Raw genomic sequence first — 230,686 nt, 5'->3', positions numbered from 1 at the left:
CGCCGAAGCGGCTGATTTTTGACCGTCAGCTGCGTGAAGCGAGGCGGATGCTGCTCTTCTCCGACAGCGCGGTCAGCGAAATCGCCTGGCAGCTGGGGTTTAAAGACCCGGCCTATTTTGCCCGGTTTTTTAATCGGTTAGTGGGGTGTTCGCCGAGCGCGTATCGGGCACAAAAAGTACCGGTGTCGTCTGTTACCCCACCCCAGCCCTGACCCTCTCCCGGGTTCAGGGTGAGGGAAATCACACTCTGCGATCATATGCGAAAAGTACCAGCCGTTGTCCCAATCGTCCCTTCACGTTCACCCCCGCTCAGGCTTCAATTAAACAACAAAAACAAAACATAAATTTAACATCACTATTCCGATACGAGGTCCCTATGAAGCCTGAAGATTTCCGCGCGGATGCCAAACGTCCGTTAACCGGTGAAGAGTATTTAAAAAGCCTGCAGGATGGCCGTGAGATTTATATCTACGGCGAGCACGTTAAAGACGTGACCACTCATCCGGCGTTTCGCAATGCGGCAGCCTCCATCGCGCAGATGTACGATGCGCTGCACAAGCCTGACATGCAGGACACGCTGTGCTGGGGCACCGATACCGGCAGCGGCGGCTACACCCATAAGTTTTTCCGCGTGGCGAAAAGCGCCGACGACCTGCGTCAGCAGCGTGACGCCATCGCCGAGTGGTCGCGCCTGAGTTACGGCTGGATGGGCCGCACCCCGGACTACAAGGCGGCGTTTGGCTGCGCGCTCGGTGCCAATCCGGCGTTCTACGGTCAGTTCGAACAGAACGCCCGCAACTGGTACACCCGTATTCAGGAAACCGGGCTTTACTTCAACCACGCCATCGTTAACCCCCCCATCGACCGTCACAAACCGGCGGACGAAGTAAAAGACGTCTACATCAAGCTGGAAAAAGAGACCGACGCCGGGATCATCGTTAGCGGCGCAAAAGTGGTGGCAACCAACTCGGCGCTGACTCACTACAACATGATCGGTTTTGGCTCCGCGCAGGTCATGGGCGAAAACCCGGACTTCGCGCTGATGTTCGTTGCGCCAATGGACGCCGAAGGCGTGAAGCTGATCTCTCGCGCCTCTTACGAAATGGTGGCAGGCGCGACCGGCTCTCCGTACGACTACCCGCTCTCCAGCCGTTTCGACGAAAACGACGCGATCCTGGTGATGGATCATGTGCTGATCCCCTGGGAAAACGTGCTGATCTACCGCGATTTCGATCGCTGCCGTCGCTGGACCATGGAAGGCGGTTTTGCCCGCATGTACCCGCTGCAGGCCTGCGTACGTCTGGCGGTGAAGCTCGATTTCATTACCGCGCTGCTGAAGAAATCGCTGGAGTGTACCGGCACCCTGGAGTTCCGCGGCGTGCAGGCGGATCTCGGGGAAGTGGTGGCCTGGCGCAACATGTTCTGGGCGCTGAGCGACTCCATGTGTTCTGAAGCCACGCCGTGGGTGAATGGTGCGTACCTGCCGGATCACGCGGCGCTGCAGACCTACCGCGTCATGGCCCCGATGGCCTATGCGAAGATCAAGAACATCATCGAGCGTAACGTCACCAGCGGCCTGATCTATCTGCCGTCCAGCGCGCGAGACCTGAACAATCCGCAGATCGACCAGTATCTGGCGAAATACGTGCGCGGCTCCAACGGCATGGATCACGTGGAACGTATTAAGATTTTGAAACTGATGTGGGATGCCATCGGCAGCGAGTTTGGTGGTCGTCACGAACTGTATGAGATCAACTACTCCGGCAGCCAGGACGAAATCCGTCTGCAGTGTCTGCGTCAGGCACAGAGCTCTGGCAACATGGACAAAATGATGGCAATGGTCGACCGCTGCATGTCCGAGTACGACCAGCATGGCTGGACGGTGCCGCACCTGCACAATAATTCCGATATCAACATGCTGGATAAGCTGCTGAAATAACGCAGCGGGAGGTTTCAATGCATACAGAACAACGCCTGCATTTTCGCGATGCGATGGCCAGCCTGTCGGCGGCGGTTAATGTTGTCACCACCGAGGGCGATGCAGGACGCTGCGGCATTACCGCCACCGCCGTCTGTTCGGTCACGGACACCCCGCCATCGCTGATGGTCTGCATCAATGCCAACAGCGCCATGAACCCGGTTTTCCAGGGTAACGGTAAGCTGTGCGTTAACGTGCTGAACCATGAGCAGGAGATCATGGCCCGCCACTTCGCCGGGATGACCGGCATGGCAATGGACGATCGCTTTGCCCTCTCCTGCTGGCAGAAAGGTCCGCAGGGGCAACCGGTGCTGAAGGGCGCGCTGGCAAGCCTTGAAGGCGAGATTAGCCAGGTGCAAACCATCGGCACCCATCTGGTTTATCTCGTTGAAATTAAAAACATCATTCTGAGCGAAGCGGGACACGGCCTGATCTATTTTAAACGCCGTTTCCACCCCGTCATGATGGAGGCTGAAGCCGCAGTGTGACCCCCTCCTGCGCTGGCCGTTTCCCGGCCAGCGCCAATTTCCACAAAAATTCCTAAGGTTTCCGCTTAATCACGCCGTTATATAGCCATAAGAGAAATTTTCTGTGTCTGAATACTGACAATACATGTCAGTGCTACCCGCATCATTCAGCGCATACCCTAATATACAGGAAGACCTTATGGCTAAATCGACGCGGAGCCGCTCGGCTGAACGTCTGGTCGATATTCTGGTTGAGTTACATTTAAATGGTGTGGTAAACCGCAGTGCGCTCATGGAAAAATTTAAAATTACCGAGCGCACTGTCTACCGGGATTTAAATGCGCTTTCACCTATTGTGGAACATACCGGTAACGGACTGTATCGCCTGATCCACTCCGCACAATCTCCCGGTGGACAAGGATTACATCACACGATTGCTAACTTCCTGAATGCCGATAGCTTTTTCCCGGAAAGAAATACGGAATTCTGGCAGAAACTTGAAACACGCGTTGACGAAAATCATATTCTTATTCTTGGCAACGACGCAGAGCACACGGTAGAACGTGATATTCGTCGCTATTTATCGAAAATCGAGAAATCGATTAAGAATCGTAATGTATGCCAGATCGTTTATAAGGGTAAAACCCGCCTGATTAATCCCTATAAACTCATTAACAATAAAAATATATGGTATTTACAAGCCACCGAGAATAGCCGGCTAAAATCCTTCTCGTTGAGTCAGATTAGCTGGTTTGATATTCAACAAAAAACCTTCACGCCGGAAGAAAATGCGCTCGGGCTGCTGGAAAAAAGCCTTGATCCGTGGGTGTCGGAAGACACTTTCGAAGTGAAAATATTCATTAAAGATACTATTTCACATTACTTTATGCGCCGCGACCTGCTGCCAGAACAAGAGCTTGTCGGTGAGCAGCACAACGGCGTCACGCTGCGCTGTCAGGCGGCACACGAGAACCAGATCCTGCCGCTGCTGTTCTACTGGCTGCCGAACATTCAAATCCTGGAGCCCAACTGGCTAAAAGAGAAGCTGCTTAAAACGCTGGAAAATTATCTGGCGGTAGAGCGCACAGCAGATAACCACGTGATCTCAATCACATAATTTCTCCCGGCGGCGGCGAGACGGAACCACTCGCCGCCCTCTTTGACCGCTCACCTGGCCCTTTCAACCGCTCATTCATTTACCTGTCTTTACACGCGCGTGGTTCTGGCACGATCGCTCCAGCATTAATCAATACCTCCTCATAACGAACCCTGACCCTTTTTCATTACATAAAAAACCAGGTCTTACTATGGATACGAAAAAACTACTGAAGCACGTGCCCTGGGCGTTACTCGGGATCCTCGGCGCTTTTTGTCTGGCGGTTGTCGCACTACGCCGGGGCGAACACGTAAGCGCCCTGTGGATCGTCGTTGCGTCTGTCTCCGTCTATCTTGTTGCTTATCGCTACTACAGCTTATACATCGCGCAGAAGGTCATGAAACTCGACCCGACGCGTGCCACTCCGGCGGTCATTAATAATGACGGCCTCAACTACGTGCCCACCAACCGCTACGTGTTGTTTGGTCACCACTTTGCCGCTATCGCCGGTGCGGGTCCGCTGGTCGGCCCGGTTCTGGCCGCGCAGATGGGCTACCTGCCTGGTACCCTGTGGCTGCTCGCGGGCGTAGTGCTGGCCGGGGCGGTGCAGGACTTTATGGTGCTGTTTATCTCTTCTCGCCGTAACGGCGCCTCTCTGGGTGAGATGGTCAAAGAGGAGATGGGCCGCGTGCCGGGGACCATCGCGCTGTTCGGCTGCTTCCTGATTATGATCATCATCCTCGCGGTGCTGGCGTTAATCGTGGTGAAAGCGCTGGCCGAAAGTCCGTGGGGGGTCTTCACCGTCTGCTCTACCGTGCCGATTGCGCTGTTCATGGGTATCTACATGCGCTTTATCCGCCCGGGTCGCGTGGGTGAAGTGTCGGTGATTGGTATTGTACTGCTGGTTGCATCCATCTACTTCGGTGGCGTGATTGCGCACGACCCGTACTGGGGCCCGGCGCTGACCTTCAAGGACACCACCATCACCTTCGCGCTGATTGGGTATGCGTTTGTCTCCGCTCTGCTGCCGGTCTGGCTGATCCTGGCACCGCGTGACTACCTGGCGACCTTCCTGAAAATCGGCGTTATTGTCGGTCTGGCGATCGGCATCCTGGTAATTAACCCGGATCTGAAAATGCCGGCAGTGACCCAGTACATCGACGGTACCGGTCCTCTGTGGAAAGGTGCGCTGTTCCCGTTCCTGTTTATCACCATCGCCTGCGGTGCGGTCTCTGGCTTCCACGCCCTGATTGCTTCCGGTACCACACCGAAGCTGCTGGCTAACGAAAAAGACGCGCGTCTGATTGGCTACGGCGCAATGCTGATGGAGTCTTTCGTGGCGATCATGGCGCTGGTTGCCGCGTCCATCATCGAACCGGGTCTCTACTTCGCGATGAACACCCCTCCGGCAGGCCTGGGCATTACCATGCCAAACCTGCATGAGATGGGTGGTGATAACGCGGCGCTGATCATGGCGCAGCTGAAAGATGCGAGCGCACATGCTGCCGCAACCGTCAGCTCCTGGGGCTTCGTGATTTCGCCTGAGCAGATCATGCAGACCGCGAAAGACATTGGCGAACCGTCAGTCCTGAACCGCGCCGGTGGCGCACCGACGCTGGCAGTGGGTATCGCACACGTGTTCCACAAAGTGCTGCCGTGGGCGGACATGGGCTTCTGGTACCACTTCGGTATTCTCTTTGAAGCGTTGTTCATCCTCACCGCGCTGGACGCCGGTACCCGTGCGGGACGCTTTATGCTGCAGGACCTGCTGGGTAACTTCGTGCCGTTCCTGAAGAAAACCGACTCTCTGGTGGCGGGTATTCTGGGAACCGCGGGCTGCGTGGGTCTGTGGGGTTACCTGCTGTATCAGGGCGTTGTCGACCCGCTGGGCGGCGTGAAGAGCCTGTGGCCGCTGTTCGGTATCTCTAACCAGATGCTGGCCGCTGTCGCCCTGGTTCTTGGCACCGTTGTACTGGTGAAGATGAAACGCACCAAATACATCTGGGTCACCGTGATCCCTGCGCTGTGGCTGCTGCTCTGCACCACCTGGGCGCTTGGTCTGAAACTGTTCAGCGCCAATCCGCAGCTGGAAGGCTTCTTCTTCATGGCTAACCAGTACAAAGAGAAAATTGCCGCAGGCGGCGCGGACCTCACTGCCCAGCAGATTGCCAACATGAACCACATCGTGGTGAACAACTACACCAACGCAGGTCTGAGCATTCTGTTCCTGGTGGTGGTGTACAGCATCATCTTCTACGGCATCAAAACCTGGCTGAACGTGCGTAACGCCGAGGGTCGTACGGATAAAGAAACCCCGTATGTCCCGGTACCGGAAGGCGGCGTGAAGACCTCTTCACACCACTAATCCGCCCTCGTATCCCTCTCCCTGCGGGAGAGGGTTAGGGTGAAGGGAAACAACGCCCGGCAGCCCCTGCCGGGCTTTTTCTATCTGGAAGGCACAATGTTTGGTAACTTAGGCGAAGCGAAAAAATACCTCGGTCAGGCGGCGAAAATGCTGATTGGCATTCCGGACTATGACAACTACGTTGAGCATATGAAGACCAACCATCCGGATAAACCGTACATGACCTATACCGAATTCTTCCGCGAGCGTCAGGAAGCGCGCTACGGCGGGAGTGGAGAAGGCGGCGTACGCTGCTGCTAAAGGAGAGACCATGACCCCGATTGCCGTCACCCTGCTGACCGGTTTCCTTGGCGCCGGTAAAACCACCCTGCTGCGCCACATTCTGAACGCGCAGCACGGCTTCAAAATCGCCGTGATCGAAAACGAATTCGGCGAAGTCTCGGTCGACGATCAGCTGATTGGCGATCGCGCCACGCAGATCAAAACCCTGACTAACGGCTGCATCTGCTGCACCCGCTCGAATGAATTAGAAGATGCCCTGCTGGATCTGCTCGACAGCCGCGATCGCGGTGAAATCGATTTTGACCGCCTGGTGATTGAATGCACCGGTATGGCCGACCCCGGCCCGATTATTCAGACCTTTTTCGCCCATGAGATCCTCTGCCAGCGCTACCTGCTGGACGGCGTCATTGCGCTGGTCGATGCGGTTCATGCCGACGAACAGATGAACCAGTTCACCCTCGCCCAGTCGCAGGTGGGCTACGCCGATCGCATCCTGCTGACCAAAACCGACGTGGCGGGCGACAGCGAAAAACTGCGCGAGCGCCTGACGCGTATCAACTCGCGGGCGCCGATTTACATCGCGACGCACGGTGATATCGACCTCTCGCAGCTGTTCAACACCAACGGCTTTATGCTGGAAGAGCATGTCACCTCAACGCCGCGCTTCCACTTTATGGCAGATAAGCAAAACGACGTCTCGTCGATTGTGGTCGAGCTGGATTACCCGGTGGATATCAGCGACGTCTCCCGCGTCATGGAAAACCTGTTGCTCTCTTTTGCCGACAGGCTGTTGCGCTACAAAGGGATGCTGTGGATTGATGGCGAACCGAACCGCCTGCTGTTCCAGGGCGTACAGCGGCTGTACAGCGCGGACTGGGACAGACCGTGGGGAGATGAAACGCCGCGAAGCGTCATGGTGTTTATTGGGCTACAGCTGCCGGAAGACGAGATCCGGACAGCGTTTGCAGCACTGCGCAAATAACCGTACGAACGCAGCCCTCTCCGCAGTTGAGGAGAGGGCTGTGAGATTATTTCAGCGCGTCGGGCAGCGTCACAATCCACAGTTCGCTTTCTGACGCCGGCTTCGCCAGCGGCTTCACGGCGAGGGTGGTCGCAACCGGTTTATCATCAATCGTGAGTGCACCTTGCGAATTCACCCGATAATCCTTGAGCTTCTTGCCCTCGACCGGATTTTCCATCGCCACCTTCACGCCAAAGTCGTTATCGTTCGCGACCGCCAGCGTTTTGTTGTCAATCAGCGCTAACCCTTCGGCCTTTTCCTGCTGCCAGCCAAGCGCGCGCAAATCCACGACCTGGGTTTTAGCCGCCAGCGTAATGCCGCGCTGGGCCAGCGTCTTCTCGTCATCAAACTCCGGGTATTCGCCCGGCTTATCGAAGCGTGTCAGATCGCTCGCCTTGCTGAGGTCCACCTTGTAGATGAGGTTGCGCATGCCATCGTTTTTATCGCTGCCCTGCTCAATCAGCAGCAGCTGCTGGTTATCAAGCGCCACAATGTCACCGATTTTGGCGTCATTGTTTTTGCTGTAGGCTTCGCTGTCGATGGGATAACCGTACATCGCGGTTTTCCCGGTCGCCGGGTCGAAGCTCACCAGGCGGGTAAACAGCGCCTGTTTTTTGCTTTTGCCGTCGATATCCAGCGTGCTTTGCACCGCGGCAATGATACGCCCGTCCGGCATACGGGTCAGGCCTTCAAAGCCCCGGTTTGGTTGACGCCATTTAATAATATTCGGCAAGCCGCCCGCGATGGATTTCTCGCCTTCCGCCGCCTGCGGACCGTGAATCGCCAGGATCTTGCCTTTGCTGTCGACGTTAATCAGGAACGGACCGTACTCGTCGCACAGCCAGTAACCGCCTTTACCGTCCGGCGTGATACCTTCCGTATCCAGCCCGCGATTGTCGCCCTTCAGCACCTTTAACGTGTCACTGAACGCCACTTCATTGGTCGAGCCAATCACGCCGCTTTGCAGCGGCAGACCGTTGATCTCGCCTTTATCGTCATGCAGAGGGCGCGCATCGACGGCCTCCGCTTTGCCATTTTGTACGCGAATCGTCATCAGCAGCGGAGCGAAATCGGGCGTGACAAAGATTTTGGCTTCGTCTTTCCCCACTTTCGGCGAATCCGCATTCGGACCGCGATCGGTCACGGTCGCAAACGTCAGGGTATCGCCCTGTTTACCGGTAAACAGCAGGCCAGAGCCAATCCCGACCGGGAGTCCCTTCGGGAACGCACCGGCAAACGCGCCGCTGTAGCTCACGCGCGTGCCTTCGGGGAAGCTGACAACATAGTGCTCGGCCGTGGGCTGCGCCGCCAGGCCAGAGAAAGAGAGCGCACAACCGATAAGCACAGGAATAATTTTTCTTTTCATATTGTTAGTATCCAGAAAGTGAAGCCAACAACGTAAAGAACAAACGTGTCAGGAAAATGACACCGCAGAGATACGCGGGCAGGCAATTGAAGGCGCGTGAACAGCCAGAAATGTAAAACTAAACCACAAAGTGTAAAATTTGAAATGTTTCTGGAAATTATTAGAAAGCCAATTAATTCATGTCAAACGGTTATCCTCTGTCTCGTTCAGTGTCTATTTAGTCAAAAAACTAAACCTGTCCTAAACGTCCAGGCAATACATATTGACCCGGCGATAACTAAACATGAAAGCAACATTTCAAAAGCCAGCCATTAACAAAAACAGCATAAAAACACGACCTTAATCACATTTGCAGTCATAAACATCGCTTGTTAAGGTGGCCTCAGATGAAATTAATGACGAGGCATAAAACATGAAAAAACTGAATGTTCTTCTTCTTTCTGCTCTGACCGTCCTGTCGGGTTCCGCACTGGCTATGGGCGGCACGATTGAGCAAGGTAAAAACTTTACTAACCTTAATCTGGAAATGGGTAAATCCTCATCCGGTGTGTACCTTGAAAGCAACTGGCTCAAAAACACCGACGACGGCACGCAAACAGGTGGCGTTGGCGCCGGTTACAACCTGGAAGTGGGCCCGGTAATGCTGAATGCCGGCGCTAAAGCAATCTACCTTGGCCCGAAAAAAGGCGATAACGGCGTGGCATTCCCCATCGGTGGCGGTATTAACGTTGCGCTGACGGACAGCATCCACGTGTTTGGCGAAGGGTATGCCGCACCAGAAGGTCTGAACAACAGCGTGAAAAACTACGTGGAAGCCAACGGCGGTGTGAGCTGGACGCCAATCACGCCTGTGACGCTGAAAGTGGGTTATCGTCACGTAAGCGTTGACGGCAAAGACGGTCGTCCTGGCCACACGCTGATCGACGGCGCATATGTAGGCGGTGGAGTCACCTTCTGATGAAACACCGCATTACCGCGCTTTGCGTTCTGAGCATCACGCTTCTGCTCACCGGTTGCGTCCAGTATAAATGGGTGAAACTGGGAGTCAGTGACGCTGAGATGAATAAAAAGCTCACGGAATGCGAAGCACAGGCCCTGATTGATCTGCCCCCGGACAATGTTGTGACCGGTTCGAGCTCGGAAAAAATGGACAAATCGAAAAAGAAAAAGGATATTTCCACGAGCTACACGGTTGAAGACGCGAATGAATATCGCCGGGATACCTTAGTCGACAGCTGCATGTTCAAAAGCGGCTGGGACAAGATTGAAGTGCAATAACCCAAAAAAAAAACCTGCCGAATGGCAGGTTTTTTATTCGCGGAGTTACTTACGCACCACCACCAGCTTCTGGTTCACAAACTCTTTGATCCCCAGGTCCGACAGTTCGCGTCCGTAACCGGATCGCTTCACGCCGCCAAACGGCAGCTCTGGCGCGGTATCGGTGAGCCAGTTGATATACACCATGCCGGTCTCAATACGCGACGCCATTTTCTTCGCCCGCTCGATATCCTTGCTGAACACCGCGCCGCCCAGACCATAGTGGGAATCGTTCGCCAGTGCGACCGCTTCGTCATCATTTTTCACCACATAGATCTGCGCCACCGGGCCGAAGAACTCCTCAAAGTAGGCCGGGTTGTCGCGCGAGATATGCGTCAGGATCGTCGGCTCAAAGAAGCACCCGTCACGCTGCACCGGTTTGCCACCGTAATGCAGCGTCGCGCCGTTTTTCACCGCCTCGTTGACCTGTCTGGTCAACGTGTCCAGCGCATCCTGAGAGGACAGCGGCCCCAGGGTGGTGCTCTCGTCCAGCGGATCGCCAATCTTCACCTGCTTAAATGCCTCGGTGAATTTCGCGAGGAAGGCATCCGCAATCTTCTCATGCAGGATGAAACGCTTCGCCGCCGTACAGACCTGGCCGGCGTTATTGAGTCGGGCATTCACGCCCGTCTTCACGGCCTTCTCCAGATCGGCATCATCCAGCACCACAAAGACGTCATTACCGCCCAGCTCCAGGGTCGATTTTTTGATGTGCTTCGCCGCCTGCGCCGCGACCACGCTACCCGCTTTTTCGGAACCGGTCAGCGCGGCACCCTGTACACGATCGTCGGCGATGATGTTCGCCACCTGATCCGACGAAATAAACAGGTTGGTCCACGCCCCTTCCGGTGCACCGGCCTCACGCACCAGATGTGCAAACGTCTCTGCACAGTGCGGCACGATGCTGGCGTGTTTGGCGATCACCGGGTTACCGGCCGCCAGGTTCGGGGCGAGGACACGCATCAGCTGGTAATAAGGGAAGTTCCACGGCTCAACGGCCATCAGCACGCCAATAGGGTGGTGCTCGACCCACGCTTCCCCGAGTTCGGAGTTGTACTTCACCGGGGCGAGGAACCGTTGGGCATTATCCGCGTAGTAGCGGGCGATTTGCGCGCACAGTTTCACTTCACCGCGGCTCTGCTCAATGAGCTTACCCATCTCCTTGCTGGCAATTTTGGCCAGATCCTCCGTACGTTCGTCGATGAGGTCCGCAAGTTTACGCAGTACCGGCAGGCGCTGGTTAATGTCGCCTTTTGCCCAGTCCGAATGGTAAAGCGCATCGGCCGCCTTCAGCGCCGCTTCAACATCCGCGTCGGTATGGGAGGGATATTCTTTGATGAGCTGGTTTGTGGCAGGATTTACTGTCTGGTAAGCCATGTCGAATCTCCTTGTTTTACCGCTTAGGGTATTAAGAGTAGACAATATGACTGGCGATGGACGTAAAGTTGGGTATATCCGGAAGGTTCTTAGCGTGGTACTGCAACATGTCGCGCGGGCATGGTATAAAAAACGTTCCTGACAGGAGTCCCCCATGACCGAGACCCGACACATCCGCCAGACCTTTCATCGCGCCTGCGGCCACGAGCTGCGCAGCACGTGGCAGAGCACCCAGGCGTATAAACGTCATTGTCACCCACAGCTCTCTATTGGCGCGATCCTGGAAGGCCAGACGTGCTGCACAGTCCATGACAGGGAGTATATCCTGACCCCTGGCGACATCATCGTCATCCCGGCGCATGCGCCCCACAGCTGCAACCCGGTGGCGGGGCAGCCACGCAGCTACCATATGCTGTATATCGACACTGACCTTTCGCTGGCACTGCAGGTCATTCGCGATCAAGCGCTGTTTAATCATTATCTTGACGTGGTTGAGAACATGACCGCGGCCTCCCTGAACGCACTGCTTTGCGCCCTTCCTCCCTCTGCAGGCCGCACAGATAAGCCCCATTCACTGAGTCAGCAGGTGCAAGAGGCGTTTCTGTCGAACCTCACCGCTCCGCCTTCCCTTGACGACCTTGCCCGGCGATTTTCACTGCGCAAAGAGACGTTAATCCGCACCTTTAAACAGGACACCGGCCTGACGCCAGGACGCTTTCTCAGCATCTCTCGCGTGGAATACGCCAAAGCGCGACTGCGTGCGGGGGATGATATCGCCGATGTCGGTTACCAGAGCGGGTTTGCCGACCAGAGCCATTTCCATAAAACCTTCGTCAGCTACACGGCCGCCACGCCTCGCCAGTACGCGACGGGTCGATCAATATCAGACAATAATCAGGATACGTAACGCCGTAAGGTGATCTCCGTTTTTGCTCTGGAGGTCACGATGGAACTGTTCTTCCCTTCCGCTTTTCTCGCCCTGGCGCTGGCGCATTTTGTAGCCCTGTTAAGCCCCGGTCCGGATTTCTTTTTGCTGGTCGGTTACGCCGCGCGTTACCGGCTGCGCGGCAGTGCCGGGTTGTGCCTCGGTATCGCCGCGGGTAACGCGCTCTATATTGTGCTGGTGATTATCGGCTGGAGTGCCCTGCGCACGTTTTCGTGGCTGTTCACCCTTATCGAATTATCCGGCGCGCTCTACCTGCTCTGGATTGGATCGCGGCTGGCGCGCAGCCGCCCGCAGACGCTTGCGCTCAATGAGACTCATCAGCGGTGCCCCTCATTGCGTAAGCAAATCCTGCTGGGGCTCGGTTCGGCACTGTTAAACCCGAAGAATGCGCTTTTTTATCTGGCGCTCATGACGGCGCTGTTAGGGCCGGGTGTCACGCTGCTTCAGCAGTCAACCTGCGGTGTCTGGATGGTAATGGTGGTGCTGGTCTGGGATTTAGCGCTGGTGTCGCTGATGGGCTTGCCCGTGGTTCAGCGGACGCTCAGCCGTTCACTCTGGCTGATTGAGCGAACCGCTGGCGTGGTGCTGATGGCGTTTGGTGGGTGGGTCGTGTGGCGTTTTTTGCATTTTCTTCCCGCCTCCCTCTATTCTTAAGCCATGGAAAAAATAGCTGAACTTAAACGCGCCAAGCTGCTGGCGCTGTCGCTGCTGCTGATTGCCGCCGCGGCGTTTATCACCACCCTGTTCCTGCCGCAAACCTTCTGGGTGCGCGGCGTAAAGGCCATTGCCGAGGCGGCGATGGTCGGCGCACTGGCGGACTGGTTTGCCGTCGTCGCGCTGTTTCGCCGGGTGCCTATCCCGTTTATCTCACGCCATACGGCGATCATTCCGCGCAACAAAGACCGCATTGGCGACAATCTGGGTCAGTTCGTGCAGGAAAAGTTTCTCGATACCCAGTCGCTGGTGGCATTGATCCGCCGCTATGAACCGGCACAGATGATTGGCACCTGGTTCAGCCAGCCCGACAACGCCCGGCGCGTCGGGCTGCATCTGATTCAGGTAATGAGCGGTTTTCTTGAACTGACCGACGACGGACGCATTCAGCGGCTGCTCAAACGGGCGGTGCACAAGGCCATCGACAAGGTCGATTTCACCGAAACCAGCGCGGTGATGCTGGAGAGCATGACCCGGAACAATCGCCATCAGGTGCTGCTGGACGCCATCATCAACCGCCTGATCGCGCTTATCCAGCGTGACAGCACGCGGGACTTTATCGCCGACCAGATTGTGCACTGGCTGAAGACCGAGCATCCACGCAAGGCCATGGTGCTGCCTACCGAGTGGCTCGGCGATCAGAGTGCGGAGATGGTGTCGAATGCGGTGAATACGCTGCTGGATGATATCAGCCACGACCGCACGCACCAGATCCGCCAGGCGTTTGACCGCGCCACGCTGAAGTTTATCGACAACCTGAAAAACGATCCGGAAATGGCCGCCAAAGCCGATAACATCAAGCACTATCTGAAGAACGACGAGGCGTTTAACCGTTATCTGGGCGAGATGTGGGCCGACCTGCGTCAGTGGCTGAAAGCGGATATGCAAAGCGAGGACTCGCGCGTCAGGCAGCGCATCGCCAACGCCGGACTGTGGTTTGGTGAAACGCTGTCGAACGATGCCAGCCTGCAGGCATCGCTGAACGAGCATCTGGAGCTGGCGGCGCACCGCGTAGCACCGGATTTTGCCGCGTTCCTCACGCGGCATATCAGCGACACGGTCAAGAGCTGGGATGCCAAAGACATGTCGCGCCAGATTGAGCTTAACATCGGCAAAGACCTGCAGTTCATCCGTGTGAACGGCACGCTGGTGGGCGGGACCATTGGCCTGATCCTGTTTTTACTCTCGCAATTGCCTGCCGTGCTCGCGCATTAATTCGCCTCAGGCGGCGCGATCACATAGCGCGTAGGGGCAAAGCGATTGAGGATCAAATGCACCAGAAAGACCATTGTCAGGGTCGCCACCAGCGCAAAGGTCACCGAGGTAATGCGATAGAGATCGCTGAACACCAGGTCGCTGTCCGGGTGCATGTTCTGCCCGAACATAATGCCGATGGTGGTGATGCTGGAAAACCCGACCCCGGCGCCAACCTTCTCCATCACGTGCAGCCGCGCGCCAAATGCCAGCCCAAGGCCGATAAGCGGCATCATCAGCAGCATATGGCTGCTGTGATCGTAAAGGATAAGCTGGACGACCAGAATGTAGAGGCAGCCCAGCACCACGCCGACCACGCGCCAGAGGGAACTCATCACCGCGCCGCGATAGTGCATGGGAAACAGAATCAATACCCCGGCCATCAGCGCGGAAAGTGAGTCGCTCAGGTCGCTTATCTGGAAGATGACGAAAATCAGGGTGGCAACGGTCCCGGAAAGCAGCGACTCGTGGCGCACACGGGCGTCATCTTTTTCAATCAGCGGCGGCGGCTTGCGCGGCTCCACGTCCGGCAGCAGGTAATTCATCAGCGCGCTCAGGCACACCGCCATAACGCTCGCTTCGATATTGGAAAACAGCAACGTATGCCAGTCGGTGGTGGGATAGCTCATAAAGTTGAGCATCACGCTCTGGCAGACCACGCCCATCGAACCAAACAGAAACAGCGGTCCCTTACTCATAAAGCGAAAACGCATGACGTACAGGGCGAACACGACTAACGTCATGATCACCGGCCATTGCGACAGATAGCCGATGATAATGACCATTTCAACGCAGTTAAGCGAGGCGCTAAAGATAAATTGCTTCGCCACGTGGCGGTTAAAGACCGGTACCAGTGACAGCAGCATGATGGGGTAGACCACGAAAAACACGCCGTAGTGAGTGTTGTAAAAACTCGAAATGCTCAGCGCAATCATGCCGGCAAAGACGATGCGCAGGGTCTGGCGAAAGTCGTTTGCCGTATAGACGATGTTGCCGTGCGGGGTAAACACCCGCGCCAGAGTGTTAATAGACATAGTGCAGCAGGCTCACCAGGTGGATCTGCATCCCGGAGAAGAAGCGCGCAAACGGCCCTTCGCTGTTATAGAGCTGCACGGTGGCACGCGCACCGGTCGGAAGTTGCTTCGGCAGCGCCTCGTCCAGCGCCACGTGGATACGCATACGCTGGGCATCACGAACCCACCGGTTGGAGGTTTCTGGCTCGGACAGCTCGCCGTTCACTGCTTCCTGTCCGGCGAGGATCCCCGCATCGCTGCTGGTCACATGCGCACGGAAGACGTGTCCCGGGAAGGCGTCAAACACCACGGCGGCATCGGTTCCCTGATGGGTATGGCGCAGGCTCTTCTCGCGGAAGTCGGCCACGATATCGGCCTGATTATTCACCAGCGCCAGCGCGGCCGAGCCGGAGGAGGCGTAATAGCCAGGGCTGAGCTGCAGGTTACTGACCGTGCCGTCCGCCTGGGCGTAAACCTTCGTCCAGCCAAGATTCAGTTCCGCTTCATCCAGCGCGTTGCGGTATTTCTGCAGGGTGACGTTGCGGTGTTCTTCCCGCTCACCGCGCTGAATGCGCAGGTTACGGATGTTCGCCTGCAGCGAACTGACGGACTGCTCGCTGCTCTGCCAGGTGGTCCGGACTTTATCCAGATCCGCCTGCGACACGTTCTGCAGCGTGCTGAGTTTCTGATAACGATCGTAGGTCACCTTGTCGTTACGCGCGGTCAGCACGGCGGTTTTCAGGCTGGCCTGTGCGGCCGCGATCTGCGCATCCAGCTGTTCGTTAGAAAGTCGCGCCTGCTCCAGCGCGATTTGCGCTGCTTCCACTTTATTGCGAAACGGCGTGTCATCCAGCTCAAACAGCAGGTCGCCTCGCTTCACCTGGCTGTTGTTGTGTACATGGACAGCCGCCACGTAGCCGGAAACGCGCGGAGAAACCGGTGTCACCACGCGCATGACGGTGGAGTCCGGCGTCAGCGGGATCCAGATGTCCGCGACGACAAAGTAGACAAACATCAGCAGGAAAGAGGCAATACTTACCCTTACCCAGCGGGCAAACTTTTGTTCAGGAGTCATTATTTTTCGGTCTTGTTATCTTCTTCGCGGATTTTCCGCAAATTGCAGGCGATTTGATTCAACGTGGCGCTGAAAATATCGAGATGCTCCGGCGCGATGTTTTGCGATACGCGCGCCTGAAATGTCTCGATCACCCGGGAGAGCATCCTGAGTACGGCGTTCCCCTCCGGCGTCAGCGTAAGTAGCCGGATACGCTTGTCATAAGGCGATACGGTGCGTAACAGGTAACCCTGTTTTTCCAGCTGTGTCAGCGTGCGCATCAGCGGCGGCAGTTCAATACCCTGCACCTCCGCCAGTTCACTCACCGAGACGTTATCCCCAAGCTGTTGAAGCTGCATCATTACCGTCCAGCTCGACTGGGTTAACCCGGTCTCGAGAATGGCGTCGTCAATCACGGCGCGCCACTGACGCACGATCATGGCCATCCGCATCCCCATCGGTCTGCGGCTAAACAGTTCTTCTTCACGCATGGGATATCCTCTCGTAACACGCGGTCAAGATAATAGTTACCAGGGTAAGTATCAAGAAACGAGAGACAAAAGAGCAGGAATTGCGAAAGACGAATGCCCTCTCCCGGTGGGAAAGGGCATCAAACCGCGGAGAATTTAGCGGCTAAAACGTTTTTTAATGGCAACGTTTCCCGACGCGGTGACCACCACGTCCCGATATCCCGCCACCCGCTGGATCCAGCCGTTGCTGTCCAGGTACGCGAGGAGCGCCGCGCCCGCCTCGCCCCCCAGATGAAACCGCCGCTCGCTCCAGTCAAGACAGGCACAGCAGGCCTTACGGCGCGGATTGGCGCTTAATGAAATACCGAGCGTCAGGAACTGTTCGCGTCCATACACGGTCAGGGCTGACCCATCCGTCTCCAGCCAGCCCTGCGCCTGCATAAAATCGTAGATTTGAACGGCCACCGTCCCTGCCAGATGGTCGTAACAGGTGCGGGCTTCACGCAGGGCTTTCGGGGCGGTGGTTTCCGGCGGGGTGATGTGGCTCCACGACAGCCCCATCATCTGCTCGACCAGTTCCGCCACGTCGTGTCCTGCCAGGCGGTAATAGCGATGCCGCCCCTGTGACAGGCAGGTAATCAGCTTTCCGTCCAGCAGACGGGTCAGGTGCCCGCTGGCAGTGGAGGGGGCGACATCTGCCGCCGCGCTCAGCTCGGTGGCGGTCCATGCCCTGCCATCCATCAGCGCACAGAGCATTTTCACACGCGACGGATCCGCCATGGCGGCGGCCACTGCCGCCATGGCCTGCTCCAGCAGCGCGCTGTTGTCAGGGGGTAAACGGGTCTTAAGCATTGACTGCCCATGGTCTGGTGATCTCTGCCGCCAGCTTATCATTATCCGTCAGCAGAATGAGGTGATTCGCATGGTCGCTGTACTGGGTCAGTACAGACACACCGTGAGCCGCTAACGCCGCGGCAATCTCGCCCAGCTCACCGGGGCGCGCCTGCTGCAGTTTTCTGATCAGCGGTTTACGGACTGATCGGACGTTAAACCCGCCCTCAAGCAGCACGCGACGGGCTTTTTCGCCCTCTTCCACCAGGAAATGGGCTTCGGTACCAAACACGCCGCCGCCCTCCAGCCCCACACCATTGCGCCCCAACAGCTGGCCAAATCGCGCCAGTTCCCCTGGCGTAGCGTCGAAAATCACATGAACGTCATACATCCGCATGCCCTCCGGTTTCTGAGGCGTATTCCCGCACCACCTGCGCCACCCGAATGCGGTAGTAGGTAAAGATGGCCTCCCGCCCCTCCCTCTGCGCCGCCTGATGAAAGACGTTCTGCTTCCAGCGACGGACCGCGTCTTCGTCCCGCCACCAGGAGAGGGAGAGAATTTTGCCGTCGGTGGTCAGGCTCTGGAAACGCTCGATATCAATAAACCCGTCGATATCCGCCAGCAGGGGCTTGAGTTCGGCTGCGAGCTGCAGGTAACGCGCCTGGTGGGCAGGCGCGGCCTGGGCTTCGAAAAGGACTGCAATCATGGTTGTCTCTCCGTTGTGAGGGTGCGGAGAGCATGCAGGAAAGAAAATGCGGATGCTTCGGTGAAGGGCGAAGTATTGTCGCCCGCTTCCCGGGAGGGCGACAAACGGTTATCCCAGAATCGACTTCGGCTCCATAAACGCGCGGATCCCCCACTCGCCCATCTCACGCCCCACGCCGGAGTGCCTGAACCCGCCAAACGGCGCTTTAGGCTCATGGGCCAGCGTGTTCACCAGCACGCGGCCCGCGACAATCTGCTGCGCCACGCGACGCGCACGTTCGACATCCCTGCCCAGCACCATCGCACTCAGGCCATACTCGGTGTCGTTGGCAATGGCGACGGCTTCGGCCTCGTCCTGATAAGGGAGCACACACAGTACCGGGCCGAAGATCTCTTCCCGGGCAATCGCCATCTGGTTAGTGACGTCAGCAAACAGCGTCGGGCGCACAAACCAGCCGTCCTGCGTGCCTTCTGGACGCCCTTCCCCCCCCACCAGCAGGTTTGCCCCCTCGTCGAGGCCTTTACGGATATAGCCCTGCACCCGCAGCCACTGTTTTTCACTGACCATCGGGCCAATTTCTGTCGCGTTATCCCGCGGATCGCCAGATTTCACGGCCGCGACGGCCTGCGCCAGAGCAGTTTCGATTTCCGCCTTACGCGACTGCGGTACCAGAATGCGCGTTCCGGCCACGCACGCCTGCCCGCTGTTCATAAACCCGGCCTGCACCACCAGCGGGATAGCCTGCGCCAAATCGACATCATCGAGCAGGATCGTCGGCGATTTACCGCCTAACTCCAGCGTCACCCGCTTAACACTCTCCGCCGCGTTGCGCAGTATCGCTTTGCCGGTAACGGTCGAACCGGTAAACGAAATTTTCGCCACGTCCGGATGGCGGCTGAGGGTCTCACCGACCGTATCGCCCCGTCCGGTGACAATGTTAAACACGCCCGGCGGTAACCCGGCATCGCGCAGCGCCTCGGTGACAATGCGGGTTTGCAGCGCGCTCATCTCGCTCGGTTTAATCACCGCCGTGCAGCCCGCCGCGAGCGCAGCCGCCAGTTTGCCGCAGATAAACCCCGCGTCGCTGTTCCACGGGGTAATAAGCCCGGCGACACCAAGCGGCGTCATCTGCACCGTTGCCGCCCCCGCCGTGGTCACAAACTCAAAGGCTTCCAGCGCCTCGATGGCCTGGGCAATGACATCTGCCGGGTAGCGGGCCATCCACGCCGAGCGCGAGGCTGGCGCGCCGTACTCTTCAATCACCGCGTCCAGCAGCGCATCATGACGGGCGGCCACGGCGGCATGCATGCGTTTCAGCGCGGCAATGCGTTCCTGTCGGGGGGTTTGCGACCATGTCGGAAACGCCGCTTTCGCGGCCGCGATGGCATGCTCAGCGTCTACCTCATCAGCCAGGCGAACCTGGCCAATCACCCGCGCCGTCGCCGGATTGTATAAATCAAAACGTTCGGTGCCGTGCGGGGTAACAAATTCGCCGTTGATAAAGATCTGTTCGATGTTGTGCATATAAACCTCCTCAGGCTGTATGGACACAGTCTGGCACGGCTTCTCCGTTGCGATAATCCACGCTATGCTGCAAGGGTTGTTTCGATTTTCAGGATAATCTATGCATCGTTCGGGTCTGACAGAGCTGGAAGTGGTCATGGCGGTGGTGCGGCGCGGCAGTTTTCGCGGTGCGGCACAGGAGCTGGGCATGTCCGCCACGGCGGTAAGTAACGCTATCGCCGGGCTGGAGAGCCGCCTGGAGACGCGCCTGTTTAACCGCACGACCCGCAGCGTGGCGCTTACCGACGCCGGGCAGCGCTACGTGGCGCGTATTGGCCCGGCCCTGCAGGCGATACGCCAGGCCAGCGAAGAGATCCACAGTGATACCGGCGAACCTGCCGGCACCCTGCGCTTAAACGTACCGAACCATATCGGTGCGCTCTTTCTGGATCAATTGCTGATCGACTTTATGATCCGCTACCCGAAAATGCGCGTCGAGACGCTAAGCGAAGCACGGATGATCGACATCGTCGCAGAAGGTTACGACGCCGGGATCCGTCTTGAAGAATCCGTGCCACAGGACATGATCGCCGTGCCGCTGACCGGTGAAATCCGCCAGCTTGTCACCGCCACGCCGGATTACTTTGCCCGCCACGGCACGCCGCACACGCCGGAGGATCTGCTCTTACATCAGGGGATCGGTATGCGCATGGCGCACGGTGGGATCTACCGCTGGGAGCTGGCGCGTCACGGGGAACAGTACGCCCTGGCGGTACCGCCGCGCTTTGCCACGTCCGATCTTTTCGCCTCGATCCGGGCCGTGAAGGCGGGATTAGGGATAGGGTTTTTACCGGAACTGTATATCCGGGAAGAGCTTGAAAGCGGGGAACTGGTGAGCGTGTTAAACGACTGGACGCAGCCGTTTGCCGGGCTGCGTTTGTACTATCCGGGGCATCGCCACGTCCCGCCAGGGTTACGGGCGCTGGTGGCGATGATCCGTGAGCGCGGGGTTATTCGAGGTTAGCTTTGTTCAGCCCGTAAGCCGCGTCCAGCGAGCCCGGCTCCATGCGGGACGTGATCCCCAGACGGTTCCAGGCGTTGATCGCCACAATGGCAAAGTTCAGCTCTGAAATCTCCACGTCCGAGAAGTGCTCCGCCACGCTGCGGTAGAGCGCATCGCTCACGCCATGCACGCTAATTTGCGTCAGCGCTTCGGCGAAGGCCAGCGCCGCTTTCTCACGGGCGCTGAACAGCGGGGACTCGCGCCATGCCGCCAGATGGTACAGGCGCAGCTCGCGTTCTCCGGCGATTTTGGCCTCTTTCGAATGCATATCCAGGCAGAAGGTACAGCCGTTCAGCTGTGAGACACGAATGTCGATCAGGTGCTTCAGCGCCGGGTCGAGAGAAGTTTTCGCCACTTCCATGCTCAGGTTGGACAGCGCGTTGGCGAGGGCAGGTGTGATCTTATGGTGGTTTACGCGGGTGCTCATTGTCTTTCCTCTTTTTTGTGCGGCATATGTCATGCGATGAGGACAATCTACGCGGATAATGACATAGTAAAAAGATACAAAAACCGTCAAATTAGGTAGGACATGAAACCGGGCTATCACGCTATTTATACCCGCTATCGCGACAACATCACGCGTGGCGTGCTAAAGCCTGGCGACAAAGTCCCCGCCATTCGCGTGCTGGCGGAAGAGCTGAAGGTGGCGCGCAAAACCGTTGAAACCGCTTACGCCATCCTGACGGGCGAAGGGTATCTGGTAAGCCAGGGGGCACGCGGCACGCGGGTCAACCCGGACCTGTTACTGCCCGCGCAGAACGCCCCTGCGGAGCAGACCACCGGCACGCTTCCGGCCTCGCTAATCGGCCAGCGCGAACGGGCAGGTTTTCTGCGCCCCGGCATTCCCTCCCTCGACAGCTTTCCCTATAAAAAATGGCTGCTGCTTTCAGGCCAGGCGACGCGCGCCATGCGCCAGGAAGAGATGCTGAATCCGCCCGTGCTGGGCTGGTATCCACTGCGCCAGGCGATTGCCAGCTACCTTAATATTTCACGCGGGCTCGCCTGCACCGCCGAGCAGGTGCTGATCACCAGCGGCTACAGCGGTAGCCTGCGCCTGATCCTCGATACGCTGGCCAGCCGCAGCGACAAGGTGGTGTTTGAAGATCCGGGCTACTTTATGGGCCAGCAGTTGCTCAAGCGGATCGTGCCGCGCCTGCACACCGTGCCGGTCGATCGCGCCGGGATCGATACGGAATACCTGCTGCGCCACCATCGCGATGCCCGCTTCGCCATCGTCACCCCGTCGCACCAGAGCCCGCTGGCGGTCACCCTTTCTCTGCCGCGTAAACAACAGCTTCTCGACTGGGCGAGTCAGAACGAGGCCTGGATTATTGAGGATGACTACGACGGGGAATTTCACTACACCCGCAAGGTGCTGCCGTCGCTAAAAAGCCTCGACCGGCACGACCGGGTCATTTTTATGGGCACCTTCAGCAAAACCATTATGCCGTCGCTGCGCATGGGCTACGTGGTGATGCCCGCCAGCACCCTCGGGGCCTTTACCGACTGCGCGGACATCGTCACCAGCGGCCAGCCGGTGCTGACGCAAAAGATCCTCACCGCCTTTCTCAACGAAGGCCATTTTTTCCGACATCTTAAGAAGATGCGGGCCCTGTATCAGACCCGGCGGGAGTGGATGATTAAGGCTTTACAGGAGGTGTATGGCGACCTGTTTTTCACCGAGCAAAACGACGGTGGGATGCACATCGTGGCATTCCTTTCGAAGGGGAGTTGTGACCGGGAAATCGCGCACTGCTGGCAAGCGCAGCAGCTGCAGGTTAACGCGCTCTCGGAGTGGTATCGCGGCTCCGGCAAGCGTTACGGACTGGTGATGGGCTATAACAACGTGCGCACGTATCAGGAGGCGGTGGCACTACTTGAAAGGCCAAAACAAGAAACGCTGGAATTACTACTCTGAAATCAGATAGCTATCCACGCCATAAAAGAACGTGATAAAGATACAATCTTGAGCCTTTTTTATATTTCTAAGGAAAAGAAAATGAAAGCCATTCTGGGATTTGACTACTTATTAACGCCACGCGTGCTGGTCTTCTTCTACTGGATCGTCATGCTGGTGATTTTGATTGCCGGCGTGTATTCCATGTTTACCGACCATCTGATCACCGGATTTATCGGGATGATTTTCAGCCTGATCGGCTGTCGCGTGACGTTCGAACTGATCATGGTCGCGTTTAAGAATAACGAATATCTGCGCCGCATCGCTGAAAACACCGCGGTGAAATCAGTCGAATAATCTCTCCGTTGCGCCGGGTAGGGGTTTCTCCTTACCCGGCCAGCGCCGACCCTGCCCGCTTACACATCATAGCGCGACAACCCGACATCCTTAAGCTGCTCGTCACTCATCTTGCTCAGGATGCGACGGGTGCGGTGAATACGGTACCAGTTGCGTAGCGTTTTGCCGATCCAGACAAAAACAATAAACGGACGTTTTGAACGGTTCTCGTAAAATTCCATGATGCTCTCCTCACTGTGCCAGTAGCGTTATCATCGTGGAATTCAGGGCGTACAATACAGATTCAAAAACATCTTTTGTTTAACATACAGATCCGCTAAAAGTGTATCTGCATGCCGTTTTTTGCGGCAATCTGTACTGGTTTACAATCTGTATGGTGAAAACAAAGGATACAGCATGACGCGCTACCAACATCTCGCCAACCTTCTGGCGGAACGCATTCAACAAGGGCTGTATCGCAGCGGTGAACGTCTGCCGTCGGTGCGCGCGCTGAGCCAGGAGCATGGCGTTAGCATCAGCACCATACAGCAGGCCTACCAGATCCTCGAAAATCTGCAGCTGATCACGCCTCAGCCACGCTCCGGCTATTTTGTCTCGCAACGTAAGGCCATGCCGCCCGTACCGGCAATGACGCGTCCGGTGCAGCGTCCGGTAGACGTCACCCAGTGGGATGAAGTGATGATGCTGCTGGATGCCCGTGCCGACAAAGAGATGATCTCCTTTGGCGGCGGCTCGCCGGACGTCAATCAACCGAGCCTGAAACCGCTATGGCGTGAAATGAGCCGCATCGCGCAGCACAACCCGGGCGAGATGCTGAGCTATGACGTGCTCGACGGTCGGCTCGAGCTGCGCGAGCAGATCGCACGGCTGATGCTGGACGGCGGCTCTACCGTGGCCGCGAATGAGATTGTCATCACCAATGGCTGCCACGGCGCGCTGTCGATTGCCCTGCTCTCGATATGCAAACCGGGCGATATTGTGGCCGTGGAATCCCCGTCGTTTCACGGCACCATGCAGATGCTGCGCGGGTTCAACATCAAAGCCATCGAAATTCCCACCGATCCCGAAACCGGGATCAGCATTGAAGCGTTAGAGCTGGCGCTGGAGCAGTGGCCCATTAAAGCGGTGATCCTGGTGCCCAACTGCAATAACCCGCTGGGTTTTATCATGCCGGAAGCGCGGAAGAAGCAGGTGCTGGCTCTCGCCCAGCGGCACGATATCGTGATCGTGGAGGATGATATTTACGGCGAGCTGGCGGCGGAATACCCGCGCCCGCGCACCATTCACTCCATGGACATTGATGGCCGCGTACTCCTGTGCAGCTCGTTTACCAAGACCGTGGCACCGGGCCTGCGCGTCGGCTGGATTGTGCCGGGGCGCTATTACGACCGGGTGATGCACATGAAATACGCTGCAGGCGGCTTTAACGTGCCGGGAACGCAGATGGCGGTGGCGGCGTTTATTCGCGACGGCCATTATCATCGTCACGTTCGCCGTATGCGCCAGATTTATCAGCAGAATATGGAAACCTATACCTGCTGGGTGCGGCAGTATTTCCCGGCGGAGATCTGCGTGACGCGCCCGCAGGGCAGTTTTTTACTGTGGGTGGAGTTACCGGAAAACGTCGACATGGTGTGCGTCAGCAAGCAGCTGTGCCGGCTGAAGATCCAGGCGGCAGCCGGGTCGCTGTTCTCTGCGTCCGGCAAGTACCGCAACTGCCTGCGGATCAACGTTGCGTTACCGCCAACGGAGAAGCATCGCGAGGCGCTGAAGAAGATGGGTGAGGCAATTGTGATTGCGATGGAGGCGTAGTGCGGCCTGATGCCCTCCTCCACCAGGCCGGGCAAGGCGTCACCGCCGCCCGGCACTGTCACCGACTCAAAACGTCCATGAAACGCTGCCAACGATACTGCGTTCCGCGCCGAAATAGCAGTAGGAGAGCGAGTTACACGCCGCCACATAGCGTTTATCGGTCAGATTATTGACGTTCAGCTGCGCGCTCATGCCCGTGAGCCCCACCTTCGACAGGTCATACCCCACCACCATATCCACCAGCGTATACGACGGCAGCGTATGGGTGTTCTGGCGATCGCTGGTAATGCCGTTGACGTAACGAACGCCGGAGCCGACGGTCAGGCCGTCCAGCGGGCCCGTTTTCACGTCGTAGCTGAGCCAGGCACTGGCCATATTCCGCGGCGCATAGACGGCGCGCTTGCCCTCCTCTTCCGGGCTGCTCTTCTTGTAGCGAATGTCGGTATAGGTGTACGCCGCCTGCATGCGCAGGCTGTCGGTCAGTTGACCCACCGCTTCCAGCTCAACGCCCTCGGACTCGATTTCACCGATGGAACGGTACGGATCGGTCGGCTCCTCTTTGGTGGCGATATTCTTCTGGTTGATGCGGAACACCGAGGCGCTGAACTGGCTGTTCATCCCCTCGGGTTCATACTTCACGCCCGCTTCCCACTGCTTGCCTTTCATCGGGTCCAGAATGTTGCCCTGCTCATCGGCGAAGCTGGTCGGCGTAAAGGCCGTGGAGTAGCTGACGTACGGCGCGACACCGTTATCAAACAGATACAGCAACGCCGCGCGGCTGCTGACGTTGTTCTTATCCAGGTCGCTGCGGGTATGGTTAACGTTATCAACGTTCGACACGCTTACCTGGTCATAGCGCCCGCCCAGCGTCAGGCGCCAGCGGTCAATGGACATCTGATCCTGCAGGTAGTACCCGGTCTGGCGCAGCTTATGTTTTTCCTTGCTGTACTGGGTGATGTAATCCGGTTTCGCACCGTAAACCGGGTGGAACGCGTCGATGGGCGGGAAACCGCCGTAGTAGCCGGTCACGTTATTGGTACGGTCCTGATAATCCAGGCCGATCAGCACGCGGTGGTTAACTGCCCCGGTATCGAAACTGCCGTCGACCTGGTTATCCAGCGTGATGGCATTCATCTTCTCGTCAGAACCGGAATAGCCGCGGTTGAGTTCGGTATCGTTCAGCCAGCCCGCGGCATATACCTGATTCAGCTCCACTTTGGTGTGCAGATAGCGCAGCTTCTGGCGCACCGTCCAGCCGCTGTCGAACATGTGCTCAATGTTGTAGCCCACCATGTTTTCCCGACGATCGTACTTGTCGTAATCATCCTCACCTTCAAAGAAGGTGTTGGTGATTTTCTTACCGTTATGCGGCACCACGGTGCCGTCATAAGGCAGGCCGGAGTGGCTCCCCCCTTCCGGATCGCGGTGCAGATAGGCCATCAGATCCAGACGCGTGTTATCAGTGATGCGCCAGGTCAGGCTCGGCATCAGCGCGTAGCGCTCTTCCTTCAGCGGATCAAACTGGGAATCGGCATAGCGGGTCATCCCGCTGAGGCGCACCGCCACGCGGTCGTTATCATCAACCGGGCCGGTGACGTCGAACATCGCCCCGCGCTGGTTATTGTTCCCGGCAAATAGCTTAATCTCCCCACCCGGATCGAACGACGGCTTGCGGGAGGTCAGCGCCACGATACCGCCCGGCGATGAACGGCCGTACAGCACGGAGGCCGGGCCACGCACCACCTCGATATTGTCGAGGAACCAGGGATCCACCACCAGCGAGCTGTGAGAGTTGGTGTCTCCCATCATCTTCAGGCCGTCGAGGTAGACGTTATCCAGACTGCCGTCGGAGAAACCGCGCAGCACCATGTAGTCGAAGCGGTTTGACGCGCCAATCTGGTTGCTGTAAACCCCCGGCGTGTAACTCACCGCCTGGCGCACGCTGGTCGCGCCCTGCTCTTCAAACTGCTCACGGGTAACGATAGAGACCGACTGCGGAGTCTCTATATCCGGCGTTTCAAGCTTGGTGGCAGCAGATTGCATCTGCGACGTGACCACAACGGTGTCCGTTTTTTGGGCATCCTGCGCCAGTAAAGGAAAAGCGACGCTACCGGTAACCCATCCCACCAGCAGTGCCAGACGTGACTTAGCAAACATAACCCTCTCCAAAGGTATTTCTTATTGTTAATAAGAATTATTACCTTTTTGAGAGGGCAAACAGCTATGCGCGCCGCCAGGATACGTATGCGCGGTGCTAAACCGCACGGGTTGCGTTCGCGTGAAGAGAAAAAGTAGGTTAGCGGCGTTTGCGCACGTCGCCCGGTGCAATACCGTAATGGCGACGAAACGCGGTAGCGAAATTGGTGGCGTGCTGATAGCCACACATCCACGCCGCCTGCTGCACGCTGTAGCCTTCAAGCAGATAGCGACGCGCCTGCGCGAGCCGACATTCGCGCAGGTAATCGAAAAGGGTACAGCCGTAGCGTTGACGAAACTTGCTGCGCAGGCTGCTCGGGCTCATGGCGGCGAGGGCGGCCAGCTGCGCAAGAGTATGATCCTGCTCCGGAGACTGTTCCAGCCTGCTGCGCACGCGTTCAAGACGCGCATGCTCAGGCCGGCACGGGAAGGATTGCTGGCGCTGCGCCAAACCCTGGCCCAGAAGCTGATACATCAGCCCTTCCAGCAACAGCTGACGGGATAACGCGCTTAGACCCTGCTGCTGAGCATGCTGGATCCCCGCAAGGACAAACTCAGGAACGTGCCAGACCAGAGTGGGCGCATTCAGGCTTTGCCATTCCTGGAGCAGTGACTCAAGCAGGGCCTCACGCCTGGCATCGTGTGGGAATAGACCAAACGAGAGCGTTTTCAGCGTGCTGTCGGCATCGTGACGCGCGCACATTATCTGCTCTTCACTCAGGCGGGAGCTGAAGGCCATGCCGGATCGTACGACATATTCAACGCCATTAAGCGCGATCGTGACGCCCCCTTCCAGCACCACCAGCATATAGAGTGGGCTGCTATGGCGAGAGGTGGTTTCGTAAGGTTGTAAAACGCGAACGTTGGAGTGGGTCAGTGAAATTCCGGATGAAAGCGTCATCTCTTCCACATTCCCCTGCAGCACAGCGCGGTTGTTGACCTGCGCATCTTTTAACTGCGGGAACCGGTAGTCGATGCCGTAGCGCTCACCGAATATCTGAAAATCCTCAACAAAAAACAGGCGTTTCGCTGATCTATTTTCACGCTGGAGCATATGACGGTGCCTGCATCGGGGAAAGGACAAACGAAACAGTACCATTCATTGGTGGTGGCAGCAATCACTGGGCATAAAACGTATTACGCTCCGGTCTGAGCCGGAGCGAAGAAATATATTTCAGTTAAAGAGATATATTTATGCTTGCTGCCATTCAGCAAAAACCTCTTTATGGTTTTTGGTCAGGACAACTTTATTATCATCCACTTTGTCCACCCAGCCGAGCGGTATAAAGTGGTGCTTACCACAGGATTCCGGATCGCTTTTCGCAAGCTTTATACGCTCGCCATCCAGATGGTCCACAACACCGACGTGTGTTCCGCAGCTGGCGACAACCTGAGCGTGATCCATAATTGCGTTTTTATCTACCATAATAATTCTCCCGTTTTGGTTATTTGGCCGTTGCACGGAATTAACTGTAGCGCATAAATTTGGCTTACGGGCGCTTATTAGCATTTTGAAACATCATTGACACAACAGGATATTATGACTACCGCGAGGCATAGCGAAGCATAATGAAAAAATAAGAATAAGATGAATTATTATCGATGTTTATTTTTTATTTCATAATTATATTATCGCAACCAACGAGGAGGCATTAATGACGATTCATAATATTCGTAATAATCGTACAGAAATTTCACTGGCTCTTGGTGAAGCGGTTTTAGACATTGTGCAAAAAGGCCACGAGCTGTCGCGTGAAAATCTGGCGCAGGCGATGAAAACAAAAGCAGAGAAGGAGCGCGACGATGAGCGGCTCCTGAATTACTGGAAAGCCTGTAATATGCTGGTCTGAACGAGGCGGCGTTTAGCCTGGCTAAACGCCGCCAGCCGTTACTCGTCGAAGAACCAGTAGCCCTGGTTAATCAGTCCGGTCAGTTCGTCAATAAACGCCGGATTGTTCAGCGCCTCGCCCAGCTCCGCCTGGCCGAGTTCCGTGTAGCGACACAGCACGTCCGCAGCCTTTGCATCTACCGTTTCCAGCAGTTCGCTGTTGATGAAGACGCTGCCGTTGATATTCAACACGCGCAGACCGCTCAGGCGAGACAGCGTTTCGCCACCCTGCAATGCATCACGCACTTCTTCTGCCGTGTACGGCGGTTCTGCGGTGGCAATATCCAGCTCATGGCGCGGCGTCGAGACAAAGCTACCGAACCATTTTGTGAAATCATCAGGTTTGCTGATCATGTCGATCATCATCTGGCGAATACGATCCAGCTCGTACTGTTCCACGCGTCCAGGGTGTTCGCGGCAGGTCAGATCCGGATCGCTGTAGTGCTCGCCGCCCAGATCGTTTTCCAGCGCGTAATCGGCAAAGCTGCTGATCAGATCACGGCCGTTCGGCCCGCGGAAACCGACGGAGTAGTTGAGCGCCGTTTCGTGGGTAAAGCCGTCGTGCGGGAAGCCTGGTGGAATGTAAAGGATATCGCCCGGGGCCAGATCTTCGTCGATGATCGGCTCAAACGGATCAACGTGCAGCAGAGCCGGATGCGGGCAGAACTGGCGCATTGGCAGCTTGTCACCCACGCGCCAGCGGCGGCTTCCCATCCCCTGAATGATAAACACATCGTACTGATCGATATGCGGGCCCACGCCGCCGCCAGGGACAGAGAAGGAGATCATCAGGTCATCCAGACGCCAGTCTGGCAAGACGCGGAACGGGCGCACCAGCTCCGCTGCAGGCATGTGCCAGTGGTTTACCGCCTGCGCCAGCAGCGACCAGCCGGTTTCGCCCAGGCCATCGAAGTGCTCAAACGGACCATTGCTGGCCTGCCATTTACCGTTGGAATGGCTGACCAGACGGCTATCGACTTCAGGCTCCATCGCCAGCCCTGCCAGTTCGTCTGGGGTAATCGGGTCAACAAAATTGGGGAAGGCATTTTTCAGCACTACGGGTTGTTTCTGCCAGTATTTTTCAAGAAATTCCGGCCAGTTCAGGTTCAGTTGATACGCCATGGGTAGCACCAGTGAGAGGGTAAACAGGCGCGATTATAGGGGAGACGGTCAAGGGGGAACTTGTCATGGGTCAAACGAGAGGAGAAGGCCGGCGCAAACGTCCGGCCCTGAGGGATCAATCCAGCTTCAGATCGTCATAATGCGTAATCAGTTTACCCACAATGCCGTAGTCCAGCGCTTCTGCCGGAGACATCCAGAAGTTGCGGTCGGTGTCTTTTTTCACTTTTTCCAGCGGCTGGCCGGTGGCGTCAGCAATCAGCTTGTTCACGCGATCCAGCATGCGGATGATCTCGCGCGCTTCAATCTCAATATCCGTCGCCTGACCACGCACGCCACCCAGCGGCTGGTGGATCATAAAGCGGGTGTTGGGCAGAGAGTAGCGATGTTCTTTTTTCGCCGCCAGGAAGATGGTGATCCCGGCGCTCGCCACCCAGCCGGTGCCGATGATGTGTACGTCCGGACGGATGAACTTGATGAAGTCATGGATGGTATCACCCGCTTCCACGTGGCCACCCTGGCTGTTGATGTACAGCTTGATCGGATCGTTGCTCACGCTTTGCAGCAGGATCAGTTGGGTAATGACTTTTTGCGCCAGTTCCTGGTTGATCTCACCGGAGATAACAATCGAGCGGGACTCGAGCAGTTTTTGCTGCAGCGCGCCCGCGCCGTTTGACCCTTCCGCTTTATCCTTATCGCCTTCTTTCAGTGTGTAGTGCATTGTTATGTCCTCAGCATTTAGCGCTCAAAACCAGAGTGTAGCCTGTTTTACCGGTCAAAGTCCTCAGGCGCACACAATGCGAACATCCTGCGCCGCAAACGCGTCGATAACGTCCTGTTTAATATTCGCGTCCACCACCAGCACATCAATGTCCCGGCTCTTTGCCACGACAAAGCGCGCCACGCCGGGAAGCTTGTCAGCAGTCAACGCCACGATGGTCTGGTTGCTCTGGGCGATCACTGCTTTTTTGAACGCACAGTCGGCAAAATCAAAGCCGGTCAGCCCCATCTCAGGATCCATCGCACAGCCACCGATAAAGGCCTGATCAAAGATAATCCCCTCAAGCTGGCTTGCAGCCGTGGTACCCACCGTCGCGCCGGACGCCCGCTGGATCTGCCCGCCGGTGATGATCACCTCGCACAGCGGATGTTGCAGCAGCGCGGTCGCGATGGCCGGGGAGTTGGTCACCACCGTCACGCTGAGTTCGGCAGGAAGGGCTTTCGCCAGCGCCAGATTGGTGGTGCCCGTATCCATAAAGATACAGCCACCTGCCTTGATCAGCGTTGCCGCTTTCTGCGCGATTGTGGCTTTTTGTGCACTGTTTTCCTGCTCGCGGCGGCTAAATGTCCCCGCATCCGGCAGCTGAAGTACCGCGCCACCGTAGACCTTTTTACAGAAGCCCTCTTTGCTAAGCTCATGTAAATCACGGCGAATGGTGTGCTCGGAGACCTTCATTTGTGTCGCCAGTTCGGTGCACACCACCCTTCCGCTCTCCTGAAGGATCTGACGGATCAGCGCTTGTCGTTGCTCCGGAAAAGCAGCATAATCGAGCATTATAAGTCCTATAAAATAACAAAACCGAGCATCAAAGCGCATAATGTTGCACTGCGCGTGCTCTGTCAATCAGCACTCACCGCGAGGATAACAATGAACATTGCCCATGTTGCACTCTGGACCCGACACCTTGATGCACAGGTACAGTTCTGGGAAACGGTTTTTGGCGGACGCCGTAATGAACGCTACCTCAGCAAAAATCGCCCGGGCTTTGCGTCACATTTTATTACCCTGGATGGCGGGCCAACCCTTGAACTGATGACGGTGCCGGACCTGCCCGACGCCCCGGCTCATCCGGAGTTTATTGGCTGGGCGCATATCGCCATTCACGTCGGCAGCCAGGCTGATGTGGACCGTATGGCGGCGCAGGCGCAGTCAAACGGCACCCTGCTCAGCGCCCCCCGCATGACCGGGGATGGGTTTTATGAGGCAGTGATTGCGGACCCGGACGGCAACCGGATTGAGCTCACAGGAGAGTAAAAGACATAACGCCTGCCATGCAGGCGTTAATGTTTAATTCACCGTGGCCGGGCGCGCCAGATTTTCCTCGCCCTCACGTTGCTGCGCTTTCTCGTGCTGACGCTCCGCCAGCAACCGGCAAATCTCCGCATGCTTCTCCTCGGTAAAGGTAAAGCGCGACATAAACCCAAGCCGGATCAGCGAGCCGATGGCGGGCAGCAGACAGATACCAAAGAACAGCCCCGACAGCACGCCGTCACTCTGGGTTTGCGCCTGCGGGACATAGCCGATCATCGTCAGAAACACGCCGATTAACCCACCGCCGACCGCCACCGACATCTTGCCGGTAAAGGTCTGTCCGGAGAAGGTGATCGCCGCACAGCGCTTGTGGGTGTGGTACTCCGCATACTCGATGGTGTCGGCAATCATCGACGAGGTGAGAATGTTGGACATCATCACAAACAGCGTACTCAGGCCAAGCAGGATAAACAGCATCGCCGTCTGCTGATAACCCACAAACCACATCACCACGCGTACCGCGACATCCAGTCCGCAGAGGATCATAAACAGCTTCCGCTTCTGCATCCTGCGCGTCAGCATCGGGGCGACGAGACACACCACCGCCGCCATAATCCCCATCACGCCGATCGCCATCTGCAGGCTGCCGTCACCCATATTGTTGATAAAGAAGTAGATGTAGAGACCGCCGGCCACGTTATGGAACACGCAGAAGAAGAACGACAGCAGAACGATAAACAGCGGCTTGTTCTGGCGCAGGTTATAGAAGGTGTCACGTATCGTCACCTTTTCCGGACTCGGCGGCACACGCTCCTTAATCTGCATAAAGCCGTTGAGCATCAGCGGCAGGCCGACCAGCATCATCACCAGCGCCGCCATAAAATAGCCTTTGTCGTTGCTGTACTGGGTAAAGAACGCCGCCAGTTTCGGAAAGAAAATGTTGGCGCAGGCAATCCCGGCATTAACCCCCAGCATGGCCGCCGTCACCGCGCGGGTGCGCTGCCCGGAGTCGTTAGTCATCACCGACGACATCGACCAGAACGGGATATCAGAGATGGCGTACAGCGTTCCCCACAGAATGTACGTCACCCCGGCGTAGAGAATTTTGGTGGTCATGTCCGCTTCGATTTTATAGAACGACAGCAGCGTGACGCCGGTAATGAGTAACGGGGCGATCAGCAAAAAGTGGCGAAACTTGCCGAACCGGGTGTTAATGGTGTCCATTATGCTGGCAAATAGCGGGTCGTGAACCGCATCCCACGCGCGGGCAATCAGGAAGATGGTACTCGCCGCCAGCGCCGAAATCCCGAGCACGTCGGTGTAAAAATAGTTAATAAACGAACCCACTAAACCAAAGCTAAAACACTGACCTAATCCATAACCAAAATAAGACCACAACTCGCGAGACGGTATTTTCATTGTCATTGCCATAGTGCGTACCTGGTTGCCCGGCGGCAGGCCGCCGGGTCGATATTATTAGCCCTGCGCTTTCGGGGCGATCTTACGGAGCTTCTTCATTAAGGCCATTTCACTGCGCGAGAACGGGATACCGTTCTCCTCAAAGACGTCGTGGAACCAGAGGCGGCAGTAGTCCGTAGACTCCTTCATCACCACCGGCCACGGCAGCCACGTCTGGGTTTTACCGCGCACCAGCCCCCACTGATACGGCGCGACCTTCGCCGTGTACATCAACGGGAGCTGCTCCTCGAGGGTGCTGCCCACGTGGCGGGCCAGCCATTCGGTGCAGAAGATTGGCCGCCCAAGCGCCTGCAGCTGCTGGATAATCGCGGTCATGCGTCCGGTGTTGGTGTAAGCGTGGAAGCTCACCACGTCGGATAGCGCCAGCGCGGTTTGATCCAGCGGATGCTGATAAAACGTCTCGTCCTCCTCTTCCGCCGGCAGACGCCACGCGCAGACGGTGAGCGGCTGAGTGGGATCCTCTTCACGCACCCACCGGAACGCCAGCTTCATCAGCTCATGCGCGCAGGTCTCCAGCTTCGCGTCGTACTGCACCTCCTGCGTACCGGTCGCAAAAATGCCGCGGTTGCCCGGCTCGTTATACAGATCCCACAGCAGTACGCGCTCATCGTCGCGGAACTGGCGGATAACGTCGCGGATATAGCGCTCAATCTGCGGCCAGCAGTCGGGATTGCAGACTTTATCGCGCCCCGGGCTCGCTGCCGCCTGGCTGTTGTGCTTGCCCGGCACCGGCGGCTTTTGCGGCCCCAGATACGGCTCGTCGCCGGAGAAACCGCAGTCGTCCATCAGGGTCAGCATGGTGCTGAACCCGTGGCTGTCGGCCATCGCCAGAAACGCGTCGATGCGCGCCATCAGGCCGTCGCGGTCGTGTTCCCAGACAATAAACGGCAGGTTGATGCGCAGGGTGTTGTAGCCCACCTCCGCCGCCCAGCCCAGTTCGCGGTCAATGGTATCGGCATCGAAGGTCTCTTCCTGCCAGATATCGGTCCAGTTCACCGCCGTTGACGGTAAATAGTTAAACCCACACAGCCAGCCTTTTTGCTGATACCACGCCTGCGCCTGCTCCCTGCTCCACTGCTCTTTCATTACGCGTCCTCTTACTGATAATATTTAGCTAATAAATATTAGTTGCGGGATAAATGCGCAATTCATGACGCTCCGAAAAGCGACAGCCTTCACAAAGTTCATGCAGGCGCGAATAAGAAACGTGATCGACGGCGCGTAAGCGAACAGTTAGGGTATGATGCGGTGTCGCGAGAGGGAGAGGACGGATGAAGCGAAAAACAAAAGTCACGATGAACGATATTGCGCGGACGGCGGGGGTGTCGCAGGCGACGGTATCGCTGGTGCTCAACCAGTCCCGTAACATCAAGCTCAGCGACGAGACCCGCCAGCGGGTGATCGGCGTGGCGACCGAGCTCGGTTATGACCGCCTGCCTGCCATTCACGCCCCGCGCAACCAGGAGGAAATCGCCCTGCTGGTAAGTTCCCTGCAAAGCTTTGATCCCTTTATCGATGCCATCAGTCAGGCGCGGGAAGCCGCATGGCGCAACGAAGCGCTGCTGACGGTGTACGACTACGGTGATGACGTAGAGCTGGCGCTGAACATTATCCGCCAGCTGGAGAAGCGCAACTGCGTGGGGATTATCCTCGCCTCCCCCGTTACCACGCTTGTCGACATGACCGCTTTTCAGGACTGCACCCGCATTCCACTGGTGCTGCTCAATCAGCGCGACCCCGGCTCGCCGCTGCTGCCGTCGTTTATTCCGGACGACTACGCCAACGCCTTCCAGGTGACCAAACACCTGATCGCCTGCGGCGCAACGCGTATCGCCCACATCACCGGCGAGAGCTGGATGGAGGCCTCCCGCCAGCGGCTGGCCGGCTATCAGGCCGCCTTACAGCAGGCCGGTTTAGCCTGTGACGAGAGTCTGGTGCGCCAGACCAACTGGCAGTTCAGCGAATCCTTTACCGCCACCACCTCTCTGCTGGCGCTGGACGAACGCCCGGACGCCATCTTCTGCGCCAGCGACTGGCTGGCGATCGGCTGCTATCAGGCGCTGGCGGTAAACGGCGTGCGCATCCCGCAGGATATGCTGCTGGCGGGCTACGACGACCAGAAGATCTCCGAGCAACTCACCCCACCGCTGACCAGTATCCAGCTCCCCTACAGCGAACTCGGACGGCTGGCGGTGGAGTACCTGTGCAATCAGGAAGATGCCGCCACCCATGTGACGCTGGCGGGCAGGCTGAAGGTACGGACATCAAGCCTCGTCTGAGGTGAAGACCATTCCGGCATAGGGTTTCTCCCGGCACGCCGCCAGCCGCGCGCCGAGGTTGCCTACGTGCAGCTCCAGCTTGTGCCCGTCCGGGTCGAGAAAATAGAACGATGCCCCCTCGCTTTTGTTCTGCTTCCAGACGGTAACGCCCGCCTGCTCCAGCTTGTGTGAGAACGGTTCAAAATCTTCCGCCGCAACGGTAAACGCGTAATGGGTATAGTCGCTCTCCTGCGGCGGCACATACTGGCGCGCCTCGTCGTACGACAGGCAGACCCACAGATCGCCGCAGGTAAGATAGGCCCCGGTATTCCAGCGGGCGTGCAACGTCAGCCCCAGCAGCTCGTGCCAGAAGGTAACGCTTTTTTGCAGGTCGCTGACCGCGAGGGTCAGATGGTTGAGTGATTGCAGCATGACGTGCCCTTTTGTTTTTTGCGCCAGACGTGGTACGGTAACTTCATGAACATAAACCACGCCGTGCTCACCGTAAACCGCTGGTGGCTGCCTTCTTAAAGGCGGCACGGAGTAGTTTTCCCCATTTTCAGATAGCCGCCGAAAGGCGGCTTTCACATTTCTAAGACCCCTTTCGGCAATTGCACATTAAGGAGTCTTTATGAACGTTCAAACCATCCTCACCGGCGACCGCCCAACCGGCCCGCTGCACCTGGGCCATTTCGTCGGTTCGCTGCGCCAGCGCGTGGCGCTACAGCAGACGCATAACCAGTATGTCTTGATTGCCGACCTGCAGGGGCTGACCGACAACGGCAGCAACCCGCAAAAAATCCGCGACAACATCCCTGAAGTGCTCGCCGACTACCTCGCCGCCGGCATCGACCCGAACCTGACGACACTCTGCCTGCAGTCCGCCCTGCCCGCTCTCGCCGAGCTGACAATGTTGTATATGAATATCGTCACCGTCGCCCGCGTCGAGCGTAACCCGACGGTGAAAAACGAGATCGCGCAGAAAGGCTTTGCCCGCTCGCTGCCGGTCGGTTTTATGGCCTATCCCATCAGCCAGGCGGCGGACATCACTGCGTTCAAAGCCGAGTGCGTCCCCGTCGGCGACGACCAACTGCCGATGATTGAACAGACCAATGAGATTGTGCACAAGATGAACAGCCTGTTGCCTGCCCCGGTGCTGCGCCACTGCAAAGCGATGCTCAGCGACACCGGCCGCCTGCCCGGCATCGACGGCAGCGCCAAGATGTCGAAATCGCTGGGCAACACCCTGCACCTTTCTGCCAGTGAAGAGACGATTCACCGTGCGGTCAGCGCCATGTACACCGATCCGAACCACCTGAAGGTGAGCGACCCGGGGCAGATTGAGGGAAACGTGGTGTTTACCTACCTCGACGCGTTTCATCCGGACAAAGCGAAAGTGGCAGCGATGAAGGCGCATTATCAGGTGGGCGGACTGGGTGACCGGGCATGCAAGAACGAGCTGGAGGCGTGCCTGCAGGAGCTGATTGCACCGATGCGGGAACGCAGAGCGATGTATATCCGTGACAGGGGGGAATTGATGGCGATGCTGAAGCGCGGCACGGAACGGGCGCAGGCGGTGACGCAGGGGACGCTGAGGGAGGTGAAGGTTGGGCTGGGGGTGCCGATGTTTAGTTAAGTTAGTTTGAGCGGTGGAGTGCGTGGGATTGGCATGAAACCGCTTATTGTCTCATTTAAGATAATATTAATGCCCTTAATAATTCTTAATTTTTCGTGTAGATTATATAAATTGCTTTAATTGCATTAATATTACATCGATATTACTCTTTAAAACAGATTTAAAGAGATACTATGGCTGACGTAGAAGATATAGCGAGGAGATTATGCAATATAATCTCCTCGCCTGATACCGTGACTGGACTTATAAATGGAGGGCTATCTGTACCGTTAGATTATGGATATCGGGTTTATGGTCTCGTTGACACGGACACACGATATACACGCAAGACTGAGAAAATAACAATAGAAAAACCAAAAACAAACACTACGGCAGGGTCATATGAGTAAGTTTACCATCCCAATTATAAACCTGCTTTTTTGCTCATATTTAATTTTTGCCTATAGTCTTTGCTGGATTGAATTCGACACATGGCATGATAAAACAATCGCCTTTTCCATCATTACTATGAGTGCTTACATTATTTCATTAGTACTCAATAGATTACTGCCAGGAAAGATACTTACTTTAGGTGGGATCCTGAACGTGTTATCAGGCCCTGTGCTCGTGGTAGGTGTATTTGCTTGCATAGCTATCCTTGAGCCGTGGCCTTTGAAAATTCCTGGCTTATTCATATGGGTCGTGGCGATGTTATATCTACCTTCTTTTATAAACATTTAATAGAACAGTGTGGTGCCGGGTGCCTCCCGGTGAGCAAAGCCCGCATAATGACGTTAACCTATAAATTATGCCCCACCGCACAGGGGGATTCACCACAACACGAAGTATATGAAAAATGCCGCGATAAAAAAGCTATTCAAACCGACAATAAGACAACAGTCATTTCGCCATTTTGCTTAATCATGCGCTGCCAGACACACTACCGCATTCATCCTTCGGATTATAAAGCATGTCCAGCGGAATAAATCATTGCTATCTCTTTAATAGCCTCAACTTTGGCCATCTTATTAACCTTTCGATTTATTGATGTATTTCATTTTTGTGCCAGGATTTTTAACGAATAAAAATGAATGCACGGAAGATGCCCTACCTCTCCTCCGGCAAAGATATGGACAAATAAGATGAAACTCAGGATAACATTACTTTCAGTACTGCTGGCGCTTCCGCTATTTGCTCAGGCGACCTGCAACGTACCGGAGACGCTCTCCGGCAAAATCTTTATTAATAAAACTGATCCGCTATGGTCTGTGCAAAACCCCAATGCCGATAGCCTGCTCCGGCTGGAGTTCACTGACGATACGTATACCAGCCATATCTTGCGCACAGGCAATAAGGTGCAAGGGAAATACCGTTATGAAGTTTTTAAAAGCCAAACAGGCCTGGCACACAGTGTAGGCATTCTGGAAGCAGAGGAGGATTTTCAGGGCCAGACGACGCTGTTTACCCTCACGCTCGTCTGCCTTAGCGACAGGACCGGCACCTTTGTCTACAACCAGCGCCAGGGCGCCATTAAACCGGATATCAGGCAGAACACGGGGGTCTGGATAGTTCAGGATCCTGCGACCTGAAAAAACCTACTGCCATCCGGGACATTTTCCCTTAAGCATAATCGTGAAAAAGGACAAACAGATGAACACCTACCACGCATTCCCCTGGCAACGGGTTGTTAGCGCGCAGGGCTATACGGCGGAATCAAAGGAAAATGTGATTCACTTCACCGACACGCTGTTCTGTATCGACGGTAGCGGTACCATTGTGGATATTATTCAACATAACGATGGCGCGTTCCGGCACGTACGTGACGCCGCCCGTAAAGCGGGTAAGCTCACTGAACTTTCTTCTGACCAGTATCTTCTGCCCGGCCTGATCGATTTGCATGTCCACGCCCCGCAGTGGCCTCAGATGGGCAAGGCGCTGGATAAACCGCTTGAGAAGTGGCTGAATGACTACACGTTCCCGCTGGAAGCCCGATACGCCGACGTCGATTTTGCCCGCCGAAATTATACAGAACTGGTCAGCGCGTTGTTGGCGAACGGCACAACAACCGCCGTCTACTTCGCCACCCTGCACACTGAAAGCAGCGTCGAGTTGGCCCGCATATGTCTGGCCCAGGGGCAGCGCGCCCTGGTGGGCCGCGTCGCGATGGACGATCCCTCCCAGTGCCCTGACTATTATCGGGACGAAACGGCGGCATCGGCCGAGGCGGAAACGCGTGCATTTATTCGCGCTGTCGCAGAGTTACCCGGTAATACGGCAAAACGTGTGCTCCCGGTTATCACCCCGCGGTTTATTCCCTCCTGCACGGACGACCTGCTGAAAAGACTGGGCACAGTGGCGAGAGAAACAGGCTGCCACGTGCAAACCCATTGCTCAGAAAGTGACTGGGAACATGGTTACGTTAAAGAACGCCTGGGGAAAACGGACACCGTGGCGCTGCGTGATTTTGGCCTGTTGACCCAAAAAACCATCCTCGCGCATTCAAACCACATTGAAGATGACGATGCTGACCTGATTAAGAAAACGGGGGCTGGCGTCGCGCACTGCCCCCTTTCAAATTTCTATTTTGCCAATGCAGTATTCCCTCTGCGAGCAATGCTGGACCGTGGACTGAACGTCGGGTTAGGCACCGATATTGCCGGTGGCCATAGCCCCTCGGTATTTGATGCCTGCCGCCATGCCATCACCGCCAGTAAAGCCCTGAATGATGGCGTCGATGCCCGTATTAAACCGGAACACCGCGGCAGACCAGGCTCGGCAGTCAGCTTCAAGGAAGCATTCTGGTTGGCGACAGCCGGTGCGGGTGGCGTGCTTGAGCTGCCTGTAGGAAAGCTGGAGGTCGGATACCAGTTCGATGCCATCGTTATCGATACCCGGGCTGCAGGAAGCGATATTTATATTCATCCTGCTGAAGACCAGCCTGAAGATAAACTGCAAAAAATCATCTTTAACGCCAGGCGAAATAACATCAGCCGTGTCTGGGTAGACGGAAAAGCCGTGAAAGTTCAGTAAGATCATACAGCGGCACCGTCTGCGGCATCATCGTGGCTCCCTGTGAAATGCTTTCTTTTCTCAGGGAGAGGTATGCCCGAAGCGAACCTGGTGTAAACACGAAGCAGGGATTCTCCGCATGGCTGAACCAGCAAGCGGGGAGCTGAAGTTTTGCAGCGACCTGTTTGCCCCCCGTGTTCGGCCATTGTCATCTTCCCTGCTAAGTTTGAAATGACCTGAGTACACGTCTGCACGAAAATGCGCGCGCCAGCCAAACATGTTCTCACCCTGTTTAGCCCTTTTTCACCTCGTAATCCGGTAGCAAGAATCGAGTGATAAAGGTATTGAGCGCGTTGGTATCAGGTAGCGCGGTCAGCGCCCCTTTGCGCGTTGTCGCGAGGGCACCGCAGGCGCTGGCCTGAGCAATGGACTGGTGGAGTTGTTCAACATTCTGCGGCATCCCGCGATGTGCAATCCAGGCCAGCAACCCTGCGACAAACGCGTCGCCAGCCCCGGTTGTATCAATACTGTTGACGGTATAACCGTCGAAATGAATAACGCTGTCGCGCCACAGCACCATGGCACCTTGCTCACCGTAGGTCACGACTTTGAGTTGCGCGGGCAGAGCATTGAGAGCATTAAGCGCATGGGAAAAATCGTGAGAGCCTGTCATCCAGTGCCATTCTTCTTCCGAGAGTTTAAGAATGTCGGCCTGGGCGGCGAAATGACGCACCGTCTCGAGCATTTCATGCTTATCGGGCCACATTTGCTCCCGTAAATTCACGTCGAAACTCAGTAATCCCCCACGCTGTTTTACATGGCTGATGGCGGTGACGAGCGTATGACGACACGTTTCGGCGACCAGGGCCAGAGAGCAGAAGTGCAGAATATCTTCGCTAAAGTCGGGCAGCGCATCGGGTGTTAAAAATTGATCCACGGAGGGGTTGGTTAAAAACGTAAATCCACGCTCGCCAGCGCGGCCCAGAGAGACCAATACCGTGCTGGTTCTGTGCTGATTATCCCACTGCAGACTTTCGGTTGAAACGCCTGCGTCAGACAACGTTTTCTTCAGAAAATAACCAAAGTCATCCTCACCGACCCGGCCAATAAAACCACTCTGGCAGCCCAGACGCGCAGCGCCAATTGCCACATTGAACGGGGCACCTCCTGCGCAGGCCTGATATTGCATGTCTGAAAGCGGTAGAAGATCCACCACTGCATCGCCAAGAGTCCAGATATTCATGACATTTCCTCAATAATAATTAACTTTTTAAATGCGACCTGCGGGAAGGTCAGTTTTTTAATAGCGCTTAAGCGTCAACAGGTGCCATGGATTATCCAGGCATACGGTTTAAAAGTTATAATCCAGCATCAGCTTATATTCGGTGGTAATAGCCTCACCGTGGGTCACCCAGCTTCCGTCCTGTTTTATCAACGAGCCAGTAACTTCTCCGGACACGGTAAAACGAGAGGTCAAAGGATAATTCGCCGATACCTTCAGGAAGCGGTTGCGGGTATTCTGGAAGACTTCGCCATCTTCAGGCTGCGCATTGTATTTCTTATAATGGCCATACCCGCCGCTGAGCGTTGTGGATAATTTCCCCCAGTTGCGCCAGACCCCGACTGACGTGGTCCAGCTTTTTTCGTCAATATCGCCCCACTGCGCCCTGTCTAAAATGGCAGAGGCAAATTGCTGGCGGAACCAGACGCCGGTGGTGTTATTAATAATATATTGCACGCCAGGCTCAATCTGAAATGAACGCACGTCGCGGTCATTTTGCGATCCACCGCTGCGGCGGTGATCGATCTGCTGATACAAATAGTTAAAGAATGAGAAATTGTCCGTAACCCGAAGATCGGTAAAGAACTTAACGCGGCCTTGCCAGCGGTCCTCGATTGAGGCGCTTCCACCCATAACATCCCAGCCATAGCGCAGACGTTTGTAAAAATATTCATGGCCGATGATCAACTGAGTCCACTGGTTTTGGCTGAGGTAAGACTGATCCTCCCACGTCCCGTTATAGTGGGTGGTTCTGCCCTCAGAAAAAGCCAGATACCAACCGGGTAACGCATCGTGTCGCATCACGCCTTGTACAAACGTCAGTGAATCATTCCCGTTGTGGAAATGGCTGTTACGCCAGTTATTGTCCTCAATGGCATATTTCATCTTCAGTTGGCCATGAACGCGGCCACCGGCAGGATTGGAGGAGCGGGCTGAGGTCCACATAACCTCTTCATCCAGATAGGACCACGGGTCCACGGCAACAACCTTTCCCGAGGGGTCCTTCATGATGCTCATGCTCGCATTCGCCAGCGCGGGAAACAGAAGAGCAAAAATAACAGACAGGGCATGATAGTTTTTCATAATAATATCCCGTTAAATCATTTCTTTTATTTTCAACGTCGCGTGAAAATGGTCGTTTTGAGGCAGGCTAATACTCCACGGCTTCTCCTGCATGGAATACATCCGGGTACTGAATGCCGCTTTATTGTTTATATAAAAAACAGCAATTGAGTTTTGAATGAGAACGCGTAACTCAATTTTTTCCCCGATCGGAACATCCACCCAGGATTCCGCGTTAGCCTGATGAATCGACGCGAGCGGCGCGTTGAAAAAATAGACTTTTCCTTTGCTCTTATTGAACACAACGTTCAGCATCGCATCACTGACTCTGTCGTCGGTCAGACCAAAGCTCATCACCATTCCGGCAGAAGGAACATCAATGGTTGCGCTCAACTCACCACGTTCAGGCAAGGCCGGGTACAGCGCCGACTGTAAGGGGCCGAACGACGTGGCCGTTTTAAGCGTTTTAGTGCTCGTTAAGGTGGTCACCGGACCAGGATTCTCACTGATGACCTTCTGAAGCTCCTGGGGCAGGATGCTGTTGAGCTGGCCCTGGTCATCTGCGGTGAGCTCATGAGCAACCAGATTCCCTGCCCAGTCAATGTTGCCGCTGTCACGGTTACCGGCTTTCGTCGGGATCCAGCCGAAAACAAACAGCCGATCGTTTTTGAGTACCAGTTTCCCCGCGTAAAAACCCGAGCCGTCGACCACATAATTGCCCAGTTTCCGCCACGGCCCCTCCGGATTATCCGCAACCCGGTATTGTGTCAGGCGTAACGGCCATTGGTCGCTAAAGCTGAGATACCAGCGTCCGTTGAAGTAAACCAGTGTCGGGCATTCGAGGTTGGCATTGCTGGTGATGGTGTCGTTATCAAAAAATACGCCGCGATCTTCCCAGTGCGTTAAATCCGTTGAACTGTACCGGGCAATAACCCCACGACCGTTACTGCGCGTAGTAATTAACATCCAGTATTCTTTCTTTTCCTCAACCCAAACGACGTGAGGGTCCCGGAAATCATTACCCCGATAGTTACCGCCGGGTAAAATGGTGTCCTGCGGGTGTTTCACCCAGTGAAGGCGGTCCTTACTGGTCGCGTGCATAATAGACTCAACCGGGAACACATTTTCATTGTGTGCGGTGTACCAGGCATGCCAGGTATCACCGACTTTAATAATCGAACCGGTTCCTAATAACAGTTCAGGATCGTCAACGTCGTTAACGTAGGGGATCACTTCGGAATGGTTCTGATAATCATACAAGTTGGCACTCGACAAGAGATGAAAAGCATGTACCCCCAAATCGCTGCCGCCGCGGACATCATTAAGATAATAAATATCAAATTTGCCATCGTTAAAAACGGGCATGGGGTCGCCCACAAATGAACCATCAACCCGCGGGAAAAAGCCATTAATATGGGTGATACTTTTATTCTGTAATGTTTCTTTCGAAGGCTGCGACCAGGCAGGATTATTGCCGAGCGAAAGCGCAAGCAGCGCGACAGATGCCGCAACTATTAATTTTTTCATGCTACACCTGAATGTCAGAAGTTATAATTCACGCCAACCACGGTAAACGGGTTCCATGAGTGACCGGTCGATGTCCAAAGCCCGGTTTCTTTCGTAAATTGTGCTTTGAATTCACCGTATAATCGCACTTCACCAAATACCGGATAACTCAGCGTGCCACCGATAAACTTATACCGACCGTCATAGAAAACTTCGCTGGCATTGCTGGCGTTATCTATTTTGTCCTGGCCAAATCCAACATACAGGGAGGTTAATAATGGATACCAGTTTCGCCAGAGTCCGGCCGTGACTTTCCATTCTTCTTCGACAATATCGCCCCAGCTCTGACGCTCCTGGCGGTTATGATAATAATAGGGTCGCAAATAGAGCCCGAGATCCGGATTCACGCGGTATTGAATGGCTGGCTCAATTTCGAAAATGTACTGTTCCAGATCGCCATTCCCCGGTTCGTTCCCCTGAGGCTGGTATTCGCCATATGCGTATCCGGCCAGGCTCCATTTGTTGGACAGTCGCAGGTCCTGCCAGACCTTGAACCGGTTTTTCCAGCGTTTCGTTGCCGTTTCGGAGCCGACCATAACTTCCGTACCGATATTACCTCGCCAGGTTTCGAAAATATGGCCCACAAAAAATTCATTGATAGTATTGGTGCCTTGATAGTCCTGATTACTGAACTGTCCTTTATAACTGTCTTCTCTGGCATTCCAGAAACCGAAATACCAGTTAGGCAATTCATCGTGCCTTAAAAAAGCCTGAATGGTGGCGAGTTTAAACTTGCCGCTGTTTTTCTTATTATTGCTCCAGCGAACATCGTCAATTTCTATCTGAGACCCGATGTTTCCATGCAGGCCACCCACTTCCATGTTACGACCGATACTGTTCCAGTGAACCGGTGGATCTTCCTGCCTTAAACGCAACAGACTGACGTCTTCGGGGTTATCCCCTTTAGGACGCTTTTTCACTTCAGTTTTTTTATTCTCCGCTTGCGCCGATAACGTCACGGGCTTTGACGAGGTCGTGAGTTCAGGTTTTTGACCTGCAGCAACCGGAGAAGACGAAGCACGAAGGGACGATTGTTCATTGCCGTTATTGGCTGATGATACACTCGTACCGTTGGTGTCTGATTCATCCTGAAAATAGCTTTGATAGTTTCCTGTAACGTCTTCAGCAATGGCAGGAAATGCCGCTAATGTCACCATTAATGCCAGCGTCTGTTTTCCTGGAACAAATATGTTTTTATCTTTCGCGGTAATGCAATTTTGAGGTATTACGCTTTCATCCATTTTGCTCTCTCATTATTCCAGACAATAACATGCCAGCCAGAGACTGGCAGAAATAAAAACTCACCCTGCAAGAAACAGGTCGGAACGGAGAATTATTTATCTAAAGACCAGTATCCCGCATCGTATAATGAGGCCTTCCCCTGATTTGCAAACAATGAAATATCGCGCTTGCCCGGCTGCGGATAAATACGACTGCTTAAGCAAGCGTCACCATCGTTAACAAAAACTTCCACCGATGAGCGGTCAATAAAAATTCGCAGTGACAGAACGCTGTCTGCTGGCAGCGGAATACTGCGCGTGCCTTCCAGCGAATATTCCGGATAGCGACGCTCCACCACCAGACGCCCGGCCTGATCGTCGACGTAAATTCTCAGCCCGTCGCCCAATGCGATACCAAACTGTTCAGCCGTCGATGCGCTCAAATCCCATGCCAGCTGAACTTCGACCGCGTCGGCATCTGCCGCGACAAGGACGTTCTGATTGTTCAGACAGCGGACGGGCGTGGGATAATAGCTGCCACGCAGCGCGGTCACTTCGGCAGCCGGTTTCATTCTCACACGGCCATCAACAAGGCTTAATTCGCGCGGAAGCGAGAGCATTCCGGCCCAGCCATCCTGCTGTTCGGGCATCGGTGATTCCCACATATCGAGCCACCCGATGACAATGCGTCGGCCATCCGGGGTCACGAAACTCTGCGGGGCATAAAAGTCGTGGCCGTGGTCCAGCTCAGTAAATTGTCCGCTGTGGGTGAACGGTTGACCTGGCTGCCAGTCCCCAAGTAAATAGCCACTCTGGAACAGGTTGCGATAGTGATACCCTTCCGCCGCCATGCCCTGCGGCGAGAACATCAGGACACGCTTCTCTCCCAGGGTGAAGAAATCCGGGCATTCCCACATAAAGCCCTTGCCTTCATCAGCCTCGGCGAAAATACCTTCGTCATGCCATTCGCGGAGATCGGTGGAACGGTACAGGCGCACCTGGCCGGTATTTTCCACGCGGGAGCCGACAACCATGTACCAGAACTCACCTTCGCGCCACACCTTCGGATCACGAAAGTGATGCAGTCCGGGCGGTGTATCAATCACCCTGCCGTGCCGTTCAAAATGAATGCCGTCACGACTGGTCGCCAGACACTGCACCTGGTAGAGGTTGTCGTCTGTGTCCGACGGGCCGTGAAATTTATGTCCGGTGTAGATGAGCGCCAGCGTATCGCCGTCCACCACGGCGGAGCCGGAGAAACAGCCGTCTTTGTCCGCCGGGCCTTCCGGCGCTAGCGCGACGGGCAGATGTTCCCAATGCACCAGATCTTTGCTTCGGGCATGCCCCCAGTGCATCGGACCCCATTTCGGGGAATAGGGATGGTGTTGATAAAAGGCGTGATACCAGCCGTCAAACCATACCAGGCCATTAGGATCATTCATCCAGCCTGCGCGAGGGGCGAGGTGATAGCGCGGATACCAGCGCGGATTAATCCCGGATTGTGCTTTTTCAAGCACCTGTTCAGCCTGTTCTAATAAGGATGTCATCGTCTTTACTCTCAGTACATTACACAGCGTTTTGCTGCAGAAAAGATGGCTCAGATGAGGATTTAGTTGAGCGCAAAAGGAAAATGGAAATAAACGTGGTGCTGAACACCATGATGCCCATGATCAGATAGGATTGGGCGAAGCCAAATCTCTCATAGCTAAAGCCTGCCAGCGGGGACAAGACGGTGCCAATGACGGAGCTGGTGCAGGCAAATCCCACCAGATAAATGGTGGAGGAGAGACGTTTGTCGAAATTCAGGCTGTTGTATTTAAATATGGCGACTAACAATATTGGCAGTTCGACCGCGTGAAGCAGTTTGGTAATGGAGATAAGCAAGGGGCCTTCCACCAGCCCGGAAGCAATCATGCGCAGCGCCATCACCATACCTGCGAATATCAGGCCATTTTTAGCGCCAATGCGATTAACCAGCCACGGCGCACAAAACATACCCGCGGCCTCGAGAAAGACCTGGAAAGAGTTTAAATAGCCAAACATCTCGTTCCCTTCTCGTAATGTCGGGAACTGTGACGAGAAATAGACCGGGAATTGCTGATCGTATACGCCGTAAATGCAGGTTCCGACCACGAAGAATATCAGCGCCCAGAAGCGCGGCAGAGTCAGCAGACGCAGGGCGTCTTCCAGAGAAACTTTTTTAGCGCCAATTTCGAGTTTCTCCATGCTTGCCGGCGCGGCCACCTTTAAGCGGGCCAGCAGACAGAAGAAGATTAACCCTGAGCATGACGCCACCAGGAAGTTAAGGTCAGGGTTGATATTAAACAATAACCCGGCAAAAAACGTGGCAACCGCCCAGCCCAGAGACCCCCACATGCGTGCCCGCCCAAACTCAAAGGTACTCTGACGCGCAACGCGCTCGGTATAGGACTCCAGAACGCCGATACCGCCATTAAACGTCAGCCCGATAAATAAGCCCCCGAATACGCTGCCCAGCAGAATATTAACGCTCAGCAGGTAGCTAAAAAGCAGATAAGCCGGGCCGGAGAGGATCAACAACGCGGTGATAAACCATAACAAATGTTTGCGCAGACCGAGTCGGTCCTGGATAAAGCCATAACAGACCTGCGCGAAGAGCGCGGAGACGGATAATACGGAAAAAATAATGCCGGTTTCCGATGCCTTTAGCCCCACTTCCTGGTGAAGCCAGATTGAGAGAAGTGAACTTGATGAGGACCAGGTCACAAAGAAAAAGAACAGCAGAGCGCTGAGCAGCATGTAACTTCGAGTAGGCCGTTTTTTCATCTACGTAATCTCGCAAGAAGGATATACTAAGATGGTAACGTTAACATTTCAGGCGTACACTCGATTTTGATGTGATACTCGATGTTAATCACAAAAGTTAACGTTAACATTAATGTGTTGAGATCGCGCTCAAACTTTTGAGTGTGACTTGCGTAACCCTGGGCGTCGGTGCCTAGAATAGGACATTCGCATTGGCTCACAACACCTTACCGGGTCGAATGCATTCAGATAATGGAAAGCTATGGCGTCTTTAAAAGATGTGGCCAAACTGGCCAATGTATCGCTCATGACGGTTTCCCGGGTGCTCAATGACCCGAAACGCGTAAAGCCTGAAACCCTGGCCCGGGTGCAGGAGGCGATCCTGCAGTTAAATTACGTGCCTGACCTCTCAGCCCGACAGGTTCGTCGTGTCGGCTCCCGCAACAAAACCATCGGCGTACTGGCGCTGGATACCGTCACCACCCCTTTTTCGGTAGAAATCACGCTGTCTATCGAAGAAACCGCGCGGGCGTATGGCTGGAACAGCTTCGTGGTGAATATGTTTACCGATGATAACCCTGACGATATTGTCGACCTGCTGCTCGCCCACCGGCCCGGGGGGATCATTTTCACCACCATGGGGCTGCGTGAAGTGAGCATCCCGCCCCGGCTACTGGAGCACCCTTGCGTTCTGGCCAACTGCGAGAACACGGGAGAACCGGTTGCCAGCTATATACCTGACGATGAACAAGGCCAGTATACGGCCGTACAGGCCTTGCTGGCGGCGGGATACAGCCGCCCTCTCTGCCTGCATTTACCTGTCAACCATCTGGCGACGCGTCGCCGCCGTCAGGGACTGGATCGCGCCTGCCGTGAAGCCGGTATCGATCCTGATACGCTTGAGCACTGCTATATGCAATTTGGCGATGAGCACTACCGGGATATTCCGGAGATGCTGCTGGCGCATATCGTTCAGGGGAAACCGCAATTTGATTCAGTCATCTGTGGTAACGACCGTATTGCCTTCATGGTGTATCAGACGCTGTTAACGCAGGGGATCCGAATCCCACAGGATATTGCCGTTCTTGGCTACGATAATCTTGTCGGCATCGGAAATTTGTTTTTACCCCCGCTATCCACGGTCCAGCTGCCGCATTATGAGATTGGGCGCTTAAGTACCCTGCACATTATCAATGGCGACACCCACCGGGATAAGGTGCTGGTCGAGAGCCCCTGGCTCAGGCGCGAATCCTGTTGAGCAAGAGAGGCCGCATACCGACGACCTTTTGACAGTCACCTGGGGACATTATGCAAAACGAATTTTACTGGATAAACGAACCTGCCGAATGGCATAGCGAGAACAACACGTTATCGGTCGTGACAGACGACCACACCGATTTCTGGCGCCATACGTGGTACGGATTCGAGCGTTTCTCGGGCCACATCTACGCGACTGACTCGGCGGGTGATTTCACGTTTCAGACTAACATCCGCGCTGATTTCAGCACGCTCTATGACCAGGCGGGGATCATGCTGATGTCGGACGAGCAACACTGGCTCAAGGCTGGGATTGAATACAATGATGGCGCGCCGGCCATTGGCAGCGTACTGACGTTACAGGCCTCCGACTGGGCAACCGGTATCTTCCCGGGTAACCCCCGGGAGTTCTGGCTTCGCCTGACCCGCAAGGGAGACGCGTTGCGGTTACAGTACTCAGCAGACGGGCTGTCGTGGCCTTTGCTGCGTTTATGCCATTTCCCGTCGGGGCCAGTGAAAGTCGGTGTCATGTGCTGCACGCCTGAACGCAGCGGCTTAGCCGTCGAGTTTAGTGATTTCAGTCTCGCTCCGGCCATGGATAAAGCGCTGCACGATCTCAGCTGATTTACATTGCGCCATCCGGTTCCACGATCCGTTGATGGCGCTGCCTGAGCTTCCACCTGGATCACACTTTTCCCACCCGACCATTCCCTTAAAATAAACAGGTGATATTATTCACCCCGTAAATACCTCTCAACTCAACCCGAGGCTTTGATGCTGGAGAATGTCATCATCCGATAATCAGCTCCCCGACCTTTCAGGCCGGACTGATTATCAATGCGCCGAAATCGAATGCGGACACCGCGGTGTGTTTGCACGTTTTGCACATGATGATTAAACAGGTTTTCCAGTATGAATTTATCCCGTCAGGAACAACGTACCTTACACGTTCTCGCCAAAGGTGGACGTATTGCGCACGTCCGCGATAGCTCAGGCCGCGTCACCGCCGTTGAATGCTACAGCCGCGAAGGGCTGTTGCTCGCCGACTGCACGCTCGCCGTCTTCAAAAAACTCAAAACCAAAAAGCTGATCAAATCCGTCAACGGTCAGCCCTACCGCATTAACACGACCGGGCTGAACAGCGTTCGTGCCCAGCCAGATAATCGTTAAGGAGAGGATGATGGATATCCCACGTATTTTTACCGTCAGCGAAAGCGAACACCGCATTCATAACCCGTTCACCCCGGAAAAGTACGCCACGCTGGGCCGCGTGTTACGCATGAAGCCAGGCACGCGCATTCTCGATCTCGGCAGCGGCTCGGGGGAGATGCTCTGCACCTGGGCGCGCGATCATGGCATTACCGGCACCGGCATCGACATGAGCCGACTTTTCACCGAACAGGCAAGGCGCCGTGCTGACGAACTCGGCGTCAGCGATCACGTGCGCTTTATTCATGACGACGCGGCCGGATACATTGCAGATGAAAAATGTGATGTGGCGGCCTGCGTGGGCGCCACCTGGATTGCCGGCGGCGTCGCCGGAACAATGGCGCTGCTGGCAAAAAGCCTCCGGTCTGGCGGAATGATACTCATCGGTGAACCCTACTGGCGTCAGGTTCCTGCGAGCGATGAGATAGCCCAGGCCTGCGGCGTCTCGTCCATCGCAGACTTTCTCACCCTGCCCGACCTGGTCGCCTCGTTCGACGCACAGGGCTATGACCTGGTGGAAATGGTTCTGGCAGACCAGGAAGGCTGGGACAGATACGAAGCGGCGAAATGGATGACCCTGCGTCACTGGCTGGCGGAAAACCCTGACGATGACTTTGCACAAGAAGTTCGCGCGGAGCTGACAATTGCGCCCAAACGCCACGTCACCTACACACGAGAGTACTTTGGCTGGGGGGTGTTTGCGTTGATTGCCCGATAGCCTGAAACTGGCGGTATAGCCTTAACGACTATACCGCCTTCACGCATCAGGTATTAAGGCGGCACAGAATAATATGAACTCGGATTCCGTCACGTTTACCCGCGCTTAATCACCGGGATATCGCCCGTATCATTTAACGCCCCTGGGAATGTTTTTAACCACTGAGCGACTTTTTGTTTATTGATATTCACCACACTCATCCCTTCCAGGCATCCCCATAATTCTCTTGTATGCTGCGGCGTGATCACAATACAGTCTTTCATCACCCGGATTTTAACCGGCATACCGCTGATAAACCCTGCCCGGGTTAACCAGTCTCCCCCCAGCGGAAGATATTTATTATCTATCCGGGCATAGAGTTCGCAGCAGGCGGAGCTTGCTTCTGGCGTTTCTGCGCGGGGATGGACGGGCGCTGCAGTGGTCTGGTTGCCGTGAAGTCGGCGGGTGCTGTTTTTGCGTACCAGCTCGCGGTTTTCAATCATGCCGGTGAAAGCGTCTGATTCTGTTTTGCAAACCGTAAACTCTGGCATAAAATTCGGCGCAGCCATTTTCAACTCCTCAGTAGTTGTTGTGGTTAGCGGTATGGGGGTGTTGCAGCACCTTCATATCGCGTCTCGTTGTAAATAATTCCTGTGAAACTCACTCTGCCGTTCGGCGTTATTTCTGATGCGTATTATACCAGGCTGAATATAAATACAGCGGTTTGGTGTGGGGTAAATTTGGAATTTGCGAGGGGGATTCAGGAAATAGTGTTGTGTGCACTAAAGCCATGTTTTTGTTCGTTGTGGGTTGATTGGTCTGGGTTTTGCGAGCATCATCGCAATTATTTACCTTCTTCCGTAACGCGATGGCTTCCAGCAAAACATTCGAACAGGCAATTGCCAACATCACCATCTGGCGCAAGGGCGAACAGCGTGCGCCGCATAAACCCTTATTGCTTCTGTACGTGCTGGCAAACTATCAGCAGGGGCATGCACGTCTGTTTGACTACGGTACCGAGGTACACGCTCAACTGCTAAGCCTGTTAGAACGCTTTGGTCCAGACAGGAAAGAACATTATCCGAACATGCCCTTCTGGCGGCTCAAAGGGGATGGATTCTGGGATCTTGAGAACAGTGAACTCTGTTCCACCACTGGCAGCAAACAACCACCGGTAAAAGAGCTTGTTGAACATAAGGTCGCTGGCGGTTTTGATGAAGAACACTATGCGCTACTGAGAAAGAACAAGAAGCTGATCGGCTCGCTGGCACAGAAGATCCTTGAGGCGCATTTCCCGGAAAGCATCCAGGAAGAGATCGCAGATGAGATGGGTTTTGATATTCAACAGATCCGTAAGGTTCGCGATCCGTTGTTTCGTCAGCAGGTGCTTCGCGCCTATAACTATGAATGTGCAATCTGCGGATTCAACATGCGACATGATAACACCTCCGTTGCACTCGAGGCCGCGCATATCAAGTGGAAACAGTTTGGCGGGCCGTGTGAAATCCCGAACGGGCTGGCGCTGTGTGCAATTCATCATAAGGCGTTTGATAAGGGATCGATTGGGCTGGATGACAGTTTGCGGGTTATGGTGTCTGAGGCGGTAAATGGTAACGGGCATGGGATTGTAGGAAGACTGTTCTGGGATTTCGCCGGGAAGCAGATAGCACTGCCGATGGTGAAAGGGAATTATCCAGGGGAAGGGTTTGTGGAATGGCATCGGAGGGAGGTGTATAGGGGGTGAGGGGGTGAGTGCGAAGGCCGGACTCGAATTTCAACATTAATCAACTGAATTTTAAGTGATTAACATCTGGATAATTGATGTTATATACTTACATGTATACTCAACTGTTTCCCCTCGAAAATCAGCGTAGTAACATAACGCCTGAATCATCTAAACGATGACACAGTAATCATACCATCCTGAATAATTTCAGCTGGGAATATTTCTCTTTCCTAGAAAGATCCAACAACTAGCACTTACATAGCAATACTAATGCTTCTTACCTCACTCTGGAAAAAAAACTCCTGCAAACAAATCAATCTGTTATTTTCAGCTCATTTAAGATTAAGAAGGGAAAGATGATGTTCACATTGGTAAAAGATTTGCTCAATATTCCAGTTATCACAAGCGTCACCCTTGCCATTCTCGCCGCAATTGCGAAAAACTATTTCCACTTCAGCCGACGGGATTTCTTTTCTCGTTCTCCTTTAGAGCAGATCGAAGCTGTTAAATGGTTAAGGCACTCAAAACCACCATCTTCAGACCCACTAGATGTGGCTGAACAACAATTCCGCCTTCTATCTTTAGGTCTACATAGGGACAGAGATTTATCCTACAGGCTTGTGGCTTTTCATTCCAGCCACTCTCAAACCTATATTCAATCACTCAAAGCGGTATTACATTGGCCGGGATTATATGATATCAACGATGGCAAGATATACCCCCATAGTCATTTGAAGTGGTCTCTACCACTCATGCTTATTTTTATACTGACCATTATGGGTTCAGAGATAATTAAAAACTATTCACGTGAAGATGTCAGTCAGTTTATTTTCTACCTAACTATCACCTTAGCTACTCTTATTCCATGGTTCTGGATGTTATCCTGTACTCTCAAGATATTCGGCATCAGTAAAAAACTGAACACATACGTTCCACCAGTCATTGATGCTGAAACCGATAAAGAGGATTTCAGTTCAATCATTAATAATAAATATCCTTAAAACTAGCTATACTTTGTAAATACAATCGCACCTGCCAATAGTGGCAGGTGCGATGTATGTTATATAATTTTGGTGAAGACTGGTGATTTAAGTCAGGAAGACTGCTCGGGGCTCTCACAATACAGCATCATTAAGACTTCATCGTAACAAGCCAGTTGCCTGTCGTGCTCGCAGAATATCAACGGCCCGAAGATAAGGTGATTGTTCTTGCCAACTAAACCCTCTGCGATCGATACGAACCAGCTCGTACTTATCCACCAGAAAGTTAACGGCATCAGACAGCGTGATACCGGCATCAATGTGTTCCTGAATCACAGTTTCATCACTAAATGGAGTGTCGTTCAGTGCCAGGCCATAGTGCTGCTCAAGCAGGCGTGTCAGTAACATTTGCCAGACAGCCACGGGCGAAAGACAGGGCTTCGCCGCCCGCGAAATTGTAGCAGGTAGATTTTTCATGTTTGCTCTCGTGAAATTTGTTAGCGTTGAGTGGGATAAATGGCGATGTATACGTAGCCGCAACTACCAAGGGTATCGGCTTCGCAGGTGAAACCGTTGTGGTACAGGGTGACACAGTGGGCATGGCGGGGATTCATTTCACTAGTGGTCAGCATGGATTCCATCTGGCTGGTAAAATGCGGAAATGCCACATCCAGCTTAAGACATTCGGCATCACTGAACTGACCGGTAATGCTGGCCCGGTCAGTCAGGTAGTGCAGTCGGTTGCCCTCCTGCACCAGACGAGCTCCCAGGCGTGGCGTGATATCCCGCTGCAGGCCCCATGTAACATGACTTCTCATCGGGCTTCTCCTTTATTGTCAGTTCAGAGAGATACTCATCAGACAGGCATAAAGCCCGTTGCGGTCCTGGCGGCGTTCGGCGTATACCGCCAGCACGCCGGGAATGGCAGGAACGACCTTACCGCTGTAATGACAGACACTGCCGTGCCACTGGTACTTACCGGTGGAGTATCGAAAAATGCGGGAGGCTGGATGCTGACGGTAAATCGTCATCGCCCGGCGTTTACTGATAATTTTCATGTCATACCTCAAAGCAGACCGTGTTCAGCAAACGACAATATCTGCGCGCCACCGACGATGAGATGGTCAGGCACACGGATATCAACGAGCTGAAGCGCCTGCACCAGACGCTGCGTGATGGTCTTATCTGCCAGGCTGGGCGTGGTGTCGCCGGAAGGGTGGTTATGCGCCAGTATCACTGCTGCTGCATTGAAAAACAGGGCGCGTTTGACCACCTCACGGGGATGTACCTCGGTGCTGCTAATGGAACCGGCAAACAGGGTTTCATGGGCAATCAACTGGTTCTGCTGGTTCAGATACAGCACCATAAACTCTTCGCGTTCCAGTCCCGCCATTTTCAGTTTCAGCCAGTCACGGGCAGCCTGAGTGGAAGTGAATGCCACGCCTGTTTCGCGCAGGTGTCGGTCAAGCAGCGTTAAGGCACGTTTTACCGTACGTTGTGCGGTTAGTGGTAGTGCCGGAGTCAGTGGGATAAGTGACTGTTCCATCATGAGTATCCTTAATCAATAATGCGCAGAATGGCGCTGGATTCAGGGTGCTGCAGGGCGTAATCCCGCAGGCGGTAATAGTGCTCCGTCATGGCATCGCATTCGTTGCGACAGGCGTGATGACTGTATTCAATCAGGCAGACAGCGATACCTGCGGCTTCAGCGCTCATTTCCGCATCATTGCCGTTCATGCCGTTGAACAGATGCCATTTATCCTCACCTTCAGCATCAGGAGCCATAAACGCGCCGCCATTGCTGAGCGTGTAAAAGGACCAGATACCACCGCTGTACTCATCACAAAAGCTCTCCATCCAGGCGAAAATACGGGGTTCCAGCGTTATCCATTGCGGGATAGCGCCAAAGTACAGCGGCCAGAAATCGAGACGCTGCTCGTCAGGTACGGGTGTTGCAGTGAGGTCAAATTGAGGTTCATTAGCGGACATCAATTCGTATTGCGTTTGTGTCGTCATGGATATTCTCCGTCATTAAAAACGCCAGCGACGATGGCTGGCGTATGGGAAATAAAGGACATGCAGGGATGATGAATGGGTGTGGTCAGGAGGAGGATGCTCTGAGGATGCCGTATTGCCGGATATAGCGGTTAAGTCCTTCACCGGCATCCGTTTCAAAGCTCCACGCCCGCCAGACCATTCGACCTTCAGAGTCACGAACTACCAGGCGGAAGTGACTGCACTGGTCATCTTCTATAGCGACGTTTTGATACCGGCTGGTAATAGCGTCGGCCTGCTGTCGGGTGAAAGGTCCCGGTGGCAGCATATGAGATTCAGACATTGGGTGTACCTTAAAAGCAAAAGCCCCTGACGCAGATGCGTCAGGGGCTATGGGAGTATGCAGGTGTGGGGTGATTATCAGAAACCCGTCTGCACCTTATACAGGCGCAAAGTTTTGCTGCCCCGGACAATCTTCACATACAGGGCATTATCTTTTGTGCCACGAACAAACCCGGCCTTTACATCTCCCTTGCAGTCACCACCGTCATAAGGGATGTTAAGTCCGGTGTTAAATACCAGGTCAATAATCCCGAAACTTAAATCTTCACAGGCTGGACCGGGCAAATCCTGAATCAGAGCAAATTTATGGTCGTCGCTGACACCGGTCAGTGAACACATGGAGGTGTTGATGTCGTTTCCCTGGCACCAGTACTCCTGTCCGGGATTGTCTTTATCCATCAGGCTTGCCGGAAGTTGAGCGGCACCGGCACTGAATGCAGCAAGTGACAGAATGAGGGCGGGTACAGCAGAGGTCATCATTTTCAGCATGGTTTTCTTCCTGAATTAATCCAGCCCGCTGTCGGGCAAAATGAGAGAAATTGATATCGGGTGTTATCAGAAACGCCGGTAGCGGAACAGCTCTTTGCCCTGGTACAACGCCACCAGGTCGTCATATTCCGGCTTCTTCTGGTTGGGCTTAAAGGTCACTACCGTGCCCGGACGACACAGGTCTTTTACGGTGAGACCGAATTTCTTGTCCGGAGTAATGGTGAATCCCTTCGACACATCGTTGCGCATGATAGTTATCCAGCCCCACAGGCCACCTTCGCAGTCCTTAAAGGGTGCTGAACGAACTGTTACCATCCCACCCAGGCGGTCAACAGACATGGCTTCACATTTTCCGGTAACCTGACGATGCGCATCACACCAGAAAATATTCCCGTTGTTGTCATTGACGACAGCAGGCAGCGTCCGGTTATAAGGCTGGGCCTGAACTTCTGTACAGAGCAGAAGGCTGCCAGTAATGCCAAGTATTTTAATCAGCGTTTTCATTACGTTGGTCCTTAACAGAGAAAGTATCAGGTAGCGACGATTCAGGCCCAGATAGTCAGGCCCAGCATCACCAGCCATACCCAAAAGTAAGCCGGTTTCTGACCAAGGGTTTTCGCCCGCCGCCACAAATAGAACGGCACCAGCCAGGCAAGTTTGCCGAACGTGGTGGTATCCACTCCGGCCTTACGCAGGCGTCGTTCATCGAGATACCCCAGTGCGATATTGAGCAGCAGCGTGATGAACCAGTACTGCCCACCCGAGACGGCCTCATATGCCTCGTCAAAAGACATTCCGTTCAGCCCTGCCGTCCACAGCTCGAGCGCATAACCAATGAAGGGAGCAAATGCCAGCGTCCATACCACTCCGCCCGGAATGCGGTTTCCTGGCAGTGCCGGTGGTGTAGTGCTGTGGAGCAGCGCCGAAGCCAGCGGGGTAGCGGAGATTGGCTGCCACTCCGTCATGCCCTGTCGCCATACCAAAGTGGATACTGTCAGTTCACCGCGCATAATCAGGCCGGTGATGTCGTCTTCAGTCACATTGTCGTGACGTATGCCATTTTTCTCGTAATGCCAGGTCATTGTTTTTCCTTCTTAACAGAGGTAATTAAATCAGTGTGTTGCCCGGCTCCTCCTCAGAGGGCCCAGGAGACAGGACTTCGCGGATACAGCTGAAGTGCGGAAGGGCCCGGATAAAGCCCGCCTGTGTGGTTAACTGGCTGAGACGTTTTAGCGGGGTGAACGTGGTGTTGAGTACTGTCACCGCATGGATGGTCGCCAGAGGATGCACGGTGATATACCCGTTAAGTTCACCGGTGAGGTACCAGCAGCCGTCGAATGAAATCAGTCGGTACGGGGCCAGCCCGTCACAGCGCTCTCCCTCGGCCAGCAGCAGTACCCGCTGGCATGCGGTAATGGCACTGACGAGGCGGTAAAACACCAGCGAGCTGGCCGGTGACACTGACTGTGGGGGTTGCCACACCAGGCAGGGCATCCCTCCTGCAGTGAGCAGCATGCCCGCCAGACGCCGGTCCAGCCCCGGAAAAATATCGGCCAGTCCTGCCCGGTGAGCAAAGGTCAGCGCATCCAGCTCGCCCTGTACGCCTCCACCGGTACTGCGCAGGCGGCATTGCCCCCGTCGATACTCAAGGTCGAGGTACATCAGCCGTTCGCGAAAATCCCGTCGCAGGGTACGGACTGACACACCAAACTCTGCAGCCAGCCGCGCCATGTTCAGCGTTTCACCTGCAACCAGGCGGCTGATTATCAGTGACAGCCTGACAGCCAGCCGATCATGACGGCGCTCTGCCTGTGTCATCTTAAATCTCCGTAATAGTTAACTGACTGAATATGAAATGATTCTAAAGAGGGGGGCGGACAGGGTATGGACATGGAATGAACTATTTTTTATCTGCCACCGGAAGCAGGCCCGCCGCGGCATATCGTGAAATACGGTGAAAAAACACTCAATTCAGTGGAGGTAAAACGGACAGGGAGTGTCCTTTCCTAACATGCTGATAACAAGCTCAGGACTGAAACCCACTCAGCATCGCTTCAGCCATCACCCAGAGAGCCCGGTTGAGCTTCACATCTCCGTCGATACCACGCACGGCGCGGGTATGCGTTCGCCCGCCTTTCGCACTCCGACCACTGAGCCCACCCTTAATCAGGTTCTCCTGAATACGCTGATATGTGGTCCACAGATCATTGCTCTCATCCTGCCAGCGGCGTGGGGAGAGTATCTGAGGTGCTGTCACCGGCTGGTGGTCCTCACCGAAACGGTACGTCAGTGCAGCCTGTGCCAGAGCCTGTTGTGCAGGTGGCGGCAGCCTCAGCGACTGCATGGCATCCCGCTTCTCTTCCACACGGTCAAAAATACCCAGTACTTCATACGCCCCCTCAATCACCTGACTCACGACATCTCCTTTGTGCGGCACCCGCACCTCGCCAAACGATTCACCGCAGACAAGCCCGTTCTGGCATACCGCGCGGAATAATCCCGGCAGCATCTGATACGAGCTGGTGCCGTCATGAGAGTTGAGCAGAATGATTTCCGGGACTTGCTTGCCGGTAATTTGCCCCTCCCGACGCAGGCGCAGCATGTGCTTTGTGTGCTCGCGGCGACCTGGGTCACGCACTCTGGTCTGACAGGCAAAGAAGGGCTGAAAGCCTTCGCGCTGCAGACTGTCGAGGAGAGAAATCGTGGGTATATATGTGTACCGTTCACTGCGAGATTCGTGTTTGTCCTCGCTGAAAACACTGGGCACTACACGAAATAGCTCTTCGCGTGTTAACGGACGGTCACGACGGATAAGATTTGATGCACCAAAGCGCGAAGCCAGACGGGTCATAAGCAGACTCCTCATGATGGGAAAATAAAGACAGAAAAGCCCTACCGCTCAATCGCGGCAGGGCTCAGGAAACTACGGGTTAGAAGGGTTAATGTTCAGAAGAAGAAGTTCCAGACTGCACGAGCGACCGATACCACGATGTCGCGTACAGACTGGATGACAGTCCGAACCGGGGACGGTATCAGGGGCATGGAACTTACTGTGTCCAACACCGAGCCGACCGTTTCACCAAAATCGTCAAGGGCTTTTTTATTAATGGCATCGGTACGAAGTGGATCACTAAGCTGTACCGCCACCGGACTACTGGCCTCCCGCGGCAGGCAATGAATCATCCGTTCAGCCATTACCCGCAGCCCCCATTGCAAACGTACCGACACCGCACAGACAGGGTTTACAGGTTGGAACAACTCATGCAGTAGACAGATTTTGCGGCTGATATTTTGTTTCTGCTCTGAAGACAGCTTTTCACCACCGCTGGTGGGTTCAACCTTGTCGGACTGACTGATGACAAACAACACCTTATGCCGGTATGCTTCACCAATCACCTGCCGGTAAAAATGTTCATCCACCGCTAGTGCTCGATCATCGGCCTTAATCAACCACAGCACCAGGTCGAGCCGGGGAAGTTGTTCACGGTAGAGTGCGGCATATTCAGCATCCCGGAGTTCGGACTCTCCTACACCGGGTAGGTCCATAATTGTCATAAAGCGTTTGCCGAGCTGTAGGCGAAACTGCAGTGGTTTTCGAGTACATGCCGCCACATCACTGACCGGTGATATATCCCCAGCAAACAGGGCATTACACAGGCTGCTCTTGCCTGCTCCGGTTTTCCCCATAATGCCTATTACAGGCTCGTAGTGGGTTAACTGATTTATCTGCTGCAGAATGCGTTCAGAGACCCACTGGGGCAGGCCGGAAAGCGGTTGCTGCAGTGACTGCAGACCGTCAAATTGTTTCATTACTGCTCCTCCGAAAAAAGTATACAAAAACGGCAGAACTAAGAGGTTCTGCCGTTAATGGGATATGTTCAGAGTGATGATATATATCTGTGATCTTTTTTAATTTTCCCAACTTTTCAGTTTAGCTTTTGCGTATGCATCATTGATCAGCATCTCAATCAATTCATTGATTTTCATTTCATTTTGGCTTGCCAGATAATCAAGTTGTCTCTTACTATCTTTGCTAATATAGGTATTGAGAACTTTTTTGTTTGCAACACTATCTCTGAATTTTTTCTGACCCCATGCTTTTTTTGTTTTTATAATAAACAATTCACCTTCAGCATCGGATTTATCCTCAACCCATTGATCAAAGATTGAATGAACTTTCAGATTCAAATTTTTTTCAAACCAAAAATCCACATTACCATTAATCATTTTATTCTTATCGAAGTAAGACATCACCCACTGATAATCTGCCAAATATTTAGCATCATATCTGGCTGATGAGAACCAAAACGGATTGCCAAATTTTTTCTGGATACGGAGCCATGACCTCTTCAAACGTTCTAAGGTGGAACTGATATTATTAAGGCTTGATACACGACATTGATAGTCTATCAAAAGAATTACCCCATCATAATTTACGCCACCCTTATCAGAACCAAGGCTCCATTCAGGTAAGGTGATATCAAGAAGAGATGGGGTATTATTATTTGTATATAGCTTATATTCGGCATGAATATAATTAGCAACAAATGACAACGAACGCTCACAATCAATCCACTCAAGTTCACTAAAAGGTATTAACTTACCTTCAACCTCTCGCCTACTCTTTTCAAAGAAATCTTCCGCACTCCAATACTTAACCATTTCTTTTTTATTCATATATTTAATGCAAGACTCTTTGAAAAGAGTGGTATCACCTATTCTTTCCACTAATTCACGAGACTCATCAGCATGCATTAATGCTGAGCGAAAGATATCCCAGTAAAGCCATAAATTTACTCTTTTCGTCCAGAGACTGGTCACTCGTTTTCCTGCACTCATCACAACCTCAAACGTAAAAACAATCGTAGAAAAAAACGTATCACTCTACGTAGTATACTACGTTCCATTTTTATTGCCATAAACCTCTCCAACCGCACCACATGCCTTGTTTTTATTGGCTCGTTAGAAACGTTGACGTACATCATGTAGATACGTATTCTGAAAACACTAAAATTAACTCTGTGCCACCAATGACTGTCACTGGCAGAAAGGTAATGTGAATATAAAAAGTACGGATACCTATGAGTGCTATCAGGTTAAAATTCATTAAGGTTATTTGGTATTATAGATAGTAGTTCTCAATTGATAGCCATCTAACATCCCCACTTGGGATGATACATATCCGTCAAAAGTGATTAAAACCTACTTTGCAAGCATCCTGTCAGTGACAAAAAAACATATGCACTAGTTCCTTTGAATTCATACAAAGGAACAACGCAATGCAAAGATATTACCCACATTTAAAGAAAGTCATCCCTAATGATTTCCTGCTGAATTTGATTAATCACCATCTTAATCAGGTCCTGGCATGTCACTCCAAGGTACTGGCCTTTCGAATGGATTTTGATTACCAGCGAGGCACTAACCGATTTATTCGTAACTCTTCCATCGAAATACAGGATGACCTTAGAGAACTGACGCAGGCAATGATCACTCTTCCCGGAGTTATCGGCGTTTTTTGGGTACTGGAATGGACATCTGAAGGGGCTGTTCATGCTCATGCCATTTTTTATCTTAATGGTCAGGAACATCAGAAATCATTCCCATTTATTTTACAGGCAGGAGAACTATGGCATCAGATTACTCATGGAGAGGGGAAATACCAGCGATGCAAGCCAAAAAAATATCATCAGGACAACATTAACAATGTTGTCCGATACCAAAACAACGATGCCGTAAGCAGCTTGAGACGCATAGTGAGTTATCTGACAAAAGAAGACCAGAAATATGGCTTCCTGATCTGGGGATGCAATGAGGTTCCACCACCTGCACGACAGGGAAGACCCAGAAAATATATACCCGGCTAATACTATTTTTTACGGCACCACCGGTACCTATGCCGGGGCGGGAAGTAACAAGAATAAGACCTTCTCCGGTTTCCATTCAGATACCGGAGAATCAAATCATGACTATTCAAATTTCCCTGCTCGAAGACCAATTCATCGATATGGCATTCATTACGCAACTCACTCAGTTGACCGACAAATGGTTTTACAAACTGATTAAAGACGGTAAATTTCCAAAACCGACCAAATTTGGCCGCAGTTCTCGCTGGCGGAGAAGTGAAGTAGAAGCCTGGCTACAGGCGAGAGTCAACGAATCACGCAGCTAGATACCTTTCCTTACATATAACTTTCCTGACTGGCAGACTCTTTATCCGCTCATGGCGGGGTGTTGCGGCTGCCTGTCGTTCAGTATTCAGAGATAATTCACCATGAAAGAGACAAAGACGCGATGTGAGAGCTTGCTGGACAGCTATCAACGTTGGCTAAACGGGTTCACAAAACTGGCCATCATAAATGGCATGTGTCATCCCAATATCCAGGCCAGCCACCATCTGATGGTGGGCAGTCTGTACTTTCCCGGCGCGGGGCAGATGACTGCCGTGGTACCTCAATGCCTTTACCGACTGATTTACGGAAGTCAGCATCCAGAGCCAGTGTCGGTAGTGACTGATATGCAAATCAGCCTTGAGACAAGGCAAAAAACTTTACTGCACCACCCAATGCTGGAAGGGATATTGCTGAGTGAATGTATCCGCCTGAAACAACGCCCACTGGCAAATAGGCTGATTAGCCTGTTACAACAATTCAGCTCACCGGAGCATCGCCACAAACTGGTCTGGCTATGTTGGTACGATCTGATGATGGGGGCGACGCTGGAAGACTGGCTGGATAATCTGAAACGTAAGGCACCTAAAGATCTAGGCTTGTGGCTGATTGGACGGCAGGAGGAAAACATATCCCTCACGCAAATGATGGATGAATATCTGCTATTTACCGGCTACTGATATCAGTTCCGATTTGTGCTGAGCATCTTTCTACCCGGACAAGCTCATTAATAAAGGCGGCAGATCCCTCATTGCCGCAAACAACTCCTCGATACTCCGCACTACTCGGATTATGATTAAGATCGCTTGGTATAGATCTCGTAAAACTGATAAAGGCGTAAATGCTACAAAGTCTTTTGAAGCAGCATTAATTTTGAGTCCGCTCTTCGCGATCTCTTTACCAAGGCGTGTGGCATATCCATAGAGCACAGTACCCAAAATACCAGTCTCTCAACGCTAGGAGCGAAAATTGGCTGTAATAGAAGAAGTGGCTTTCATCTCGCCTGAAGAAGAATCTGTGATTAGAGGAGACAAGACAAATGCTCCCGAGCTATTCACCTTTGACTGCGGACAACTTCCATTTGAACGCATGGGTGACGCTCAATTTGAGCTTCTAGTGGCAGACGTCTACCGAGCTGAATATGAAAGTAACGCTCAAAACTGGTATGACACTGTAAGTCGCTTAAACGACGGTGCCGACCAAGGTCGCGACGTTGTCATGTACAACGATGGCATACCAACAGGGGTGATACAGTGCAAACGCCTCAAGAAAAACCTTGATTTGGGAACCGTTATCTACGAGATCTGCAAATTCTTCCTGTATGCACACATCAGACCTCAGCTCGCCCCACATCCTGGAACATCCTTTAAATATTACTTTGCCGTCGCCGATGGTGTCACCACCGAAGCTTTCGAATTCCTACAAGCGTCGGGGCAAAAACGTTTCGACGACAATATTTCGTCATTTGAAGATGAGTGCGGGAGAATTCTCAAAAAATCAAAAACGCTCCATAAAAATGCAAAGCTCAAAGATTTATCTCCTAAACAACTGCGTGAAATAGTGTGGCAGTGGACAGCCCTTTTAGATACTAAAATTCTTAAGAAAGATAGTTTATCGAGCTTGGTGGCTAAGTACCCAAATGTTAGGAACACTTATTTCAAACTGGATACAGATGCGACTGCCATCATTGAAGTCATCAAACAGTATCTGACATCCCAGGGTGGTGTATTTTCCGAAGATGATGAAACCTATCTTCAGAAAATCCGCACAGAGCACGTCAATTTATCGTTCTTTGAGGGAGATCGGCTCAATATCGGTTTAATTCAAGGCACAGAGCTCATTCCGTTCTTAGAGGGCATGCTTGCTAAGGGGGGAGGGATTTTTGAGCAGAATTTCGGTAACCGCCCAGTAGTACTCACTGCTGGAGCAAATGCAGCCACTCCTACACAGTGGGACGAAATAAATGATCTGGTTAAAGCCTATCCTTATCCCCTTGTCTTCACGGTTGGATGTGGAGAGGTTAGCGGCTCTACCCTCATCAGTTGGATAAAAACCGACGAAATGTCTTGGATAGATCCTTCATGGCACCCAGCTTCAGCACCAAAATTTAAAGCAGGATGGTGTTGGGTCACGGACCCGGCCAACGACATTATCAATTGTTACATTTTAGTTGAAAATGAGCCAAAGGATGCAGGTTTTGATCGTGGGACTGTTTCGCTCAGATTAGCATTTAAAGATGTCATCGTTTGGCCAACTTTGGGCAATGACTTTACAAACTCTATACACCGTAACAACTCTCAGTTACGAAGAATTATTGCCAGCCAAATTGAAGATAAGCGCAAACGTCCAAATCTGATTATGGCCTCTCAGCACATCTCTGAGCTTACGGAGGTCGTCAAATCACTTTTGGATTATCACGCACGCCGAATGGTTTCCCCGATGGCAGTTGTGGCTGCTAATAGTGGATATCTGCAGAAATGTCAGGTGCAACTTTATAGCGCAACTGGAGTTTTCCCCGCCGCTGACAGCGAGCACAATACTCGAGCGAGCCCACCTGCGATGCAGCCTCCTAGCCGTGTAATGCGTAGGAGTACAAGCGGAGGGATGACTCTTACATTGACATGGGATGCGAGTCTCACATTGTTGCGTGCTAAAGGGCTCCGGTTGCAAGGTGGGGCAGTCATAGAAGATCTGACTCCTGCAGCACTGGAGTTTCACGAGCTTTTCCACCGATATCCTCCTGACCCTGATTACGCTGAAACAGTTAAGAACGAATTTGCGCAACTGGATGACTTTGTCCAGTCTGGAGGAATCAAGGACGTTCATAGCTTTGCTTATCAGACCAAATATGGAGTGAAATCTGAACAAAAATTCACTCTGGAGGAATTGACCAACTCTGGTAAAGATGTGATGAAAGCGGTACAAGCTTTAAGCTACCTAAAATCCCATAAGGACTCGGCTTGGATTACTGAACCAGGTATAAAGGGTCATCTACGGTTCGCAGACCCTGATAAAGGGGATTACAACGTACTGGCGTGGGCAAATGACGAGTATCGCATAAGGTACATGTCAAACGATCTCTATCGATGGGCAAGAGATACAGCCAATCATCCACAACTAGTTGTGTTCGGTAATGGTATCGGGAAAGTTAAAGATGAAATGCCCAGTAAGTTCAGCGAACTCAACGTTCACAATAGCGAACGCTTTGATATTTCAACGGGGCCAAATGTGAAAGACTCCATCACTGATATTTCTATGGTAAATAAAGTCTACTTTTTTGCTCTTAATGAGATTGAATCGATGTACGACGATTCTGATACTTTATCAGTAGAAGACTTCATGGATGATATTTCCACTCGCAGGAAAAAACTTGATGCTCAATGATTTGATTAATCTTCTTGATGAGCGTGCAGCCGAAGCAGGTTTCACTTCCCCGGAAAACGGCATCTTGACGTTTAGTGATTCACCCCACTGGCCTGGACCGCCCTTGGGTACTCAAGTGAAGTACTGGTCGACTAAATTTGCATCAGTTCTGCTTGTACAAATCGATTGTCAGACACCTGAGGAGGCTTGGAAACAGACGAGAGTCGCTGAGGCTTTCTTGGATGCAGCGCTCTTGCAACTTGAACGAAAGAGGGCTGTTGTTGATGGTTATCTGGTCCTGGCACTGACTCAGTTCACTAACGACTTTCGGCAGTATATTAATGATGTGGAAAAGGATACGCGTTTTGTGCGTAAACATGTTGTATTTCATAATGATGATGGCTGGCAGCGCTGCCAACGCATTACCCCTCTGGGACTAAGAGGCATATCCATTCAGAACGAATTTTCTACATTTGTACCTGAAAATGAACAAATGGCAGAGCTTTTGGTATCCCTTGGGAAAATGAAAGGTAAGGACCTGGCTCGTTATCACGGAAAGGAGTGGGATCTCAATGAATAATCTTCCTATCAAATTTATTTCGGTGGAGATTCGTAATTTTCGCGGAGTTCCTGATATTCTGCATATCCCGCTCAATGCACCATTAACAATCATTCATGCAGCAAATGGTACGGGTAAAAGCACCATTTGCTATGCTTTAGAATGGCTACTCACTAACAAAGTTTATGATCTGCCAACCACTTCTGATTTTTCTTGTCAGTGGGGCACCGGTAATACGTCCGTAAGTGCCGAATGCGAGATAAATGGCGAGATTTATTATCTTGAACGAGTCAACGGAAAAGCTTCAATAAAGAAAAATGGGGAGACTAGCAAAAGGAAAATCAAAGATGCAGCCCTACTCGAGATGCTCACCCCGCTCTCAGTAAGGGGGAGTAGTACTCAAGCGACGACAAAAGCCCGTCGCGAGTGGCTCCGCAATTGCCGGTGGTTATATGCGAACTCATTAGCCCTGCTTGTTGATAACAGCAAATCAGAACTAAGACAGCAAATTTTTGCAGACATATTAGGACTCGGTCACCTCGCAAGCATGCTCAATAATTTGAAGGAGTACCGAGGTGATCTTCCCAGAGTTCAAGGGTTGGAAAAAAAACTGCAATATCTGGTTACTGAAATTCAGCTGCTGGAAGAAAAACTCGTTGCCAACCAAACGGGAAAAGAACAAATAGCGATCAAATTAAAATCAATATTAGAAAAATTCCCTGACATTCAGGTAACGGGAAATCTGCTGGATGACTTCAAAAAAGCGCAACTGGAAGTCGCTAAATTACTACAGACAACTCAGCGTAAAAAAAACCTTCTTAATCAATTGCTGGAGGGATGGTCGGGCTATGAGTCCAGCCTACAACAGCTCGAAAAAAACCGAAGTACGCTCGCAGACATCACCCAGACCAATACTGCTTTGACTGAAACTCATCGTCAAGTAGCTGAGCAACTCTCTGAAGCCGAAACCCAGATCTCACAAGGGAAATTGGCTATTGAATGGGCGAAAAAGAACACTGATGTCCTCAATGGTTGGTCAGCTATCTCCTCTGACCGAGATTTCGCTCAGCTCTTTTATAAAACGGATCCCAGCTTCCAATTCTTAGAACAAAACTTTGTTGAATATAGTTGGGAAAGTGACAAGCAACAGCATTGGTTGAATTCAATTGAGTATTTGATCCGCAATGAGAAGGTATTGTTAGATCAACTTAATGTCAAACGAGATCTATCCAACAATCCAGTCCAACCTCCGGCCAACTTAGTGGAGCTATCAAATCTTGCTGATAAAGCTAAACAAACACGAATTACTGCTCAGGGAGAGTTTGATGCACTTTCAAATGTCATAAATCGCCTGAAGGCATTAGGGTACGAAGCTTCACATTCGCTTTCAAGTGGGCACTGCCCTCTTTGTGACCATAACTGGCAATCTATTGATATTTTGCGAAAGCAGCTTTCCGATGTCAACTTATCGCCTGAGCTTCAGGCGGCAAGTCACAAGTTAATGATTGCTCAGTCCAATGAACAGAAATGTATTACAGCACAACAAAGCGCCCAGTTGCAGCAATCTTCTTTTGAAGATTATGTGGCACGGGTTAAATCCGTAGATGATAAGCTGAAGGTTATTGAGGAAATCACCAGTTATCTGCGAACCATGGGTAAATCTGAATTTTCACATTCTGATATTATAGATTTCCCACTCTTATTGGCCCGTATCAAATCCGCAATCAGGATAAGGGGTATTGCTGAAGCATTGTCGCAGGTTAATGAGTTCTTTGAGCTGCCATCCTCAACGTCCATAAATACTGGCGTTACCGAGGCACTTCAGGTACTAGAGCGATACACGCAGTACTTCCAACAACAACTAAACTCAGCAAATGCTAAACGACCAAGTCTCGCCCAATTAGTTAAAGAGAAACTTGAGGGTATTCAGGCCAAAACTCGTGAGTCGCATCAAATAAGCGCCAGCATTGCAACAGTTTCACAAGTGATAAATAGCTTCCAAAGCCAATGGAATGAGGTATTTGGTACTATTCCTGTTTCCAAAGATATTCACACTAGCGCCCTAGCAACAGTCGATCTGGACCTTCAAAAAGCTGAAGGGTATGAAGAGGAGCTTCGCGTTTGTCAAACATCTCTGAGTATCGACATGGATACTCAACAGTTGCTCAAGCTTCGTAGTGAGAGAGCGATGATTACTGAGAAGCTTCAAAAGGGACAAAGCCACATACTTGTCGCAGACAATGCAATTACTCAATATGGTATTCATGTTCGTAATGCAACCGTTTCTAGCCTTGCTCCTCTCCTAGAACCGGCGACTGAATTATTCTCTCGCATGCATGCGAACGAGGTATATCACCAATTAAGTGTTTCTGGCGATGATTTGAATTGGATGGTACTTGCTGAAGGTCATGAGATACCATTAGAAGCAGAAGAGAAGCTAAGCCAAGGACAGCGACAAGATTTAGCACTATCACTCTACCTTGCAAGGGCAAAGAATACCGGTGGAAGCTTCCTATTGGATGAACCTATCGCTCATTTAGATGATCTAAATCGAGTGGCCATGCTGGATATTTTCAGACTTGTGGCAACCTCAATGCCGAACATGAACTTGATCCTGACAACTGCAAGTGACAGCTTGGCTCGACATCTTGCGCAAAAATTCTCAAGCCTTCCGGATGAGCACTTACTTAACACAATTTATTTAGAGGGGAATCCTCGCACAGGCGTCAAAGCAACTGTGACAAGAAATTCAATTGGTCTTGCTTCTTAATATCAAAAAAGACAGTGGAGGGTCTATAACCGCCCGCTGTCTTACATGCTTAACCTAACAGTAGTTTATTTATTTTTTGATCGGCTGATCATAACCACTTTTTTCAACACGTCTCTAATTGCCAATAAAGAGTTAGCGAGCATCGGAATTTTTACTACATGTAAAGAATATTTACCCTGTTCTTGAAAAGTATCAAATCTATGGTAAACCCCTTTATTTCCAGTCTCACTGGTCACATCTGGATATAAAAGCACGATGTCCATACAATTGAAACGCATGCCATACGTCAACATTTGATAGATATCTTCACGTGAGATACCTAAATTACGTTTATTCATGTGAAGAAACTTCCACTTTGTATCAATTATGAGTTCAGTAGCCCCTTCATTATTAATCAACCTTACATCAGGAATTAGCTCAAATACACCTTCACCATCATTACTAGAACACGCAAAAGTCCCTCTTGCCTGTGTTTTCGCTATTAAACCTTCGGATATAGCAATCCAATTCAATTCCTTTGCAATAAATGCCTCAAATAAACGATAGGTAAATATAATCTCTGATGTAGCTAGTTCATCACCAACAAATATTCCAATACCCCTTTCTTCCAAGAGTGATTGGCTTTGGCGAAGAAGGGAATGATAGGTTGCGGATAAACGGTCAGTACGCACCTTTGGCCATTCTAATCTATAATCTGGCGAGATATTGACTGAATCCATATCGGATAAACATAGATCAATAATTCCTCTTATATTGGCAGAACATCTCGATCGGTAGCGCAGTAAAACTTCTTTAAAAATTCTATTCTCCGGAACATCTTCAGTCAATGCAACCCATGATGATGCAAAACGCCCTGGCCTACGAATATTTTCGTAACATTGCTCAGGAAAGGTTATTCGACCTCTAGGGGAGGAAAGGCTATCTGATGAAGATATATATCGTCGAATGACTTGGCGACGGCGTGCCAACTGTAACTCATCACAAAATATTCCCAACAATGAATCGAATTTATTTCCATCAGTACTTAGAGGGGCTAATCCAGCGGTAATGAAACTAGATGAGATAGCATTCTCAAGCATTCTAGATAAATTATTATCCAATAGGGTTCTGTTTTTCTGATCCAGCAAATTAGCACCTATTGGAACAACCTCTAGAATTAGCTTGGAGGTTTCCAGGGTTCCTGTCCAAAATTTTGGCACCAATGCTCCTGCATAAATATCGAAATAAGCATCTGTATTTTTCCCTGTGCTTTTTTTCCATGCATGGAGAATTGATGTGAGTTCGTCAAAGCTGCTTAACTCAAGGCCTTCGCCAATTCTTAGCTTGGCCCATTCCTCACATTTCAGTATACGCTTCACTGACCCCTCTCAAGCTCTCAATTAAATACATTGGTGTCAATGAGAACAGGTTGACATATTTTTAGAACACAATGGATAGCATAGTCTTCATTGTCTGGCCCCGGAATAACTTTTTTTGGATTCCAAAACCGTGGATCTAACTCTAAGTTTTTAGTTACAGAATGTGCCCTATAACCAAATGAAGCAGCAGTATCCTGATCTAATCCGAATAAAACTTCAAACTGTTTTTCCACTGGATTTATTTTAAAGAAGTTTGCATTTTTTGACGCGGAGTCTCCCAAGACAAGCTGTATCAAGCCTTCATTACCATAAAAATATTCGCGCAGTAGAGGAATAACTCTAGTTGCTAACCGTTCAATAACTTTTGAGTTCGTATCACAACCTACCAGGTAACCATGTCCAATACAATGATCTGCATCTAATAGATGTTCTATCCTTGAATTTATTGTCCGTAAAAGCTGTCCGCAATTAATAGATGGACTATCAATGGTGTCACGTAATAGGGATGAATCTGGTGGAATATTAACAAAATCAAATCGACGTCTAAGTGCATGATCGACAAGTGCAATATTTCTATCCGCAGAGTTCATCGTCCCTATTATATGCAAATTTGATGGCATGAAAAGCCGCGACTCTAACTCTTCAGCCCGAGGGTATTGCAACTCGATTCCGATAGGGAATTCCGCACCAACTCGCTTATCAGCATCCAGAGAAGAGATTAGTGGGCCTAAAATCCTACTTACATCACCTCGATTTATTTCATCAATAACAATAACGAACTCTTTTTCAGGTGATTGGATTGCACGTCTAATCATTCTGAGTAATAATCCTTCATGAAGTCGATATCTCAGTTGTCCATTTTTTAAATCAATATTATTATTTTCAATTGATTCATCAACATCATCTTCATTAACTATTACTGGTCGAATTGACTCGACCAAATCTTCATATTGTAAGGAGGGATGAAAAGTTACAAAGGCGCACTGTTCCCGATAATCATTGAATCTTTCAAAAGAGTAAGATAATTCGCCTTTATCATCGAACCCAGGTTCTATCAATTTAACTGCTTCACGAACTGCAGACAAAGTTTTCCCTGTTCCTGGAGGACCATAATAGATGCGAACGATTGATCTGGTTGAGCTTTTTTTCCGCAAAAGTAATCGAGTTCCAGCAGCAGCGAGATCTTGTAATGCTAGTGCACGGAGGGCTTCAAACTCCTCCAAACTGCCAAACGGATAAACATTTGAGGAAAGAAATTTTGCGGTTTTTGCTAATTGGGATAAATCATTATATAATTCAGCCTTACTTACTGAATTTGGTAACACTTTTACAGTAATAAATGATGCCAATATTTTCTTTAAAGTTGTTGTTCTTATATCCTTAAGAAATACAACATCAGGAGAAATAGAAACACCAGCAACAGTTGATAATGGAGACGGAAATAATCCATTTTGGTCCCAATCAATACTTGATATTTTTCGACCAAACATATGGGATTGTCCCTCTCTTTTTACTGCATCTGAAGCAATATCAAAAAGGAGATTCGAAACTTCCGAAAGTTTGTTGTGGTTTTGAGCATTTTGATAATGTGAAGCAACCCCAAGCAAAATTGCCCCTGCTCGCGGCAACGCCATAACGATTAAACGCCAACCTGCATTGCTTCTGTAACGCTCAAATAGGCTTTTACGATAAATGCTAATATTAAGAAAATGCACATCTCCTAACCAAGACTTATAGTCATCTTCGCTAAGACCAGCTATTTTAATTTTATTTCTAATTCCACGACGTAGCTCATTATTCCAAATATTATCAATATTAGCTTGAGTATAAAAGTTGAAATCTGTATCTATCCCCCATTCGGACTCCGGAAACACCTCATGTAGTTCCGCTACAGAGCTAGCTTTCTCTAAAATGCATTTTTCTTCACTATTTGTACTCAAAAGATCAAGAAGTGCCATTTCTTATTCCTTGAAAAAAGCTGCTAAGTGATTACTAGAATGCAGCGTTAAACATAGTTCGTAATTGTAAATACTGTAACAGATCATTTCTAGTCATCATATGAAAAATCACCCCTAACAAGACAGTTTATGATTTTGATGTTAGTATTGGGGACATTCAAACTGCAATCTGAGATTATAGTTTAAATGTCCCTACAAATATTTATAGCCTTGACGATAACTTCACTAACATTTTATTAACCACAATTTTTCAATTTGACAGAAATATCTTCCTCAATTTCTGAGGTCGGTATAGCTAACTCAGAAACACCTTTATCTCCTAATAATAAAAGCAAGTTTCGTACTGCCAAGCCTATACCTTCAGCCATCAAAGGCGGAACCGCATTTCCTACTTGCGAGCACCTAGCCACATCAAACTTCCGACGTGGTCCATTGATGGTATATCGGCCGTAAAAATGGAAGTCATCAGGAAAAGACTGAAATCTAGCCATTTCACGGACAGTAATGTTCCTAGGCTCTGCATAATGGATAAATTCGTCAGGATGCGTCGTAATAGTTGATACTGCCTCTGAAGAATCAATCAGGACCTTTTTGTCCTTTTTAGTTCCGTTTTCTAATAAGAAAGCTTTGGACAGTCTCCCTGGCGGCTGCGTTTGATGAGCGAGGTTGTATAAATCAAGAATTCGCTCCCCATGTTTTGAGTACCGATGAGAGTTAGGAATATTCCCTGTCTTTTGCCCTCTCCTTAAAGCACGCGCATATGCAGAAACAGCTTTAGTATAGGTTGATGATTCAAATTTCTCAGAATCGGGGCAAATAACTCGCAAACCTCCAGTGAGATCGTCTATTGCTTCCTTTGCTGTGATATTTTTACTTTTATGTAATCCCCAATGCTCACGAACTGCCAGAGCTGCTTCATTTAGATTATCATTAAATGCAATATTTAGTTCTTGCGAAGATATTGTACAATTTTGAATACCTAGTATAACCACCCGTCGTCTCGATTGCGGCACCCCAAAACGACTGGCATCTACTACATTTAAAATACTCGTATAACCCAACTCAGCGAGTTGCTTAATTACAGAGTCAGCAACTGAGGTACGCTCTTCGCCAGGGCGAGCTACAAAGCGACGAGCTATCCCTTCGACATTTTCAATTAATACAATGCGTGGCCGAACTAAGTCAACCATATCAAGCATTTGATATACAAGATCATTCCGTTCATCAGCACCATCGCGCCGCCCTCCAACACTGAAACCTTGGCAAGGGGGTCCTCCGGCCATCATAGTTACAGAGCCACGTAATGAGAGAAGATGAGCCCTATTAGACTCATTTCTTAGAAGCTCCACTATGTCATGGTTAGTTTTTGACAGCCAACTTGGCCATTTGTCAAAACTTGCGTATGGTGCATTTTGTACCAAGAAGTTATTAGATAGGGTTTCAAACGCCATCGGATCGCGCTCGATTGCAAAAATACCGGCCCAGCCAGCCTCTTTTAGCCCGAGACTCAGGCCACCGCATCCTGCGAAAAGATCGATGCATGTAAGATTTGGCTTGTTTGGCGTTGTCACTTCTTGATTCTCCGCTCTTTCAATTTTTTTCTCTTACAACAACCTGCGTTGTTGTAGATTGGGATAAGCATTACATACGGTAAATGTGGGCACTAATCACACAATAACCTTCAACCAGTCGGGCCTTAGCATCGATCGCAACCTCCTGTTTTTATGTTGCAAAAACAGTAAGTTCTCTATAAATCTTAGAGATAGTCGCTTATGTAACATTTATGCTCACTCCTTTCAGGAAGATTTGATCATAGAAAAGTACATAAAGCAATCAATGCGGGCCCAAAATCGGCTCTCGAAGAACCGCTTAAAGATATCCGGCTGCACTAGGTTTAAGTATTCTTACCGAAATCAAACGGACTAACCCCCTTCTCCCGATTCACATCAAGAAAATCTGCCCACCACTGTAACATCAAACGACGCTCATCCAAGTGCTCAGCCTTATGGATGTAAGCCGCACGTACTGAGTTACGTTCCATATGGCTCATTTGCCGTTCTACTGCATCTCTTGACCACAATCCAGATTCAATTAGCGAGCTACACGCCATCGTTCTGAAGCCATGTCCGCAAACATCAACCTTCGTATCGTATCCCATCACCCGCAGAGCTTTGTTCACCGTGTTTTCACTCATCGGTTTACGAGTATTGTGATCTCCAACGAAAACAAAATCACGATTGCCACTGAGCTTATGAACCTGTTTCAGGATGTCCATTGCCTGCCGAGATAACGGTACCAGGTGAGGTGTGCGCATTTTAGAACCACGTTGAGAATGCTTCACACCTTCGATAGCTTCTCGTTCAGCCGGTATCGTCCACATTGCCGTTTCAAAATCGATTTCAGACCAACGCGCAAAGCGCAATTCACTGGAACGAATGAAGATCAATAAGGTGAGTTCAACGGCCATGCGGGTCAAAGGCCGTCCCGTATAACCATCAATTCGGTGAAGTAGCTCAGGTAAGCGTTTCAGTTCAAGCGCTGGTCGATGGACACGATTACTTGAAGCAACTGCCCCAGCCATCTCCTGAGCAGGATTGTAATCGATCAAACCACTTTGCACAGCATAACGCATAATCGCATTAGTACGCTGCTGAAGACGCGAAGCCACTTCAAGACGCCCTGTAGCCTCAACAACCTTGATAGGAACAAGGAGATCGCGCGTGCTAAAACTATCAATACTCCGCTTCCCAATTGCTGGGAACAAATTATCTTCCAGGCTCTTCAGCACCCGTCGACTATGTTCTTCTGACCATTTTTTATTTGCGGCATGCCACTCTCGGGCAACTGACTCAAAGGTAATATTTTCTTTCGCCTGTTCTTCTTTCACGGCACGTTTGTGTTCGCGAGGATCGATTCCAGCAGCAACAAGCCTTCTGGCCTCTTCCCTCTTTTGACGAGCATCAGCTAATGACGTTTCAGGATAAACACCAAACGCCATCAGGTGCTGCTTACCACCAAAGCGAAAACGGAACCGCCAGTATTTTGAGCCGTTAGGGTGAATCAGCAAAAACATGCCATCCCCATCGACAAGGGTGTATTCCTTTTCCTGCGGTTTTGCAGAACGCACTTTGATATCTGTCAGAGCCATAAAAGTTCTCCTTCCATGTGCCGCCGTGAGTATACAACCATTATCGAACCAGCATATATACTCGGTTCTATACTCACAAGCGACTTGATGTGGGTTGACTCAGATTGACTTCAGTTGAGAGGAACATCGCGGAAAGCCTTGCGGATACTGGATTTCAGACACAAAAAAAGACGTCTGTTGACGTCTATTGATGTTCCGATGGTGCCGAAGGCCGGACTCGAACCGGCACGTATTTCTACGGTTGATTTTGAATCAACTGCGTCTACCGATTTCGCCACTTCGGCACTGAAGGGGATGCGGAAACGTTGTGGATTATACCTGTCGCGCGCCGCCATGCAAGCGGCGACGCGCTAAACCTACGCTAAGTGCCCAAAAAACCAGCGCCCTGTCATTCTACCTCGGAAACCGCCAGCCGAATCACGCCTGCCGACTTCTGCTCTGGCAGCGCCAGCACCTTCGCCCACATCTCCTGCACCATGTCGCAGGAGAGCTTCTCTTTGCCCACCGCCTTCTCCGGCATCTGCAGCAGCTGGATGTCCTCGCCGTACTTGTCGGCCAGCGTTTTCATAATCGGGCGGACATCCGTCACCGCGGCTTCGCGTTCTTCCGGGGTCACGGTGTGGCGGTTTTTGCCGTAGGCCGCGCGCATCATGTCGGCGTCGGCCTGCATGCGCCGCGTCATCAGGTCTTTATCCAACATGCGCATCGGGTTGACGCCCCCTTTTACCGCCGGGTAGAGGAAGCGGAAACAGGCGTCGTCGCTCACCTTCTGGATGGCGGCGGTCTGCTCCATGTTGATCGTCATATAGTTCACCACGTTAGCGTCCGGCGCGTTTTGCAGGCGCGACATCTGCAGATGCAGGATCTGCGGCTGGATGGTGTCGATAATCTTCTGCTCCGGCTCGCCGGCTTTTTGCAGGGCCGCCATCTGGTCAAGAATGCGCTGATGAAGCACAGGCTCTTGCTCTTTAATCACCTGCCAGGCGGGCATTGCGTTGAGGGTGCTATCAAGCTGCTGTTCGGGAGTGTGCTGGCGTTGTTTGTCGAAGTAGACCCAGAACGCCACGACGGCGGCCAGGAGAGTCACCACGACTATACGGATCCACGTTTTATTCATCTCGCATCCTTTTCTTTTCGCTATGCCGGTTTACACCGGCACGCCGCTGTGAAAGCGAAACTCATTGTCCGGTGTCGAGATAAGTGTGGCTTCAATTTCGCCAAAAAGCTGTATGCGCGGTGAGATATCGTCGTCGCTCACCTGTTGGGCAAGCGTCAGGTAGTCCTGATAGTGGCGCGCTTCCGAGCGCAGCAGCGAGAGATAGAATTTCTGCAGGTCGTCGTCGAGGAACGGGGCCAGCGCGGCGAAACGCTCGCAGGAGCGGGCTTCGATGTAAGCCCCGCAGATGAGCTTGTCGATAAGCGTCAGCGGTTCGTGCGTGCGCACCGCTTTGAGCATCCCTTTGGCGTAGCGGCTGGCGGTGATTTTGACGTACGGAATGTCGCGCGCCAGCATCGCCTCGCGCACCTGCCAGAAGTGGTGCAACTCTTCTTTGATCAGCAGCACCATGCTGTCGATAAGCGCCTGGCCCCAGGGGTCGTCGGTTTTGGGCATGACGCTTTTGCCAATCTGCTTGTGCAGGGCCACAAAATCCGGTTCCGGGCCTTCGCGGAAGGTGAACGCTTCGTAGGGTTTGAGCCAGTCGAGCAGCGCGTCGGCACCGCTTTCATCGGCGACGTATTTACGCACCAGCAGCAGCGCGGTCTGGGCGGCCTTGAGCTCGCACACCATGTGGTCGGTGAGCAGCAGCGGCAGGTTTGCCGGGTCGCGGGCGTGATCAATCCATGCTGGTGGGGTCGGGCACTGGAGGAAGTTAAGAACGGGGGCGAGTATCTGCGGGTAATCCATGGTTCTGCCTTGAAAAAGCGGTGGCACGCGCCACCGCCTGAAACGCTTAGTGACGCACGCCGTCGTCGTCTTCGTCGATGAAATCTTCGTCGTCGCCTTCTTCGCCGTCTTCACCGTTCGGATCTTCGAAGTAGGTTCCCCAGCCGTCGTATTCCACTTCAAACTTCTCGGCCAGGTTCATCAGCTGTTCGACCTGAGCGTCGATCAGTTCAGCTTTCAGTGCGCCTTCGCTCAGAATATCGCAGCAGATGACGGTGTCGCCCTCTTCCACTTCCAGCTCTTCCGGCTCGGTCACTTCGTAACCCAGTTTGAAAGCTTCTACCGCCAGTTTTTCCAGCGCGTCGAAATCGTCAGCAGAGAAATGGTGCTCGATGGTGTACAGCGCGTCCGGATCGCTACCGTCTTCCAGCAGTTCTTCGATAATCAGGCGCGTCTCTTCGCGTTGCTCTTCCAGGTGTTCCGGGTTTGCCATGGCTCATTCCTCTTTAAAGTGCGGCAGATACTTCTATTTTCACACACGGACGGGTTTGCCTCCACCTTTGTTGGAAAGATTTGTGAAACGGGGTTGCAAATGAATAATTAGACATATAAAGTGAATTTTAATTCAATAAGTGGCGTTTGCCATGTGAGGATAAAATGTCTGATCTGTACAAGAAACACTTTCTGAAATTGCTCGATTTTACCCCTGCACAGCTCAATTCCCTGCTGACCCTTGCCGCTCAGCTCAAAGCCGATAAAAAAAAGGGTAAGGAAGTACAAAAGCTTACTGGCAAAAACATCGCGCTCATCTTCGAAAAAGACTCAACCCGTACACGATGCTCTTTCGAAGTTGCCGCATTTGACCAGGGCGCGCGCGTCACATATTTAGGGCCGAGCGGCAACCAGATTGGGCATAAAGAATCAATTAAGGACACCGCGCGGGTACTCGGGCGGATGTACGATGGCATTCAGTATCGCGGTCACGGTCAGGACGTGGTCGAAACGCTGGCGCAGTATGCGGGCGTGCCGGTGTGGAACGGGCTGACCAACGAGTTCCACCCGACGCAATTGCTGGCGGACCTGCTGACCATGCAGGAGCATCTGCCGGGCAAAGCGTTTAACGAGATGACGCTGGTTTATGCGGGTGATGCGCGTAACAACATGGGTAACTCGATGCTGGAAGCGGCAGCGTTAACCGGGCTGGATCTGCGTCTGGTGGCACCGAAAGCCTGCTGGCCGGAAGAGCGCCTGGTGGCGGAGTGCAGCGCGCTGGCGGAGAAGAATGGCGGGAAGATCACCCTGACGGAAGAGGTAGCGGCCGGCGTGAAAGGGGCGGACTTCATCTATACCGATGTGTGGGTGTCGATGGGCGAGGCCAAAGAGAAGTGGGCCGAGCGGATTGCCCTGCTGCGCGGGTATCAGGTGAACGCGCAGATGATGGCGCTGACCGGTAACCCGGACGTGAAGTTCCTGCACTGTCTGCCGGCATTCCATGACGACCAGACCACGCTGGGTAAGCAGATGGCGAAAGAGTTCGATCTGCACGGCGGGATGGAAGTGACGGACGAGGTGTTTGAATCGGCGGCGAGCATTGTGTTTGACCAGGCGGAAAACCGGATGCATACCATTAAGGCGGTGATGGTGGCGACGCTTGGGGAGTGATCCTCTGCGGTCTGGTGCCCTCACCCCGGCCCTCTTCCACCGGGTGAGGGCGTAAACCGGCGCCGCTTCATTGATTTTTCCGCCTGAAAAAGGTACGTTTTCGCCTTAATTCCTGCGTGGACATACCAGCATTATGCCGATTATTCAGTCTGTTGAACGTGCGTTGCAGATCCTCGACCTGTTTAACGAGCAGGCCACCGAGCTTAAGATCACCGACATCAGCAAACTGATGGGGCTGAGCAAAAGTACCCTCCACTCGCTGCTGAAAACCCTGCAGCTTCACGGCTATATCGATCAGAACCCGGAAAACGGTAAATATCGCCTCGGCATGAAGCTGGTTGAGCGCGGTCATTTTGTGGTGGGCTCAATCGATATTCGTCAGAAGGCGAAAGGCTGGCTGACGGAGCTGTCGCAGCGTACCGGGCAGACCACCCATCTGGGGATCCTGGACGGCCGTGAAGGCGTTTATATCGAGAAGATTGAAGGCAAGCTGGCGGCTATCGCCTATTCACGCATTGGTCGTCGGCTGCCGGTGCACGCCACCGCCATCGGCAAGGTGTTGATTGCCTGGCTTGGCGAGGCCGAGCTGAACGCCCTGCTTGAGGGCTATCAGTACACCACCTATACCCCTTCCACCCTTGCCTCCCGCGACGCGTTGCTGGAGGCCCTCGCCAAGACCCGCGAGCAGGGTTACGCCTTCGACCGCGAAGAGAACGAGCAGGGCGTGCGCTGCGTGGCGGTACCGGTGTGGAACCATGAATCCCGCGTGATTGCCGCCCTGAGTCTGTCGACGCTGACGTCGCGGGTGGATGACGCCGAACTGGCCAGCTTCCGCGAGCAACTTCAGCAGGCCGGGCTCCAGCTCTCACGCGCGCTGGGTTACCCGGCCTGATCCGCTATTTCGCGGCCGGTTCGTAGGTGAAGTAGTCAAAGTCTGCGTGGCAGCCGTCACCGCTGATGTCTTCGCAGTGCAGGCCGACAAACGCGCCGGTAAAGAAGCCGCGCCCGCCGATGTAGTCATCCGACAGTTTCCACGCTTCATACGTCACCGGCACGGTGTGCCACGTCTCACCGTCAAACGAGTAGCTGTAGCGGTAAACCAGGGTGTCGACGTCAACCCGTAACCAGATGCTCTCTGCGCTGTCCGGTACCGGGATCGGCTGTTCATGCAGCGGCCACGACGGCACGTTGTGGTCAAGCTGGATCACTTTGATCGTTCTGCCCTGCCCCTCCTCGTAGTCCACAAAGCAGTAGCTCCAGTTTTTACTGTTGTAGTAGCAGGTCAGCCCGGCGCTCTGCTGGAAGTGAACCGGCAAGAACTGCATGCGCGTCTCTGCCCGGAAGGCGAAGTGCTGCCAGCGGCGGGCCACGGTCGACTGGGTAAAGGTCGAGTTAAGCGAGTCGTTGCCGTAAAGCCGCAAATACCCCGGGCGCACGCTCAGCGAGCCGAGGCTGTCGTCGAACGGAATGCGCAGGGTCTGCAGCTCCGGGTCAAGCGTGCTGCCGTCGAAATCCTCCCGCCAGCTGTCCCGGGAGGCGGCGGGCTGCTCCGCTATCTGCGGGCCGGGGACGGTCAGCTGCGCGTGTTTACCGCCGTCAACGTACGGCCAGCCGTCGCGCCATTCGATGCGCGCAATGCCGGTCTCGCGTCCCAGCGGGCAGTAGCCGCGCCCGCCCGAGGCCAGCAGCGGTATACCCGGCAGGCGCAGCGGTCGGCTGGTGAGGTAGGCCATATACCACTCCCCGGTGTGGGTCTGCAGCAGCGAGCCGTGGCCGCTCTTCTGCAGCGGGTTCTCCGGCAGATGCCAGCTGGTCATCATCGTCACGTCCGGATGCAGTTCGTACGGCCCGTCGAGCGTTTTTGAGCGCAGCACCACCACCGCGTGTTCATAGCTGGTGCCGCCTTCGGCGACTATCAGGTAGTACCAGCCCTCTTTACGATAAAGGTGCGCCCCTTCGGTGTAGCAGAGCGGCGTGCCGGTAAACAGGGTTTTGCGCTCGGGCGAAAGGGTGCCGGTCTGCGGGTCAAACTCCTGCATCACGATGGTGTTATGCGGGTTGCTGTGATGGCGCGGCCCCCACGGGCGGTAGAGATAGTATTTGCGGCCATCGTCGTCGTGGAACAGCGACGGGTCAAACCCTCCGTTGCCCATCGGGATCGGTTCGCTCCACGGCCCCTCGATGGAGGGCGCAGTGACGAGGAAGTTACGGCCATTTTTCCACGGCGAATCGACAATTTTCACGTCGGTGTACAGTAGCCAGAATTGGCCATCGGCGTAGCTCAGGCACGGCGCCCAGATGCCGCCGGAGTCCGGGTTGCCCTTCATGTCCAGCATCGACACCCTGTCCAGCGGCGTGCTGACCAGCGACCAGTTCTTCATGTCGCGGGAGTGGTAGATGCGCACGCCCGGAAACCATTCAAACGTCGAGGTGGCGATGTAGTAATCCTCCCCCTGACGGCACAGGGACGGGTCCGGGTTAAAGCCGGTGAGAATCGGGTTTGTTATCGTTGTCATGTTGCCTCCTGTTAATGGGATGCGGCTGTCGCAGCGTCGGGCACGGCGTCACCCTGCGTTGCACGGTGCTTAATCAGCTGCTGGCTGATGGCCGCCACGCGGGCGTCGGTGAGTTTGTAGAACGACAGCATGATGAACATGCCCACGTAGAGCACCACCGGCACCACGCAGAACAGAATTTTAATGGTGGTCAGCACTTCGACCGGCTGCACGCTGCTGCTGGCGGAGTAGTTCACATACGCCAGGATCCAGCCCACCACCGCGCCGCCAATCGCCAGACCGATCTTCAGGCTGAACAGGTAGGTGGAGAACACCAGCCCGTCGAGACGGCGACCGCTGCGGCTCTCCTCGTAATCCACCACGTCAGAGGCCATCAGCCACTGCAGAGGCGTGGTGGTGTTAAAGACGAACAGGAACAGAATGTTAAGGGCGAAAATCAGGGCGATATGTTCGGCCGGGATGAAGAAAATCAGCAGGCTGATCAGGGAGTAGGCCACGATAATCCACTTGAAGGCGGTCACCCGGTCAAAGCGCCCCAGCAGGCGGGATGAGCAGAGCGAACCAAACATGGTGGCGAGGCTGCCGTAAAGCAGAAACTGCGTCGCCATCTCCGGGTGATCCATGACGTATTTCACGAAGTAGAGCGTCGCCCCGCCGCGGACCACGTTGGAACAGGTCGCCATCATCTTGAACGCACACATAATGCGCCACTGGGTATTGCCGAACAGAAGCTTGAGGTCTTTCGACACCGACGACCCCGGCTGCACCTCAAAGGTGTAGCGCTCTTTGGTGGTGAAGAAGCAGACGTAGAGCAGCACCACGCCGCTCAGCCCCAGCACGCACATGGCGCCGAAATAGCCGACCTGCTCATCGCCTTTACCAATGATGCTCACCAGCGGCAGCGCAATGCCACTGATGGCCAGCGATCCCGCCGCCGCGAGGAAAAAGCGCCAGGACTGCAGCGCGTGGCGCTCTTTCGGGTCAGCGGTGATGACACCCGGCATGGCGCAGTAAGGGACGTTAACGAAGGTGTAGACCAGGGTCAGCAGAATGTAGGTTATGCAGGCGTAGATGATTTTACCCTGCGCGGAGAAGTCCGGCGTGTAGAAGGTCAACACGCAGACAATCCCAAACGGGATCGCGCCCCACAGCAGGAACGGACGGAACTGGCCGTGACGCGTGCGGGTGCGGTCAACCAGCAGCCCCATCAGCGGATCGGTGACGGCATCCAGCACGCGGGAAACTAAAAACAGCGTCCCCATAATGCCCGCCGACAGGCCAAACACGTCGGTATAGAAATAGGCCAGCAGGAACATGGTGGCCTGCCAGACAAAGCCGCAGGCGGTGTCACCCAGCCCGTAGCCAATTTTATCTTTCATGGTTAATTGCATCATTACCCCCAACGGCAGTACGTGGAACAGTGCAAACGCCAGGGTCCTGATTCAGGCAAATAAATGCCCGGTGCATCATCAGGAATACACCCTTATTTCGTGTGCTGAATTCACAACATCGTGTTAATAGAGTGTAATTAAGTGTTCAATTAACCGACAATGGTCATATCTTATTTCTGAATTATGATATTTTGCTTTTGTGACGCCACTCGACATCCTGATATCATTTAAAGACCTTGCTTTTCATGCAATTAGATTATTTACGCAATAATAAAAAACAGACATGCAAAAGCCGTCCACGGAATATTTTCCGTAGACGACAAGAGCCAGAAATATAATTAAAGACCGAGTGCTTTTTTACCGGCGTTAATTACCTCGATGATTTTATCGGTGTCATAAATACACCCTTTCCAGGTGCCGCCGCTCACCGACTGCAGAGCCGCCCACAGGCGGGTATCGTCCGGCAAAAATGCATGGGCGTGCAGGTCAGGATGCACCGGACGCGACGCCAGCACGCGCGCCCCCTCTTCCGGCGTCAGCGGCTGTTCCGCCGTGCCGATAAAGTTAACGCTGCCCGTTAAGGACAGGCGGTCGACGCCGATCTCAATGATATCGTTGTCGCGCAGCTTGCCGATGGGGCCACCTGCCAGCGCTTCCGGCGACACATGGCCGAAGCACGCCCCGGTTGATACCCCCGAGAAGCGCGCATCGGTGATCAGCGATACCGTCTTGCCCCACGAGATATGTTTCAGCGCGGAGGTTAGCTGGTAGGTCTCTTCCATGCCGGTGCCGGACGGGCCTCCGCCAATCACCACCATAATATCGCCCTGCTGGATCGCTTCCTGCTTGATGGCCTTAATAGCCTGCGCTTCAGAGACAAACACCCGCACCCGGCCGGTATGGCGGTAAACGCCATCGTCATCCACAACAGACGGGTCGATGGCCGTGGCTTTGATCACCGACCCTTCGGGCGCGATATTGCCGGTCGGGAAGCAGACCGTCGAGGTCAGGCCTTTCGCGTGGGCGCGTTCAGGCGGCAGGATCACGTCATCCGGATCGACGCCGTCCTGCTCGCGCAGGCACTGACGAAAACGCGCCCGACGCGCTGAGTTTTCCCACCAGTCGAGGTTCTCCCCGACCGTCTGGCCGGTAACGGTCATGGCATCTTCATGCAGCAGCCCCAGCTTGCGCAGATGGAGCATCACCTCCGGCACGCCGCCCGCCAGGAAAGCACGCACCGTCGGGTGGTAGTCCGGGCCGTTTGGCAGCACACTCACCAGACGCGGAACCTTACGGTTGATGCGCGTCCAGTGCGCCACATCCGGAATGGTGCAGCCCGCCGCATGGGCAATCGCCGGGATGTGCAGCAGCAGGTTGGTGGAGCCGCCAAACGCCGCGTGAAGCACCATGGCGTTTTCAATGGCTTTGTCGGTCAGGATATCGCGGGTCGTGATCCCACGGTTATCCAGCTCGCTCACCGCCCGCGCAGACTGACGGGCAATCTCCAGCCATACGGCCTGCCCGGACGGGGCGAGCGCGGAGTGCGGCAGCGCCAGACCCAGCGCTTCGGCCACCACCTGTGACGTTCCCGCGGTGCCGAGAAACTGACAGCCGCCGCCGGGTGATGCGCAGGCACGACACCCCAGCTCGGCGGCCTCCTGCAGCGACAGCTCATGGTTAGCGAAACGCGCACCAATGGTCTGCACTTTTCCGGCATCTTCCCCCACGGTCGGCGGCAGCGTCGCCCCACCCGGCACCAGAATGGTCGGCAGATCATGCATGGAGGCCAGCGCAATCATGGTCGCGGGCAGCCCTTTATCGCAGGTTGCCACGCCGATCACCGCGCGCCGCGTCGGCAGGGAGCGGATCAGACGACGAAACACGATCGCCGCGTCATTACGGTACGGCAGGGAGTCGAACATGCCGTGGGTGCCCTGAGAACGTCCGTCGCACGGATCGCTGACGAAGGCCGCAAACGGGATCCCACCATTACGGGTGATCTCCTTCGCCGCCGCCTGCATCTGCATGCCAATCTCCCAGTGCCCGGTGTGGTAGCCCAGCGCAACAGGTCGCCCGTCCCCGGCGCGAATACCGCCCTGCGTACCGATAATCAGCACCTCTTTGCCGGTCAGCTTGTTGGCGTCCCAGCCCATACCGGCGTTTTGCGTCATGCCAAACAGGTTACCGCTGGGGGATTCCATCAGCATTTGCGGGGTCAGCGGCAGTGCCCCCTGCGGCCCGGCCGCATGGGTGATGACGGCATAAAACGCATCGTCCTGTGGGGTGAAAATTTTCTCAATGGTCATCGTCGTCTTCCGGCTCAGCAGAGCTTGAGCTGTTGCAACAGGGTTTTCAGCTGCGCCTTACGCGGTTCATCCAGTGGCGACGCGGGCGGCAGCACGTATGTGGAGATCGGGCGGCCGCACAGCACAATCGCCTCTTTAATGACGTTCACAAACGGCGTATCGAGCTGATACATCTGCGGTATTTGCAGCAGGACCTGGTGGTATTCGGCCGCCTTCGCCACCTCCTGGTCACGCCAGGCCTTCAGCAGATTCACCGACACCTGCGGAGCAAAGTTACCGCTGGCCGAGATCGCGCCATCGCCCCCCAGCAGCAACGTATTAAACAGATGATCGTCATAGCCGCACAGCACCGTGAAGTGCGGATGGGCAGATTTGACGGTGTGGATCATGCTGCGCAGATGGGCGACGGAATCGATCGTGTCTTTGATGCCGACAATATTACTCCGCGAGTCGGCCAGGGTTTTGACCAGCGCCGGAGTCAGATCCTGCCCGGTCAGCGCCGGGAAGTTATACAGCATTACCGGCAGCGTGACGCTGTCTGCCACCTGTTCGAAATAGCGGATCAGATTCGCTTCGGACACTTTCCAGTAGTACGGGTTGATCACCACGATCCCGTCGGCACCGGCCTGCTGCGCATGCTGGCTCAGTTCAAGGGTTTCCCGGGCATTGGTGCCACCGGTGCCAATCAGCACCGGCACCCGGCGATCGACATGATCGATAGCAAACCGGGCAATGGTTTTACGCTCTTCGGCGTTTAGCTGGGAGAACTCGCCGCCGCTGCCCAAAAAGAACAGGCCATCGACGCCTGCGGCGATCAGGTCGTCGATCAACGCGGCGGTGCCGTGTTTATCAAGCTGTCCATCGGCGGTAAAGATGGTGGAGACAGGGGGAATGATTCCCGTGAACAACGCGGTCTGCGGCATGAGATCTCCTTGCTGAATTATTTGTTCTACATTATAGAACAGCGTTCATTAATTTAACGATCATACTATGACGCAGAAAAAGCGCAGGTAAATGGGAGGCGATGAGGGAGTGCGGAAAATATAAGCTGGATCACATAATGACGGGCTGCGGCCTGATGCTTTCACCCTCTCCCACCGGAAGAGGGAACGTTTCACCCTTCGCTTACGCTAACAGGGCTTACCCCACCAGCATTTTCACCACCACTTTACGCACCTTCGCAGGCGCGCCCACCGCGCACAGCGGCTTGTGCACTTCACCCGGATAGAACACCACAAAATCACCTTCACTTAACACCACCGTTTTCTCCTGCCCGCCCTCGGGCAAAAACGCGATGTCTTTATCCGCCAGCCAGTCGGTGTCCGGCGTACCGTGCGGCAGGGTACTGAAGGTCATCCCCTCCTGGCCTTTCATGATTATCTGAATATCCAGGTAGCGGGCGTGATACTCAGCGCGGCGCTCGGCAAATGGCTGGGTCATATCTTCAGACACCAGATAAAACAGGCTGTTGCCGTCGATGTCGTGTTTGCCACAGGGGGTAGCATCGGTAACGTGCGCCTTGACGTACTCGATAGCCTGACGCAGTTCTTCAGGTAGCCAGGACTGCAGATGATGGATGTTGCCAGCGATCATAAATAAACCCTCAATATAAAACAGCGTTTCATTTTAATCTTTTATACGAGAATTCAGACTGTCCTACCACCGCTTTTTCGATGAGTTTTGCGCGAGCGCATGTTTATCGGGAAATGTGTTACTCCACTGTTAATCGCTCACAGGCATTTATGCAGTCTTTATGCATAACCTCAGCCCTCCGCTTTCAGGCCGTGATGCTAACTTACTGATCGTATACGCTTCATAGCAAAACTCTCTGTGACTTCACACTTTATCATTTTGGTAATTTGCTATTAAATCTCATAATTATTTATTGATTTTTCTTAAGTCAAAAATAGTTAATGGATAATAGTGCATAGTCATTCTGCTCGCCATTTAATTATCTTCAAAATCAATAGCATAACTAAATATGTCAAAACATTAAATTCTACAAAATAATAACAACTCCAAATAATGCCAACGGATCCTGCTTAGCTATTCACCCGCAAATATAATCAAATTAATCATTATCTGATACGAATCATGCAAATGAAAACAAACTCCTTAATAGCCATTTTCACGTGAGCGACGTCACAATATTCATTATTTAAGCGCCTACTATAAATCTCGAAATCAATTGAGCTTAGCCGCCATGTAAATAAAGACATCACATGGCGCATGCCCTTTTTATTCTGAAAAACAGTTAAAGGAATAATTATGGAAAAGCATTACGTCGGTTCTGAAATTGGTCAATTGCGTAGCGTTATGCTGCACCGCCCAAATTTAAGTCTGAAACGTTTAACGCCATCGAACTGCCAGGAGCTGCTATTCGATGATGTGCTCTCGGTTGAGCGGGCGGGTGAAGAGCATGACATCTTCGCTAACACCCTGCGCGAACAGGGTGTGGAAGTCCTGCTGTTGACCGACCTTCTCACGCAAAGCCTTGATATTGCGGAGGCCAAAACCTGGCTGCTGGAGACGCAAATCTCTGACTATCGCCTCGGGCCAACCTTTGCCGGCGACGTGCGCGGCTGGCTGGCAGATATGCCACACCGCGAACTGGCACGCAGATTAAGCGGCGGATTAACCTACGGTGAAATTCCGGCAGCCTTTAAAAATATGGTGGTGGATACCCACACGGCAAATGATTTTATTATGAAGCCACTGCCTAACCATTTATTTACCCGCGATACCTCGTGCTGGATTTATAACGGCGTGTCAATTAACCCGATGGCCAAAGCAGCCCGCCAGCGTGAAACCAATAATCTCCGGGCCATATATCGCTGGCACCCTGCATTTGCCGATGGCGATTTTATTAAGTATTTCGGCGATGAAAACATTAATTACGACCACGCCACGTTAGAGGGCGGCGACGTATTAGTTATTGGCCGCGGCGCAGTGTTAATCGGCATGTCTGAACGCACCACGCCGCAGGGCGTTGAGTTCCTCGCCAATAGCCTGTTCAAACACCGCCAGGCCGAGCGCGTCATCGCTGTGGAACTGCCAAAACACCGCTCCTGCATGCACCTCGATACCGTCATGACCCACATCGACGTGGACACCTTCTCCGTCTACCCGGAAGTGGTGCGCAAAGACGCTCAGTGCTGGACGCTCACCCCAGACGGCCGCGGTGGCCTGCTGCGCACCCAGGAAACGGATCTGCTGCACGCCATTGAAAAAGCGCTCGGCATTAATCAGGTACGCCTGATCACCACCGGCGGCGACGCCTTTGAAGCCGAACGCGAACAGTGGAATGACGCGAATAACGTGCTGACCATCCGCCCGGGCGTGGTGATTGGCTACGAGCGTAACGTCTGGACCAACGAGAAATATGACAAAGCGGGTATCACCGTGCTGCCTATCCCGGGTGACGAACTGGGACGCGGCCGCGGCGGCGCGCGCTGCATGAGCTGCCCACTGGAACGCGACGGAATTTAAAGGAGCCATCATGGAACGAAAACCCACTCTGGTTGTGGCGCTTGGCGGTAACGCATTGCTGAAACGCGGCGAGCCGCTGGAAGCGGAGATCCAGCGCCAGAACATCGAGCTAGCGGCCCGCACCATCGCCGGGCTGACGGAACAGTGGCGCGTGGTACTGGTTCACGGCAACGGGCCGCAGGTTGGGCTGCTGGCGCTGCAAAACAGCGCGTACGACAAAGTCACCCCCTACCCGCTGGACATCCTCGGCGCCGAAAGTCAGGGAATGATTGGCTACATGCTCCAGCAGGCGCTGAAAAACAATCTGCCCCAGCGTGAGGTGAGCGTCCTGCTCACCCAGGTGGAAGTGGACGCCGCCGATCCGGCATTTACTAACCCGACCAAATACATCGGCCCGGTCTACAGCGAAACCCAGGCAAAAACGCTGCAGGCGGAGAAAGGCTGGGTATTCAAGGCCGACGGCAGCTATTTCCGCCGGGTGGTTCCCTCTCCACAGCCGAAACGCATCGTTGAGAGCGACGCCATCACGGCACTGATACAGCGCGATCACCTGGTGATCTGCAACGGCGGCGGCGGCGTGCCGGTGGTGGAAAACGCCAATGGGTATCACGGCATTGAAGCGGTGATCGACAAAGACCTCTCTGCCGCCCTGCTGGCGCGCCAGATTGAAGCCGATGCCCTGCTGATCCTGACCGATGCCGACGCGGTGTACCTCGACTGGGGCAAACCAACCCAGCGTCCGCTGGCACAGGTCACGCCGGAACTGCTCAGGGGCATGCAGTTTGACGCCGGTTCGATGGGGCCAAAAGTGGCCGCCTGCCGCGAGTTTGTCGAGGCCTGCAACGGTATCGCCGGGATCGGCGCGCTGGCCGACGGGGCAGACATTCTGGCGGGCGAGAAAGGCACGTTGATTCGCCACTGAACCGTATTTTCCCCTCACCTTCCCTCTATCCCTGTGGGCGAGGGTCGGGGTGAGGGCACCAGACAACACCATTTTAAAAGGGACGACCCAATGACCATCAATCTGAAAAACCGTAATTTCCTCAAACTGCTGGACTACACCCCGGCAGAAATCCAGTACCTGATCGACCTGGCCATCGAACTCAAAGCCGCCAAAAAAGCCGGACGTGAAAAACAAACCCTGGTCGGGAAAAACATCGCCCTGATTTTTGAAAAAACGTCCACGCGCACCCGCTGCGCCTTTGAAGTCGGTGCCTTTGACCAGGGCGCACAGGTGACCTACCTCGGCCCAAGCGGCTCGCAGATTGGCCACAAGGAGTCGATGAAAGACACCGCCCGCGTGCTGGGGCGGATGTACGACGGCATCGAGTATCGCGGCTACGGCCAGGCCATCGTGGAAGAGCTGGGCGAGTATGCGGGCGTGCCGGTGTGGAACGGCCTGACCGACGAGTTTCACCCCACGCAGATCCTCGCCGACCTGATGACCATGCTGGAGCATGCTCCGGGCAAAACCCTGCCGGATCTGAGCTTTGCCTACCTTGGCGACGCGCGGAACAACATGGGCAACTCCCTGATGGTCGGTGCCGCCAAAATGGGGATGGATATCCGCCTCGTCGCACCGAAATCGTTCTGGCCGGAAGCCGGGCTGGTTGAGCAGTGCCGCGCCATCGCCAAAGAGACCGGCGCACGCATCACGCTCACCGACGACGTGGAAGAAGGCGTACACGGTGCCGATTTCCTCTACACCGACGTGTGGGTCTCGATGGGCGAGCCGAAAGAGGCATGGGCCGAGCGCGTCAGCCTGATGAAGCCTTACCAGATTAATGCCCAGGTGATGAAAGCCACCGGCAACCCGAACGTCAAGTTCATGCACTGCCTGCCGGCATTCCACAACGAACACACCAAAGTCGGCCGTGAAATCGAGATGGCCTACGGCCTGAAAGGGCTGGAGGTGACGGAAGAGGTCTTCGAATCACCGAACTCAATCGTCTTTGACGAAGCAGAGAACCGCATGCACACCATTAAAGCGGTCATGGTGGCGACACTCGGCGACTAATCACCGCCCGGCGCGCCACGGGGTGCGCCGGGTACAGGAGAACATCATGGGCAAGTTCAAGTTTCCCTCCGCTTACACCATTCTCTTTTTTCTGATTGCCGTTGTAGCGGCACTGAGCTGGGTCGTGCCTGCCGGTCAGTATCAGATGGCAATGAATGAAACCCTCGGTAAAGAAGTGCCGATTGCCGGAACGTACGCGCACGTGGCGGCGCATCCGCAGGGGCTGGTTTCCGTACTGATGGCCCCCATTGCCGGGCTGTACGATCCCGTTTCCGGCCAGGCCGGGGCGATCGACGTCGCGCTGTTTATCCTGATCATCGGGGGATTTCTCGGGATCGTCACCAAAACCGGGGCGATCGACGCCGGGATCGAGCGCGTAACCACCCGCCTTCGCGGACGTGAAGAGTGGATGATCCCGATCCTGATGGCGCTGTTCGCGGCTGGCGGCACCATTTACGGCATGGCCGAAGAGTCCCTGCCCTTCTATACCCTGCTGGTCCCGGTAATGCTGGCCGCCCGTTTCGATCCGGTTGTCGCCGCATCCACCGTGCTGCTCGGGGCGGGGATCGGCACGCTCGGCTCCACCATCAACCCGTTTGCCACGGTGATCGCCGCTAACGCCGCCGGGATCCCGTTTACCAACGGTATCGCCCTGCGCGTGGCGCTGCTGGTGATCGGCTGGATCATTTGCGTGGCATGGGTGATGCGCTATGCCCGTAAAGTGCGGCTGGATCCGTCATGCTCCATCGTTGCAGACAAGCAGGAAGAGAACCTCGCCCACTTCCTCGGCAATAAAGGCGAGCAGTCGCTGGAATTTACCCCGGTGCGCAAAATCATTCTGCTGATCTTCGCCCTCGCCTTCGCGGTGATGATCTACGGCGTAGCGGTGCTGGGCTGGTGGATGGCGGAGATCTCGGCGGTATTTTTGGCCAGCGCCATTATCGTCGGGCTGATTGCCCGCATGAGCGAAGAGGAGCTGACCTCGACGTTTATCAACGGCGCGCGAGATTTGCTGGGCGTCGCGCTGATTATCGGCATTGCGCGCGGTATCGTAGTCATTATGGATAAGGGCATGATTACCCACACCATTTTGCACAGCGCGGAAGGGCTGGTCAGCGGGTTGTCCACGGTGGCGTTTATCAACGTGATGTACTGGCTTGAGGTCGTGCTGTCGTTTCTTGTGCCTTCTTCGTCCGGCCTGGCCGTTCTGACGATGCCGATCATGGCACCCCTTGCTGATTTCGCTAACGTCAACCGCGACCTGGTGGTTACGGCTTACCAGTCGGCCTCCGGCATCGTTAACCTGGTCACGCCGACCTCAGCGGTTGTGATGGGCGGTCTGGCGATTGCCCGTGTGCCTTACGTGCGTTACCTGAAATGGGTTGCGCCGCTGCTGGCGATCCTGACGGTGGTGATTATGGTGGCGTTAAGCCTGGGTGCCTTGTTGTAATTTGCCGGCTGGCACTGCGCCTGTCCGGCCTACGGACCGGTGCGGTGCCACCGGTTATGTCGGGAACTGATATGGGAAATATGATGGATTACGAAGACTGCTCTCCCAGAGAACAACTGCAGCTAACGGTGTGCCAGCAGCTGATCGCCGAAAAGAGTTATCTCTCCCAGGAAGAAATCCGCCGCGATTTGCAGGAGAGAGGGTTTGACAGCATCAGCCAGTCGACCGTTTCGCGTCTGCTGAAATTGCTCGGTGTCATAAAAATTCGAAATGCCAAAGGGCTAAAGATTTATTCGTTGAATCCTCAGTTGCGCCCTGCCCCCGATGCCGCGCGTACCGTTTCCGAAATGGTGGTGAGCGTGGAGCATAATAGCGAATTTATCCTTGTTCATACCGTGGCCGGATATGGCCGTGCGGTGGCGCGAATTCTGGATTATCACCAGTTACCGGAAATTTTAGGTGTGGTTGCCGGAAGCAGTATCGTCTGGGTCGCTCCCCGGGTGGTGAAGCGTACTGCGCTGGTGCATAAACAAATTAATTATTTACTCAGAACGAATTAATATTCATAAAGAACCGTTTGCATTGAGTAAAGTGTGCATTAAACCCCTTGATCCGAAAATCGAGCTGCGTATAATGCCCGACAATTTGCCGGGAGGAAGCATGGTCAAGCGTGTACGACATAACGTCTTACCGCGTCTGAAATCAGACGCTGGCCTGCCGTTTTTCTTCCCGTTGCACAATCTATTCCCAGAGCCCCTCATTTGAGGGGCTTTTTTTTGCCCGGCGTCAGGAGATAAACATGAATCCGCTTTATCAAAAACACATCATTTCCATAAACGACCTCAGCCGCGAAGAGCTGGAACTGGTTCTGGAAACCGCGGCAAAACTGAAGGCAAATCCGCAACCGGAACTGCTGAAGCACAAGGTGATTGCGAGCTGCTTCTTCGAAGCGTCGACCCGCACCCGCCTCTCCTTCGAAACCTCCATGCACCGCCTCGGCGCGAGCGTGGTGGGGTTTTCAGACAGCAGCAACACCTCGCTGGGTAAAAAAGGCGAAACGCTGGCGGATACCATTTCAGTTATCAGTACTTACGTTGACGCGATTGTGATGCGCCACCCGCAGGAAGGCGCGGCGCGTCTGGCGACCGAATTTTCTGGCGGTATTCCGGTGCTGAACGCCGGAGACGGGGCCAACCAGCATCCGACACAGACCCTGCTGGATCTGTTCACCATTCAGGAAACGCAGGGCCGTCTGGAAAACCTGAACATCGCCATGGTGGGTGACCTGAAATATGGCCGCACCGTTCACTCGCTGACCCAGGCGCTGGCGAAATTTAATGGCAACCACTTCTTCTTCATCGCGCCGGACGCGCTGGCGATGCCGCAGTACATCCTCGACATGCTGGACGAAAAAGGGATCCCGTGGAGTCTGCATGCCAGCATCGAAGAGGTGATGGGCAACGTCGATATTCTGTATATGACCCGCGTACAAAAAGAGCGTCTGGATCCGTCTGAATACGCCAACGTGAAGGCACAGTTTGTGCTGCGCGCCAGCGACCTCGACGGCGCACGCGAGAATATGAAGGTGCTGCACCCGCTGCCGCGTATCGATGAGATCACCACCGACGTGGATAAAACGCCGCACGCCTGGTACTTCCAGCAGGCCGGAAACGGCATCTTCGCCCGCCAGGCGTTACTGGCACTGGTTCTGAATCGCGAATTGGCTCTGTAAGGGGAAACGACAATGACACACGATAACAAACTCCAGGTTGAAGCCATCAAACGTGGCACCGTGATTGACCACATCCCTGCCCAGATCGGCTTTAAGCTGCTGACGCTGTTCAAGCTGACCGAAACCGACCAGCGCATCACCATCGGCCTGAACCTGCCGTCGGGTGAAATGGGCCGCAAAGACCTGATCAAGATTGAAAACACCTTCCTGACCGACGAGCAGGTTAACCAGCTTTCTCTGTACGCGCCGGATGCCACCGTGAACCGCATCGATGAGTACGAAGTGGTCGGTAAATCCCGTCCCAATCTGCCGGATCGCATTGAAAATGTGCTGGTCTGCCCGAACAGCAACTGCATCAGTCATGCTGAGCCGGTTTCGTCCAGTTTTGCAGTGAAAAAACGTGCCGATGACATCGCACTCAAATGCAAATACTGCGAAAAAGAGTTTTCTCATTATGTGGTGCTGGCCAACTAATTGAGGTTGGTAAAGGATCCCGGCCTCCCTATAATGGCCGGGAACATTTAATCAGCTGTTATTCTGGAGAAATCATGACCAAAGTACTCGCGACGGAAAATGCACCAGCGGCTATCGGCCCATACGTTCAGGGCGTTGATCTGGGTAGCATGATTATTACCTCTGGCCAGATCCCGGTGAACCCAAAAACGGGTGAAGTGCCAGAAGACGTGGCGGCGCAGGCGCGCCAGTCGCTGGAAAACGTACAGGCTATCGTGGAGTCTGCGGGTCTGAAAGTGGGCGACATCGTGAAAACCACCGTGTTCGTGAAAGATCTGAACGATTTCGCGACCGTTAACGCCACGTACGAAGCGTTCTTCACTGAGCACAACGCCACTTTCCCTGCACGCTCCTGTGTGGAAGTTGCGCGTCTGCCTAAAGACGTGAAAATTGAAATCGAAGCGATCGCCGTACGTCGCTAAGTTTCAGCCAGGGGCAGCCGAGGCTGCCTTTGCGCCCGGCAGGCAACGCGCTACCGGGCGTTTTGCTACTGATTCCGCGTCGCCCGTAGCAGCGTCTCCAGCGGATACACCGCCGCAATCACCACTTCATCCTGTATTTTCGCCGCGTTATCCAGCTCGCCCTGAATAGAGGCAATCTCGTTGTCATCCAGCGTCCCCTGACGCGCCACCAGATCCGTCAGCCGCAGGCCAATCGAGGCCAGCTTATCCACCTCCTGAATGACCGGTTTAATCGCCTTCAGTGCGTAGCTGTTTTCACTCAATGCCAGCGCATCGCTGGTGTTGCTTTGCCAGCGGTTGAAGACGTGGCGCAGCGCGTCGGCGCTTTCCGTGTCTTCCGCGTCGCTGACCAGGCGGTCAGCCCATTTGTTCATCTGGCGCACCGTGGCACTTTCGGCGTTGAGCGCATCAGCAAACCGGTTGAGCGGTTCGAACTGATGGTAATTTCCGGCCTGGAACTTAAGGTGCTGACGGGTGTAATACTGCGCCGGCTCGATTGCCTGCGCGAGGATTTGCAGCGGAAGGGTATCGGCGTTATTCGCCAGACGCGTGAACTGCACCTGCTGCTGAGTATGCTGCTGCAGCCCGACCGAGACCGTCGACCAGCTGTCCATCGCCTGCAGGCGGGTGTACATATTGTCGACATCGTTAACGTCCTGCGCGGACCATAACCGCTCCGCCACCGCAAAGGTGCGCGGCCACAGGCGGATATCCAGCACCGGTGCGACCACGTTTTCCGCCCACAGCGCGGCTTCCCCGCCGAGCAGGTTCACCTGATGAGCGGCGTCCGGTACCACCGGCGGGATGCCTTTGGGGATATCGTCCAGCCGTTTGCCGTCAATGGGATAGCGGGCATTGCCCACCAGGAAATAGCCGCTCAGCTTATCGTTGTCCACCGACACCACCGGGCGCGTTTCACCCATCCAGGTATCGACGGTAAACGTCACCTGATTGTCGTCGCGCCACGCAATATCCTGTACCGCACGACGGGATTTCCCGGCGAAATCAATAAATCCACGCCAGCCGGAATCCCCTTTCACCAGGGTGAAGCTCCCCTCCACCGGCTTGCCTTTCAGACGCGGCATGGTGAATGACCAGCTCTGGGCGCTGTCGGTGTCGCCAATCACATCCTCGCCGTTTAACCCCTGCGGCACAATTTCATTGCGGTAGTGATAGGCGGTGGACTGGGGCTGATCGAGGTAAAAGCCGGTCGAGAGAATGCCTTTATAGCCCTTCTGCGCCACCTGCCCCAGCGCGTCCTGGCCCTGCCAGGACTGGATCAAGATGCTTTTTGGCAGATCAGGATGAGCAATTTCATCCCAGCCCACCATCTGCCGGTGGTGTTTTTCGAGGATATTTTCCAGCTTGCGATTGAAATAGGCCTGCAGGGCGTGGCTGTCTGCCAGTGTGTTGTCGCGCATAAACTGCTGAATGGCGGCGTTCGCTTTCCACTGGCTGTCATCCACTTCATCGCCGCCGATATGCAGATACGGATCGGGGAAGATCGCCGCCAGTTCACTGACCATCGCCTCCGCAAACTGATAGGTCGCCGCTTTTGTCGGATCCAGGACCGGTTTCAGCACGCCCCAGTGGCGTTCCATCACATACGGTCCCGGGGCGCTCATCAGTTCCGGGTAGGCCACGGCAATCGCCGAGGCGTGGCCCGGCATGTCGATCTCCGGCACCACGCGGATGCCGCGCTCGGTAGCATAGCGCACAACGTCGCGCATCTGTTCCGGCGTGTAAAACAGCCCGTCGCTGGCGAGCTGCGTGAGCTTTGGATAGCGTGTCGAGCTGAAGCGCCAGCCCTGATCGTCGGTCAAATGCCAGTGCAGCACGTTGAGTTTTGCCGCCGCCATACCGTCAATCTGCCGCTTGATATCCGGCAGCGGGATAAAGTGTCGTGCCGAGTCAAGCAGCAGCCCACGCCACGGGAAACGGGGGGAATCCTCAATAGTAACCCACGGCAGAGAGGTGTTTTCCGCCCCGTTTTGTATCAGCTGGAGCAGGGTTTCCATGGCGCGCAGCGCGCCAAAACGGGTGTTGGCGGTGATATCCACGCCACTGGCATCGACCGTGAGCGTATAGCGCTCATCGCTGTCCGGCAGCGGCTGCGGCTTCACTTTTTTGGTAATGGCAATGCGGATAGTGGGCTTGTCCGGTTTAACGGCCTGCGGCTGTAGCGTCCAGCCGGTTTGCAGGGCGATGCGCTGGCGCAGACGGTTGACCGCGTCGCCGAGGTCGTCTCCGGTAACGCTGACGGAAAGGGTGTTGCTGAGTACCAGTGCGCCCTGCGTCGCGGGACGTTCAACCTTCGCAGGCCAGGGCATCAGGGGAAGGTCGCCTGCCGGAGCGGCAAACGCTGACGCGCCGAGCATCAGCCCGGCGGTTAAGAGACTGTACCGTAACATGAATGTTCCTTATCTGACGGGCCAAATAAAGGCAAAACATTCAGTTAACATGCGCTCATTTTGTCGTCAAGCGAATGCGCTGACGGAGATCACAGGTTGTTGAATTTGGGAGGAAACGTACCCCTCTCCCGTGCCGGGAGAGGGGAGAAATCACTGCCACCCATACCGACGGCTATAGAAGCCTTTGACCATCTGCGTCAGCACCATATAGCCCGCGAGGATCGCTACCAGCCACGGGAAGTAGCTCAGCGGCAGCGCCTGCAGCTGGAGGTAGCTGGCCAGCGGCGAGAACGGCAGTGCAATGCCGAGCGCCATTACGATGCCGGTCATGACAATCAGCGGCCACGCGGCCCGGCTCTGAATAAACGGGATGCGACGCGTACGGATCATATGCACAATCAGCGTTTGCGACAGCAGCCCTACCACGAACCAGCCGGACTGGAACAGCGTCTGGTGTTCCGGCGTGTTGGCATGGAACACAAACCACATCAGGCAGAAGGTCAGAATGTCGAAGATGGAGCTGATCGGGCCAAAGAACAGCATAAAGCGCCCCAGATCGGACGGGTTCCAGCGCTGCGGCTTCTGAATCTGCTCGTCGTCCACGTTATCAAACGGGATGGCAACCTGAGAGACATCGTACATCAGGTTCTGGATCAGCAGGTGCAGCGGCAGCATCGGCAGGAACGGCAGAAACGCACTCGCCACCAGCACGCTGAAAACGTTACCGAAGTTGGAACTGGCGGTCATCTTGATGTACTTCAGCATGTTGGCGAAGGTACGACGTCCCTCGATAACGCCCTCCTCCAGCACCATCAAGCTCTTTTCCAGCAGAATGATATCCGCCGCTTCACGGGCAATGTCCACCGCACCGTCTACGGAGATACCAATATCCGCCGCACGCAGGGCGGGCGCATCGTTAATGCCGTCGCCCATAAAGCCCACCACATGCCCTTCGCGACGCAGCAGGGTAACAATGCGCTCCTTGTGCATGGGTGTCAGCCGGGCGAACAGCGTGGTGCGCTGCGCAAGCGTAGCCAGCGCATCATCGGAGAGGTGCTCAATATCACTTCCCACAACGACGTCACCCGCATCCAGCCCCACTTCATGACACACTTTGGCGGCCACCAGCTCGCTGTCGCCGGTAAGGATTTTCACGGTGATGCCGCTGGCCTTTAACGCTTTCAGCGCAGGCGCGGTGGTCTCTTTCGGCGGATCGAGGAATGCGATATAACCCTCGAGGATCAGATCGGATTCGTCGATACGCTGATAGTCCCCTTCGCGTGCAGGCAGGAATTTGCTCGCCACCGCCACCACGCGCAGCCCCTGACGGTTCAGGTTATCGGTGACGCGCTTGATACGGCGCAGCATGGTTTCATCCAGCGGCACAATGTCGCCGTTATAGCGCACCTGGGTTGAGACATTGAGGATCTCCTGCAATGCGCCTTTGCAGATCAACTGATGCACGTCCGGATGCTCGCTCACCACCACCGACATGCGGCGGCGCTCGAAGTCAAACGGGATCTCATCCACTTTCTGCCAGCGCCCGGAGAGCGTGCGGGCAGATTCTTCATCCACGCCTTCGAGCACGGCGACGTCGAGCAGGTTTTTCAGCCCGGTCTGGTAGTGGCTGTTCAACCAGGCGCTGTGCAGCACGCGATCGCTGGTTTTACCGGCGATATCGGTGTGGTTCTCCAGCACAATTTTGTCCTGGGTCAGCGTGCCGGTTTTATCGGTGCAGAGAATGTCCATCGCGCCAAAGTTTTGAATGGCATCCAGGTGTTTGACGATCACTTTCTGTTTTGACAGTTTGACCGCCCCGCGCGCCAGCGTGGAGGTAACAATCATCGGCAGCATTTCAGGCGTTAACCCCACGGCGACGGAGAGCGCAAACAGCGCCGCTTCCCACCAGTCGCCCTTGGTATAGCCGTTGATCAGCAGCACAATCGGCGTCATCACCATCATAAAGCGGATCAGCAGCATGCTGACGCGGCCAATCCCCTTCTGGAAGGCATTCGGTTCGCTCTCCTGCTCGCTCACGCGCCCGGCTAACTGTCCAAACCAGGTGTTGCCGCCGGTAGCGATGACCATTGCCTGCGCCGTGCCGCTGACCACCGTAGTGCCCATAAAGCAGAGGGTGTCACACTCGAGCGGGTTCATCTGCTGCGGGTCGCGGGTGCGCGCCACTTTTTCCACCGGCAGAGATTCACCGGTCAGCGAGGCCTGCGCCACGGACAGATCCCGCGCCTGAAGAATACGTAAATCCGCCGGGATCATGTCGCCAGCCGCCAGCTTCACCAGATCGCCCGGCACCAGCTGGTCGATGGGCAGCTCAACCCAGGCGTTCTCCCCGAGATCGTTAATGACGCGCGAGACGGTTGCGGTGTTGCTTACCATCGCTTTCAGGGCGTCTGCCGCGCGGGTAGAGCGGGCCTCCTGAATAAAGTTCAGCAGCGTGGAGATCCCCACCATCAGGGCGATAACCCCGGCGGCAAACAGATCTTCGGTGGCATAGGAGATAATGCCAAGCACGGTCAGCAGCAGGTTGAACGGGTTACGGTAGCAGGTCCACAGATGCATCCACCACGGCGCCGGTTTTTGCGCCGGAATTTGGTTATCGCCATGTACGGCACGGATTTTTTCCACTTCCGCCGCGTTCAGCCCCTCCGGATGCCCGCCAAAGGCACGCCAGACTTCGTTTTCATCCATCGCCGCCACGTTCAGGCAGCGTTGGCTCAGGGAAGCAGGGATCGCTGCAGAGGCCATATTTTTGGCATTTGGCAGCGGGTCGCGCTGAACAAGACGATGTGGCAGGTGGCGGCTCAGCATCGCCTGCAGCTGCCGGGTGATATTTTTAAACATAGTCATTCCCCCGCGCCCGCAAACGCGGACACAGTATTTCCTGCAGGCGTGGCAAGGCCGTACCTGACAGGCACTTAATGTTTTAAGCAGGAACGTGGAGGACGTTGCTGCCTCACATACCGGTGAGACAGCACAAAGGCTGGCTTACCGGAAAGAAAGAACGCTCCCGTTCAGGAGAAGCGTGGGATCGGGATCCATGTCACCTCCGGTAAGTAAAAAAAGTAGGGTGCCGCCGCGCAGTATAAGGATTTAACCGTACCGTTTGCGGCGATTCGGGCGGTATTATATTCCCCCGCAAATAAACCGAACGTAAACCAGACTTTGCCCATAGCGAAAACACGCTATAGCATTAGGCTCTACTGACCACGTTGTCATTGTTACAGGGAATACAGCATGCAGAACCGCCTTACGATAAAAGACATCGCGCGTTTAAGCGGCGTGGGGAAATCCACCGTATCGCGCGTGCTCAACAATGAGAGCGGTGTCAGTGAACGCACCCGCGAGCGCGTCGAGGCGGTAATGAATCAGCACGGTTTTTCCCCTTCCCGCTCTGCGCGCGCCATGCGCGGGCAAAGTGACAAAGTGGTTGCCATTATCGTCTCGCGTCTGGATTCCCTGTCCGAGAACCTCGCCGTTCAGACCATGCTGCCCGCCTTTTATGAGCAGGGCTACGACCCAATCATGATGGAGAGCCAGTTCTCCACGCAGCTGGTTGAAGAGCATCTGGGTATGCTCCAGCGGCGCAACATTGACGGCGTGGTGCTGTTCGGTTTTACCGGCATCAAAGAGGAGATGCTGAAGCCCTGGCAGGCGTCGATGGTGATGCTGGCGCGCGATGCTCACGGTTTTGCCTCCGTCTGTTACGACGATGAGGGGGCGATTATTACCCTGATGCAGCGTCTGTACGATAAAGGCCATCGCCATATCAGCTACCTCGGCGTACCGCATGCAGACGTTACCACCGGCAAGCGGCGTCACGAGGCCTACCTGACCTTCTGTAAACAGCACAACCTTTCCGCCGTCGCGTCTCTGCCGGGTCTGGGAATGAAACAGGGCTACGAGCAGGTCGCCAGCGTGCTGACCCCGCAGACCACGGCGCTGGTGTGCGCCACTGATACCCTGGCGCTGGGCGCGAGTAAATATCTTCAGGAGCAACGCATAGAGGGACTGCAGATCGCGAGCGTAGGCAGTACGCCGCTGATGAAGTTTCTGCACCCGGAGATTATCACCGTCGATCCGGGCTACGCCGAGTCAGGCAGGCAGGCCGCTGCACAGCTGATCGAGCAAATTAACGGACGTGCTGAGCCGCGTCAGATCGTAATTCCCGCCCACCTTTCATAACCCTCGTTTATCAGTTTATTGTGATCTTCGCCCAATTTCGGGAACGTTCCCATTTTCGCCGTCACGCTGAAGGAGTAGGCTTGCGCTCAGGTCATTACCCCCCTCACCATCGGTCATGAGGTTTCATGATGAGTAAAGTCAAACAAGAAGATATCGACCAGTTGATTGTCCTGGTAGGCGGCCGTGAAAACATCGCGACCGTCAGCCATTGCATTACCCGCCTGCGCTTCGTGCTGAACGATCCGGCCAAAGCCGATCCGAAAGCCATTGAAGCGCTTTCCATGGTCAAAGGCTGCTTCACCAACGCCGGTCAGTTCCAGGTCGTCATCGGTACCGAAGTGGGCGATTACTATCAGGCTCTGCTGGCAACAACCGGGCACAGTTCAGCCGACAAAGAGCAAGCCAAGAAAGCTGCACGCCAGAATATGAAATGGCACGAGCAGTTAATTTCCCACTTCGCGGAGATTTTCTTCCCGCTGCTCCCGGCGCTGATCAGCGGCGGTCTGATTCTGGGCTTCCGCAACGTTATCGGTGATGTGCCGATGAGCGACGGCAAAACCCTGGCGCAGATGTACCCGGCGCTGAAAACCGTTTACGACTTCCTGTGGCTGATTGGCGAAGCGATCTTCTTCTATCTGCCGGTCGGGATTTGCTGGTCAGCGGTGCGCAAAATGGGCGGTACGCCGATTCTGGGTATCGTGCTGGGCGTCACGCTGGTCTCTCCGCAGTTAATGAACGCTTACTTACTTGGTCAGCAGGTGCCTGAGGTGTGGAACTTCGGTCTGTTCACCATCGCGAAAGTGGGCTATCAGGCGCAGGTGATCCCAGCCTTGCTGGCCGGTCTGACGCTGGGCTTTATTGAAACGCGCCTGAAACGCATCGTACCGGATTACCTCTATCTGGTGGTGGTGCCGGTCTGCTCCCTTATTCTGGCCGTCTTCCTCGCCCATGCGTTTATCGGTCCGTTTGGCCGCATGATTGGCGACGGCGTTGCCTTCGCGGTACGTCACCTGATGACCGGCAGTTTCGCGCCGATTGGTGCCATGCTGTTTGGCTTCCTGTACGCCCCGCTGGTGATCACCGGCGTGCACCAGACCACGCTGGCGATTGATATGCAGATGATTCAGAGCCTGGGCGGTACGCCGGTCTGGCCTATCATCGCGCTGTCTAACATTGCGCAGGCCTCGGCGGTCACAGGCATTATCCTGGTCAGCCGCAAGCATAACGAGCGTGAGATTTCTGTTCCGGCCGCCATCTCCGCCTACCTCGGCGTTACCGAACCGGCGATGTACGGTATCAACCTGAAATACCGCTTCCCGATGCTGTGCGCGATGATCGGCTCCGGTCTGGCAGGCCTGGTATGCGGTCTGTACGGTGTGATGGCGAACGGGATCGGTGTCGGCGGTCTGCCTGGTATTCTCTCCATCCAGCCCGCTTTCTGGCAGGTGTTTTCCCTGGCGATGGTCATCGCGATTGTCGTTCCAATGGCTCTCACCACCGTGGTTTACCAGCGTAAGTACCGTCAGGGCGCGCTGCAGATTGTTTAACTTCATCTTTCGGGGCGCAGTTGCGCCCCTTCGCATTTGCAGGAACGCATTATGAATACCCTTCCTCACTGGTGGCAGAACGGCGTTATCTACCAGATCTATCCAAAGAGTTTTCAGGACACGACGGGCAGCGGTACCGGCGATTTACGCGGCGTCACGCAGCGGCTGGACTACCTGCAAACCCTCGGCATCGACGCCATCTGGCTGACGCCGTTTTATATTTCCCCGCAGGTAGATAACGGATACGACGTGGCGAATTACACCGCCATCGACCCGGCCTACGGCACGCTGGATGATTTTGACGAGCTGGTCGCGCAGGCCCATCAACGCGGCATTCGTATCGTGCTGGATATGGTGTTCAATCACACCTCAACGCAGCACGCCTGGTTCCGGGAATCGCTGAATAAAGAGAGCCCGTATCGCCAGTTCTACATCTGGCGCGACGGTACGCCGGAACAACTGCCCAATAACTGGCGCTCCAAATTTGGCGGCAACGCCTGGCGCTGGCACGCCGAGAGCGAGCAGTACTATCTGCACCTGTTCGCCCCCGAGCAGGCGGACCTCAACTGGGAAAACCCGCAGGTGCGCGCTGAGCTGAAAAAGGTATGCGAGTTCTGGGCCGACCGTGGCGTGGACGGTTTACGCCTCGATGTGATTAACCTGATTTCCAAAGACCAGGATTTCCCGGATGACGCCGTGGGCGATGGCCGTCGCTTCTATACCGACGGACCGCGCATTCATGAGTATCTTCAGGAGATGAGCCGCGACGTCTTTACCCCGCGAAACCTGATGACGGTAGGCGAGATGTCGTCGACCTCGCTGGAAAACTGTCAGCAATACGCCTCTCTCGACGGGCGCGAGCTGTCGATGACCTTCAACTTCCACCACCTGAAAGTGGATTACCCCGGCGGCGAAAAGTGGACCCTGGCCAGGCCGGACTTCGTGGCGCTGAAAACCCTCTTCCGCCACTGGCAGCAGGGCATGCACAACAAAGCCTGGAACGCGCTGTTCTGGTGTAACCACGATCAGCCGCGCATTGTGTCGCGCTTTGGCGATGAAGGGGAGTACCGTCCCCACGCCGCGAAAATGCTCGGCATGGTGCTGCACGGAATGCAGGGCACCCCGTATATTTACCAGGGCGAAGAGCTGGGTATGACCAACCCGCACTTCAGCCGTATAACCGATTACCGCGACGTTGAAAGCCTTAATATGTTCGCTGAACTGCGGGCCAACGGTCGCGCCCCTGAAGAATTGCTGGCTATTCTGGCGAGTAAATCCCGCGATAATGGCCGCACGCCAATGCAGTGGGATGCCACACACAGTGCGGGCTTTACCGAGGGTGAGCCGTGGATTGGCGTTTGCGACAATTACGAGACGGTCAATGCCCGTGCGGCGCTGGACGATACTGATTCGGTGTTTTACACCTACCAGACGCTGATTCGCCTGCGCAAAACCCTGCCGGTGCTGACGTGGGGAGATTATGAAGACCTGCTGCCTGACCACCCTTCCCTGTGGTGCTATCGCCGGCGGTCACAGGGCCAGACGCTGATGGTGGTGGCAAACCTGAGCCGTGAGCGCCAGCAATGGGTTCCCGCGTCAGTACAGGGAGCCTGGCGGGTCGCACTGAGCAACTATGCGGATGCTCCCCCTCAGCCCGACAACCTGCTATTGCGCCCGTTTGAAGCCATCTGGTGGATACAGGAATAACCCTCAAGAGATACAGCCTGCTGTATCTCTTTTTTTATGTTTAGCGATACGCTAAATGTACGACGATAACTTTTACTTCACGGTGTGCCAAAATAAGAATAGCCCTGCCATTTAAATAACCTCGGCAGGACATTATGAAAAAGACAATTATTAAAGCAACATGTATTAGCGCATTATTATTAAGTACCCAGGGATGGTGCGGAAATACCTCCGTCGATCTTCGTTTTGGTCATAATACGCGCTCAGACGTAAATGATTCACGTATTAAAGTGATGCATCAGGCTGATAACGGTTTTTACTTCTCCGTCGAAGCGGCGCAAAACCATAACGATACGTTCTTTGGTGATACCGACCGATATAATCCGGACGAAAAAGGGTTAACGGAGGCAGCACAGGAAATCGAAACGCGCTGGCGTTTTGATCTGGGAAATGGGTTCGCCATCGCGCCAGGGATGGTGACCGTCTTTACCGCCAGCAATACGCATTACCGCCCCTTCATCCAGGGCTGGAAAACGTTCGATAACGGCCTGAACCTGTCTGCCCGCTACCGCTATAACACCGTTAACGATGCGCACAGCGACAAACGCCTGGACGGCAGCGGCTACACCCGCCGCGAGTCACACCAGTTCGACCTGTGGTTCGCGTACAACATCGGGAAATTCGGCATGTCCTATAACCCGCGCTTCCGCTGGCAGGATAATGTCGATCAGGGAACCGGGGATGATACCTACTGGGAGCACACCGTAGCGTTCAACTACAAGCTCGACGACGGCTGGACGCCTTACGTCGAACTGGTGTCGCTGGATAAAACCTACCTTACTCAGGATGGCAATCATGAAAATGATTACGCCATTCGTCTGGGTATCGTGAAACAGCTCTGACGGCCTACCTACTCCGTATCGTGCTGCAGAAGCCTGCAGCCGATACGATCGACGGCGCTTAACAGGTCCAGCTGTCCCTCTCGCTGGTATAACGAGACGGCATTTATATCAATCGACAACGGCCAGCACAGCGTAGAAAGCCCGGCCAGCGTCGAACCCTGACGGGTAATCGCAATAATCTTTAGCCCTTTACGCAGCGCGTTACGCGCCATTTCAATCAGCGACTGCGTCTCCCCGGATTTACTGATCAACACCAGCGTGCCCTTCGATACCCGGGTCAACTGGTGCATATCATTCAGAATCAGGTGCGGCAGGCTCGCCAGTGACAAAAAACGCGACAGGTAGTTGAGGCTGGTGAGAGACGCCCCGCGTGCATATAAATAGATATGGCTGGAATGGGTCAGTAACCGGGAGACGTCCACCACGATATCGTCTGCCTGCGGCCCCATCGCAGGCTCGGCAGGGACAGACGTAAAATGGTCGCGTAAAAACCGATAGCGAAGCTCGGTATAACTCTTATAGCCCATTTTCTTACAGACACGATTCACCGAGGTGGTTGTCGTAAAAGTATCACGCGCAATCTCTTTTGCCGATATATCAGAAATATTGCGTGCGTGGTGCTGAATGTATTCAAATATCAACCGTTCACTTCCCTGAAATGAATTCATTTATTACGTCCTGTTAAAACCTAACAGGATATTAGCAGAATAGCGAAATAGTCTCTGGAAGGCGCTTCACATATTGCCACATAGCGTATGACGATACGTAATTAGTATTAGCAAACCTTAAACACTGTTTTAAGTTCTCTTTATACTTTCGCTATTTTCACACCCAGGGAATTATTACAATGATGAATCAAAAAATTATCGCTGTAACGGCTTGTCCTACAGGGATCGCGCACACGTTTATGGCGGCAAGTAAAATTATTGCATGGGCAAAAGAGCATAATATTGAGGTCAAGGTCGAAACGCAGGGCAGCGACGGCGTAAAAAACAGATTAACGAAACAGGATATTGCCTCCGCCACGGCCATTATTCTTGCAACCGACGTTCCCATTCAGGATGCAGAACGTTTTGAACACGTTCCTCACCTTCAGACCCGCACGCAAGAGCTGATTAAAAATACCGACCGCTACCTGCGTCAGGCGCTGGCCATGCAGAAAAACGTCACCACTGTGGCGGACGAAGACGCCATTCAGCGTTCGGCTTACCAGATTTTTATCGGCCATATCATGGCGGCCATCAGCTATATGTTACCGGTCGTGGTAATGGGCGGCCTGATGATGGCGACGGCCAAAATTACCGGGCAGTTTATAAACATTGAGCATTCGCCGTTCAGCGTGCTGGATAAAATGGGCTTTATGACCATCAAGTTCATGTACCCGGTCTTTGCGATGTATCTGGCCTTTTCCATTGCCGGTAAACCGGCGCTGATCCCCGGACTGATCGGCGGCATCATGTCAGATGAGGTCTACAAACGCTTCTTTGATATTGAAGGCTTTATGCCCTCCGGCTTTTTCGGCGCAATTGGCATTGGCTTTTTTGTCGGCTATCTGGTGCGCTGGCTGAATGATGCCATTCACGTCCGACAGCAGCTTACCACCCTAAAAACCATGCTGGTCGTTCCGCTGATCACCGGTATTACGCTGGTGATGGTAATGGAATATCTGATCAACCCGATTTTTGGTTCGCTTAACCAGCTGATGGTGGTCTTTTTTACCTCGGCGGGTGATACCGGACGCGGCTTCTATTCGGCCATGATCGCCGCGGGTACCGCGTTCGATCTCGGCGGCCCGGTCAACAAGGCGGCAGGATCGGTCGCGCTCGGCCTGAACGGCATGAGCGAGACATTTGATTTAACCGCCCGCGAGCTCTCCATCGTGATTCCTTCTATTGGGGTAGGCCTCGCCGCGTTCCTCAATGGGCGTTTTGGCCTGCCGGATGTGTTCAGCCGTGAAGAGAAAACCGTTGGCAGCACTTCGTTATTGCTGGGCTTTATCGGTATTTCAGAAGGCGCTATCCCGTTCATCCTGAAAAACCCACGCCTGATCCCCGTGTTCATGACAGGAGCCGTCGCGGGTGCGCTGGTGGCGATTGCCCTCGGCGTGAAGCAGACGTTGCCCCTGCCGGCTATCTGGGGCTGGCCGCTGGCGACCAATGTGGTCGGGTACCTGGCAAGCGTCTTTATTGGCGCACTGATTTGCGCCCTGGGCGTGCTTTATCTAAGCCCAAAGAACGCCAGATAAGGAGAGCGCAATGAGCCAGATCCACGTCATAGCCCATACCCACTGGGATCAGGAGTGGTATTTCACCCGCCAGGACAGCATGGTGCTGGCGTCATACAACTTTGCGGAGGTCATCGAGACGCTGGAGCAGGACCCGGCCTGGCAGTGCTATCACCTTGACGGGCAGATGGCGGTGGTGGATGACTTTCTCGCCATCAATCCCGATTACCGGCCCCGGCTGGAAAAACTGGTCAGGGAGAAAAGCGTGTTTGTCGGGCCGTGGTTCACCCAGACGGATACCTACAACGTTCACGGCGAATCGATTATCCGCAATCTCAAGTACGGCATTTTCGCCGCTCGGGCGCTGGGGCATGCCATGCAGGTCGGTTATCTGCCGGATACCTTTGGGCATAACGCGCAGATGCCCACGATTTTGCAGGGCTGCAATATCGATAACATCGTTTTCTGGCGCGGTATCGACCACGACACTCAGGCCAAAAACAGCCAGTTTCTCTGGCGCGCGCCGTCAGGTGCAACCATCATCGCCTGTGCAATGGCGCTGGGGTATGGTGCGGCCAAGAACATGCGCGCGGAGGCCAGCCATCTGCACGGCAAGATCTACCCGATGGTGGATCTGCTGCGTTCACGGTCGCAGATTGACGACCTGCTCCTGCCCTGCGGCGGCGATCAGGTCAGCATCGACCCGGCGCTGCCGCATATCCTGCAGGTTGCCAGCGCGCACTCTCCCACGCAGGACCGTTACGTCCTCAGCTCGCTGGAGCAGTACGTCGCTCTGCTGCGCACAAAACGGGAACAACTGGCATTATGGGAAGGTGAGCTGAAATCGCCGCGCTACACCCGCATTCACAAAACGATCGGGTCTGTGCGTTACGATATCAAAAAGAAAAATGCCGACATCGAGCAGTTCATCCTGCGACAGCTGGAGCCCACCATCGCCATGGCGCGTCATCAGGGCATTCCGGTCACGCTCCCGATCGTGGACACCCTCTGGAAGAAGCTTCTGCGAAGCCATGCCCACGACTCCATGGGCGGCTGCAACAGCGATGCCACTAACCGCGATATTCTTCATCGGCTCGAGCAGACAGAGCAGCTTTGTCACAGCCTGTGGAATCTGGTGGTGAAGTCACTGGCCGCCGCATGCTGTCAGGAGGGTGACCTGCTCATTTTCAACCCGCTGGCCACCCCGACCCGCTGCGTGATCCACACCACCCTGTACAGTCGGGCCGACAATATCACCCTGACGTATCAGGGCCAGCCGCTGCCCTTCGACGTTCTGGAACGCGAGACGTTACCTGGAGGAACGGCCATCTCCCTCACCTGTGAGGGTGAACGCGAAACGCACCTTCCGCCTTATTTCCGCTGGCATGTTGTTCTGCAGACGCCTCTCCTGCCGCCGGTGGGCTATATCACCGTCAACCTAAAAGACACGCCGGCTCCATTTGCCAGGACCTGCGCCGCGAAAGGAGAGGCGATAGAGAATACGGTTTATCGACTGACGCTGGAGGCCGGTACGCTGGTGCTTGAAGACAAGCGCAACGCCAGGCGCATCACGTCGTTATTCAGTCTTGAAGACTGCGCGGATGCCGGAGACAGCTATGATTTCTCGCCGCTCCCGGGCGATGAACCGACGCGCTGCGCGCATTTCACGCTGATCGACTGCAGCAAAACCCCTCTTTGCCAAACGATGGTACTTGAGGCAGTCATGTCGCTGCCGCCGGATCTCGCTGGACGCCGGGAAAATACCCGCACCCCGTTATCAATGCGCATAGTGTGCGAATTACGTCACGACGATCCGAACCTGCATGTTGATAGCTCGCTGGTAAACAGCCACTGCGATCACCGGCTGCGTTTACTGATCAACAGCGATATTTGCACCCGTCACTCCCTCGCCTCGCAGCCGTTCTCGATAATCGAGCGTAAAACGGGGTACGACGATACTCACTGGCAGGAGCGCTATCGCGAGAAGCCCGTGGATATTGAAACCAGCGAGGGCATTATCGCTATCGCGCAAGCGGGCAAAGCGCTGGTCGTGAATAGCCGCGGCATGAAAGAGTTTCAGGTTATTGGACGCGATCCGGCAGTCATTGCCCTGACCTTATTCAAATCAACCGGCGTACTGGGGCGCAGCGATCTTGACTGGCGACCTGGCCGGGCGTCTGGCATTAACAATACGGTGGTCGATACGCCCGATGCGCAGCTGCTCAAACCGCTGCACTTTTCCTTCACCGTGGCGCTGGCCGATAACGCAGACCATCTGACGCTGCGCCAGCTGGAGAATCAGGCGACGGGTCACCCCTTCACCTATCAACGACAAACGCTGCATACCCTCGATAACCGGCTTGAGCGTTTTTCGCTGCGCCTGCCCGAACGCACGCTGCCGGCAGAATTTTCGTTATTCGCCTTACCGGAACCGCTCGTTCTTTCTGCCCTGCCCCATGCGCAACGATCGCCTGGCACGATCGCCCGCGTGTTCAACGCCGGGACGCAGCCTGTCCCTGTTCCGGCTGGCCTGGCAGAGCGTCCCCAGCTCAATTATCTGGAAGAACACGTGCCATCGGTGACGACGATCCCCCCTTCTGCGACCTGTGATTTTTTGATTGAGGCTTAACATGAACTTGCTTGAACTCACGCACCCCGAACTGGTGTTTATTAACCCACCCTGCCGCACGCCTGAAGCGCTGATCCGCTGGCTCTCCGAACCGCTTGTCGGGCGAAACGTCATCACCGATAAAGACGCCTTTATCCAGAGCGTCTTACACCGCGAAAGTGAAGGTCCCACCGCGCTGGGCGAAGCGCTGGCCGTTCCGCACGGTAAATCAGACGCGGTGCAGAAGGCGGCGTTTTGCCTGGCGCTTTTTGATGAGCCGGTTATCTGGCCGGGGCTGGAAGGCGATGAAGCGGTCAGGATGGTTTTTCTGCTCGCCATCCCACACGCCGAGGCCGGCAGTACGCATATGCAGCTGCTGACGACGCTGACCAGTTCGCTGGTGGAAGAGCGCGTGCGTAACGCGCTTCTGGCGGCGCGCACCGGCGAAGAAGCGCTGTCCGCGTTGCGCAGAGAAACGCCACAAAACGCGGACGCCGAACCCGGGCGCTCACTTGTTATCCCGCTGATACTCGGGAGTATTGCGGCGGCAGCCTTTCTCCAGGCCGGACTGAACTGGGCATGCGGGGTGAGTTAACCGACTGGCGCTCGGCACATGCTGCTGAGCGCTTGTTTTTGTTGTATAATTAATCAGAATTTTCCCTCTCGTCTTTACAAACGCTGGAGTGCCCGTCGTTTGTACTCTCGTCTTTTTACTTTGTTCTGAATCAAATAAATCGCAAACATGTTTGATGCAAATCACTATATGTAGCACTTAAAATGCACGCCGACCCAACATATTGTATTTATCGTCTACTATTCCAACAACAAGACGGCGACTCAGCTCTCCGGAATTGTGGATAACACGCGTTGGGAACGTGGGAAGTCTCTGGCCTGGCTGACAATACGCCCGGTGAACACTTCTCCACCTCTGTGGATAACCTGTTTTTAAAAATGGAGTGATCATGACACCGCATGTGATGAAACGTGATGGCTGTAAAGTGCCGTTTAAATCAGAGCGCATCCAGGAAGCCATTCTGCGTGCAGCTAAAGCAGCGGGTGTCGATGACGCAGATTACTGCGCCACCGTCGCAGAAGTCGTTAGCAGCCAGATGAACGAACGCAGCCAGGTCGATATCAATGAGATCCAGACCGCGGTTGAAAACCAACTGATGGCGGGCCCCTACAAGCAGTTAGCCCGCGCCTATATCGAATACCGCCACGATCGGGACGTACAGCGCGAGAAACGCGGTCGTCTTAATCAGGAGATTCGTGGCCTGGTTGAGCAGACCAACTCCGCCCTGCTGAATGAAAATGCCAACAAAGACAGCAAAGTGATCCCCACCCAGCGCGACCTGCTGGCCGGTATTGTTGCCAAACACTATGCCCGTCAGCACCTGCTGCCGCGCGACGTGGTCTCGGCGCATGAGCGCGGTGAGATCCACTACCACGATCTCGATTACTCGCCCTTCTTCCCGATGTTCAACTGCATGCTCATCGACCTGAAAGGCATGCTGACCCACGGTTTTAAAATGGGTAATGCCGAGATTGAGCCGCCAAAATCCATCTCCACGGCCACTGCGGTCACGGCGCAGATTATCGCTCAGGTCGCCAGCCATATTTACGGCGGCACCACCATTAACCGCATTGATGAAGTACTGGCACCGTTCGTCACGGCAAGCTTCAATAAACACCGTCAAACCGCTGAAGAGTGGCAAATCCCGGACGCCGATGGCTACGCGCACTCCCGTACCGAAAAAGAGTGCTACGACGCGTTCCAGTCGCTGGAATACGAGGTGAACACCCTGCATACCGCCAACGGTCAGACGCCGTTTGTGACCTTCGGTTTTGGTCTGGGTACCAGCTGGGAATCACGCCTGATTCAGCAATCTATCCTGCGCAACCGTATCTCCGGGCTTGGTAAAAACCGTAAGACAGCGGTGTTCCCGAAACTGGTGTTTGCTATCCGCGACGGCCTGAACCACAAGTTTGGCGATCCTAACTACGACATCAAACAGCTGGCGCTGGAGTGTGCGAGCAAGCGCATGTACCCGGACATCCTGAACTACGACCAGGTAGTCAAAGTGACCGGCTCGTTTAAAACGCCGATGGGCTGCCGCAGCTTCCTCGGCGTGTATGAAGACGAAAACGGCGAACAGGTTCACGACGGCCGTAACAACCTCGGCGTGATCAGCCTCAACCTGCCGCGTATCGCCCTCGAAGCCAAAGGCGACGAAGCGGCCTTCTGGGCGCTACTGGACGAACGTCTGCAGCTCGCACGAAAGGCCCTCATGACCCGTATCGCGCGTCTGGAAGGGGTGAAAGCCCGCGTTGCGCCCATCCTGTATATGGAAGGGGCCTGCGGCGTGCGCCTGAAGGCGGACGATGACGTGTCGGAGATCTTCAAAAATGGTCGCGCGTCGATTTCTCTGGGCTACATCGGTATTCACGAAACGATCAACGCGCTGTTCGGCAATCAGCACATGTATGACAGCGACGCCCTGCGTGAAAAAGGTGTTGCCATTGTTCAGCGCCTGCGCGATGCGGTTGACCAGTGGAAAGACGAAACCGGCTACGGCTTCAGCCTGTACAGCACCCCGAGTGAAAACCTGTGTGACCGTTTCTGCCGCCTGGATACCGCTGAATTTGGCATTGTCGAAGGGGTAACCGACAAAGGGTACTACACCAACAGCTTCCACCTCGACGTGGAGAAGAAGGTGAACCCTTACGACAAGATCGACTTTGAAGCCGCGTATCCGCCCGTCGCGAACGGTGGCTTCATCTGCTACGGCGAGTATCCGAACATTCAGCACAACCTGAAGGCGCTGGAAGATGTCTGGGATTACAGCTATCAGCACGTGCCGTATTACGGGACCAACACCCCGATTGACGAGTGCTACGAGTGTGGCTTTACCGGTGAGTTTGAGTGCACCAGCAAAGGCTTCACCTGCCCGAAATGCGGTAACCACGATGCGGCTCGCGTCTCGGTGACCCGCCGCGTGTGTGGCTATCTCGGGAGTCCCGATGCGCGTCCGTTTAACGCCGGTAAGCAGGAAGAGGTTAAGCGACGCGTGAAGCATTTGGGGAATGGGCAGATCGGTTAAGGCGTCGGGGGTTTCCCCTCACCCTACCCCTCTCCCTCCGGGAGAGGGAACCGAACGCGCACCTACGTTTTCCCCCTCTCCCTGAGGGAGAGAGATGGGGTGAGGGCACCCGCGCACACACACTCTGGACATCTTCTTATGCGATATCATCAATACTATCCCGTCGACATCGTCAACGGCCCCGGCACCCGCTGCACTCTGTTTGTCTCAGGCTGCGTCCATGAATGCCCCGGCTGTTACAACAAAAGCACCTGGCGCCTGAATTCAGGCCTACCGTTCACCGCGGAAATGGAAGAGCGGATCATCCACGATCTCAACGACACGCGCATTCATCGCCAGGGGATTTCACTCTCCGGTGGCGACCCGCTTCACCCGCAAAACGTGCCGGACATTCTGAAGCTGATAAAACGCATTCGCCGCGAATGTGCAGGCAAGGATATCTGGGTCTGGACGGGTTATAAGCTCGAAGAACTGAATGCTGAACAGAGGGAAGTGGTGGATTTGATTAACGTGCTGGTTGACGGCAAGTTTGTGCAGGATTTAAAAGACCCTGCGCTGATCTGGCGCGGCAGCAGCAACCAGGTTGTGCATCATTTGCGGTGATCGCTAAAGCCGTTTGTTTACGTCATGATAAACGGCTGAATTCTCTCTCTTACCGATAGCAATAACACATACCGTCACAACGTTGTCCTGAACCTGATAGACCAAACGATAACCCTGGGATCTGAGTTTTATCTTGTCGCAATCAGGCAGGCCATGCAGGCGAGCCGATTCAACCCTGGGGTTCACCAACACGTTCGCAAGCTTCTTCTTAAACTGATTTTTTACGGTATCACCCAGCCTGGTCCACTCCTTGAATGCCCTCGGATCAAATACGAGTTCATAAGACATCCAGCCTAACCTTAATTCCTTTTTGCGGATTAGCCAGCCGCTCCCGGACTGTCTGTATGAGTTCATCTTCACTGTCGCTAACAGTGACCGTTTTCACCGGCATACGCCCCGTCTCCGCAACGTACTGAAACAGTAACCGAACGGCTTCCGTTGGCGTGATATTGAGTTTTTCAAGCACGGCATAAGCCTCGTTTTTGAGTTTGTCATCCAGACGGACGTTCAGCGTGGCCATTATGCCTCCAGTGAAATCGAATATGTAATGCATCTTAGCATTACATTTGCATTACATCGAATTCTGGATAACGTCTCTCAAAACCGGCTCACACTCTCCATCGCCACCGCTTTAAACCCGGCGAAATCATTGCAACTGCACAGCCGTGACATGGCGCGCTCACGCAGGAAAGTCACGAAAATATCGTAAATCGCCATCGCCTCTTCGTACTCGCGCTTGCTAATGGCGAGCAGGAAAATCACGTGGGCAGTTTCATCCCCCCAAGCAATACCCTGCGGTGCCAGCACGGTGTAAACCACCGTTTTTTGTGCCAGTAGCCCGAGGGAGTGCGGTAGCGCAATGCCGTCGCCCAGCATGGTGCTGACGATGGCCTCTCGCTCCACGACCGAATCCAGAAACTCCGCGCCAACAAACCCCTCTTCTTCGAGCTGCTCGCACAGCTCCCGGAACAGCGTTTGCTGGTCAATCGGCCTGTCGATAATGCGGAAATGGGCGGCATCGAAGTATTTATCCAGCATCCACGGGCGGGTTCGGTCCACCAGCACCAGCTTACCTATCTGCTCAAGCTGGTAGTCCGTCGGGAACGGGGCGATCATCACCACCGGTTTAGACTTTTCGCTCACGCGGGCGGTCGAGATAACAAAGTCTTCGCCGATCGGTTCCGCCAGCTCATACTCGCGCAGCGTGAGCGTGCGGGTCACCTCAATCTGCGGATATTTGCGCTGCAACACCGCTTCAATCATCCGGACCATCGCATTCCCGGCATCGCAAACTAACAGCACGCGCGGCTGACGCTGGTAGCCGATGTTGTAGTGGCGCTCCAGCCCGACACCGATATGCAGTACCAGGAAACCGATCTCGTTTTCGCTGATCACATACGGCGTGTATTTCCCCCAGCTCGACACTGCCGCGAGGGTCATATCCCATGCCATCGGGTAGTGCTGCTTGATGTTATCCAGAAGCGGATTCGGGATCATGATTTGATAGCGCACGCGGGTGATCATGGTTTTGATGTGGGTGAGCAGATCCGCATGCAGTTGCTCGTCGCTGAGCAGGTTGTAGTTATAGTGGGTATTGATGTAGCGCAGGATGTAATTGACCAGCGCTTCGTCGTCATCGGCATTGATGGCACTGGGGGCAATCTCCTGGATCTGGCGTGCCGCGATGTGAACGCAGAGCCAGCTCTCTTCTGAAGGCGAAAGCGCTTTATCCGCCAGCTGTTGAATGGTCACAGCGATGTCTTTCGCCGCCTCACGGACATTCTCGGCCACATCTTCTGCGTGAAATTCCGGCAGCGGATAGCCCTCGCTGATGCGACGCACCGACACCGCACAGTACAGGCGCAGGAACAGCTCGCCCTCGTCAGTCAGACGAATGTGATGCCGCGTCAGCGCATCGTGCAGCACGGGAACCATCTGCTCCGCCACCCCCGCATTGAGCGCAACGTCGGTCACCAGCGGGTTCAGGCTATCCTGCTGCGCCAGCTCCCAGAGCAGATCGGTGAGACAGGCGCGGGTCGCCATCTCGCTGCCAAACAGCTTCATGCCGTGGCGCGGTCGGGTTTCCAGCGTCAGGTTGTAGCGGTGGAACCACTCGCGCACTTCCACCATGTCACTTTGCAGCGTCGCACGGCTGACAAACCACTCATCCGCCAGATCCTCCAGCTTGAGCGAAAACGCGGAGGTAAGAAAACGGACCACCAGATAGTGCACGCGCTCCGGCCCGGTGCGGGGAATGCGCAGCGCGCGCGGGTGGGAGGACTGAAGCTGCTGATAGCGTTCTGCATCGTCAATTTTGAGCTGATAGCCATTGCCGCGGCTGAGAATAAACTGCGCGCCGTGGCTCGCCAGCAGCGCGTTCAGGGCAGTGATATCAGCGCGGACGGTTCGCGTGGAGACCGACAGCCGCTGCGCCAGTTCGTCCTGCGGCAGCGTCTCGTTTTGCAACAGATCGAAAAGTTGCGCTAAACGTTGGTTCGGAAATCGCACGGGGTTGTCCTCTTACGGCTTAGGGTGAAATGACCATCTGGGATGGGCTGCCGACCGGGGTATAGTCCGGCTCGGCGCTGAGTTTGCCGTCCTGCGCCACGCGAAAACGGGTAATGTTGTCGCTGCGCTGATTCATGACGTACAGCCAGCGCCCCTGTTTGTCGAGCGTCAGGGTGCGCGGGTAATCACCACGCGTCCACACATCGTCCTGATGCGTCAGCGTGCCATCCGCTGTTACGGTAAAGTGCCCGATGCTGTTATGCAAACGGTTAGCCACATACAGCTGTTTGCCATCGGCACTGAGCGCCAGCCCGGCGGCAAAACTGGTGCCTTTATAGCCGTGTGGCAGGGCGGAGAGGGTTTTCCCCTCCTGCAGCCTGCCTCGCGCATCCAGCGTATAGTGCGTGAGCGTGGATGCCTCTTCGTTAATCAGCCATAACGCATCGCCTTTCGGCGTAAAGACGAAATGCCGCGGACCGGCCCCTTTCGAGGAGGCACTGATAAACGGCGGATCGTTCGGGGTCAGCTTGCCTGTTCGATCGTCAAAACGGTACTGGTAGATACGATCCAGACCCTGATCGGTAGAAAAAACGTATTTCCCGCGCGGATCGGCGGCGATCATGTGCGCATGGGGGCCATTGTGATCGCTAATGGCAAAACTGCCTTCCACCGCCGCCGCCGGTTTCGCCGCGCCCGGCTCTCCCCGATCCTGATGCGTGTCCGTGGCCTCCCCCAGACTGCCGTCTGCATTAACGGGCAGAACAGCAATCGAGCCGCTGACGTAGTTCGCCACCAGCAGGTGGTGACCCTTTGGCGTCAGGGAGAGATAGACCGGCCCCGCCCCGCCGGACGCCACCTGATTAAGCTCGCTCAGTTCACCGTTATCGCCCACGCGCAGCGCCTGCACCACGCCCTGCTCCACTTCGCTCGCCAGATAGAGCGTCTTACCATCCTGCGAGACGGTGAGCTGCGCGGCGTTTGGCAACGTGCTGACCAGCGTTTTATTCGCGAGCGCACCGGTTTGCGGGTCGAGGGTAAAGCGGTACAGCCCCTCGCCGTTGGGGTTGTACGTCCCGACCCAGGCGTACTGCGTCTGGGCGATGGCGGTGGTAGCGAGTAACGAGAGTGAAGCGACGAGCAGATTGCGGGTGTGCATGGTGGCTCCTTTGGTTTTGTGCGGTTTGTGCCCCTCACCCTAACCCTCTCCCCTTTGGGGAGAGGGCCGGGGTGAGGGGTAAAGACTACTTAGCCAGCTTCTTCGTCATCTCCAGCAGCGTACGCACATCTTCCGGACGCGTGTCGCCGCTGGCTTTGTCGATAATCGAGCTGTAGATATGCGGAATGATTTTACTCACGCCCGCATCAAGGGCGATCTGCAGGATCGCTTCATAGTTATCCAGATCGATCCCACCGGTCGGCTCGAGCCAGAAGTCGTGACGGGCGCAGGCTTCCGCCACCGCGGTGTACTCATCGCGGCACTTCAGACCGCCCATCGGGAAGTATTTGATGGAGCTGCCGCCAAAATCTTTCAGCAGGGCAATCGCGGTTTCAACCGGCACAATGCCGTCCGGCGCCGTGCTGCTCAGCGGACCGGTGGAGATTTTCACCTTGCCAACGGTGCCGGTCGGAGAGACCAGGCCGTTGACCACGGATTCACTCTGCCCCAGCAGCGCACGGCTGGTTGCCACGCCGGTGAACACCTGGTTAACGTGCTGCGGCTGCACCTGACGGGCGATCTCACTGACCATCCCGGACTGGTTCGGATCGCCCGCGCCGAGGCCCACAGAGAGCGCATTATCGATAAGCTGAGCGTAGTCGCGCATATCGGCAACCGCACTGGCGACATCCGGGTAATTTTTGGAGAGCAAGCCTACCAGCACGTGGCCTTCCGCCGCCTCGTAAATGGCGCTGGCGTTGGCTTTCGATCCTGCCAGCACGTTCAGGCAGACGCGGTCACGGTAAAAGTTGGGGGTCAGTTTCATGCCTTTTTCTCCTGTCCTAACACTTCACTCATGCGGCGATAAACAATGTTCAGCTGATCGGCATTCACGCTGCGCACGTCCGCTTCGATAATCCCTTCGTTGGCCTTGTAGCCACGGAAGTAAATGGCGTACTCGCCCTGCTTCAGCGCGGTCACCAGGTCGCCGGTGCCAACACCGGTGGTAGCTTCATCAAACTTAATCTCGGTACGGGCGATATCGCGACCGGCACTGTCCCAGACCACGCGTGCCGTCACGCCGTTAAGGGTATTAAGCGCGTCAATAAATGGCGTCATCTTCGCCACCATCTCTTCGCCGCTCTCTTTGGTCGCCGTCAGGTAGTGTTCGATGGCACAGGTGAGGCCGAGGATCCCCTCTTTACCCACTTTCATTGCGCGGCCAATCCCCGCCGTCTGGCGTTTCACCCACTCAACATACTGCGTTTTGCCGATCACCAGCCCGCTGGTTGGCCCTTCAATCGCTTTCGCACCGCTGTAGATAACCAGATCGGCACCGGAGCGGTAGTAAACGTGAAGATCTTCTTCCGCGGCCGCATCCACGATCAGCGGCAGATCGTGCTTACGCGCCACCACCGCCGCCTGCTCTACGCTGAGCATGCTTTTCTGCACGCAGTGGTGAGACTTGATGTAAAGAATGGCCGCGGTACGCGGCGTGATGGCCGCCGCCAGTTGATCGGCGGAGCATTCGTTCGCGTAGCCCGCTTCCACCAGCTTGCCGCCGCCCAGCGCCACCATGGTGCCTACCGGTGCGCCAAAGTTAACGTTATGGCCTTTCGGCAGCACGATTTCGTTGTTCTCAATCGGAGTGACGTGCAGGTTCTCCAGCAGCCAGTCGCTGTCTTTGACCAGCACCGCCGCCACGGACTGGGCGATGCCCGCTGACGCGCAGGAGACCACCGTCGCCCCTTCCACATCCAGCAGCTTCGCGATGTATTCGCCGGTTTTGTTGACCAGATCCTTCATCTCGAAATAGTGATTCATGCCATCCATCGCCGCCTGCACCACGTCCGGGCGCGGCGTGGAAACCCCCAGCGCCGTCATACGGCCTGAGGTGTTGATGACTTGCTTTAAGTGATACTTCTCATAAATCGAAGGCATGTTCCGTGCTCCCTTGTTCGGTCATGTAGCCCTTGCCTGCGCGGATGGCGGCAAGCGGCACCAGAATGTGTTCAGCCTGCAGGCTGTCATTTTCAGCATCCACCAGCAGCGTTGGCTGGCGTTTTATCGTGAACAGCGTCAGGTCAGCATCAAGACCTGGCTGAATACGGCCTTTGTGCGTCAGACGCAGCCCGTCGGCGGCGTTCGCGGTGACGCACTCAATCACCTGCGGCAGCGACATGCCGATGGCGAGAAACTTCGACATCACGCTTGCCAGCGACCCTACCGGGCCGTTAATGCGGTTACGGCAGTAAATATCCGAGCTGATGGTGTGTGGCAAAATGCCCATCGCAATGGCGCGTCTCGCCACCTCAAAGCTAAAGCTCGCGGTACCGTGCCCGACGTCCAGGCTCACACCGCGTTTCAGGGCGGAGGTGATGGACGCACGCAGTTCACCGGATGGCGTCAGAATGCGGTTCGGCTTGCCGTTGTAGCAGTGGGTGATGATGTCGCCTGAGCTGAGCAGGTCGGCAATTTCATCGAGGTTGGGCGGGTTGTTGCCGATGTGCACCATCAGCGGCAGGTCGCCGTTCTCTGCCTGGATGGCTTTCGCGCGCTCAAGCGGCGTTATGCCGTTTTCGCCGACCACGCTGCTGCTCATGCGCGCTTTCAGGCCAACGATAAAATCCGGGTAGCGCGTAACGGCCTGCTTCACGGCCTTCGCATCAATATTGGCCATATTGGCCAGTTCGTTCTGGGCAATCAGCCCCACGCGGGAGATGTTCAGTAAGGCATAAACGTCGGTTGAGGCTTTACGGGTGATTTCATAAAAATCGTCCACGTCATCCGCGCCGGTACTGCCGGCATCCACCACCGAGGTCACGCCGGTGGCGATGCCCACGCTGTCCGGTTCGTCGTGATAAATAGGGGAGTTCGGGTAGCAGTGAACGTGCGAGTCAATCCAGCCTGCGCTGACGAACACTTTACCGTTCAACTCAACCGTTTTGCGGGCGGCCGCGGTAATGTCGCCCACCGCCGCGATTTTTCCGTCCTGAATGGCGATATCGGTCAGGGTATCGTCGGTGAGGCGCGCACGGCGCAGGAGTAAATCAAACATGAGGATCTCCTGATAAGGCGGGCGCCAGGGCGCCCGCGGGCATTAAAGGGCGACCGGGAACAGCCAGCCCAGAATCATTGCACCGAGAATGGCGCCACCGGTAATCGGCTTCTGCCAGATATAGAACAGCAGCGCACCCACCAGAGAGCCGACACCAATAGGAATGGAGGCGGTCATGGCGCTGAGGATAATCAACGGCCCGAGGAAACGACCGGAGGCGTTACCGGCCCCCATCATCACGTCCGCCCCGTAGGTGGAGTTGCTCTGATTGATGGTGAACTTACGCGCCAGGATGATGACGTAGCCAATCGCCAGGCCAATCACCAGGCCGGTGATCAGCGCGGCGATAAAGTTGGTCACCGGGAACATGATGCCCGCACCCAGCAGCAGCGCCGGAACCCCGAGGCCCACCCCGGTCTGGATCGCCCCGCCGATATCAAGGATACCGACCAGCGACCCTTCGATAATACGGGCGAACAGGAAGCTCGCACCGAACGCCGCCACCGCGCCGTAAACGCCGGTATCCATCCCCGCTTTCAGCATCGCCACGAAGGCCACTTCGTTGAACGCGCCGATGCCGTAGAGGTAGTACATATGCGTCCCGGCGAAAACACCGGAAGAGAGCAGGCCAACGAAGATCGGGAACGACCAGTCGGCATACCAAAAACCTTTATTCTGTTCCATGTCGAGGCTCCTGTTATTTACCGCTGAGTGCGTTGTGGATCATGTCGAGCCAGTTCGGCACGGTCAGATGGAAGGATTCGATCATCTTCATGTCGAAGCCGCGGAAGAAACCGCTCAGCACGAACAGCGCCACGATGGCCGCCATCATCACTTTGGTGACGTGGTTCCATCCGCTCTCTTCAACGCCCTTACCGATCAGGATACCCAGCACCAGACCCGGTACGGCGTTACCCATGATCAGCTGCGCCGCGCCGCCAAAAATGGTGGCCCAGAAGCCCGATTTTTTACCCGCATCGATGGCGGCCAGCCAGAAGATCACCGGCATCACGGTGTTGACCAGCAGGTTTGCTGCAGGCACCAGCACCTTCACGGCGGTTACCTGAAGCGCAGCCGGAACAGAAGAGGCGGTGAGGTTAAGGAAGGTGACGACAATCATGCCGATCACGCCGCAGGCAATCGCCATTTTGCGCGGATCGTGCAGCGTTTCGCCGACGTTACGGTTTTTAATCATCAGTGCTGCAGCACCCCAGTTCGGGATGATGCGGTGGTCAACGTCCTGTGTGAATGCACCTGCAGCCACGGAAGAGGCCCAGGCGTTAAAGAAGAAGCCTAACCCAAAGGAGAAGTGAGAAGCCGGATCCCCTTCACAGGAGTTCAGTTCCCCCAACGTACGAAACGCGCCCATACCCTGAGTGGTAGGCGCATGAAACATGCGTGCAGCCCCGGCCCCCACACCGACGCCAACCAGGCCGCCAATGATGAGCGATTTTATTAATATAATTAAGAACATCAGTCTGCCCTTTTATGAATAATCAGCGTTGCGTGACGAAATCCACCTGGTCGAGATTGATGGCAGTCACGTTGACGGTCACATCCAGCTCCACGCTGTAGGTGCGTCTTTCCCGGCGCAAAAAGAAGAACAGAAAAGCTTCTTTACGCACCGCTTCTTGCGCCTGAACGACCTGCACATCCTGTGGCTCAATACGCAGTAAGATATGCGGTGAGGCTTTCATCACCGCGGCCTGAACGTGGTTGAGCGCATCAGCGAAGGCGCGCGCTTTAGCGTCGCCTTTGCCCTTCACCCTCACCGTGGTTGTGAACTGTTCTTTCATGCTTATGCGCCGTGTTTCTTCTGCCACGCCTGAACCAGACGCTCGCCCAGCTCTTCTTTATCCATAAAGCCAAAGCCCAGCACATTGCAGCCTTCATTGATGGCGGTGACGCCTTCATCCACTGAACGCATGCCGTATTTGGCTTTGTAGCCATATTTGGTTTGTGCGGTGATGGCACCCGCGCCGCCGCTGCCGCAGAAGGAGATGCCGAAGGTGGCATTTTCCGCTTTCATCACGTCACCGAGCTTCATGTCTGCCGCCACACCCGGCACGACAACCGCGCGTCCACCGGCTTTTTCAACGCCTGCCGCCACTTTCTGACCTTTACCCAGGCGATCGCCAATCACGACTGTAATCTGTTCCATGTGTTGCTCCTTAAAGGTTGTCTTTCGCGACTTCGAAGTGAACGGAAAGCAGCCAGGCCTCTTCATCAGGAAGGTTGCCAAACTGCGCGACCACTTCACGGGCAAGCCGCATTGAATCGGGAGAAATTTCGTCGAACAGCTCGGCTTCAACCTCCGGCAGCGGCTCGCCGGTCACGGACCGGTGCGCCATCGCGCGAACGTGGGAGGTGAGCATCTGTTCCTGTACTGCGTTGGGGATGATGTTGTGCCGGGCCAGCAGGGCATACACCTGCGCCAGCATGGTGTTAGCGAGCTGCTCTGTTTGCACCGCCTGATCTCCAACGTCGTTCATTACCGCTCCGTTAATCACTCGTCTTACCCCGTTAATGGCTCTGGAATAAAACTAACGTTGGGGGGGAATTGTTTGTAGCGAGTTGTTTTCCACTTCGAAGTGGAAAGGCGAGCACCGGCAGTGATCTGTGCCACATAAATATGCTGAATATAGATAAATCACTGTATTTACGTGATGAATATCACGCTATCTGACGGCAATTAAGGGGGCGTGGGAGCGAAAAAGATTATGGGCAGGCGTGCAAATATGTGAGGTGGATAAGGTTTTCTTATGCCCGGAAAGCAAACATGCGGGGGCGATTAACCGCCCCCGCACGGGGAAAGCGCGTACCGAGAATTAACGATACTTTTTGTGATAGGTATTACGCGTGGTCACAAACTGGTCGGCTGCCGCCTGGGCTTCCTTCACTTTGCCTTCGTTGGCAAGCTTCAGTGCACCGTCAATCTGACCGACCAGCACGTCAAAGCCGTGGCGGTAGTCTTTCATCTCAGCGCTGTCTGCCGCTTTGTTTTCCAGCTTTGGCGGCGTGGATTTCTGCGCGTCCAGTGCCGCTTCACGCATTTTGGTCAATGCGCCTTTCATTTCCGCCGCATTGTCCGTTTTCTGCACCACCTTCAGGTTTTCACTGAGGATGCCCATGTCGTCTTCAAGATCGGCAGCAAACGCAGAAGAACCAAGAACCAGCGTTGACGCTGCGACGATCGCTAACAGGTGTTTACGCATTGCTCACTTCCTTTTTTATTATTAAAACGCCTTTACGGGTATTACTGCCCGGCGATTTTCATCTCCGGTAAGAGGACTGAACCACACTGTATATTGCTACGTGTTTCAATATCGTTACCGACAGTAACAATATTGCGCCACATGTCTTTCAGGTTGCCGGCGATGGTAATTTCGCTAACCGGATACTGAATTTCACCGTTCTCAACCCAGAAGCCCGCTGCGCCGCGCGAATAATCGCCGGTAATGCCGCTTACGCCCTGGCCCATTAACTCAGTGACGACCAGACCGGTGCCCATCTCTTTAAGCATCTGCTCAAAGCTCAGGCCCTGACCCGCGATTCGCCAGTTGTGAATGCCGCCCGCGTGACCGGTGCTTTTCAGACCCAGCTTGCGCGCAGAGTAGTTGGTCAGCAGCCACTGCGTCAGAATGCCGTCTTTGATGATATCGCGGCGCTCGGTGCGCACACCTTCGCTGTCGAACGGCGTCGAGGCCAGCCCTTTCAGCAGGTGCGGATGCTCTTCAATGGTCAGCCATTCCGGCAGGATCTGCTTGCCCAGCGAGTCGAGCAGGAACGTCGATTTACGGTAAACGGAGCCCCCGGCAATCGCCCCCACCAGGTGGCCAAACAGGCCGGTCGCCACTTCATTGGCAAAAATGACCGGGGCTTTCATGGTGGAGAGTTTACGTGGCGACAGACGGGACAGCGTGCGCTGCGCGCATTCTGCGCCAACCCACTCAGGAGACTGCAAATCGCCCAGCGCGCGACCGATGGTGTAGGCGTAATCACGCTCCATATCCCCATTCTCTTCAGCGATAACGCAGCTGGAGAGCGAATGGCGCGTTGAGCAGTAGCCCTGCAGCATCCCGTGGCTGTTACCAAACACTTTGATACCGTAGTGGCTGTTAAAACTTCCGCCTTCGGTATTGGTGATGCGTTTATCGGCCTGCAGGGACGCCTGCTCGGCACGGGCAGCCAGTTCGATCGCTTCGTCCGGCGTCACTTCCGCCGGGTGGAAAAGATCGAGATCCGGGGCATCGAATGCCAGCAGCTCTTTGTCGGCAACGCCGGCGTAAGGATCGGGCGAGGTGTAACGCGCAATATCCAGCGCAGCCTGCACCGTACGGGCAATGGCATCCGGGCTGAGATCGGTCGATGACGCGCTGCCTTTGCGATTCTGGTGATAAACCGTGATCCCCAGGGCGCCATCGCTGTTGAATTCTACATTTTCCACTTCGCCGTAGCGGGTGCTGACGCTGATGCCGGTGGTTTTGCTTACCGCCACTTCGGCGCCATCTGATTTACCTGAAGCGAGCGTCAGCGCGGTGGAGACGGCTTCTTCCAGAATCTTACGCTGCGCTTCAACTTGTGAGGTTACTTTCATCGCAAATGCCATACTGTAAGAGAGAGTTAATTGAAGTCTAACAGAGAACCGTTTTTCAGTGCGCGTCTTAACTGGTAACATTAGCCTCTTTTTTTAAGGAGCCTGACATGACTAAGCAGCCCGAAGACTGGCTCGACGACGTTCCCGGTGATGACATCGAAGACGAAGATGATGAGATCATCTGGGTCAGTAAAAGTGAAATTAAACGTGACGCCGAAGAGTTAAAACAGCTTGGCGCGGAAATGGTAGAACTGGGTAAAAACGCGCTGGATAAACTCCCGCTCGACCAGGATCTGCGCGATGCCATTGAACTGGCACAGAAAATCAAGAAAGAAGGCCGTCGCCGTCAGCTTCAGCTTATCGGTAAAATGCTGCGTCAGCGTGACGTTGAACCGATCCGCCAGGCGCTGGACAAACTGAAAAACCGCCACAACCAGCAGGTTGCGCTGTTCCATAAGCTTGAGCAGATCCGCGATCGTCTGATTGAACAAGGTGATGATGCGGTACCGGAAGTACTGAACCTGTGGCCGGATGCCGATCGCCAGCAGCTGCGTTCGTTGATCCGCAATGCCCAGAAAGAGAAAGAAGCGAACAAGCCGCCGAAGTCTGCACGCCTGATTTTCCAGTATCTTCGTGAGCTGTCTGAAAACGAAGAGTAAGCACAGCATCGTTGAGTGCCCTTAACCCCGCCCCTCTCCCTGTGGGCGAGGGCGAAAAAGCCCGGTAAGCGTGAGCGCTCCCGGGCTTTTTTTTACTCTACGACCGCCTGCGCTTTCTTCGCCAGACCGTCCAGCAGCTTCTGATGGATCCCACCAAAACCGCCGTTGCTCATCACCAGAATGTGATCGCCAGGCTGTGCGGCTTTCACCACCATATCCGCCAGCGCATCCACATCCGCACTCCAGTGCGCAGGCTGAATGCAGGCATCGGCCACTTCGGCCACCTGCCACGGAATATGCTGCGGCTGCAGCAGGAAGACTTCATCGGCACGCCCTAAGGATGGCGCAAGATCGTCTTTGCAGATGCCCATTTTCATGGTGTTCGAACGCGGTTCCAGCACGGCCAGAATGCGGGCGGTCCCGCCGACTTTGCCGCGTAAGGCCGCAAGCGTCGCCAGAATGGCGGTCGGGTGATGCGCAAAATCGTCATACACCGTGACGCCGTGGGCTTCACCGCGCAGCTCCAGACGACGGCGGGCGTTAATGAACGAGCCTAACGCATCCGCCGCATCCGCAGGCTGAACGCCCACATGACGTGCCGCGGCAATCGCCATCAGGCCGTTGTGCATGTTGTGCTCGCCCACCAGGCCCCACTTCACCTCACCCACTTTCTCACCGTCGAGCAGCACTTCCCACTCGGAGGCATCCGCGTTGAGTTTTTTCGCCTGCCAGTGTCCCTGCTCGCCCACCAGCTCCTGCTCGCTCCAGCATCCCATCGCCAGGGTTTGCTTCAGGTTGATGTCGTTTTCCGGCAGGATGATGCGGCCCTGACCCGGAACGATGCGCACCAGATGGTGGAACTGTTTCTGAATCGCTTTCAGGTCGTCAAAAATATCCGCGTGATCGAACTCAAGGTTGTTGAGGATCAGCGTCCGCGGGCAGTAGTGCACGAACTTGGAGCGCTTGTCGAAGAACGCGCAGTCATACTCGTCGGCTTCGATCACGAAGAACGGGCTGTCACCCAGACGCGCAGAAACATCGAAATTACCCGGCACACCCCCGATAACAAAACCTGGCTTATAACCACAGGCTTCGAGGATCCAGGTCGCCATTCCGGCGGTCGTGGTTTTGCCATGCGTTCCGGCTACGGCAACGACCCAACGGTCGCGCAGCACGAAATCATGCAGCCACTGCGGGCCAGACATGAACGGAATGTTGCGTTCCAGAACCGCCTCAACGCACGGATTACCGCGGGTCATGGCGTTGCCAATGATCACCAGATCCGGCTCAGGATCCAGCTGGCTGGCATCGTATCCCTGAATCAGAGAGATGCCCTGTTTCTCCAGAAGCGTGCTCATCGGCGGATACACATTGGCGTCCGAACCTGTCACTTCATGGCCCAGAGAGCGCGCCAGCATTGCCAGTCCGCCCATGAAAGTGCCACAAATCCCCAATATATGAATGCGCATACGTCACTATCCTTCTTCAATGTGGCGCACATTTTACTCACATGTCAGCGACAGCGAAACGCATTTCAGGTAAATCCGTATATTGCTGGCGCGATTCACCTCTGCGCTAATATTTGAATGTTTGTTAAGATTGTTGGGCTTTAGTCGTTTTAGTGAACATACAATCGCTCTACTCACAAAGATGCAGGGAAAGTGTTATGAAAACGTTAGGTGAATTTATTGTCGAAAAGCAGCACGAGTTTTCTCATGCTACGGGTGAACTCACTGCTTTGCTGTCGGCAATAAAGCTGGGCGCTAAGATCATCCACCGTGATATCAACAAGGCCGGTCTGGTCGATATCCTGGGTGCCAGCGGTGCCGAGAACGTTCAGGGCGAGGTTCAACAGAAACTCGATCTGTTCGCAAATGAAAAACTGAAAGCTGCACTGCGCGCGCGCGACATCGTGGCGGGTATCGCCTCCGAAGAAGAAGATGAAATTGTCGTTTTCGAAGGGTGTGAACACGCTAAATACGTTGTGCTGATGGATCCGCTGGACGGTTCCTCTAACATCGACGTTAACGTTTCTGTCGGTACCATTTTCTCCATCTACCGCCGCGTCACGCCTGTTGGCACGCCGGTGACAGAGGAAGATTTCCTGCAGCCGGGCAGTAACCAGGTGGCGGCCGGTTACGTCGTTTATGGCTCCTCCACCATGCTGGTGTACACCACGGGCTGCGGCGTTCACGCCTTTACTTACGATCCCTCGCTGGGCGTTTTCTGCCTGAGCCAGGAACGTATGCGCTTCCCGGAGAAGGGCAATACCTACTCCATCAACGAAGGCAACTACATCCGATTCCCGAACGGCGTGAAGAAATACATCAAGTTCTGCCAGGAAGAAGATAAAGCCACTCAGCGCCCGTACACGTCCCGCTATATCGGCTCGCTGGTTGCTGACTTCCACCGCAACCTGCTGAAAGGCGGTATCTACCTCTACCCAAGCACGGCAAGCCACCCTGACGGCAAGCTGCGTCTGCTGTATGAATGCAACCCAATGGCGTTCCTGGCCGAACAGGCTGGCGGCAAGGCGAGCGACGGTAAAGAGCGTATTCTGGACATCGTGCCGGAAAGCCTGCACCAGCGTCGTTCGTTCTTTGTCGGCAACACCCATATGGTTGATGACGTTGAACGTTTTATCCGTGAGTATCCGGACGCATAACCCATAACACGGGGAGCCCTTCAGGCTCCCCGCTTCATTTATATATTTTACCGTATAAGTGTTTATAAAAAACACGCTTTAATATTCGGTTTTGCTCCTGCATTATTTCCATAACAGTTTGACAAATATTTCCTGGAGCCTAATCGTCATGAAAAATTATTCCCGTGCTAATACCGGCATTGATTTAAATCTTATCCCTGTTTTTATTGAAGTGGTCCGCTGCGGCAGTATGGCAAAAGCCTCTGTACGTCTGGAGATGTCGCGCCCCGCGGTGAGTCTGGCATTAAAACGCTTTAATCAGCTGTTTGACGAGCCGCTATTTTTCCGCAAAGGGTTATATCTTGAGCCGACTGAAAATGCATTAGCATTAACCCAGTCTCTGGAAATATTAATGGGCGATATTCACGATAATATTGGCGCATTAAATTCAGCGACACATAAAACCCCGACACAGAATGCGCCGGGGCGGGAAAATATTATGCCGCTGTCTGAGCCGTCAGTTTAAATGATGCCATGGCGTCCATCAGCTGACGCGATTGCTCTTCCAGCGAGCGCGTCGCGGCAGAAGATTGCTGGACCAGCGCCGCATTCTGCTGCGCGGTTTCGTCCATCTGATTCACGGCAATATTCACCTGCTCAATGCCGCGACTCTGCTCCTGGGACGCGGTCGCAATCTCGCGCATCAGTTTGGTCATGCGCAGTACTTCTGTTGCGATCTCATCCATCGTTTCGCCAGCCTGCTGCGCCAGCTCGCTGCCTTCGTTTACATGGGTCTGAGAATCACTGATAAGCGAACGGATCTCTTTTGCTGCGTCTGCGCTGCGGCTGGCGAGATTTCGCACTTCACCGGCGACAACGGCAAACCCGCGCCCCTGCTCACCCGCGCGCGCCGCTTCCACCGAGGCGTTCAGCGCCAGAATATTGGTCTGGAAGGCAATGCCGTCAATGACGCTCAGAATATCGGCGATGCGTGCCGAACTGCCGGCGATATCACGCATTTTTTCAATGACGTAGCAGACCATTTCGCTGCCGTGATCGGCGGTGTCAGACACGGATTTCGCCAGCTGGTGCGCCTGCTCGGCGTTGTCTGCATTGAGTTTCACCGTGGCGGTGATCTCTTCCATGCTGGCGGCCGTCTGCTCAAGCGATGTCGCGGTGGATTCCGTGCGCTGGGCAAGATCCATGTTCCCCACCGTCAGCTCGCGGCTACCGGTATCAATTTGCGAGCTGGCATCACGTACCCGTAAAACCGAGTTCATCAGAGACTGCCGCATCCCCTCAATGGCCGCGTTCAGGCGGTTAAACTCCTGGCTTGCCGGGTCATTCAGCGAGTGGGTTAAATCGCCCGCCGCCACGTTCTCCAGCTGAGCAATGGAGGCCGAAAGCGGTTTGAGCAGCATGTGACGCAGTATCAGCCACGCCAGCACAATAATGCCAGCCGTCAGCAGCGCGGCCACCACGATCAGGATCAGTACCCGGCTTTTACTCGACTGCACGGCCTTCACTTCCGCTTTCCCGCGCGCTTCGCTCCATTTCTGAAAGACCTGCATATCATTATCAAACTGCGCCGCCACCGGGATCAGCGTGTTCTCCAGCAGATCGTAATAGCTGTCTGCGCTCTGATCGTTCAGGGCTTTCAGCATCGGGTCGATCCCCTGCTGGTTATAGGTCGCCAGGCTCGCGGCCACCTTATCCAGCAGTTTTTGTCCCTGCTCATCCGCCACCCCGCCGTCGATCACGCCTTTCAGCGTTTTACGGGCCTGGGCAATCTCCTGATTGATGTTTTTCACCGATTTGGCCGCATCATCCAGCATGCCGATTTCCATCATCCGGACCGCCTGACCCGCTTCATTACGCGCGCGCAGGATCAGGGTATAGCCAGAATTAAGCTGCACCATCTGCTCACCCTGAAGGTGGTTGATGCGCTGGAGTGAAGAAGAACTCTGTGTGAGGGCATAAATGCCAATGCCGCTGACAATCAGCAGCAGAAGGGTCATAACGGCCAGTAAAGAGAGCAAGCCGGTACGAATCGATAGCGTTTTAAGCATGATATTATTTCCGGTAGCGAGATATTTCTGGGCATAAAAAAAGAGTATCGGCCGCTACCGGAAAATGTTTAGACTTTAAGCAAATTCAGCGTGTTATGGCTCTGTTACTGAAGTGTTTACACGGGTAACAGGCGAGCTTTGTCGGTTCTCCCAGAGCACCGTCAGGCCGCGCTGCAGGGCGATAAAAATAAACAACAGAATGCCAATGGCGATCTTGGTCCACCATGAACTGAGCGTGCCGTCAAAGTTGATATAGGTCTGGATCAGCCCCTGGATCGCCACGCCGAACAGCGTCCCCAGCACCGTGCCAACGCCGCCGCTGAGCAACGTGCCGCCAATCACCACCGAGGCGATGGCATCAAGCTCCACTCCGACGCCTGCCAGGGCATAACCCGCCTGGGTATAAATCGAGAAGACGATACCCGCCAGCGTCGCCAGTCCGGTCGAGAGCATATAGATGCGGATGGTGGTGCTGCGGGTGGAGATCCCCATCAGGTTTGCCGAGGTGGCACTGCCGCCAATGGCATAGACCTGATTACCAAACCGGGTACGGTGGGCAAGGAAGATCCCCACCACCACCACGCCCAGCATCAGCAACCCCATCGCGCTCAGACGACCGCCGCCGGGGATTTTCCACGCCAGGCTGGAGAGCGTGTCGTAGACAGGATGGTTAATCGGAATCGATTCTTCCGAGACCAGGTAGCTCACGCCGCGCAGGAAGAACATGCCGGCGAGGGTGATAATAAAGGCCGGGATTTTCAGCGCGTCGATCAAAAGCCCCATAAAGGCGCCAAACGCGCAGCCCATCACCAGCACCAGCGGGAAGGCCAGCAGCGGTGAGATCCCCCAGAAACCGATCGCTTTTGCGAGGAATACGCCCGTGAAAGCGATCACCGACCCAACCGAGAGATCGATCCCACCGGAGAGGATCACAAAGGTCATTCCAACGGCGATAATGCCTAAAAAGGCGTTATCTGTCAGAATGTTGCAAATCACCCGGGTAGAGGCAAAGCCCGGGAATTGCGTCAGGCAGTAGAGATAACCCAGCACAAACACGCCCAGGGTGATCATTAACGGTAAATTACGTTTTATCATGGCCACGGATCCCTTTAATGATGCTGACAAAGCGCGGCGACTGGACGATCAGCACGCAGAGCACGACCACCGCTTTCACCACCTGGTTGAGTTCCGGCTGAAAACCGGAGAGCAGGATCCCGGTATTCATACCCTGAATAATCAGCGCGCCGATCACCGAGAGCAGCAGATTAAACCGCCCGCCCATCAGCGATCCGCCACCGATAACCACCGCCAGGATCGCATCCAGCTCCAGCCATAACCCGGCGTTGTTGGCATCCGCACCACGGATGTCCGCCGCGACGATCACCCCGGCAATGGCGGCGCAAATGCCGCTCAGCACGTAGGTCAGCATAACCATCAGCCGTGTATTAACTCCGGCGTTTCGCGCCGCACGGATGTTAATCCCGACCGCTTCAATGAACATGCCCAGCGCCGTTTTACGGGTAAAGAGCCAGAACACGACTAATGTGACCAGCGCAATAACGATCGGCGTCGGGAAGAAGAACAGCTTACCGCTGCCAAGCCATGCCAGGCCGGGGGAGTTGAAGGTCACAATCTGACCCGAGGTGATAAGCTGTGCCACACCGCGTCCGGCCACCATCAGGATGAGAGTGGCGACAAACGGCTGAATTTTCAGGACCGCCACCAGAATGCCGTTCCACAGTCCGGCCAGCACCCCGGTACCTAATGCAGCCAGCAGCACCACCGGCAGGCTGTGCCCGGCAACGGTCATGGACGCTGCCGTGGCGCCGGCGATGGCCATCACCGCACCGACGGAGAGGTCAATCCCGCCGGTGGCGATCACCAGCGTCATACCAATGGCCAGAAGCGCCACCGGGGCGGCGCGGTTTAAAATGTCTATCGGACTGCCAAACAGCCGGCCATCCTGCACGATAATCTGAAAGAAATGCGGGGCGACCAGGCTATCGATCAGCAGCACAAGCAGCAACGCGATAATTTGCGGCGTGCCGGTAGGCCAGGTGAAGCGGCGCCTGGTTGCACCGGTTTGCGGAAGCGAACGGGGCATCACGATTAACTCCTTACGCCGCGATGGCATTCATGATTGCCGGAACGGACAGTTTATCCAGCGGGATCTCTGCCACCTGCTTACGATCGCGCATGATGATGACGCGATCGGCATACCCCACCAGCTCTTCCAGCTCGGATGAGATAACCAGCAGCGCCAGACCGTCTGCACACAGCGTTTCGATAAGCCGGATAATTTCGGCATGCGCCCCGACGTCGATACCGCGCGTCGGTTCATCGAGGATCAGGAACTGGGGTTTAGTCAGCAGCCAGCGTGACAGCAATACCTTCTGCTGGTTGCCACCGGAGAGAAATTCAATGGGCTGTTCAGCGCTCGGCGTACGAATACCGAGCTGACGGATAAATCGCTCGGCAATGGCGTTTTGTTCTTTCCGCGGGATGGGGCGTAGCCATCCGCGCTGCGCCTGCAGAGCCAGAATGATATTTTCCCGCACCGAGGCGGCGGCAATTATGCCATCGGTTTTCCTGTCTTCCGGGCAGAAGCCCACGCCCAGGCAGGAGGCCTGATGCGGCGATCGCAGGGTCTGCGGTTTACCTTTGATCAGCGCGCTGCCGCTGTCCGCAGGTTTGATCCCGAAGATCACCTCGGCGGTTTCGGTGCGCCCGGAACCCAGCAGGCCCGCCAGCCCAACAATTTCACCGGGCCGCACGTCCAGATTAAAGGGCGAGATCACCCCTTTTTTGCCAAAATCGCTGAAGGCCGCGACCGGTTTCTCGCTGAGCAGCGTGCGGCCTGCACGCTGAAGCGCGTTGGTTTCCAGCTCGCGGCCCAGCATCATTTTGACCAGTTCTATCTGCGGCAGCTCGCGGGTTTCGCGGCAGCCGACAAAGCTGCCGTTGCGCAGCACCGTGATGCGATCGCTGACCTCATACACCTGATCGAGGAAGTGGGTGACGAAGATCAGGCTTACCCCCTGATCGCGCAGCTGGCGCATCAGGGTAAAGAGCATTTCAACTTCCTGGGTATCAAGGCTCGCGGTAGGCTCATCAAGGATCAGCACTTTCGCGGAGAGATCGATCGCCCGGCAAATCGCGACAATTTGCTGCATCGCGACGGAAAAACGGTTCAGCGGTTCGCGAACGTCCAGGGAGAAGCCATAGGATTCCATCAGCCTGGTGGCCCGCGCTTCCATCTCTTTGCGTCGCAGCAGGCCGAAGCGTCTTGGCTCACGGCCGATAAACAGGTTATCCGCCACCGACATATTCGGCAGCAGGTTCACTTCCTGGTAAACCGTCCCAATCCCCAGCTGTTGTGCATGGGCGGTGTTTTTTGGCGAAATGGCGTTGCCTTCTAGCCAGATTGTGCCGCGATCGGCATGGTAAACGCCGGTAAGTGCCTTAATCAGCGTCGATTTTCCCGCACCGTTCTCTCCCAGCAGCGCCATAATCTCACCGCGTCGCAGGCTAAAATCAACGTTATCCAGCGCTTTTACACCGGGGAAAAACTTGCTTAAGCCCTCTGTGCGGAGGATTTCCTGGTGTTGTGTGTCGGTCATGTTTCCCCCTCACCCTCGCCCTCTCCCGGTTGGGGAGAGGGAAATGTTCATGCAAGTCTACCCGCCCTTGTATACCCTCTCCCCTCAGGGGAGAGGAGTGGGGTAAGGGGCGAGGGAAAAGGCCTTAGTAGCCCATATTTTTCTTCTTCTCTAACTCTTCTTTCGCGGTGTCAGGCAGGTAGAGCGTCGATTTGGTGATCGTCACTTTTTCAGGCAGGGTGCCGTCTTTCTTGAATTTCTCCAGCGCATCGAATGCCGGGCCAGCCATGTTTGGCGTCAGCTCCACGCTGGCGTTCGCTTCGCCGTCCATCATCGCTTTATAGATATCCGGCACGCCATCGATAGAGCCGGTGAGGATATCTTTGCCCGGCTTCAGCCCCGCTTCTTTGATGGCCTGGATAGCCCCGATCACCATGTCATCGTTGTGGGCGTAAACCATGCAGATGTTCTTGCCGTTGTTTTCAGCCTTGATAAAGCTCTCCATGACCTCTTTACCTTTACTGCGGGTAAAGTCGCCGGACTGAGAGCGGATAATCTTAATGTTTGGCGCTTTGGCGATGGCTTCCGCGAAGCCTTTCTTACGATCGATGGCCACGCTCGCCCCGACGGTCCCCTGCAACTCAACGACGTTACACGGCTTGCCATCCACCTGTTTCACCAGCCAGTCACCAATTAATTGACCCTCGAGAACGTTGTTGGCGGTGACGGTGGTCATATAGAGAGATTTGTCTTTTACATCAATGGAACGATCGAGCAAAACAACCGGGATCTCAGCGTCTTTCGCTTCCTTCAGGACCGGCTCCCAGCCTGTGGCCACGACCGGCGCAATAAAGATGGCATCAACGCCCTGGGCGATAAATGACCGCACGGCTTTGATCTGGTTTTCCTGTTTTTGCTGCGCATCGGCGATTTTCAGGGTGATACCGCGTTTCTGGGCCTCGCTTTTCGCAACGTTGGTTTCTGCCGCTCGCCAGCCGGATTCAGAGCCGACCTGGGAAAAACCTACGGTTAAAGGGGCGGCCATCGCCATAGACGACATGGCTGCCGAAACTGCTGTGACAAGAAGTAAGCGCTTCCACATATGAACGTCCTCGTAGGGGTGTTTATTGTTGGTTAAAAGATGTTCTGCGAAATGACTATAGCCAATGAAATATGTAACGAATTGCGTTACATCACACTTCAGAAAAGTGAATAAAACGTTAATCACAAGTTTGTAATCGCTTTCATTTCACCATTAAAAAAGCGGCTGAGTTTATGGATTTTCCTGTCATGGAATCGGTCTGAAAAGTGGGGAGAACGTGGAGAGAAGACGAAAACAGGCGGAGACATTCAGCGCCAGTTGGCTATAATACCTGCCACTTGTTTACCATCCATTTTAAAGGACACAGACATGAGCTTACTCAACGTCCCTGCGGGTAAAGAACTGCCAGAAGACATCTACGTAGTTATCGAAATCCCGGCTAACGCAGATCCTATCAAATACGAAGTGGACAAAGAGAGCGGTGCGCTGTTTGTAGACCGTTTCATGTCTACCGCCATGTTCTACCCATGCAACTACGGTTACATCAACCACACCCTGTCTCTGGACGGTGACCCGGTTGACGTACTGGTTCCAACGCCATACCCACTGCAGCCAGGCGCAGTCATTCGCTGCCGTCCTGTTGGCGTGCTGAAAATGACCGACGAATCTGGTGAAGATGCGAAACTGGTTGCTGTTCCGCACACCAAACTGAGCAAAGAGTACGATCACATCAAAGATGTGAACGACCTGCCAGAACTGCTGAAAGCACAGATCACTCACTTCTTCGAGCACTACAAAGACCTTGAAAAAGGCAAGTGGGTTAAAGTTGACGGCTGGGAAAACGCAGAAGCAGCGAAAGCGGAAATCATCTCCTCTTTCGAACGCGCTGCGAAGAAGTAATTCTTACCGCTGAATAATAAGGCCCCGCGAGTCGGGGCTTTTTTGTGCCTTGCGTCTGACGCGACACTGGCACGCTAAATACGGTATAGCGGGTAACATCTCAAGGAACCAGCAGAATATATGAGCTAGTGACCCCAGGTTTTGTCCCAGGCAGAGCCGACCTGTTTGAAGAGCTTGCAGGGTATTATGAGAGTGATGGCCTGATATTTACTGATAGAGGTCTTTGATATTATCTAACGCTATTAATAGCCTGCTTTTGCCCTACTCGCTGCGTTAAAACAATTACCGACGAATATGCCCGTTTCGTGTCTGCTTCAGGGCTTTATGAAGACAGGTGTGTCTACCCTTTTTGTTGCAATGCAGAGCGGGTAGAGTAAATGGCATACCCTGAGCTCAGGTGCTACTAATATCACCCATAGCTATTTTTTAATTGAGTTGCTGGCCAGCATACTCCTGACCGTCGCGATTGTGGGCGTTTTACATGCTAAGTTTCTTTCTTCAAAGCATAAAGATGGGCTACATAAAGGCGTTTGACTGTTACGGTAAAGACAGCAAATGGCAGTATCTCTGCATCATGACATTCCAGCTCGCCTGGTTTTTGTTTTATTTATGGATCCCCTACCGTAGCGATTATGCCATTTTGCTGTTTTTACTGTTTTTTATTCCCGTCATTTCAAGCAATACGCGGTGCATCAACTACTACGGCTTTTCACGCACCCTGTGTCTGATATGGCTGGTTGCTCCGTACATCATGCTTTTTGTTCCGCTGTTTTTGACCCGACGCCGAAGCACAGAAGAGAGCTAAGCCCATAAAAAACAACGCCACCTGACGGTGGCGTTGTTTTTTTCAGTACTGGTCTCTGTCTAACCAGTTACCGCTTACAATCCGCTTTAACCCCTCGACCGGACGCTGGTAGACGTACATCCACGCACTTCCATACGGCGTCTGGATCAACTGGCGAGCGTATTCACCGCCCCTGGTGCGCAAGGCATCAAGTTCGGCAAGTGTAGCATTATCAATACGATAAACTTCACCCTGTACTGTTCCTTCCCCAGGAACCGCGCCTGGATAGTGGCCCAGGCTATACAACTGGTAGTTGTCGATATTGTAATTCCCCAGCAGCAGGGCATTGGTCATCCAGTGACTGTTGCCTTGCTTGGTTCGTAAACTGCCGTAGACAAATATTCGCATTGCTAAAACTCAAACTGATAGAGCAGATCAAGTGCCTGGTCTACGCCGGACACTGCTTCCAGATATAGCTTAGGCATAAGGCGATAGCGTAACGTGAGTGTTGCCAGTGAGTCAAAGATCCCCACGCCATATTTTACCTGCAGACCCGGCAGTACATAGCCACTGACCACCACTTGCGAGGAGTCACCCACGCCCTGGGTGTCCAGTGCCAGATTGCTTACGCCGAACGTCTCGCCGATTTTACCCACAACCTGCCCACTTTGTGCAACCCCCAGACCCACTAACATCGAGGTCATCGCTGCACTGTCGCTCTGGCCGCTCTCCAGTCCTTGCCCACGCAGCAGGTAAGACAGGGCTTCCTGTTGCGACATTGCCGGGTCGGAGAAGATCTCCGCCTTCGGTTCATCAGCAGAGCCGGTAACGCGAACACCCGCAATAACGTCGTTTTCGGTGGCTTCCGGGTTACGAATCGCTTCGATATTGAGCAGTGGCTGATCCGGTGGGCCGGAGAACAGCAGTTCACCTTTACGCACAATCAGATCCTGACCATAGGCATGGAAGCGCCCTTCAGGAATATTGATCTGGCCGTTCAGACCCAGTCCCTGTTTGTCCTGCGCGACTTTCAGATCCCCTGTCAGTCTCGCCTTCAGCCCAAACGCATCCAGACGCACGTTATTGCCGACGTGAACGGTGAGGTTACTGTTGATCGGAATACCAGCGCTCTTCTGTTCAACGGGTTTGAGATTTTCATTGAGCATGACTTCGTCACTGGAGACGCCCACCGCGCTCTCAGGCACCTCGTGCACCACGATGCGTGCCCACGGTACGTCCACGTTGCCGTCCAGCGTGAAGAGGCTTGGGGTGGCTTCAAAGACAATATCCGGGGATACGTCCAGACGTACCATCGGCGGTACGGTGATCCGCACCTTGCTGCCTTTGGCCGCGACACGGGCCCGCCAGTTATCAAGCTGGCTCCAGTCGGCGTCGCCGCTGAGGTTGATTTGCCCCTGCTGGGTACGCACCACCCCGGCGAGGGTCGAGCTCATGCCGTTGAAGTTCATTGCAATCTGGCTTGGCTGCATATCAAACGGCATAAAGTTGCCGTCGATATCCACGCCGTTAAGCTGCATCTGGCCAAACAGCTGCGGGCTTTGCGCATTGCCCGCCAGACGCAGGTTCGCGCTGAGCATCCCCTCCGCTTTTTCTCCGCGTGAGAAAATCGGGTTGGCCATCGCCAGGTTGAAGTTGCGGATATTAACGTTACCGGCGAGATTACGGCGTCCTTGCGGATCGGTAATCTGCACCTGCCCGTCAAACTGACCGTTGTTGGTCAGACGGATAAGCCACCCCAGCTCCGCGCGGTTGTTATGCAGATCGGCACTCAGGTTGAGGGTATCAAACGCCACCGGCAGCGGTGCGTCGTTCACCTCCTGTATCACCTTCACGTTACGACCAGAGAGCGTCACGCTACCCTGCGGCAGCCCCTCTTTGGTTGTGTCCCACGCGACATCGGCTTTCCCGCTAAAGACGCCGCTGGCCTGAGTCGTCTCCGGCATAAACGGTTTTAGCATCGCCAGGTCGAAGCGATTAAGGTTGATCTGCGCACGCCCTTCCGCCCCCGCATCAATGGTCTGCGGCACGCACAGTTCCGCATTCGGGTTGGTCCAGCAGTGCGGTCCGATACTGATCTTTTGTTCGGCGTTGCGGTAGTCCAGCGCGATAGAGCGGGACAACGCCAGCGGCCCTACCGGGGTGTTGAAGCGGGTATTGTCCAGCGTTCCTTTCCAGCGCGCCTGTTTGCGATCAAAGCTTCCGGTCAGATGAAGCTGACCGGATACCGGCTCGCCCTGCACCTTAAGCTGGAGATCGTGCTGTTTTTCGTTACCTTTGGCATCCAGAGTGACCAGATTAATGTTCACGTCGGGCTGAGAAATGCGCTCCACGCGCAGGTTCAGGTTACCGCCAATCTGATCGGTGGATTTCACATCCCCTTCGACGCGAACCCGCGCAACGGTCAGCGCCTGCCAGCGCAGGTTGCTGGCGGTGATATCGGCCAGCAGCTGCGGAGCCTCTACCGTGCCGCGCACCTTCACTAACCCTTTCGCCGTGCCGCCCAGCCCTGGCAGGGCGTTATCCAGATTTGGTGCATCAATGGTGGCATCCAGATTAAGATCTTTCACCCCCAGCTCGCCTTTGATATCCGCCGTGTTACGGCCCAGCGCCACGTGCAGACCCGGGATCACCCACTGCAGATAGCTGTTGCCCTTCAGCGAGCCTTCAACGTTGACCTTATTCTGCTTCACGTTACCGGTAAGCTTGATTTCCGGCACGTCCATCTGCCACGTACCGCCATACAGGCTGCCGCGGGTTTTGATCAGGCCGTCAAGTTTTGATGGCCAGTCCGGCACCTCTTTGGCCGTGTTGATCCCCGTCAGCTTCAGCTCGCCGCGCCAGCTGATCGCCTGCTGCCAGTCAAGCAGCGCGGTGAGTTCAGTTTTGCCTTCCAGCGCCGCGACGGTCAGTTTGTCGAGATTCACCTGCTGCTCGTTGCCTTTAGCATCCAGCGTAATCGTCGCAGGCGGAACACCTTGCCCCTTCACCGCCGTGCGGAACGACAGGGTGTAATCCGTCATTTTGCCGCTCAGCTTGAGCTTCAGGTCATCGGCCTGGAACTGTTTTTCGCCGGTGAACGGCCAGTAGAGCTGCTTACTGACAACTTCTAGGTTGAGCGGCAGCCCCGCTTCCGCCAGCTGCGTTTGCGCGCGCAGATCCATATCCACCGGGCCGGAGAGGTTAACGCCGACATCCAGTTTATCGCGCAGCGCCCCGCCCACTTTGACTTTCACTTTTTCGCCTTTCAGCGGGTCGATGTTGAGCGAACTGTTCAGGGTGATATCCACCGGCCAGTTGTCGCGCAGCAGGGCATTCCCTGACGCGTTAACCGAGCCCTGGTTGGTGTCGATATCCAGCGCGTCGAGCTTCATGTTGCCGTCGATGCTGCTGACTTTAAGCAGCATGTGGAAGACCGTCAGATCGGTATCGCCGGTGAGACGCAGCTGCTCGCCTTTAAACTCTTCGATATTCAGGTTCAGCGGCAGATGAACGTCCGTCATCTCCGGCAGCACAGGTTTAGAGAAGAGATCTTTCAGCGTTTCGCCCAGCGGTTTCTCTTCCGGCTGCGGGTTCTGGATCTTCGGTTCGACAATTTCTTCCTGCGCCACGTCCGCCACTTTCGGCAGCGCAATCAGCAGCCCCTGAAGGGAGGTTGGCGTCAGGGTGAGGTTTTTCTCCTGCCAGCGCAGGCCGGAGGTGAAATCCATGACGGAGACGGTGGTGTCGTCGATTTTGACATTGACGTTATCCAGCGCCACTCGATAGAGGGCAATCGGATACGGTGTGGAGAGATTCAGCGGGCCGCTATCCTCTTCCTCAACGGGTGCCGATTTCGGCATTTTCTTCGAATCTATCGCCACGTTCACGTCTTTCAGCGACAGATCGTTAACGCACAGCTTGCTGTCCCGCAGGCAGCCCAGCTTCACCGCGAGATGAAATTCCCCCGCGTTTACCGCCACGCCAGGCTGCTCGTAGCGGATGTTTTTCAGACGCAGATCGCGCCAGCCGCCTGTCACCTGGCCAATTTCCAGCCCGGGAACCCAGCGGTTAGCCGCGTTAAACAGCAGATGCAGGCCAGACGTCGTTCCGACCAGAAACGCCACCGTACCGAGCAGCAGTACGATAAAAATCAGCACCCCGAGGCTTATCTTCTTCCATAAACTCATAATTCAGGCCCCAGACCGATGTAAAACTGTAAACCGTGTTCTTCTTTATCACCCACCGGCACGGCGAAATCGAGCTTGATTGGCCCGACGGGAGACTGCCAGCGTACGCCCACGCCCGCGCCGGTTTTAAAGTCGCTGCGGCGGATATCGCTTACCGCTTCGCCGCCGTCGACAAACATCGCGCCCCACCATTTTCCGCTGACGTTGTACTGGTACTCCAGCGAGCCGGTAGCCAGCTTGGAGGCACCAATCAGCTTGCCGTCATCATCTTTCGGCGCGATGGATTTGTATTTGTAACCGCGAATACTGCGGTCGCCACCGGCGAAGAAGCGCAGATCCGGCGGAACTTTGTCGAAGTCGCCGGTTTCAATCCAGCCGAGGTTGCCGCGCATCACGAAGCGGTGTTTGTCATACAGCGTGCGGATCCAGACGTTTTGCGCCTGAATCACCGAGAAATCCACATCGGAGCCCCACATGGTGTTGGAGTAATCAATGGAGTAACGCTGGGAATCACCCCAGGTTGGCATCAGGCCGCCGCGCGAGCGGGTACGGCTGATCATCACCCCCGGATAGAGCAGCATAGTGGTGTTGGTGACGTTGGCCTGGGTAAAGTGGTCCAGACTCCAGCGCAGGTTAATGGCGCGCTGCCAGCCGCTGGAGAGGTCCCAGTATCGCGATACCGCAAGCGTGGTGGAATCTGCCTCGGTATCGTTCAGGTCGGTACGCTTAAAACCGCCCTGAACAAGGTAATACTGTTCAAGCGGGTTTTTCAGCAGCGGCATTTTGTAGCTGAAATCGAGCTGCTGTTCCGGCGCTGAGATACTGGCGCTGGTGGTCAGGCTATGGCCGTATGAGTTCATCCACGGCTTTTTCCACGTGGCTTTCACGCGCGGACCGACGTCGGTCGAATAACCAACACCGGTCTCAATGGTGTTCTCGGTGCGCGGCGAAACAACGCCATGCAGCGGCAACACCTTGGTTTTGCGCGATTTATCAAACTCCGGCGCGACAACCACCGAGTTAAACCACCCGGTGGCGGAGAGGCGGCGGTTCAGCTCCGCCAGATCACGCGACTGGTAGTAATCGCCCTTTTTGAAAGGCACGAGGTTTTGCAGATACTCTTCACGAATTTGTGAGCCTTCGAAGGTCACATCGCCGAAACGATAACGTTCGCCGCTGTCATAATCGATATCCCAGAAGGCCTGGTGCCTGTCGAGCGCAATGCCCAGCTGGCTTTTGTCGAACTGGCTGTCAAAGTACCCCTTACGCAGGGAAACGCTCGTCAGCTCTTTTTTGAAATGGTCGTAGTCACCGTGGTTCAGCACGGTACCGTTTTTCGGCCGCGTGCTGAGCAGATCCAGGTAATCCCGGTCCGTACGCGCGCCGCCGCGCAGAATGACGTTAGTGCCGCCGATCAAGACCGGCTCACCCGGTGAAACGCGGGCAATAAGCACCTGCCGCCCCTTCTTTGGCGGCGGACGGAGATCGAAATCAATGGTGGGTTCGTAATAACCCAGCGCTTTCAGCCCTTCGCGGATCGCATCATCCACGCGCGCGCGAAAACGCCGGTCCGGCGTCACTTCGTCGCTCTCGATGGTCGACAGCTGCGCACGCACGTTTTTTTCCAGCGCCCCGGATAACCCCTCAACCTGCAAACGGACATTCGCCGCGCTGGCAACCCCGCTTGTCAGCAATAAACTGACCAAACATAACTGGCGGATTTTTGTCACGTTTTCTCCTGAATATCCCTTTTTCCACCCTGGAAGCAAATGAAGTGCCGCTCCGCGGCAAAATACGGCCTGTTAGCCAAAAACCCACATCACGGGTTGAAAACGGGTGTAACACCCAAATATTTCTTATGATTAAATCTAGACTCATTCAGCGCATTTATTGTGTTCAATTAAACGCTTCGTGACAACCTTAACCGAAACATCGCAGCCCGGGAGGCCCCCATCGTGAGTTTATTCGACAAAAAGCATCTTGTTTCACAAGCTGATGCATTACCGGGACGCAACACCCCTATGCCTGTGGCGACCTTACACGCCGTGAATGGCCATTCAATGACAAACGTTCCTGATGGAATGGAAATCGCCCTGTTCGCCATGGGCTGCTTCTGGGGCGTAGAACGCCTCTTCTGGCAACTCCCCGGCGTTTACAGCACCGCGGCGGGCTACACGGGGGGGTATACGCCAAACCCAACCTACCGCGAAGTGTGCTCTGGCGAGACCGGTCATGCCGAAGCCGTACGCGTGGTGTATGACCCTGCCGTCATTAGCTATGAGCAGCTTCTGCAGGTGTTCTGGGAAAACCACGACCCGGCCCAGGGCATGCGTCAGGGTAACGACCACGGCACCCAGTACCGCTCGGCTATCTACCCTCTCACTCCGGAGCAGGAGACGGCCGCCCGCGCAAGCCTTGAGCGCTTCCAGAAAGCGATGCACGATGCCGGTGACAACCGCGAGGTCACTACGGAAATCGCCTCTGCCAAACCGTTCTATTATGCGGAAGACGACCACCAGCAGTACCTGCATAAAAACCCGTACGGCTACTGCGGTATCGGGGGTATCGGCGTCTGCCTGCCACCACAGCTGGCCTGATTACTGGTCTAGCGCCACGCGAGCCGCGTGGCGCGTGGCATTACTGACCGACCCATAATTCATGACTTTTCCCTGCAACAGCAGGTTAAAAACCGGTGCCTGCGGCCTGTTAAGGCGGGTCTGCAGCAGGTGCACGGCCTCAATCCCCAGTTCGCGGCAGGGCACCGTGACCCCCGTGACCGGTTTTTCCAGCCGGTGCGCTAAATTCCAGGCAAAATCGGTGGTAATCAGAGAGATGTCTTCCGGAACGCGCAGCCCGTGGCGGGTTAATGCCCTCACCACACCTTCGGTCATGCTGGTGCTGTTCGGGAAAATCACCTCTGGCCACTGCGCTCTGTCATGACTCAGCAGCCACTCATCCAGCGCCCGCTCGGCTTCGTCTGCGGTAAACCACTCCGTCACGAGTAAATCACGCTGCGGCTCAAAGGCGACGTGAAAATGGCGATACGCCTCTTTAATGCCATCCAGACGAGCATAAAGCGTATCTCGCCGAAGGCAGGTCAGCGTCAGGACCCGCCGGTGCCCCTGTTCAAAGAGATACTGCATGGCGGTGAAGCCGATCGCCCGATGATCGGGTGATACCGAATCCAGTACCCGCTCCCGGTCCACGGAATTAATTAAGACGCAGGGTTTATTGAGCGTGCTGGCCAGTTTAAATATGGTGGCATCATCAGTACCAATAATAATTATCGCGTTGATGTTCTTCTGGCTGGCCTTTTCCATAAATAATTTTACATCGGCGTGCTGTTCTTCTAATCCGCAACAGCTGACCCACACATTGTGTGGCGAGCAGGCCTCAGCAATCCCTTTGGTCACCTCAAGATAAAAAATATCGCCGCGCCCCTGAAAGGTTCTTTCCGGAGCAAAAACGGCAATACCGTTAATCAACAGCCGTCCACTGGCCATGGACTCCAGCACGCCCAGCTCTCGTGCGGTGCGAACGATCGCATCCCGGGCTTTATCGCTGGTATATGACTTGCCGCTTAATACCCTCGACACCGTGCTAACGGAATATCCCGTGAGGGCCGCGATCTCCTCCATTTTTAACCTGCCCGGCATAGTGTGACCTCGCTCTCAATCAGTTTTTGCAAATATTTGCAGAAACAGCCTTTTGATTTTAAAACCAAATTTCAGAAAGCCTGGAGATTACTTATTCACCTTGCGAGTATTCTCACAAAAACACATTGTCGCTACGCCTCGCCTTTCCTATTTTCCGGTCATCACTTCTTTTCAACTGAAATTAAGGTGTGACATGGAGAAGGTACGTTTTGGCATTATTGGTATAGGTAATATCGGTACGGTCCACGCACGTTATTTACTCGCGGGTACGGTCAATGACGCCTGCCTGACGGCAGTTTGTGACAATGCGCCGGAAAAACACCCGGCCATTCGCCAGCTGGTGGGGGCCATTCCCCTGTTCAGTGATGCCCAGGAGATGATCCAGAGCGGGCTTATCGACGCGGTGATTGTCGCCACGCCCCATTACGAACATCCGCGCCTGTCGATGCTGGCGATGCGTAACGGCATTCATACCCTGTGTGAAAAACCGGCAGGCGTTTATACGGCGCAGGTGCAGGAGATGAACGCCTGCGCGCGCGAGTGCGACGTGGTGTTTGGCATCATGTACAACCAGCGACCAAACCCGCTCTACCGGAAGGTTAAGGATCTTATCGACAGCGGTGAGCTGGGCGAGATCCGCCGCTCTAACTGGATAATCACCAACTGGTACCGCTCGCAGAGCTACTACAACTCCGGCGGCTGGCGCGCGACCTGGAAAGGAGAAGGCGGCGGCGTCTTGCTCAACCAGGATCCGCATCAGCTCGATCTCTGGCAGTGGCTGGTGGGCATGCCGGTCCGTCTGCGCGCGTTTTGCCAGTTCGGCAAACATCGTGACATTGAAGTGGAAGACGAGGTCACCGCCTATGCCGAGTATGCCAATGGGGCTACCGGTGTATTTATCACTACCGTGGCAGAAACGCCGGGGACAAATCGCCTGGAGATCGTCGGGGATCGCGGCAAAGTGGTCGTCGAAGAGGGACGGCTTCGCTACTGGCGGCTACGTGAGTCCGAAACCGCGTTTAACGCCCGCTGGCAAAACGGTTTTGGGGAGCCTGAATGCTGGGAGGTCGACATTCCTGTCGCCGCCGAATGCAGCGAACATCATGTCATTACCGCAAACTTCTGCGCCGCCATCCTGCGCGGTGAACCGCTGATTGCGCCGGGCCTGGACGGGATCCACGGCCTGACGCTCTCCAATGCCATGCATCTTTCCACCTGGACTGACGACTGGGTCGAACTGCCGATCAACGAGAAACACTACTTGCGCCTGCTCCAACAACGCATCAGCACCTCAGTTGCTAAAGAGGCCATAAACGTGACGCTTGATGCCTCAGGCACCTGGTAACTCCGGAGACGACACGATGCTAAATATCGCCATTGTAGGTACAGGCAATATCTCACATAACCATATTCAGGGTTATTTGCAGTTTGGTCAGCGCTGCCGGATTGTCGCGCTGGTGGATATCTACCCGGAAAAAGCGCACGAGAAAAAAACGCGCTACGGCCTGACGCAGGCCCGCGTGTATGAGAGCCATCAGCAGATGCTGGCATCCGAGCCAGACGTCGATATCGTCGATGTCTGCACCCCGCCGTATGTCCACGCACAAATAAGCATTGATGCACTGGAGGCCGGGTGCCATGTGCTGTGTGAAAAGCCGATGGCCGCCTCGCTTGAGGAGTGCGACGCGATGATTGCGGCTCAGCAGGCCAGCGGCAAAACGCTCTCCATCATTGCGCAAAATCGCTTTACCGATGCCTTCTGGCGCTTAAAAGCAGCGCTGGATTCCGGCCTCGCGGGCAAAATCTGCCATGCGCAGGTGGATTCGTTCTGGTGGCGCGGCCACTGCTATTACGATCTGTGGTGGCGTGGCACCTGGGAAAAAGAGGGGGGCGGCTGCACGCTCAATCATGCGGTTCACCATATCGACGCTATTCAGTGGATGCTCGGGTTTCCATCCGAAGTGGTGGCGATGATGACCAACGTGGCGCATGACAATGCCGAAGTGGAAGACCTCAGCGCCGCAATATTCAAATATCCCAGCGGCGCACTCACGCAGCTTACCGCCTCGGTGGTGCATCACGGCGAAGATCAGAAGATCGTCATCCAGGGCGAGCGCGCACGCATCTCTGCCCCCTGGCAAGCCTGTGCCAGCGTGAGTGCCGATAACGGTTTTCCTCAGGAAACTCACGACCAGCAGCGGGAAGCACAGCTCAACGCTGTTTTTGCGCAGACACCGGCACTCGCGTGGACGCTGCATACCGGGCAGATTAACGACCTGCTGCTGAGTATTGAACGCGGCACGGCCCCGCTGGTGGATGGATTACAGGGAAAACGCTCGCTGGAGTTGATTACCGCAATTTATAAATCTGCCATCACCCGCACCGTGGTCTCGCTCCCCATTCCACGTGACGATCCGTTTTACCGTACCGGCGGGATTAACACCCTCGTCCCCCGTTTTCATGAGAAATCCGCAAGCGTAGCCAACTTCAGCGAAGTGGGCGCTATCCCCCTGGGTAAAGATCTGGATCGAGGAATCTGAAGATGAATAAACATGACGGAATGAACTACGCGCCAGTCGGCAAACCTCAGCCCGTTGTCCGGGAAGGTGAATTTGTCTTTGCCGCTGCCGCGCTTGACCACGGGCATATTTATGGAATGTGTAACGGGCTGATTGAAGCCGGCGCCACGCTGAAATGGGTTTACGATCCCGATCCGTCCAGAGTGGATAAATTTATCCAGCAGTATCCGCAGGCCAGAGTGGCAGATTCGCTGGAGGCGATCCTCGCCGATAACGAGGTACGTCTGGTGGCAGGCGCCGCCATCCCCTCTGAACGCTGTGCGCTGGGGCTGAAATCGATGGCAGCGGGGAAGGATTACTTTACCGACAAAGCGCCGCTCACCACCCTTGAACAGCTGGCAGATGCCAAAGCGATGGTTGAAAAAACCGGTAAGAAATACGCGGTTTACTACAGCGAACGTCTGCATGTTGAGAGTGCTGTCTTTGCCGGTCAACTGGTAAAGCAAGGTGCCATCGGCGACGTGGTACAAACGCTGGGGACAGGCCCACACCGTGAAGGCGAAGGAAGGCCAGACTGGTTTTACGATCGGCGATACTTCGGCGGCATCCTGTGTGACATCGGCAGCCATCAGATTGAGCAGTTCCTTTTTTACACCGGCAACCGCGATGCTACCGTGATGGCAAGCCAGGTCCGGAACGTTAAACACCCGCAGTACCCCGCCTTTGAAGATTTTGGCGACGCAATGCTCAAAGGCGAAAACGGTGCCAGCGGCTACTTCCGCTGCGACTGGTTTACCCCGGACGGGCTGTCCACATGGGGTGACGGGCGACTGACGCTGCTCGGCACCGAGGGTTACATCGAAATCCGCAAATACGTCGATTTAACCCGCGGCGTGCAGGATGTGGTTTATCTCGTCAATAAAGAGGGGGAGTTCCGTTATCCGGTGGCAGGCCAGGTCGGATTCCCGTTCTTTGGCGAACTGATCCTCGACTGTCTCCATCGGACTGAAAATGCCATGACGCAGGCGCACGCCTTCAAGGCTGCGGAGCTCTGCGTGAAGGCTCAAATGCTCGCCAACGCGGCGGGTTAAGGGGAGCCGGAGATGACTATCCTGAATACCGCTATCATTGGCGGCGGGGCGATTCATGGCTGCCATGTCAATGCCCTGCGCCAGATACCCAACGTCGCGCTGCGTGCGCTGGTCGACATCGACAGCGTTAAAGGACTGGCGCTGGCGAAAGACTATCAATGCCGTTTTTATCAGGATTACCGGGAAATGCTGCTGGATGATGCCATCGACGTGGTACACATCTGTACGCCCCACTTCGAGCATAAAGAGATGATTCTGGCGGCACTCGCCGCCGGGAAGCATGTTTTTTGCGAAAAACCGGTGGGCATGAACACCCGTGAACTCATTGATATCACCCGTGCCGCCGATCGGGCTCAGCGCCTGCTCGGCGTGTGCTATCAGAACCGGCTCAACCCCACCAGCCAGCGTATTCGGCAGGAGTTAGGCCATGGACAGCTGGGGAAAATGCTCAGCATCAGGGCAGTACTCACATGGTCACGCGCGGGCGCTTACTACACGCAAAGCCCCTGGCGCGGTCGGCTGGCAACAGAAGGCGGGAGTCTGCTGATCAACCAGGCAATCCATACACTCGACCTGATGCAGTGGTTCGGCGAAGGCGTGACGCGAGTGAAAGGCGTGGTGGATAGCGGTGAGCTGGCAGACGTGACCGAAGGCGAAGACAGCGCAATGGCCACGCTACACTTCGCCAACGGCGCCCGCGGCCTGTTTTATGCCAGCAATTGCCACACCACGGACGCCCCTCTCCTGCTGGAGATCCACTGTGAACGCGGCTCGCTGCTGCTGAATGACAACACTCTCTGGCGCGTCACGCCGGGTGAGCGGTTAAAACTGGCAAGCGATGATTCCCCCGACGGCACGGTAAAAAGCTACTGGGGGCTGGGTCATCAGCAGGCGATCCACCGGTTTTATACTGCCGTTCATCATCCGGAAAACAGAGACTATATCGATATCCGTACCGCCGGAAAATCACTCACCCTTGTGGAGGCTATTTATCGGTCATCTCAAACAAGACAATGGATAAATATCAACAACCAGAACGTAATTTGAATTCCAGACGTGAATAAAAATACGCCCCGTAAAACGGGTTAATCATTACCCTACACTGGATATTATTATGGTCAAACCAACTGAACGTAGAGTTGGTTATGGCGTGGCGCTTGGCTACGGCATAACCGATCTGTTTGGCGGAGGCGCTTTCGCCATTATCGGCACCTGGCTGTTATTTTTTTACACGACCTATTGCGGGCTGTCTGTTATTGAAGCGGGCTCTATATTTGCTATCGCCCGCGTCATTGATGCGCTGTTAAGCCCGATCATGGGTTATATCACTGATAATTTTGCGGGTACCTGGCTCGGCCGTAAATTTGGCCGTCGCCGTTTCTTTTTATTACTGAGTTCCCCGTTAATGTTTTTGTATGCCCTGTTGTGGCTGACGGATATGGGGTACTGGTATTACCTGGGAACCTATCTCTCGATTGAACTGCTGTCGGCGATGGTGCTGGTGCCGTGGGAGACGCTGGCCGCAGAAATGACGAACCGCTATGAAGAGCGCAGCCGACTTTCAGGGGTGCGCATGATCTGCTCCCAGCTTGGGGGGTTCCTTGCCGTTTCCGTCCCCGGCGTCATTATGCAGTTCACCGGGAAAGACAATCCGTTTACCTATACGCTCACCGGCCTGATATTTTCCTGCGTTTTTTGCCTTGCGGTGTTTATTACGTGGTACACCACGTGGGAAGCGAAAGATGTGCATCAGGAGTCCGATTTTAAGATAGATAACCAGCGCAGCAGCGGGGTAGCCAATCATCTGAAATATTTGGTACTGGACCTCTTTTCGTCCTTTCGCATCCGCGCATTCCGCCTGCATATCATTATTTATATCTTCTCGTTTACTGCGATGGACGTCTTCGGCTCGGTCTTTACCTATTATGTCGTTTATTGTCTGAGCCAGGATGCGGCGGCCGTGTCGGGCTGGCTGAGCATTGCCGCCTTTGCCTCGGTACCAGGCACGTACGGATTTATGCTGCTTTTGAACCGGCTGAATATCACGCCGTCCGCTGCGCTGCGCCTCTCTTATGGCTGTATCTTCGCCGTGCTGGTATTCCTGTTTACGGTCTACCTCACCAAAACGCAGGTGCCAACGCTGCTGTTCTCGGGGGTCTTTATCCTGCTCGGTGCCGCCCGCTCTGGTCTTTATTACATCCCGTGGAATATCTACAGTTTCATCCCTGATATCGATGAGATTGTAACGCAGCAGCGCCGCGAAGGGATTTTTGCCGGCGTGATGGTATTGACCCGCAAAAGCACCGTGGCGATTGCCATCATGATCATCGGCCTGGTGCTGCAGGAGTCAGGGTTTGTGAAGGGCAGCGGCGCACAGCCTGAAAGCGCGCTGGGGGCCATTATCGGCCTGCTGATTTTCGCGACGGCGGCCCTTCTGGCCGTGAGCTTCTTCACGACCTACAAATTTAAACTGACCCGCGAGACGCACAAGCTGCTGCTGAAGGAGATTGCGCGCCGCAAGCTGGGCGGAGATTATCGCGACTGCGACGCCAACACCCGGGTGGTGATCAAACAGCTCACCGGCTATGAGTATGACCAGGTGTGGGGAGGGGATGCCACGCGCCGGGCGGCAGGAAACGCCAGTTTATCCGCAGTAAAATAGCCGTACGTACCGGGCAGCGCTTCGCTACCCGGCCGGTTTTATGCCAAAATGTGACCTCTGGCAGATTTACACGCCTTTACGCTATACTACCCGCTGAAATAATCAGCTCAACGCTACGAGCTGACGTTCTATGTGTCTTCACACAAATGTAATTAACTTCCCTTCCGAGGATCTGGCTGAAGCCGGATAAACTATGTTAAACAGTATTTTAGTGATACTTTGTCTCATTGCCGTCAGTGCATTTTTCTCGATATCCGAGATCTCGCTGGCCGCCTCCCGTAAAATCAAACTGAAACTGCTTGCTGACGAAGGCAACGTTAACGCATCACGCATACTCAAAATGCAGGAAAACCCGGGAATGTTTTTCACCGTGGTGCAGATTGGCCTGAACGCGGTCGCCATCCTGGGCGGTATCGTGGGGGATGCGGCATTTTCACCAGTGTTTCATGGCCTCTTCGCACGCTACTTTTCACCTGAACTCTCCGAGCAACTGAGTTTTATTCTCTCCTTCTCGCTGGTGACTGGCCTGTTCATCCTCTTCGCTGATCTGACCCCGAAACGCATCGGTATGATTGCGCCAGAAGCTGTGGCTTTGCGCATCATCAACCCGATGCGCTTCTGCCTGTTCCTGTTCCGTCCGCTGGTGTGGTTCTTCAACGGCCTGGCCAATAGCATTTTCCGCCTGTTTAAAATTCCAATGGTGCGAAAAGACGATATCACCTCTGATGATATTTATGCGGTCTTCGAAGCGGGTGCCCTGGCGGGCGTGCTGCGCAAGCAGGAGCACGAGTTGATTGAGAACGTGTTTGAGCTGGAATCCCGTACCGTACCGTCATCCATGACCGGACGTGAAAACGTGATTTGGTTCGACCTGCACGAAGACGAGCAGAGCCTGAAGCAAAAGGTGGCCGAGCACCCGCACTCCAAGTTCCTGGTCTGTAATGAAGATATCGACCACATCATCGGTTATGTGGACTCGAAAGACCTGCTGAACCGCGTGCTGGCTAACCAGAGCCTGGCGCTCAACAGCGGCGTTCAGATCCGCAATACCCTGATTGTTCCGGATACCCTCACCCTCTCTGAAGCGCTGGAAAGTTTCAAAACGGCCGGTGAAGATTTTGCCGTTATCATGAACGAATACGCGCTGGTGGTGGGCATCATCACCCTCAACGATGTGATGACCACGCTGATGGGCGACCTGGTTGGCCAGGGTCTGGAAGAGCAGATTGTTCAGCGTGACGAGAACTCATGGCTTATCGACGGCGGTACGCCGATTGACGATGTCATGCGCGTGCTGGATATCGACGAGTTCCCGCAGTCAGGTAATTACGAGACCATTGGCGGCTTTATGATGTTTATGCTGCGAAAAATCCCGAAACGTACCGACTCGGTGAAGTTCTCTGGCTACAAGTTTGAAGTGGTGGATATTGATAACTACCGCATCGACCAGCTGCTGGTGACGCGTATCGATAATAAACCGACCGTGCTGGTGCCGCGGATGCCTGACGCAGAAGAGAAAGTGTCGGCGTAAGGTCCATAAACATCAACGGCTCCCATCGGGAGCCGTTTTTTTATCAACTGCGTTTTTAACTACTGCATAGCACTTTGGTTAAGCCATCTCAGTTTGCAGACGCATAACCTGACGGTTGACTTCAGACATCACAGACAGATGCTGCTTGTCCTTCACTTTTGGGATAAGGATCTTGCCCTTATCAAACTCAAAAGCGCCAACATCCTTGATATACAACCGTCCACGGAACAGGATCTTCACGTACTTCGCCACCTGAAGCGGGTTGTAGCGTTGGAAAATTTTCATTCTTGTATCTCCTGCGAATCATACGCTCTTGCGGTGCCACAATCGGCCCGACTGTCCTGAGCGCAAATTTTGTTGCCCAAAGACTATAGACCAGAACTACGGTGTTACCCAGTATGCATAAGTTTATTTACCGTTTGATTACAATTATTCAGAATAATCTTTGCAAAGCTTCACTCAGGGCAGTATAAGCCGTCGTTTTTTCATGGATATGTGCGTTCACCCGCAAACTGGCATCGGGATTGCGGGAAAACCACATTGATCGCACTTATGATTAAAAGCGTATGACCAAGTGGTCGGATCACCTGCAAACAATAAGGAAACACCATGACCCTACGTACTATCCTTGCAGCAGCCTGTCTGCTTCTGCCTCTGTGGGCTAGCGCTCACGCGATTGAAAAAGGACAACGAGTACCACCAGTCGGCATTGCTGACCGGGGAGAATTGATTCTCGACAATGATAAGTTTAGCTACAAAGCGTGGAATAGCGCGCAGCTCGCAGGCAAAGTGAGAGTTGTACAACATATTGCCGGTCGTACATCCGCAAAAGAGAAAAATGCCAACCTGGTGGAAGCGATCAAGGCCGCAAAATTCCCACACGACCGCTACCAGACCACCACGATTGTTAATACTGACGATGCCATTCCTGGCTCCGGCATGTTTGTGCGTTCAAGCCTTGAGAGCAATAAAAAACTCTATCCGTGGTCGCAGTTTATTGTCGACAGCAACGGCGTGACGCGTAAGGCGTGGCAGCTGGAGGAAGAGAGTTCCGCAATCATCGTGCTGGATAAAGACGGCCGCGTGCAGTGGGTGAAAGACGGGGCATTAACCCAGGAAGAGGTGCAGCAGGTTGTCGCCCTGCTGCACAAACTGCTGGCTCAATAAATAGAGACGCGGAAGCCGGGGTTAAGGAAGGATTCGCGCGGGGTGTAGTCCAGCGGCTTACCCTGCCAGTCATGAACATGTGCCCCGGCGGCCGTGGCGACCGCATGCCCTGCCGCGGTATCCCAGACGTTCGTTGGCCCAAAGCGAGGGTAGAGCTGAGCATGACCTTCCGCCACCAGACAGAATTTCAGTGATGAACCAATCGAGGTCGTCTGGTGTTCACCCAGCTGTTGCAGATATTCCTGCAGTTCGCTGTCGCTGTGTGACCGGCTGATCACCACCAGCGGTGGACGCGCATCGCGCACCTGAATCTGCTTACGCACGCCGCACTCTTCCTTCCACGCCTTACCGTCTGCAGCGCTGTACATGACTTTCATCACCGGCGCGTATACCACCCCAAGCACCGCTTTGCCTTTTTCAATCAGCGCGATGTTGACGGTGAACTCACCGTTACGCTTGATAAACTCTTTGGTGCCGTCGAGGGGGTCCACCAGCCAGTAACGCTGCCAGTGCTGACGCTCGTCCCAGCTCTGCGGCGCTTCTTCTGACAGGACCGGGATATCCGGCGTTAAGGCCTGCAGTCCTTGCAGGATCACCTTGTGAGCCGCGATATCTGCCGCGGTGACCGGAGAGTCATCTGCCTTGCTGACGACCTCCATCGGTTTTGCACCGTCATACACCTGCATGATGGCATCTCCCGCATCCCGTGCGAGCTGACAAATCTTATCTAACATTCTCCACCTCTTTGTTAACGCAGTGGGGTTAACTCTTTGTTTTAGTTATATCGTAATGGGAACAATTCCGCTATCTGTGAAGCAATTCTGGTTTCATGGCGCTTTTTTCTGTCAGGATTCACATTTATGTAAGCAACACGCTATAGATACATACTCTTTTGTGGCCTGGATCGAAAAAAGGACTCCTCTGATGATTAAGTTTAGCGCAACGCTCCTGGCGACGCTGATTGCAGTGAGCGTACAGGCGGCGACGGTAGACCTGCGAATTCTGGAAACTACCGACCTGCACAGCAACATGATGGACTTCGATTACTACAAAGATACCCCGACGGAAAAATTCGGACTGGTACGCACGGCAAGTTTGATCGCTGCCGCCCGCAATGAAGTTAAAAACAGCGTGCTGGTCGACAACGGCGATCTCATTCAGGGTAGCCCGCTCGGGGACTATATGGCGGCGAAGGGGCTGAAGAAAGGCGAGATCCACCCGGTGTATAAAGCGATGAACACCCTGGACTATACCGTCGGCAACCTGGGCAACCACGAATTTAACTACGGCCTGAAGTACCTGCACGATGCGCTGGCTGGCGCGAAATTCCCGTACGTTAACGCCAATATCATCGACGTTAAGACGCAGAAGCCGCTCTTTACCCCCTATCTGATTAAAGAGACCGAGGTTGTCGATCAGGACGGTAAAAAACAGACGCTTAAAATCGGCTATATCGGCTTTGTGCCGCCGCAAATCATGACCTGGGATAAAGCCAACCTCGACGGTAAAGTGACCGTTAACGATATTACCGAAACTGCGCGCAAATACGTGCCGGAAATGCGCGAAAAAGGCGCAGATCTGGTGGTGGTGGTTGCGCACTCGGGACTCTCCGCCGATCCGTATCAGGCCATGGCGGAAAACTCCGTTTATTATCTGAGTGAAGTCCCGGGCGTCGATGCGATCCTGTTCGGCCACGCCCACGCGGTCTTCCCGGGTAAGGACTTTGCCAACATTAAGGGTGCAGACATCGAGAAAGGGACGCTCAATGGCGTGCCGTCGGTGATGCCGGGCATGTGGGGCGACCACCTTGGTGTGGTGGATCTGGTACTCAATAACGACGGCGGCGACTGGAAGGTCACTCAGTCAAAAGCAGAGGCGCGCCCGATTTACGACGCTGCGGCTAAAAAATCACTCGCCGCCGAAGATAAAAAACTGGTCGACGTGCTGAAGCATGACCACGACGCCACCCGCGACTTCGTCAGCAAGCCGATCGGTAAATCCGCCGATAACATGTACAGCTACCTGGCGCTGGTCCAGGATGACCCGACTGTCCAGGTGGTTAACATGGCGCAAAAAGCCTATGTCGAACATGTTATTCAGGGCGACCCGGACCTGGCAAAACTGCCGGTGCTGTCGGCCGCGGCACCGTTCAAAGTGGGCGGGCGTAAGAATGACCCGGCAAGCTACGTTGAAGTCGAAAAGGGCCAACTGACCTTCCGTAACGCCGCCGATCTCTATCTCTATCCGAACACCCTGGTGGTAGTGAAAGCGACAGGTAAAGAGGTGAAGGAATGGCTGGAGTGCTCTTCCGGACAGTTCAACCAGATCGATCCGAAGAGCAGTAAACCGCAGTCGCTGATTAACTGGGATGGCTTCCGGACCTATAACTTTGACGTGATTGACGGCGTGGAGTATCAGATTGATGTTACCCAGCCTGCAAAATATGACGGCGAATGCCAGGTCATTAACCCGCAGGCCGAGCGCATCAAAAACCTGACCTTTAAGGGCAAAGCCATCGACCCGAATGCCACCTTCCTGGTGGTAACCAATAACTACCGCGCCTACGGCGGCAAGTTTGCCGGCACGGGAGATAGCCATATTGCCTTTGCCTCACCGGACGAGAACCGCTCGGTGCTGGCGGCGTGGATCAGCGCGGAGTCCAAAAAAGCGGGGGGCATTCATCCGGCAGTGGACAACAACTGGCGCCTGGCTCCCATTCACAGCGACACGCCGCTGGACATCCGTTTTGAAACTTCACCGTCCGATAAAGCGGCGGCGTTTATTAACGATAAAGCCCACTATCCGATGAAGAAAGTTGCAACGGATGATATTGGCTTCGCCATTTATCAGGTGGATTTAAGCAAGTAACGCGGTGTGTGCCGGGTAGCGGCTTCGCCTTACCCGGCCTGCCTTTACGCCGCGCGTTCTTCCCGGTTCGCCATCACCTGCGGCGTATGCACTTCTATCCAGTCCGCCAGCGCGGCCACTTTCTCACTCACCTCTGTCCCTAACGGCGTCAGGCTATACTCAACGTGCGGTGGTACAACCGGATACGAGACGCGATTAACAAACCCGTCCTGTTCCAGCGCCTGTAGCGACTGGGCCAGCATCTTTTCGCTGACGCCTCCCATTTTTCGGCGCAGGTCGCTGAAACGGTGGGTTCCCTGCCGCAGGGCCACCAGAATCAGCACGCCCCAGCGGCTGGTGACATGTTTGAGAACCTCTCTGGAAGGACACTGTTCCGCGAAGAGGTTGCCATCGCGCATTTGTTCGCTGAGTGTCGGTATCGTTGTTTTCATACTTACCTTTATGTGCGTACTTACTAAAAGTTAGCTATGGTGCTAGTGTGCCACAACACCAGACAAACACGAAGAGGATTCATCATGATCGCAATTACCGGCGCAACCGGCCAGCTTGGCCAGCTCGTTATCGAACAGCTGTTAAACACCGTACCGGCAAACCAGATTGTGGCGATTGTCCGCAATCCGGCAAAAGCTGAAGCCCTGCGCCAGCAGGGAATTACCGTTCGTCAGGGGGATTACGCTGACGAAAGCACAATGACCTCCGCGCTTAAGGGCGTAGAAAAGCTGCTGCTGATCTCCTCCAGCGAAGTGGGTCAGCGCGCCACCCAACATCAGAACGTCATTAATGCTGCCAAAGCCGCTGGCGTGAAATTCATCGCCTATACCAGCCTGCTGCATGCGGATAAATCGCCGCTGGGTCTGCACGTTGAACACGTCGCGACGGAGAAGGCGCTGGCAGAGTCCGGCATCCCTTACGCCCTGCTGCGTAACGGCTGGTACACTGAAAACTATCTGGCGAGCGCACCGCCCGCGCTGGAGCATGGCGTATTTATTGGCGCGGCCGGTGAAGGCAAAATCGCCTCTGCCACCCGTGCGGATTACGCGGCTGCCGCGGCAAAAGTCATCTCCGGGGACGGTCATGCAGGCAACGTATACGAGCTGGCCGGCGACCACGCCTGGACGCTGAGCGAACTGGCGGCCGAACTCAGCAAACAGAGCGGCAAAAACGTGGCGTATCAGAACATGAGCGAGGCGGATTTTGCCGCGGCGCTGAAGGGCGTTGGCCTGCCTGCCGGGCTGGCGGAGATGCTGGCGGACTCCGATGTGGGCGCGTCTAAAGGCGGTCTGTTTGACGACAGCCATACGCTGAGCAAACTGATCGGGCGTCCAACCACACCGCTTTCAGAGAGCATTAAAGCCATTCTGTAAATGTTGCAAAATGGTTATTTTTTGTAGCATCCCCTCGGGTCATCTCTGATAATGGAGAGATGACTCATGAGGAGGTTCACCGTGCAGGGCGTACCGGAACAGTTCATTGATGAGAGAGACAGCGCGCGCTTTCGCCATCTGGCGCATTTGCCGGGCCTGGAGCTTTATCACGCGCATATTTCTGACTACGCCTTTGAGCCTCATACGCATGAAGCCTTCGGCATCGGCACCATTGAAACCGGTGCCGAACGCTTTCGCTATCGCGGTACCCAGCATCTCGCGGCGGAAAAATCCGTCGTGACCATGAACCCGGACGAGATCCACACCGGGGAGTCGGCGACGGATGGCGGCTGGCGCTACCGGATGGTTTACATTGAACCCGACCTGCTGGAAGAGGTGACCGGCCTTCGCCACTGGTGGTTTAGCGACGTAACCCGCCATGACCCGCTGCGCTCACAGCAAATCGGCAGGCTTATCTATGGCCTGTGGCATACGGACGACCCGCTGGCGCAAAAAGGCCTGCTGCTGGATCTGATCGAGACCTTCCAGCCGTTAGCCCGCCACGCGCCGGTTACCCGGGAAGGTGCACACCGGTTCGAACGGGTACGTGAGTATATGCACGACAACTACATGCACGCCCTGACGCTGGACGAGCTGGCCAACGTGGTCTCACTCAGCCCCTACCATTTTCAGCGCCAGTTCAAGGCGCATTTCCATGTCACTCCGCATCAGATGCTGATGGCTATCCGCCTGTGGCGCGCCAAAGCGTTTCTCACGCACGGCATGCCCGCCGCCGAAGTCGCCGCCGCGACCGGGCTGACCGATCAGTCCCATTTGACTCGCGCCTTTACCCGCCGCTATGGCATTACCCCCGTGCGCTACCAGAAGCAGGTCTTTAAGCGCTGATGCGCAACCTCATACAATACGCGCGCCCTTCCCCCTCCTACACTGAACGCAGAATAAACCAATGTGGATGGAAAAATGATTAGTGGTGTGTTGTATGCCCTGCTTGCGGGTCTGATGTGGGGACTGATTTTTGTCGGCCCGCTGATCGTGCCGGAGTACCCGGCAATACTGCAGTCGACCGGACGTTATCTGGCACTGGGGCTGATTGCTCTCCCGCTGGCGTGGCTCGGTCGTGCACGTTTGCGTCAACTCGGCAGACAGGACTGGTTCACCGCGCTGGCGCTGACCATGATGGGCAACCTTATCTATTATGTTTGCCTGGCGAGCGCCATTCAGCGAACCGGGGCACCGGTATCTACCATGATTATCGGCACGCTGCCCGTGGTGATCCCGGTCTTCGCTAACCTGCTTTACAGCCACCGCGACGGGAAGCTGGCGTGGTCAAAAATGGTACCAGCGTTGGTGTGTACCGCCGTGGGGCTGGTCTGCGTCAACATTGCCGAGCTGCAGCATGGGCTGGAGAACTTCTCACTGTTGCGTTACGGTTCTGGCATCCTGCTGGCATTCGTTTCCGTGGTGTGCTGGGCGTGGTATGCCCTGCGCAATGCGCGCTGGCTGCGGGAAAACCCGGATAAACACCCGATGATGTGGGCGACGGCTCAGGCGTTGGTCACGCTCCCGGTTTCGCTTATGGGCTATGTGGGGGCCTGTCTCTGGTTAGGCCACCAGCAACCGGATTTCGCTCAACCGTTCGGACCGAGACCGTGGGTCTTCGTCGGGCTGATGCTGGCGATTGCGGTGCTCTGCTCATGGGTGGGCGCGCTGTGCTGGAATATCGCCAGCCAGAAGCTGCCGACGGTAATTTTAGGGCCGTTGATTGTATTCGAAACGCTGGCCGGGCTGCTTTACACCTTCCTGATGCGCCAGAGCGTACCGCCGCTGTTAACTGCCTGCGGGATTATATTGCTGGTCGTTGGGGTCGTGATGGCGGTGAGAGCAAAGCCGGAAAAACCGATGGTCGTTCCGGCTTCAGAGAGTTAAAACGTTTCCCAGTTCGCTTCAGACGTCGCCGCGACAGGTTTAGCCGCTGGAGTGTAGCTTTTCACCGGCGCGGCGTTGACCACCGGGTTGCGGGTAATTTTAAACACCGCCACCGCTTCGTTCAGGCGTGCCGCCTGATCTTCCAGCGCGGCCGCCGCTGCCGCAGACTCCTCTACCAGCGAGGCGTTCTGCTGGGTCACGCGATCCATCTCGGCCACCGCCTGACCTACCTGATCGATACCGCGGCTCTGCTCGTCAGAGGCAGAGGCAATCTCGCCCATGATGTCGGTCACGCGGGTGACCGCATTCACGATCTCTGCCATCGTCGCCCCGGCTTCGTTTACCAGCTGTGAGCCGGCATTCACGCGCTCGCCGGAATCGTCGATCAGCGCTTTAATCTCTTTTGCCGCCTGAGCGCTACGCTGGGCAAGGGTACGCACCTCACCTGCGACCACCGCAAAGCCACGGCCCTGCTCGCCTGCACGCGCGGCTTCCACCGCCGCGTTCAGCGCCAGGATGTTGGTCTGGAAAGCAATGCCGTCGATTACGTTGGTAATTTGCGCAATTTTGCTGGAACTGGTCGCAATGTCGTCCATGGTGCGCACCACACCTTCCACCACGTTACCGCCCTTCTTCGCGGTTGAGGAGGCATCGAGCGCCAGACGGGAAGCCTGACGTGCGTTATCGGCGTTTTGTTTTACCGTGGCGGTCAGTTGTTCCATGCTGGCAGCCGTCTCTTCCAGAGAGGCAGCCTGCTGCTCGGTACGGGAAGAGAGGTCGTTGCTGCCCGCAGAGATTTCCCCTGCACCGGTGTAAATGGTGTCTGCGCCTTCACGCACCACGCCCACCGTGTTTGCCAGCGAAGTTTGCATCTCCTGAACGTTGCGCGCCAGGATTGCCATTTCATTCTTACCCTCTGCCTGAATCGGCTGGGTCAAATCCCCTGCGGCAATGGCGCGGATATGGCCGATCACATCCTGCAGCGGCAGCAGCAGAACGCGGCGCATCGCAATCCAGCTGGAGACGATCACAGCAATCACCAGCAGCATGACCGCAGAGAGGATCCACAGGATACGTTTATAATCGTTTTCGTTGTCTTTAATCCCTCTGTCCGTGAGGACGGCCTGCGCTTCACGCCATTCACGGTACACGTTCTGCATCGCGGTCTGTTTCTGCTCCGCATTCTGCTTGAACATATCTTCCAGATTGCCCTGGCCCAGCAGGACGTTCATTTGCGTCAGCGTGGCGGAGTAAATACGGTACTGCTCTTCCAGACGGTTAGCCAGATTCTCGTCCAGACCTGGAGTATTAGGCAAAGCGTAGTATTTATCGTAATGGGACTGCGCATCCGCCAGCAGGTTCTTCGCCGTGTTCACCAGTTCATTCAACTGGCCGCCGTTAATCTGAGACGCCATGCTGCTTTGCAGACGCAGCATGCCGCGGTTCAGGGTCACGCGGGCCTGGTTGAGGCTGATCCATGCATCGGTAAACTCGGCGACATTCTGGCTTGAGAGCTGCGAGACGGTGAAGTTATCTTTGTCGTTATTCAGCGCGTTGATAAAAATGCCGGCGGAAATGACTTGCATGATGCCGAGCACAAGCAGCACCGAAATAAGAAGGGTAATGACTTTTATACGTTTAAACATGCGTTGCCTTTTTTATATGCAGGTTTGTCTGACGTGGATATATCGGCAGGCACGGCGAGTTGTTTACTGTTTCCCCACGTTAAAAAACTTTCTAAAGTAATTTCCTGCATTCATTCAGCAAGTTAAAAGTCATTATTTTTTTGTGATCTAGCTCTCACTTTTCCCCTTCCCTCTAAAGGGTTATAGCATCGCCTTAAAGATGCATTTAAAATGCACTTTATATTATTGATGACGAGGTAACTGCTATGGCCTTCCGCGACCAACCCCTTGGCGAGCTGGCGCTCTCCATCCCGCGCGCGTCCGCGCTGTTTCGTAAATACGATATGGATTACTGCTGTGGCGGTAAGCAAACCCTGGCACGTGCCGCCTCGCGTAAAGAGCTGGATGTGGGGCTCATTGAAGCGGAGCTGGCGCAACTGGCTGAGCAGCCTATTGAGAAAGACTGGCGCACTGCAGCCCTTGCCGACATCATCGACCATATCATCGTGCGTTTTCACGACCGTCACCGTGAACAACTGCCTGAACTGATCCTGCAGGCGACAAAAGTGGAGCGCGTTCACGCCGACAAACCTTCCGTACCACGCGGTCTGGCGAAATACCTGACCCTGCTTCACGAAGAGCTTTCCAGCCACATGATGAAAGAGGAGCAAATCCTCTTCCCGATGATCAAACAGGGTATGGGCAGCCAGGCGATGGGGCCCATCAGCGTCATGGAAAGCGAACATGATGATGCAGGCGAGCTGCTGGAAGTGATTAAACACACTACCCATAACGTTACACCGCCACCAGAGGCGTGCACCACGTGGAAAGCGATGTACAACGGCATTAACGAGATGATCGACGACCTGATGGAACACATCAGTCTTGAGAACAACGTCCTGTTCCCGCGTGCCCTCGCAGGTGAATAAAAAAGGCGCCCTAGAGCGCCTTCCTGAGGTTATCATTCGGCCACAGCATCTGTGGCCTTTTTTATTAACGCATGCCTGCCATACGTTTCTTACCGATAAATAACCATCCCAGCCCCAGCGCGATGAACCACAGCGGCGTGACGATTAACGCCTGACGGGTATCGTCTTCCAGCGTCAGCAGAACCAGCACGAAGACGAAGAACGCCATGCACACCCAGCACATCAGCTTGCCCAGCGGCATTTTGTAGATCGATTTTTCATGCAGGTGCGGACGCTGTTTGCGGTACACCAGGTAAGAACACAGGATGATGGTCCAGACGAACATGAACAGGATCGCAGAGACCGTGGTGATCATGGTAAACGCACCGATCACACTCGGGTTCACGTAGAGCATCACCACACCGCCCAGCAGGCAGATACAGGAGAAGGTCAGCCCTTTCGCCGGCACCGCACGCTTAGACAGTTTGGCAAACGCGCGTGGCGCAACCCCTTCCTGTGCCAGACCAAACAGCATACGGCTGGTAGAGAACACCCCACTGTTGGCCGAAGAGGCCGCGGAGGTCAGCACCACGAAGTTAATCAGGCTTGCGGCCGCAGGCAGTCCAACCAGTACAAACAACTCAACGAACGGGCTCTTGGTCGGTACAACGGAGCTCCACGGTGTCACGGACATGATGATAATCAGCGCGAACACGTAGAACATAATGATACGAATCGGGATAGAGTTAATCGCGCGCGGCAGGGATTTCTCCGGATCTTTAGTTTCCGCCGCCGTGGTACCGACCAGCTCAATCCCCACAAAGGCAAACACCGCAATCTGGAAACCGGCAAAGAAGCCGCTGATGCCTTTCGGGAACCAGCCGCCGTCATTCCACAGATGCGCGAACGAAGCCTGAACGCCGGTTGGAGACTGGAAGTGCGTCAGTACCATCACCAGGCCGACAACAATCAGGGCGATAATCGCCACGATTTTGATCATCGCAAACCAGAACTCCATCTCACCGAACATTTTAACGGTGGCGAGGTTAAGGCTCAGCAGCAGAACAATCACCGCCAGCGAGGCCACCCAGTCCGATAACCCCGGGAACCAGAACTGCGCGTAGGCCGTGATGGCGACCACATCCGCCATGCCGGTCACCACCCAGCAGAACCAGTAGGTCCAGCCGGTGAAGTAGCCCGCCCAGGGGCCAAGCAGGTCGGAAGCGAAATCGCTAAAGGACTTGTATTCGAGGTTCGAGAGCAGCAATTCACCCATTGCACGCATCACGAAGAAGAGCATAAAACCGATGATCATATAAACGAAAATGATCGACGGCCCGGCAAGACTGATGGTTTTACCTGACCCCATAAACAACCCGGTACCGATGGCACCCCCGATGGCAATGAGCTGAATATGACGGTTTGTGAGATTGCGCCGTAGCGACTGTTCAGACGACGCCTCTTCGTCGGCGACGACTTTAACCTGATCTACCATGTGATATTTTCCTGTTTATGCCTGTCTGTGTTGTTAAGGCTCTTCTGGCCTTTAAATACGTCAAAAAAATAACGGTCCCCATGAAAGGACTCATCGATATTAGGTAAGAATCGGCGGGATGAATACTATGATTTGGATATTATGTTAATAATATGTTTAAAGTGAGTGTCATATCACTCATACAACGCGAAACAGCTCACAAAAATACACGCAACAGTTTCGTTTGCAAGATAAAATGTTGATTCCGTCGTAACTATAGGTTTTATCACTATATTCCTCTCTCCTGAAGGAGAGAGGAAATAAGAAAAGCTGATTACAGAATTTCCAGCAGCTCGACTTCAAACACCAGGGTGCTGAATGGCGGGATGGACGCACCAGCGCCACGCTCGCCGTACGCCAGGTTGTGCGGGATAGTCAGTTCCCATTTGGAACCCACTGGCATCAGGGTCAGCGCTTCGATCCAGCCCGCGATAACGCCGTTAACCGGGAATTCAGCCGGTTCGCCACGTGCTACAGAGCTGTCGAACACCGTACCGTCGATCAGTTTACCGGTGTAGTGCACGCGAACGTGGTCAGTACGCGCCGGGATTGCGCCGTCGCCCTGGTTGATCACGCGGAACTGCAGGCCAGACTCGGTGCTGTTCACGCCTTCACGCTCACGGTTCTCTTCCAGATATTTCACGCCTTCTGCAGCCATCTCTTCGAAACGCGCGCGACGCACGGCGTCAGCACGTTCGTGGATTTCACGCAGCGCACGGTGCACAACATCAACCGGAACTGCCGGGTTGTTGCCTTCCAGCGCATCAGCGATACCCGCCACCAGCGCTTCGGGTAACAGACCTTCCAGGCCGGATTCGCTCAGCTGCTGTCCTACCTGCAAGCCGATACCGTAACTTGCCTGCGCTTCGATAGTGTCAAAAGTCGGGGTGGTCATGGGTTTTCCTTCCATCACATTTAAAGTAGCGGGCAGCATATCAGCCATGCCCTTATGGGTAAAACTTTGTCTGAAGTTAAGGTGACAAACCGCGACGAAACAGAAACAATAGAGAGAACCAGGATTAATCCCGAACGAATGTCACGGATGTCGGGTTTGCTACGCCGTTCAGGCAGTTAGCAAACTATACTTCGGAGCACAGGATAAAAAAGACGCGGAGCAGGAGGAGAGCCATGCCCGGGCGATTTGAACTGAAACCTACCCTGGCGAAAATCTGGCAGGCGCCGGACAATTTTCGCATCATGGACCCGCTGCCGCCTCTGCATCGCAGAGGGATCATCATTGGCGCGCTGATGGTGATCGTGGGCTTCCTGCTTCCTTCCGGTGGCGATGACGCCGACACCGCGACGGTGACCCGCAATGCCCAGCTGGATATTCAGTCGCAAACGCGACCGCAGCCGGACACACAGTCTGTGCAGACGCAACTGGTCACCCCGTCGAACGATCCGGGACAGGTTGCGCCTGTTGAACCGGAACCCATTCAGGATGAACAGCCACAGGAACAGGCAGCGGCCCCGGCAGAGCCACAGGCTCAGCAGCCAACCGGCATTGAGCAGCAGTGGCGTTCCTATCGCGTAGAGCCGGGTAAAACCCTTGCGCAGCTGTTCCGCGACCACAATCTGCCGCCAACCGATGTGTATGCCATGGCGCAGGTGGAAGGCGCGGGCAAGCCGCTCAGTAATTTGCAGAACGGCCAGCTGGTGCAGATACGTCAGAATGCCAGCGGTGTCGTCACCGGGCTCACGATTGATACGGGAAATGGCCAGCAGGTGCTATTTACCCGCCAGCCTGACGGCAGTTTTATCAGAGCACGTTAATGTTCAGGCCGGGTAAGGCGAGCCAGCCCCCCGGCCATGCCCTTCTTAGTGACTCCGCTTATTGACCCACCAGATCCCCGAGCAGACCAGCACCAGCGCAATCGCATATTTGATGTCCAGAATGTTTTCACCGAGGAAAATGGCGGACAGCACCGTCCCGGCAACGGGGATCACAAAGTTGAACGGGGCAATCATACTTACGCGGTTTACTTTCAGCAGCGCGCTCCAGAGGGCGAACGCTACCGAAGAGAGTAACGTCAGATACCCCAGCACCGCGACGGCCGTCATGCTATGCACTTCCAGCGTCCCTCCCGTGAGATAGCCACCCGCCACCAGCGCCGCGCCGCCGATAGCCAGTTGCCAGCCGGTCATCACCGTCGGGTCGACGGTCTGGGAGATGCGTTTTCCGTAAAGCGTGGCGGCAGAAAGGATAAAGGCTGCCAGCACCACAAACCCGTCTCCCTTCCAGACGAAGCTGAATTCGCTTAACCCGCCGTGGAAGTTAACCAGCATCACTCCGGCAAAGCCCAAAATACAGCCAAGCGTTTTGTTATAGCTGAGCTTGTCGTTGTGGTAGATGAAGTGCGCCAGCAACACGCTGAAGAAAGTGCCGGTGGCGTTCATGATCGAGCCGTTCACGCCTGTCGTGTAGGCCAGTCCGATATAAAAGAAGGTGTACTGAATGCTCGTCTGCGTCAGCCCCAGGACGGTCAATTGCCCAAACTGCCCGGGCGTGAACCTGCCGATGGGCTTGCGCTGTGCTAACGCAAAGAGAAGCAGCAGCACACCCGCAAACAGAAAACGGTAACCAGCGAACACGACCTTTGAGGGAATATCATCAGTGGCAATCTGGAAGAGCTCATAGCCGCTTTTTATGGCCGGGTAAGAGCTACCCCAAAGCAGACAGCAGAGCGTGGCGCAGGCATAGGCCACCTTTCGACGGGCAAATACGGGCGTGGGCAGAGCGGTTTCCATGTCGAATCTCATAAATAAAATTGCGTTTCATTTTATTATCAGCGAATGCGCCAGGAATAGCGACCCTACAAGCACTAAAGCGCGAGTCTGGTCCCTTAAAAAAGCAAAACGCCGGCACAAGGCCGGCGCTTCGACGTGAGCAGAGTAAAATTACTCAGCTACAACGTTAACAACCAGTTTAGCGAACACTTCGCTGTGAACCTGGAAGTCCACTTCGTGCTCACCAGTGGTACGCAGAACACCGTTCGGCAGACGAACTTCGCTCTTAGCCACTTTAACGCCAGCTGCAGTTACTGCATCAGCGATATCGCGGGTACCGATGGAACCGAACAGTTTACCTTCGTCGCCAGCTTTGGAAACGATGGTAACAGTGCCCAGTGCGTTGATTGACTCAGCGCGAGCATTAGCAGCCGCCAGAACGTCAGCCAGTTTGGCTTCCAGTTCAGCGCGACGTGCTTCGAAAAACTCTACGTTTTTCTTGGTAGCTGGAACAGCTTTACCCTGTGGAACCAGGAAGTTACGAGCGTAGCCCGCTTTAACGTTTACCTGATCACCCAGGCTGCCCAGGTTTGCTACTTTATCAAGCAGAATAACTTGCATTACCTTATCCTCTTAAAGTCGTATTAATGGACCGTGCCCGATTACTGATGACGATCAGTGTACGGCAGCAGGGACAGGTAGCGAGCGCGTTTGATAGCGCGAGCCAGCTGACGCTGGTATTTTGCACGAGTACCGGTGATACGGCTTGGGACAATCTTACCGCTTTCGGTGATGTAGTTTTTCAGCGTTGCGATATCTTTATAGTCGATCTCTTGAACGCCTTCCGCGGTGAAACGGCAGAACTTGCGACGACGGAAATAACGTGCCATATGGCTAGTCTCCAGAATCTATCAAATCAATCTGCTCGGCATGCAGAACCATTTTGCTCAGGCCGTTCTTTGCCTTGTGGCAAGAAATGAACCCCTGAACGATTACTGCGCTACCGACCGTTATACTGTGAGTAATGGCCTGGTTTTCGTGTCCGCTAATAATAACGGGCATTTGGCACCACGCCTGCCGGTGAAAGCCGGCTTCCTCTTGCACAGAACGATGCTCAAGCACGAACTGGCAATGCGGAATTCCTGATGGACTGACCTTACGAAGGGGGGTCCTGCACACGGTACCGGACAACACCAGACGGTTGGTCATCAGAAATTACTCTTCAGAATCCCCAGCATCAGAATCATCTGCGGTTTCGTTTGCGAAATCATCGCGACGCTCACGGCGCTCGTCTTTCGCTTTAACCATCGGAGATGCTTCGGTCACTGCGTTTTTGGTACGCATAACCATGCTGCGGATAACGGCATCGTTGAAGCGGAAGGTAGTTTCCAGCTCATCGATCACTTCCTGCGGCGCTTCAACGTTCATCAGAACGTAGTGTGCTTTGTGCAGTTTGTTGATCGGGTAAGCCAGCTGACGGCGGCCCCAGTCTTCCAGACGGTGGATCGTACCTTCTGCACCAGTGATGGCAGCAGAGTAGCGCTCGATCATGCCCGGAACCTGTTCGCTCTGGTCAGGATGGACCATAAAAACGATTTCGTAATGACGCATCGAATTGCTCCTTACGGATTATTCAGCCTCCTGTCTGGGTCAGCCGAGGCCCGGGGAGGCAAGGAACGTGTTAAAGGTCGGCTGAAAAATTGACGCGTCATAATACTTGCGCGCCCCTGGAAACTCAAGCTGATTGCACAAATAATTCGCACAAAGCGTAAAGCTGGTCTAAGTGGGTGATTTAAAATTAATCACATCAGGAAGCGTTGTTTTTTTGAACAACAGCATCAGAAATGGTCACGCATCCCCGCCGGATAAGTGATTACACTTTAATCAGAGACCTTATTTATAAAAGGAGAGCAACACCCCCTTTCACAGCACGCAGTCGTGGAGCGCATATCATGAAAAAAATCGCATTTGCCGTAATGGCTGCACTTTTGCTCAGTGCAAACGCGATGGCAGCCATCAAGATAGACGGCCGGCAGGCCCAAAACATGGATGATGTGCAGAGCTTAGGCGTAATCTACATCAATCATAATTTCGCCACTGAAAGTGAAGCAGATCAGGCACTCAATCAAGAGACCGATGCTCAGGGTGCACAATATTATCACGTCATACTGATGCGTGAGCCCGGCAGCAACGGCAATATGCACGCCAGTGCAGATATCTACCGATAACGCTTTAACGCTAGCACCAGGAAAGCCAACAAAGAGAACATAGCCATAGTTTAACTTGCCCCCTGCCCGGGGGCTTTTTTTTGCTAATGGCTCTGAAATACCACCGGTTACAACTGTTTTTTGGTATTCCAGAGCACTTATTCACTTCTGCCCGTAATAGGCGTTGGGCCCATGTTTACGCATGAAATGTTTATTCATAAGGTAATCATCAATGCCCTGAAGCTGCGGATTGATGCCGCGGGCGATCCACGCCATTCGCGCCACTTCCTCCATCACCACCGCGTTATGCACGGCATCGTGAGCGTCTTTTCCCCACGAGAATGGACCGTGCTGATACACCACAATACCCGGCGTATGCAGCGGCTCACGCTCAGCCAGCGTGTCGATAATGACGCGACCGGTGTTGAGTTCATACTCCCCTTCCACTTCGGCCTGCGTTAATGCCCGCGTGCAGGGAATATCGCCAAAGAAGTAGTCTGCATGCGTGGTGCCAAGAGCCGGAATGGGCAGCCCTGCCTGCGCCCAGGCCGTGGCATGGGTCGAGTGTGTATGTACAACGCCGCCCAGGGAGGGATAACGCTGATACAGTGCCAGATGGGTGGCGGTATCAGAAGAAGGACGCCACTTTCCGTCAACCACGTTGCCATGGAGATCCACAACCACCATGTCGTCGGCGGTCATGGATTCATAGGGCACACCGCTGGGCTTAATCACGACCCGCCCCTGCTCACGGTCAATAGCGCTGACGTTACCCCAGGTAAACGTCACCAGACCGTAGCGAGGTAGATCCATATTGGCCTCAAAGACCTGCTGCTTAAGCTTATGCATGCTCAGCCTCCACTAACCCAGCCCGCGCCATACGTTCACGGACCCAGTCCCGCGCCTTCGCCACTTCGGCTGCCGGGTCGTCCGACGTTTCACTCCACATCTCAATCAGGTAAGGCCCGCAATACCCTGTCTGTTTGAGCGTCTGGAAGCACCGTTCGAAATCCACCACCCCGGTGCCGAACGGAACATTTTTGAATACACCAGGCCGGGTATCTTTGACATGAACCGCCACGATATGGCCAATACCCGCCTGCAGTTCCATCTGCACGTCGTTATCCCAGGCTGACAGATTGCCGATATCAGGGTAGAGCTGGAACCACGGATTATTCAGGTAGTGCGCGTAACCCAGCGCCTTGCTGATGGAGTTCATTAACGGATAATCCATGATCTCCATCGCCAGCGTCACCTGAGCACGGCTGGCCATGTCGACGCTCTCTTTCAGGCCGTCACGAAAACGACGGCGCGTTTCATTGTTGGCGTCCTGATAGTAAACGTCATACCCCGCCAGCTGGATCACACGGATGCCGACATCCTGGGCAAAGCGAATGGCTTTACGCATGATCTCCAGCCCCTGAGCACGCACAGCATCATCTTCACTGCCAAGCGGAAAACGACGGTGGGCGCTGAGGCACAGGGAAGGCACACGTACCCCCGTTTCAGCGATGGCGCTTACCAGTGCCAGACGCTGTTCGCGGCTCCAGTCCAGGCGAGACAGGCGTTCGTCCGTCTCATCCACTGACATTTCGACAAAATCGAAACCGAGTTTTTTCGCCAGTTGCAGCCGCTCCAGCCAGCACTCCCCCGCAGGGAGTGCCTTTTCATAGATGCCGAGCGGGACTTGTTTAGACAACATACCCGCTCCTTAGCCCCAAAGCTGAGCGATTGAGCGTTTGAACTGACGCGCGGCTTCTACCGGAGAGGCGGCATCACGGATGCTACGGCCTGCGATAAAGACATGAATTGGGATACCTTTGAACAGCGGCAGATCTTCCAGCGCCAGGCCTCCGGTCACGGTCACTTTGAAGCCCATATCGGCCAGACGCTTAATCGCGCTGATATCCGCGTCCCCCCACGCTACCCCAGCGGCCTGCGCATCACGGCTGCGGTGATAAACCACCTGTTGAATGCCCGCGTCACGCCACTCCTGCGCCTGCTCCCAGGTCCAGAACCCGGTCAGCTCAATCTGCACATCACCGTTGAACTCTTTTGCCACATCCAGCGCACCTTTAGCCGTGTTGATATCCGCACAGCAAATAACGGTGACCCAGTCAGCATTGGCTTCAAAACACATACGGGAAAGAATTTTGCCCGCATCGGCAATCTTGGCATCCGCCAGCACGATTTTATGCGGATACAGCGCCTTCAGGTCGCGGACGGCGCGAACGCCTTCGCCCACACACAGAATGGTACCGACTTCGATGATGTCCACTTCTTCCGCAATCAGGCGGGTGGTTTCGTAAGCGTGAGACAGAGTCTGGTTATCCAGCGCGACCTGCAACATTGGTAATGACATTTTCAATTCCCTCTTAAACTGCCGCCGCAGTGGCGTTATCAATTAAATCCAGCACGTCCTGCTCGGTGCGGCAGGCGCGTAAACGGTCGAAGTTGGCCTCATCATCAAACAGATTAACGATCTGCATAATGCCCACCTCCTGGTGGGTGTTGGCATCAACAGCCGCCATGGTGATGAGGATGTCGACCGGGTCGTTATCTTCGTGGTTGAAAGCCAGTGGTGTTTTCAGCGTAACCAGCGCAAAGCCGGTTTTTTTAACGCCCTCTTCCGGGCGGCCATGCGGCATCGCCAGCCCTGGTGCAATCACGAAGTAAGGGCCGTGCTCTGCAACACCATCCAGAATGGCCTGGTAATAACGCGGCTCGACAACATCGGCTTTTACCAGCAGATCTACGCTAAGTTTCACCGCTTCCTGCCAGGTGCTGGCGTCGGCCTGTAAAAGGATGGAGCTATTCTCTGCCAGCGAATCACGTAGTTTCATGTTGCGTCCTTACTTCACATCTTGTGGGAAATGCGCGTTGATCACTTCCAGCAGCTTTGGCCCAAAGTCGGCTGGCGACAGCATGTTGCGCACGCCTACCACATATTTGTTGCCTGTCACGGTGATCTCACCGGCGATGTGGGTAGAGGCGATGATGATGTCCGCGCCGTTCAGTTCACTTTTGTATTCGCCCACTGCGCAGCTGTTCACCGTGTGGTCGATGTTTGACTGGGTTAAAAACTGGTCCACTTTCATCTTCATGATCATGGAACTCCCTTGCCCATTGCCACACACAGCCAGGATACGTACGGTCATAATCGAAACTCCTTAATGAGCAGAAACTTCTGCTGTTTGTTTTTCTGCATCTTCTTCAGCCCGCAGAGAGCGACCAGCGAAGAACATATAAGCCAGGGCAATGAGGATGATGACAGCCATAAAGATCAGGCCAACGGAGGCGAAGCCCTGCATCATCGGTGGTGCCAGAATTGACCAGTCGGCCATGCCCATCCAGGCGCTCATACCGGTGAGCTTGACTGCCCACACACACCCGAAGATTTCCACCATCCCCATCACCAGGCAGATCTTGAGCGCCGCGCGCCAGCCACCAAAGTGGTTCGCAAAGACGCCGATGGTGGCGTTGGAGAAGAACATCGGGATAAAGCCAGGAATGATCAGAATGGAAGAGCCGCAGCCCACCAGGATACCCACCGCAATCAGTTGGCCGATGGTGCCCCACATGAAGCCCCAGACCACCGCGTTTGGCGCGAAGCTGTAGATAGCCGCGCAGTCAATCGCCAGTACCGCACCTGGAATCAGACGCTGAGAGATACCGTTGAAGGCTTCGGACAGCTCGGCAACGAACATACGCACGCCTTGGGTGATAATGTAAATCGCCACCGCGAAGGAGAAACCGGTCTGCAGGATATAGACAGTCCAGTGGGTTTTACCCGCCATCGCCTGCACGACGTCAATGCCAAAGGAGAGCAGAATGGCACCGAAGAAGAGGGTCATCACAATCGCCGTAGAGACGATATTGTCGTGGAAAATATTCAGCCAGCCCGGCAGTTTAAGATCTTCGACGCTTTCTTCTTTTTTACCCAGATACGGCGCGACTTTATAGGCAATCCAGGAGGCAAACTGCTGCTGGTGGCCGATGGAGAAGCCGCAACCGTCGGTGACGTCCTGCGTGGGCTTGTACATCATGTTGGAGGTGATACCCCAGTAGAGCGAGACCAGCACCGCGGTGCAGATAATGGTCGTCCACATTGGGTAGCCGAAGATAAAGAAGGAAACCGCAATCAGCCCCGCCTGCTGGAACATGATATGGCCAGTCAGCATGATGGTGCGAATACCGGTAATGCGGCGCAACAGAACGTAAATGATGTTCAGCGCCAGCGCGAGCAGAACCGCATACCCTACCCAACTGTAGGCATCGCCCATGCGATCGATGGTGGCCATCATCGAGGCGTAGGTGTCAGAGATGGCGCCGTTGATGCCATAGACTTCCGACATTTTGGCCACCACCGGCTTGAAGGTGCCGGTCAAAATGCCTGAACCCGCCTGCAACAGCATGAAACCGATGATGGTTTTAATGGTGCCTTTAATAATAACGCTGACGCTTTTACGTAGCAGGATATAGCCAAGGCACGTCACGATGCCCAACAACAGCGGGGCATTAGTCATTACCTGATTAAAGAACACGGTAAAGACGTTGTAGAGGATCTCCATAACTCTCTCCAGAAATGAGAACACGAGGGGCAATCCCTGTGCGGTTGGTGACAACACTCTATTAATCACAAATAATCACCACAAGATTAAATCTGATTATTTGTGACGCATCACGCAAATTATTTCCCTGGTGTTAGTAATGATTTTCACTTCGGCATGATATATAAAATTATTTCCATATAATTCATGCAATTAATGATTAATACGGTAAAAGATAACAAGAAGCGAGAAGAGCGTCCGTGACGTCAGGCAGATAAAATTACACATTTTGATCGTTGCAATACGCGTGAAATGGTGCCAGCATTAATCACAACAAATCACCAGTTGATTACTTTTGATTAAACCAGGAGTCAAAACGATGAGTAAAGTGAACACCATTACCCGTGAATCATGGATTCTGAGCACTTTCCCGGAATGGGGTAGCTGGCTGAATGAAGAGATTGAGCAGGAACAGGTTGCTCCTGGTACCTTTGCAATGTGGTGGCTGGGGTGCACGGGGATCTGGCTGAAATCAGAAGGTGGCGCGAATATTTGTGTCGATTTCTGGTGCGGCACCGGCAAACAGAGTCACGGTAACCCGCTGATGAAAAAAGGCCATCAGATGCAACGCATGGCGGGCGTGGAAAAACTTCAGCCAAACCTGCGTACCACACCGTTTGTTCTTGATCCGTTCGCCATTCGCCAGATCGATGCCGTTCTCTCTACGCACGATCATAACGATCATATTGATGTCAACGTGGCGGCAGCGGTCATGCAAAACTGTGCCGATGACGTACCGTTCATCGGGCCGCAAACCTGCGTGGATTTATGGATCGGCTGGGGCGTACCGAAAGAGCGCTGCATCGTCATGAAACCGGGCGATGTGGTCAAAATTAAAGACGTTGAGATCCACGCGCTGGATGCCTTTGACCGCACTGCACTGATTACCCTTCCGGCCGATCAGAAAGCCGCAGGCGTACTGCCAGACGGTATGGACGAACGTGCAGTGAACTACCTGTTTAAAACGCCCGGCGGTTCCCTGTACCACAGCGGTGACTCTCACTACTCAAACTACTATGCAAAGCACGGCAATGAGCATCAGATTGATGTGGCGCTCGGCTCATACGGGGAGAACCCACGCGGCATTACAGACAAAATGACCAGCGCCGATATGCTGCGCATGGCGGAAGCGCTGAACACCAAAGTAGTGATCCCTTTCCACCACGATATCTGGTCAAACTTCCAGGCCGACCCGCAGGAGATACGCGTACTGTGGGAAATGAAAAAAGACCGCCTGAAGTATGGCTTTAAGCCGTTCATCTGGCAGGTAGGAGGCAAGTTCACTTGGCCGCTGGACAAAGACAATCTCGAGTATCACTACCCACGTGGCTTTGATGATTGCTTTACTCTTGAGCCAGACCTGCCGTTCAAGTCATTCCTCTGATTATTAAGGCCCATCGCCAGACCCGAGTGTCTGGCGGTTTCATATTTCTTTTAGTAATTTCACGCTATTTCAAATATCATCTTTTAAAATCAATTCTTATCGGAATAGCTCATGACGGAAGCGCAACGGCATCAAATATTACTGGAACTCCTGGCGCAAACAGGGTTTGTCACCGTTGAGAAAGTGATCGAACGTTTAGGGATTTCCCCGGCAACAGCGCGGCGGGATATTAATAAGCTGGATGAAAGCGGTAAGCTGAAAAAAGTCCGCAACGGTGCGGAAGCGATTAGCCAGCAGCGTCCACGCTGGACGCCGATGAACATTCATCAGGCGCAAAATCATGATGAAAAAGTCCGTATTGCCCGAGCGGCATCGCAGCTGGTGAACCCCGGCGAGAGCGTGGTGATCAACTGCGGCTCCACGGCATTTCTGTTAGGTCGGGAGATGTGCGGAAAGCCGGTACAAATCATCACGAACTACTTGCCGCTCGCCAACTATCTTATCGATCAGGAGCATGAGAGCGTGGTGATCATGGGCGGCCAGTACAACAAGAGCCAGTCCATTACGCTCAGCCCGCAGGACAGCGAAAACAGTCTTTATGCCGGACACTGGATGTTTACCAGTGGCAAAGGCCTGACCGCGGATGGCCTCTACAAAACCGATATGTTGACCGCCATGGCAGAACAAAACATGCTTAACGTGGTGGGCAAGCTCGTTGTGCTGGTCGACAGCAGTAAAGTGGGCGAACGCGCAGGAATGCTGTTCAGCCGTGCTGAACAGATAGACATGGTGATCACCGGCAAAGGTGCCAACCCTGAGATCCTCCAGAAACTGAAAGATCAGGGTGTCAACGTCCTGTGCGTTTAAAGGTGCTGGCGGAAGAAGTCCACCGTGGCGTCCAGCGCCGTTGGCGTAATGCGGTGGCGAACGCCCGCTTCCCACAGGCAGGTCAGGTTGCCATCCAGCCCCTCGTGCTGTAGCGCCTGCTGAAGCCGGAACGTTTCTCCGGGTGGAACCACATCGTCCGCATCACCATGCCATAACAGCAAAGGACGATCGGCCAGACGCGGTAACGCCCGGGTAACCTCCCACTCTGCAAGCGCCGCCTCAACCTCTGTGAGTGCCTGAGGTGGAAAAAGCGTCTTCGCCAGTGAGGTAAAGTAGCCCGAGCCCATCAGACAAGCCACTGACTTCACTTCTGGATGGTGCGTCATGATCCCCAGCGCCGCCATCCCGCCCATCGATGCCCCAGCCACGGCCAGCCGATTATCAGCCACCAGCCCTGCCTGGTAAAGCGCATCGCGCAGCCCGGCAAACTCGGTCAGGCTACCATGCAAAATGTGCCAGAACTGCCCAAGTCGCGCCTGTTCGTTGCCGGTAAAACGTGCGCCGTGGTCAGGTGCATCCGGCATGACCACACGAAAACCGGCCTGCGCGAGTGCCACCGCAAAATAGCTGTAGACCAGCTTCGATGAGGTAAATCCATGATAAAACACTATAACAGGCAGTGGTTCCTCACGTTTTCCGGCGGGTGTTGCGTGTAATATTTCACGATCACCCAGATGGCGTATTTCAATTTCAATCATTGTCGACCCTGTAATGATGAATGATTCATAATGTTGAGAACTGGGTTACGATTTCACGCTATTTTCATTCGAAAATTACGCCCCAGCTAACACTTCGGGAACATTCCCCCAAAACTAAATTCACAGACAACTACACTATGGCTATCAGGAAACGAGATATGGTTATGCGCAGGTTTGCTGCTTTATTGCTGATGTTACTGCTCAGTGGCTGTAGCGCGCTGCAGGGAACGCCACAACCCGCTCCCCCGGTCGCCGATCACCCGCAGGAAATCCGTCGTAATCAGACGGAAGGATTACAGCGTATGGGTACCGTCTCTGCGCTGGTTCGCGGCTCCCCGGATGACGCGGAAGAAGCAATAAAGGCACAAGCCGTCGCCGCCAAAGCAGATTATTACGTCATCATTATGATCGACGAAACCATCATTACGGGACAGTGGTACTCACAGGCCATTCTGTATCGTCAATGATCGTCTTCATTTGAACGACATTTACACTGCTTTGCGTCCATAGACACTTTCCTGTCCACAATAAACTCCATGCCCGCAACAATGGAAGTGAGTTTATTCGCGAAGGATTGCCCGGCGGATACCGGAGACATGTGAAATGGAGCTGACGATGAAACGAACTCTTGCTTTGACCACACTGTTGCTCTCAGCAGGTCTTGTGAGCACAACCGCGCAGTCAGCTGAATTTGCCAGTGCTGATTGTGTGACTGGCCTGAATGAAATTGGCCAGATCTCCGTGAATAATATCTCGGGGAGCCCGCAGGACGTTGAACGTGTCGTTGCATTAAAGGCCGATGAGCAGGGTGCTTCATGGTATCGCATTATCCAGATGCAGGAAGATCAGTACATCGATCACTGGCGGGTACAGGCCATTCTCTACGCGTAATCCCCCTCCGATAAAAGCCACTTACTTCTAGTGGCTTTTCGTTTTTGCAAATTTTTTATCTTTTAGTAAACCAATTAAAAACAATTAAATAACATTTTGTTACACTAAACCAGTAAACGTTATCTCTGCTCTGCCGTTGAAAAGCCATACCTTTTCAATGATGAGCAATTTATGATCAACTTTTTCCGTCGTGCAGGTCTGGGTGCAAAGCTGTCGCTGCTTACCGGTGCCAGTGTCGCCATCCTGTTTCTGTTTTTCACTTTTCTGCTCAGCCAAAAAGCCAGCCAGCAGCTTGAAGCCCTCGCGATAGAAGACCTGCATAATCAGTCCACCGGCATGGTCGATATGGTGCAGATGTTTAACACCAGCCTGAGTGAAGAGGTCGAGAGTTATACCCGGCTGTTTACTACCTTTTTGCCCCAGCCACTGAGCGTTGATAACACTCAAACCCAGACGATTAACGGGATTAACGTTCCGCTCCTGAAAGGAGGGGAAACCGGGCTACATGAAAACAATACCCTTTCAGACGATTTTCTGAGCCGGACAGGGGCAATCTCGACCCTGTTTGTGCGTAGCGGTAACGACTTTGTGCGCGTCGCCACATCGCTGCGCAAAGAGAACGGCGAGCGGGCAATGGGCACCGTTCTGGATACCACCAGCCCGGCCTTTGCCGCCGTTACCCGGGGCGAGGTTTATCGCGGTCTGGCGCTGCTGTTCGGCAAGCGCTACATCACCCAATACCAGCCGGTTAAAAACGCAGACGGCCAGGTCATTGCAATCATCTTTGTAGGTGTGGACATCACTCACTCCTGGAACGTCATGCGCGAGAAAATCCTCAACCGTCGACTGGGCGAGAGCGGTCACTTCTTTGTTCTGGACCGCAGCCATGGCAAAACGCGCGGGCAGTATCTGTTCCACACCAGCGCGGAGGGAAAAGTACCGGAGTGGGATAGCGCTATCCAGCAACAGCTGTTGAGTGATAAATCCGGCACGCTGGAGCGCGTCAGTGCCGATGGCCGCACGCTGACCATGGCGTATACGCCGCTGCCAGGCTGGAACTGGGCCATTGTCGGCGAAGTGGATAAATCGGTACTGCTCTCAAGCGTGACCGCCATGCGCGACCGCTTCCTGCTGGCAGGGGTGGTGCTGTCAGTACTCTTCGCGGGTCTGTTTGTGGTCATTATACGACGCATACTGACGCGCCCATTGCGCAATGTGATCCACCTGGCCCGACAGTATGCCGCAGGCGATCTGCGCTCCAGCCTGCCCGTGACCCGCCAGGATGAGGTCGGTCAGCTCATCGATGCCATTAACGGTATTGGAGGGGGACTACAGAAAATTGTTCTTCAGGTGCGCGAGGCCGCAGCGGAGATCCATATGGGCACCAACGCGCTGGCATCCGATAGCGAAGAAATATCCGGGCAGATTAACAAGCAGGCCAGCAGTGTAGAAGAGACGTCAGCCAGCATGGAGCAACTGGCCGCGACCGTGCAGCAAAATGCCGCCAACATGGAACAAACGCAGCAGCTGGTAGGCGAAACGTCGCGCGCGGTACACCAGGGTGGTGAGACGGTCACCCACGCTGTCGCTACCATGGATGATATTCGCGAAGCATCAAAGCGAATCGAAGACATCACGCGCGTGATTGAATCCATCGCTTTTCAGACCAACATTCTGGCGCTTAACGCAGCGGTTGAAGCAGCCCGCGCAGGCGAGCACGGAAAAGGTTTTGCGGTGGTGGCGCAGGAGGTGCGCGCGCTGGCAGGACGCAGCGCCAACGCGGTGAAGGAGATTGAACAGCTCATCGGTGATACGCTCAGAAAAGTCAGCGAAGGCCATGCGCTGTCTGAACAAACGCGTCTGGCGATGGATTCCATCATCGTGCACATCGATAACATCAACAAGCTGGTCACGGAGATTAACCATGCGTCCCGCGAGCAATCCGCGGGAATAGGCCAGGTTAATCTGGCCATGACCCACATTGGCGAAGCGTCGCACATCAACGCCGACCGCGTCTTACGCAGCGAACAAACCGCACACACGCTGCGTGAGAAAGGCTCACACCTCACCCAACTGGTGAGCCTGTTCCAGCTAAAGAGTTAGCCAACCATGCCCGTGGCACGCAACAGCAGGTCATTTTGCACCTGCTCGCTCATCAGCGTACCGCCGCGGGTATCAAGCATCATGCGGCACCACGCCTGCGCCACGGGTGGCGATGCGTGCCGCAGCATCTGACTTCCGGCCCCCAGCAGGAAAAGCTGTTGCGTGATCTCCCGCCCCTGCGCCTCCTGCGGTTTTCGCAGTTTTTGCTGAAGCTGACGCCAGCTGCGATCGAAGTGCCTGTCCTGCCCTTTTACCTGGGCAAAATCATCCACAAGCAGGTCGAGGATGCCGGATTGCTTCGTCAGAACACGCAGAACGTCCAGGCACATAATATTGCCGGACCCTTCCCAGATGCTGTTCACGGGCATCTCACGGTACAAACGGGGAAGCTCACTCTCCTCGCAGTAGCCTGTGCCGCCGAGCACTTCCATGGCTTCCGCCGCAAACGGGATACCCGCTTTGCAGACGCTGTATTTCGCCGCGGGGGTGAAAAGCCGTGCCCAGGCGGCCTCCTGAGGATCGGCACGCCTGTCCCACGCCCGGGCCAGACGAAACAACAGTGCCGTCTGGCCCTCCAGCATCAGCGCCATGCGGCTTAGCACATCGCGCATAAGCGGCTGGTCAATAAGGTTTTTACCAAACGTCTGGCGTTGATGCGCATGGTAAAGCGCCACGGATAAAGCCCGACGCATCAGCCCATGGCTGCCCAGCGCGCAGTCAAACCGCGTCAGGCCGCCCATTCGGAGGATCTGGCGTACCCCTTCTCCTTCCTCCCCCAGCAGCCAGCCGGACGCATCCAGGAATTCCGCTTCGCTGCTGGCGTTAGAGCGGTTGCCAAGCTTCTCTTTCAGGCGCTCCAGACGTACGGCATTGCGTTGCCCGTCAGGCAAAAAGCGTGGAACAAAAAAGCAGGACAGCCCCCCTTTCGCCTGGGCCAGCACCAGATGCGCATCGCTTTGCGGCACAGAGAAAAACCATTTATGCCCGATAAGCCGGTAGCTGCCGTCACTGCACTTTTCCGCTTTGGTGGTATTGCTGAGTACGTCCGAGCCGCCCTGTTTTTCTGTCATCCCCATGCCAATCAGCAGGCCGCGCTTTTGCGCCCCCGGCGCAAGATGAGGATCGTAACGATCGCTCATTAACGGCGTGATCCAGTCACGGAACGGCTCGGGCAGCGCCTGTTGCAGCAGCGGTGTAGCAGCAAAGGTCATGGTGACAGGGCAAAGCGTGCCCGCTTCTACCTGAGCGTGCAGGACAAAACGTGCAGCTCTGGCGACAAACGCGCCTTTGCGCGCCTCCTCTTCCCACGCCAGGTTATGGACACGGTTGGCGCAAAGTCCCTGCATTAAAAGGTGCCATGCGGGATGAAAGCGAACATCATCCAGTCGTTCCCCGGTGGCGTCATAGCGTAATAACTCCGGCGGATTAACGTTCGCCAGCCTGCCCAGCTCCAGCGATTCCGCGGTTCCTAACTGCTGGCCGATGCTGGCAAGAAGCTCGATATCCCACTCGGCGCCTTCGCGAACAACCGCGTCATGCAGAGCGCAATCAGAGAGGAAAAGGTTGCTGTTTGAGAGCGGTGCAGGTTGATTAAAAACGGTATGGGTCTGCCAGTGCATGCTGTCTCCCTCCTTCAGTGGCAATGAAGATAAGTATGGACAGGCCACGTGCACGCTGCATGGGAGTGAGGTCACACGATGACGATCCCGCTGATATCATTCGTGAAATAGCTCACAGAACATAAGAATAAACTATTTCGCGCATTCGCTTTTGTTGAATAATTTATTCTTACCCCCTTTCAGTGAGGAACGTTATGCAACCGGACGCGCACAAGCGAGCATTAATTGCAGGCTCCATTGGTAACTTTATCGAGTGGTATGAGTTTGCGGTCTATGGTTTTCTGGCGACCGTAATTGCGAAGAACTTCTTCCAGCTTGAGGGGGACGCGGGGCTGACCAGCCTGATCCTTACCTATGCTTCCTTTGCCATCGCCTTCTTCTTCCGCCCGCTGGGCGCGGTGGTGTTTGGCAGAATAGGTGACCGGATAGGCCGAAAACCGACGCTGATTATTGTACTGGTGCTGATGACGCTGGCTACAGCCGCAATCGGTATTGTGCCGGTCTATGCCAGCATCGGTATTGCCGCCCCGCTGATTATCACGCTGCTGCGCATCCTGCAGGGATTGTTCGCCGGTGGTGAGTATGGTGGCGCTGTCTCGCTGATGACCGAGTTTGCCCCACGCGGCAAGCGGGGCCTCTACGGTGCATGGCAGTCATTTACCGTCGCGCTGGGCCTGTTAGCAGGCGCTGGCATTGTCGCACTGCTCTCCGCCCTTCTGACACCGGAAGCCCTGCATGACTGGGGCTGGCGCATCCCGTTCTTCCTGGCATTACCGATGGGCGTGGTGGCGCTGTGGCTGCGGGTGAGTATGGAAGAGACGCCAAGCTTTGTGCAGCAGCAGGAAAAGCCGGTTGCCGCTCAGGCTGATACCGTCGCCACGCTCAACGCCATTGCGATGGGCATTGGCCGGGTGATGGTCTGGTCAGCGGCGGGTTATACCTATCTGGTGATTATGCCCACCTATCTGCAGTCGGCGCTGCATACCGGGTTTAATCAGGCGCTGTTGATTGCGGTGATTTCGAATATCGGTTTTGCGCTGACGATTATTCCGTCCGGGATCCTGAGCGACAAAATCGGACGCCGCACGGTGATGATCGTCGCCACCACGTTGCTGCTGCTCCTTGCCCTGCCGCTGCTGAAGGTTTTACAGGCGGAGTCCAGCACGCTGGCCATCAAAGCGCTGGTGGTGCTGATTGCGGGTGGTCTGGTGGGGATGCTGGCAGGCCCCGGGCCGGCGATGCTCTCAGAGATGTTCCCGACGCGCGTACGGTATACCGGGCTTGGGCTGGCTTATTCCCTGTCGAACGCCCTTTTCTCGGGCTGCGCGGGGCTGATTATTACCGGGCTGATTAAAGAGACGGGCAACCTGGATATTCCGGCTTATTACGTCATGGCAACGGCGGTAGTGAGTATCTTCGCGCTGATGACGCTCAGGAAGGATGACCATTTGCGGTCACTGGAGGAGTGAGCTTTTCACCGTCTGGTGACTCTCCCACAGAAAATACGAAAGACCGTCCTGAGGACGGCCTTGCTGTTTATTCCCCGCGCTGACGTACCGCTTCAAACAGGCAGATACCTGTTGCCACGGAGACGTTCAGAGACGACACGCTGCCCGCCATTGGAATGCTGATCAGCTCATCGCAATGCTCACGGGTCAGACGGCGCATACCTTCGCCCTCGGCACCCATTACCAGTGCCAGACGGCCGGTCATCTTGCTCTGATACAGAGTATGATCCGCTTCACCCGCGGTACCGACGATCCAGATATTCTCTTCCTGCAGCATACGCATGGTGCGCGCCAGGTTGGTGACACGGATCAGCGGTACGTTTTCTGCTGCGCCACAGGCCACTTTCTTCGCCGTCGCGTTAAGCTGTGCAGAGCGATCCCTCGGCACGATAACCGCATGAACACCTGCCGCATCTGCGCTTCGCAGACATGCGCCAAGGTTGTGCGGGTCGGTCACGCCGTCAAGGATCAGGAAGAATGGATTTTCCAGCCCGGCGATAAGATCCGGCAGATCGTTTTCCTGATACTGACGGCCTGGCTTAACGCGGGCAATAATGCCCTGGTGAACGGCACCTTCACTTTTCTCATCCAGGAACTGGCGGTTCGCCAGCTGGATCACGACACCTTGTGCTTCCAGGGCGTGGATCAGCGGCATCAGACGTTTGTCTTCACGCCCTTTCAGAATAAACACTTCCTGAAAACGCTCCGGTGCGCGCTCCAGCAGGGCCTGCACCGCGTGGATGCCGTAAATCATTTCACTCATTGATGGTTCTCGTTCTGTCTTTTCTTTTCCCTCTCTCCGCAGGAGAGAGGGTCAGGTTGAGGGGGAGAATTACTCCGCCTGCTGTTTCTTCGCTGCGCGCTTTGCCCTGGTGGCAGCCGCGATTTTCTGCGTTTTGGTGGACGGCTTTTTCGCCTTCCGGGCCTCTTTCTTTGCGGCCTTCGGCTTCTGTTTCTTCTCACCGCGGAACGCGCTGTCTGGCTCGAAGTTTACCTTCTTACCCGCCTGACGACGTTTGCCACCGGTGTTGCCGTTGCCCCCTTTTTTCGTCTTTTCACGCGCCGTTTTACCCACATTACGCGGGGCACGCTCGCTGGAGATCAGGCTAAAGTCGATTTTACGGTCGTCCATATTAACGGCTTCGACCTTCACTTCCACGCGATCGCCAAGACGATAGGTCTGGCCGCCAGATTCACCAATCAGGCGCTGCCCGACCTGGTCGAAACGGTAGTAGTCGTTATCCAGGCTGGAGACATGCACCAGACCGTCGATAAATAGTTCATCCAGACGGACGAAGAAACCAAAGCCGGTGACGCTGGCAATCACGCCTTTAAAGACGTTACCCACTTGGTCCAGCATAAAGTCACACTTCAGCCAGTCTGCCACGTCGCGCGTCGCTTCATCTGCACGACGTTCGGCCATGGAACAGTGCTGACCGAGTTGCAGCATCTCTTCCATTGAATAATGGTAGCCACCGGTTTCGGTCGTATTACCTTTATGACCCTGCTCCTGCGCCAACAGATACTTGATCGCGCGGTGCAGGGAAAGGTCCGGATAACGACGGATCGGCGAGGTAAAGTGGGCGTAAGACTGCAGCGCCAGGCCAAAGTGACCGCGGTTTTCCGGATCGTAAATCGCCTGCTTCATGGAACGCAGCAGCATGGTCTGCAGCATTTCCGCATCCGGGCGATCGCCAATCGACTCCAGCAATTCAGCGTAATCACGCGGCTCTGGCTTGTTACCGCCAGGCAGTTCCAGACCCAGTTCAGCCAGCACGGAGCGGAACGCAGTGATGGCTTCGGTCGACGGTTTATCGTGAATACGGAACAGCGCAGGTTCTTTGGCTTTCTCAACGAAACGTGCCGCCGAGATGTTTGCCAGAATCATACACTCCTCAATCAGCTTATGGGCATCGTTACGCTGGGTCTGCTCAATACGTTCTATGCGGCGTTCAGCGTTAAAGATGAACTTCGCCTCTTCGCTCTCAAACGAGATCCCGCCGCGCTCTTCACGCGCCTGATCCAGCGTTTTGTAGAGGTTATGCAGCTCTTCGATGTGTTTCACCAGCGGCGCATACTGCTCACGCAGATCCTGATCGCCCTGCAGCATATGCCAGACCTTGGTGTAGGTCAGGCGCGCATGGGAGCTCATTACCGCTTCGTAGAATTTGTAACCCGTTAAGCGCCCTTTGGTGGAGATGGTCATCTCGCAGACCATGCACAGGCGGTCAACCTGCGGGTTCAGGGAGCACAGGCCGTTAGACAAGACTTCCGGCAGCATCGGGATTACCTGCGACGGGAAGTAGACCGACGTTCCACGGCTGCGCGCTTCGTTATCCAGCGGAGTATGCGGGCGCACGTAATAGCTTACGTCAGCGATGGCAACCCACAGACGCCAGCCGCCGCCGCGTTTTTTCTCGCAATAAACGGCATCATCGAAGTCGCGGGCATCTTCACCATCAATAGTCACCAGCGGCAGATCGCGCAGATCCACGCGGCCCACTTTGGACTCTTCCGGCACGTCTTCTTTCAGGCCGACAACCTGCTCTTCAACCGCTTTCGGCCAGACGTAAGGAATTTCATGAGTACGCAGCGCCATATCAACGGCCATGCCGGTGCCCATGTTATCGCCCAACACTTCGACGATTTTCCCGACCGCCTTGGTGCGGCGGGTAGGACGCTGGGTGAGTTCAACCACCACCACAAAGCCCATACGTGCGCCCATCACCTCTTCAGGCGGGATCAGGATATCGAAGCTCAGGCGGCTGTCGTCCGGCACCACAAAACCCACGCCTGCATCGGTAAAATAGCGGCCAACAATCTGGCTGGTTTTAGGGACCAGGACACGCACCACGCGCGCTTCGCGGCGACCTTTACGGTCCGCGCCCAGCGGTTGCGCCAGGATCTGGTCACCGTGAATGCACATCTTCATCTGCTCAGAGGAAAGATAAAGATCGTCTTTACGGCCTTCTACGCGCAGGAAGCCATAGCCATCACGGTGGCCGATGACGGTGCCTTTCAGCAGGTCAAGACGTTCGGGAAGCGCGTAGCACTGACGGCGGGTAAAGACCAGTTGCCCGTCGCGCTCCATCGCGCGCAGGCGGCGGCGAAGGGCTTCAATTTGCTCTTCACCTTCAATGTTTAATTCAACGGCAAGTTCTTCACGATTGGCGGGTTTTTCGCGTTTTGTTAAGTGTTCAATGATGAACTCGCGGCTGGGGATAGGATTCGCGTATTTTTCGGCTTCGCGTTCCTGGAAAGGATCATGTGACATATCGGTTCCTCCGTTGTCAGCTCCGGTGGAAATTTTCTTCATTCCACCAGCAATAATTTATAAAGTGGTTGATTCTCTTCAACCAAATCGGCCAGCGTGTAGTTATCCAGTTCCTTGAGAAAACTTTGCACGGCCAGAGAAAGTGCCTGTTTAAGGCGACAAGCGGGCGTAATGTGGCAGAACGCGCTGCTGCAGTTCACCAGAGACAATGGCTCCAGTTCACGTACCACATCCCCAACACGAATACTCTGCGCCGGTTTACCGAGACGGATCCCACCATTCTTCCCGCGGACGGCAGCAACGTATCCGGCACGACTAAGTTGATTGATTATTTTGACCATATGATTACGGGACACACCGTATACCTCTGTAACCTCAGAGATACTGGTCATTTTCCCATCGGGTAACGACGCCATGTAAATCAGCGCGCGTAAGCCGTAATCGGTGAAACTTGTTAACTGCACATCAACCTCAGGAAAAAGGGAAAACGCGGATAAACCGCACAGATATTCATTAATGATGATAAACCAGCCAGATAGTAAGCGGCTAATTTATTTGACAGACGGGGCGAAAAAGCGGAGATCGAGGAGCGTTCGCCGGATGGCGCGACGCGTATCCAGCCTGCGGGTTGTCCCGCAGGCCAGCAGTCACGAAGATTATGCGTCGAACGGGTCGCGCAGGATCATCGTTTCAGTACGATCAGGGCCGGTAGAGATAATGTCGATCGGCACTTCGGTCAGTTCTTCAATACGCTTGATGTAATTCAGCGCTGCCTGCGGCAAACCGCTACGCTCTTTCACACCGAACGTCGTTTCAGACCAGCCTGGCATGGTTTCGTAGATTGGCTCGATGCCTTTCCAGTCATCCGCAGCCAGCGGAGTGGTGGTCACTTCGCGACCATCAGGCATGCGGTAGCCTACGCAGAGTTTCACCTCTTTCAGACCGTCCAGCACGTCCAGTTTGGTCAGGCAGAAGCCAGACAGGGAGTTAATCTGTACTGCGCGACGCACGGCTACCACGTCCAGCCAGCCGGTACGACGACGACGACCGGTGGTCGCGCCAAACTCGTTACCCTGCTTGCACAGGAACTCGCCGGTTTCATCAAACAGCTCAGTCGGGAATGGACCCGCACCCACGCGAGTAGAGTAAGCTTTGATGATGCCCAGAACGTAATCCACATAACGTGGACCCAGACCAGAACCGGTCGCAACGCCACCCGCGGTGGTGTTAGAGGAGGTGACGTACGGATAGGTACCGTGGTCGATGTCCAGCAGCGTACCCTGCGCACCTTCGAACATGACGAAATCGCCACGCTTGCGCGCCTGGTCCAGCAGATCGGACACATCAACAACCATACCGGTCAGAATGTCAGCAATCGCCATGACGTCATCCAGCACTTTCTGGTAGTCAACAGCGTCAGCTTTATAGAAGTTCACCAGCTGGAAGTTGTGATATTCCATCACTTCTTTCAGTTTTTCAGCGAACGTCTCTTTATCAAACAGATCGCCCACGCGCAGACCGCGACGAGCAACTTTGTCTTCGTAAGCCGGGCCGATACCACGACCGGTCGTGCCGATCGCTTTCGCGCCACGCGCTTTTTCACGCGCTACGTCCAGCGCCACGTGATAATCAAGGATCAGCGGGCAGGCTTCGGAGAGCAGCAGACGCTCGCGAACGGGGATACCACGGTCTTCCAGACCTTTCATCTCTTTCATCAGAGCAGCCGGAGACAGCACAACGCCGTTACCGATGATGCTGGTGACGTTTTCGCGAAGAATGCCTGATGGAATAAGATGGAGGACGGTTTTTTCACCGTTGATTACGAGAGTATGGCCTGCGTTGTGACCGCCCTGGTAGCGTACAACATATTTAGCCCGTTCAGTCAGAAGATCAACAATCTTCCCTTTACCTTCGTCACCCCATTGGGTGCCCAGTACGACGACGTTGTTACCCATTTTTTTCAAAATCACCGTTTGCTTAAAAATGGATTCTACCATCGCTTTTTCAGATATACAGCACTTTTTGACCTCAAAATACGCCAAACCAGATTACTTTTTGATCAGCCAATCGTTTTCCTCAACATGTAGTAGATAACGATGCCGGCAACCACAAGTCCGCCCCCAAATCGGCGCAAAATATTATCCGGCAACTGGCTCAGAGAGGCTATCATCCGACGCCATGCACGCGGATAAAGCATCGGTCCAAGACCTTCCAGCACCAGAACCAGGGCAAGCGCAAGCCAAATGGTTGAATTCATTTTTAATCCTTATAAAAGAAAACCACCGCTCCGTTGAGAGCGGTGGTTTGAATACTCAAACTGGCCTGAGTTTATCGCGTTGCGTTAGCCGGCGTCTTCATGTAGCGGAAGAAATCGCTGTCCGGGCTGAGCACCATCACATCCTGGTTGCTCTGGAAGCTGTTCTCGTAAGCACGCAGGCTACGGATAAAGGCGTAGAAGTCGGGATCCTGGCTGAAGGCATCGGCAAACAGTTTTGCCGCTTCGGCATCCCCTTCACCGCGCAGAATACGGCCCTGACGCTCAGATTCTGCCAGCGTCTTGGTCACTTCGTAATCCGCTGCCGCACGCAGTTTCTCCGCCTCTTCCTGACCTTGTGAACGATGACGACGTGCTACCGCTTCACGCTCGGCGCGCATACGGTTGTAAATCGCCTCGGACACTTCCGCTGGCAGGTTGATCTGCTTGATACGGACGTCGACCACTTCGATACCCAGAGCAGCCATACTGTTCGGGTTGATCACCGGCACTTTGCCGTTGGTTTCAGCCTGAACGCGTTCTGCCGCTTTGGCAATGGCATCATCCGCTGCCGGGGTGGTGACTTCGTCTTCGGTTCCTGCAGAACCGGAGTTCAGCGCATCACGCACTTCCAGCGTCAGACGACCACGGGAGTCGGTGACGATGTCTTTCACATCCAGACGACCAATCTCAGAGCGCAGACGGTCAGAGAACTTACGTTTCAACAGCACTTCCGCCTGAGAAACGTCGCCACCGCCCGTTGCCAGGTAGTAGCGGCTGAAATCACTGATACGCCATTTGATGTAGGAATCAACGATCAGGTCTTTCTTCTCTTTGGTCACGAAACGGTCGGCCTGGTTATCCATGGTCTGGATACGGGCGTCGAGCGTTTTCACCGATTCAATCAATGGCATTTTAAAGTGCAGGCCCGGCTCAAACACCAGCGGCTTGTTCTCGCTGTCGCGCAGAACTTTACCAAAACGCAGGGTAATTCCACGCTCGCCCTCTTTCACCACAAAGATAGAGGTATAAAGCACGACCAATACGATGATGATGATCGCAATAACTGACTTACGCATCCTTATTCCCCCTGACGCTGGTAGTCGTTACGCTGCGCGTTAGCACGGCGTTGGTCCATAATGTCACCATCGTTCGAAGAAGGCGTGGTTGTGGCGCTTGAGCTACCGGATGCCGCAGGTGGCAGACGCAGCAGGTTGTTGGCACCGCTGGTATCCGCCTTTGCCGCCGGCGCCGAACCGCCTTTCAGCATCTGATCCAACGGCAGCACCATCAGGTTTCCACCTTTGCTGTCGTTAACCAGTACCTTACGCGTATGGCTCAGCACTTTTTCCATGGTCTCAATATAAAGACGTTCACGGGTAATCTCCGGAGCCGCTTTATATTCTGGCAAAATCTTCGCGAAACGCGCCACTTCACCCTGAGCTTCCAGGACGGTCTGGGTTTTATACGCACGCGCTTCTTCAAGAATACGCTGCGCCTGACCGTTAGCACGTGGCTGAACTTCGTTGGTGTACGCTTCCGCTTCACGGATGTACTGTTGTTCGTTTTCACGGGCGGCAATCGCGTCATCAAACGCGGCCTTCACCTCTTCCGGCGGACGAGCAGCCTGGAAGTTGACGTCCAGCAGGGTGATACCCATGTTGTACGGGCGAATGGTCTCCTCCAGCTCACGCTGGGTATCGCTACGAATAACGGTACGACCTTCGGTCAGAATGCGGTCCATGGTGTATTTACCGATCACACCGCGCAGCGCACTGTCAGTGGCCTGGCGCAGACTGTCATCTGCACTGGTCACGCTAAACAGGTAGTGCTGCGGATCGGTGACGCGGTACTGGACGTTCATCTCAACGCGCACAACGTTCTCGTCGGAGGTCAGCATCACGCCGGAGGCCGCCAGTTCACGCACAGACTCCACGTTCACCGCGGTCACGTCGTCAATGAAAGTCGGTTTCCAGTTCAGACCTGGCTCAACCAGATGGCTGAACTTACCGAAACGGGTGACCACACCGCGTTCCGCTTCTTTAATGGTGTAGAACCCACTGGCAGCCCAGATGATCACCACGGCAGCGGCAACAATGCCCACCACGCGGCCCCCTAACTGCGGGCGCGGCCCCTGAGTGGAACCCCCACCAGAGCCAGAACCTTTACCTCCGCCAAGACCACCAAGCTTCTTGCTTAGCTTGCGGAAGATATCATCCAGATCCGGCGGCCCCTGCTCGCGACCACCTTTGTTGCCATTTCCCCCAGAGTTGCCGCCTTGATTATTGCTGCTTCCCCACGGGTCGCGGTCTTGTCCGTTATTACCGGGCTGATTCCACGCCATGTATATGCTCCATATTTGTTATGCAAGGGCGAATTATTCAGGCATCCCCTTTCTGATCAGACGATATAGTCGACCAGCGCAGGTTCTTGTTTACAGAGGCGACGCCAGTCAACGATCGGCAAACGCACCTGCATCCCCACGCTGCCGTCATCCTCCATCCACTCTTTTTCTATCGCCTGAAGCTGATAAAACCGGCTGCGCAGCCTGCCTTCCTGTGGCGGCAATCGCAGCGTGTGCTGGGCTACCTCACCGGAAAGACGTTCTGTCAAAGCCTGGAAAAGCAGTGGCACACCAATACCGGTCTGAGCGGAAAGCCAGACCCGAATCGGTTTGTTCTCTTCATCTCGGTCGATACGCGGCTCAAAATCCTCCAGCATATCGATCTTGTTCATCACCAACAGCGTTGGGATGTCGTCGGCGTCGATCTCGTCGAGCACCACGTTTACCGCGTCGATGTTCTCCTGCAAGCGAACATCTGCAGCATCAATGACGTGCAGCAGCAGGGTCGCCTGACGCGTCTCCTGCAGGGTGGCTTTAAACGCAGCCACCAGGTCATGCGGCAGGTGACGGATAAACCCTACGGTATCCGCCAGCACCGTTTCACCGACGTCGGCGACGTCAATACGACGCAATGTGGGGTCCAGGGTCGCAAACAGCTGGTCTGCGGCATAAACCTGGGCCTCAGTAATCTGGTTAAACAGGGTGGATTTACCGGCGTTGGTATACCCCACCAGCGACACCGTCGGGATGTCAGCTTTCGATCGCGCCCGACGTCCTTGCTCACGCTGTTTTTCAACGCGTTCCAGACGTGAAAGGATCTGGGTAATACGGCCACGCAACAGACGGCGGTCGGTTTCAAGCTGGGTCTCACCCGGACCGCGCAAACCAATCCCGCCCTTTTGTCTTTCAAGGTGGGTCCAGCCACGCACAAGCCGCGTTGCCAGATGGCGCAACTGCGCCAGCTCAACCTGCAGCTTACCTTCGTGAGTACGCGCACGTTGAGCGAAAATATCTAAAATCAAACCCGTGCGATCGATAACACGGCATTCGCAAAGACGTTCCAGGTTACGTTCCTGAGCCGGAGACAGCGCATGATCAAACAACACGACTGACGCGCCGGTTGCTTTTACGGCATCCGCAATTTCAACTGCTTTACCTTCACCAACAAAATACTTTGGGTGCGGCGCTTTACGGCTACCGGTAATCACCTGCATTGCTTCGACACCGGCGGAAGAGACCAGAGATTCAAACTCCTGGAGGTCTTCCATATCTTTGTCTTGCGTAAAATAGATGTGTACCAGCACCGCCTGCTCACCGGCATCATAACGGTCAAACAAGCGTAAATTCCTCAAAAAAGATCAGCGGGGAACGCAGGATCCCTGGCTCCCCGTGTGGATAACAGCCCGAAACCTTATTCGGTATCTTCGCTGTCCTGCGCAGGAGAAGAAGAACCCTGCGCGCTGCTGCCATGATGGTAGTTACTACCCGTGCCGCCGCCAGTGTTATTGCTGTGATGGGATACCGGACGAGACGGAACAACTGTAGAAATAGCGTGCTTATAGACCATCTGACTGACCGTGTTTTTCAACAGGATCACGAACTGATCGAAAGATTCAATCTGACCTTGCAGCTTAATACCATTCACCAAATAAATAGAAACTGGAACACGTTCCCGACGCAATGCGTTCAGGAACGGATCTTGTAAAGATTGCCCCTTAGCCATTCTATCTTTTCCTTATATGCTTGTTTTGTACTTAGAACCTTGCGATTCTGAAAAATTGCGCACGATACGACTCAATTGTACACATTCAGTGAGCGATATCACCAACAACCTCAATCACTTCGTTTAACGCCTGTTGCGGTTTTTCACTGTCTAACCAGTGAACACCGTCCCAACCGCGCAACCAGGTGATCTGGCGCTTCGCTAACTGTCTCGTGGCGCAAACACCTCGATAAACCATTTCATCATATGAAATCTCGCCTTCAAGATATGACCACATCTGGCGGTATCCCACACAACGAACGGAAGGCATATCCGTATGCAAATCTCCACGGGCAAATAGCGCCCGCACTTCTGCTTCAAAATCTGAAGCTAACATCTGATGAAAACGCTGCTCAATTCGTTGATGGAGCAGTTCACGGCTCGCCGGGGCGATGGCGAACTGATGCACCTGATACGGCAGAGCGTCTCCTGACGTTTGCGTCAGTTCCGTTAAAGTTTTACCCGAAATGAAAAAAACTTCCAGTGCCCGGGAAAGCCTTTGCGGATCATTTGGATGGATCCGTGCTGCGGCAACCGGGTCAATCTCAGCCAGTTGCTTATGCAAAACGTCCCATCCCTGCTCTGCCGCCTGCTGCTCAATTTTTGCTCTTACTTCTGGATCCGCTGATGGCAGAGGTGAAAGCCCCTCCAGCAACGCCTTGAAATAAAGCATGGTTCCGCCAACCAACAGCGGTATACGTCCCGCCGCCGTTATCTCGGCCATCTCGGCTAATGCATCGCGGCGGAAATCCGCTGCGGAGTATGCCTGAGCCGGGTCGAGAATATCCAGCAAACGATGCGGTGCCGCACGCAGTTCGTCTGCGTCAGGCTTCGCCGTGCCGATGTCCATCCCTCGGTAGATAAGGGCAGAATCGACACTAATCAACTCTACAGGCAAAACTTTACGCAACTCAATGGCCAGTGCCGTTTTGCCGGAGGCCGTGGGGCCCATTAAAAAAATCGCCTTTGGCAGGCTCGCCTTGCTTACGTCAATCATGTTTCAGGGCATTCATCGCCGTTTGTAAATCAACAGGTTGTAATAACCCACCTGGCGGTGTCTTCACCAGATGCGGACAAAGGCGTTCAACCTCCGCCAGCACGCTAATGGCCTGCGCCATACTCCACGGCGTATGTTCGCTTGCCAGATGGCGGGCGATCCACTGCGCGGTGTTGGCGGCATCAAACGACGTTTGCTGCGCCAGGTAGCCTATCAGTTCAGGAATCAAGTTTTGTAAATTTTGTTGGCGTAAGGGTAAAGGCACTGCGCGAATGGTCACATGTTGCGGTTCGAGCACCATTTCAATGCCCATCTGCGCCAACAGGGCCTCTGCGCGACGCAGTACCCCTGTTTCTTCAGGGGATATTTTTAGCCGAACGGGGATCAGCAGCGGTTGTGCACAGGCCGCGTTTTCACCCGGCGTAAGCTGCACTTGTTTAAGCCAGCGTTCCGCCACCGGCAATGCCAGAAGCATCACGTGGCCTTCGCGCTCCAGCAACGCCATATCCGGGGCAATAATCGTCAGAACCCGGCCAAAACTCTGGCTGTGGCCGTCCAGCGAAGGCGCTGGCACCGCGACAGGCGCTTTGCGCTCCACCGCGGGGGTTTCCAGCAATTTGCGGTACAACGCTCCCTGCTGTTTTTGATAGCCAGGTTGGGCGTTGGGATAGTTCGCTCCCGTTGGGCGCGGTGTGCTACCCGCAGCAGAGAAACGCGGGGCATCCGGCTCACGCGCCACGGCAGGTTCAGCAAAATGGTTCCGGCCCGCTGCAACACGGTTTTCCGGAAACGCGCGCGGGGCGGGTTCTTCTTTTTCCAGCGGCAGCGTCGGTTCAGCCTGCTGTTGCAATACGCTCAGCACGCCCTGATAGATAAAATCATGCACCAGACGTGACTGGTGGAACCGCACTTCATGCTTGGCAGGATGGACGTTAACGTCCACCTGGTGAGGATCGATTTCTAGATAGAGCACAAACGCGGGTTGCTGATCTGCGCCCAGTTTATCTTCACAGGCCTGACGAATGGCGTGGTTGATGAGGCGGTCACGCATCATGCGGCCGTTCACGTAGCAATACTGGATCTCAGCGAAGGCGGCGCTGCTCGCGTTGGGGTCAGCCACCCAGCCGCGCATGGCCAGATCGCCATGCTGCCACTCAATGGCCAGCGCGTGCTCGAGGAACGGTACGCCGCAGATAGCGCCCAAGCGGCGCTCTTTTTGCCCACCTTCCGCCACGGCGCGGTACTGGCGCATGACTTTGCCGTTATGGCTAAGGTTAATGGTCACGTCAAACCGCGCCAGGGCAATGCGACGAATGATCTCATCGATATGCCCAAACTCGGTTTTTTCGGTACGCATAAACTTGCGTCGGGCGGGGGTGTTATAAAAAAGATCCAGCACTTCCAGCGTCGTACCGACCGGATGCGCCGCTGGTTTAATCGTCACGTCCATATCACGCCCTTCGGCGTACGCCTGCCAGGCTTCCTGCTGTTCAGCGGTACGGGAGGTGAGCGTGAGACGGGAAACGGAGCTGATACTGGCCAGCGCTTCCCCGCGAAAACCGAGGCTGATGATCGCTTCCAGGTCATCAAGAGAGGCAATTTTACTGGTGGCATGACGCGCCAGCGCTAACGCCAGCTCGTCTTTTTTAATTCCACAACCGTTGTCACGAATGCGAATCAGCTTTGCGCCGCCGCGTTCGATATCAATATCAATGCGGGTGGCCCCCGCATCAAGGCTGTTTTCTACCAGCTCCTTCACCACCGATGCAGGGCGCTCCACCACCTCACCGGCGGCGATTTGGTTCGCGAGCTGCGGCGGTAGAACCTGAATCGGCATGAATTCTCCTTAATTGGTCGCGGTCATCTCACCTGGCTGCGCTGCGCTGGCCGTCTGGGCGGCACCGCCCTGTGGCGCGGACTGCAGCGGATGCGCATCAAAGTATTTACGCAGACCGTTATAGATCGCTTCGGCAATTTGCTGCTGATAGCTGTCGCTGCCCAGTAGGCGTTCTTCAGCGTTATTACTGATAAAGCCTGTTTCCACCAGAATCGATGGAATATCCGGCGATCGCAGAACGCCCAGGCTCGCATGCTCCGGACGGCGCTTGTGCAATGACCCGATGCCCTGCAGCTGGTTCAATACATTTGTGGCGACATCATACCCGACGCGCTGGGAATGACCGAATTGTAAATCCAGCACCGCCTGGCTGAGATAGGGATCGGCCTGGCTGTTTGCCAGCACATCACCCGCTCCACCTAACAGTTCGGACTGTTTCTCGTGCTCTTCAAGCCAGTTTGCCATTTCACTGTTCGCCCGACGGTTTGACAGCACCCACACTGAGGCTCCCGTGGCGTTACGGTTTGGCGCGGCATCCGCATGAATGGACACCAGGAAATTGGCATTTTGCTTACGTGCTACATCCGAACGGCCCATCACCGAGATAAAGTAATCGCCGTCGCGCGTCAGCACGCCTTTAAACATAGGATCGTCGTTTAACAGCGTCCGCAGCTTACGGGCAACCGCGATGGTGACATTTTTCTCCCGCGTACCGCCCGGGCCAATTGCGCCGGGATCCTGACCGCCGTGCCCCGCATCAATGGCGATAATCACTTTATCACCGCTGACCGCGCGACGTGCGCTGGCCGCCGGCCGCGTCACGGTATTGCTGCTGGTAACGCTGGTAATGCGGTCGCTGTCCGTTTTAAACGGATTACGTGCCGGTTCAGATGGGCGCGGGGTATAAACCGGCTCTTCCACGCGTTTCGCCACCACCGGTGGAGGCGGAGGCGGCGGAGGGGCGTCAGCGTTGATGGTAAAGACCACCGTATAATTCGCACCGTTTTGCTGCTTAACCGCTCTGGTTTTACCCTTTTCGGTTAGGTCGACCACCAGACGCAATGACTGGCTATCTTTTGGCGAGCCGGAACGAATGCTTTTAACCAGATTATTGCCGCTGAACTGGAGCGGTAACCCCTGGATAACCCCGGTTTGTTTGATATCCAGCGCCACGCTGTGGCTGTCTGGCTGTGAAAAAGCATATTCCGGATCGCCCATAAAGCTGAACGTGATCCTGGCCTGGCTTTCGCCGTTCGACACCTGAATATCCGACAGGCTTGCCGCCCCGGCCTGCGCGCACAGCAGCACCGTGGCAGCCAATAACCAACCTTTAACGCGACTAATCATCCCGTCATCCCTACGCTTAACCGGCCAGACGCGCCAGTAAGGAACTACCTGATGAGGAAACAGCACTGATGCGTGCCTCACGCCCTTGTGCCTGGTAATCTAAGTGAATTTCGACATCCGGGTCAGGCAACACACCCGCACCTTGTTGCGGCCACTCCACCAGGCAGATGGCATCATTGGCAAAATAATCACGGATCCCCATAAATTCCAGCTCCTCGGGATCCGCAAGGCGGTATAAATCAAAGTGGTACACCATGAGATTTTCAAGGGTGTACGGCTCTACCAGCGTGTAGGTTGGGCTTTTCACATTGCCTTTATGGCCTAACGCCTGCAGAAAACCCCGGCTGAAGGTGGTTTTACCCGCACCTAAATCACCATACAGATAAATGACGGTTGCCCCCTGACAGGCCTGTGCCACGCGTTTGCCAAGATCTAAAGTGGCTTGTTCATCAGGTAAAGAAATCGCTCGATTAGTCATTTTCTACGTCAATCACATCCGGGTTAACAACACGCCGTAGCGTGCAAAAAAGATCGGTGGCCAGCATTCCGCGTGTACCGTAACGTGCCGCCAGCTTATCCGCCGCGACACCATGGGCCACGCAGCCAGCGCAGGCTGCATCATAAAGGGGAAGTTTCTGTCCAAGCAATGCGCCAATGATGCCGGAAAGCACATCGCCCATTCCGCCGCTCGCCATGCCCGCATTTCCGGCATCGACAATGCCCAGCGCCTCGTCGCTGGCGACAACGGTTCCTGCCCCTTTCAGAACGGCAACACCTCCGTAACGTTTTACCAGACGCCGGGCAGAAAGTAAGCGATCGCTTTCAATTTCTGCCACGCTGCAGTTAAGCAGGCGCGCGGCTTCGCCGGGGTGCGGCGTCAGAATGCGATTGTGACGCTTATCAGGATTGATTGCCAGAAGGTTCAGCGCGTCGGCATCCCACAGCATCGGTTTACGAAAATTCTCGACCTTCTGCAGGGCCTGTTTCCCCCAGGCCTGCTGCCCAAGCCCCGGGCCAATGACCACGACATCCGCCCATTCGAGACTCTCTTCAAGCGACTGCGGCGTCAATTCATGCACCATCAGCTCCGGACGGGCCGTAATAATTGGCGCACTATTTTCGATGCGCGTCAGCACCCGCACTAAACCGGCACCGCAACGCAATGCCGCTTCCCCCGTCATGCGGATAGCCCCCGCCGTACCGTGGTCACCTCCAATGATCACCAGCCTGCCGTGATCGCCTTTATGGGACGTCGGGCGGCGCGGCGGTAGCCACTGTGCCAGCAGCGAAGCATCAACGCGCAAAACGTGGGTTTCCTGTCCGGCAAGCCAGCTCTCCAGCCCCAGTGCGTTATGGTGCAACGTTCCCGTGACATCCCGTGCTTTACCGGTAAGCAGCCCCGGTTTCAGGGCGATAAAGGCAACGGTGTGCGCGGCCTGAATCACCGCGCCCGGCGTCGTGCCGGTTTGCGCCATCAGTCCAGAAGGTATATCCAGGGCCACCACCGGCGCGCTGTGGGCATTGGCACGTGCAATCAGGGTGGCAACCGGGTCGCGCGGCGCACTGCGTAGTCCGGTGCCCAGCAGGCCATCAATAATCACATCAATCTCTTCCGGCCAGACGATATCGGTGGCATGAATAACACCGCCCGCGTTCAACCAGGCTTCCCGCGCCGCACTGGCCTCTTCTGGCAGCGGTTTATCGCTCTCCAGCGCCAGCAAAGTCACGTGGATCCCGGCGGCAACCGCCAGGCGGGCGACGACATAACCGTCACCGCCGTTATTGCCGTGTCCGCATAAAATCAGCCAATGCGACGATTCAGGGTAAGCCGTGCGGGCAACGTTAAACGCCGCTTCACCCGCGCGTTGCATCAGTTCATACAGGGTAATGCCGAGGCTGTCTGCGGCCTCTTTTTCGGCGTGCCGGAGGTCATCCGCATGCCAGATGGAATGTGGTATACTTTCGGGGTTTTTCTTCACAGTATGGTCCGTCATGTCACAGCCCCTCGATCTCAATGAATTAGCGCAAAAAATTAAACAGTGGGGTGCTGAGCTTGGCTTCCAGAAGGTGGGTATCACCGATACCGACCTCTCCGCCAGCGAGCCGAAACTGCAGGCATGGCTGGATAAACAATACCATGGCGAAATGGAGTGGATGGCGCGTCATGGCATGATGCGTGCCCGCCCACACGAGCTGTTGCCCGGTACATTACGCGTCATCAGCGTACGCATGAACTACCTGCCCGCCAACGCGGCGTTTGCTCGCACGTTAAAAAATCCCGCTCTTGGTTACGTCAGCCGGTACGCCCTGGGCCGTGATTACCATAAGCTTCTGCGTAACCGTTTAAAAAAACTTGGGGAAACTATTCAGCAGCACTGTGTGTCGCTGAATTTTAGACCGTTTGTAGACTCTGCGCCTGTTCTTGAGCGCCCGATAGCAGAAAAAGCCGGGCTTGGCTGGACAGGTAAGCACTCACTTATCCTTAGCCGCGATGCCGGATCGTTCTTTTTCCTCGGTGAACTGCTCATAGATTTGCCGCTGCCGGTAGATGGTCCGGTAGAGGAAGGTTGCGGGCGCTGCGTGGCCTGCATGACCATCTGCCCGACGGGTGCCATCGTTGAGCCTTATACGGTGGATGCGCGCCGCTGCATCTCCTATCTCACCATTGAACTCGAAGGGGCGATACCGGAAGAATTCCGTCCGCTCATCGGGAACCGTATCTACGGCTGCGATGACTGCCAGCTGATCTGCCCCTGGAATCGTTACTCGCAGCTTACGGATGAAGACGATTTCAGTCCTCGTAAAGCGCTTCATGCGCCTCAGCTTATCGAGCTCTTCGCTTGGAGTGAGGCCTGGTTCCTGAAAGTCACCGAAGGATCCGCCATTCGGCGTATTGGGCATCTGCGCTGGTTACGAAATGTCGCCGTTGCGCTGGGTAATGCATCCTGGGATGAAGCCAATATTCAGGCGCTCGAAAGTCGCAGAGGTGAGCACCCACTTCTTGATGAACACATAGAATGGGCGATTGCGCAGCAAATCGAGAAGCGCAATGCCTGCGTTGTCGAGGTGCAGCTGCCGAAGAAACAACGGCTGGTGAGAGTGATTGAAAAAGGGCTTGTACGGGATGCTTGATATATTCACAGCCTGTGAATAAAAATAAAAACTCAAGCGCCATCGGGGCTGGCAATGAGGTCAAGTGATCTAAATAACATTTTGAAATGAAATTTACTTCATTAAATTCAGTATGTTAAGAAGATATTATTCACCCTGCTAATTTTCTTCTGGTCTGTCACTGAGTAGGGCTTCTGTGGATAACTCTGTTCACAAGAGTATTTCAGATGCAATAGAAAATGTCCCCAACGAAGCATTCCGCTGTGGATAATCTGGAGATGATAAGAATTTGGAGCGGGAAACGAGACTCGAACTCGCGACCCCGACCTTGGCAAGGTCGTGCTCTACCAACTGAGCTATTCCCGCTTGGGTGGTCCGTGCTGTGGAAGCACTTTCAAATTTTGGAGCGGGAAACGAGACTCGAACTCGCGACCCCGACCTTGGCAAGGTCGTGCTCTACCAACTGAGCTATTCCCGCTTGGGTGGTCTGTGCTTTAGAAGCACCTTCAAATTTTGGAGCGGGAAACGAGACTCGAACTCGCGACCCCGACCTTGGCAAGGTCGTGCTCTACCAACTGAGCTATTCCCGCAAATTTGCACTGCTTTTGTTGCTGTCGTAACGTGTATTTCTCTGTCGTTACGGGAGGCGCATTATACGAGAAATCCGTTTAGCTGCAACCCCCCTAAAAGCGTTTTTTGTGAAATTCAGTTCAAGTGATGGAATATTCATCGCTTTGCACGTTTTTACACCATTCATGCGTTCTGTAGGCCGGGTAACGCGCAACGCCCCCGGCAACCGCCTGAATTACAGCTTAATAAAGTTCTCGCGATAATACGCCAGTTCGGCCACAGACTCACGGATATCGTCCATGGCCTGATGCGTACCCTGCTTTTTAAAGCCATCCAGGATTTCCGGTTTCCAGCGACGCGCCAGCTCTTTCAGGGTGCTCACATCCAGATAGCGGTAATGGAAGTAAGACTCCAGCTCCGACATGTACTTAAACAGAAAACGGCGATCCTGACCGATGCTGTTACCGCAGATAGGTGATTTGCCCGCCGGAACCCACTGTTTCAGAAACGCAAGCGTTGCCAGCTCCGCCTCGCGATCGCCCATGGTGCTGGCCTTAACGCGCTCCACCAGCCCGCTCCCCGTATGGGTGCGCACGTTCCACTCATCCATTAACGCAAGCTGGTCGTCGGACTGATGAACCGCGATAGTCGGCCCTTCCGCCAGAATATTCAGGTTGGCATCGGTCACCAGGGTTGCAATCTCAATAATGCGATCGCGCTCGGGATCCAGCCCGGTCATTTCAAGATCGATCCAAATCAGGTTGTTTTCATCCGCGCTCATGTTATTTTCCACCCTTCTCGCATAACCGGCTGTAGCAGGTTAACTAGTATTAATTAGAGTGTATCATAGAGGTTTTGCCCCTTACGGGCGACCAGGAGCCAGCGCGATTGAGTAAAAATAAACTCTCCAAAGGGCAGCAGCGCCGTGTGAATGCCAATCACCAGCGCCGTCTTAAAACCACTTCGGAGAAGGTCGATTACGACGACAACCTGTTTGGCGAACCGATGGAAGGCATCGTCATCAGCCGTTTCGGTATGCACGCCGACGTGGAATCCGCCAACGGTGAGATTCACCGCTGCAACATCCGCCGGACGATTCGTTCTCTGGTGACCGGCGATCGCGTGGTCTGGCGCCCGGGTAAAGAAGCGGCGGAAGGCGTCACGGTAAAAGGCATCGTTGAGGCGGTCCACGCGCGTACGTCGGTACTGACCCGTCCCGATTTCTACGACGGGGTTAAACCTATCGCAGCCAACATTAACCAGATCGTTATCGTCTCAGCGATTTTGCCTGAACTTTCGCTCAATATTATCGACCGATACCTTGTCGCCTGTGAAACGCTGCAGGTTGAACCGATCATCGTACTCAACAAAATCGATCTGCTCGATGAAGACGGTATGAACTTCGTCAACGAGCAGATGGATATCTACCGTAACATCGGGTATCGCGTTCTGATGGTTTCCAGCTATACCAAAGATGGTCTGAAACCGCTTGAAGAGGCGCTTACCGATCGCATCAGCATCTTTGCGGGACAGTCCGGTGTGGGCAAATCGAGCCTGCTGAACAACCTTCTCGGCCTCCAGCAAGAGATCGTGACCAACGATGTGTCTGATGTTTCTGGCCTGGGCCAGCACACCACAACCGCGTCACGCCTGTATCACTTCCCGCACGGCGGCGATGTCATTGACTCCCCGGGCGTGCGTGAATTCGGTTTGTGGCACCTTGAGCCGGAACAAATCTTCAACGGATTTGTCGAATTCCATGATTATTTAGGTGCTTGCAAATACCGCGACTGTAAACATGACAATGACCCGGGCTGCGCTATCCGTGAAGCGGTCGAGAAAGGCGAAATAGCGGAGACCCGCTTTGAAAACTACCACCGAATTCTCGAGAGCATGGATCAGGTAAAAACGCGTAAAAACTTTTCTGATTCTGATAACTGACAACTAAGCTAAGCATCGCTAAAATCGTCCCCTTTTTTCAGGTTCCGGCGCTTTGCGGCCGGATCAGGAACGACAAAACAATGGCCTGGAGGCTACCTTGTTAAACTCATTTAAACTTTCGCTTCAATACATTCTGCCGAAACTGTGGCTCACTCGCCTGGCGGGCTGGGGCGCGAGCAAACGAGCGGGCTGGCTGACCAAACTGGTCATCGACCTTTTCGTAAAATATTACAAGGTCGACATGAAAGAGGCGCAGAAGCCGGATACCGCCAGCTACCGCACCTTCAACGAGTTTTTCGTCCGGCCACTGCGCGACGACGTGCGCCCGCTGAATACGGACCCTAACGTGCTGGTGATGCCTGCAGATGGCGTGATTAGCCAACTGGGTAACATCGAAGACGACAAAATCCTGCAGGCGAAAGGCCATAACTACAGCCTGGAAGCGTTGCTGGCAGGTAACTACCTGATGGCGGATCTGTTCCGTAACGGGACCTTCGCGACCACCTATCTCTCACCGCGCGACTATCACCGCGTGCACATGCCGTGCAACGGCATCCTGCGTGAAATGATCTACGTTCCGGGCGATCTGTTCTCCGTGAACCACCTCACGGCGCAGAACGTACCTAACCTGTTCGCCCGTAACGAACGCGTCATCTGCCTGTTTGATACTGAATTCGGCCCTATGGCGCAGATTCTGGTGGGCGCGACCATTGTCGGCAGCATTGAAACCGTCTGGGCTGGCACCATCACCCCACCACGTGAAGGCGTGATCAAGCGCTGGACCTGGCCTGCCGGTGAAGAAGAAGGCTCTGTCGCCCTGCTGAAAGGTCAGGAGATGGGTCGCTTCAAGCTGGGATCAACCGTTATCAACCTGTTTGCACCGGGTAAAGTTAAGCTGGCCGAACAGCTTGAAAGCCTGTCGGTCACCAAACTGGGTCAGCCGCTGGCCGTCTCTACCGAAACCTTCGTAACGCCGGTGGCAGAACCTGCACCGTTGTCCCAAGAAGAGATCGACGCCGAGCACGACGCCAGCCCGCTGGTTGACGACAAAAAAGACGAAGGCTAATAACAGAAGGATCGCTGACGTGCGCCCGATTATCGTTCTACTGATGGCCTGGTGCCTCAGCATGGGGGCGTACGCAGCGACAGCCCCCGACGCAAAACAGATAACCCAGGAACTGGAGCAGGCAAAAGCGGCAAAACCCGCTCAGCCAGAGACCGTTGAGTCGCTCCAGTCCGCCCTGAACGCGCTTGCGGAGCGAAAAGGCTCCCTTGAGCGTGCGCAGCAATATCAGCAGGTTATCGACAACTTCCCGAAACTCTCGCAAACGCTGCGCTCGCAGCTCAGTAATCTGCGTGATGAACCGCGCGATATACCGGCGGACATGTCTTCTGATGCGCTGAATCAGGAGATCCTCCAGGTCAGCAGCCAGCTTCTGGAAAAGAGCCGTCTGGCTCAGCAGGAGCAGGAGCGGGCGCGTGAAATTGCCGACTCGCTCAGCCAGCTTCCCCAGCAGCAAACCGATGCCCGCCGCCAGCTTAATGAAGTTGAGCGTCGCGTTGGCACGCAAAGCGGCAACACGCCGCAAGCGCAGGCGCAGAATCTGGGGCTGCAGGCCGAATCTGCTCGCCTCAAAGCCCTTGTCGATGAACTGGAGCTGGCGCAGCTGTCCGCCAATAACCGCCAGGAGCTGTCGCGGATGCGCTCTGAGCTGGCGCAGAAGCAGAGCGAACAGTTGGATGCATATCTGCAGGCCCTGCGTAATCAGCTTAACAGCCAGCGGCAGCGCGAAGCCGAGCGTGCGCTTGAAAGCACCGAACTGCTGGCGGAAAACAGCGCGAACCTGCCCAGCGGCATCGTTGAGCAGTTTAAGGTCAACCGCGAGCTCTCTGCGGCGCTGAACCAACAGGCGCAGCGTATGGATCTGGTGGCCTCGCAACAGCGTCAGGCTACCAATCAAACCCTGCAGGTCCGCCAGGCGCTTAACACACTTCGTGAGCAGTCCCAGTGGCTAGGGTCATCAAACCTGCTGGGTGAAGCGTTACGCGCGCAGGTCTCACGCCTGCCGGAAATGCCCAAACCGCAGCAGCTGGATACCGAAATGGCTCAGCTGCGCGTGCAGCGACTGCACTTTGAGGATCTGCTCAACAAACAGCCGCAAATCCGCCAGATCCGTCAGGCTGACGGACAGCCGCTGACCAGCGAGCAGAACCGCATTCTGGAAGCCCAGTTGCGTACCCAGCGTGAACTGCTGAACTCCCTGCTCCAGGGCGGGGATACGCTGATTCTGGAACTGACCAAGCTCAAGGTCTCTAATAGCCAACTGGAAGATGCGCTGAAAGAGGTGAATGAGGCAACGCACCGTTATCTCTTCTGGACCTCCGACGTGCGGCCGATGACCTTCTCGTGGCCGATTGAGATTGTCCAGGATCTGCGCCGCCTTATTTCGCTGGATACCTTCAGCCAGCTGGGCCAGGCCAGCGTGATGATGCTCACCAGTAAAGAGACCATTTTCCCGCTGCTGGCCGCGCTGATTCTGGTGGGCTTCAGCATTTACTCGCGCCGGTATTTCACCCGATTCCTGGAACGCTCCAGCGCCCGGGTGGGGAAAGTTACGCAGGATCACTTCTGGCTGACGTTACGCACCGTCTTCTGGTCGATTCTCGTCGCCTCACCGCTACCGGTCCTGTGGATGACGCTTGGATATGGCCTGCGGGAAGCCTGGCCCTACCCGCTCGCGGTGGCCATTGGCGATGGCGTCACTGCCACGGTGCCCCTGCTGTGGGTGGTAATGATTTGCGCCACGTTCGCACGGCCCAACGGTTTGTTCATCGCTCACTTCGGCTGGCCGCGTAATCGCGTTGCACGCGCCATGCGTTACTACCTGATGAGCATCGGACTGATTGTGCCGCTGATTATGGCGCTGATCATGTTTGATAAACTCAACGACCGGGAATTCTCAGGGTCGCTGGGCCGCCTCTGCTTTATGCTGATATGCGGGGCGCTGGCAATTGTCACGCTCAGCCTGAAACGCGCCGGTATCCCGCTCTATCTGGATAAATCCGGTAACGGCGACAACATGTTCAACCGGCTGCTCTGGAACCTGCTGCTGAGCGCACCGCTGATTGCCATGCTGGCAGCGACGGTGGGTTACCTGGCGACCGCCAAGGCGCTGCTGGCGAGGCTTGAAACCTCGGTGGCGATCTGGTTCCTGCTTCTGGTGGTGTATCACGTGATACGCCGCTGGATGCTGATCCAGCGCCGCCGTCTGGCGTTCGACCGTGCCAAGCACCGACGGGCAGAGATCCTCGCCCAGCGTGCGCGTGGCGAGGAAGAGCCAAACCATGTCAACAGCACAGAAGGCACGACGGAAGCTGACGAAGTCGAGCTGGATCTGGATGCCATCAGTACCCAATCCCTGCGACTGGTACGCTCCATCCTGATGCTGATTGCCCTGCTGTCGGTGATCTTCCTGTGGTCGGAAATTCACTCCGCGTTTGGCTTCCTGGAAAACATCTCCCTGTGGGACGTAACGTCCACGGTACAAGGTGTGGAGAGCCTGGAGCCGATTACCTTAGGCGCGGTGTTGATTGCCATTCTGGTGTTGATCATCACCACCCAACTGGTGCGTAACTTCCCGGCGCTGCTGGAGCTGGCCCTGCTGCAGCATCTCGATTTAACCCCGGGGACGGGATACGCAATTACCACCATCACCAAATATCTGATCATGCTGTTTGGCGGGCTGGTCGGCTTCTCAATGATTGGCATTGAATGGTCGAAACTGCAGTGGCTGGTGGCGGCACTTGGTGTGGGGTTAGGGTTTGGCTTACAGGAGATCTTCGCCAACTTTATCTCTGGCCTGATTATTCTGTTCGAAAAACCGATTCGTATTGGCGATACGGTAACGATCCGCGATTTGACCGGCAGCATCACCAGGATCAACACGCGCGCCACCACGATCAGCGACTGGGACCGTAAAGAGATCATCGTGCCGAACAAGGCGTTTATTACCGAGCAGTTTATCAACTGGTCGCTATCAGACTCCGTCACGCGTGTGGTGCTGACGGTACCTGCGCCGTCGGATGCCAACAGCGAAGAGGTCACTCAGATCCTCTACACTGCCGCGGAGCGCTGTTCATTCGTGATCGACAACCCGGCGCCGGAAGTGTTCCTGGTGGATTTACAACAGGGGATCCAGATTTTCGAACTGCGTATTTACGCCGCCGAAATGGGACACCGTATGCCACTGCGTCATGAGATCCACCAGCTGATTCTGGCAGGGTTCCGTGAGCACGGCATTGATATGCCGTTCCCACCGTTCCAGATGCGTCTGGAAAGCCTGGACGGGCGCAAAACGGGAAGAACGTTAACGTCAGCGGCGCGCACACGCCCGGCAGGAAGTTTGTAACCCTTCTCCCCTCCCTTCCGGGAGGGGAATGTTTAACCGCTACGCCACTTCCGTCAGCAACGCTACAGAACGTCGGCGGTAATTCTCATAAATCCCCATCGCCAGCAGCGAGAAGAAGACTGGGCCGCCCACCATCCACAGTGCGCTACTCCAGTCATTCGCCTCAATCACCGGCTGAATAACGGTAAAGATGTTGGCGAATGCCACTACCAGCACCACCACCGTGGTTGCCAGCAGCGTGGCGGCGCGCGTTTTGAAAATCACAAACGGACGCTCAAGATCCTCCTTCGCCTTAAAGAACGGGAAGGCCAGGCTCAGAAAGAGATAAGGCAGCGTCATCGACACGTTCGCCATCAGGGTCAGCTTGTTATAAAACGCTGACGCGGTATCCCCACCAAACGACACCAGCAAAATGAACACGCAGACCAGCAGGCACTGCATCCACATGGCGTTGGCGGGCATACCTGCGGTATTCAGTTGCGTCATGCGTGCAGGCCACAGCGCTTTTGGCGTGCCCTGAATTATCGCTTTCAACGGAGAGTAAATCAGCGTGAAAAACGCGCCGGTATAGGCAAGAAACATGGACAAGCCGGTGATGCGTGCAAACCAGACGCCCATCGTTGCCGCCGCTTCCGGTGTCAGATTCATCGCTTGTCCCAGCGTCATCCCCAGGCTTTTCATCAGCACATAGGTAATGTTGCCCAGGTTAGTGGTGTTGTTGCTGAGTACCTGCTGCCAGTTGGTGCTGACGCCCCAGAGGAAAATTGCCAGTGAATAACCAATGGAGATAACTATCGCGGCAAAAATAATGCCTTTCGCAAAGTTCTTTTCCGGGTTCTCGGTCTTGTCGACCAGACCGCCCACCGCCTCAATACCGCCGTACGCAAAAATGGCAAACACCACAAAGGAGAGCATAGCGAGCCCGGACTGATAGCTCGGGTTGGGCGAGGAAACGAAGTTCACCTCCTGAGCGAAATGTCCGCCGTTCAGGCACAGAATGGCAATGCTGACCACCAGCAGCACCAGATTCAGGCACATCACCGAGATCCCGCCCACGGCGGTAATGCGGGCAATTTTGTTGATGCCCTTAGACGCCACCAGCGTTACAACCACCATCCAGCAGACGGCCAGAATCCCGACCACCTGCGTGGAGCTCAGACCGGCCAAAGACCAGACCTGAGTGTGATCGCTGCCGAAAACAAACGTCGAAAACGGTACCCAGACCTTGGCCGCCGTACTGACCATCCAGACCACATACGAGGAGAACCACATAAACGTGCCGATAAACGCGTAGCGCGGGCCGATGCTGTTGTTCATCCATGAATAGATCCCGCCCTCTTCTTTGCGGTAGGCCGCCCCCATTTCCGCCATCATCAGCGCAAACGGTATGAAGAAAAACAGGGCCGAGACGATGTAGAACGGCGTTGCGCTGTAGCCCATCAGATAGAAAGCCGACGGGCTGTTGGCAAAGCCAAAGACGGAGGTAAAAATCATCAGGATGAGCCCGGTGAGGGTCATTTTTTTAAGTGACTGGGACATAGCGCCATCCAAAGGAAGTTAAACTGCGCGGATGGTAGCAGAAGACCAGACTAATATTGTGGCTATTAGGGGCAAATTAAGAAAAAGACCTGCGTACAGAGAATGTGGCAGTTTTTAATGTTGTCATGCGGAAATGGAAAGGTTAATTGACATCAGAGGTGAGCCGGGTAAGCGACAGCGCTACCCGGCAATACGGTGCGTTATGCGCGATCGACTGTAAACGCGATCACTTCGCCCAGCTGTTCTGCGCCCAGCGCCAGCATCACCAGACGATCAACGCCCAGCGCCACGCCGGAGCAGTCCGGCAGGCCCGCCTTCAATGCTTCCAGCAGATGGGTATCAATAGGCTGCTGCGGCAGACCACGTGCCGCGCGCTTGCGGTTATCCTGCTCAAAACGCTGCTGCTGTTCGCGTGCGTCGGTCAGTTCGTGGAAGCCGTTCGCCAGCTCAATACCTTTGTAATAGACCTCAAAACGCTCCGCCACGCGGTGATCTTCGGTGCTGATCTGCGCCAGCGAAGCCTGGCTTGCCGGGAAGTGATATACAAACGTCGGCCGGTCTTTGCCAATTTGCGGCTCAACGCCAAAGGTGAAGAGCAGTTGCAGCAGCGTGTCGCGGTCTTCTTCGGTATCTGCCACGTTGCTCAGATCCAGTTTTGCCGCCACTTCGCGCAGCTGCGCTTTATCCGCAGAGAGCGGATCAATTTCCAGGTAACGCTGGAAAACCTGCTGATAAGAGAGCGTTTCCGCTTCTGAGCACTCCAGCACCTGCTGCAGCAAATCGTCCACCTCGTTCATCAGGCGGTACATATCATAATGCGGACGGTACCACTCCAGCATGGTGAATTCCGGATTGTGGTGACGCCCCATCTCTTCATTACGGAAACTGCGGCACAGCTGATAGACCGGGCCACACCCTGCCGCCAGCAGGCGTTTCATGTGGTATTCCGGACTGGTCATCAGATACAAATTCATGCCCTGTGAGTGGCCAGGACCAACAAAACGGGTTTCAAACGGGACCAGATGAATATCCGTTACCGTTGCCTGACTCATGCACGGGGTTTCCACCTCAAGAACGCCGCGGTCGGCAAAGAAGCGGCGGATCTCCGCCATAATTGCAGCGCGTTTTAGCAGGTTGGGGATGGATGCGCTCGGCTGCCAGGTGGCCGTTTCGCTCATGAGTTTTTCTCCGATTTCAGACAAGGGCACGAAGTCTACTCGTTACCAGGGACGGAGACAAATTTTGCGCAGTAAAAAAGCGCATTTCATTTAGGTGAACAATTGCGCGACGAAATTCATTACTCACCGCGATAAATCGCCGCACAGAACAGCAAAAAAATCGAACACGTCAAATTTCCCTGACATCCACGCGGTTATACTGCTTTACCCATAAAGGAGCAGTGGAAACGCTTTCGCAATCGTCCTTTTGGACGGGTGAACTACCTTTAGTTTATCGCGTTGCGAAATAACAAAAATCTGGAGGAATGTCGTGCAAACTTTTCAAGCCGATCTTGCCGTTATAGGCGCTGGCGGGGCTGGATTACGTGCTGCGATTGCTGCAGCACAAGCTAATCCCAACGCTAAAATCGCATTGATTTCAAAAGTCTATCCGATGCGCAGCCATACGGTTGCCGCAGAAGGAGGATCCGCCGCCGTTGCGCAGGATCATGACAGCTTCGAATACCATTTCCACGACACGGTTGCAGGGGGCGACTGGCTTTGCGAGCAGGATGTCGTTGACTACTTTGTACACCATTGTCCTACGGAGATGACCCAGCTTGAACAGTGGGGATGTCCGTGGAGCCGTCGTCCGGACGGCAGCGTCAACGTTCGCCGCTTCGGCGGGATGAAGATCGAACGCACCTGGTTCGCCGCCGATAAAACCGGCTTCCACATGTTGCACACCCTGTTCCAGACCTCCCTTCAGTTCCCACAGATTCAGCGCTTTGACGAACATTTCGTCCTCGACATTCTGGTTGATGACGGTCAGGCGCGCGGTCTGGTGGCGATGAACATGATGGAAGGCACCCTCGTCCAGATCCGCGCCAACGCGGTGGTCATGGCTACCGGCGGTGCGGGGCGTGTTTACCGCTACAACACCAACGGCGGTATCGTCACCGGTGACGGCATGGGCATGGCGCTCAGCCACGGCGTGCCGCTGCGGGATATGGAGTTCGTGCAGTATCACCCTACTGGCCTGCCGGGCTCCGGCATTCTGATGACGGAAGGCTGCCGTGGTGAAGGCGGGATCCTGGTCAATAAAAATGGCTACCGCTATCTGCAGGATTACGGCATGGGCCCGGAAACCCCGCTCGGCGAGCCGAAAAACAAATACATGGAACTGGGCCCGCGCGACAAAGTATCTCAGGCCTTCTGGCACGAGTGGCGCAAAGGCAACACCATCGCCACGCCACGCGGCGATGTGGTCTACCTCGACCTGCGTCATCTTGGCGAGAAGAAACTGCTGGAACGTCTGCCGTTCATTTGCGAACTGGCAAAAGCCTACGTTGGCGTCGATCCGGTGAAAGAGCCGATTCCGGTACGTCCAACGGCCCACTACACCATGGGCGGTATCGAAACCGATCAGCAGTGCGAAACCCGCATTAAAGGGCTGTTTGCCGTGGGCGAGTGCTCTTCTGTCGGCCTGCACGGTGCTAACCGTCTGGGGTCAAACTCACTGGCGGAGCTGGTGGTCTTTGGCCGCATGGCGGGCGAACGCGCGATGGAGCGTGCTGCCACCGCCTGCGAGGCGAACAGCGCGGCGCTGGATGCCCAGGTCGTTGACGTCGAAAAACGGCTGAAGAGCCTGGTGAACCAGGAAGGAAATGAAAACTGGTCGAAAATCCGCGACGAGATGGGCCTGTCGATGGAGGAAGGCTGCGGTATCTACCGTACCCCTGAACTAATGCAAAAAACCGTGGATAAGCTGGCAGAGCTGCAGGAACGCTTCAAGCGCGTGCGCATTACCGATACCTCCAGCGTGTTCAACACAGACCTGCTCTATACCATTGAGTTGGGTCACGGCCTGAACGTGGCGGAATGTATGGCGCACTCTGCGCTGGCACGTAAAGAGTCACGCGGCGCGCATCAGCGTCTTGATGAAGGCTGCACCGAACGTGATGACGTCAATTTCCTGAAACACACTCTCGCCTGGCGCGATGCGGATGGCACCACCCGTCTGGACTACAGCGACGTGAAAATCACGACGTTGCCACCGGCTAAACGCGTGTATGGCGCAGAAGCAGAAGCCGCCGAGAAGAAGGAGAAGGCGAATGGCTGAGATGCAGAAACTGAAAATCGAAGTGGTGCGCTACAATCCGGAAGTGGACACCGCACCGCACAGCGCATTCTATGAAGTCCCTTATGACGAGCAAACCTCTCTGCTGGATGCGCTCGGCTATATCAAAGATAACCTTGCGCCGGACCTGAGCTACCGCTGGTCGTGCCGTATGGCAATCTGCGGCTCCTGCGGCATGATGGTCAACAAGGTGCCGAAACTGGCCTGTAAAACTTTCCTGCGTGAATACACCAAAGGCATCAAAGTAGAAGCGTTGGGTAACTTCCCGATTGAACGCGATCTGGTGGTCGATATGACCCACTTTATCGAAAGTCTGGAAGCGATTAAGCCGTACATCATCGGCAATCCACGTACGCCGGATCAGGGGACGAACACCCAGACGCCAGCTCAGATGGCGAAATACCATCAGTTCTCCGGCTGCATCAACTGTGGTCTGTGCTACGCCGCGTGTCCACAGTTTGGCCTGAATCCAGAGTTTATTGGCCCGGCGGCCATTACCCTGGCGCACCGCTATAACGAGGACAGCCGCGACCACGGTAAAAAAGAACGTATGGCGCAGCTTAACAGCCAGAACGGCGTCTGGAGCTGTACTTTTGTGGGCTACTGCTCCGAAGTCTGTCCAAAGCACGTCGACCCGGCCGCCGCTATTCAGCAGGGTAAAGTGGAAAGCTCGAAAGACTTTCTTATCGCCACCCTGAAACCACGCTAAGGAGTGCATAATGACGACTAAACGCAAAGCCTACGTGCGGCCAATGCCGTCCACCTGGTGGAAGAAACTGCCGTTTTATCGCTTCTATATGCTGCGTGAAGGCACCGCGGTGCCGGCGGTCTGGTTCAGCCTGGAGCTGATGTATGGCGTTTATGCCCTCAAACATGGCCCTGAAACCTGGGCCAGCTTTGTCGGCTTCCTGCAAAACCCCATCATCGTGATCCTGAACCTGATTGTGCTCGCGGCAGCGCTGCTTCATACCAAAACCTGGTTTGAACTGGCGCCAAAAGCGGCGAACATCATCATTAAAGACGAGAAAATGGGGCCAGAGCCTGTCATTAAAGGGCTATGGGGAGTGACGATCCTCGTCACTGTGGTCATTCTGTTTGTCGCACTGTTCTGGTAAGGAGACTACTGTGATTAATCCAAATCCAAAACGTTCTGACGAGCCGGTCTTCTGGGGACTGTTTGGCGCAGGGGGGATGTGGAGCGCCATCATCGCGCCGGTCATCATCCTGCTGGTCGGTATTATGCTGCCACTGGGGCTGTTTCCGGGCGATGCGCTGGGTTACGAGCGAGTACTGGCCTTTGCCAGCAGCTTTATTGGCCGTGTGTTCATCTTCCTGATGATCGTCCTGCCGCTGTGGTGTGGCCTGCACCGTATTCACCACGCGATGCATGACCTGAAAATCCATGTCCCGAGCGGGAAATGGGTGTTCTACGGTCTGGCAACCATCCTGACGGTGGTTACGCTGATTGCCGTGGTTACTATCTGATACATCAGGCCCGCCTCCCGGCGGGCCTTTCATTTCTGCATTTTCCCCACCAGCCACTGCGCAAACTCACGCATTGCAGGGGTTTCTGTCCGTGACTGCAATCGGGTTAACCAGTAACTGCCCAGCTCAATCTGTGTTGCAAACGGCTGAATGATACGTTCGCTGTTCAGCAGATGAGTGAACATACCCACAGGTGCGATAGCAATTCCCACGCCGGCCTGCGCGGCTTCCAGCATGGTAACGGATGAATCAAACACCATCACCCGATGCGTTGGTGACGGCGGGAGTTCGCCCGCGGCCTGCATCCACGCCGACCATTCGTCGCGTCGGTAGGAGCGCAGCAGCGTAAATTTCAGTATGTCCGCCGGTGCTTGTAGCCCGACGGCAATTTCAGGCGTGCACAGCGGAGCCAGCGGCGCAGAACACAGAAACGTCGCTTCAGTGCCATGCCACGCCCCTCCACCGTAGCGGATCGTGTAATCCAGCCCTTCGGCGGCCGGATCGACGCGGTTATTATGGGTCGAAAGATGCAGATCGATATGCGGATAGCGGCGACGGAAATCATCCAGCTGCGCGAACAACACCCCGGTCGCAAAAGTCCCCACCACGCCAATTTTAAGCTTCTCCAGCGCGCGATGACTGGCAAAGCGATCCAGCATGCCGGCGATACGATCAAACGAATCGTTCAGCACCGGCAGCAGATTCTCGCCCTCTGTCGTCAGCATCAATCCGCGCGAAACCCGGACAAACAGCTGACAGTTCAGATGCTGTTCCAGCGTCTTAACGTGCTGACTGATGGCTGAATGGGTGACATTCAGCTCAATGGCAGCATTAGTAAAACTGAGGTGCCTTGCAGCGGCTTCGAAGGCACGAAGCGAATTAAGCGGTAAATAGCTGCGTGTCATCGACCCATCCGTTAGAAAAATTAACAGCTAATGCTAAATTTAACCGTTTGTCAGCCACAGTCAAATCCAACAGACTGGGTATGTCTGACGGGCCCGGACACTCCCTTGACTCGCTATTACGGAAGATAACTGATGATGAAAAAATCCCTGTGCTGCGCCCTGCTGCTCAGCACCTCCTGCGCTGCATTAGCCGCACCTATGTCAGAAACACAGCTGGCGAAGGTCGTGGAACGTACCGTTACGCCCCTGATGAAAGCGCAGTCTATTCCGGGTATGGCGGTCGCCGTGATCTATCAGGGCCAGCCGCACTACTTCACCTTCGGCAAGGCCGATGTCGCCGCGAACACACCCGTCACTGCACAAACGCTGTTTGAGCTGGGCTCAATCAGCAAAACCTTCACCGGCGTTCTGGGTGGCGATGCTATTGCTCGCGGTGAAATTTCGCTGGGCGATCCGGTGACCAAATACTGGCCTGAGCTGACCGGCAAACAGTGGCAGGGCGTTCGCATGCTGGACCTGGCAACCTATACTGCCGGTGGCCTGCCGTTACAGGTGCCCGATGAGGTTACCGATAATGCCTCGCTGCTGCGTTTTTACCAGTCCTGGCAACCACAGTGGGCGCCAGGCACCACGCGTCTTTATGCGAACGCCAGCATCGGTCTGTTTGGGGCTCTGGCGGTTAAACCTTCTGGCATGCGCTTTGAGCAGGCGATGACAGAGCGGGTCCTGAAGCCGCTTAACCTGAACCATACGTGGATTAACGTTCCGAAGTCAGAAGAACAGCATTACGCCTGGGGTTATCGTGACGGTAAAGCGGTTCACGTTTCGCCGGGCATGCTCGACGCCGAAGCGTATGGCGTGAAAACCAACGTGAAGGATATGGCGAGCTGGGTGGTGGCTAACATGGCCCCCGATGGTGTACAGGATGCCTCACTGAAGCAGGGCATGGTGCTTGCACAGTCTCGCTACTGGCGCACAGGCTCGATGTACCAGGGCCTGGGCTGGGAGATGCTCAACTGGCCGGTAGAAGCCAAAACCGTGGTGGAGGGCAGCGACAACAAAGTAGCGCTTGCGCCGTTGCCCGTGGCAGAAGTGAACCCTCCTGCACCACCGGTAAAAGCGTCATGGGTACATAAAACAGGCTCGACGGGCGGATTTGGCAGCTACGTGGCATTTATCCCTGAGAAGGAACTCGGCATTGTTATGCTGGCGAACAAGAGCTACCCGAACCCGGCGCGCGTGGAAGCGGCATACCGTATTCTGAGCGCTCTGCAGTAACAACTTGCCGGGTGATGCTGATGCCCACCCGGCATGCAAAATTCCCGCATTTTCCTTGCTGTCATCTACACTTAACAAAAAACAGTAAGGAAACTCCTATGCGCATTTTGCCTGTTATCGCCGCAGTGACAGCCGCGTTTTTAGTGGTTGCCTGCAGCTCCCCGACTCCCCCTCCTGGCGTCACCGTTGTCAGCAATTTCGACGCACAACGTTTTCTTGGAACATGGTATGAAATCGCGCGCCTTGACCACCGTTTTGAACGGGGTTTAGAGAAGGTCACGGCAAATTACAGCCCGATGGATGACGGCGGTATTCAGGTTATCAACCGGGGCTATAATCCGGACCGGGAGATGTGGCAGCAGTCGATTGGACAAGCGTACTTTACCGGCGACCCGCGACGGGCCGCGCTCAAAGTCTCCTTCTTTGGCCCGTTCTATGGCGGATATAACGTGATAGCGCTCGACAGAGAGTACCGTCACGCGCTTGTCTGCGGGCCGGATCGCAACTATCTGTGGATCCTCTCTCGCACCCCAACCCTTTCACCTGAGATGAAACAGCAGATGCTGGACGTCGCGACCCGGCAAGGGTTTGATGTGTCGAAACTCATCTGGGTAGAACAACCCCATTAATGGGTGCTGAGCTTCAACCCAATAATACCAGCCACAATCAGGGCGAGGCTGGCGATACGCGTCAGACTCGCTGACTCACCCAACAGCAGGATCCCGGTGATGGCCGCCCCCACGGCGCCAATTCCCGTCCAGACGGCATACGCTGTCCCCACCGGTAAAGAACGCATCGCCCACGAGAGCAAAACGATACTCACAATCATCGCGGTAAGGGTAATGACGCTGGGTGTCAGGCGGGTAAAACCGTGGGTGTACTTCAGACCTATCGCCCATACCACTTCGAGCAGGCCAGCAATAACAAGAATGATCCAGGACATTTCAGGCTCCTTAACTTAAATGCAAGTTGGGGCCGTCCCCGATGAAGGAAGCGCTTACGGGTCGTCCCGCAAGGCAAAGATTACGCCTCATATTTTGGTTAGCGTGCGATTTTTTTTCAATCCTTTTGTGCTGAACATGTTAAGGCAAGAAATAGCCGCAGTATGCCGCGTAGTTCAGGCATTTATCACTCATCCGACTTCTCTATGATGATGTGCTTTCTGATGGCAGGAAGCCAAACCACTAGCCGACTGCGAATATAATATGTTCAAAATTCTTTTGATTGACCGTTGTCACTTCACCCGCACCGGGTTTGAAGCATGGCTCAATCATTCCGGTTTATTTCCGGAAAACGTCGTTGTGACCGGCCTGAATAATCTTTTCCTCGCCAGAGAGCACATTCTGCAATGGAAACCGACGCTGGTTATTGCTGACCTGCATGGGTTCAGACAGGATGTACATCCCTTTCAGTCCCTCTCATCTTTGCTGAACGCCAGCGAAAGAGTGCCCTTTATTTTGCTGCAATCGGGTGAGGATAGTGAAATGACCACCTGGCTGAAGCAATTCCCGGTCTGGTCATCGCTGTTGAAAAATGCCCGTCTTGAACAACTGGGGACAGTTATCCACGACGCACTAATTTCGCACGCGAACAGTGAAAAGCCAAAGGTAACCGCGCCTTTGCTGACGCGCCAGGAGGAGAAAGTGCTGACGTTGTGGATGGAGGGTGCCAGCAATCAGAAAATTGCGGCTCACCTGAGTATTAACGGTAAAACGGTCTATACCTATAAACGGAATATCCGCATGAAATTGCATATGGATACGCGTTATTCACCGTTTTTATCCCTGCAGGAATCAGAAAGCTGACGGTACGAAACCCGTCTGGTTCCGTACCGTTTATTCAATTACTGCTGTGCTTTACTTGCCGCACCAGAGATTGCGCTACCACCTTCAGAAATATCCTGACCAACGCCACGCGTGGTATTACAGGCTGTTAATACTGAAGAAAGTACCAGGACTGAAAAGATCGCTGCAATTGTCTTCTTAACCATAATATCGTCCTTTTATAGCCAAAGTTGTTTTGTGTATAGCAATTTAAGAATAGACAATATCCCGTCGTTTGACGGAAAAGGACGCATTTTTAGGAAAATTAGACGGGGTTAGCTGGCCGCATGAGAAATGATATGGCCGAGATCCTGGATATCTTCCCCCATTCCACGCGTGGTGTTACAGCCGGAAAGCAACGCGCTGGACAGCGCTAACAGAAGCAGAATTTTAACGGTACGGTTCATCATCCCTGCCTGCAAAAAACAGGCGCAGCGGGCGCTGCGCCTTCAGTCTTGACGTAAATTACTTCACGCGAGATACGTATTCGCCGGAGCGGGTATCTACTTTGATCACTTCACCAGTCTGTACGAACAGTGGAACTTTAACCACTGCACCGGTGGACAGGGTAGCTGGCTTGCCGCCAGTACCTGCGGTATCACCTTTCAGACCTGGGTCGGTTTCAACGATTTCCAGCTCTACGAAGTTTGGTGGGGTAACAGCGATAGGTTGGCCGTTCCACAGGGTCACGATGCACTCAGCCTGGTCCAGCAGCCATTTTTCGCTATCGCCAATCGCTTTAGCATCCGCAGACAGCTGCTCGAACGTTTCGTTGTTCATGAAGTGCCAGAACTCACCGTCGTTGTACAGGTAAGTCAAGTTCATATCGACAACATCAGCGCCTTCAGCGGAGTCAGTAGACTTGAAGGTTTTCTCAACACGGGTACCGGTCAGCAGGCGACGCAGCTTAACGCGCGCGAATGCCTGGCCTTTACCTGGTTTAACGAATTCGCTGGCTTCAACCGCGTACGGTTCGCCGTCCATCATGATTTTAAGACCAGCACGAAAATCGTTGCTATAGTACGTTGCCATAAGGCCCTCTAAATTTGTTAACTGGTAGCTAAGCCACAAAATGGCGCATATTGTAACCCTAAACACCCCGTCCAGAGAAGATTGGTTATCGCAACTTGCCGATGTAATCACCAGTCCTGATGAATTGCTGCGTCTGTTAGACCTCGATCAGCACCCAGAGTTGCTTGCAGGCCGCGAGGCTAAGCGACTTTTTGCCCTGCGTGTTCCCCGCGCGTTTGTTGCCCGTATGGAGAAAGGAAACCCTGACGATCCATTATTAAAACAAACGCTTACTGCGCAGGAAGAGTTTATATCAGCGCCAGGATACAGCACCGATCCTCTGGAAGAGCAGAACAGTGTGGTACCGGGTTTACTGCACAAATATCTCAACCGTGCTCTTCTGCTGGTGAAAGGCGGTTGCGCGGTAAACTGCCGTTATTGTTTCCGTCGCCACTTTCCGTATGCCGAAAATCAGGGTAATAAACGCAACTGGCAGGTCGCCCTGGACTATATCGCCGCCCATCCGGAACTGGATGAGATCATTTTTTCAGGTGGCGATCCGCTGATGGCAAAAGATCATGAACTGGACTGGCTGTTGACCCAGCTTGAAGCCATTCCACACATCAAGCGTTTGCGCATCCACAGCCGTTTACCGATTGTTATTCCGGCACGCATCACGGACGGTCTGGTATCTCGCCTTGAGCAGTCTCGTTTACAGGTTCTGCTGGTGAACCATATCAACCATGCGAATGAAATCGACGAGGCATTCCGTGCGGCGATGGCGCGTCTGCGCAAAGCGGGTGTGACGCTGTTGAACCAGAGCGTGTTGCTGCGCGGTGTGAATGATAATGCCCGGGTTCTGGCGGAGCTCAGTAATGCGTTATTCGATGCGGGCGTGATGCCCTACTACCTGCACGTACTGGATCGTGTGCAAGGCGCGGCGCATTTCATGGTCACGGATGAAGAGGCCCGGCAGATTATGCGCGAACTGTTAACGCTGGTTTCAGGCTATATGGTGCCGAAGCTGGCGCGAGAGATTGGCGGTGAGCCGAGTAAGACGCCGCTGGATTTGCAACTGCGGCAACAATAACGGCAGGTGGCGCTACGCTTATCCGCCCGGTGGGGTTGGGCGCAGCGCCATCAGCAATGTAGATCAGTTAGGGCACTTATAGACCTGGCCATTCATCTGGCTGGCCGTTGGCACGAAGCTGGACAACATCCCTTGCGACGGGCTGCTCACACCGTAAATCACGTTGCCACCCATCTCTGCAGCCTGGTTACGCAGCGCGTTAGCGGCACCGCGCATAGACCCACCTTCTTCACCGTGCTGACCCGACATCCAGTTGCTTTGCTCACCGGTTGCCGTGCCTAAAAACTGGCACTCGTTACCCGGCTTATCTTCAACAAAGCGAACGCCCTGACCTGCAGCAGACAGCTCATTGCTGGAGCTACAACCCGCCAGCAGCAATGCTGCTCCTACGATCCCTGCACAGACTTTTACGCGCATGTTATTCCTCGTTTTCAATAAGCTGGACAGCAGATGTTGTCCGTGTGTAAACCTTATACTAAAAAGATGACCAAAAGAAAAACCCCCGAGCATTTCTGCCCGGGGGTTTTTCTCATTCTAAGCGGTAAAGCGCACGATTACATCATGCCGCCCATACCACCCATGCCGCCCATACCCGCAGCACCTAAGTCAGGTGCGTCGCCTTTAGGCATGTCGGTCACCATGCACTCGGTAGTGATCATCAGACCCGCTACAGAGGCCGCGTACTGCAGTGCAGAACGGGTCACTTTGGTTGGATCCAGGATACCGAAGTCGATCATGTTGCCGTATTCTTCAGTTGCAGCGTTGTAACCGTAGTTACCTTCGCCCGCTTTCACCATGTTCGCAACCACGGATGGCTCTTCACCGGCGTTGGAAACGATCTGACGCAGTGGTGCTTCCATTGCGCGCAGCGCAACTTTGATACCCACGTTCTGATCTTCGTTCTGAGCAGTCAGGCCAGCCAGTTTAGCGGCAACACGCACCAGCGCGACACCACCACCAGCTACCACGCCTTCTTCTACTGCTGCACGGGTCGCGTGCAGAGCATCGTCAACGCGTGCTTTCTTCTCTTTCATTTCAACTTCAGTTGCCGCGCCCACTTTGATTACTGCCACGCCGCCTGCCAGTTTCGCTACGCGCTCCTGCAGTTTTTCACGGTCGTAATCAGAGGTTGCTTCTTCAATCTGCTTACGGATCTGAGCAACACGGCCCTGAATAGCCGCTTCTTCACCCACGCCATCGATGATGGTGGTGGTGTCTTTGTTGATCACAACGCGTTTAGCCTGGCCCAGGTCTTCCAGGGTCGCTTTTTCCAGCTCCATACCGATCTCTTCAGAGATTACGGTACCGCCAGTCAGGGTAGCGATATCCTGCAGCATCGCTTTACGGCGGTCGCCGAAGCCAGGTGCTTTAACCGCAGCCACTTTCACGATGCCACGCATGGTGTTAACCACCAGGGTCGCCAGTGCTTCACCTTCAACGTCTTCAGCAATGATAACCAGCGGCTTGCCTGCTTTCGCAACGGCTTCCAGCACTGGCAGCATTTCACGGATGTTGGAGATTTTCTTGTCAGCCAGCAGGATGAATGGGCTTTCCAGCTCAACAGCGCCCGTTTCTGGCTTGTTGATGAAGTATGGGGACAGGTAACCGCGGTCGAACTGCATACCTTCAACCACGTCCAGTTCGTCTTCCAGACCGGTACCGTCTTCAACGGTGATCACGCCTTCTTTACCGACTTTGTCCATCGCTTCCGCGATCAGTTTACCTACGGTTTCGTCGGAGTTAGCGGAGATAGTACCAACCTGAGCAATCGCTTTAGAGTCGGAGCATGGAACGGACAGCGCTTTCAGCTCTTCAACCGCCGCAGTAACCGCTTTGTCGATACCGCGCTTCAGATCCATTGGGTTCATACCCGCAGCAACGGCTTTCAGACCTTCGGTGATGATAGCCTGTGCCAGTACGGTTGCGGTGGTGGTACCGTCGCCTGCAGCGTCGTTCGCTTTAGAGGCAACTTCTTTCACCATCTGCGCGCCCATGTTTTCGAATTTGTCTTCCAGCTCGATTTCACGTGCTACAGAAACACCGTCTTTAGTGATGGTTGGCGCGCCGAAGGATTTATCCAGCACTACGTTACGGCCTTTCGGGCCCAGGGTCACTTTAACTGCATCTGCCAGTACGTTTACGCCGCGGAGCATTTTTACACGAGCGTCGTTACCGAATTTTACGTCTTTAGCTGCCATGTTCTTATTTCCTCAAATTCTCGTGCGTAAAATTACGCTTCAACAATTGCCAGAATGTCGCTTTCGGACATGATCAACACTTCTTCATTGTCGATCTTCTCGGATTTCACGCCGTAGCCATCGTTGAAAATTACGATGTCACCAACTTTAACGTCCAGTGGCTGCACAGTTCCGTTTTCCAGAATGCGGCCCTTACCGACAGCGATGATTTCGCCACGCGTTGATTTTGCTGCTGCAGAACCAGTCAGAACGATGCCGCCAGCAGACTTGGTTTCAACTTCTTTACGTTTGACGATCACACGATCATGTAACGGACGAATACTCATTGATAGCTCTCCTTTGAGAAAGTCATTATCAGTTATGGATGACGCCGGTCCGCACGCGGTTTTCCGACTAGTGCCCTGAGAGATGGGGATAGCTTTTTCCCCCTTCAAGGGGCAGACGAAAAAAAATTTGCGAAAGTGTTACCATCGCCTCTCTTTTGATCGTGGCAGGGCGATGTCAATGAGTGGACTAAAACAGGAGTTGGGACTGGCGCAGGGCGTGGGTCTGCTGTCGACCTCCTTGTTAGGTACGGGTGTGTTTGCGGTACCCGCGCTGGCAGCACTGGTGGCCGGCAATAATAGCCTGTGGGCGTGGCCAGTGCTGATTGTGCTGGTGTTTCCGGTCGCGGTCGTGTTTGCCATCCTCGGACGGCATTTCCCCAGCGCGGGCGGCGTAGCGCACTTTGTCGGTATGGCGTTTGGTCCGCGACTGGAGCGGGTCACCGGCTGGCTGTTTCTTTCTGTTATTCCCGTCGGTCTACCGGCAGCGTTGCATATCGCGACCGGTTTTGGCCAGGCGCTGTTTGGCTGGCATAACGAGCAACTGCTGCTGGCCGAGCTGGGTACGCTGGCCATCGTCTGGTGGGTCGGCTCACGAGGTGCCAGCTCGAGTGCCAACCTGCAAACCGTCGTTGCAATACTGATTGTGGCCCTCATTGTCGCCATCTGGTGGAAAGGGGATATTACGCTGAAGGAGATCCCCTTCCCCGCGGTAAGTGAGGTCAACCATTCGCAGCTGTTCGCTGCGCTATCGGTAATGTTCTGGTGTTTTGTCGGGCTGGAGGCGTTCGCCCATCTGGCCTCTGAGTTTAAACAACCGGAACGGGATTTCCCGCGCGCCCTGATGATTGGCCTGCTGGTAGCAGGTACCGTTTACTGGGCCTGTACCGTGCTGGTACTGCATTTCAACGCGTTCGCCGCGGATAAAGCGGCCGCTGCCTCGCTGCCGGGCATTGTGGTGCAATTGTTTGGTCTGAAAGCGCTGTGGGTCGCCTGTGTTATTGGCTATCTGGCCTGTTTTGCCAGCCTCAATATCTACATCCAGAGCTTTGCGCGTCTGGTGTGGTCGCAGGCGCTTGATAAACCAGAGAGCCGCCTTGCGCACCTGTCTAAACGTCAGCTGCCGTTGAATGCGCTTAATACCGTGCTGGGCTGCTGCGTCTTGAGTTCGCTATGTATTTACGGGCTGAATATCAATCTTGATGCCCTGATCGTGTACGCAAACGGGATTTTCATCATGATCTACCTGCTGTGCATGCTGGCGGGTTGTCGTCTGCTGAAAGGTCGCTATAAAGCGCTGGCAGTGATTGGTGGCGTGCTTTGCCTGCTGTTGCTGGCGATGGTGGGGTGGAAAAGCCTGTATGCGATTAGCATGCTGGCGGGGCTGTGGCTGTTTTTACCGAAACGCGGCACCCTGTAAAACAAAGCCCGGTAGCGATTCGCTTACCGGGCCTGGCCTCTTTTACCGATCGTCTTTATGGTCTAAACGGTCGCGCTGTTCATCTTTACGCTGATACTCCCCTTCGAAAGTATCCCCCGGCCCTGTACTGAATCCACCGCCCGGCATACGGCTAAAACGCAGATGCGGCAGTAGCTTCATGGTCAGGTGTTTTTGCACCGGCGGCAGAAGCAGCAGCAGGCCGAGGAAGTCAGTGAAGAATCCCGGCAGGATCAGCAGCAGGCCAGCAATAATCAGCGAGACGCTTTTAATCATCTCTGCGGCCGGGCTTTCGCCTGCGGCCATCTTCTGCTGCATTATCAGGAAATTTTTGAAACCCTGATTACGCACCAGCGACATGCCGATCACCGAAGTGAAAATCACCAGAATCAGCGTTAACAGGACACCCAGTACATGGGCGACCTGGATAAAAATTGAAATCTCGATGTAAACATAGAGAAAGAAAGCAATAAATGGTATCCAGCGCACTGGCATCTCCTGTGTGGCAGGTGCCCTCAGGCCCCTGTCTGAATGTGTTCGCGAAACGCGTCTGTAAGAAATGGTGACGGTTAGCCAAAATTCAATCGGTTTGCACGGATATTTTTTCTGGAAATTTTAAAGCGGTGACTCATTTCACAGATTAATAATTATCATGGAATCGGGTCGATAATAAGTGATCCAGATTACGGCAATTCGCTATCATCAGCATATGATCTCGAACATCTGGCTGATTGAGGGAATAATCGTCGGTCAGAAAATATTCAAAACCACATAAATACTGTGTGTTTAGTACAATCCATCGGCAGCTTGAAAAGAAGGTTCACATGTTAAACAACATTCGTATCGAAGAAGACTTGTTGGGTACCAGGGAAGTTCCAGCGGATGCCTACTATGGTGTTCACACTCTGAGAGCGATTGAAAACTTCTACATCAGCAACAACAAAATCAGCGACATCCCTGAATTTGTACGTGGCATGGTGATGGTGAAAAAAGCCGCAGCACTGGCCAATAAAGAGCTGCAAACCATTCCGAAAAGCGCGGCAAATGCGATTATCGCTGCCTGCGATGAAGTGCTGAACAACGGCAAATGCATGGATCAGTTCCCGGTCGATGTCTATCAGGGCGGCGCGGGCACCTCCGTCAACATGAACACCAACGAAGTACTGGCAAACATCGGCCTGGAGCTGATGGGTCATCAGAAAGGTGAATACCAGTATCTGAATCCGAACGACCACGTTAATAAATGTCAGTCCACTAACGACGCCTACCCAACCGGCTTCCGTATCGCGGTGTATGCCTCCGTGGTGAAACTGGTGGACGCCATTAATCAGCTGGGTGATGGCTTCCAGCGCAAAGCCGTTGAGTTCCAGGACATCCTGAAAATGGGTCGTACCCAGTTGCAGGACGCGGTTCCGATGACCCTCGGTCAGGAATTCCACGCGTTTAACGTGCTGCTTAACGAAGAAACTAAAAACCTGCTGCGCACCTCCGAGCTGCTGCTGGAAGTGAACCTGGGCGCAACCGCCATCGGCACGCGTCTGAATACGCCGGACGGTTACCAGCAGCTGGCGGTACAGAAGCTGGCTGAAGTCTCTAACCTGCCGGTTGTGCCTGCAGAAGATCTGATTGAAGCCACCTCCGACTGCGGCGCGTACGTTATGGTTCACAGCGCCCTGAAACGTCTGGCGGTGAAACTCTCCAAAATCTGTAATGACCTGCGCCTGCTCTCTTCCGGTCCGCGCGCTGGCCTGAATGAAATCAACCTGCCAGAGCTGCAGGCCGGTTCGTCCATCATGCCGGCGAAAGTGAACCCGGTAGTGCCAGAAGTGGTGAACCAGGTCTGCTTTAAAGTCATCGGTAACGATACAACCGTGACCATGGCCTCTGAAGCTGGCCAGCTGCAGCTGAACGTCATGGAGCCGGTCATCGGCCAGGCAATGTTTGAATCCATCCACATTCTGACCAACGCCTGCTACAACCTGCTGGAGAAATGCGTTAACGGCATCACCGCAAACAAAGAAGTTTGTGAAGGGTATGTCTATAACTCCATCGGCATCGTCACCTACCTCAACCCGTTCATCGGCCACCATAACGGCGACATCGTCGGTAAGATTTGCGCCGAAACAGGTAAGAGCGTGCGTGAAGTCGTTCTGGAGCGTGGACTGTTGACCGAAGCCGAGCTGGACGATATCTTCTCGGCCCAGAACCTGATGCACCCGGCATACAAAGCGAAACGATATACCGATGAAAGCGAACAGTAGCAGTTCAGGCTAGGCTTCCTTAAGGCACGTCACTTGTGACGTGCCTTTTTTCTTTATAGGCGTTACCAAAATACAACAATTCAATATCAACTTGTTAATAAGCAAGGCAGGTCCTTATGTTTGGAGCAGAACTCGTCATCGTCCTGTTGGCGATTTATTTGGGAGCAAGACTCGGGGGTATCGGCATTGGTTTTGCCGGCGGTCTCGGGGTGCTCGTACTTACCCTTATCTTTCAGATTAAACCCGGCGCAATCCCTTTTGACGTTATCGAAATCATCATGGCGGTTATTGCCGCTATCGCAGCCATGCAGGTGGCAGGCGGTATGGACTACCTGGTGAGCCTGGCGGAGCGTATGTTACGCCGCCATCCAAAATACATTACCTTCCTTGCCCCGCTGGTGACGTGGTTTATGACCATTCTCGCCGGTACTGGCCACACCGCCTTCTCCACGCTGCCGGTCATTACCGAAGTGGCGAAAGAGCAGGGCATCCGTCCGTCTCGTCCACTCTCGATTGCCGTGGTCGCGTCCCAGATTGCGATTACCGCATCACCTATCTCCGCTGCAGTGGTCTTCTTCGCCGGTATCCTTGAGCCTATGGGCGTGAGTTACCTGACGCTGCTGGCCATCTGTATTCCGGTGACGCTGATTGCAGTGATGATCACCGCCGTGCTGTGTAACTTCCTCGGCGCCGAACTGAAAGACGATCCGGTTTATCAGGAGCGTCTGGCAAAAGGTGAAGTGAAACTGCGTGGTAGCCAGGTCTTCGAACTGAAACCGCATGCAAAACGCTCCGTCTTGCTGTTCCTGATCGGTATCGTTGCGGTCATGTTCTACGCAACCGCCATCAGTGACACCGTGGGTCTGATCCAGAACCCGGTCCTGCCGCGTAACGAAGCGATTGTGGTATTCATGCTGACTATCGCCACGCTGATCAGCATCACCTGTAAAATCGACACCAGCGAAGTGCTCAACGCCAGCACCTTTAAATCCGGTATGAGCGCCTGCGTGTGTGTACTGGGTGTGGCCTGGCTTGGTGATACCTTCGTGAAAGCTCACATCAGCGATATCCAGACCGTTGCGGGCGACCTGCTGCACAACTATCCGTGGCTCCTGGCTGTGGTGCTGTTCTTTGCCGCAACCCTGCTTTACTCTCAGGCGGCCACCACCAAAGCCCTGATGCCTGCGGCACTGATGCTGGGTGTTACCCCGCTGACGGCTATTGCCTCGTTTGCTGCCGTTTCTGCACTGTTCGTTTTACCCACCTACCCAACCCTGCTGGCGGCGGTTGAGATGGATGACACTGGCTCGACTCGCATCGGTAAGTACGTGTTTAACCATGCGTTCCTGATCCCGGGCGTGGTGGCTATCTCGCTGTGCGTGATCCTCGGCTTTATCATTGGCGGCATCGTGCTGTAAACAATGATGGGTTGTAAAAATAGTTAAAAACGGGCCGCTCTGCGGCCCGTTTCATTAATGACCAATAGCCTTGCGTGATATAGTGAAGACTTTCGTGATGAGGAGGTCGACTTGTGAACACGCCTGATGCTGTTGTTGTCCTTTGTACCGCCCCTGATGAAGCCTCTGCCCAGGATCTCGCCGCCAAAGTGCTGGCCGAAAAACTGGCAGCCTGCGTGACGCTCCTTCCTGGCGCCACCTCCCTTTACTACTGGGAAGGTAAACTGGAGCAGGAGTATGAAGTCCAGATGTTGCTCAAAACCAATCTGGCGAACCAGCAGGCACTCCTGGACTGCCTCAAATCTCATCATCCTTATCAAACCCCCGAACTGCTGGTATTGCCAGTGGTCCACGGCGACAACGATTATCTCTCATGGCTCAACGCTTCCTTACGCTGATCCTGCTGCTGTGCAGCACATCAGTTTTTGCCGGGTTATTTGACGCTCCCGGCCGTTCGAACGTTATTTCTGCCGACCAGGCATTTGTTTTCGATTTTCAACAAGACCAGCATGACCTGAATCTTACCTGGCAGATAAAAGAGGGGTATTACCTCTATCGCAAGCAGGTCAGCATCACGCCTGCTCAGGCAAAGGTAGGCCCACTTCAGATGCCTGCGGGCGAGTGGCATGAAGACGAGTTTTTCGGTAAAAGTGAAATCTATCGCCAGCGGTTAAGCGTGCCCGTGGCGGTCAATCAGGCCGATAAAGGCGCCACCGTGACCGTCACGTATCAGGGCTGTGCTGACGCGGGCTTCTGCTATCCGCCGGAAACCAAAGTCATTCCGCTGAGCGAAGTTAAAGCGGCCGACAGTATGCCTGCGCCTCCCGCAGATGAGAGCGCCGGAATGAAGGACGACGGTCACACAGCGCTGCCCTTCTCCGCCTTGTGGGCTTTACTGATTGGTATCGGTATCGCCTTCACGCCGTGCGTGCTGCCCATGTATCCGCTTATCTCCGGGATTGTCCTCGGCGGTAAGCAACGCCTTTCAACCGCACGCGCCCTGCTGCTGGCCTTTATCTACGTGCAGGGTATGGCGTTGACCTACACCGCACTGGGCCTCGTGGTTGCTGCTGCCGGACTGCAGTTCCAGGCTGCACTTCAGCACCCTTATGTGCTGGCTGGCCTGTCGATCGTATTTATTGTGCTGGCGCTGTCGATGTTTGGTTTGTTCAGCTTACAGCTGCCGTCCGCGTTGCAGACTCGCTTAACGCTGATGAGTAACCGTCAGCAGGGTGGTTCCCCGGGCGGCGTGTTCGTGATGGGTGCCATCGCCGGGTTGATTTGCTCACCGTGCACTACCGCGCCACTGAGCGCGATCCTGCTGTATATTGCCCAGAGCGGTAACCTGTGGCTCGGCGGTGGTACGTTGTATCTCTACGCGCTGGGAATGGGTCTGCCATTGATTCTGGTAACGGTATTTGGCAACCGTCTGCTGCCCAAGAGCGGCCCGTGGATGGAGACGGTGAAAACCGCGTTTGGTTTTGTCATTCTGGCGCTGCCGGTGTTCTTGCTCGAGCGTATTATCGGCGACGTCTGGGGGATGCGCCTGTGGGCAATGCTCGGTGTTGCCTTCTTCTGTTGGGCGTTTATCACAAGCCTGGCAGCGAAAAAGCCGTGGATGCGTCTGGTGCAAATCCTCCTGCTCGCCGCCGCGCTGGTGAGCGTACGGCCACTGCAGGACTGGGCATTTGGCACACCTGCGGGACAAACACAGGCGCATTTGAACTTCATCCAGATAAAGAACGTGGATGAACTCAACAGCGCGCTGGCACAGGCGAAAGGCAAACCGGTCATGCTGGATCTGTATGCGGACTGGTGTGTCGCCTGTAAAGAATTCGAAAAGTACACGTTTAGCGATCCGCAGGTGCAAAGTGCACTGAAAGAGACGGTTCTGCTCCAGGCAAACGTCACCGCCAACAGTACAGCGGATAAGGCACTGCTGAAGCAACTTAACGTGCTGGGTCTGCCAACCATTCTGTTCTTCAACGAACAGGGCCAGGAGCAGCCTGCACAGCGTGTAACCGGGTTTATGGACGCGACGGCATTCAGCGCGCATTTGCGCAATCGCCAACCGTAAACAACACTTGAAACGGGACAAACCGTTGGGAATAACGGAGGAGATAACCGTGCAACGCGAAGACGTACTGGGACAAGCCCTGCAATTACTTGAGATTCAAGGGATCGCCAGCACCACGCTTGAGATGGTAGCCGACCGTATTGATTATCCTCTGGATGAACTCATGCGCTTCTGGCCGGATAAAGAGGCGCTGCTTTACGATGCCCTGCGTTATCTCAGCCAGCAGGTTGATGTCTGGCGCAGGCAGCTGATGTTAAATGAAGAACTGACTGCGGAGCAAAAGCTGCTGGCGCGTTATACCGCCCTGAGCGAATGCGTAAGCAACAACCGTTATCCGGGTTGCCTGTTTATTGCCGCCTGCACCTTCTACCCTGACCCCGGCCATCCTATCCATCAACTGGCGGATCAGCAAAAGCGGGCGGCGCATGATTTCACGCACGAACTGCTGACCACGCTCGAAGTGGATGACCCGGCGATGGTCGCTAAGCAGATGGAGCTGGTACTGGAAGGTTGCCTGAGCCGCATGCTGGTAAACCGTAGCCAGGCCGATGTGGATACAGCACACCGTCTGGCCGAAGATATCCTGCGTTTTGCGCAGTGTCGTATGGGTGGTGCGCTGACGTAATCTGTCTGAAGAATTTGACCTGTTCGGCGCGTAAACCGTCAGATTGCCGCAAAGTTAAGCAGTTGAACGGCTTTTCCCGAAATAGTGTTGACGATCAGGCGCGATTGCGGTTTAATGCGCTCCGTTGCCCGGATAGCTCAGTCGGTAGAGCAGGGGATTGAAAATCCCCGTGTCCTTGGTTCGATTCCGAGTCCGGGC

Annotated in this window: 223 protein-coding genes, 5 tRNA genes and 2 pseudogenes (1 of these 230 cut by a window edge); 101 read left to right on the top strand and 129 right to left on the bottom strand. The window is 54.6% G+C overall.

The genetic code is table 11. The features are described from left to right. From hpaA to yjiA, 7 genes are all read left to right on the top strand, one after another. Positions 1-212: the end of a 4-hydroxyphenylacetate catabolism regulatory protein HpaA gene (gene hpaA, locus AB6731_RS13355; RefSeq protein WP_219372659.1), read on the top strand. Its footprint begins 700 nt before the window's first position; only the last 212 of its 912 coding nucleotides appear in the window; the start codon falls outside the window, past its left edge; its stop codon occupies positions 210-212. A 164-nt stretch (positions 213-376) separates the two neighbouring features. Continuing rightward, complete coding sequence (gene hpaB, locus AB6731_RS13350; RefSeq protein WP_371006473.1) at positions 377-1,939, top strand: 4-hydroxyphenylacetate 3-monooxygenase, oxygenase component; 1,563 nt, start codon at positions 377-379, stop codon at positions 1,937-1,939. Positions 1,940-1,956: 17 nt separating this feature from the next. Beyond that, a complete protein-coding gene (locus AB6731_RS13345; protein ID WP_371006472.1) occupies positions 1,957-2,466 on the top strand; it encodes a 4-hydroxyphenylacetate 3-monooxygenase reductase subunit in 510 nt (169 codons plus the stop codon). Positions 2,467-2,644: 178 nt separating this feature from the next. After that, positions 2,645-3,562 carry a YafY family protein gene (locus AB6731_RS13340; protein ID WP_063156969.1) on the top strand — a complete coding sequence of 306 codons (918 nt, stop codon included), beginning with the start codon at positions 2,645-2,647 and terminating at the stop codon, positions 3,560-3,562. A 190-nt stretch (positions 3,563-3,752) separates the two neighbouring features. Next, entirely contained in the window at positions 3,753-5,906 is a 2,154-nt protein-coding gene (locus AB6731_RS13335; protein ID WP_020885314.1) for a carbon starvation CstA family protein, read from the top strand. A gap of 96 nt (positions 5,907-6,002) precedes the next feature. Beyond that, the gene (locus AB6731_RS13330; protein ID WP_003856610.1) at positions 6,003-6,206 is read left to right on the top strand and encodes a YbdD/YjiX family protein; all 204 of its coding nucleotides are present in this window, start codon (positions 6,003-6,005) and stop codon (positions 6,204-6,206) included. 10 nt (positions 6,207-6,216) lie between these two features. Continuing rightward, entirely contained in the window at positions 6,217-7,170 is a 954-nt protein-coding gene (gene yjiA / locus AB6731_RS13325; RefSeq protein ID WP_020885316.1) for a GTPase, read from the top strand. 46 nt (positions 7,171-7,216) lie between these two features. Here the strand turns inward: yjiA and AB6731_RS13320 are convergent, their stop codons facing one another. After that, complete coding sequence (locus tag AB6731_RS13320; RefSeq protein ID WP_371006471.1) at positions 7,217-8,575, bottom strand: esterase-like activity of phytase family protein; 1,359 nt, start codon at positions 8,573-8,575, stop codon at positions 7,217-7,219. 412 nt (positions 8,576-8,987) lie between these two features. On the opposite strand from AB6731_RS13320, the gene AB6731_RS13315 reads away from it, so the two are divergent. Together AB6731_RS13315 and AB6731_RS13310 are read left to right on the top strand one after the other, a co-directional pair. Beyond that, complete coding sequence (locus AB6731_RS13315; RefSeq protein ID WP_014168475.1) at positions 8,988-9,533, top strand: YfaZ family outer membrane protein; 546 nt, start codon at positions 8,988-8,990, stop codon at positions 9,531-9,533. After that, positions 9,533-9,853, top strand: coding sequence for a hypothetical protein (locus AB6731_RS13310; protein ID WP_371006470.1), 321 nt, complete (start codon positions 9,533-9,535; stop codon positions 9,851-9,853). The genes AB6731_RS13315 and AB6731_RS13310 overlap by 1 nt, the downstream gene beginning before the upstream one ends. A gap of 45 nt (positions 9,854-9,898) precedes the next feature. On the opposite strand, the gene AB6731_RS13305 is transcribed toward AB6731_RS13310, so the two are convergent. After that, positions 9,899-11,269, bottom strand: a complete 1,371-nt coding sequence (locus AB6731_RS13305; protein ID WP_121339946.1) for an NAD-dependent succinate-semialdehyde dehydrogenase — start codon at positions 11,267-11,269, stop codon at positions 9,899-9,901. Between the two features lie 154 nt (positions 11,270-11,423). Between AB6731_RS13305 and AB6731_RS13300 the strand changes: the two genes are divergently transcribed. The 3 genes from AB6731_RS13300 to AB6731_RS13290 are packed head-to-tail and all read left to right on the top strand — an operon-like array spanning position 11,424 to position 14,144. Continuing rightward, a complete protein-coding gene (locus tag AB6731_RS13300; protein WP_371006469.1) occupies positions 11,424-12,176 on the top strand; it encodes a helix-turn-helix domain-containing protein in 753 nt (250 codons plus the stop codon). A 39-nt stretch (positions 12,177-12,215) separates the two neighbouring features. Further along, entirely contained in the window at positions 12,216-12,869 is a 654-nt protein-coding gene (locus AB6731_RS13295; protein ID WP_252070082.1) for a LysE family translocator, read from the top strand. A 3-nt stretch (positions 12,870-12,872) separates the two neighbouring features. Then, positions 12,873-14,144, top strand: a complete 1,272-nt coding sequence (locus tag AB6731_RS13290) for a DUF445 domain-containing protein (RefSeq protein WP_047955005.1) — start codon at positions 12,873-12,875, stop codon at positions 14,142-14,144. Here the strand turns inward: AB6731_RS13290 and AB6731_RS13285 are convergent. The 7 genes from AB6731_RS13285 to AB6731_RS13255 all read right to left on the bottom strand — a co-directional run bounded on the left by AB6731_RS13285 (position 14,141) and on the right by AB6731_RS13255 (position 19,782). Next, positions 14,141-15,217: a DUF2955 domain-containing protein gene (locus AB6731_RS13285; RefSeq protein ID WP_014168468.1), complete on the bottom strand. Its 1,077-nt coding sequence runs from the start codon at positions 15,215-15,217 to the stop codon at positions 14,141-14,143. The two genes, AB6731_RS13290 and AB6731_RS13285, sit on opposite strands and share 4 nt — an antisense overlap. Next, complete coding sequence (locus AB6731_RS13280; protein WP_086533213.1) at positions 15,207-16,274, bottom strand: HlyD family secretion protein; 1,068 nt, start codon at positions 16,272-16,274, stop codon at positions 15,207-15,209. The genes AB6731_RS13285 and AB6731_RS13280 overlap by 11 nt, the downstream gene beginning before the upstream one ends. Next, the gene (locus tag AB6731_RS13275) at positions 16,271-16,741 is read right to left on the bottom strand and encodes a MarR family winged helix-turn-helix transcriptional regulator (RefSeq protein ID WP_047955003.1); all 471 of its coding nucleotides are present in this window, start codon (positions 16,739-16,741) and stop codon (positions 16,271-16,273) included. The genes AB6731_RS13280 and AB6731_RS13275 overlap by 4 nt, the downstream gene beginning before the upstream one ends. A 135-nt stretch (positions 16,742-16,876) precedes the next feature. Further along, on the bottom strand, positions 16,877-17,572 hold the full coding sequence (locus AB6731_RS13270; RefSeq protein ID WP_371006468.1) for an ArsR/SmtB family transcription factor: 696 nt from the start codon (positions 17,570-17,572) through the stop codon (positions 16,877-16,879). Further along, complete coding sequence (locus AB6731_RS13265; protein ID WP_041162412.1) at positions 17,565-17,942, bottom strand: hypothetical protein; 378 nt, start codon at positions 17,940-17,942, stop codon at positions 17,565-17,567. Before AB6731_RS13265 ends, AB6731_RS13270 begins: the two co-directional genes overlap by 8 nt. Continuing rightward, positions 17,935-18,258 carry an antibiotic biosynthesis monooxygenase gene (locus AB6731_RS13260; RefSeq protein WP_025205658.1) on the bottom strand — a complete coding sequence of 108 codons (324 nt, stop codon included), beginning with the start codon at positions 18,256-18,258 and terminating at the stop codon, positions 17,935-17,937. The genes AB6731_RS13265 and AB6731_RS13260 overlap by 8 nt, the downstream gene beginning before the upstream one ends. 108 nt (positions 18,259-18,366) lie before the next feature. Next, positions 18,367-19,782, bottom strand: a complete 1,416-nt coding sequence (locus AB6731_RS13255) for an aldehyde dehydrogenase family protein (RefSeq protein ID WP_371006466.1) — start codon at positions 19,780-19,782, stop codon at positions 18,367-18,369. A 100-nt stretch (positions 19,783-19,882) separates the two neighbouring features. Between AB6731_RS13255 and AB6731_RS13250 the strand changes: the two genes are divergently transcribed. Beyond that, on the top strand, positions 19,883-20,785 hold the full coding sequence (locus tag AB6731_RS13250; RefSeq protein ID WP_020885327.1) for a LysR family transcriptional regulator: 903 nt from the start codon (positions 19,883-19,885) through the stop codon (positions 20,783-20,785). On the opposite strand, the gene AB6731_RS13245 is transcribed toward AB6731_RS13250, so the two are convergent. Continuing rightward, entirely contained in the window at positions 20,772-21,251 is a 480-nt protein-coding gene (locus AB6731_RS13245; protein ID WP_020885328.1) for a carboxymuconolactone decarboxylase family protein, read from the bottom strand. The two genes, AB6731_RS13250 and AB6731_RS13245, sit on opposite strands and share 14 nt — an antisense overlap. A 102-nt stretch (positions 21,252-21,353) precedes the next feature. Between AB6731_RS13245 and AB6731_RS13240 the strand changes: the two genes are divergently transcribed. Next, positions 21,354-22,742 (top strand): PLP-dependent aminotransferase family protein, encoded by a 1,389-nt coding sequence (locus AB6731_RS13240; protein ID WP_331704784.1) that lies wholly within the window; start codon positions 21,354-21,356, stop codon positions 22,740-22,742. An 81-nt stretch (positions 22,743-22,823) separates the two neighbouring features. Then, positions 22,824-23,078 (top strand): DUF4282 domain-containing protein, encoded by a 255-nt coding sequence (locus tag AB6731_RS13235; protein WP_020885330.1) that lies wholly within the window; start codon positions 22,824-22,826, stop codon positions 23,076-23,078. A 59-nt stretch (positions 23,079-23,137) separates the two neighbouring features. Here AB6731_RS13235 and AB6731_RS13230 read toward each other — a convergent pair whose 3' ends face one another. Next, positions 23,138-23,299, bottom strand: a complete 162-nt coding sequence (locus AB6731_RS13230; protein ID WP_014168457.1) for a DUF1127 domain-containing protein — start codon at positions 23,297-23,299, stop codon at positions 23,138-23,140. A 175-nt stretch (positions 23,300-23,474) separates the two neighbouring features. Here AB6731_RS13230 and AB6731_RS13225 point away from each other — a divergent pair, with 175 nt between their 5' ends. Then, entirely contained in the window at positions 23,475-24,890 is a 1,416-nt protein-coding gene (locus AB6731_RS13225; protein ID WP_020885331.1) for a PLP-dependent aminotransferase family protein, read from the top strand. Between the two features lie 66 nt (positions 24,891-24,956). Here AB6731_RS13225 and foxA read toward each other — a convergent pair whose 3' ends face one another. The 3 genes from foxA to AB6731_RS13210 form a co-directional block, all read right to left on the bottom strand. Beyond that, positions 24,957-27,065, bottom strand: a complete 2,109-nt coding sequence (foxA, locus tag AB6731_RS13220; RefSeq protein ID WP_108647525.1) for a ferrioxamine B receptor FoxA — start codon at positions 27,063-27,065, stop codon at positions 24,957-24,959. 121 nt (positions 27,066-27,186) lie between these two features. Beyond that, entirely contained in the window at positions 27,187-28,140 is a 954-nt protein-coding gene (locus tag AB6731_RS13215; RefSeq protein WP_252068496.1) for an AraC family transcriptional regulator, read from the bottom strand. Positions 28,141-28,278: 138 nt separating this feature from the next. Then, positions 28,279-28,512: a DUF2171 domain-containing protein gene (locus tag AB6731_RS13210; RefSeq protein ID WP_047356928.1), complete on the bottom strand. Its 234-nt coding sequence runs from the start codon at positions 28,510-28,512 to the stop codon at positions 28,279-28,281. Between the two features lie 229 nt (positions 28,513-28,741). On the opposite strand from AB6731_RS13210, the gene AB6731_RS13205 reads away from it, so the two are divergent. Next, positions 28,742-28,936 carry a DUF2767 family protein gene (locus AB6731_RS13205; protein WP_014168453.1) on the top strand — a complete coding sequence of 65 codons (195 nt, stop codon included), beginning with the start codon at positions 28,742-28,744 and terminating at the stop codon, positions 28,934-28,936. Between the two features lie 38 nt (positions 28,937-28,974). Here AB6731_RS13205 and AB6731_RS13200 read toward each other — a convergent pair whose 3' ends face one another. The 3 genes from AB6731_RS13200 to AB6731_RS13190 all read right to left on the bottom strand — a co-directional run bounded on the left by AB6731_RS13200 (position 28,975) and on the right by AB6731_RS13190 (position 31,648). Further along, positions 28,975-30,096, bottom strand: a complete 1,122-nt coding sequence (locus tag AB6731_RS13200) for a cupin domain-containing protein (RefSeq protein ID WP_020885336.1) — start codon at positions 30,094-30,096, stop codon at positions 28,975-28,977. A 115-nt stretch (positions 30,097-30,211) separates the two neighbouring features. Beyond that, positions 30,212-30,814, bottom strand: a complete 603-nt coding sequence (locus tag AB6731_RS13195; RefSeq protein WP_014168451.1) for an ATP-dependent Clp protease proteolytic subunit — start codon at positions 30,812-30,814, stop codon at positions 30,212-30,214. A gap of 63 nt (positions 30,815-30,877) precedes the next feature. After that, positions 30,878-31,648 carry a DeoR/GlpR family DNA-binding transcription regulator gene (locus tag AB6731_RS13190; protein WP_371006465.1) on the bottom strand — a complete coding sequence of 257 codons (771 nt, stop codon included), beginning with the start codon at positions 31,646-31,648 and terminating at the stop codon, positions 30,878-30,880. Positions 31,649-31,741: 93 nt separating this feature from the next. Between AB6731_RS13190 and AB6731_RS13185 the strand changes: the two genes are divergently transcribed. Further along, positions 31,742-32,128: a VOC family protein gene (locus AB6731_RS13185; RefSeq protein ID WP_020885338.1), complete on the top strand. Its 387-nt coding sequence runs from the start codon at positions 31,742-31,744 to the stop codon at positions 32,126-32,128. A 33-nt stretch (positions 32,129-32,161) separates the two neighbouring features. Here the strand turns inward: AB6731_RS13185 and AB6731_RS13180 are convergent, their stop codons facing one another. Together AB6731_RS13180 and AB6731_RS13175 are read right to left on the bottom strand one after the other, a co-directional pair. Beyond that, a complete protein-coding gene (locus tag AB6731_RS13180; protein WP_371006464.1) occupies positions 32,162-33,556 on the bottom strand; it encodes an MFS transporter in 1,395 nt (464 codons plus the stop codon). Positions 33,557-33,601: 45 nt separating this feature from the next. Continuing rightward, on the bottom strand, positions 33,602-34,690 hold the full coding sequence (locus AB6731_RS13175; RefSeq protein WP_371006462.1) for a cellulase family glycosylhydrolase: 1,089 nt from the start codon (positions 34,688-34,690) through the stop codon (positions 33,602-33,604). Positions 34,691-34,875: 185 nt separating this feature from the next. On the opposite strand from AB6731_RS13175, the gene AB6731_RS13170 reads away from it, so the two are divergent. Then, positions 34,876-35,883, top strand: coding sequence for a LacI family DNA-binding transcriptional regulator (locus AB6731_RS13170; RefSeq protein ID WP_047954993.1), 1,008 nt, complete (start codon positions 34,876-34,878; stop codon positions 35,881-35,883). Here AB6731_RS13170 and fosA read toward each other — a convergent pair. Continuing rightward, positions 35,869-36,294: a FosA/FosA2 family fosfomycin resistance glutathione transferase gene (gene fosA / locus AB6731_RS13165; RefSeq protein WP_371006506.1), complete on the bottom strand. Its 426-nt coding sequence runs from the start codon at positions 36,292-36,294 to the stop codon at positions 35,869-35,871. The genes AB6731_RS13170 and fosA overlap by 15 nt on opposite strands. A gap of 199 nt (positions 36,295-36,493) precedes the next feature. On the opposite strand from fosA, the gene trpS reads away from it, so the two are divergent. The 4 genes and pseudogenes from trpS to guaD all read left to right on the top strand — a co-directional run bounded on the left by trpS (position 36,494) and on the right by guaD (position 40,507). After that, the gene (trpS, locus tag AB6731_RS13160) at positions 36,494-37,498 is read left to right on the top strand and encodes a tryptophan--tRNA ligase (RefSeq protein ID WP_371006461.1); all 1,005 of its coding nucleotides are present in this window, start codon (positions 36,494-36,496) and stop codon (positions 37,496-37,498) included. Between the two features lie 173 nt (positions 37,499-37,671). Further along, a pseudogene (locus AB6731_RS13155) lies at positions 37,672-37,839 on the top strand (hypothetical protein); the annotation flags it as partial. Between the two features lie 780 nt (positions 37,840-38,619). Beyond that, positions 38,620-39,066: a hypothetical protein gene (locus AB6731_RS13150; RefSeq protein WP_150343544.1), complete on the top strand. Its 447-nt coding sequence runs from the start codon at positions 38,620-38,622 to the stop codon at positions 39,064-39,066. Between the two features lie 61 nt (positions 39,067-39,127). Next, a complete protein-coding gene (gene guaD / locus AB6731_RS13145) occupies positions 39,128-40,507 on the top strand; it encodes a guanine deaminase (protein WP_322416184.1) in 1,380 nt (459 codons plus the stop codon). A gap of 271 nt (positions 40,508-40,778) precedes the next feature. On the opposite strand, the gene AB6731_RS13140 is transcribed toward guaD, so the two are convergent. The 6 genes from AB6731_RS13140 to AB6731_RS13115 form a co-directional block, all read right to left on the bottom strand. Then, a complete protein-coding gene (locus AB6731_RS13140) occupies positions 40,779-41,729 on the bottom strand; it encodes an aminoimidazole riboside kinase (RefSeq protein WP_371006460.1) in 951 nt (316 codons plus the stop codon). Positions 41,730-41,837: 108 nt separating this feature from the next. Beyond that, the gene (locus AB6731_RS13135) at positions 41,838-42,851 is read right to left on the bottom strand and encodes an OmpG porin family protein (RefSeq protein ID WP_063925699.1); all 1,014 of its coding nucleotides are present in this window, start codon (positions 42,849-42,851) and stop codon (positions 41,838-41,840) included. A gap of 12 nt (positions 42,852-42,863) precedes the next feature. Next, positions 42,864-44,357 carry a glycoside hydrolase family 32 protein gene (locus AB6731_RS13130; protein WP_063214236.1) on the bottom strand — a complete coding sequence of 498 codons (1,494 nt, stop codon included), beginning with the start codon at positions 44,355-44,357 and terminating at the stop codon, positions 42,864-42,866. 14 nt (positions 44,358-44,371) lie between these two features. Further along, complete coding sequence (locus AB6731_RS13125; protein WP_371006458.1) at positions 44,372-45,637, bottom strand: OmpG porin family protein; 1,266 nt, start codon at positions 45,635-45,637, stop codon at positions 44,372-44,374. A 92-nt stretch (positions 45,638-45,729) separates the two neighbouring features. Continuing rightward, positions 45,730-47,163, bottom strand: coding sequence for a glycoside hydrolase family 32 protein (locus AB6731_RS13120; protein ID WP_371006457.1), 1,434 nt, complete (start codon positions 47,161-47,163; stop codon positions 45,730-45,732). Between the two features lie 19 nt (positions 47,164-47,182). Further along, positions 47,183-48,421: an MFS transporter gene (locus AB6731_RS13115; RefSeq protein WP_014168436.1), complete on the bottom strand. Its 1,239-nt coding sequence runs from the start codon at positions 48,419-48,421 to the stop codon at positions 47,183-47,185. Between the two features lie 241 nt (positions 48,422-48,662). On the opposite strand from AB6731_RS13115, the gene AB6731_RS13110 reads away from it, so the two are divergent. From AB6731_RS13110 to AB6731_RS13095, 4 genes are all read left to right on the top strand, one after another. Continuing rightward, positions 48,663-49,658 carry a LacI family DNA-binding transcriptional regulator gene (locus tag AB6731_RS13110; protein WP_183516798.1) on the top strand — a complete coding sequence of 332 codons (996 nt, stop codon included), beginning with the start codon at positions 48,663-48,665 and terminating at the stop codon, positions 49,656-49,658. A 50-nt stretch (positions 49,659-49,708) separates the two neighbouring features. Further along, the gene (locus tag AB6731_RS13105; RefSeq protein WP_371006456.1) at positions 49,709-50,281 is read left to right on the top strand and encodes a DUF1349 domain-containing protein; all 573 of its coding nucleotides are present in this window, start codon (positions 49,709-49,711) and stop codon (positions 50,279-50,281) included. A gap of 288 nt (positions 50,282-50,569) precedes the next feature. Continuing rightward, entirely contained in the window at positions 50,570-50,827 is a 258-nt protein-coding gene (locus tag AB6731_RS13100; protein ID WP_014168433.1) for a YjhX family toxin, read from the top strand. Between the two features lie 10 nt (positions 50,828-50,837). Further along, the gene (locus AB6731_RS13095) at positions 50,838-51,584 is read left to right on the top strand and encodes a cyclopropane-fatty-acyl-phospholipid synthase family protein (protein ID WP_371006505.1); all 747 of its coding nucleotides are present in this window, start codon (positions 50,838-50,840) and stop codon (positions 51,582-51,584) included. A gap of 95 nt (positions 51,585-51,679) precedes the next feature. Here AB6731_RS13095 and AB6731_RS13090 read toward each other — a convergent pair whose 3' ends face one another. After that, a complete protein-coding gene (locus tag AB6731_RS13090) occupies positions 51,680-52,132 on the bottom strand; it encodes a SymE family type I addiction module toxin (protein ID WP_073397086.1) in 453 nt (150 codons plus the stop codon). A 299-nt stretch (positions 52,133-52,431) separates the two neighbouring features. Between AB6731_RS13090 and AB6731_RS13085 the strand changes: the two genes are divergently transcribed. Both AB6731_RS13085 and AB6731_RS13080 read left to right on the top strand, forming a co-directional pair. After that, positions 52,432-53,307 (top strand): phosphorothioated DNA-binding restriction endonuclease, encoded by an 876-nt coding sequence (locus tag AB6731_RS13085; RefSeq protein ID WP_371006455.1) that lies wholly within the window; start codon positions 52,432-52,434, stop codon positions 53,305-53,307. Between the two features lie 338 nt (positions 53,308-53,645). Then, positions 53,646-54,290, top strand: coding sequence for a hypothetical protein (locus tag AB6731_RS13080; protein ID WP_371006454.1), 645 nt, complete (start codon positions 53,646-53,648; stop codon positions 54,288-54,290). A 138-nt stretch (positions 54,291-54,428) separates the two neighbouring features. On the opposite strand, the gene AB6731_RS13075 is transcribed toward AB6731_RS13080, so the two are convergent. From AB6731_RS13075 to AB6731_RS13015, 13 genes are all read right to left on the bottom strand, one after another. Beyond that, the gene (locus AB6731_RS13075) at positions 54,429-54,746 is read right to left on the bottom strand and encodes a TA system toxin CbtA family protein (protein WP_371006453.1); all 318 of its coding nucleotides are present in this window, start codon (positions 54,744-54,746) and stop codon (positions 54,429-54,431) included. 20 nt (positions 54,747-54,766) lie between these two features. Next, a complete protein-coding gene (locus AB6731_RS13070) occupies positions 54,767-55,087 on the bottom strand; it encodes a type IV toxin-antitoxin system YeeU family antitoxin (RefSeq protein ID WP_371006452.1) in 321 nt (106 codons plus the stop codon). Positions 55,088-55,105: 18 nt separating this feature from the next. Beyond that, a complete protein-coding gene (locus tag AB6731_RS13065) occupies positions 55,106-55,327 on the bottom strand; it encodes a DUF987 domain-containing protein (protein WP_371006451.1) in 222 nt (73 codons plus the stop codon). A gap of 8 nt (positions 55,328-55,335) precedes the next feature. Then, positions 55,336-55,818, bottom strand: a complete 483-nt coding sequence (locus AB6731_RS13060; RefSeq protein ID WP_371006450.1) for a RadC family protein — start codon at positions 55,816-55,818, stop codon at positions 55,336-55,338. Positions 55,819-55,826: 8 nt separating this feature from the next. Next, positions 55,827-56,285 carry an antirestriction protein gene (locus AB6731_RS13055; RefSeq protein ID WP_109610580.1) on the bottom strand — a complete coding sequence of 153 codons (459 nt, stop codon included), beginning with the start codon at positions 56,283-56,285 and terminating at the stop codon, positions 55,827-55,829. An 85-nt stretch (positions 56,286-56,370) separates the two neighbouring features. Next, positions 56,371-56,607, bottom strand: coding sequence for a DUF905 domain-containing protein (locus tag AB6731_RS13050; protein WP_371006449.1), 237 nt, complete (start codon positions 56,605-56,607; stop codon positions 56,371-56,373). A gap of 77 nt (positions 56,608-56,684) precedes the next feature. Then, a complete protein-coding gene (locus AB6731_RS13045) occupies positions 56,685-57,095 on the bottom strand; it encodes a hypothetical protein (protein WP_129035826.1) in 411 nt (136 codons plus the stop codon). Between the two features lie 66 nt (positions 57,096-57,161). Beyond that, positions 57,162-57,599, bottom strand: coding sequence for a hypothetical protein (locus tag AB6731_RS13040; RefSeq protein ID WP_008815077.1), 438 nt, complete (start codon positions 57,597-57,599; stop codon positions 57,162-57,164). Positions 57,600-57,640: 41 nt separating this feature from the next. Continuing rightward, the gene (locus AB6731_RS13035; protein WP_371006448.1) at positions 57,641-58,177 is read right to left on the bottom strand and encodes a DUF4339 domain-containing protein; all 537 of its coding nucleotides are present in this window, start codon (positions 58,175-58,177) and stop codon (positions 57,641-57,643) included. A gap of 25 nt (positions 58,178-58,202) precedes the next feature. Continuing rightward, complete coding sequence (locus tag AB6731_RS13030; protein WP_006818658.1) at positions 58,203-58,913, bottom strand: DeoR family transcriptional regulator; 711 nt, start codon at positions 58,911-58,913, stop codon at positions 58,203-58,205. Between the two features lie 208 nt (positions 58,914-59,121). Further along, positions 59,122-59,946, bottom strand: a complete 825-nt coding sequence (locus AB6731_RS13025; RefSeq protein WP_371006447.1) for a DUF932 domain-containing protein — start codon at positions 59,944-59,946, stop codon at positions 59,122-59,124. A gap of 95 nt (positions 59,947-60,041) precedes the next feature. Next, complete coding sequence (locus AB6731_RS13020) at positions 60,042-60,905, bottom strand: GTPase family protein (RefSeq protein ID WP_180791978.1); 864 nt, start codon at positions 60,903-60,905, stop codon at positions 60,042-60,044. Positions 60,906-61,004: 99 nt separating this feature from the next. Next, positions 61,005-61,916, bottom strand: a complete 912-nt coding sequence (locus AB6731_RS13015) for a hypothetical protein (protein ID WP_371006446.1) — start codon at positions 61,914-61,916, stop codon at positions 61,005-61,007. A 458-nt stretch (positions 61,917-62,374) separates the two neighbouring features. Here AB6731_RS13015 and AB6731_RS13010 point away from each other — a divergent pair, with 458 nt between their 5' ends. The 6 genes from AB6731_RS13010 to AB6731_RS12985 all read left to right on the top strand — a co-directional run bounded on the left by AB6731_RS13010 (position 62,375) and on the right by AB6731_RS12985 (position 69,957). Further along, on the top strand, positions 62,375-62,962 hold the full coding sequence (locus AB6731_RS13010; RefSeq protein WP_193863107.1) for an inovirus-type Gp2 protein: 588 nt from the start codon (positions 62,375-62,377) through the stop codon (positions 62,960-62,962). A gap of 98 nt (positions 62,963-63,060) precedes the next feature. Then, entirely contained in the window at positions 63,061-63,267 is a 207-nt protein-coding gene (locus AB6731_RS13005; protein ID WP_371006445.1) for a helix-turn-helix transcriptional regulator, read from the top strand. A 102-nt stretch (positions 63,268-63,369) separates the two neighbouring features. After that, positions 63,370-63,945: a hypothetical protein gene (locus AB6731_RS13000; protein ID WP_371006444.1), complete on the top strand. Its 576-nt coding sequence runs from the start codon at positions 63,370-63,372 to the stop codon at positions 63,943-63,945. Between the two features lie 289 nt (positions 63,946-64,234). Further along, complete coding sequence (locus AB6731_RS12995; protein WP_371006443.1) at positions 64,235-66,649, top strand: ABC-three component system protein; 2,415 nt, start codon at positions 64,235-64,237, stop codon at positions 66,647-66,649. Then, the gene (locus AB6731_RS12990; RefSeq protein WP_371006504.1) at positions 66,639-67,208 is read left to right on the top strand and encodes a hypothetical protein; all 570 of its coding nucleotides are present in this window, start codon (positions 66,639-66,641) and stop codon (positions 67,206-67,208) included. The genes AB6731_RS12995 and AB6731_RS12990 overlap by 11 nt, the downstream gene beginning before the upstream one ends. Next, positions 67,201-69,957, top strand: coding sequence for an AAA family ATPase (locus AB6731_RS12985; RefSeq protein WP_371006442.1), 2,757 nt, complete (start codon positions 67,201-67,203; stop codon positions 69,955-69,957). Before AB6731_RS12990 ends, AB6731_RS12985 begins: the two co-directional genes overlap by 8 nt. Positions 69,958-70,022: 65 nt before the next feature. Here AB6731_RS12985 and AB6731_RS12980 read toward each other — a convergent pair whose 3' ends face one another. The 8 genes from AB6731_RS12980 to rraB form a co-directional block, all read right to left on the bottom strand. Then, on the bottom strand, positions 70,023-71,315 hold the full coding sequence (locus AB6731_RS12980; RefSeq protein WP_371006440.1) for an McrC family protein: 1,293 nt from the start codon (positions 71,313-71,315) through the stop codon (positions 70,023-70,025). A 17-nt stretch (positions 71,316-71,332) separates the two neighbouring features. Beyond that, on the bottom strand, positions 71,333-73,273 hold the full coding sequence (locus AB6731_RS12975; protein WP_371006439.1) for an McrB family protein: 1,941 nt from the start codon (positions 73,271-73,273) through the stop codon (positions 71,333-71,335). Positions 73,274-73,509: 236 nt separating this feature from the next. Continuing rightward, positions 73,510-74,844 (bottom strand): DNA cytosine methyltransferase, encoded by a 1,335-nt coding sequence (locus tag AB6731_RS12970; RefSeq protein ID WP_371006438.1) that lies wholly within the window; start codon positions 74,842-74,844, stop codon positions 73,510-73,512. A gap of 323 nt (positions 74,845-75,167) precedes the next feature. After that, positions 75,168-76,421: a tyrosine-type recombinase/integrase gene (locus AB6731_RS12965; protein ID WP_371006437.1), complete on the bottom strand. Its 1,254-nt coding sequence runs from the start codon at positions 76,419-76,421 to the stop codon at positions 75,168-75,170. 199 nt (positions 76,422-76,620) lie between these two features. Then, positions 76,621-76,705 (bottom strand) — tRNA-Leu (locus tag AB6731_RS12960). Between the two features lie 104 nt (positions 76,706-76,809). Further along, positions 76,810-77,538 (bottom strand): topoisomerase II, encoded by a 729-nt coding sequence (locus tag AB6731_RS12955; protein WP_371006436.1) that lies wholly within the window; start codon positions 77,536-77,538, stop codon positions 76,810-76,812. A 30-nt stretch (positions 77,539-77,568) separates the two neighbouring features. Then, positions 77,569-78,327, bottom strand: coding sequence for a tRNA isopentenyl-2-thiomethyl-A-37 hydroxylase MiaE (gene miaE / locus AB6731_RS12950; protein WP_047743237.1), 759 nt, complete (start codon positions 78,325-78,327; stop codon positions 77,569-77,571). A gap of 46 nt (positions 78,328-78,373) precedes the next feature. After that, on the bottom strand, positions 78,374-78,799 hold the full coding sequence (rraB, locus tag AB6731_RS12945; RefSeq protein ID WP_014168417.1) for a ribonuclease E inhibitor RraB: 426 nt from the start codon (positions 78,797-78,799) through the stop codon (positions 78,374-78,376). A 120-nt stretch (positions 78,800-78,919) separates the two neighbouring features. Here rraB and AB6731_RS12940 point away from each other — a divergent pair, with 120 nt between their 5' ends. The 3 genes from AB6731_RS12940 to xynR all read left to right on the top strand — a co-directional run bounded on the left by AB6731_RS12940 (position 78,920) and on the right by xynR (position 80,860). Further along, positions 78,920-78,994, top strand: a complete 75-nt coding sequence (locus tag AB6731_RS12940) for a hypothetical protein (protein ID WP_223399268.1) — start codon at positions 78,920-78,922, stop codon at positions 78,992-78,994. Then, the gene (argF, locus tag AB6731_RS12935; protein WP_371006435.1) at positions 78,964-79,968 is read left to right on the top strand and encodes an ornithine carbamoyltransferase; all 1,005 of its coding nucleotides are present in this window, start codon (positions 78,964-78,966) and stop codon (positions 79,966-79,968) included. Before AB6731_RS12940 ends, argF (AB6731_RS12935) begins: the two co-directional genes overlap by 31 nt. Positions 79,969-80,101: 133 nt before the next feature. Next, positions 80,102-80,860 (top strand): DNA-binding transcriptional repressor XynR, encoded by a 759-nt coding sequence (xynR, locus tag AB6731_RS12930; protein WP_025205733.1) that lies wholly within the window; start codon positions 80,102-80,104, stop codon positions 80,858-80,860. Between the two features lie 4 nt (positions 80,861-80,864). Here the strand turns inward: xynR and AB6731_RS12925 are convergent, their stop codons facing one another. The 5 genes from AB6731_RS12925 to AB6731_RS12905 form a co-directional block, all read right to left on the bottom strand. Further along, positions 80,865-82,484: a glycoside hydrolase family 43 protein gene (locus AB6731_RS12925; RefSeq protein ID WP_371006434.1), complete on the bottom strand. Its 1,620-nt coding sequence runs from the start codon at positions 82,482-82,484 to the stop codon at positions 80,865-80,867. An 11-nt stretch (positions 82,485-82,495) separates the two neighbouring features. Continuing rightward, complete coding sequence (locus AB6731_RS12920; protein ID WP_072126504.1) at positions 82,496-83,878, bottom strand: MFS transporter; 1,383 nt, start codon at positions 83,876-83,878, stop codon at positions 82,496-82,498. A gap of 335 nt (positions 83,879-84,213) precedes the next feature. Then, positions 84,214-86,181: a xylonate dehydratase YagF gene (gene yagF / locus AB6731_RS12915; RefSeq protein WP_086462896.1), complete on the bottom strand. Its 1,968-nt coding sequence runs from the start codon at positions 86,179-86,181 to the stop codon at positions 84,214-84,216. A 14-nt stretch (positions 86,182-86,195) separates the two neighbouring features. Then, entirely contained in the window at positions 86,196-87,104 is a 909-nt protein-coding gene (gene yagE / locus AB6731_RS12910; protein WP_014168410.1) for a 2-keto-3-deoxygluconate aldolase, read from the bottom strand. Between the two features lie 217 nt (positions 87,105-87,321). Continuing rightward, positions 87,322-87,774 carry a YhcH/YjgK/YiaL family protein gene (locus AB6731_RS12905; RefSeq protein ID WP_014168409.1) on the bottom strand — a complete coding sequence of 151 codons (453 nt, stop codon included), beginning with the start codon at positions 87,772-87,774 and terminating at the stop codon, positions 87,322-87,324. Positions 87,775-88,449: 675 nt separating this feature from the next. On the opposite strand from AB6731_RS12905, the gene arcA reads away from it, so the two are divergent. From arcA to AB6731_RS12880, 5 genes are all read left to right on the top strand, one after another. Continuing rightward, complete coding sequence (gene arcA / locus AB6731_RS12900; protein WP_333193106.1) at positions 88,450-89,670, top strand: arginine deiminase; 1,221 nt, start codon at positions 88,450-88,452, stop codon at positions 89,668-89,670. Between the two features lie 10 nt (positions 89,671-89,680). After that, entirely contained in the window at positions 89,681-90,592 is a 912-nt protein-coding gene (arcC, locus tag AB6731_RS12895) for a carbamate kinase (RefSeq protein ID WP_050737573.1), read from the top strand. A 90-nt stretch (positions 90,593-90,682) separates the two neighbouring features. After that, positions 90,683-91,687, top strand: a complete 1,005-nt coding sequence (gene argF / locus AB6731_RS12890; RefSeq protein ID WP_020885389.1) for an ornithine carbamoyltransferase — start codon at positions 90,683-90,685, stop codon at positions 91,685-91,687. Positions 91,688-91,733: 46 nt separating this feature from the next. After that, positions 91,734-93,137, top strand: a complete 1,404-nt coding sequence (locus AB6731_RS12885) for a YfcC family protein (protein WP_020885390.1) — start codon at positions 91,734-91,736, stop codon at positions 93,135-93,137. Between the two features lie 80 nt (positions 93,138-93,217). Continuing rightward, positions 93,218-93,697 (top strand): arginine repressor, encoded by a 480-nt coding sequence (locus AB6731_RS12880; protein ID WP_025205741.1) that lies wholly within the window; start codon positions 93,218-93,220, stop codon positions 93,695-93,697. 3 nt (positions 93,698-93,700) lie between these two features. Here AB6731_RS12880 and AB6731_RS12875 read toward each other — a convergent pair. Continuing rightward, a pseudogene (locus AB6731_RS12875) lies at positions 93,701-93,818 on the bottom strand (hypothetical protein). Here AB6731_RS12875 and AB6731_RS12870 point away from each other — a divergent pair. From AB6731_RS12870 to ridA, 4 genes are all read left to right on the top strand, one after another. Next, a complete protein-coding gene (locus tag AB6731_RS12870) occupies positions 93,798-93,902 on the top strand; it encodes a pyrBI operon leader peptide (RefSeq protein ID WP_168769597.1) in 105 nt (34 codons plus the stop codon). The pseudogene AB6731_RS12875 and the gene AB6731_RS12870 overlap by 21 nt on opposite strands. Positions 93,903-93,936: 34 nt before the next feature. Then, entirely contained in the window at positions 93,937-94,869 is a 933-nt protein-coding gene (gene pyrB / locus AB6731_RS12865; protein WP_014168402.1) for an aspartate carbamoyltransferase, read from the top strand. 12 nt (positions 94,870-94,881) lie between these two features. Continuing rightward, on the top strand, positions 94,882-95,343 hold the full coding sequence (pyrI, locus tag AB6731_RS12860; protein WP_025205744.1) for an aspartate carbamoyltransferase regulatory subunit: 462 nt from the start codon (positions 94,882-94,884) through the stop codon (positions 95,341-95,343). A gap of 74 nt (positions 95,344-95,417) precedes the next feature. Continuing rightward, complete coding sequence (gene ridA / locus AB6731_RS12855; protein WP_014168399.1) at positions 95,418-95,804, top strand: 2-iminobutanoate/2-iminopropanoate deaminase; 387 nt, start codon at positions 95,418-95,420, stop codon at positions 95,802-95,804. Positions 95,805-95,869: 65 nt separating this feature from the next. On the opposite strand, the gene AB6731_RS12850 is transcribed toward ridA, so the two are convergent. Continuing rightward, entirely contained in the window at positions 95,870-98,254 is a 2,385-nt protein-coding gene (locus tag AB6731_RS12850) for a beta-N-acetylhexosaminidase (protein ID WP_047356907.1), read from the bottom strand. A 150-nt stretch (positions 98,255-98,404) separates the two neighbouring features. Further along, positions 98,405-101,113, bottom strand: a complete 2,709-nt coding sequence (gene mgtA / locus AB6731_RS12845) for a magnesium-translocating P-type ATPase (RefSeq protein ID WP_333193100.1) — start codon at positions 101,111-101,113, stop codon at positions 98,405-98,407. A 393-nt stretch (positions 101,114-101,506) separates the two neighbouring features. On the opposite strand from mgtA, the gene treR reads away from it, so the two are divergent. From treR to AB6731_RS12825, 4 genes are all read left to right on the top strand, one after another. After that, a complete protein-coding gene (gene treR, locus AB6731_RS12840) occupies positions 101,507-102,454 on the top strand; it encodes a trehalose operon repressor TreR (RefSeq protein ID WP_014168396.1) in 948 nt (315 codons plus the stop codon). A 128-nt stretch (positions 102,455-102,582) separates the two neighbouring features. After that, a complete protein-coding gene (gene treB, locus AB6731_RS12835) occupies positions 102,583-104,001 on the top strand; it encodes a PTS trehalose transporter subunit IIBC (protein ID WP_025205752.1) in 1,419 nt (472 codons plus the stop codon). 51 nt (positions 104,002-104,052) lie between these two features. Continuing rightward, on the top strand, positions 104,053-105,708 hold the full coding sequence (gene treC, locus AB6731_RS12830; RefSeq protein ID WP_032679523.1) for an alpha,alpha-phosphotrehalase: 1,656 nt from the start codon (positions 104,053-104,055) through the stop codon (positions 105,706-105,708). Between the two features lie 134 nt (positions 105,709-105,842). Beyond that, positions 105,843-106,589 carry an oligogalacturonate-specific porin KdgM family protein gene (locus AB6731_RS12825; RefSeq protein WP_032679522.1) on the top strand — a complete coding sequence of 249 codons (747 nt, stop codon included), beginning with the start codon at positions 105,843-105,845 and terminating at the stop codon, positions 106,587-106,589. Between the two features lie 8 nt (positions 106,590-106,597). Here the strand turns inward: AB6731_RS12825 and AB6731_RS12820 are convergent, their stop codons facing one another. Beyond that, complete coding sequence (locus AB6731_RS12820) at positions 106,598-107,257, bottom strand: MurR/RpiR family transcriptional regulator (RefSeq protein ID WP_047366509.1); 660 nt, start codon at positions 107,255-107,257, stop codon at positions 106,598-106,600. Between the two features lie 179 nt (positions 107,258-107,436). On the opposite strand from AB6731_RS12820, the gene AB6731_RS12815 reads away from it, so the two are divergent. From AB6731_RS12815 to nrdG, 5 genes are all read left to right on the top strand, one after another. Next, entirely contained in the window at positions 107,437-108,834 is a 1,398-nt protein-coding gene (locus tag AB6731_RS12815) for a PTS fructose transporter subunit IIC (protein ID WP_071993116.1), read from the top strand. A gap of 10 nt (positions 108,835-108,844) precedes the next feature. Then, on the top strand, positions 108,845-111,442 hold the full coding sequence (locus AB6731_RS12810) for an alpha-mannosidase (RefSeq protein ID WP_371006433.1): 2,598 nt from the start codon (positions 108,845-108,847) through the stop codon (positions 111,440-111,442). Position 111,443: 1 nt separating this feature from the next. After that, the gene (locus AB6731_RS12805; protein ID WP_337275866.1) at positions 111,444-112,016 is read left to right on the top strand and encodes a PTS sugar transporter subunit IIA; all 573 of its coding nucleotides are present in this window, start codon (positions 111,444-111,446) and stop codon (positions 112,014-112,016) included. 367 nt (positions 112,017-112,383) lie between these two features. Then, complete coding sequence (nrdD, locus tag AB6731_RS12800) at positions 112,384-114,522, top strand: anaerobic ribonucleoside-triphosphate reductase (RefSeq protein ID WP_032679516.1); 2,139 nt, start codon at positions 112,384-112,386, stop codon at positions 114,520-114,522. Between the two features lie 138 nt (positions 114,523-114,660). Then, the gene (gene nrdG, locus AB6731_RS12795; protein WP_059306428.1) at positions 114,661-115,125 is read left to right on the top strand and encodes an anaerobic ribonucleoside-triphosphate reductase-activating protein; all 465 of its coding nucleotides are present in this window, start codon (positions 114,661-114,663) and stop codon (positions 115,123-115,125) included. 3 nt (positions 115,126-115,128) lie between these two features. Here nrdG and AB6731_RS12790 read toward each other — a convergent pair whose 3' ends face one another. The 14 genes from AB6731_RS12790 to pmbA all read right to left on the bottom strand — a co-directional run bounded on the left by AB6731_RS12790 (position 115,129) and on the right by pmbA (position 126,456). Then, positions 115,129-115,413 (bottom strand): type II toxin-antitoxin system RelE/ParE family toxin, encoded by a 285-nt coding sequence (locus tag AB6731_RS12790; RefSeq protein ID WP_328704567.1) that lies wholly within the window; start codon positions 115,411-115,413, stop codon positions 115,129-115,131. After that, complete coding sequence (locus AB6731_RS12785) at positions 115,403-115,645, bottom strand: type II toxin-antitoxin system RelB/DinJ family antitoxin (RefSeq protein WP_371006432.1); 243 nt, start codon at positions 115,643-115,645, stop codon at positions 115,403-115,405. Before AB6731_RS12785 ends, AB6731_RS12790 begins: the two co-directional genes overlap by 11 nt. A 77-nt stretch (positions 115,646-115,722) precedes the next feature. Next, positions 115,723-117,633, bottom strand: a complete 1,911-nt coding sequence (locus AB6731_RS12780) for a transcription antiterminator (RefSeq protein WP_014168384.1) — start codon at positions 117,631-117,633, stop codon at positions 115,723-115,725. 19 nt (positions 117,634-117,652) lie between these two features. Next, complete coding sequence (locus AB6731_RS12775; RefSeq protein WP_371006431.1) at positions 117,653-118,789, bottom strand: lactonase family protein; 1,137 nt, start codon at positions 118,787-118,789, stop codon at positions 117,653-117,655. Between the two features lie 85 nt (positions 118,790-118,874). Then, positions 118,875-119,615, bottom strand: a complete 741-nt coding sequence (locus AB6731_RS12770) for a KDGP aldolase family protein (protein WP_371006430.1) — start codon at positions 119,613-119,615, stop codon at positions 118,875-118,877. Continuing rightward, a complete protein-coding gene (locus AB6731_RS12765; protein WP_014168381.1) occupies positions 119,612-120,730 on the bottom strand; it encodes a DgaE family pyridoxal phosphate-dependent ammonia lyase in 1,119 nt (372 codons plus the stop codon). Before AB6731_RS12765 ends, AB6731_RS12770 begins: the two co-directional genes overlap by 4 nt. After that, positions 120,714-121,847 (bottom strand): amidohydrolase/deacetylase family metallohydrolase, encoded by a 1,134-nt coding sequence (locus tag AB6731_RS12760; RefSeq protein WP_371006429.1) that lies wholly within the window; start codon positions 121,845-121,847, stop codon positions 120,714-120,716. Before AB6731_RS12760 ends, AB6731_RS12765 begins: the two co-directional genes overlap by 17 nt. Positions 121,848-121,889: 42 nt before the next feature. Then, positions 121,890-122,531, bottom strand: coding sequence for a DUF4310 family protein (locus tag AB6731_RS12755; RefSeq protein WP_014882285.1), 642 nt, complete (start codon positions 122,529-122,531; stop codon positions 121,890-121,892). A 13-nt stretch (positions 122,532-122,544) separates the two neighbouring features. After that, entirely contained in the window at positions 122,545-123,321 is a 777-nt protein-coding gene (locus tag AB6731_RS12750) for a DUF4311 domain-containing protein (protein ID WP_014168378.1), read from the bottom strand. Positions 123,322-123,343: 22 nt separating this feature from the next. Next, complete coding sequence (locus AB6731_RS12745) at positions 123,344-123,643, bottom strand: DUF4312 family protein (protein WP_006810338.1); 300 nt, start codon at positions 123,641-123,643, stop codon at positions 123,344-123,346. A 2-nt stretch (positions 123,644-123,645) separates the two neighbouring features. Continuing rightward, the gene (locus AB6731_RS12740) at positions 123,646-124,008 is read right to left on the bottom strand and encodes an SFCGS family glycine-rich protein (RefSeq protein ID WP_003830384.1); all 363 of its coding nucleotides are present in this window, start codon (positions 124,006-124,008) and stop codon (positions 123,646-123,648) included. 10 nt (positions 124,009-124,018) lie between these two features. Continuing rightward, positions 124,019-124,357, bottom strand: coding sequence for a glycine dehydrogenase (locus AB6731_RS12735; protein WP_014168376.1), 339 nt, complete (start codon positions 124,355-124,357; stop codon positions 124,019-124,021). 318 nt (positions 124,358-124,675) lie between these two features. Beyond that, positions 124,676-125,062: a cytochrome b562 gene (cybC, locus tag AB6731_RS12730; RefSeq protein ID WP_014168375.1), complete on the bottom strand. Its 387-nt coding sequence runs from the start codon at positions 125,060-125,062 to the stop codon at positions 124,676-124,678. A gap of 41 nt (positions 125,063-125,103) precedes the next feature. Then, complete coding sequence (pmbA, locus tag AB6731_RS12725; RefSeq protein WP_032679509.1) at positions 125,104-126,456, bottom strand: metalloprotease PmbA; 1,353 nt, start codon at positions 126,454-126,456, stop codon at positions 125,104-125,106. Between the two features lie 95 nt (positions 126,457-126,551). Between pmbA and yjgA the strand changes: the two genes are divergently transcribed. After that, on the top strand, positions 126,552-127,103 hold the full coding sequence (gene yjgA / locus AB6731_RS12720; protein ID WP_014168373.1) for a ribosome biogenesis factor YjgA: 552 nt from the start codon (positions 126,552-126,554) through the stop codon (positions 127,101-127,103). A gap of 92 nt (positions 127,104-127,195) precedes the next feature. Here yjgA and mpl read toward each other — a convergent pair whose 3' ends face one another. After that, positions 127,196-128,572 carry a UDP-N-acetylmuramate:L-alanyl-gamma-D-glutamyl-meso-diaminopimelate ligase gene (gene mpl, locus AB6731_RS12715; RefSeq protein ID WP_014168372.1) on the bottom strand — a complete coding sequence of 459 codons (1,377 nt, stop codon included), beginning with the start codon at positions 128,570-128,572 and terminating at the stop codon, positions 127,196-127,198. 197 nt (positions 128,573-128,769) lie between these two features. Here mpl and fbp point away from each other — a divergent pair, with 197 nt between their 5' ends. Together fbp and AB6731_RS12705 are read left to right on the top strand one after the other, a co-directional pair. After that, positions 128,770-129,768 (top strand): class 1 fructose-bisphosphatase, encoded by a 999-nt coding sequence (fbp, locus tag AB6731_RS12710; RefSeq protein ID WP_020882906.1) that lies wholly within the window; start codon positions 128,770-128,772, stop codon positions 129,766-129,768. Between the two features lie 148 nt (positions 129,769-129,916). Continuing rightward, positions 129,917-130,273, top strand: coding sequence for a LysR family transcriptional regulator (locus AB6731_RS12705; protein ID WP_025205788.1), 357 nt, complete (start codon positions 129,917-129,919; stop codon positions 130,271-130,273). On the opposite strand, the gene AB6731_RS12700 is transcribed toward AB6731_RS12705, so the two are convergent. From AB6731_RS12700 to ytfQ, 5 genes are all read right to left on the bottom strand, one after another. Beyond that, positions 130,245-131,816: a methyl-accepting chemotaxis protein gene (locus AB6731_RS12700; RefSeq protein WP_371006428.1), complete on the bottom strand. Its 1,572-nt coding sequence runs from the start codon at positions 131,814-131,816 to the stop codon at positions 130,245-130,247. The two genes, AB6731_RS12705 and AB6731_RS12700, sit on opposite strands and share 29 nt — an antisense overlap. 93 nt (positions 131,817-131,909) lie before the next feature. Continuing rightward, positions 131,910-132,911, bottom strand: a complete 1,002-nt coding sequence (gene yjfF, locus AB6731_RS12695; protein ID WP_020882909.1) for a galactofuranose ABC transporter, permease protein YjfF — start codon at positions 132,909-132,911, stop codon at positions 131,910-131,912. Then, on the bottom strand, positions 132,898-133,923 hold the full coding sequence (ytfT, locus tag AB6731_RS12690) for a galactofuranose ABC transporter, ATP-binding protein YtfT (RefSeq protein WP_025205793.1): 1,026 nt from the start codon (positions 133,921-133,923) through the stop codon (positions 132,898-132,900). The genes yjfF and ytfT overlap by 14 nt, the downstream gene beginning before the upstream one ends. 10 nt (positions 133,924-133,933) lie before the next feature. Further along, positions 133,934-135,436 (bottom strand): galactofuranose ABC transporter, ATP-binding protein YtfR, encoded by a 1,503-nt coding sequence (gene ytfR, locus AB6731_RS12685; RefSeq protein ID WP_032681853.1) that lies wholly within the window; start codon positions 135,434-135,436, stop codon positions 133,934-133,936. Positions 135,437-135,560: 124 nt separating this feature from the next. Continuing rightward, entirely contained in the window at positions 135,561-136,517 is a 957-nt protein-coding gene (ytfQ, locus tag AB6731_RS12680) for a galactofuranose ABC transporter substrate-binding protein YtfQ (RefSeq protein ID WP_020882912.1), read from the bottom strand. A 309-nt stretch (positions 136,518-136,826) separates the two neighbouring features. Here ytfQ and ppa point away from each other — a divergent pair, with 309 nt between their 5' ends. Together ppa and AB6731_RS12670 are read left to right on the top strand one after the other, a co-directional pair. Continuing rightward, on the top strand, positions 136,827-137,357 hold the full coding sequence (gene ppa, locus AB6731_RS12675; protein WP_020882913.1) for an inorganic diphosphatase: 531 nt from the start codon (positions 136,827-136,829) through the stop codon (positions 137,355-137,357). A 511-nt stretch (positions 137,358-137,868) separates the two neighbouring features. Continuing rightward, positions 137,869-138,162: a hypothetical protein gene (locus tag AB6731_RS12670; protein ID WP_014168361.1), complete on the top strand. Its 294-nt coding sequence runs from the start codon at positions 137,869-137,871 to the stop codon at positions 138,160-138,162. A gap of 42 nt (positions 138,163-138,204) precedes the next feature. On the opposite strand, the gene AB6731_RS12665 is transcribed toward AB6731_RS12670, so the two are convergent. Genes AB6731_RS12665 through tamA form a run of 3 tightly spaced genes read right to left on the bottom strand, consistent with a single transcriptional unit; the run spans position 138,205 to position 144,058 of the window. Further along, positions 138,205-138,549, bottom strand: coding sequence for a gamma-glutamylcyclotransferase (locus AB6731_RS12665; protein ID WP_063925726.1), 345 nt, complete (start codon positions 138,547-138,549; stop codon positions 138,205-138,207). A 2-nt stretch (positions 138,550-138,551) separates the two neighbouring features. Continuing rightward, complete coding sequence (gene tamB, locus AB6731_RS12660; protein ID WP_272755743.1) at positions 138,552-142,328, bottom strand: autotransporter assembly complex protein TamB; 3,777 nt, start codon at positions 142,326-142,328, stop codon at positions 138,552-138,554. Continuing rightward, on the bottom strand, positions 142,325-144,058 hold the full coding sequence (gene tamA, locus AB6731_RS12655; protein ID WP_020882918.1) for an autotransporter assembly complex protein TamA: 1,734 nt from the start codon (positions 144,056-144,058) through the stop codon (positions 142,325-142,327). The genes tamB and tamA overlap by 4 nt, the downstream gene beginning before the upstream one ends. Before the next feature lie 225 nt (positions 144,059-144,283). Here tamA and msrA point away from each other — a divergent pair, with 225 nt between their 5' ends. After that, the gene (gene msrA / locus AB6731_RS12650; RefSeq protein WP_020882919.1) at positions 144,284-144,925 is read left to right on the top strand and encodes a peptide-methionine (S)-S-oxide reductase MsrA; all 642 of its coding nucleotides are present in this window, start codon (positions 144,284-144,286) and stop codon (positions 144,923-144,925) included. Here the strand turns inward: msrA and AB6731_RS12645 are convergent, their stop codons facing one another. Next, complete coding sequence (locus tag AB6731_RS12645; RefSeq protein ID WP_014168356.1) at positions 144,926-145,984, bottom strand: LacI family DNA-binding transcriptional regulator; 1,059 nt, start codon at positions 145,982-145,984, stop codon at positions 144,926-144,928. Positions 145,985-146,177: 193 nt separating this feature from the next. Here AB6731_RS12645 and AB6731_RS12640 point away from each other — a divergent pair, with 193 nt between their 5' ends. From AB6731_RS12640 to AB6731_RS12615, 6 genes are all read left to right on the top strand, one after another. Then, positions 146,178-147,329, top strand: a complete 1,152-nt coding sequence (locus AB6731_RS12640; RefSeq protein WP_032681857.1) for a Gfo/Idh/MocA family protein — start codon at positions 146,178-146,180, stop codon at positions 147,327-147,329. Between the two features lie 16 nt (positions 147,330-147,345). Further along, entirely contained in the window at positions 147,346-148,524 is a 1,179-nt protein-coding gene (locus AB6731_RS12635; RefSeq protein ID WP_371006427.1) for a Gfo/Idh/MocA family protein, read from the top strand. A gap of 2 nt (positions 148,525-148,526) precedes the next feature. Then, complete coding sequence (locus AB6731_RS12630; RefSeq protein ID WP_371006426.1) at positions 148,527-149,594, top strand: Gfo/Idh/MocA family protein; 1,068 nt, start codon at positions 148,527-148,529, stop codon at positions 149,592-149,594. A gap of 12 nt (positions 149,595-149,606) precedes the next feature. Beyond that, positions 149,607-150,641 carry a Gfo/Idh/MocA family protein gene (locus AB6731_RS12625; protein WP_025205806.1) on the top strand — a complete coding sequence of 345 codons (1,035 nt, stop codon included), beginning with the start codon at positions 149,607-149,609 and terminating at the stop codon, positions 150,639-150,641. 67 nt (positions 150,642-150,708) lie between these two features. Then, entirely contained in the window at positions 150,709-152,256 is a 1,548-nt protein-coding gene (locus AB6731_RS12620; RefSeq protein WP_014168350.1) for an MFS transporter, read from the top strand. A gap of 193 nt (positions 152,257-152,449) precedes the next feature. Continuing rightward, positions 152,450-153,787, top strand: a complete 1,338-nt coding sequence (locus AB6731_RS12615) for a hemolysin family protein (protein ID WP_014168349.1) — start codon at positions 152,450-152,452, stop codon at positions 153,785-153,787. Between the two features lie 78 nt (positions 153,788-153,865). Here the strand turns inward: AB6731_RS12615 and AB6731_RS12610 are convergent, their stop codons facing one another. Further along, entirely contained in the window at positions 153,866-154,072 is a 207-nt protein-coding gene (locus tag AB6731_RS12610) for a DUF1107 domain-containing protein (RefSeq protein ID WP_003856054.1), read from the bottom strand. Positions 154,073-154,396: 324 nt separating this feature from the next. On the opposite strand from AB6731_RS12610, the gene AB6731_RS12605 reads away from it, so the two are divergent. After that, positions 154,397-154,954: a YtfJ family protein gene (locus AB6731_RS12605; protein WP_014168347.1), complete on the top strand. Its 558-nt coding sequence runs from the start codon at positions 154,397-154,399 to the stop codon at positions 154,952-154,954. Here AB6731_RS12605 and cysQ read toward each other — a convergent pair. Continuing rightward, on the bottom strand, positions 154,948-155,688 hold the full coding sequence (gene cysQ, locus AB6731_RS12600) for a 3'(2'),5'-bisphosphate nucleotidase CysQ (RefSeq protein WP_014168346.1): 741 nt from the start codon (positions 155,686-155,688) through the stop codon (positions 154,948-154,950). The two genes, AB6731_RS12605 and cysQ, sit on opposite strands and share 7 nt — an antisense overlap. 190 nt (positions 155,689-155,878) lie before the next feature. Here cysQ and AB6731_RS12595 point away from each other — a divergent pair, with 190 nt between their 5' ends. Beyond that, the gene (locus tag AB6731_RS12595; RefSeq protein ID WP_371006425.1) at positions 155,879-157,822 is read left to right on the top strand and encodes a bifunctional 2',3'-cyclic-nucleotide 2'-phosphodiesterase/3'-nucleotidase; all 1,944 of its coding nucleotides are present in this window, start codon (positions 155,879-155,881) and stop codon (positions 157,820-157,822) included. Between the two features lie 44 nt (positions 157,823-157,866). On the opposite strand, the gene AB6731_RS12590 is transcribed toward AB6731_RS12595, so the two are convergent. Continuing rightward, positions 157,867-158,253, bottom strand: a complete 387-nt coding sequence (locus tag AB6731_RS12590; RefSeq protein ID WP_014168344.1) for a helix-turn-helix domain-containing protein — start codon at positions 158,251-158,253, stop codon at positions 157,867-157,869. Positions 158,254-158,337: 84 nt separating this feature from the next. Between AB6731_RS12590 and AB6731_RS12585 the strand changes: the two genes are divergently transcribed. The 3 genes from AB6731_RS12585 (at position 158,338) to AB6731_RS12575 (ending at position 161,133) form a co-directional block, all read left to right on the top strand. Further along, positions 158,338-159,186 (top strand): SDR family oxidoreductase, encoded by an 849-nt coding sequence (locus AB6731_RS12585; protein WP_086533163.1) that lies wholly within the window; start codon positions 158,338-158,340, stop codon positions 159,184-159,186. An 81-nt stretch (positions 159,187-159,267) separates the two neighbouring features. Beyond that, a complete protein-coding gene (locus AB6731_RS12580) occupies positions 159,268-160,092 on the top strand; it encodes an AraC family ligand binding domain-containing protein (protein ID WP_371006503.1) in 825 nt (274 codons plus the stop codon). A gap of 75 nt (positions 160,093-160,167) precedes the next feature. After that, complete coding sequence (locus tag AB6731_RS12575) at positions 160,168-161,133, top strand: DMT family transporter (protein WP_032679428.1); 966 nt, start codon at positions 160,168-160,170, stop codon at positions 161,131-161,133. Here the strand turns inward: AB6731_RS12575 and AB6731_RS12570 are convergent. Continuing rightward, a complete protein-coding gene (locus tag AB6731_RS12570; protein WP_014168340.1) occupies positions 161,130-162,779 on the bottom strand; it encodes a methyl-accepting chemotaxis protein in 1,650 nt (549 codons plus the stop codon). The genes AB6731_RS12575 and AB6731_RS12570 overlap by 4 nt on opposite strands. Before the next feature lie 245 nt (positions 162,780-163,024). Between AB6731_RS12570 and ytfE the strand changes: the two genes are divergently transcribed. Continuing rightward, positions 163,025-163,687, top strand: coding sequence for an iron-sulfur cluster repair protein YtfE (gene ytfE, locus AB6731_RS12565; RefSeq protein ID WP_014168339.1), 663 nt, complete (start codon positions 163,025-163,027; stop codon positions 163,685-163,687). 64 nt (positions 163,688-163,751) lie between these two features. Here ytfE and cycA read toward each other — a convergent pair whose 3' ends face one another. Together cycA and fklB are read right to left on the bottom strand one after the other, a co-directional pair. After that, on the bottom strand, positions 163,752-165,161 hold the full coding sequence (cycA, locus tag AB6731_RS12560) for a D-serine/D-alanine/glycine transporter (protein WP_014168338.1): 1,410 nt from the start codon (positions 165,159-165,161) through the stop codon (positions 163,752-163,754). A 313-nt stretch (positions 165,162-165,474) separates the two neighbouring features. Further along, entirely contained in the window at positions 165,475-166,095 is a 621-nt protein-coding gene (fklB, locus tag AB6731_RS12555) for an FKBP-type peptidyl-prolyl cis-trans isomerase (protein ID WP_025205816.1), read from the bottom strand. Positions 166,096-166,328: 233 nt separating this feature from the next. Here fklB and AB6731_RS12550 point away from each other — a divergent pair, with 233 nt between their 5' ends. Continuing rightward, positions 166,329-166,973, top strand: a complete 645-nt coding sequence (locus tag AB6731_RS12550) for a LysM-like peptidoglycan-binding domain-containing protein (protein ID WP_371006424.1) — start codon at positions 166,329-166,331, stop codon at positions 166,971-166,973. 45 nt (positions 166,974-167,018) lie between these two features. Here the strand turns inward: AB6731_RS12550 and AB6731_RS12545 are convergent, their stop codons facing one another. The 5 genes from AB6731_RS12545 to rpsF form a co-directional block, all read right to left on the bottom strand. Continuing rightward, on the bottom strand, positions 167,019-167,948 hold the full coding sequence (locus AB6731_RS12545) for a DMT family transporter (RefSeq protein WP_025205818.1): 930 nt from the start codon (positions 167,946-167,948) through the stop codon (positions 167,019-167,021). Between the two features lie 150 nt (positions 167,949-168,098). Next, a complete protein-coding gene (gene rplI / locus AB6731_RS12540) occupies positions 168,099-168,548 on the bottom strand; it encodes a 50S ribosomal protein L9 (protein ID WP_014168334.1) in 450 nt (149 codons plus the stop codon). 41 nt (positions 168,549-168,589) lie between these two features. Continuing rightward, positions 168,590-168,817: a 30S ribosomal protein S18 gene (gene rpsR / locus AB6731_RS12535; protein WP_000135199.1), complete on the bottom strand. Its 228-nt coding sequence runs from the start codon at positions 168,815-168,817 to the stop codon at positions 168,590-168,592. A 4-nt stretch (positions 168,818-168,821) separates the two neighbouring features. Then, complete coding sequence (priB, locus tag AB6731_RS12530) at positions 168,822-169,136, bottom strand: primosomal replication protein N (RefSeq protein ID WP_014068638.1); 315 nt, start codon at positions 169,134-169,136, stop codon at positions 168,822-168,824. A 6-nt stretch (positions 169,137-169,142) separates the two neighbouring features. Further along, a complete protein-coding gene (gene rpsF, locus AB6731_RS12525; protein WP_014068637.1) occupies positions 169,143-169,538 on the bottom strand; it encodes a 30S ribosomal protein S6 in 396 nt (131 codons plus the stop codon). 341 nt (positions 169,539-169,879) lie between these two features. Between rpsF and yjfY the strand changes: the two genes are divergently transcribed. Beyond that, complete coding sequence (yjfY, locus tag AB6731_RS12520; RefSeq protein WP_025206244.1) at positions 169,880-170,155, top strand: DUF1471 family protein YjfY; 276 nt, start codon at positions 169,880-169,882, stop codon at positions 170,153-170,155. 141 nt (positions 170,156-170,296) lie between these two features. On the opposite strand, the gene AB6731_RS12515 is transcribed toward yjfY, so the two are convergent. The 6 genes from AB6731_RS12515 to ulaA are packed head-to-tail and all read right to left on the bottom strand — an operon-like array spanning position 170,297 to position 174,705. Continuing rightward, positions 170,297-170,983, bottom strand: a complete 687-nt coding sequence (locus AB6731_RS12515; protein WP_032679424.1) for an L-ribulose-5-phosphate 4-epimerase — start codon at positions 170,981-170,983, stop codon at positions 170,297-170,299. Beyond that, positions 170,976-171,836: an L-ribulose-5-phosphate 3-epimerase gene (locus AB6731_RS12510; RefSeq protein WP_371006423.1), complete on the bottom strand. Its 861-nt coding sequence runs from the start codon at positions 171,834-171,836 to the stop codon at positions 170,976-170,978. Before AB6731_RS12510 ends, AB6731_RS12515 begins: the two co-directional genes overlap by 8 nt. Before the next feature lie 9 nt (positions 171,837-171,845). Then, complete coding sequence (ulaD, locus tag AB6731_RS12505) at positions 171,846-172,496, bottom strand: 3-keto-L-gulonate-6-phosphate decarboxylase UlaD (RefSeq protein WP_023345304.1); 651 nt, start codon at positions 172,494-172,496, stop codon at positions 171,846-171,848. Between the two features lie 13 nt (positions 172,497-172,509). Then, a complete protein-coding gene (gene ulaC / locus AB6731_RS12500) occupies positions 172,510-172,977 on the bottom strand; it encodes a PTS ascorbate transporter subunit IIA (RefSeq protein WP_014168330.1) in 468 nt (155 codons plus the stop codon). Positions 172,978-172,986: 9 nt separating this feature from the next. Beyond that, complete coding sequence (gene ulaB / locus AB6731_RS12495; RefSeq protein ID WP_014168329.1) at positions 172,987-173,292, bottom strand: PTS ascorbate transporter subunit IIB; 306 nt, start codon at positions 173,290-173,292, stop codon at positions 172,987-172,989. A 12-nt stretch (positions 173,293-173,304) separates the two neighbouring features. Beyond that, a complete protein-coding gene (ulaA, locus tag AB6731_RS12490) occupies positions 173,305-174,705 on the bottom strand; it encodes a PTS ascorbate transporter subunit IIC (protein WP_371006422.1) in 1,401 nt (466 codons plus the stop codon). A 358-nt stretch (positions 174,706-175,063) separates the two neighbouring features. On the opposite strand from ulaA, the gene ulaG reads away from it, so the two are divergent. Beyond that, complete coding sequence (gene ulaG / locus AB6731_RS12485) at positions 175,064-176,128, top strand: L-ascorbate 6-phosphate lactonase (RefSeq protein WP_020882936.1); 1,065 nt, start codon at positions 175,064-175,066, stop codon at positions 176,126-176,128. A 111-nt stretch (positions 176,129-176,239) separates the two neighbouring features. After that, on the top strand, positions 176,240-176,995 hold the full coding sequence (ulaR, locus tag AB6731_RS12480; protein ID WP_014168326.1) for an HTH-type transcriptional regulator UlaR: 756 nt from the start codon (positions 176,240-176,242) through the stop codon (positions 176,993-176,995). On the opposite strand, the gene yjfP is transcribed toward ulaR, so the two are convergent. Further along, a complete protein-coding gene (gene yjfP, locus AB6731_RS12475) occupies positions 176,992-177,714 on the bottom strand; it encodes an esterase (protein ID WP_025206248.1) in 723 nt (240 codons plus the stop codon). The genes ulaR and yjfP overlap by 4 nt on opposite strands. 137 nt (positions 177,715-177,851) lie before the next feature. On the opposite strand from yjfP, the gene bsmA reads away from it, so the two are divergent. The 3 genes from bsmA (at position 177,852) to AB6731_RS12460 (ending at position 180,708) form a co-directional block, all read left to right on the top strand. Beyond that, a complete protein-coding gene (bsmA, locus tag AB6731_RS12470) occupies positions 177,852-178,181 on the top strand; it encodes a biofilm peroxide resistance protein BsmA (RefSeq protein WP_025206249.1) in 330 nt (109 codons plus the stop codon). Between the two features lie 148 nt (positions 178,182-178,329). Then, positions 178,330-178,605 carry a DUF1471 family protease activator YjfN gene (yjfN, locus tag AB6731_RS12465; protein ID WP_025206250.1) on the top strand — a complete coding sequence of 92 codons (276 nt, stop codon included), beginning with the start codon at positions 178,330-178,332 and terminating at the stop codon, positions 178,603-178,605. Between the two features lie 171 nt (positions 178,606-178,776). After that, a complete protein-coding gene (locus tag AB6731_RS12460; RefSeq protein ID WP_047355591.1) occupies positions 178,777-180,708 on the top strand; it encodes a methyl-accepting chemotaxis protein in 1,932 nt (643 codons plus the stop codon). Here the strand turns inward: AB6731_RS12460 and AB6731_RS12455 are convergent. Further along, positions 180,705-182,327 (bottom strand): isovaleryl-CoA dehydrogenase, encoded by a 1,623-nt coding sequence (locus AB6731_RS12455; protein ID WP_371006421.1) that lies wholly within the window; start codon positions 182,325-182,327, stop codon positions 180,705-180,707. The genes AB6731_RS12460 and AB6731_RS12455 overlap by 4 nt on opposite strands. 194 nt (positions 182,328-182,521) lie before the next feature. Between AB6731_RS12455 and AB6731_RS12450 the strand changes: the two genes are divergently transcribed. Then, positions 182,522-183,796: an MFS transporter gene (locus tag AB6731_RS12450; protein ID WP_040018462.1), complete on the top strand. Its 1,275-nt coding sequence runs from the start codon at positions 182,522-182,524 to the stop codon at positions 183,794-183,796. A gap of 67 nt (positions 183,797-183,863) precedes the next feature. Here AB6731_RS12450 and rlmB read toward each other — a convergent pair whose 3' ends face one another. From rlmB to nnr, 14 genes are all read right to left on the bottom strand, one after another. Continuing rightward, entirely contained in the window at positions 183,864-184,598 is a 735-nt protein-coding gene (rlmB, locus tag AB6731_RS12445) for a 23S rRNA (guanosine(2251)-2'-O)-methyltransferase RlmB (protein WP_014168319.1), read from the bottom strand. A 69-nt stretch (positions 184,599-184,667) separates the two neighbouring features. Continuing rightward, positions 184,668-187,109, bottom strand: coding sequence for a ribonuclease R (gene rnr / locus AB6731_RS12440; RefSeq protein WP_025206255.1), 2,442 nt, complete (start codon positions 187,107-187,109; stop codon positions 184,668-184,670). Positions 187,110-187,147: 38 nt separating this feature from the next. After that, complete coding sequence (gene nsrR / locus AB6731_RS12435; protein ID WP_014168317.1) at positions 187,148-187,573, bottom strand: nitric oxide-sensing transcriptional repressor NsrR; 426 nt, start codon at positions 187,571-187,573, stop codon at positions 187,148-187,150. Between the two features lie 192 nt (positions 187,574-187,765). After that, positions 187,766-189,064 (bottom strand): adenylosuccinate synthase, encoded by a 1,299-nt coding sequence (locus tag AB6731_RS12430; protein ID WP_025206256.1) that lies wholly within the window; start codon positions 189,062-189,064, stop codon positions 187,766-187,768. Positions 189,065-189,168: 104 nt separating this feature from the next. Continuing rightward, complete coding sequence (locus AB6731_RS12425) at positions 189,169-189,366, bottom strand: DUF2065 domain-containing protein (protein WP_014168315.1); 198 nt, start codon at positions 189,364-189,366, stop codon at positions 189,169-189,171. Positions 189,367-189,437: 71 nt separating this feature from the next. Next, on the bottom strand, positions 189,438-190,442 hold the full coding sequence (gene hflC / locus AB6731_RS12420; RefSeq protein WP_014168314.1) for a protease modulator HflC: 1,005 nt from the start codon (positions 190,440-190,442) through the stop codon (positions 189,438-189,440). Between the two features lie 2 nt (positions 190,443-190,444). Next, positions 190,445-191,707, bottom strand: coding sequence for an FtsH protease activity modulator HflK (gene hflK / locus AB6731_RS12415; RefSeq protein ID WP_014168313.1), 1,263 nt, complete (start codon positions 191,705-191,707; stop codon positions 190,445-190,447). 56 nt (positions 191,708-191,763) lie between these two features. Continuing rightward, entirely contained in the window at positions 191,764-193,044 is a 1,281-nt protein-coding gene (gene hflX, locus AB6731_RS12410) for a ribosome rescue GTPase HflX (RefSeq protein WP_020882944.1), read from the bottom strand. 74 nt (positions 193,045-193,118) lie between these two features. Then, complete coding sequence (hfq, locus tag AB6731_RS12405) at positions 193,119-193,430, bottom strand: RNA chaperone Hfq (RefSeq protein ID WP_014168311.1); 312 nt, start codon at positions 193,428-193,430, stop codon at positions 193,119-193,121. An 85-nt stretch (positions 193,431-193,515) separates the two neighbouring features. Then, positions 193,516-194,466, bottom strand: a complete 951-nt coding sequence (gene miaA, locus AB6731_RS12400; RefSeq protein WP_014168310.1) for a tRNA (adenosine(37)-N6)-dimethylallyltransferase MiaA — start codon at positions 194,464-194,466, stop codon at positions 193,516-193,518. Further along, the gene (gene mutL, locus AB6731_RS12395; protein ID WP_047743149.1) at positions 194,459-196,303 is read right to left on the bottom strand and encodes a DNA mismatch repair endonuclease MutL; all 1,845 of its coding nucleotides are present in this window, start codon (positions 196,301-196,303) and stop codon (positions 194,459-194,461) included. The genes miaA and mutL overlap by 8 nt, the downstream gene beginning before the upstream one ends. A 9-nt stretch (positions 196,304-196,312) precedes the next feature. Next, positions 196,313-197,650, bottom strand: a complete 1,338-nt coding sequence (gene amiB / locus AB6731_RS12390; RefSeq protein ID WP_014168308.1) for an N-acetylmuramoyl-L-alanine amidase AmiB — start codon at positions 197,648-197,650, stop codon at positions 196,313-196,315. Between the two features lie 16 nt (positions 197,651-197,666). Then, positions 197,667-198,128, bottom strand: a complete 462-nt coding sequence (gene tsaE, locus AB6731_RS12385) for a tRNA (adenosine(37)-N6)-threonylcarbamoyltransferase complex ATPase subunit type 1 TsaE (protein WP_020882947.1) — start codon at positions 198,126-198,128, stop codon at positions 197,667-197,669. Next, positions 198,121-199,644 carry a bifunctional ADP-dependent NAD(P)H-hydrate dehydratase/NAD(P)H-hydrate epimerase gene (nnr, locus tag AB6731_RS12380; protein WP_371006420.1) on the bottom strand — a complete coding sequence of 508 codons (1,524 nt, stop codon included), beginning with the start codon at positions 199,642-199,644 and terminating at the stop codon, positions 198,121-198,123. The genes tsaE and nnr overlap by 8 nt, the downstream gene beginning before the upstream one ends. Between nnr and queG the strand changes: the two genes are divergently transcribed. After that, entirely contained in the window at positions 199,643-200,782 is a 1,140-nt protein-coding gene (queG, locus tag AB6731_RS12375) for a tRNA epoxyqueuosine(34) reductase QueG (RefSeq protein ID WP_025206259.1), read from the top strand. The two genes, nnr and queG, sit on opposite strands and share 2 nt — an antisense overlap. Before the next feature lie 269 nt (positions 200,783-201,051). Here the strand turns inward: queG and AB6731_RS12370 are convergent. The 4 genes from AB6731_RS12370 to orn form a co-directional block, all read right to left on the bottom strand. Further along, a tRNA-Gly gene (locus AB6731_RS12370) sits at positions 201,052-201,127 on the bottom strand. A 36-nt stretch (positions 201,128-201,163) separates the two neighbouring features. Further along, a tRNA-Gly gene (locus AB6731_RS12365) sits at positions 201,164-201,239 on the bottom strand. 36 nt (positions 201,240-201,275) lie between these two features. Further along, a tRNA-Gly gene (locus AB6731_RS12360) sits at positions 201,276-201,351 on the bottom strand. A 215-nt stretch (positions 201,352-201,566) separates the two neighbouring features. After that, positions 201,567-202,112 carry an oligoribonuclease gene (gene orn / locus AB6731_RS12355; protein WP_371006419.1) on the bottom strand — a complete coding sequence of 182 codons (546 nt, stop codon included), beginning with the start codon at positions 202,110-202,112 and terminating at the stop codon, positions 201,567-201,569. Between the two features lie 107 nt (positions 202,113-202,219). Between orn and rsgA the strand changes: the two genes are divergently transcribed. The 3 genes from rsgA to mscM all read left to right on the top strand — a co-directional run bounded on the left by rsgA (position 202,220) and on the right by mscM (position 207,681). Beyond that, the gene (rsgA, locus tag AB6731_RS12350) at positions 202,220-203,272 is read left to right on the top strand and encodes a small ribosomal subunit biogenesis GTPase RsgA (RefSeq protein WP_020882951.1); all 1,053 of its coding nucleotides are present in this window, start codon (positions 202,220-202,222) and stop codon (positions 203,270-203,272) included. 97 nt (positions 203,273-203,369) lie between these two features. Next, a complete protein-coding gene (asd, locus tag AB6731_RS12345; protein ID WP_047355587.1) occupies positions 203,370-204,338 on the top strand; it encodes an archaetidylserine decarboxylase in 969 nt (322 codons plus the stop codon). 19 nt (positions 204,339-204,357) lie between these two features. Further along, positions 204,358-207,681, top strand: coding sequence for a miniconductance mechanosensitive channel MscM (gene mscM / locus AB6731_RS12340; RefSeq protein WP_025206261.1), 3,324 nt, complete (start codon positions 204,358-204,360; stop codon positions 207,679-207,681). 39 nt (positions 207,682-207,720) lie between these two features. On the opposite strand, the gene yjeM is transcribed toward mscM, so the two are convergent. Next, complete coding sequence (gene yjeM / locus AB6731_RS12335) at positions 207,721-209,220, bottom strand: glutamate/gamma-aminobutyrate family transporter YjeM (protein WP_371006418.1); 1,500 nt, start codon at positions 209,218-209,220, stop codon at positions 207,721-207,723. Between the two features lie 200 nt (positions 209,221-209,420). Continuing rightward, entirely contained in the window at positions 209,421-210,398 is a 978-nt protein-coding gene (gene epmA / locus AB6731_RS12330) for an elongation factor P--(R)-beta-lysine ligase (RefSeq protein ID WP_020882955.1), read from the bottom strand. A gap of 310 nt (positions 210,399-210,708) precedes the next feature. Here epmA and frdA point away from each other — a divergent pair, with 310 nt between their 5' ends. From frdA to frdD, 4 genes are read left to right on the top strand one after another with little or no spacing between them, the layout of a single operon-like run. Next, complete coding sequence (frdA, locus tag AB6731_RS12325; protein WP_371006417.1) at positions 210,709-212,499, top strand: fumarate reductase (quinol) flavoprotein subunit; 1,791 nt, start codon at positions 210,709-210,711, stop codon at positions 212,497-212,499. Beyond that, entirely contained in the window at positions 212,492-213,226 is a 735-nt protein-coding gene (gene frdB / locus AB6731_RS12320; protein ID WP_020882957.1) for a fumarate reductase iron-sulfur protein, read from the top strand. Before frdA ends, frdB begins: the two co-directional genes overlap by 8 nt. Before the next feature lie 10 nt (positions 213,227-213,236). Next, positions 213,237-213,632, top strand: a complete 396-nt coding sequence (frdC, locus tag AB6731_RS12315) for a fumarate reductase subunit FrdC (protein WP_014168296.1) — start codon at positions 213,237-213,239, stop codon at positions 213,630-213,632. Between the two features lie 10 nt (positions 213,633-213,642). Beyond that, complete coding sequence (frdD, locus tag AB6731_RS12310; RefSeq protein ID WP_020882959.1) at positions 213,643-214,002, top strand: fumarate reductase subunit FrdD; 360 nt, start codon at positions 213,643-213,645, stop codon at positions 214,000-214,002. Between the two features lie 29 nt (positions 214,003-214,031). Here the strand turns inward: frdD and ampR are convergent, their stop codons facing one another. Further along, positions 214,032-214,907, bottom strand: a complete 876-nt coding sequence (gene ampR, locus AB6731_RS12305) for a LysR family transcriptional regulator AmpR (protein ID WP_047743138.1) — start codon at positions 214,905-214,907, stop codon at positions 214,032-214,034. Between the two features lie 132 nt (positions 214,908-215,039). Here ampR and blaACT point away from each other — a divergent pair, with 132 nt between their 5' ends. Both blaACT and AB6731_RS12295 read left to right on the top strand, forming a co-directional pair. Continuing rightward, positions 215,040-216,185 (top strand): ACT family cephalosporin-hydrolyzing class C beta-lactamase, encoded by a 1,146-nt coding sequence (gene blaACT / locus AB6731_RS12300; protein WP_047743136.1) that lies wholly within the window; start codon positions 215,040-215,042, stop codon positions 216,183-216,185. Between the two features lie 98 nt (positions 216,186-216,283). Next, complete coding sequence (locus AB6731_RS12295) at positions 216,284-216,814, top strand: lipocalin family protein (RefSeq protein ID WP_014168292.1); 531 nt, start codon at positions 216,284-216,286, stop codon at positions 216,812-216,814. Here the strand turns inward: AB6731_RS12295 and sugE are convergent. Beyond that, positions 216,811-217,128: a quaternary ammonium compound efflux SMR transporter SugE gene (sugE, locus tag AB6731_RS12290; protein WP_047743134.1), complete on the bottom strand. Its 318-nt coding sequence runs from the start codon at positions 217,126-217,128 to the stop codon at positions 216,811-216,813. The genes AB6731_RS12295 and sugE overlap by 4 nt on opposite strands. Positions 217,129-217,390: 262 nt before the next feature. Here sugE and AB6731_RS12285 point away from each other — a divergent pair, with 262 nt between their 5' ends. After that, the gene (locus AB6731_RS12285) at positions 217,391-217,990 is read left to right on the top strand and encodes a LuxR C-terminal-related transcriptional regulator (protein WP_047743133.1); all 600 of its coding nucleotides are present in this window, start codon (positions 217,391-217,393) and stop codon (positions 217,988-217,990) included. Positions 217,991-218,028: 38 nt separating this feature from the next. Here the strand turns inward: AB6731_RS12285 and ecnB are convergent, their stop codons facing one another. From ecnB to efp, 3 genes are all read right to left on the bottom strand, one after another. Further along, complete coding sequence (gene ecnB, locus AB6731_RS12280) at positions 218,029-218,175, bottom strand: lipoprotein toxin entericidin B (RefSeq protein WP_014168289.1); 147 nt, start codon at positions 218,173-218,175, stop codon at positions 218,029-218,031. A 108-nt stretch (positions 218,176-218,283) separates the two neighbouring features. After that, positions 218,284-218,415: an entericidin A/B family lipoprotein gene (locus AB6731_RS12275; protein ID WP_025206267.1), complete on the bottom strand. Its 132-nt coding sequence runs from the start codon at positions 218,413-218,415 to the stop codon at positions 218,284-218,286. 58 nt (positions 218,416-218,473) lie between these two features. Beyond that, a complete protein-coding gene (gene efp / locus AB6731_RS12270) occupies positions 218,474-219,040 on the bottom strand; it encodes an elongation factor P (protein WP_014882207.1) in 567 nt (188 codons plus the stop codon). A gap of 40 nt (positions 219,041-219,080) precedes the next feature. Here efp and epmB point away from each other — a divergent pair, with 40 nt between their 5' ends. Beyond that, positions 219,081-220,109, top strand: a complete 1,029-nt coding sequence (gene epmB, locus AB6731_RS12265) for an EF-P beta-lysylation protein EpmB (protein ID WP_025206268.1) — start codon at positions 219,081-219,083, stop codon at positions 220,107-220,109. Positions 220,110-220,172: 63 nt separating this feature from the next. Here the strand turns inward: epmB and AB6731_RS12260 are convergent, their stop codons facing one another. The 3 genes from AB6731_RS12260 to AB6731_RS12250 form a co-directional block, all read right to left on the bottom strand. Beyond that, complete coding sequence (locus tag AB6731_RS12260; protein WP_020882965.1) at positions 220,173-220,526, bottom strand: DUF4156 domain-containing protein; 354 nt, start codon at positions 220,524-220,526, stop codon at positions 220,173-220,175. Positions 220,527-220,663: 137 nt separating this feature from the next. Next, positions 220,664-222,307 carry a chaperonin GroEL gene (gene groL, locus AB6731_RS12255; protein ID WP_014168284.1) on the bottom strand — a complete coding sequence of 548 codons (1,644 nt, stop codon included), beginning with the start codon at positions 222,305-222,307 and terminating at the stop codon, positions 220,664-220,666. 32 nt (positions 222,308-222,339) lie between these two features. Further along, complete coding sequence (locus tag AB6731_RS12250) at positions 222,340-222,633, bottom strand: co-chaperone GroES (RefSeq protein ID WP_003855929.1); 294 nt, start codon at positions 222,631-222,633, stop codon at positions 222,340-222,342. Between the two features lie 178 nt (positions 222,634-222,811). Here AB6731_RS12250 and yjeH point away from each other — a divergent pair, with 178 nt between their 5' ends. Beyond that, positions 222,812-224,050, top strand: a complete 1,239-nt coding sequence (yjeH, locus tag AB6731_RS12245; protein WP_371006415.1) for an L-methionine/branched-chain amino acid transporter — start codon at positions 222,812-222,814, stop codon at positions 224,048-224,050. Positions 224,051-224,092: 42 nt separating this feature from the next. Here yjeH and AB6731_RS12240 read toward each other — a convergent pair whose 3' ends face one another. Continuing rightward, a complete protein-coding gene (locus AB6731_RS12240) occupies positions 224,093-224,557 on the bottom strand; it encodes an FxsA family protein (protein ID WP_032679407.1) in 465 nt (154 codons plus the stop codon). Between the two features lie 335 nt (positions 224,558-224,892). Here AB6731_RS12240 and aspA point away from each other — a divergent pair, with 335 nt between their 5' ends. The 6 genes from aspA to AB6731_RS12210 all read left to right on the top strand — a co-directional run bounded on the left by aspA (position 224,893) and on the right by AB6731_RS12210 (position 230,686). After that, positions 224,893-226,329 (top strand): aspartate ammonia-lyase, encoded by a 1,437-nt coding sequence (aspA, locus tag AB6731_RS12235; protein WP_020882968.1) that lies wholly within the window; start codon positions 224,893-224,895, stop codon positions 226,327-226,329. Positions 226,330-226,445: 116 nt separating this feature from the next. Then, complete coding sequence (locus tag AB6731_RS12230; protein ID WP_006178930.1) at positions 226,446-227,747, top strand: anaerobic C4-dicarboxylate transporter; 1,302 nt, start codon at positions 226,446-226,448, stop codon at positions 227,745-227,747. 113 nt (positions 227,748-227,860) lie between these two features. Further along, positions 227,861-228,184, top strand: coding sequence for a divalent cation tolerance protein CutA (gene cutA / locus AB6731_RS12225; RefSeq protein WP_014168278.1), 324 nt, complete (start codon positions 227,861-227,863; stop codon positions 228,182-228,184). Beyond that, the gene (locus tag AB6731_RS12220; protein WP_150343775.1) at positions 228,160-229,863 is read left to right on the top strand and encodes a protein-disulfide reductase DsbD; all 1,704 of its coding nucleotides are present in this window, start codon (positions 228,160-228,162) and stop codon (positions 229,861-229,863) included. The genes cutA and AB6731_RS12220 overlap by 25 nt, the downstream gene beginning before the upstream one ends. Before the next feature lie 49 nt (positions 229,864-229,912). Further along, positions 229,913-230,488 carry a transcriptional regulator gene (locus tag AB6731_RS12215; protein WP_020882970.1) on the top strand — a complete coding sequence of 192 codons (576 nt, stop codon included), beginning with the start codon at positions 229,913-229,915 and terminating at the stop codon, positions 230,486-230,488. Positions 230,489-230,614: 126 nt separating this feature from the next. Further along, positions 230,615-230,686: transfer RNA gene (locus AB6731_RS12210), tRNA-Phe, on the top strand.

The sequence above is a fragment of the Enterobacter sp. RCC_40 genome, assembly GCF_041360735.1.
In the GTDB taxonomy this organism is placed as follows: Bacteria; Pseudomonadota; Gammaproteobacteria; order Enterobacterales; family Enterobacteriaceae; genus Enterobacter; species Enterobacter ludwigii.
Note: the sequence above shows the minus strand (reverse complement) of the source record. Positions and strands in the feature narration are given on the sequence as shown.

Bases quoted from the DNA above. Each gene is read 5' to 3' on its own strand.
- AB6731_RS12885 (WP_020885390.1), top strand. From the start codon at position 91,734: ATGGGCAAGTTCAAGTTTCCCTCCGCTTACACCATTCTCTTTTTTCTG.
- AB6731_RS12765 (WP_014168381.1), bottom strand. From the start codon at position 120,730: ATGCCTTCGATTTATGAGAAGTATCACTTAAAGCAAGTCATCAACACC.
- AB6731_RS12250 (WP_003855929.1), bottom strand. From the start codon at position 222,633: ATGAGTATTCGTCCGTTACATGATCGTGTGATCGTCAAACGTAAAGAA.
- yjfN (WP_025206250.1), top strand. From the start codon at position 178,330: ATGAAACGAACTCTTGCTTTGACCACACTGTTGCTCTCAGCAGGTCTT.
- AB6731_RS12645 (WP_014168356.1), bottom strand. From the start codon at position 145,984: ATGCCGGGCAGGTTAAAAATGGAGGAGATCGCGGCCCTCACGGGATAT.
- AB6731_RS12620 (WP_014168350.1), top strand. From the start codon at position 150,709: ATGGTCAAACCAACTGAACGTAGAGTTGGTTATGGCGTGGCGCTTGGC.
- AB6731_RS12640 (WP_032681857.1), top strand. From the start codon at position 146,178: ATGGAGAAGGTACGTTTTGGCATTATTGGTATAGGTAATATCGGTACG.
- mutL (WP_047743149.1), bottom strand. From the start codon at position 196,303: ATGCCGATTCAGGTTCTACCGCCGCAGCTCGCGAACCAAATCGCCGCC.
- queG (WP_025206259.1), top strand. From the start codon at position 199,643: ATGTCACAGCCCCTCGATCTCAATGAATTAGCGCAAAAAATTAAACAG.
- AB6731_RS13190 (WP_371006465.1), bottom strand. From the start codon at position 31,648: ATGCTCGATTATGCTGCTTTTCCGGAGCAACGACAAGCGCTGATCCGT.
- AB6731_RS13110 (WP_183516798.1), top strand. From the start codon at position 48,663: ATGGCGTCTTTAAAAGATGTGGCCAAACTGGCCAATGTATCGCTCATG.
- AB6731_RS13285 (WP_014168468.1), bottom strand. From the start codon at position 15,217: ATGTCTATTAACACTCTGGCGCGGGTGTTTACCCCGCACGGCAACATC.
- rplI (WP_014168334.1), bottom strand. From the start codon at position 168,548: ATGCAAGTTATTCTGCTTGATAAAGTAGCAAACCTGGGCAGCCTGGGT.
- AB6731_RS13310 (WP_371006470.1), top strand. From the start codon at position 9,533: ATGAAACACCGCATTACCGCGCTTTGCGTTCTGAGCATCACGCTTCTG.
- arcC (WP_050737573.1), top strand. From the start codon at position 89,681: ATGGAACGAAAACCCACTCTGGTTGTGGCGCTTGGCGGTAACGCATTG.
- frdB (WP_020882957.1), top strand. From the start codon at position 212,492: ATGGCTGAGATGCAGAAACTGAAAATCGAAGTGGTGCGCTACAATCCG.
- ulaB (WP_014168329.1), bottom strand. From the start codon at position 173,292: ATGACCGTACGTATCCTGGCTGTGTGTGGCAATGGGCAAGGGAGTTCC.
- ulaD (WP_023345304.1), bottom strand. From the start codon at position 172,496: ATGTCATTACCAATGTTGCAGGTCGCGCTGGATAACCAGACTCTGTCT.
- AB6731_RS12615 (WP_014168349.1), top strand. From the start codon at position 152,450: ATGTTAAACAGTATTTTAGTGATACTTTGTCTCATTGCCGTCAGTGCA.
- AB6731_RS12665 (WP_063925726.1), bottom strand. From the start codon at position 138,549: ATGCGAATATTTGTCTACGGCAGTTTACGAACCAAGCAAGGCAACAGT.
- AB6731_RS13020 (WP_180791978.1), bottom strand. From the start codon at position 60,905: ATGAAACAATTTGACGGTCTGCAGTCACTGCAGCAACCGCTTTCCGGC.
- guaD (WP_322416184.1), top strand. From the start codon at position 39,128: ATGAACACCTACCACGCATTCCCCTGGCAACGGGTTGTTAGCGCGCAG.
- argF (WP_371006435.1), top strand. From the start codon at position 78,964: ATGTCTGATCTGTACAAGAAACACTTTCTGAAATTGCTCGATTTTACC.
- AB6731_RS12230 (WP_006178930.1), top strand. From the start codon at position 226,446: ATGTTTGGAGCAGAACTCGTCATCGTCCTGTTGGCGATTTATTTGGGA.
- AB6731_RS13120 (WP_371006457.1), bottom strand. From the start codon at position 47,163: ATGACATCCTTATTAGAACAGGCTGAACAGGTGCTTGAAAAAGCACAA.
- yjfP (WP_025206248.1), bottom strand. From the start codon at position 177,714: ATGATTGAAATTGAAATACGCCATCTGGGTGATCGTGAAATATTACAC.
- AB6731_RS13195 (WP_014168451.1), bottom strand. From the start codon at position 30,814: ATGCACTACACACTGAAAGAAGGCGATAAGGATAAAGCGGAAGGGTCA.
- frdC (WP_014168296.1), top strand. From the start codon at position 213,237: ATGACGACTAAACGCAAAGCCTACGTGCGGCCAATGCCGTCCACCTGG.
- nrdG (WP_059306428.1), top strand. From the start codon at position 114,661: ATGCGATATCATCAATACTATCCCGTCGACATCGTCAACGGCCCCGGC.
- AB6731_RS12570 (WP_014168340.1), bottom strand. From the start codon at position 162,779: ATGTTTAAACGTATAAAAGTCATTACCCTTCTTATTTCGGTGCTGCTT.
- ytfE (WP_014168339.1), top strand. From the start codon at position 163,025: ATGGCCTTCCGCGACCAACCCCTTGGCGAGCTGGCGCTCTCCATCCCG.
- AB6731_RS12585 (WP_086533163.1), top strand. From the start codon at position 158,338: ATGATCGCAATTACCGGCGCAACCGGCCAGCTTGGCCAGCTCGTTATC.
- tsaE (WP_020882947.1), bottom strand. From the start codon at position 198,128: ATGACTAATCGAGCGATTTCTTTACCTGATGAACAAGCCACTTTAGAT.
- AB6731_RS12785 (WP_371006432.1), bottom strand. From the start codon at position 115,645: ATGGCCACGCTGAACGTCCGTCTGGATGACAAACTCAAAAACGAGGCT.
- AB6731_RS12955 (WP_371006436.1), bottom strand. From the start codon at position 77,538: ATGAATAAAACGTGGATCCGTATAGTCGTGGTGACTCTCCTGGCCGCC.
- AB6731_RS13245 (WP_020885328.1), bottom strand. From the start codon at position 21,251: ATGAGCACCCGCGTAAACCACCATAAGATCACACCTGCCCTCGCCAAC.
- AB6731_RS13005 (WP_371006445.1), top strand. From the start codon at position 63,061: ATGACTATTCAAATTTCCCTGCTCGAAGACCAATTCATCGATATGGCA.
- AB6731_RS13210 (WP_047356928.1), bottom strand. From the start codon at position 28,512: ATGGTAGATAAAAACGCAATTATGGATCACGCTCAGGTTGTCGCCAGC.
- AB6731_RS13100 (WP_014168433.1), top strand. From the start codon at position 50,570: ATGAATTTATCCCGTCAGGAACAACGTACCTTACACGTTCTCGCCAAA.
- miaE (WP_047743237.1), bottom strand. From the start codon at position 78,327: ATGGATTACCCGCAGATACTCGCCCCCGTTCTTAACTTCCTCCAGTGC.
- yjeM (WP_371006418.1), bottom strand. From the start codon at position 209,220: ATGTCCCAGTCACTTAAAAAAATGACCCTCACCGGGCTCATCCTGATG.
- AB6731_RS12760 (WP_371006429.1), bottom strand. From the start codon at position 121,847: ATGTTTGATTTACTCCTGCGCCGTGCGCGCCTCACCGACGATACCCTG.
- AB6731_RS13060 (WP_371006450.1), bottom strand. From the start codon at position 55,818: ATGATGGAACAGTCACTTATCCCACTGACTCCGGCACTACCACTAACC.
- AB6731_RS12460 (WP_047355591.1), top strand. From the start codon at position 178,777: ATGATCAACTTTTTCCGTCGTGCAGGTCTGGGTGCAAAGCTGTCGCTG.
- AB6731_RS13320 (WP_371006471.1), bottom strand. From the start codon at position 8,575: ATGAAAAGAAAAATTATTCCTGTGCTTATCGGTTGTGCGCTCTCTTTC.
- AB6731_RS12770 (WP_371006430.1), bottom strand. From the start codon at position 119,615: ATGAAACTGACCCCCAACTTTTACCGTGACCGCGTCTGCCTGAACGTG.
- AB6731_RS12285 (WP_047743133.1), top strand. From the start codon at position 217,391: ATGTTCAAAATTCTTTTGATTGACCGTTGTCACTTCACCCGCACCGGG.
- AB6731_RS13230 (WP_014168457.1), bottom strand. From the start codon at position 23,299: ATGGAATTTTACGAGAACCGTTCAAAACGTCCGTTTATTGTTTTTGTC.
- AB6731_RS13290 (WP_047955005.1), top strand. From the start codon at position 12,873: ATGGAAAAAATAGCTGAACTTAAACGCGCCAAGCTGCTGGCGCTGTCG.
- yagF (WP_086462896.1), bottom strand. From the start codon at position 86,181: ATGACCATTGAGAAAATTTTCACCCCACAGGACGATGCGTTTTATGCC.
- AB6731_RS12810 (WP_371006433.1), top strand. From the start codon at position 108,845: ATGAGCCAGATCCACGTCATAGCCCATACCCACTGGGATCAGGAGTGG.
- AB6731_RS12510 (WP_371006423.1), bottom strand. From the start codon at position 171,836: ATGTTGTCTAAACAAGTCCCGCTCGGCATCTATGAAAAGGCACTCCCT.
- groL (WP_014168284.1), bottom strand. From the start codon at position 222,307: ATGGCAGCTAAAGACGTAAAATTCGGTAACGACGCTCGTGTAAAAATG.
- AB6731_RS13055 (WP_109610580.1), bottom strand. From the start codon at position 56,285: ATGACGACACAAACGCAATACGAATTGATGTCCGCTAATGAACCTCAA.
- ampR (WP_047743138.1), bottom strand. From the start codon at position 214,907: ATGACACGCAGCTATTTACCGCTTAATTCGCTTCGTGCCTTCGAAGCC.
- AB6731_RS12260 (WP_020882965.1), bottom strand. From the start codon at position 220,526: ATGCGCGTAAAAGTCTGTGCAGGGATCGTAGGAGCAGCATTGCTGCTG.
- AB6731_RS12610 (WP_003856054.1), bottom strand. From the start codon at position 154,072: ATGAAAATTTTCCAACGCTACAACCCGCTTCAGGTGGCGAAGTACGTG.
- AB6731_RS13025 (WP_371006447.1), bottom strand. From the start codon at position 59,946: ATGACCCGTCTGGCTTCGCGCTTTGGTGCATCAAATCTTATCCGTCGT.
- AB6731_RS13180 (WP_371006464.1), bottom strand. From the start codon at position 33,556: ATGGCAATGACAATGAAAATACCGTCTCGCGAGTTGTGGTCTTATTTT.
- AB6731_RS13335 (WP_020885314.1), top strand. From the start codon at position 3,753: ATGGATACGAAAAAACTACTGAAGCACGTGCCCTGGGCGTTACTCGGG.
- AB6731_RS13130 (WP_063214236.1), bottom strand. From the start codon at position 44,357: ATGAAAAAATTAATAGTTGCGGCATCTGTCGCGCTGCTTGCGCTTTCG.
- hpaB (WP_371006473.1), top strand. From the start codon at position 377: ATGAAGCCTGAAGATTTCCGCGCGGATGCCAAACGTCCGTTAACCGGT.
- pmbA (WP_032679509.1), bottom strand. From the start codon at position 126,456: ATGGCATTTGCGATGAAAGTAACCTCACAAGTTGAAGCGCAGCGTAAG.
- AB6731_RS13045 (WP_129035826.1), bottom strand. From the start codon at position 57,095: ATGCTGAAAATGATGACCTCTGCTGTACCCGCCCTCATTCTGTCACTT.
- ytfR (WP_032681853.1), bottom strand. From the start codon at position 135,436: ATGACCGACACACAACACCAGGAAATCCTCCGCACAGAGGGCTTAAGC.
- rraB (WP_014168417.1), bottom strand. From the start codon at position 78,799: ATGGCAAACCCGGAACACCTGGAAGAGCAACGCGAAGAGACGCGCCTG.
- AB6731_RS12755 (WP_014882285.1), bottom strand. From the start codon at position 122,531: ATGGAACAGAATAAAGGTTTTTGGTATGCCGACTGGTCGTTCCCGATC.
- orn (WP_371006419.1), bottom strand. From the start codon at position 202,112: ATGAGCGCGGATGAAAACAACCTGATTTGGATCGATCTTGAAATGACC.
- AB6731_RS13125 (WP_371006458.1), bottom strand. From the start codon at position 45,637: ATGGATGAAAGCGTAATACCTCAAAATTGCATTACCGCGAAAGATAAA.
- AB6731_RS12825 (WP_032679522.1), top strand. From the start codon at position 105,843: ATGAAAAAGACAATTATTAAAGCAACATGTATTAGCGCATTATTATTA.
- AB6731_RS13175 (WP_371006462.1), bottom strand. From the start codon at position 34,690: ATGAAAGAGCAGTGGAGCAGGGAGCAGGCGCAGGCGTGGTATCAGCAA.
- AB6731_RS13010 (WP_193863107.1), top strand. From the start codon at position 62,375: ATGCAAAGATATTACCCACATTTAAAGAAAGTCATCCCTAATGATTTC.
- AB6731_RS12425 (WP_014168315.1), bottom strand. From the start codon at position 189,366: ATGAATTCAACCATTTGGCTTGCGCTTGCCCTGGTTCTGGTGCTGGAA.
- AB6731_RS12805 (WP_337275866.1), top strand. From the start codon at position 111,444: ATGAACTTGCTTGAACTCACGCACCCCGAACTGGTGTTTATTAACCCA.
- AB6731_RS13305 (WP_121339946.1), bottom strand. From the start codon at position 11,269: ATGGCTTACCAGACAGTAAATCCTGCCACAAACCAGCTCATCAAAGAA.
- AB6731_RS12630 (WP_371006426.1), top strand. From the start codon at position 148,527: ATGAATAAACATGACGGAATGAACTACGCGCCAGTCGGCAAACCTCAG.
- AB6731_RS12740 (WP_003830384.1), bottom strand. From the start codon at position 124,008: ATGGAACAGATTACAGTCGTGATTGGCGATCGCCTGGGTAAAGGTCAG.
- hfq (WP_014168311.1), bottom strand. From the start codon at position 193,430: ATGGCTAAGGGGCAATCTTTACAAGATCCGTTCCTGAACGCATTGCGT.
- AB6731_RS12965 (WP_371006437.1), bottom strand. From the start codon at position 76,421: ATGGCTCTGACAGATATCAAAGTGCGTTCTGCAAAACCGCAGGAAAAG.
- AB6731_RS13240 (WP_331704784.1), top strand. From the start codon at position 21,354: ATGAAACCGGGCTATCACGCTATTTATACCCGCTATCGCGACAACATC.
- treR (WP_014168396.1), top strand. From the start codon at position 101,507: ATGCAGAACCGCCTTACGATAAAAGACATCGCGCGTTTAAGCGGCGTG.
- sugE (WP_047743134.1), bottom strand. From the start codon at position 217,128: ATGTCCTGGATCATTCTTGTTATTGCTGGCCTGCTCGAAGTGGTATGG.
- yjfY (WP_025206244.1), top strand. From the start codon at position 169,880: ATGAAAAAAATCGCATTTGCCGTAATGGCTGCACTTTTGCTCAGTGCA.
- ytfQ (WP_020882912.1), bottom strand. From the start codon at position 136,517: ATGTGGAAGCGCTTACTTCTTGTCACAGCAGTTTCGGCAGCCATGTCG.
- AB6731_RS12595 (WP_371006425.1), top strand. From the start codon at position 155,879: ATGATTAAGTTTAGCGCAACGCTCCTGGCGACGCTGATTGCAGTGAGC.
- AB6731_RS13050 (WP_371006449.1), bottom strand. From the start codon at position 56,607: ATGTCTGAATCTCATATGCTGCCACCGGGACCTTTCACCCGACAGCAG.
- rnr (WP_025206255.1), bottom strand. From the start codon at position 187,109: ATGTCACATGATCCTTTCCAGGAACGCGAAGCCGAAAAATACGCGAAT.
- tamB (WP_272755743.1), bottom strand. From the start codon at position 142,328: ATGAGTTTATGGAAGAAGATAAGCCTCGGGGTGCTGATTTTTATCGTA.
- cybC (WP_014168375.1), bottom strand. From the start codon at position 125,062: ATGCGTAAACACCTGTTAGCGATCGTCGCAGCGTCAACGCTGGTTCTT.
- xynR (WP_025205733.1), top strand. From the start codon at position 80,102: ATGCCGATTATTCAGTCTGTTGAACGTGCGTTGCAGATCCTCGACCTG.
- hflC (WP_014168314.1), bottom strand. From the start codon at position 190,442: ATGCGTAAGTCAGTTATTGCGATCATCATCATCGTATTGGTCGTGCTT.
- AB6731_RS13040 (WP_008815077.1), bottom strand. From the start codon at position 57,599: ATGAAAACGCTGATTAAAATACTTGGCATTACTGGCAGCCTTCTGCTC.
- epmB (WP_025206268.1), top strand. From the start codon at position 219,081: ATGGCGCATATTGTAACCCTAAACACCCCGTCCAGAGAAGATTGGTTA.
- AB6731_RS12975 (WP_371006439.1), bottom strand. From the start codon at position 73,273: ATGGCACTTCTTGATCTTTTGAGTACAAATAGTGAAGAAAAATGCATT.
- efp (WP_014882207.1), bottom strand. From the start codon at position 219,040: ATGGCAACGTACTATAGCAACGATTTTCGTGCTGGTCTTAAAATCATG.
- AB6731_RS13215 (WP_252068496.1), bottom strand. From the start codon at position 28,140: ATGCTCCAGCGTGAAAATAGATCAGCGAAACGCCTGTTTTTTGTTGAG.
- ulaC (WP_014168330.1), bottom strand. From the start codon at position 172,977: ATGAAACTACGTGATTCGCTGGCAGAGAATAGCTCCATCCTTTTACAG.
- AB6731_RS13315 (WP_014168475.1), top strand. From the start codon at position 8,988: ATGAAAAAACTGAATGTTCTTCTTCTTTCTGCTCTGACCGTCCTGTCG.
- AB6731_RS12705 (WP_025205788.1), top strand. From the start codon at position 129,917: ATGAAAAATTATTCCCGTGCTAATACCGGCATTGATTTAAATCTTATC.
- AB6731_RS13260 (WP_025205658.1), bottom strand. From the start codon at position 18,258: ATGATTGCAGTCCTTTTCGAAGCCCAGGCCGCGCCTGCCCACCAGGCG.
- AB6731_RS12220 (WP_150343775.1), top strand. From the start codon at position 228,160: ATGGCTCAACGCTTCCTTACGCTGATCCTGCTGCTGTGCAGCACATCA.
- AB6731_RS12925 (WP_371006434.1), bottom strand. From the start codon at position 82,484: ATGACAACGATAACAAACCCGATTCTCACCGGCTTTAACCCGGACCCG.
- AB6731_RS12815 (WP_071993116.1), top strand. From the start codon at position 107,437: ATGATGAATCAAAAAATTATCGCTGTAACGGCTTGTCCTACAGGGATC.
- AB6731_RS13205 (WP_014168453.1), top strand. From the start codon at position 28,742: ATGACGATTCATAATATTCGTAATAATCGTACAGAAATTTCACTGGCT.
- AB6731_RS12985 (WP_371006442.1), top strand. From the start codon at position 67,201: ATGAATAATCTTCCTATCAAATTTATTTCGGTGGAGATTCGTAATTTT.
- AB6731_RS13105 (WP_371006456.1), top strand. From the start codon at position 49,709: ATGCAAAACGAATTTTACTGGATAAACGAACCTGCCGAATGGCATAGC.
- rlmB (WP_014168319.1), bottom strand. From the start codon at position 184,598: ATGAGTGAAATGATTTACGGCATCCACGCGGTGCAGGCCCTGCTGGAG.
- AB6731_RS12700 (WP_371006428.1), bottom strand. From the start codon at position 131,816: ATGCTTAAAACGCTATCGATTCGTACCGGCTTGCTCTCTTTACTGGCC.
- treC (WP_032679523.1), top strand. From the start codon at position 104,053: ATGAATACCCTTCCTCACTGGTGGCAGAACGGCGTTATCTACCAGATC.
- epmA (WP_020882955.1), bottom strand. From the start codon at position 210,398: ATGAGCGAAACGGCCACCTGGCAGCCGAGCGCATCCATCCCCAACCTG.
- cysQ (WP_014168346.1), bottom strand. From the start codon at position 155,688: ATGTTAGATAAGATTTGTCAGCTCGCACGGGATGCGGGAGATGCCATC.
- AB6731_RS12635 (WP_371006427.1), top strand. From the start codon at position 147,346: ATGCTAAATATCGCCATTGTAGGTACAGGCAATATCTCACATAACCAT.
- pyrI (WP_025205744.1), top strand. From the start codon at position 94,882: ATGACACACGATAACAAACTCCAGGTTGAAGCCATCAAACGTGGCACC.
- ulaA (WP_371006422.1), bottom strand. From the start codon at position 174,705: ATGGAGATCCTCTACAACGTCTTTACCGTGTTCTTTAATCAGGTAATG.
- yjfF (WP_020882909.1), bottom strand. From the start codon at position 132,911: ATGATAAAACGTAATTTACCGTTAATGATCACCCTGGGCGTGTTTGTG.
- AB6731_RS13075 (WP_371006453.1), bottom strand. From the start codon at position 54,746: ATGAAAAATCTACCTGCTACAATTTCGCGGGCGGCGAAGCCCTGTCTT.
- aspA (WP_020882968.1), top strand. From the start codon at position 224,893: ATGTTAAACAACATTCGTATCGAAGAAGACTTGTTGGGTACCAGGGAA.
- AB6731_RS13080 (WP_371006454.1), top strand. From the start codon at position 53,646: ATGATGTTCACATTGGTAAAAGATTTGCTCAATATTCCAGTTATCACA.
- AB6731_RS13200 (WP_020885336.1), bottom strand. From the start codon at position 30,096: ATGGCGTATCAACTGAACCTGAACTGGCCGGAATTTCTTGAAAAATAC.
- AB6731_RS13135 (WP_063925699.1), bottom strand. From the start codon at position 42,851: ATGAAAAACTATCATGCCCTGTCTGTTATTTTTGCTCTTCTGTTTCCC.
- AB6731_RS12605 (WP_014168347.1), top strand. From the start codon at position 154,397: ATGACCCTACGTACTATCCTTGCAGCAGCCTGTCTGCTTCTGCCTCTG.
- rpsR (WP_000135199.1), bottom strand. From the start codon at position 168,817: ATGGCACGTTATTTCCGTCGTCGCAAGTTCTGCCGTTTCACCGCGGAA.
- AB6731_RS13235 (WP_020885330.1), top strand. From the start codon at position 22,824: ATGAAAGCCATTCTGGGATTTGACTACTTATTAACGCCACGCGTGCTG.
- cycA (WP_014168338.1), bottom strand. From the start codon at position 165,161: ATGGTAGATCAGGTTAAAGTCGTCGCCGACGAAGAGGCGTCGTCTGAA.
- blaACT (WP_047743136.1), top strand. From the start codon at position 215,040: ATGATGAAAAAATCCCTGTGCTGCGCCCTGCTGCTCAGCACCTCCTGC.
- AB6731_RS12990 (WP_371006504.1), top strand. From the start codon at position 66,639: ATGCTCAATGATTTGATTAATCTTCTTGATGAGCGTGCAGCCGAAGCA.
- AB6731_RS13170 (WP_047954993.1), top strand. From the start codon at position 34,876: ATGAAGCGAAAAACAAAAGTCACGATGAACGATATTGCGCGGACGGCG.
- AB6731_RS13300 (WP_371006469.1), top strand. From the start codon at position 11,424: ATGACCGAGACCCGACACATCCGCCAGACCTTTCATCGCGCCTGCGGC.
- AB6731_RS12575 (WP_032679428.1), top strand. From the start codon at position 160,168: ATGATTAGTGGTGTGTTGTATGCCCTGCTTGCGGGTCTGATGTGGGGA.
- AB6731_RS12870 (WP_168769597.1), top strand. From the start codon at position 93,798: ATGGTCAAGCGTGTACGACATAACGTCTTACCGCGTCTGAAATCAGAC.
- AB6731_RS13030 (WP_006818658.1), bottom strand. From the start codon at position 58,913: ATGACACAGGCAGAGCGCCGTCATGATCGGCTGGCTGTCAGGCTGTCA.
- yagE (WP_014168410.1), bottom strand. From the start codon at position 87,104: ATGCCGCAGACCGCGTTGTTCACGGGAATCATTCCCCCTGTCTCCACC.
- bsmA (WP_025206249.1), top strand. From the start codon at position 177,852: ATGGCTATCAGGAAACGAGATATGGTTATGCGCAGGTTTGCTGCTTTA.
- fosA (WP_371006506.1), bottom strand. From the start codon at position 36,294: ATGCTGCAATCACTCAACCATCTGACCCTCGCGGTCAGCGACCTGCAA.
- arcA (WP_333193106.1), top strand. From the start codon at position 88,450: ATGGAAAAGCATTACGTCGGTTCTGAAATTGGTCAATTGCGTAGCGTT.
- AB6731_RS12455 (WP_371006421.1), bottom strand. From the start codon at position 182,327: ATGCACTGGCAGACCCATACCGTTTTTAATCAACCTGCACCGCTCTCA.
- AB6731_RS12545 (WP_025205818.1), bottom strand. From the start codon at position 167,948: ATGGAAACCGCTCTGCCCACGCCCGTATTTGCCCGTCGAAAGGTGGCC.
- AB6731_RS12745 (WP_006810338.1), bottom strand. From the start codon at position 123,643: ATGAAAGAACAGTTCACAACCACGGTGAGGGTGAAGGGCAAAGGCGAC.
- AB6731_RS13065 (WP_371006451.1), bottom strand. From the start codon at position 55,327: ATGAAAATTATCAGTAAACGCCGGGCGATGACGATTTACCGTCAGCAT.
- AB6731_RS13095 (WP_371006505.1), top strand. From the start codon at position 50,838: ATGGATATCCCACGTATTTTTACCGTCAGCGAAAGCGAACACCGCATT.
- AB6731_RS12625 (WP_025205806.1), top strand. From the start codon at position 149,607: ATGACTATCCTGAATACCGCTATCATTGGCGGCGGGGCGATTCATGGC.
- priB (WP_014068638.1), bottom strand. From the start codon at position 169,136: ATGACCAACCGTCTGGTGTTGTCCGGTACCGTGTGCAGGACCCCCCTT.
- AB6731_RS13070 (WP_371006452.1), bottom strand. From the start codon at position 55,087: ATGAGAAGTCATGTTACATGGGGCCTGCAGCGGGATATCACGCCACGC.
- nnr (WP_371006420.1), bottom strand. From the start codon at position 199,644: ATGACGGACCATACTGTGAAGAAAAACCCCGAAAGTATACCACATTCC.
- AB6731_RS13000 (WP_371006444.1), top strand. From the start codon at position 63,370: ATGAAAGAGACAAAGACGCGATGTGAGAGCTTGCTGGACAGCTATCAA.
- AB6731_RS13275 (WP_047955003.1), bottom strand. From the start codon at position 16,741: ATGCGTGAAGAAGAACTGTTTAGCCGCAGACCGATGGGGATGCGGATG.
- AB6731_RS13265 (WP_041162412.1), bottom strand. From the start codon at position 17,942: ATGTATGACGTTCATGTGATTTTCGACGCTACGCCAGGGGAACTGGCG.
- yjgA (WP_014168373.1), top strand. From the start codon at position 126,552: ATGACTAAGCAGCCCGAAGACTGGCTCGACGACGTTCCCGGTGATGAC.
- miaA (WP_014168310.1), bottom strand. From the start codon at position 194,466: ATGATTGACGTAAGCAAGGCGAGCCTGCCAAAGGCGATTTTTTTAATG.
- AB6731_RS13150 (WP_150343544.1), top strand. From the start codon at position 38,620: ATGAAACTCAGGATAACATTACTTTCAGTACTGCTGGCGCTTCCGCTA.
- AB6731_RS12905 (WP_014168409.1), bottom strand. From the start codon at position 87,774: ATGATCGCTGGCAACATCCATCATCTGCAGTCCTGGCTACCTGAAGAA.
- argF (WP_020885389.1), top strand. From the start codon at position 90,683: ATGACCATCAATCTGAAAAACCGTAATTTCCTCAAACTGCTGGACTAC.
- AB6731_RS13330 (WP_003856610.1), top strand. From the start codon at position 6,003: ATGTTTGGTAACTTAGGCGAAGCGAAAAAATACCTCGGTCAGGCGGCG.
- fklB (WP_025205816.1), bottom strand. From the start codon at position 166,095: ATGACCACCCCGACTTTTGACACTATCGAAGCGCAGGCAAGTTACGGT.
- AB6731_RS12430 (WP_025206256.1), bottom strand. From the start codon at position 189,064: ATGGGTAACAACGTCGTCGTACTGGGCACCCAATGGGGTGACGAAGGT.
- trpS (WP_371006461.1), top strand. From the start codon at position 36,494: ATGAACGTTCAAACCATCCTCACCGGCGACCGCCCAACCGGCCCGCTG.
- AB6731_RS12750 (WP_014168378.1), bottom strand. From the start codon at position 123,321: ATGTTCTTAATTATATTAATAAAATCGCTCATCATTGGCGGCCTGGTT.
- ulaG (WP_020882936.1), top strand. From the start codon at position 175,064: ATGAGTAAAGTGAACACCATTACCCGTGAATCATGGATTCTGAGCACT.
- AB6731_RS12775 (WP_371006431.1), bottom strand. From the start codon at position 118,789: ATGCACACCCGCAATCTGCTCGTCGCTTCACTCTCGTTACTCGCTACC.
- ridA (WP_014168399.1), top strand. From the start codon at position 95,418: ATGACCAAAGTACTCGCGACGGAAAATGCACCAGCGGCTATCGGCCCA.
- AB6731_RS13250 (WP_020885327.1), top strand. From the start codon at position 19,883: ATGCATCGTTCGGGTCTGACAGAGCTGGAAGTGGTCATGGCGGTGGTG.
- ecnB (WP_014168289.1), bottom strand. From the start codon at position 218,175: ATGGTTAAGAAGACAATTGCAGCGATCTTTTCAGTCCTGGTACTTTCT.
- mpl (WP_014168372.1), bottom strand. From the start codon at position 128,572: ATGCGCATTCATATATTGGGGATTTGTGGCACTTTCATGGGCGGACTG.
- AB6731_RS12450 (WP_040018462.1), top strand. From the start codon at position 182,522: ATGCAACCGGACGCGCACAAGCGAGCATTAATTGCAGGCTCCATTGGT.
- AB6731_RS13345 (WP_371006472.1), top strand. From the start codon at position 1,957: ATGCATACAGAACAACGCCTGCATTTTCGCGATGCGATGGCCAGCCTG.
- fbp (WP_020882906.1), top strand. From the start codon at position 128,770: ATGAAAACGTTAGGTGAATTTATTGTCGAAAAGCAGCACGAGTTTTCT.
- AB6731_RS13270 (WP_371006468.1), bottom strand. From the start codon at position 17,572: ATGCTTAAGACCCGTTTACCCCCTGACAACAGCGCGCTGCTGGAGCAG.
- AB6731_RS12550 (WP_371006424.1), top strand. From the start codon at position 166,329: ATGCCCGGGCGATTTGAACTGAAACCTACCCTGGCGAAAATCTGGCAG.
- AB6731_RS13225 (WP_020885331.1), top strand. From the start codon at position 23,475: ATGACGCGCTACCAACATCTCGCCAACCTTCTGGCGGAACGCATTCAA.
- AB6731_RS12295 (WP_014168292.1), top strand. From the start codon at position 216,284: ATGCGCATTTTGCCTGTTATCGCCGCAGTGACAGCCGCGTTTTTAGTG.
- AB6731_RS12275 (WP_025206267.1), bottom strand. From the start codon at position 218,415: ATGAACCGTACCGTTAAAATTCTGCTTCTGTTAGCGCTGTCCAGCGCG.
- AB6731_RS12850 (WP_047356907.1), bottom strand. From the start codon at position 98,254: ATGTTACGGTACAGTCTCTTAACCGCCGGGCTGATGCTCGGCGCGTCA.
- AB6731_RS12670 (WP_014168361.1), top strand. From the start codon at position 137,869: ATGGGCTACATAAAGGCGTTTGACTGTTACGGTAAAGACAGCAAATGG.
- ulaR (WP_014168326.1), top strand. From the start codon at position 176,240: ATGACGGAAGCGCAACGGCATCAAATATTACTGGAACTCCTGGCGCAA.
- AB6731_RS13035 (WP_371006448.1), bottom strand. From the start codon at position 58,177: ATGACCTGGCATTACGAGAAAAATGGCATACGTCACGACAATGTGACT.
- AB6731_RS12920 (WP_072126504.1), bottom strand. From the start codon at position 83,878: ATGATGCAATTAACCATGAAAGATAAAATTGGCTACGGGCTGGGTGAC.
- treB (WP_025205752.1), top strand. From the start codon at position 102,583: ATGAGTAAAGTCAAACAAGAAGATATCGACCAGTTGATTGTCCTGGTA.
- AB6731_RS12820 (WP_047366509.1), bottom strand. From the start codon at position 107,257: ATGAATTCATTTCAGGGAAGTGAACGGTTGATATTTGAATACATTCAG.
- rpsF (WP_014068637.1), bottom strand. From the start codon at position 169,538: ATGCGTCATTACGAAATCGTTTTTATGGTCCATCCTGACCAGAGCGAA.
- AB6731_RS13255 (WP_371006466.1), bottom strand. From the start codon at position 19,782: ATGCACAACATCGAACAGATCTTTATCAACGGCGAATTTGTTACCCCG.
- yjiA (WP_020885316.1), top strand. From the start codon at position 6,217: ATGACCCCGATTGCCGTCACCCTGCTGACCGGTTTCCTTGGCGCCGGT.
- nrdD (WP_032679516.1), top strand. From the start codon at position 112,384: ATGACACCGCATGTGATGAAACGTGATGGCTGTAAAGTGCCGTTTAAA.
- ppa (WP_020882913.1), top strand. From the start codon at position 136,827: ATGAGCTTACTCAACGTCCCTGCGGGTAAAGAACTGCCAGAAGACATC.
- AB6731_RS13115 (WP_014168436.1), bottom strand. From the start codon at position 48,421: ATGAAAAAACGGCCTACTCGAAGTTACATGCTGCTCAGCGCTCTGCTG.
- AB6731_RS13140 (WP_371006460.1), bottom strand. From the start codon at position 41,729: ATGAATATCTGGACTCTTGGCGATGCAGTGGTGGATCTTCTACCGCTT.
- AB6731_RS12790 (WP_328704567.1), bottom strand. From the start codon at position 115,413: ATGTCTTATGAACTCGTATTTGATCCGAGGGCATTCAAGGAGTGGACC.
- AB6731_RS13085 (WP_371006455.1), top strand. From the start codon at position 52,432: ATGGCTTCCAGCAAAACATTCGAACAGGCAATTGCCAACATCACCATC.
- pyrB (WP_014168402.1), top strand. From the start codon at position 93,937: ATGAATCCGCTTTATCAAAAACACATCATTTCCATAAACGACCTCAGC.
- hflK (WP_014168313.1), bottom strand. From the start codon at position 191,707: ATGGCGTGGAATCAGCCCGGTAATAACGGACAAGACCGCGACCCGTGG.
- AB6731_RS13340 (WP_063156969.1), top strand. From the start codon at position 2,645: ATGGCTAAATCGACGCGGAGCCGCTCGGCTGAACGTCTGGTCGATATT.
- amiB (WP_014168308.1), bottom strand. From the start codon at position 197,650: ATGATTAGTCGCGTTAAAGGTTGGTTATTGGCTGCCACGGTGCTGCTG.
- AB6731_RS13090 (WP_073397086.1), bottom strand. From the start codon at position 52,132: ATGGCTGCGCCGAATTTTATGCCAGAGTTTACGGTTTGCAAAACAGAA.
- AB6731_RS12590 (WP_014168344.1), bottom strand. From the start codon at position 158,253: ATGAAAACAACGATACCGACACTCAGCGAACAAATGCGCGATGGCAAC.
- AB6731_RS13295 (WP_252070082.1), top strand. From the start codon at position 12,216: ATGGAACTGTTCTTCCCTTCCGCTTTTCTCGCCCTGGCGCTGGCGCAT.
- yjeH (WP_371006415.1), top strand. From the start codon at position 222,812: ATGAGTGGACTAAAACAGGAGTTGGGACTGGCGCAGGGCGTGGGTCTG.
- AB6731_RS12880 (WP_025205741.1), top strand. From the start codon at position 93,218: ATGATGGATTACGAAGACTGCTCTCCCAGAGAACAACTGCAGCTAACG.
- mgtA (WP_333193100.1), bottom strand. From the start codon at position 101,113: ATGTTTAAAAATATCACCCGGCAGCTGCAGGCGATGCTGAGCCGCCAC.
- AB6731_RS12515 (WP_032679424.1), bottom strand. From the start codon at position 170,983: ATGCATAAGCTTAAGCAGCAGGTCTTTGAGGCCAATATGGATCTACCT.
- AB6731_RS13185 (WP_020885338.1), top strand. From the start codon at position 31,742: ATGAACATTGCCCATGTTGCACTCTGGACCCGACACCTTGATGCACAG.